The following is a 188,491-nucleotide window of genomic DNA, read 5'->3' as shown; positions in this document are numbered from 1 at the left end:
CCCTCGGGCGCGGGCGTCACCACGTCGATATGGGCGGGCGGGGTGAGGGCCGCGACCTGGACCGTCGGGGCGATCTCGATCGGCATCTCGCGGACATTAACCGGACGATCCGATTCGGGCAGATAGCGGATGGTCGCGCTCTGGCTGTCCTTCAGATAGGCGCGGGCCACCCGCTGGATGTCGGCGGCGGTGACGGTCTGGACCGCGGCGATCTGGCGATCGGCAGCGGTGGGATCGCCGTCGACGATGACGCTGTTGGCGATCAGGCTGGCCTTGCCCTCGGCGGTTTCGCGCTGCTTGAGCGCGCTCGTCAGCAGCTCGTTCTTCGCCTCGGCCAGTTCGGCGGCCGAGACGGGCGTATCGCGCAGCCGGGCGATTTCCTTCTTCAGCGCCGCCTCGCCCTCGGCGACCGGCTTGCCGCCCGCCATCATCGCATAGACGACCAGATTGCCGGTCGACTGCTTGGTGTCGAGGAAGGTCGAGGCCGACTGCGCCAGCTGGTCGCAGTAAACCAGATCCTCGTACAGCCGCGAGCTTTCGCCCGATGAGAGAATGGCGTTCAGCACCATGAGAGCGGGCATGTCGGCGCTGCGCTCGGGGGGTACATGATAGCTGATGAGGACGGCCGGAAGCGGCACATTGGCGTCATAGACCGTCCGGGCGATCGCTTGCTCCCGCGGCGGTTCCTGCACCGTCACGCGCGGGATCGGACCCATGGGGCGCTTGATGCCGCCGAAATACTGGTTGACCCAGTGGTTCAGCTGTTCGGGATCGAAATTGCCCGACACGACCAGCACTGCATTGTCCGGCCGGTAATAGGTGGCGTGGAAGGCGCGGACATCGTCGATGCCCGCCGATTCCAGTTCCTCCAGGCTGCCGATGCCGGGCCGCGCATAGGGGTGCACCGAATAGGCGAGCTTGGGGTAATAGATGGAGAACAGCTTGCCATAGGGCTGGGCGAGGGTGCGCTGGCGCAGCTCCTCCTTCACCACGTCGCGCTCGCTGGCGAAGCTCTTGGGCTCGACCACCAGGGCGGCCATGCGGTCCGCCTCGGCGAAGAGCAGGCGCTGGAGATGGTTGGCGGGCACCACCTCGAAATAATTGGTATAATCGTCGGCGGTGGAGGCGTTGTTATAGCCGCCGACATCCTCGGTCAGGCGGTCCATCTGTTCGGGGACGAGGTTCTTCGTCGCCTTGAACATCAGATGCTCGAACATGTGCGCAAAGCCCGAGCGGCCCTTGGGATCGTCCTTCGACCCGACATCATACCACACCTGGACCGAGACGTTGGGCGTCGTCGTGTCGCGGATGGCATAGACGCGCAGCCCGTTGGGCAGGGTGCGCGTGGTGAAGGCGATCGGCTTTACGCTTTCCGTGCGCGCTGAAGCAGCGGTCTGTGCCCCCGCCAGCGAGGGAAGGGCGGCGACGCCGAGCAGAAGCGCGGCACGGAAAAGGCGCATGAAGACCCTCTTTATGAAGTGCGGATTACTTGGACTTGTTGCGCGTGCCGTACATCACGGCGGCGGCGATCGCGGCCGAACCGATGCCGACGCCCAGCCCGATCTTGCCCAGCGGCCAATTGCGCGTCTTGTCCTTGATGGACTCTGCGGTCGCTTCGGCGGCGGCGACGGCGTGATCCTTGGCTTCCTTGGCGGCGGCCAGGATTTCGTTGGGGGTGTCTTCGGCGTGATCGGTCATGGTTACTCTCCTACTGTCCCGCAGCGTAGCGCGCCCGCAAGTCGTCCGCAAAGGCCGTGAGGCGGCCTTCGGAAATCGCGGCGCGCAGATCGGCCATCATCTGCTGATAGAACCAGATATTATGCTCGGTCATCAGCATCGCACCCAGGATTTCGCCCGCGCGGACCAGGTGGTGGAGATAGGCGCGGCTCCAGGTCGAACACACCGGACAACCACAGGCGGGGTCGAGCGGACCCTGATCCTCGGCGAAGCGCGCATTGCGGATGTTGATCGGACCCTGCCGCGTAAAGGCCTGTCCCGTCCGGCCCGAACGCGTCGGCAGCACGCAGTCGAACATGTCGACCCCGCGCTCCACGGCACCCACGATATCGGTCGGCTTGCCCACACCCATCAGATAGCGTGGCTTGCTGGCGGGAAGCTGGCCCGGCGCGAAATCGAGGCAACCGAACATCGCCTCCTGCCCCTCGCCGACCGCCAGGCCGCCGATCGCATAACCGTCGAAGCCGATGTCGATCAGCGCGTCGGCGGACGATTTGCGGAACCCTTCGTCCAGCGCACCCTGCTGGATGCCGAAAATCGCATTATCCTCGGCATGTTGACCCCCTGCGTCGAAGGCGTCGCGGCTGCGCTTGGCCCAGCGCATCGAGCGTTCCATCGCGCTTGCCTGTACCTCGCGGGTCGAGGTGGTCGGGACCAGCTCGTCGAACGCCATGACGATGTTGGAGCCGAGCAGCCGCTGAATCTCGATCGAGCGTTCGGGGCTGAGCAGGTGGCGGGTGCCGTCGAGATGGCTCTTGAACGCCACGCCGTCCTCGGACCGCTTGGTCAGCTCGGCCAGGCTCATCACCTGATAGCCACCCGAGTCGGTCAGGATCGGCCGGTCCCAGCCCATGAAGCCGTGCAGCCCGCCCAGCCGGTTCACCCGCTCCGCGCCGGGACGCAGCATCAGGTGATAGGTGTTGCCCAGGATGATGTCTGCCCCGCTGGCGCGCACATCGCCGGGCTTCATCGCCTTGACGGTGGCGGCGGTGCCGACGGGCATGAAGGCGGGCGTGCGGATTTCGCCGCGCTTCATGGTGATGGTGCCGGTACGGGCGCGGCCGTCGGTGGCGTGGATGGCGAAGGAAAAGCGGGCGGTCATTATTTTCTGTCTCGGGGCGCGAGCGGGCCGGTAGGGCCATTGGCGTCGGCGGGAATGGTGCGGATGGTCAGCGCCTCAGGCCGGCTGATCGCGCCGTCATGATCGCGGTCGAAGCGCGAGAACAGGCGCGAGAAATGCGCCTGCAACTCGGCCAGGGTGATGCGGTTGTCGCTGCCCTTGTCGACGTCGAACGGACTGGGCAGCGCGTTGCGGTCGCCCAGCCAGCGCTCCGCCCAGTCGGCGAACTGGAGATAGCCGATCGAGCCCTGATGGTTCACGTCGATCAGGTCGTAGGATCGCTTGACCCCGGCCTCCATCTCCTCGCGGGTGGTCTTGCCGTCGCCGTCCGCGTCGAAGGCCGCGATCATCATCGCGACCGGCTCGACCACCATGGTGGCCGGCGTCTGCGCGAATGGCTTGGGACGGGCGGTGACGGTCACCGTCTCGTTGGTGCCCGGCGTCGCCGCCTGCAGCAGCAGCGCCAGCAGGATCATGCGCGTGGCCCAGGCAGCAACAGCGAGGCGTCGCCATAGCTGTAGAAGCGATATTCTTGCGCGATTGCATGGGCATAGGCCGCCTGCATCCGCTCCAGGCCCATCAAAGCCGAAACCAGCATGAACAGGGTCGAGCGCGGCAGGTGGAAATTGGTCATCAGCCCGTCGATCCCGCGAAAGCGATAGCCGGGCGTGATGAAGATGGCCGTGTCGCCCTCGAACGGACGGATCACGCCGTCCTCTCCAGCCGCGCTCTCGATCAGCCGCAGCGAGGTGGTGCCGACCGCGATCACCCGGCCGCCGCGTGCCTTGACGGCGTTCAGCCGGTCGGCGGTGGCGGCGTCGATGCGACCCCATTCGGCGTGCATTTTGTGATCGACGGTATCGTCCGCCTTGACCGGCAGGAAGGTGCCCGCGCCGACATGCAGGGTCAGCGTGGCATGTTCGATCCCCGCCGCCGCCAGCGAGTCCAGCAGGCCGGGCGTGAAGTGCAACGCCGCCGTGGGGGCCGCGACCGCGCCAGGCTCGTTGGCGAACATCGTCTGATAGTCGTCGGCGTCCTTCTCGGTCACGCCCCGCTTCTGCGCGATATAGGGGGGCAGGGGCATGGTGCCCGCCCGCTCCAGCAGCAGTTCGACCGGCTCGTCGCCGGCGAAGTCGAGCGCGAAGCTGCCATCCTCGGCCCGGTCGCGCGCGGTCGCGCTGACGCCGGCGCCGAAGTCGATCACGTCGCCGTCGCGCAGGCGCTTGGCGTTGCGGATGAAGGCACGCCAGCGACGCGTGCCCTCTCGCTTGTGCAGCGTCGCGCCGACCCGCGCCTCGCCCCGCACGCCTTCCAGCTGGGCGGGGATGACGCGGGTATCGTTGAAGACCAGCAGGTCGCCGGGGCGCAGCGCCGTGGGCAGGTCGCTCACCCGTTCGTCACGGGTGGCGTTGCCGTCCAGGACCAGCATCCGCGCCGAATCGCGCGGGGATGCCGGGTATAGCGCGATCCGCTCGGGCGGCAGCGCGAAGTCGAACAGATCTACGTTCACTTGGTGGCCGTCGCCGCCTTCTTGGCCGGAGCCGCCTTGGGGGCCGGGCGGCGCGCTGGGGTGATGGTGACGGGCTTCAGGGTCGCGCCCGGCAGGGTCACCGGCGCACCCAGATTGGGGGTGGGCGCCGGGGCCATCGGCACATAGGCCGGGGGATTGTCCGCCGCGACATAGGCATGGATGATCCGGCTCGGATTCGCGGGCGGCTCGCCGCGTTCGATCGCATCGACATATTGCATGCCGTCGATCACCCGGCCGAACACCGTATACTTCTTGTCGAGCGCGAAACGCGGCTGGAAGACGATATAGAACTGGCTGTTCGCGCTGTTCGGATCGTCGGCTCGCGCGGCGGCAACCGACCCGCGAACATGCGGCAGATAGTTGAACTCGGCCGGCACGTTGGGCAGCGACGATCCGCCGGTCCCGTCGCCCTTGGGATCGCCGCCCTGCGCCATGAAGCCGTCGATCACGCGGTGAAAGGTCAGGCCGTCATAGAAATGCTGGCGGGTCAGCGTCTTGATCCGCTCGACCATCTTGGGCGCGACGTCGGGGCGCAGCCAGATGGTCACCCGGCCGCCGGTCGACAGGTCGAGCAGCCAGAGATTTTCCTTGTCGGTCACCGGCGGCGGGGTGGTGCGCCCGGTGACATTGTCCTCCAGCACCTGCGCGGCCTTGGCGGGCGAGCTGAACTTGGGCGGATTCTGGGACTGTTTCTGCGCCTGTGCCGGAACGGCGACCAGGCAGGCCATCATCATGGCAAGAGCGGCGAAAACGCGCATCATATCTCTACGACAAGGGAAGGAATGGGGGAGGCTGTAGAGCAAATCGCCCCTTGCGCCAATCTGAACCTTCGCGCCTCTTTTTTCCTCCCCTGCAAGGGGAGGTGGCAGGGCCAAGCCCTGACGGAGGGGTGTCCCGCTCTCGATAGGGGGACACCCCTCCACCATCCTGCGGATGGTCCCCCTCCCCTTGCAGGGGAGGAATAAGGTCAGGACCCCTTCCGCCCGATCTTCTCGACCCGTTCGACGACATCGGCGCAGACCGCAGGCGTCACGAACTTGGCGATGTTGCCGCCATAGATCGCGATTTCCTTGACCAAACGGCTGGCGATCGGCTGCAGCGCGACATCGGCCATCAGGAAGACGGTCTCGACCCGCGGATTGATCTGCTGGTTCATGCCCGCCATCTGATATTCATATTCAAAGTCGGCGACCGCGCGCAGACCCCGGACGATGACCTTCGCCCCTTCGCGCTCGGCAAAGTCCATCAGCAGCGAATCGAAGGCGACGACATGAATCTCGCCAGCCACGTCCGCCACTTCGCGCCGGACCATCTCCATCCGTTCGCCCAGCGTGAACATGGGCGACTTGGACGGGTTGGTGGTGACGCCGATCACCAGCCGGTCGACCAGCTTCGCGCCGCGCCGGATGATGTCCATATGACCCAAGGTCACAGGGTCGAAGGTGCCGGGATAGACGCCGATCCGGGTCATCGGTCACGCTCCACCACATAAGCGGCGATGGCGCGGAGCAGGTCCGCCTCGGGGCCGTAATCGCGTAAGTGCTCTATCGCCTGGGCGACCAGCATCCGGCACTGCTCTCTCGCGCGTTCGACGCCGAGCAGGCTGAGGAAGGTCGCCTTGCCCGCATCCTGATCCTTGCGCAGCTTCTTGCCTGCCGCCGCCTCGTCGCCTTCGGCATCGAGCAGGTCGTCGGCGATCTGGAAGGCGAGCCCCAAGTCATGCGCATAGCCGCGCAGGTGCGTGCGCCCCTCGGGCGCCACGCGGCCCAGGATCGCGCCCGCCTCGACCGCGGCGCAGATCAGCGCGCCGGTCTTCATCTGCTGAAGCCGGGTGACGGTGGCGAGGTCGAAGACCTGCCGCTCGGCCTCCAGGTCCATCTGTTGTCCGCCCGCCATGCCGCTGGGGCCGGATGCGCGGGCGAGGTCGAGGATCAGTTCGGACCGCACGAACGGATCGGGATGGGTCGCCGGATCCGCCAGGATCTCGAAGGCCAGTGCGTGCAGGCAGTCGCCCGCCAGGATCGCGGTCGCCTCGTCGAACGCCTTGTGCACGGTCGGTTTGCCGCGCCGCATATCGTCATCGTCCATCGCGGGCAGATCGTCATGGATCAGCGAATAGACGTGGATCGCCTCCAATGCGGTCGCGACCCAGCCTGCGCAATCACGGTCGACCGCGAACAGATGCGCGGTGGCGAAGACGAGCAGCGGGCGCAGCCGCTTGCCGCCGCCGATCGCGGCATGGCGCATGGCGGCATAGAGCGAGGCGCGCGGATCGCCCGGATCGGCGAGCAGCTCGGCAAAGCGTGCGTCGATATCCTCGGCGACTTCCGACAGGGCATCGCCCAGGTTCGTGGCGGTGAGCGTCACGCCTCAACCTGCCTGGAACGGGCGGGTGCCGGCGGCCTTGCCCTCGGCATCCAGGCGGATCGCCTCGATCCGGGCCTGGGCCGCGTCGAGCCGTTCGGCGCAGCGCTGGCGCAGACGATCGCCGCGCTCATAGAGGCGGATCGATTCGTCGAGCGTCGCTTCGCCGCTTTCCAGTCGGCCGACGATCCTCTCCAGTTCCTTGAGGGCGTCCTCGAACGTCAGTTCTTCGATGGGCGTATCCATGACGCCGCTATGGGGCAGGCCCGCGACCCGCGCAAGCAGCGTCGCGCTTACCGAAGCCGGTTCACCGTCCAGGTGTAGAGAAACGAGACGCCGAACACGCCCAGGTCGATCGCGGCCTGCACGCGGTGGGGCGAGCGATCGGTCAGGTCATGGGTGATCAGGCGGATGTCGGCCGTCGGATGGCGATAGGCGAGGGCGATCAGGGCCAGCACCAGTCCCGCCGTCATGATCCGCCGTTCGCGCAAAAGCTTTTCTCCCCCCGCTTATGGTACGCTTGGCGCGGGAAGGGGGCAAGAGCGGGGCGGTCAGCGGCGGCATGTCGATCGCCACGCCCCAGCAGGCGCGGTCACGGCCGCCGTCTTTTGCGGCGAACAGCGCCTGGTCGGCTTCGCGATACAGACGGCGCCAGTCCGATTCGTCCTGCATCGGCCCGGTGCACAGGCCCAGGCTGGCGGTGACCTTCAGTCCCGATGGATAGGTTGCGGCGCGCAGGCGCGTGAGCAAGGCCTCGGTATCGGGGGCGCGCTGCGCATCGACGAGCAAGGCGAACTCCTCGCCGCCGATCCGGGCAACCAGCAGGTCGGGGGCGACCGCGCCGGTCAGGGTCTGGGCAAAGATACGAAGCACCTCGTCGCCGCCGTCATGGCCCAGCGTGTCGTTGATCCGCTTGAAATGGTCGATGTCCGCCAGGATCAGCGTTTGCGCACCGGCCCGACCGATCGCCTGATCCATGAAGGCGCGACGGTTATACAGCCCGGTCAGCGGATCGGTGTCGGCCAGGCGACGCGCGACACGCTCGTCGGCGCGCGCCAGGTCGCGCTCGCGGCTGAGCAAATAGATGCGATATGCGACGCCCAGGCTGGCGATCAGCGCCTCGGCGCCCATCGACAGCACTGTCGACTGGTCGATCCAGGGATGCCAGGGGATCAGGTGCGCAGCGTTCAGCACGCGCAGCATGGCGAGCACGATCGGCGTGCCCCAGCCGATCGCGAAGGCCCAGGCGAAATTGCTCCGCCGCCGCCACGCCTGGACGAACACCGCGATCAGGAACACAAGCAGCACCGCGAACCCCGCCACGACCGCCGCATCCAGTGGACGAATCCAGATCGGTGCGAGCAGCGCGAAGGCGATGTTGGGTATGGCGATCAGCGCGAAGACGATCACCGCCAGCCGGTCGAGCCACCCGCGAAACACCTCCCGCTCGAAGAAATGCCGTGCAAAGACGACGATGGTCAGCGCGACGCCGCCCAGCATGATCGCATTCCAGCGATGCCGCTCGTTATTGTCGAGCCAGGGCAGCCACTGGCCGATCAACCCCGACGAACAGAGCGCATAGCCGGTGATGAAGAACAGCAGCAGGCAATAGACGGGCTGGAGCGGCTGGCGCAGCGCAGGCCAGAGCGCGAGATTGTAGATGGCGAGCGCAATCACCATGCCCATGATCGCACCGTAGAGCAGGCTGAGGTCGGACTCGACCTCGAGCGCCTCGGCATGTTGCTGCAGTCGTGCGCCCCGAACGACTCCGCGCAGATTGGCCGCGCCATGGGCTTCCCACAGGATGCGCACCGGCCGGGCGTCGGTGCGCGGCAGCGGCACCGCGATCATCGCGCCCAGCAGCAGATAGGGCGAGGTCGTCGCGCTGGTGAAGGCGATGTGGTGGATACTGCCATCGCCATACAGGATGTGAAGCGCCGTCGCATCCTGCCAGGTGCTGGCGAAACCGATGCTCAGCCGTTCGCGCGGATCGCCGGCCAGCCGGGGCAGGGGTTGCGACAGGACCCAGAAATCGCCTCTGCCATAGGAGGACTGGTCTGACGTGCAATCGAAGCGCTGTGGTTCCTTGAGCAGGTCCGCCGCCCGGTCGCCGGAGCGTATCGGCTTGATACAGGTGGCCACGGCCTGGCCGATCTGGGCGCGCGCCTCCGCGAACGGCCAGACGGTCGCGAGCAGTGCCAGGGCCAGCACCCATAATCGGATCGGGCCGATGCCGTTCATGACGTCGCATCTGCCTAGAAAACGACGAAAATTGGGTTAACGCCGTCATAACATACGTTGGGTCGAGCCCCAAACGGCGCTTTGGTCGACAAAAAAATGGGCCGGGTGTCGCCACCCGGCCCTGTCATGGGATCATGGGATGATCCGTATCAGTTCGCGTCGACCGAAGCGGGCTTGCCGCCCTTCTTCTTCGGCTTCTTGGGCGCGGCGGGTTCGATCGCGAAGGACAGCGCGCCGTCCTTCATCTTCACCGTCACCTCGCCGCCATGGACCAGCTTGCCGAACAGCAGTTCCTCGGCGAGCGGCTGCTTGATCTTCTCCTGGATCAGGCGGCCCATCGGACGCGCGCCGTACAGGCGGTCATAGCCCTTTTCGGTGAGCCAGCTCTTCGCCGCTTCGTCCAGGCTGATATGGACGTGACGGTCGGCCAGCTGGAGTTCGAGCTGGAGGATGAACTTGTCCACCACCCGCGCCACGACTTCGGGCGGCAGGTAGCCGAAGGGCACGATCGCATCCAGGCGGTTGCGGAATTCCGGCGTGAACATCTTCTGCACGGCCTGCTCATCCTCGCCCTCGCGGGTGAGGTTGCCGAACCCGACCGTCTCGCGTGCCATGTCGGCGGCACCCGCATTGGTCGTCATGATGATGATCGTGTTGCGGAAATCGACCGTCTTGCCGTGGTGATCGGTCAGCTTCCCATTATCCATCACCTGCAACAGGATGTTGAACAGATCGGGATGCGCCTTCTCGATCTCGTCGAGCAGCAGCACCGAATGCGGATTCTGATCGACCGCATCGGTCAGCAGACCACCCTGGTCATAGCCGACATAGCCGGGAGGGGCACCGATCAGGCGGCTGACCGAGTGACGCTCCATATATTCGGACATGTCGAACCGCTGGAGCGGAATGCCCAGGATCGTCGCGAGCTGGCGCGCGACCTCGGTCTTGCCGACGCCGGTGGGGCCGGTGAACAGATAGTTGCCGATCGGCTTGTCGGGATCACGAAGCCCTGCGCGGCTCAGCTTGATCGCCGAGGACAGGTTCTCGATCGCCGCATTCTGGCCGAACACGACGCGCTTGAGATCGGTCTCCAGCGTTTCGAGCTGCTGGCGATCGTCGGTCGACACGCTCTTCGGCGGAATGCGCGCCATGGTGGCGATCACGGCCTCGATCTCCTTGGGCGTGATCGTCTTCTTGCGCTTGCTGACCGGCACCAGCATCTGCATCGCGCCGACCTCGTCGATCACGTCGATCGCCTTGTCGGGCAACTTGCGGTCGTTGATGTAGCGCGCCGACAGCTCCACCGCCGACTTGATCGCATCGGGGGTGTATTTGACCTGGTGGTGATCCTCGAAGGCCGAGCGCAGGCCCGCCAGGATCTTGATCGTGTCCTCGATCGTCGGTTCGTTCACGTCGATCTTCTGGAACCGGCGCAGCAGGGCGCGGTCCTTCTCGAAGTGGTTGCGGAACTCCTTATAGGTCGTCGAGCCGATGCAGCGGATCGTGCCGCCCGACAGAGCGGGCTTGAGCAGGTTCGACGCATCCATCGCCCCGCCGCTGGTCGCGCCCGCGCCGATGACGGTGTGGATCTCGTCGATGAAGAGGACCGCGTGGGGCAGCTTCTCCAGTTCGTTGACGACCGCCTTCAGCCGCTCCTCGAAATCGCCGCGATAGCGGGTGCCCGCCAAGAGGGCGCCCATGTCGAGCGAGTAGATGACGGCGTTCAGCAGCACCTCGGGCACATTGCCCTCGATGATCTTGCGCGCCAGGCCTTCGGCGATGGCGGTCTTGCCGACGCCGGGATCGCCCACATAGAGCGGGTTGTTCTTCGACCGGCGGCACAGGATCTGGACGGTGCGGTCCACCTCGGGCCCGCGCCCGATCAGCGGATCGACCTTGCCCGCCTTCGCCTTTTCATTGAGGTCGACGGTGAACTGCTTCAGCGCGCTCTCGGCCTTGCCCTTTTCGGCGGGCTTGGCGGGCTTTTCCTCCTCGACGCCCTTGGGCGGGGTCGATTCGCTGGTCGCGCCCCCCTTGCCGACGCCGTGGCTGATGAAGCTGACGGCATCCAGGCGGCTCATATCCTGCTGCTGCAGGAAATAGACGGCGTAGGATTCGCGTTCGGAGAACAGCGCGACCAGCACGTTCGCGCCGGTCACTTCGTCGCGGCCCGAGGACTGAACGTGCAGGATCGCGCGCTGCACGACGCGCTGGAACCCGCTGGTGGGCGAGGGGTCGGTCGCCGCCTCGACCTTGAGCGCGTCGAGTTCGGTGTCGAGATACTGGGCGACCGTCGCCTTCAGCTCGCCCAGGTCGACATGGCACGCTTCCATGACCTTGGAGGCATGTTCGTCGTCGATCAGCGCGAGGAGCAGGTGCTCCAGCGTGGCATATTCGTGGCGCCGCACGGTCGCGGCTTCCAGCGCCTTGTGAAGCGTGGTCTCGAGCGCGGGGGCGAAAGATGGCATCTAAGATACTCCTTCCGAAGCGCCATGGACTGACGCCTCGTTTCGACCAATGTCGGGACGCGGGGCCCCGGCATCAAGCGGGTGTAACGCGCGGCGGCTGAACAAAGCGTATCGCGCGAACGAAAATGATGTGGCCGCCTCGGTGCGTATGCGCCGGGAGGGGCCGGTCCGTGTCACCGCTTGAAGAGCGCGTCGGCGCTGGCACGTTGGAGCGCGGCGCGCTCCATGTGGCGGCGGGTTCGCACGATCTCCTGCTCCAGCACCGCGATCCGCGTCTCCAGCTCGGCGAGCGAGAGCGGATCGAGATCGGCCTGGACCAGCGCGGTCAGGCTGTCGGGAAGGCGGATCGGAGAATCGTCCTGTTCCATAATGGGAAGCAGCGTTGACCCGGTCGCCACCGATGTCAATAACGGTGCCAAACAGCCACATTCGCGAAGGGGGTGGTAATCAGTGCACGCGGATAGCGATGTGAGGGGCATGATCGACGTCCCGGAGATGATGACCGCGATCGACCCCGAGGCGGCGGGCGGACCCGAGGTGCTGGTGCCCATACAGCGCGCGACGCCGATGCCGGGCGAGGGCGAAGTACTGATCCGCGTCGCGGCTGCCGGGGTCAACCGGCCCGACGTCATGCAGCGTCAGGGCCTCTATCCGCCGCCGCCGGGCGCCCCCTCCATTCCGGGGCTGGAGATTGCGGGCGAGATCGTCGCGCTGGGCGAGGGTGTAGGCCCCGAAATGCTGGGTCAGCCCGTCTGTGCGCTGATCGGCGGGGGCGGCTATGCCCAATATGCCGTCGCGGTCGCCGAGCATTGCCTGCCCGTGCCGCACGGCCTGTCGATGATACAGGCCGCCGCGCTGCCGGAAACGCTGTTCACCGTGTGGACGAACGTGTTCGAGCGCGCCTATGCCAGCGAGGGCGACACCCTGCTGGTCCATGGCGGGACCAGCGGCATCGGAACCATGGCGATCGCGCTGGGCCGGATCTTCGGGCTGACGGTGATCGTCACGGCCGGATCGGACGACAAATGCGCCGCCGCCGAAAAGCTCGGCGCGGCCCGGGCGATCAATTACCGGACGCAGGATTTCGTCGAGGCGGTCAAGGATTTCACCGGCGGCAAGGGCGTCGACATCGTGCTCGACATGGTCGGGGGCGATTATTTGCCCCGCAATATCCAGTGCCTGGCCGAGGATGGCCGTCATGTCTCGATCGCGGTCCAGCGCGGCGCGAAGGCGGAAATCCCGATCTGGGAGGTGATGCGCCGCCGCCTGACCCTGACCGGCTCGACGCTGCGCGGGCGCGACCGGGCGTTCAAGGCGATGGTCGCCGACGAAATCGCCCGCATCGTCTGGCCGCATGTCGAGGAAGGGCGGCTGCGCCCGGTCATCGACCGCAGCTTCCCGCTCGCCCAGGTCGCCGATGCGCATCGGCGCATGGAATCGGGCGATCATCTGGGCAAGATCGTCCTGACGTTCGACACCTGACCCTGTGCGAGGCTTGATCCGGTTGCAAAAGATTGCAACGGATCGAAAGGCCGGAACGGTCGTTTCCCGGCGCAGGATTTTGGGGGGATGTGAATGGCGCAGCTTTATGGTCGGGTCGGGCTGACCATGATGGTCGGCCTGGCGGGATGTGCGATCGCTGCCCCGGCCCAGGCGCAATCGGCGCGCGACATCCTGACCCAGGCGTCGTTCGCCGACATCGACCAGGCCAGCGCGCTGCGTCGCGTATCGGCGGCCTATAATGTCGCGGGCGCTGCGCTGCGTCATGCCCCCGAGGACCATGAAGCGCTGCTGATGCGGGCGCTCGCGCTTGGCTACCGTGCCAAGCTGACCGGCAATCGCACCGACGCGATCGCCGCGCGTCACCAGTTCGAGGCGCTGATCACGCTGAATCCGCGCGATGCCGAAGCACAGTTGGCGCTGGGCGCGTGGCATATCGGCGGGGTCAAGAAGCTGGGTGCCATCATGGGCCGGGCGGCGATCGGGGCACAGCGCGGCATCGGCTTTTCGGCGCTCGACAAGGCGGTGGCGCTCGGCGGCGACCGGGCGCTGTTCCCGGGGCTGGCGGGGCTGTTGCGCCTGGAACTGGACCCACGCGACCCGCGGGGACGCACGCTGGCAGAGGCGGCCGCGCGCGCCGGGGTGCCGACCCCGCTCGACCGGATCATGCAGCGGGCGGCCGCCGCGATCCTGAATCCCTTGCGCGCCGGGGATACCCAGGCGGTGCGCAGGCTCGCGTCGCAATCGCTGCCTTTCGGTCGGTTCGACGACGACAACTGAACGGCGGGAACGGCTGGACGAAGGGGGTGTTACGGTCTATCGGTCCATGTTCCCGGCAGTTTGTGGCGCCGCACCTTGCTCTCGGGACCAGCTTTCATTAGATTTGCCGCCGCTACGGCCGCTCCGATGAGGGGCGGCCCTTTTATTTTCCGACTGGAGTGATCCCCGTGGCCCAGCCGCTCATGCCCCATGCGACCGCTTCCTGGCTGGTCGACAACACCTCGCTCTCGTTCGAGCAGATCGCGGATTTCTGCGGCCTCCATATCCTCGAAGTGCAGGCGATCGCCGACGACACGGCCGCCACCAAGCTGACCGGTCGCGATCCCGTCCGTGCGCACGAACTGGCGCAGACCGAGATCGAGAAGGCGCAGGCCGACCCCGATTATCGCATGAAGATGATCAAGGGCCCCGAACAGGTCCGCCGTACCAAGGGCCCGCGCTACACGCCGGTCAGCAAGCGGCAGGACAAGCCGGACGGCATCGCCTGGATCATCCGCAACCATCCGGAAATCTCGGACGGTGCGATCTCGAACCTGATCGGCACGACCCGCACGACGATCGCGGCGATCCGCGATCGCAGCCACTGGAACATCGCCAACATCACGCCGAAGGACCCGGTGACGCTGGGCCTGACCACCCAGCGCGAGCTGGACTCGGCGGTGGCCAAGGCGGCGAAGGCGACCGGCGGCAATGCCGAGGCGCAGCCGACCGACACCCGCCTGGAGGGCGACCGCGAAGCCCTGCTCGCTTCGCTGCGGGCCGAGCGCGACCAGGCGAGCCGCGACGTCGATTCGATCGGCCACAATGACGATGTGATCGACCCGCACTCGCTGTTCCGCAGCTGATCGACGCGTCGACGTTGGAAAAGGGGCGTCCACCGACCGGGTGGGCGCCCCTTTTGCGTTTCGGGGAACGGCGGATGGCCTGTCCCGTTGAGCCGGGCAAAGGAGATTCGTTTATGTCCGAGCAGGAACAGCGCACCGGCCAGCCCTTCGATCACGACCACGGGCATAGCGGACAGGATTATCACCGCGACGCGGAAGCCGCGATGGGCCGCGCCGAGCCCTCGGGCAGCGTGACGACCACCCCACCCGCACAGGGCGAGGGCAATGCGGATACCGAACTGCCTGCCGATAATGGCAAGCGCGCGTCGGTCGATCCGAAGACCGGCGAGGTCCATGGTAGCGGGGCAGGGGCCGGCGGCGGCCATCGCGGCGACGAGATCGGGGAAGTCGACCCTGCGACTCCGCTGGGTGTGGGCAAGCGACCGGTGAACTGAACATCCTCCCCGGCACGGGGAGGGGGACCGCCGCGAAGCGGTGGTGGAGGGGGATGGCGGCCAGGGACTTGCCTGGCGGGAAGCCCCCTCCACCACCGCTACGCGCTGCCACCTCCCCGTACCGGGGAGGATCGTGCATGAGGCACGCTATCCAACGATGTCATGACAATGTCGTCGCAGCGAGCAAACCATAGTGCTATCTATCTGACATTAGACGCATTACCATATAAAATGCATTGGAGGCGAAATCGTTAAAATTGCTCAATACGCCAATTTTAACGGTAAGAGAGACTCAATCGGTCCCGTACCCGTCAAGGGCCACTTAGCTGGTTATGATGCAACCTATGATGGGGGCCACCAGCGAGAGAGATGGCTGCAGAAATCTGTCATCGTTCAGGTGGTATCCCGCCGAGGATCACCAAAATAGGCTGCTTGCAATGGCATCAAGCGTGTGCAGCGATTTGAGCCATCGGGTGCAAACAGGTTGACGGGGTTCAGGCGAGCCGCGGGGGTGGAAGCGTTATTGGCCAGCGATCCAGCGATCTGAGAAGAAGATGCTTCAAGCCGTGCGTGCCGCGCCAGGATCGGATCCGAAGGGCTATAGCAGTTTTGATCAAAATCGATTGACTATAGCGGGGCGGGAGCGCGCACGGCAGCATCTCTTTTGCCAATGTTCGGCAGTAGATGTGAGCGTAGTGGGGGTCCTACCATTTTGGTTGCTTTTCTCGGTTGTACGTATCGATGGCGTGATCCAGAAATTGGCACGTAAGGAGAACGCCGATGCAGATCGTGGAAGACAAGAACATCATTCGTGAGAGCGTACTGAAGACATCGACGAGCAATCCAGCGCTGCAGCGTCTTCAAAGCCGAGTCATGGCGGGAGTTGCCGCGAGTGAGGTGATCACTAGCTACGACCGCATGCATCATCGTCATAGCCGTTCCTGATCGGGGGCGTCGACGTGTCGGCGGCAAGGATCACGTCCTTTCTTGTCAAGGTTGCATCAAGGTGCAATCTCGATTGCGACTATTGCTACGTGTATCACCACGCCGACCAAAGCTGGCGCGAAATGCCAAGACTGCTCTCCGCGACGCATCGGCAGGCATTCGCTCTGCGCGTCGCGGAGTACGCCAAAGCTCAGCAGCTGACCCGATGCGCCGTGGTCTTCCATGGGGGTGAGCCTCTGCTCGCCGGTGCAGACGAACTCGCCGCGTTCGCCGACCTCATTCGCGAGGCGGCGCCGGATGTCTGCATCGACTTCGGCTTGCAGACGAATGGCATCCTGCTGTCCGATAAGGTCCTCGACGTGCTGGAGGTGGCGGGGATCGCCGTCTCGCTCAGCATGGACGGCCCGCGTGCAGCACATGACCTTCACCGCACGACGCGGCGCGGGCGATCAAGTTTCGACAAGGTCGAGGCAAGCCTTCAGCGTCTGAAAGCGAGGCCCAAAGTATTCGCGGGCGTAATTGCCGTGATCGACGCTTCCGTGCCGCCGGCGACTCTGCTCAAGTATTTCGCCGCGCATCAGGTGCCCAAGCTCGATTTTCTCCTGCCAGATGCTCATCATGACCGCCCACCACCAGGACGCGAGAAGGATCCCGAGTTATACCAGCGCTGGCTTATCGAGGCGTTCGACCTATGGCTTGATACATATCCAGAGCTTCCAGTCCGCACCTTCGAGGCTCTCCTAGACGCGGTTGCGGGGCTTCCCTCAGGTACCGACGCGTTCGGTTTCGGGGACGTAAGCCTTCTATCGGTGGAGACCGATGGATCGTGGCACGATCTCGACGTCTTCAAGGTCGCAGGTGATGGAGCCAGTCGACTGGCGGGTTCGGTCCTAGATACGACGGTTGCGGAATTGGCGGCGTCGCCGGCCATCGATGCTCATCGACGCCTTCTATCGAAGGAAGGGGTAAGCGATCAGTGTCGGACGTGTGATGTGGTGGACGTCTGCGGTGGTGGCTCCGTCCCACACCGCTTCCGTTCGGGCACCTTCTGCAATCCAACGGTCTACTGCGGCGAGATGAAAGCGCTGATTGCTCATGTCCGCATGCGACTCGGCGATTCTCTAATCGATGCCGTCCCGGTAGCGGACGCCACTCCCGACTTCGATCTGGCGTCCTTCGAGCTGGCGGAGACGAGTGCCATGATCATGGAAGGCCTGTATGGCGAGGCCGTCGCTGCAGACATGGCAGGGCTCGACGAGGCTCTTCTGATGCTGCCCGGGGCGAATGTCGAGAACGCGGGTAGAGCGCTGGCGCGTCGAGCCGGCACCGTCGCATGGCATCGGGCCGTTTTGGCTGCCGGTGCAGGACGCGTAGTCCATGACGTGGAAGGAACGCCGATCACGGTTGACGCCGACTATCTGGCCGCCCTGCACGACGGAGCTGCTCGCGACGATCTCGAGATTGCAGGGGAAGATAGCTGGCTTCGTAAGCCCTTTGGAAACGCGATCGAGTTTGAAGACGGCGATATCGTCGAGGAAGGGCGCGTTCTCGTCGCTGAGGCGCTGAAGATCGTGGAGACATGGCGTCCAGCGCTTGCGACCGAGCTTCGCACGATCTGTTCGGCGATCCAGTTCGTGCGCGATCCCTCCGCGCATCCGGACAAGATCGTGTCATTTAGCGACGATTCCGTGCCAGGAGCGGTATTCGTATCAATCCGGGGGACGCACGGCCTGATCGATGCATACGACTTGGCGGACTCTCTGGTGCACGAATATCGGCATCAGAAGCTGTACCTGCTCGAACGCCGGTACGCTACCACCCGACCGGGCGCGCTTGTCGTGTCTCCATGGAGGGACGATCTTCGGCCGGCCTCGGGTCTACTGCATGCGGTTTTCGTGTTCGTCGAGCTGCGCCGCTTCTGGGAACATGTGCGCGACTTCGGTCCCGCTCGTCTGGGAAACCGGTCGATCGCCCAGCTGGAAGATACAGAGCGCAATCTGTTGCAGGCTTTCGAGACGCTGCGTGCGTGCGATTTGACGAACACGGGCCGGGCCCTCGTGCAGGTGCTCGAGGAAAAGTCCCGGTCCATGGCGCTGGCGGCATGACCCTGATAGTCGAATCCAATTCGCTGCCATTCGAGCGACATACGAGGCATTCACGGCTCCGCGACTACTTCTGCGACAAGGATGCTACCGCAACGAAGGTCGACGAAGGGTGGGAGCTTGACCTAAGCTGGCCCGCTGACGCGAGGCGCCACGTTGACCCCGGTCTTGGCCGACACCTTGGCCTCTGGGGCGGTATAGAGCTCTCTGACATGGCGGTCGCGCGAAGGCGCTCGGGCAAGGTTCTGACCTCGCTGTACGATACGTGGTCGCTTCTGACATGGAGCGAATGGGTTGCGGGCAAGCGATCCGATCCCATCGATCCAATCACCGTTCTGCACATAGACGATCATCGAGACCTGATGGCGCCGCGTCTCGCGATCACCGCGGGTGGCATCGTCGACATGATAACAGACGCACCTTTCGACGTTCGAGATCCGGGTTCGGTACTGGCGGCATGCGAGAGCGGAGCCGTTGGCATGGGGAGCTTTCTCACGCCCTTCTTGCACGCCTTTCCAAATTGCGACGTTCGTCATCTGTGTCAGCCACCAAAGGTATCGGCGACGACTGACCATGTCATCATCGAGACGACCGTAGTGGACGATCTGCTGCGACCCGGGGTTCTTCGTCCCGCCATCTCGCTTGAAGAAGGGGAGGGGGTAGGTCCTGGCCGATACCGCACCACTCCAGATCTGGCGGACTGGCTCGCCGACGTCGGCGACGGCCCGATTCTCCTGCACGTCGACATGGATTACTTTAACAATCGCTATGACGGGGATGGAGACTGGATAGATCGCGTTCGAAGGCACGATCCCGATCTGACAAGCGTTCTTGAACGCATCGACGAAGTGACCAGCTTCATGCGGGCATCTGGGATAGTCGACCGGATCGTGGATGCCGCCGTCGCCTTCTCGCCAGGGTTCTTCCCCTCCGAGCTCTGGGCGCCAGCCGAGGACCGTCTGCGCAAAGGCCTGAGTTCTCTTTATGAGTAAGGTCCCTACCCACAAGGCAGCGGTAAAACGTCGCAAGCCGTCCCGTCCGACTCCGAAACCGAAGGTGGTCAAGCCTCCGAAAGGTGGCCCGAAGATCGATCCTGCGGAGGTGCGGCTGGCGCAGAAACCCGGCCCGAAGAACAAAGGGGACGGACCAGGAGGGGAGTACTGGGATGTCGTCGGCCCCACGGGTCGCGCGGGTGAGGTCTTCGTCAACGTCATCGACGAACCTCCGCTTGGCCGGCATGCCTCGATGCAGATCTTCCTGAACCAGGATCAGCAGGGCAGAGGAATCGGGCGGGTGGCCTATCGTCTGGCGGCGGAGGCGAGCCAGCACGATCCGCTATATCTACACATGCGCAAGTCGAACGATGCATCTAGGCTTGCCGCCGAGGCGGCTGGTTTCGTTGACGTATCGCCCTCGGGCATCACTCAGCTCATCCTCAGGCGCGACAGGCGCAAGGATTGATGCAACGTATCCCTGAATGGCTCGCTCCATCGGCGCGCACCGATTTGTCGTGGCTGCTTTCGAACCGAAGGTCAGTGGTTAGACTCCATGTAGGCCGTCAGCAGCTGGCCCTTCGTCGGTGGGCTCGACGCCACGGGCTTTTCGCCAGCGCGGATGCGGACGGATATGTGGCAATCTCGCGTGAGGCGATCCATGCCCGACGCGTGATCGACCTGGACCGTCGGCCCGGTCGACACACTCATGCTCTGGGCCTATTGCTGGGCTATCCCCGGTGCTGTAGTCGCTCGATCGACCGCTTCGGAGACGAGGGAATCGATGCCCGGCATGCGGTCCTGTCGGGACGGCGCTTCCACGGGCAATTCCGTGCCATCGATCCGACTGGCTATCTAGCAGGCCAGGCGTACATCTCGCATGTCCCCTGTTCACATCGTTGCTCTTTTTCACTTGCCCAGGTTCAAGGACTGGCGTGCTGACCGTCGCGGTCATGCCTTGTCTCGACGAGGCGGCCGATGTTCGTGACACAATCGCTTCGCTAGGCTTTCTGGAGGCTGCGCCGCCCGTACCCGACGCTCATCTGGTCGTGGTAGACAATGGCTCGACGGACGGCACGCTCGACATCCTCGAGCGGATCTGTGCGAGGTCGCCCTCGTCGGTACACGTGGTAACGGAAGTCGAGCGTGGATATGTGCCACCTCGAACACGTGGCGTACGCGAGGCCATGCGTCTCGCTTCCATCCTGGGGGTCGATGCCGACGAAACGCTGATACTGCAGGTGGACGCCGACACGATCTACCGCACTGGATACGTCGCGACGATGCGACGAGCGGCGGCTGCTGGACATGGCGTGTTGCTCGAAGGCTCAACCAAGCCACCGCCCGGCTTCGCCGAGCGGCACCCGGAATATGTAGCGGCCCAGCGACTCGTCGATGACCAGGTCGAGTGGTTAGACGCCAGAGACGAGGACGAGGTCGTTCTCGACGACAAGGTGTGCGGATATCGTCTGTCAGACTATTTGGAGTGGGGAGGGCTTTTCCCGGAAGAGTGTTCCACGGGCGATGCCATCCACGCGGAAACCACTCGGATGTTCATCCGCGCCCGGCTGCGATGCGGCGCGAGAAAAATCCGGGTAAATCCGGCCGGGGCTATACCCTCCCGCCGCAGGATCATCGAGGACCCGTCGTTACAATATGCAACGGCAGGGTTTCCCCGCGAGGCCTCATGGATCGCGCAGCGCCGGCGCGCGGGTGAGGTACCGTCAGATATCGACACGTTCGCAAGGCGCGTTGTGGAGGGGCGCGAGTCAGAGGCCGTGCGATTACGGATCGCACATCAGCTTGTCCTCTTCCGGCATTTACCAGCACTCGTAGCCGTCGTTGACGGGATGGTGAACATCAGCGACCTGCCGATCGATGTCCAACGAGTTCTCCGCGCATCGGCTATTCCAAGCCGCATGCAAATGTCCGAACGCCCCGGGGAGGTAATAACAGCACTGCTCGGGCTCATCGATAGCGCCCCGGAAATATTCGTTTCGATCCCATGATTGGGAAGTCGCAGAGCTTCCTGCCGAACGGCAATTCCGGGACAGCCCATTCTTGAGCTAAGGGCTAGGAATGAAAGACGAAGACCTCCTCCTATCGAGCCGGCTGGCATCGCTGTCGGATCGTCAGCGCGAGATACTCCGCCTCGTTTCGCGTGACGTCAACTCCAAGGAGATCGCCCGGAATCTCGGGCTGAGCGACGAGACGGTCAAGAATCATATTAAGGCTGCCATGAGACGGCTCGGCGTGACGTCCCGCTTTGACGCTGCTCGTCTCCTTCGCATGCATGAACACGATGACCCGCGAGTGGTCATGGACCCCTCGAGGGTCATTTCGATCCTCCCGACAGCCAGTAGCCATGGCGACGACGACATCAACCGTGCCCCGCCGGAACTGCGTGAACGTCGAGCCGTGTTCGAACTCGATGGAAACGCATCCGACAGGCCGGTGGACAAGTCATGGTCGGCAGAAGCGGGCGATCGACCCGATGCGCAATCCGCGCTTCGGGTGGTGACCCTCATCGTCGCACTGACCGTCGCGGTCGCGATCGCCATCATCTCGGCGGCGCCCTTGGCCAAGTCGGTGCAGGAACTGACCAACATGATCGAACCGCCAACCAGGCAAAGCTGACCCGGGTCCCCGCGCCCGGGCGAGGGGAAACGAGATGCTGAAGGAACGTCGACTAGCGGTTGAGAACGTCAAGGCCGCATTTCTGCCGGTGGAGCGATCCGCCGAAACCACCGCTGCCCTCGGTGCCAGATGCGTCGCGACCATGATCGAGGAGCGGTCGAAGGCGAATCTGCCCATCGCGACCGGAGCGGCTGCGATGGGGCTCGTGTCGGAGGCGCTGCAGCTGTCGCTTGCGGCACGTGCGAAGTTCATCGAGGCTCACCAGCTGCTGGGCAGCCTGCCCTCCGAGATCGGCGTGCATTCGTATGGCGGCGACGAGTGTCCGCCCAATCAGCCGTTCACTTCCGCGGAACTGACGCTCCGCGCGGTATCGTGAGACGTTGACCGCGCTGCGCGAGAGTGCACAACGTGGCGCATGCCCTGGTGGACGATCACCTTCTGGACCATTCTCCTGCTTGTCTGCGTCGCTGCCTGGCGGCTCGGCGGGCGGCATGAGCGGGAGGCTGCTTCGCTGCTGCTTCTCGCTGCAATCTCGACCGTCCTCGTGCGATCATCGGCTGCGGGTCGCTACTCTTCCGTCGAGGTGGGCGTGCTTGCGGTCGATGCCGCGCTCATCTGCGGTCTGGTTGTCGTCGCGGTCCGTAGCGGCCGGTGGTGGAGCATCGCCCTCGCCGTCCTCCAGGGCATCACGCTGCTCGGCCACCTCGGCAAGTTTCTAGATCCAGGGCTATGGCGACTTGGGTATGCGATCATGATCACGGGGCCGGCATTCCCGGGCCTGATCATCTTGCTGATCGGGATCATTCAGGGCCGGGGCGCCGCGACGTCGCAATCGAACACGACATCATCGCGGCCCTCCTCGAGGGTGTTCCGGGCGTAGACGGGCCAGAAGCCTCCAAGCATCTGACAGACGAGTTCGGCACTCTCGCGGCGGCCTTTGCCGCCTCAGAGGCCAGATTGCTAAGGGCATGCCGTGGAAACTCTGCGGCAGTGATCCGTCTGGGTGCGTTCCGGCGAGCGATGCTCCACGTCCTGAACACCGAGATGCGTTCAGGGCCGGTCATTTCGGGCAGTTCGGTGCTCATGGCCTATCTGCGGGCCGACATGGCGCTTTCTCCAGTCGAGTGCGTGAGGGTGCTGCACCTCAATAGCAGAAACATGCTTATCCGGGACGAGATGATCGCAAGGGGAACGGTGGACGCGGTCGCAATCTACAATCGCGAGATCATCGCACGTGCCCTCGAGCTGGGTTCGTCCGCGCTGATCATAGCTCACAATCATCCAGGCGGTGATCCGTCACCCTCGTCCGAGGACGTCGAAATCACGAAGGCTCTCGTGACCGCTGCGGGTGCCTTCGACATTCAGGTTCATGACCACGTGATCGTCGCATCGGAAGGCTTCTCGAGCATGCGCCAGCTGAGGCTTTTGTGAGCGAGGTTTTCGATGCGGTGGAAGGTGCCCGACGGATCCTGCTGGCGCGGGAAAGGAGGCGCTCAGCCCTTCCAGCGATGATCTTCGGCGAGCCAGCCTGGGAAATGTTGCTGGACCTGCTCGTCTCGAAGGAGGAGGGGCGGCCTGTTCCCCTTAACAGCGCATGTATCGCATCGGGGGCTCCGACGACGACTGCTATGAGGTGGGTCGCGCTATTGCAGACTGCAGGGCTGGTGGAGCAGCAACCCGATCCCTCTGACCGCCGACGTAAGTTTCTCGTCCTGACTCAACTGGGCGAGGAAAGCCTCAAGGCGGCCGTTCGAAATCTTTTTGCCGAGATAGCAGGATCGGTGTAGCTCATCATCGCGTGATGGGGAAACCTGCTAGAATCATCGCCATGACGTTCCGCGCAGCTCCACCCGCTCCCGGGACGAGGCGAACGTCAGCGAAATAGGATGTCCGCGGACTTTCGCCCGGCGGCTCTGAGCGAGAACGTGGTACAGCCCGAGATATTCATCAGCTCCGAATACAGGTCAGGCTGGGGATGACCGTATCCATTGTCCGACGAGCATGAGAACATGACCTGGCAGTCGCTGCCGGAGGTATGTCTCCAGTCCCGAAGGAGCGCCCTCGTCGAGCGCGTCCAGTGGGTCCCGGCACCATGATGGAAAGCGACGAGCCCGGTCAGCGACCTGCCCGAAGCATGTAGCCGTCGATAGAGCGGTACCCAGCCGAACGATGCATCGCCGGGAAGCAGAATGACCTGCCCATCAGACCCGACGCCTCGAACGAGTGCTAGAGCGACGCCGCTGCGGTTGCAGTCCTCGTCCTGCGCCGGACTGACAGCGGAATGGCGAATCTTCTGGAACAGGAGCGTATCCCCGTTCGCCGCCCTGAACGCATAGGTTCGCCCGACTCGCGTCTCAGGCACGCATGCCGCTCTAGCGAGCCCGGCCGAAAAGCGTACCGCGCGAGGAGAGGTGACTTGCCGAGGTACCAGCCATTCCGCCTTTCGCGCAGCGTCCCCCTTTGGGGCGGACGACCAGTGATCTTCATCCCAGTGGGTCAGCATGACGCAGGTATCCGATGCCACGGGCATACTGACATCGACGTCGCTAGGCTTCTTCTTGCGGAATGGACTGCCCTGACGTCCCCCATAGTCGATCTGCAGCACGGGCACACCACCCTGATCAAGAACTGCGATGGCGTCTCCCTGGCCTACGTCGTAGACTCTTACGCCGCTTAACGCCTTTGCACGACCGAACGCGGCCGGCGGCCGGATGATCGCGTCAGCCTCGCTGATACGCTTCCGAACGACGGCAGCCATCAGTACGACACCACGACGCGTTGCCGGTCGTCGTCGCGCGGAAGGCGCTCCGCCCAGTATGGTTCTGTGGTCGTCGACACTGCGGTTCGTTGCGCGGTCTGCAAGTTCTGCGTCGTCCGTGCCTCATCCGGCGCCGGAGGGGCGCCACCGTCGGGTGGCGATCCTGAGCCGGGACCGTCCGTATCCTCATCAAAGTCAGCGTCGGGTAGATGGTCCAGCGTGAATATGTTTCGAAGGAAGCGGATGGCCTGTGGCTCGGCCCGCCGGAGTGCTACGAGCCGACCGGAGCCGAAGTCGTCCCGAGGTCGATCGAATTCGCTTTCTCCGACGAACACAGGCGTATGGGACGTGACGGCGCCTCCTCTGACGGCGAGAATGCGGAACCAGACGCCTGGGCTCGGTCGGCGCAGGCGGCCCCGCCAGTGATATCTCAGGGGCTCCACGCTTCCGGCGGAATAGATATCGATGACGGGCAGGGCTATACTTTCGAAAGCGCGGTTCAGTTCCTCCCTGCGTCGGATACGCTGCGCCTCCGTGATATCGACGTCAGGCAGAGCGCCTACATACTCCATAAGATATGCAAGGTCTCCGACGCGTAGGCCGCTGAAGCGAGCTCTCGCGAAGGCCTCGGACAGAATATCCGGTCTCTCGCGCAGAGGCTCGCCGTCAGGCCCGTCCGGATCGAATTTCGCGTCGAATGTCGAAACGTCTTCCAAGAAAGCAAAGTAATCCACCAGGCCGGGATCACTCATATCAATATTGTGCATATGAAAGTTCCGCGAGAGGCCATTGACGCCCAACCAAAGTTGGAGGGTGTTGAAAAATTCGACTATGCCAGAAAAGAGATAATATCGCTAAGGGTAATCTTTGGAATGGGTGAGACCGAGCAGCCGTTCCGCGGCCGACCGCAACCAGCAGCCTGGAAAAGGTTGTGCGAGGGTGGCGTCTTCAAGAAACTTGACGATTGCCAAAGACGATTGGGATGTTCGGGCCATTAGCTCCGCTGTGGAGACGTAGACCGCTGCGAGGTCGAGCACGTCATCAACGGCGAGGCGCTTCGGCATTCTGCCGGTGACACGTTTCGAGAAGACGATGGCGGTATGCTTCGACGCGAGATTCAGAATCTCCAGGGCGTCCTCGAGGATAACCTCGCTGGAAAAGCGATCCGGCCACGCGGCATGGTCGAATCGCAACCGGCAGAGCCGGAGCATGTCGACACGGTCAATGGACACGCGCTGGAATATCGGACCATCGCCCTCGGCGATCACAAAGGGTACGCCGGCGAGCATCGCCTTGATCACCGGACCCCACGGCTTGCGACCCGGAACCGATCGGAGCGCATCGACTAGCCGGACGGGATCGGACAGCTCTCGGGTCACCGCCGCCTCGATCTGGTCGGTGAAGTCCGGCACATCGGACCCAATCAGGAAGTGGCGATCCCAGTCGGTCGATAGCCGCAGGCCGGAGGCGGTGAGCAGGCCGAGACAAAGCATCTGTTCGACGGCGTATAACGGCACGCCCAGGCGGTACGCGACTGCGGATGCGGAAAGCCGCTCGCGCATGGCATCGCCGATCGCCATGGCTTCGTGAAGGAAGAACGCAGGTACCAGCCGAGGGCCGTGACCGCGTTGCAGCCTAGTGACCAGACCGTCGTTCCAGGCGGTCGTCAGGGTGGCCCGCCGGGTACCGGCCGCTTCGGCAGCAGGGCGAACGGCCACGAAGCTGTTCTGTGAAACCTTGCTCTGCTGGCAAGAGGCGATCGACGTCAACTTGGAACCTTGGGCATGAGACAGTCGGAGCGGGGATAGCGCGACGACGATGGCGTCCAGGACGGTGGGGGGCAGGGCCCTTGCCAGCTCTTCGCTGCGCATCGTCTTGACGAAGGCGACGAACCTGGCCCGATCCCGCGAGGGCAGCGCTCGAGCGGCGATCTCGATCGCCTTCAGCGGAACCGGCCAGTCGAGCAGCACGTCGCACGCGCCGGTGAGGCTTTCCAGCAGGTCGTCCGGATCGGTATTCGGTCCGCTGATCCTGAAGCTGCCGCTCTTCGCGCCATGAACGATCATCGTGAGAAGGGTGAGGAGATCGAAGGCCTGCTGCTCGGTGAGGGCTGCAATGTCGAGAATACGGCTGATCGCCGCCTGCCTCTCCTGCGTATCCGGCGAGCAGATGCCGGCGGCGAGATTCAGGCGGAGGTGGAGTTCCGGCGGCACCGGGCGGGCCGGCGTCTTCGACAGGCTCGCCACGCACCGGAGATTGTCGCACCGGTCCACGCCGTTGGCGACGGTCCACTGCTGATCCCTGCCGCAGCAGCCGCACCTGCGCTCGAGCATTTGCCACGTCGTCGGGCAGAATGGCAAAAGTCGCATGTCCCAGCGGGTGTCGTGAACGGGCATGGGAACGCCGGCGCCGAACGCTCCCGGAGCGAACCGGCGCCGACGAGTGGTTTCCAGCAAGAGGGGCGGGACGGCCAAGCCCCAGTAGTTCACGCGGCCATTGCCCGCCGCCTCGTGGCGGCGGGCAATGACGTCGTCGCGCGAGACCTCGAGAAGCCGTGCCAGCTCGTCGATGTCGAGACCGGGGCAGTCGGCGAAGTTTGGGTGGTTCCGATTGGCGATCCCCACTCGCTGCGCGATGATCCACGTGTGAGGTAGATGGCGCCGGCGGCAGGCGCGCACCACGAGACTGCGCAGCGAGTCTCGCGGATCCACGTGAAGTGGCCTACCCGTCGCCGGCGCCATGGTCACAGCCCCCGTAGCGGGTTGTGGTCGATGAAACCGAGCTGCATCAGGTGCGCCTCGACGGCATCGCTGATGTCGTCCACCGTGAAGACGGTGTCGCCACGGCGCACCGCCGTGACGAGGGCGGTTCGCATGAGGTTCATGAACTGGCCGATCACGCCGCTGCACGCGTCGCAGAGCGCCGCAGCGAGCTGCTCGTCGTTCAGCCCGACAGGCGCGGAGATGATCTCGCGATCGACCATCTCCTGGTCCAGGGCGTCGAGAAAGCCGACCCAGAGCTCTTGGTCCTCGTCGTCATGCCAGCGTAGCGCTCCAAGCGTGCATGGAGCGCTGAGACGTCCCGAAAGCTCCCGGTCACGACCGAAAACGGGGACGGCCTCCTCGGTGCCGAGCAGTGCGATGGGAACGGGGCCGACGTCGAGCAGGAGCTTCACGCTCGCGGTGATGTGCGCGTTCAAACCCTTCCTGTGACCATGCTGGGCCTCGTCGACGATCAGGAGTTCCGTACCCTTCTCCTCCATCAGGTCGATCGCACGGCGCATGAGGTTCGGTTCGAAGCCGCGCCCGGTGAAGCTGTCGTCGAGCTCGGCGAGGATCGCGTCGAAGAGACCGCGACCGGTGCCGTTCGCGTCCATACGGACGTGAAGTACCGGCCGACCGCCCACGGGAACGTCCTTCCTGCTCTCGTTGAACAGCTTGTACTGGCGGGCGCCCACGGTCTTGCCGCACCCAGTCTGGTCGAAAAGCGTCAGCCCCAGCTGTGGCATGCCTTTGCACTCCAGGCCGGTGAGCCGCAGTTCCTCGAGCTCGGCCTGGAAGGCGATCTGGCGGGGATAGGGGAGGACGATGCGGCGCAGCGCCGCAGTCGCTTTGGCGACGCGTTGCGATCGCGCGATCAACCCCTCGGCAGGGGGCGCGACCGAATCTGCGGAAATCTCGATTTCGATCGAGGAAGCCGCTTCGTCGTCGAAATGATGGTCCATACAACTTCTCCAGGTTGGCGCGGGCGCACCAAGGTCGTGCGGTTCCGGCGCCCGCCCCGGAACCGCACGATCTCGGTCGCGATCAGGAGAGCTTGGTGCCCCAGACGAGCCCTGCGGTACGCGGCTTGCGAGTCGCGGAGCCCTTCTTGGCCGGGGCGTTCCCGCTCGCCTTCGCGTGCGTCTCGCGCCGATCCCGGACCTCGGGCGACGCGCGGCGCGACGGTCGACGGCGCGGCAGGGGGCCCTCTCCACGCACGTCGTCGTCGCCATCGGCATCGATGTCGTCGACGCTGCTGACGGCGTCGGAACCGGAGCGCGGCGTTCTCGTCTCCGCGTCCGTGCGATACCCCGCCGCCATGTCCTGCATGACAGCGCCCTGCACGTCCTCGATCTCGGGCGCGGCGGCGAAGCCGTCGCAGGCTTCGTCGTCCACTTCGACGTCGTGGCCGAGCAGGCGGCGGACCTGAGCGATGCCCATCAGACGACCGATCAGTCGCTTCTGGCGCTTACGGAGCTGCGGGGTCACGTCCATGACCGCGCCGATGAAGTCGGCGCGCGCCTCCATCTGCTCGGCAGGCGTGTTGAACTCCATCGCCTGATCGCTGGCGAATTCGCGGATGCGACGGTGGAGCCAGAGCGGAAGTCCCTCGGCATAGTCGGCATTGTCGCACGGTAGGGTCACGTAGCGACCCGCGCGGCGATTCCAGACGTGGACGTGGCCGACGTTCTCGGTATCCACCTTTACCTTGACCGGCACGCTGGGATTCTTGGTGCGGCGTTGCGACGGGGGGATCAGGCCGAGCATGTCGTCGAGGAGCTCGCGGGTCAGCTTGAAGTCGGAATAGCGCAGGTTGTTGACCGTGACGCCGGACTTGGTGAGCGTGACGTCGTACTCGACCTCCCCGATCGCGCGGCGGAACTCGTCGGCATCGTGCAGGACGTTGACGCCATGCTTCGCGACCTCCTGGTTCCACACGAGGGCCGGCTGCCGATCCATCAACGCCCGGCTCCGCGTCACGTGATAGACGGCGATCGCCCGGGCGAGCAGAGCCTGCGCTTCCTCGATGGTGAGCATCGCGTGCTTTTCGGGATCGTAGCCGAACTCGCGGGCGCGCGGGATGTCGTACGTCGCTCCGGGCAGCGCGCTGACGAAGATCTGTACGATCGTCAGAATGGCACGTTCGCCAAGCGCCTTGTCCCGCGGCATCTCGGAACCCGCGTAGAGGACCGTGGTGCCCACGTCCGCCAGGGCGTCCTCGGTGCCGTGGGAGTGATGCGGCGTGGCGTTGTCGAGGAGGATGGCGTCGGGGCGCACGCAGATGCCTGAAAGCGTGGGGTACCGAGCGGCCATGTCCGCCGGCACCTTCTTCGGCGTGCCCGCGTGATGGAACGTCCGCAGGGTCACCGCCGTCGACGGCCGGTCGAAGGACAGGTCCCAGCCGACGATGCAGCGTGTGACGTACTCCATCTGGATCGTGAAGAGCGGCTCGCCGATCGGTACCCCTCGTTCCACGTCGACGAGGAAGATCATCGGCAGCGGCGTATCGTCCTGGACGGTGAGCGCGCCGATCTTGGTGGGCATCCGGGCATGGCCGCCGCCGAGCCAGCGCGAACCGACGGCCTTGTCGCCGTGCTTCGTCTTCCAGGTATAGGAGCATTCGATGCGACGAACCTGGAGCCGGAAGGTCTGGTAGCTCGGGATGGCGTAAGGCTCGGACGGCTGCGCGTAGCGCGGCAGATCCTCTCCGGTGAATTCGCCGCGGTTCACGCGGCCGAGTTCGGTCGCGAACAGCGCGTAATGGGCGAGGATGGAATTCGACTTTGTCGTGTAGCTGGCGAGCGCATGCCGCTGCATGATCTGGAACACGACGGGATGCAGGCGGCGCTTGCGGGGCGTCTTGCCCCGCATGTCCACGAAGTCGCGCATGCGGCGCTCACCCGGTTTGCCGCGCTTCCGGATCCAGCTGCGGATCGTCTGAGGCGAGGGCGTCCACCCGTTGAGTGCCTCCACCAGTTCGTCGTCGTTCTTGAGGATCTCGTCGCGCCATGCTCGCAGCGCACGATCACTCAGCCCGCTGGGTTCGGCATCATACGCGCGCACGAGCATCGCTCGCGCTACCGACTTCGGGTCGAGCTTCCTGGCGGTTCGGGCATCGATCTCCATGACGCGCGCACGATTGCGCACCGCGTCGTCGAGCCGGTCCGAGCGGATGATGGCCCGTCCTTCGGCCATGAGGTCTAGAAGCTGCGAGGTCGTGGGCTTCTCTGGGAAGCCGGTCTTCGGATCCGGCAACCTGAATTCCAGATTGCTCTTTTCCCGACGGATCGTGAGGTGATCATCGGGATCGCGGCGCTCGTACACGTGAGCGATGCCTTCGATGTCGATGATGCGGCCTGCGGTCAAGCTGCGGGGGAGGTCGGTCATTTCGTGGTCCTGTCGTCTGGGCATGGAGAGGTCGGCTGCCGACGACGCCACCCGCCGACAGGGACGAGGATCGATCCGTCGGACCGTCCCTTGCGGTGGTGGGTGGGGGGCTAAGTGCCCCCGATGTGGAGCCTGAGGGCTCCTCGCAGACCTCTGGCTCACGGCCGGGTCCCATCCGACGATCGTCCGACTTCCGGCGATCGAGGGCCAAAACGAGTAGGTGGTCGGTGCTCGGCCGACCGGCCTCAGGTCAGAACTGGCTAGGAAGGATCGCTTCCGCCGTTCGACGCCGAGTGGGGGTAGTCAGGAAGCCTGGGCCCTTGGGCCGTATCGGCCTGTCCGATGGTCAGATCCTCATGCTGGCGACGGCCGGCGGGGCCGACAAGGGCGTGACGATGGTGTCCGGGGTGATCTCGGCGTCGAGATCGAACGACAGGCGCTGCCGGGTCGAGACGTGGCAGACGATCGCGTTGCCCTCGATGCGGGAATGCGGAGCGACGGCGTCCCGCAGGGAGCCCCACGCGACCGGCACCTTGTCGTTGACGAACCGCTCGACCGTCTTTTCCACGCTGCGGTCAAGCTGCTTGTAGACTTGGCCGAAGAGCATCTCGACCGTCCGGCGACGCGCCTTCGATCCGATGATCTCCGCCTTGTAGCGGATGTCGAATTGCCATCCGATCCGTCGGCAGATCTCGGCATAGCAGCCCAGCTTCAGCGCATAGTCCGGATCGACCAGGTCGCTGGCGGTACGCTTGGCCTCGATGCACTCCACCGTTCCGTCCCGCAGCTGGCGCATGAGATCGACGCGATAGGTCATCGGCTTGCCGTCGTAGACGAAGCTGGAGATCATCGGGTGCGCTTCCCAGTCGCGCACGTTCCAGTTCGCCTCACTGTCCATGCCAAGGAACATCTCGGACGGCCCCTCGAGCATCTGTCGCCTTCCAGTCTTACGGGAGGGGATGCGGACGCGTAGGTGCTTCTTGCCGCGAGTGATGATGGGCTCGTCGTAGCCGCCGTGCTGGAGCACGGTCATGCGCGCGAGGATCGAGGTCGATGCCTCGCCCCCCTCCCACGAGGTCGCGACGCGCTTCAGGCGCAGGCGGCTCGGATCGATCTCGACGTTCGCCAGGTTCGGCACGGCGGGATCGGGATGCTTGGGCATGCGTCTCATCGGACTTCTCCCCGGAGCGGTCGAACAGTTCCGGACAGACGGTGGCGGTATACGGACGTCCGCCGGCTCAGTCGCCGCCTCGCCCGAAGCGTTCGCCTCCGATCCTCCCTCGCTCGACGTTCCGCTTCCTCGTACGAATCCATATGCTCTCTATCCAAATAGTGATCGACAAGCCGCTATGTATGAAGCAGATCGCAACCCGTCAATATTCTTATTTGGTCATCCTGATTTTTATATGGACAAATGGACATGTGGGGTGCGTCGGGTTAGGAAGCAACCATGAGTGACCAGATCGATACTTCGGGCGCGGGAGCCCCGTCGTCGAAGGCGGCGATGCGTCGACTGCGTGGCTTCCTGGGCGACCCACTGCCCGCCGAAGAAGCGGTGCTGTGGGCGGAACTGTCCGAGCGGCAGCGGGCCAAGGCGCTGCAGCGCATGGCCGCCCTGACCCGGTGGAACACGGGGAAGGCGCCTCAGGACGCCGTACTGGCTGCCGCCAACGCGGGACTGAAGCACACCGCTAGGTTTTACGAAATGGCGAAGGCCTGGGACGACGCCCCATCGCTCAAGGTTCTTGGTGTACTCGCCACGGCGCCGCGGACGCGCAAGAATAAGCACGAGGATCTGCTGTCGGAGAGAGCCCGCGAGCTGATCGATGCCCATCCGGGCGAGAGCGTGCGTCAGCTCGCGCTGAAGCTCGCCGAGACCCCGGGGCTCGGAGACAAGCCGCCGACCTACAATACCTTCCGTCGCTTCGTGGACGACGAAATCCGCCGACGAAGTCGAAAGGCACGGCCGGGCAAGTATGTCGGGTTCGACTGCTGCGCCTGTTCGATGCAGCGGATGGATGGCTCTGAATACGCGCTGTTCGCGATCGTCGACCAGGAAAGCCATCTGATACTAGGTGCCGCGCTGGGAGATGCGGCGGATAGCCGGCGCGGATACGCGGATGCCGCTGCCGACGGGCTGAGGCGCATGGGACGGTCGCCGCTCGCCGGCGTGGCCTGGCTTGATCGCGTCGAAGGCTTCCAGCTCGTCGTGGGGGTCGATGGAGAGAGATGGAACGACATCCGGTCGGAAATCGTAGCGGCGGGGGTCCGTGCCCCGATCGAGCCCTCGACGCGCCGACAGCGTTTCGGCCGATATCTTAAGCCGGCCGTCGGTTCGCGACTGGGCCGGATTGCGCTCTCGCCGAACAGAACGCAGGGGCTGGGGACGGGGGAAGGAGGCGGTGGACCGTCGAGCCCGACCGCCGACGACGTGATGAGGCTGGCGATAGAGGTCGATGCCCACAACGCGTCGATCGTCGGGGATCTCGAGCGTGTCGACCGATCGGAGCCACCTGCAGACCTGATGGCCCTATTGCAGCACCTTGCTCCCGATTAGCGCCGCGATCGATGTGTGCTGGTCGCCTTCGACGGGATCTCAGTCGACCCAGATCACTTCGACTGCCTGCCGCGCGGCGTTATGATCGAGCAGGAGATCGCCGACGACGTCGCGCGCGTCTTCGGCCGTGAGCGGCCGGTCCTTGCTGTTCCGCAGAACGGCGACCGGATCGACCGCGCGAACCGGCTGGTAGACGATGCGCATCTGGCCGAAGCCACGGCCGAGCGCCCGTGCGAGTTCGCGCCGACCATTGTGCGAGAGCAGGCGGATCACGCGCGCGCCCGCAAGTTCGAAGGGGTCGGCGAGGGCGTTCTCGACCCTGATCTCTGCATCGCGCGCCACTTCGAGGACCGCGGCCGCCATGCGGGCAGGCACCTGGTCGTCAGTCCCCATCGAAGCCGCGATGATGGCACCGGTCGACGGCCGGACGGCCAGGACGAGTTCGGGATAGGACATCGCGCCGTCGGGCGCTGCAATCGGTAGCCTGATCCAGCAGCGGGTAACGAGGACCACGTCGTCGTCCGTCTCGACGACGACGTGCTGGCGTGCATCCATGACCATGTTCCAGATCGTGCTTCGGGATGGCGCCTTGAGCCCTTGGGCGGCCAGGGCATCGTTCACAGCCGCGACCGTCTGTTTCAGGGTCAGGTCGGCGTCCAGGCTCGCGATCACCTCACGCGCTGCACGCTTGACCTCGGCTGCGAGGTGGCGGGGTCCGGTCCTGCGCTCCTTGCCCCTGGTGAAACCCGAGCCGGATATGGCGGAGGGGCGACGATACTCCTTCCATGCGCGGACGAGCGCGAGAAACTGGCCGACACTGAGTTCCAGTCGATCGGCGTGCCCCTTCCGGTCGACGTCGTTCGGTTTCGCGATGGCTATGAAATCCTGGATGACGGCAATCCGGCGACGGACCTCCGCGCGGCGCAGGGGGTCGACGCCCGACATGTCGAGCTCTTCCATTTTTTTATCCTTTGAAAGTGTTGCCGAGCGCTGTGTCGGCAGTGTTGGAAAGGGCAGAGCTTGCTCGCGCGCGTCGGTTCCGACGGGCAGTCGGATCGCGTGTCGTCGTGGGGTCGCGTCGCTTCGGGTGAGGCTATGGTCGAGCCGGAGCCGAATTCGGCGTCAGCCGAGTCGCCTGGGTATCGAGCCCTGCAGTGTCAGTCAGACTTCGACACGCGGCATATCGAAGCGAGATACCGAGCGAAGCCGACCGGCTTCGCCGCCGTTGATGATGATGCAACGAATGTGTGTCACGCCCCCTGTAGAAGGAGACGGGGCATGGGCGCCTACCGCATAGACAAGGACCTCACGATCACGCGCGTCGAGGGCGCACCTTCGGAGATCATCGGCGATTACCAGACGTGGGACTGCGTCTCCTACGACGCGGACAACGACATCTGGTGTAATGATCGGGGGCTTTTCGAGGATGATTTGGTGGTCGCCTGGGTTGGAGAAGCGGGGCGGGTTCCGCTGCCAGCCTTCATTCTCGGGCGGTATGATGGCGCATACGGCGACCCGCATCTTGCGCTGGAAGACGTAAGGTTCGGTGCGGTGAACAACCCGTATGGGTATCTCTCCTTCCGCTGAAGCGATCTGCAAAAAGCGCGTGCGAATCGAAAACCTCAACTGCGGATATTGAGCCCTTCGACGGATCGAACGGCGACGACATGCCCAAGCCGATCCGGGCGTCACATTTTTTTGACCGACCATGTTCTCTAAATGTTCGAATTGTCCTATAAGGGTCTGGTGAGCGTATCGAAAGAAAAGATGCTGCCCCTGACCCAGCACGACCTGCCCTTCGAGGTGGTGCCGATAGAGGCGCGACTACTTCTCGAGACGACGCCGGCCGGCTTGCCGTCTCCTGCCCAGGACGTCCTGAATCAGCCGATCGATCTTGCCGCTTGGCTGATCGGTCAGCCGGCCGTGAGTTATGTGATTCGCGTCACTCGATGACCGACGCGGGTATCGCCGATGGCGATCTGGTCGTGGTCAGCCGCGCCATCGAGGCGCGTCCTGGCGACATCGTCGTCGTACTATTGATGGCGACCGCACGATGAAGCGGTTGCGGCGCTCGGGCGGTAGGCTTTGGTTGTTGTCTGAGAACGGGTACGCCTACATCAAGGCGGGGATCATGCTTGAGGACTTGGTCGCCGCTGACTTTAGGCCAACGGCGCTGTTCGAGGGCGATGTGGAGCGTTGCGACCGGCTGACGACGGCGTTCGACGAGGTCAACGCCCGGTTCGGCAAGTTTACCGCAGTGCGCGCGGCGCAGGGCTTCAGACGTGACTGGAAGATGCGTGCAGAAAACCGTTCGCCCGCATGAACCACACGGATCGGCGAAGTGTCCGTAATCAGGGCATGACGATTATCTTCTAGACAAGATCAGGGGCGTTGCCGTGTGCCGTACCGGTCGATACTCTGGGGAAAAATCAACGGGAGGCAGTGTGGCATTTTTCACTGAAGACGAGCAGAATGTTCTCCGGGTCACACGCATGATCATCCACGTTGTCGGCCGGCCTGACGAAGATTTTGTTCCGGAACCAGAGATTGAAGTGCAGGAGGAAGGTTTCTTTCGCGCGCGCATCATCGCCGATGCCAGCGACGCCCTGCATGAGTTCCGCGACGATTCCCTGGTCAAGCCGATCGTAGAGCAAATGGCGCGAGGCGAGATCACATTCGAAGCGGGCGGTCAGGAACTGGCCCGTCAATTCGCGCGCGATCACGTGAAGACCGCCGTCGCAGGTGCCTTTTTCGTATTCGAACTGGATGTCGGCGCAGATGCCCGCGTCTATGCACTGATCAAGTACGACTATCGCGAGGCCGTAGAGCTATCGCAGACCGAGGGGCGCAGCGTGCTGCGCGCCATTGTCCAGGCGTTCGTCAAGGATCGGAAGGCGGTGCAGAAAATCTGCCTGATCCGGGTGGTCGGCCGTGACGCGGATCGCATGATCTCGGCCGCCGATCGGATGCATCAGGCCCCCGACCTGACCGACTATTTCGCAAAGTATCTTGGCGTCTATCGCAACCAGTCCGATACCGAGCTCAGCGATAGGCTGGACACGGCAATGAGACAGTCGCTGAACGAAGTACGCGAACACCTCCCGAACGGTGTTCCAACCGCACTGCGCCAGATGAAGCAGACCCTGGAAGGGCGCGAAACCGTAACGAACGATGATGTGGTTCAGGCGGCTATACATGTTGCCGGTCGTCCCGATGACGAGGGGATACGCGTGCTGATCGAGGCGAAGACCAGGAAGTGCCTCAAGCGGCAAAGGCTCGACGACGTGGCATTCACCCCCGAGGCAAGGATATTCCGCACCCGGCCACGCGAGTTCGTTCGAACCGCAGAGGAGGTGCGGTTGGAGTACCCCGCCGAGCAACTGGGACAGACGGTTGTGCGCCAGGAGGTCGACGACAATATCGTATTCACGGTAACGACGAGAAGGATCATTGAGGATGGAACCGTCCCGGACCGCTCTCACACGCGCAATTGATGCGCTTGCGGCGACCGGACGTGTGACGGTCACCGAATCGCGAACCGAAATCGCCATCTATCAGTTGGATTCAAATGGCGTTCGTACCGTCGCGCCGCTTGTCGCGCCGGCCGGCTTCACCTTGTCCGTCCTGGCGGACGAGGGAGGTCCGATCGCGCTGGCGGACGTGACTGACGATTCCGAAGGCATTGAACTGGTTGCCACGAAGCCCGCCGTTCCAGACGGTGTACTGCCGATACTGACGCGTGCGGGATTTCGCGCGATGCTTGAGCGCGGTCTCGATGAGACCGTGGTCTGGATAGAGGAACTCGATCGCCGCATTGATACCGTTTGTGTCCGCTATACTTCCTGGCCCGATGTCGACTCATTCGATCCCCATTCAGCACCAGCGGACCCTGCCCGCGTGGTCAGGGTGCTGGGTGTCGCGGGTGTGCCCGATCCTATTGGTCGATGGCTGTTGCGCGATCCTCACGCTGACGTCTCAGGACAGGTACTGTCGCCGTGGCGCACCAAGGCTGCCGGCGCCTTGGCATGCGCCATCACGCAGGAGGTCGAGCCGGACGGCACACTGCTATTCCGCGGTCCGCCACCGACGAGGTTTCGCCGCGACCGCGGAGACCGCATCGAGGTCAAGAGCTTTGGCGCGCTGCAGGCTGCCGCCGCCTGGGTATACGAAAACCCGCGCGAACTGGAGAACCGCCACGGGCTGCTAAGTGCCGAGATAGCACGAACCGCGCTGCGGGACGGCGACCTCGCTGACCTCGCCTCCGTCATGTCGGTGGCGCTGGAAGGAGCCAGAATCGCGTTCAGTTTCGGCGTGTCCCAGCAAAGCCGAGACGCCCTGAAGACGTTGAGCGACCTGCGCAAGGCGGTGACGGAAGAGACGGGCAAGCTGGCAGATGCCACGCGGTCGCTGGCGACGGCGATGACGACGTCGGCGCTAGGCAACGCGGGCTTGGTCATAGCGCGCCTGACGCTGCCCAAGGGCGCAGGTTTCGTTGGATCCGCAGCGATAGTGATTGGTGTAGCGCTCGCACTATATGTCGCGGTCGTGATCGCGAGCGGATGCCACTTTGTATCGATCCAGCGAGATCTTCGCGCCAACTGGAAGGACCGCCTCTATCGCTTCTTGCCGGAAGACGAATACGAACGGATGGTGACGAAACCGGTTGGCCGGGCTGAAGCTGGTTTCAGAAATACCGCGATCGCCAGCGGCGTGCTGGCGGGCGTCATGCTGGTCGCCGTCACCCTCGTGGTCATTCTTGCCGCCCAGCCGCCGGTCGATCCTATTCCCTGACAATTTCGATCGGCGCATCGCGTCGGCGAGGCACCCTGTTTGTCCCTCGTCTGCTTGGTGTCCCGAAAGGGGCGCAAAATGGAACACGGCGAGGAGGTCTACCTCCGGAAGCCAAGGCTATCCCTGCAACTGTAAGCCGCGAGCAAGAAGTACGGCGCATCTTCCATGAAAGGTGTAGCCGTTGAATTGCCGTGACATCGGCAACGATCCGGGAAGGCCGTATGTCGAGCGACGCCCCTTGAGCCAGGAGACCTGCCAGCATCAGGTCGCTCTTACTTTGGTCCAGGAGGTGATCGGGGCACTGTTCTTCCGTCTGAGCGGAACAGGCGGCGGGGGCCGCATCGGTTCGTGTCGCGGGCGTCTGCGTTCGTGCATCGACACGCGCCGACTGTTCGCAGCGGACGAGGGCACGGCTTGGGCCCTCTGATAGCGCTCGTCTTAATCGTGCGTCAGTCTTCGTAGTACCAGCCATCCTCCCTGTCGCGAACCGATCTGTCTTCATTTTCGCCACGATCGTGATGACGGTCGGCATCATGTGTGTCGATATCCCGCTGAACCTCACGCTCGTGATCCGTGACGTATGCCTCCTCGCGCTCGCGCGCGGGACGATGCATGCGGGAGCGGGCCTGCCGGTAAAGGTCACGGATGCCGGGATGAAGGCCAGCGATCTGCTCTTCGGAAAGCGTCGGTTCGGGCAGCAGGACGATGTCGCTCTCGCCAGCACCGACCCTGTCGATGTGGGCTGGATCGAAGGCTGTCTTGAAGATTGCTTCGATTTCCAGTGCCTCGTCGATCGAGGTGACTTTCCGGTTCGCCACGATTTTCCAGTCGTCGTATCCAGCGCATGCGGGCACGACATTTCCGCTCCAGGGATCCCGGCCAGACAGCCATATCTCTCGATTGGCCAGGTTTCGCGTTTCCCCCACTTTAACGGCAGGTCGACCGTGTACCTGGCTCGACCAGTCAAGCAGGTCGGGGCTAGTCGCGATGTATACGTAATGCGTCATGACCTCGATCATCACGGCGCGGTGTAAATGTTACGTCGCCAAATATGGTTTATGTCTGGGGCATCGAAAGACCGTATCTGAACATGCGCAGTATCTTTGCTCAGCCCGACTACAGGTGCCAGAGATGGGCATGTATCTGCTTGTGTCGCCCCTTCTTGAAGCTCGCACTGGCCGGAGGTGGATGGCCACCATCCGATGTGACCTAAAAACTCGTCGCCATCCTGAGAACAGCAACCTATAGTGCCCGATGCACGGGAAGCTGTTCCCGAGCCGGGGCGTGGAAACCCTGAAATTGGAGGTCGGTCGAAAGACCAATGACGGTCGAAGAGCTCTTCGGCCGGGTGGCGGAGGCGTATGTCCAGACCACCCGGTTAAAGGTTTCCGCGCCTGTTCCAATTCAGGTTTCCAACACCCGGCTCAGGGGGCCGGCATCCCGTTCCACGGGATGCCGCCGACTGGGGTGGCGTCCTTCGAGTAGGGAGGCGACGATGATTGGGAATCAAGCCGAGTACATGGACATGCTGGCCGGGATGGCCACGACAACGGGATCGATGCTGGCCTTCGGGGGCTGAGCCATGCCTATACAGACCGTTCCGTTCGTCCCGATCTTCATCCTCGGCGGCTTTTTCCTGATTGCCCCGGGCATGATCGTGACGCTCTTCACCAACTCCGATCCGCTTGGCTTCGCCGTCGTGATGGCGACCGCCATCGCCGCGCTTATCCGCCCGACAGCGTCCTGGATGCTGTTCGCCGTACTGTGCTCGATGCGAACCGTGCCGTTCATCGTCGCCGCGCTGACGGCCGTCGCGATGAAGATCGGGCTGGCGAAGCACGGCCTGCCCTACCTGATCGCGTACATCGTGATCGGCGGTGTAGCACAGTTGCGTATCCGCTCGCTGCGGCGATCGGGCGAAATCGACATCTGAAAGGAAGCATCATGAAGCATGTGATGGCGCTCGTCCTCGTGGCGGCGCAGCCGGCGGCGGCTGGTCAGATCGGCGTGGACGCCGCCGCGACGCAGACAGCGAAAGGAGCTCCCGCCACCTTCGACCTCGCTGGATTTCGGCTCGGAATGACCGAAGGGGACGTCGAAAGGGTCATGAGGGAACGCGGATTGATCATGAAGCGGCGGACGCGGACCGACACGTTCGAGGATCGCGTCCGCAAGGCGGTCAATCTTCGAGGCGGGCGGCTGCCGTTGAAGGGCGGAAGCGTCCTGGACAGTGTCGAATTCGACGACGGCAAGGGCGGCAAGGTGATGATCGGCACGTTCGTCTGGCCGGATGGCGCCCGTGTTCGTAGCGTCGCATATCTGCCGCCAGCGGGAACTGATCCCGCAGCTTGGCGGACAATGCTAGTCGGCAAGTATGGCCCGCTATCCAGGGACAGCGGCGGCATCGATGGCGAGGGGCTGCACGCGAGGTGGTGTGCTCGGGCCGCCTGTCTGGGACAAGGAGGCGTGTTCCGGCTGGCTGCCGACGTAGGATTGCAAGGTGGCCAGATCACCCTGTCTCAGCCGGAAGGAACGGGAGAGAAGGCAATGACCCTCATCGAGCGGGAAGCGTCGAGGCGCGGCACGGGCGGCACGCCGTCCCTCTGACGCCGAATGTACACCGACGCCTCTTATGCCCGGCATCGGGATATCACTGATCGTTGGGTGGGGCCGCCTCAATTGAATGCCTAGACGTGGTGCGCTCGTCACGCCTGACGAAAGCACCAGCGGTACAGGAAGTTATCGGTCCGACCACCAGTCATACGAGCGATCGTATGACTGGTCAGATGGAATTTGCACGCCGGATGTTGGGCCAAACCGGATGATCGGGCGCGAAGCTGGTGATCTTGAGCAAAGCGTGCGTGCGTTTTGACTCCCGCCCTTTCCACGACGACGCCCCCTACCTATCGACATCGCGGCAAAGCGCGCGGCGAATTCGGTACTTCGCAACCTGTATCGGGTGCGGCAACATCAGATTTGCCATGAGCTATGCCGCCAAATCAATCCTTTACTAAGGATTTAGGTGTCATGCTCACCTTCCCGTTGCGCATTCCGCAGCTGCGGTGATGAAATGCATGGTATGATCGCAGACTTGCAGGAGAAGCTCCACATCGACGATGCGCGGGCAGCGGCTATTGCCGATTATGCAATGGGCGATTCCGAGGCCGAAGCCGAATTCGATCACATCGTCGCGTTGACGAGGGAGCTGTTTCAGGTTTCCGCCGCCATGGTGTCGATCGTGACCCGCGACGTGGTCCACTTCAAGGCGCGGACGGGGCTCGACGTCTGCTCAGCCCCGACGGACGTGGCATTCTGTGCCCATGCGCTCGATCATGAAGGCCCGTTCGTGATCGCGGACGCGGCCCTGGATCCGGCCTTCATGAACAATCCGCTCGTTATCGATGGCCCCCGCCTGCGGTTCTATGCCGGCGTACCGCTTCGGGTCGCGTCTGGACAGGTGATCGGCACGCTCTGCGTGGTCGACGAGACGCCTCGCCTCTTCAGCGAGCGCGATCAGCACCTGCTCGAATGCCTTGGTCAGGTCGTCGTAGATCGCATCGAAGTGCGGCGCCAGGAGCGCGAACTTGCCCACCTTGCCCATTACGATCCGCTGACCGGGCTGCCAAATCGGACGCTCCTTCACGAACGTGCCAGCGCCATCCTCAGCACGCAGCGGCCGATGGCCGTTCTCCTGTTCGACCTCGACGGCTTCAAGGACGTCAACGACGTGTTCGGCCATGCGATGGGCGATGCGCTGCTGTCGGCCATTGGCCACAGGCTATCGGCGCGGCTGGAGGACGGGCAGACCTTGGCGCGCCTGGGGGGCGACGAGTTCGTCGTGATCGCGCCGAAAGTCGCAGACCCGCGCGCCGCCTTGGTCATTGCGGAACGGCTGCGATCGGGCTTCGACGAAGGTTTTATCGTCGATGAGCAGGAGTTGCGGGTCGACACCTGCATCGGCGTCGCCATTTCGCCCTATCATGGGGACCAGATCGATCGGCTCATCTGTCATGCCGACCTCGCGCTCTACCGCGCTAAGGAACGCGGCGCCGGCTCCATCGCCTTCTACGAGCCGCACTTGCGTCATCAGGTCGAAGATCGCCAGCATATCCAGCATCAGCTTCGCGAAGCCTTCGAGCGTGGCGAGTTCGAAGTTCATTATCAGCCACAGGTGCGCTTGTCCGACGAAACCGTGGTGGGCGTCGAGGCGCTTCTCCGCTGGCGGCATCCCGAACATGGCCTTCTGACCCCGGATCGTTTCCTGCCCATCCTCGAACTTATGCCGCTTGCCGCTGCGGTTGGAGCCTGGGTGCTGGACGAGGCCGTCGCGCAGGCAGCCGCCTGGGCGGCCGCAGGCATACCGCTACGCGTGGGCATAAATCTCTTTGCCTCGCAGTTCCGTTCGACCTCCCTTGCCGAAAAGGTGGCGAAGACGTTGCAACAGCACGGCGTGGCGGCCGACCTGATCGAGCTCGAGTTGACCGAGAACATCGCGGTCAGGAATACACGCGCCGTGGTGGGGACGCTGACCGCATTGCGCGCATTGGGCGTCGGAATAGCACTCGATGATTTCGGTACCGGCTTTGCTTCGCTCAGTGTGCTACGGGACTTTCCGATCACCAGGCTCAAGGTGGACCGCAGTTTCGTCGCCGACATCGCCGTGGGGTCCGATCAGTCCGCCGTGGTGGACAGCATCCTGACGTTGGGACGCGCCTTCGGCGTGGAAGTCATCGCCGAGGGGATCGAGACGATCGTGCAGGCCCGGTGGCTGCGCGCGAAGGGCTGCCACGAAGGGCAAGGGTGGCACTATGGCTACCCGGTCCTCCCGACCGAGATCGAGGCCATCGTCTCGGCTGCAAAGGTTCACGCCGCGCGCTGGTCGGCGTGACCCTTGTTGCTTGCAGGCGGCAGGAGGCACCAATTACGGCGATCCTCCCTCCGTCTTGATCGGCTAAGACCGGTCAACCGTCGGTTAAAACGGACCGGCTTTCCTTCATATCCAAAGCGCGGGCGAGGGCGCGTGCGTCATAGGGCTTGGCCAGCACGACGCAGTTGTCCTCCTTCGCCACCGCACCTGGGTCACCGGTCGCGAACACCACCAATGCATCCGGCCGTAGCGCCCGCGCCTTGGCGGCCAGTTCCTGCCCCGAGGCACCGGGAAGATTGAGATCGGTGACCAGCACGTCGACCGGCGTCGTCTGAAGCGCCATCAGCGCTTCTTCCGCGCTGGCCGCCTCGACGACGACGAAACCGGCTTCTTCAAGCATTTCGCCCGTGTTCATCCGGATCAGGTCGTCATCCTCGACGAGCAGTGCTGTCCGTCGGATCGTCGCACTGGGGGCCATCGGAGCGGCGCACATGAAATCCGTCTCAGGAACCGCGGGCGCCGGTGCGGACGCCTGTCGACGCTGCTGTTCGTTGGCCAGCACATGGCGGAACTTCCGGGCGAGGGCATCGCGCGTATAGGGCTTCGACAGCAGCTCGACGCCCTTGTCGAGACGACCGCCATGAACGATCGAGTTTTCGGTATATCCGCTAGTGAAAAGTACCGCGATATTAGGCAGCCGCTCGCGGGCCTTGCGGGCCAGTTCAGGGCTCTTGAGTGTACCGGGCATGACCACGTCGGTGAAGAGCATGTCGATCGCCACGCCGCTTTCGACCACCGCCAGTGCGCTGGTCGCATCGGGCGCCTTCAGGACGCGGTAGCCCAGATCGGTCAGCATCTCGACGACGGTCGTGCGCACTTCCTCGTCGTCCTCGACGACGAGGACCGTCTCCGTTCCGCCCGTGATCGGTCCCGTATCGACCAGGACCTCGACATCTTCCGATTCCGTGGCACGCGGCAGATACAGCCGAATCGTCGTGCCCTCGCCGACCTCGGAGTAGATCTTCACATGGCCGCCCGACTGCTTGACGAAGCCGTAGACCATGGAGAGGCCCAGCCCCGACCCCTTGCCCTCGGCCTTGGTCGAGAAGAAGGGCTCGAACACCTTGGCGACAATCTCGGGCGACATGCCCGAACCGGTGTCGGTCACCGCCATCATCACGTACTGGCCGGGCGTGACCTCCTCGTGTGCACGGGCATAGGCGTCGTCGAGATGGGCGTTGGCAAGCTCGATGGTCAGCTTGCCGCGGCCCTCCATGGCGTCCCGGGCATTGATCGCGAGGTTGAGCAGCGCATTCTCGATCTGGTTGGGATCGATGAAGGTGTTCCACAGACCGCCGGAGAAGACCGTCTCGACCTCGATCGCCTCGCCGATCGCGCGGCGCAGGATATCGTCCATTCCCTGCACGAAGCGGGTGACGTTCACGACCTTCGGCTCGAGCGCCTGACGGCGCCCGAAGGCGAGAAGCTGGGCGGCCAGTTTAGCGCCGCGCGAGACGCCTGCCATGGCGTTCGTCACACGCCGCTCGGCCCGCTCGTTGCCCGCGACGTCCCGAGCCAGCAGTTGCAGATTGCCGCCTACGACCTGCAGCAGATTGTTGAAGTCGTGCGCAACGCCGCCCGTCAGCTTGCCCACCGTCTCCATCTTCTGCGCCTGCGCCAGCTTGGCCTCCGCCTGACGCCGTTCGCCGATCTCGGCGATGACGCGACTTTCCAGCGTCTCGTTCAGCTGACGCAACTGTTCCTCGGCACGTTCGCGGTGACGCACTTGGCGTGAGAGGCTATCCGCGTGTTCACGCAGCGCCATTTCGGCCGCGCGCTGATGCGAGATGTCGGTGTGAACGCCCACCCATTCGGTGATTTCGCCCGCGTCGTTGAGTATAGGGAGCGCACGGATGGCAAAGGTCCGCCATTCGCCGTCATGGCGACGAACGCGATGTTCGTGGACGAACATGCTGCGCGAGGCGACCGCTTCGTTCCATGCGATGACGCTGCCGGCAGCATCGTCGGGGTGGACCGCCGAGGACCAGCCGAAGCCTTGATACTCGTCGGTGCTCTGACCGGTGAGCGCAGCCCAGCCTGGCTGCTCCCCGATCATCCGCCCATCCGCGCTGTTGGTCCACAGGACGCCGTGCACTGCCTCCATGGCGGTACGGAAGCGGCTGTTGCTGGCCCTGATCTGTGCTTCCCGTTCGGCTCGTTCTCCGACGTCGATGCCAAGTATGTAGACGCCGTGCGTGGTACCATCATCGCCGATATGCGGCACATAGCGAATCTCGGTCTGACGTGGGCCCAGCTCGCGATGCTGGAGCACCGTCTCCGCCACGATCGAAGCCCCTGCTAGCGAGGCATCGAGGTCTGCACGGCGGTCGCTATAGGCGACGTCGCCGATCACGTCTCGCACATGCCTGCCGACCATGGCGTCGGGCGCTATGCCGAACCAAGTCTGATAGTCGGCATTGGCGAAGCGGTAGACGTGGTCCCGATCGACATAGGAAACGAGCATCGGCACGGCGTCGGTAATCCGACGCAGTTCCGCCTCGCTGGCCGCGACCTTCTGCTCGGCTGCGATGCGCGCGCTGTTGTCGATGATCGTGCACAATACGCCGCCCGGCTGGCCATCCGCATCGTAGACGGGCGTGTAGAATAGGCCGAGGAACAGCGTCTGTGGGCCATCGGGCCGCTGGAATACGATGGGCTGGTCGAGATGGGACTGAGCCTCACCCTTCAGGACGGCAGCCAGCACCGGACCATTCCAGTCCCAGACCTCCGGAAATGCCTCGGCGACCGGCATTCCGAGCGCCAGCGGATGCCGGTCGCCTGCGATTTCCCGATATGCGTCATTGTAGAACATGACGTGGTCGGGGCCCCACATGAGCACCTTGGCGACCGGTGAATTGACGAGATTCGAGATGGTCGCGCGCATCTCGTGCGACCATCCTTGCGGAGTCCCGAGTGAAGTTCGGCTCCAATCCCGATTGCGAATGAGTGCGCCACATTCCCCACCAGAGGCGGGCCAGTCCTGAATCATCGGCCGGACCACGACGCCCTGTCCGTCACGCAGGGCACGCAGACCCGCCCGGACGACTTCGCTGACATTGGCATAGTCGCCCGTGACGATGCTGTCCGCAATGAAGCTCTTCAGCTCAGGGGTCAGCGAAACATTGCAGGAAAGTCGGGAGGTCATGGCTCGCACTGCGCGTACGTCACATTCGTGTCAATAGATGGCACAGGTCCTTGAAATGATGGGCAATCAATCTTTGCGAACGGCTGCGTCGACCGCTGGCCTATCCGCTTTCGCACATTCCGATCCTGTGGAAGGCGTCCTTCAGATCGCCCTCGCGAAGCGGCTTGCTCAGGACGATTCCGGGTGGGTCGCAAGGTTTACATTCGCCGGGAGTCGCGCTGATGAAGATGACCGGCAGGGCTCCCAGCCGTTCATGGATCTGGGCCACCGCCATGGGGCCGGTACCCTCGATCAGCTTCACGTCGGAGGTTATCAGTTCCGGGCGATGTGCCATCGCCGCCGCCACCGCATCCTGCTCGGTAACGGCGAAGTCGAACGACGTCGCACCTTCCTCCTCGAGCATCACCTGGATGCTCATGGCGATGAATGGTTCATCCTCGATAATCAGCACATGACACATGATCCGGCTCCCGACCCGACCACTTCATAACGCATGCCGAGGTCAATCTTGTTCCGGACAATCCACCCATGTGATTGATACAGTTTCGAAACATTCTGTCTCGTGAAGGAACATAATGGCAGTCGAGACGATCAGTTCAGGCACGAAACGGGGGATGTCGCCTAAATGCGCGACGCCGCCCTCCATGGCCCTTCAGACCGCCATGAACAACGTTCGCAACGGGTAACACTTTGCGAAAGGAGACATGCGTGAGTGAAGATTGCCCGGCATACTTTGAACGACGCACCAATGAGGAATTGGCCTTGGCCAAGTCGGTCGACGACCTGACCCTGAAAGCGCGGCATTTAAATAGGGCCGCCTATTTCGCCGCAACCGGGGAACGGGCGCGCGACACGGTAGAGACATCCGGCTGAGGAAAAGGCAACCGGATGGTCGGATCAACTCACGCTCGCATAGAAATTCCATTGATCCGGCTCCAACTGGAGCCGTTCATCCAGCTCATGCGCAGCATGAGTTCGGCATGGGTGATCGGGCAATCGGCCGCCGAGCCCAGAGGTGGGGCACCGGCACGCCGTCCCGCATCGAATGCATCGTTCATTGCGGCCAGCCACCAGTACATCGTGGAGAACTGACTTATCGTCCTGACGATCACCATCAATCAGATTAGCGAATTGGTCAACGTGTCGGGACAAGCCGAATTGCAGTTGCATTTGCTCTGGCAACCACGGGTTAATGCCCCGATCCGTAACATTTTTTTCGATTGCGGTGCCGCCGTCGCCGCTAATATGGATCGCGATAATAATCATGCGATGCCAGCAGCGGAACCGTCCTTGAATACGATGACCAGAGAGGAACTCGAGGCGGAGGTCGCGCATCTGCGCGCGGCGCTGGCGCAAGCTGAGATCCGGGCTGACCAGTTCGGCCAACGACAGATAGAACAGGAACATCGGCACCTGACCGACCTGACGGTAAGCCGCAGGCAGACGATCGAGGCCAATGGGCGAACCATCGCGGCGCAGGAACGCGAACAGGCCGCGGCGAAAACCCATAGACTTCACATTGCCGATGCCTTGGCGGACCTGAACGATTCTCGGGAACTGGTCGCCATGCTCCGCGAAAGCCAGATCGCGCTCGCTGCCAGCGAGGCCAGGCAGCGCGCGATTTTCGAAAATGCGATCGACATTGCGATGATCGTCACCGACCCGTCAGGCATCATCACCGACTGGAATCCAGGCGCACAGACCGTGCTCGGCTGGACTGCCGACGAAATGGTGGGCCAGGATGCAGAACGGTTCTTCACGCCGGAAGACCGCGAAAGCGATCGTATCGAATACGAGATGTCAGGGGCCCTCCGGAACGGTCGTGCCACCGACGAGCGATGGCATCTGCGTAAGGACGGCGAGCGCTTCTGGGCGTCGGGCGAGATGCTGCCATTGTTCGATGCGGATGATCGACATCTCGGCTTCGTCAAAATGCTGCGTGACCGGACGCACGAGCATCTGAGCGGCGTTGCCCTCCGACATGCGCAGGAGCGGTTCCAGACGATCATCGACACGATCGACGCGGCCTTTGCCATCGTCGAGGTCAAGTTCGACGCTGACGACAAGCCGATCGACTATCGCTTCCTCGAGGCGAACCCTGCATTCGCCGAGCAGTCGGGTGTCGATCTTCGCGGCAAGTGGGTCACTGAGTTCGCACCTGACCTGGAGCGTTTCTGGTTCGAGACCTATGGCCACGTTGCGAGGACGGGCGAGCCGACCAATTTCGAAAACTATGCTGAGGCGTTCGGACGCTGGTTCGACGTGCGCACGGTTCGCGTCGGCGACCCCGCCGATCGCCAGATCGCCATCCTGTTCAACGATGTCACCGCGCGTCGCGAAGCGCAGGAAAAGCTGAAGGAAAGCGAGGCCATCGCTCGCCAGAATGTCGAGCGGGTGCAGCTGGCGCTGGCTGCCGGTGCCATCATCGGGACCTGGCACTGGGATGTTCCTGGTGATCGCTTCACGATCGACGAGGCGTTCGCCCATACCTTCGGACTGGATCCGGCATTGGGTCGCGAGGGCATCCCGCTCGAGCAGATCGTCGCCACCGTCCATCCGGACGACCAGGCTGGCCTCGCGGAAGCGATCGGAGCCGTCATTGCCCGCGGCGGCCCCTATGCGCACCAGTACCGCGTGCGTCGAACCGATGGCCGCTATTACTGGATCGAGGCGAATGGCCGGGTCGATATGGGGCCAGAGGGCAATGCACAGAGCTTCCCTGGCGTGCTGATCGACGTCGAGGAACGCCGCGCGGTGGAAGCGGACCGCGACCGTGCAACCGCGGCCCTCCGCACGCTTACCGAGACGCTAGAGCAGCGGGTCGCCGATCGGACGGCTGAACTGATGGAGGCGGAAGAACGTCTGCGTCAAAGTCAAAAGATGGAAGCGATCGGCCAGCTCACCGGCGGGGTGGCGCACGACTTCAACAACCTGTTGACGGTCATCCGCGGCTCGGTCGACCTGCTGCGTCGGGACAATGTCGCACCGGAGAAGCGCCAGCGCTATCTCGATGCGATCGGCGACACCGCCGACCGAGCTGCCAAGCTGACCGGTCAGCTTCTCGCCTTCGCCCGCCGGCAGACGTTGGAGCCGGAAGTGTTCGAGGTCGGGCAGCGGCTCGATGCCATCACCGACATGCTCGACAGCATCACCGGCAGCCGCGTGCTCGTCCGGTTCGAGGTCCCGGACGGCATATGCCGCGTGCGTGCTGACGTCAGCCAGTTCGAGACGGCCTTGGTCAACCTCGCCGTCAACGCCCGCGATGCGATGAATGGCGAGGGCACAGTCACGATCCGCCTGCGATGCGATGCGCAGATGCCCTCAATACGCGGTCATGGCCCTGGGACGGGCCACTTCGTCGCCATATCACTCACAGATACCGGGACGGGCATTTCACCCGAGGACCTGGAGCGCATCTTCGAGCCCTTTTTCACGACCAAGGATGTGGGGAAAGGCACCGGCCTGGGCCTCAGCCAGGTGTTCGGCTTCGCCAAGCAGTCCGGCGGCGACGTCGACGTCTCGAGCTTGGTCGGAGAGGGGGCGACCTTCACCCTCTATCTGCCACAGGCCGATCCGGCGATTGCCACGGAAGAGAGGTCCGCCGATCAGCAGGAGAACATCGACGGAGGGGGCCGCTGCGTGCTTGTGGTCGAAGACAATATCAGCGTCGGCCAGTTCGCGACCCAGCTGCTTGAGGACATGGGCTATCAGACTGCGTGGGTAACCAGCGCGGAGGAAGCGCTCGAACGGCTCGGGTCCGATGGCGACGGCTTCGACATCGTGTTCTCAGACGTCGTGATGCCCGGCATGGGCGGTGTCGAGCTAGCCAAGCGGCTCATGCGGGATCTGCCCGACATGCCCGTCGTACTCGCCAGCGGCTATAGCCATGTCCTTGCGCAGGAAGGTGTCAAAGGTATCGATCTGCTCCGCAAGCCCTATTCGGCTGGCCAACTGTCGGTCGCGCTGCAGCGTCGTATCGCACGATCGGGCGAACGCCGAAACTGACGCTTGCCGAATGATGGGGTGTTCACAAATTCGACCTCCGCCGCGCGGAGCGGTCCATCACGCCGAAAGGTGGTCGATCACGCCCAGTACATGGCGCGGGTCGAACGGCTTTCCCACGAACACCGCCCGGTCGGGTAGGTCGGCTGCAGATGGATTGGCCATGCCCGAAACGACGATGAGGATCGTTGGCGGATAGCGGTCGCGGACGAAGTGGGCGAGTTTCACGCCATCCATGGATCCTGGCATCTGCACGTCGGTCAGGACAATCCGAACGGAAGCGTTCGCGGCGAGCACTTCGATCGCCTCTTCTGCATCCTCGGCTTCGAACACCTTGAAGCCACGGTCTTCGAAGAAGTCCACAAGATCGTAGCGAATGAACGGCTCGTCCTCGACGATGAGGATGCTGCGTGGGGGAATGGCCTGTCCCATGTCAGCTGTCGATCAGTTCGCCGGTGTCGCCAAGTGGCGCATCGATCCGGAACACGACGCCTTCGGCCGGGAAATCCAGTACCGTCCTGCCTCTGAAATAGGCCCCGAGCGAGCGCTCAATCATACGTGAGCCAAAGCCGCGCTGCGTCGGTCGTACGACCGGCGGCCCATCCCGTTCCTGCCAGATCAGATGGAAGCAGGAAGCTCCGTTGTTGCCATTCACCTGCCATCGCAGAGCTACCGATCCCGTGTCTTTGCTGAGCGCGCCATACTTGGTCGCGTTCGTCGCCAGTTCGTGAAGAGCCAGGGTCAACGCCAGAGCGACCTGCGAGTTCAATCGGATGCGTGGGCCATCGATCGTGATCCTGTCCTTCATGCCGGACACGGCCGACAGGCCGGCATCGACGACGTCGTGAAGCTCCGCCTGCTGCCAGGCGGTGGTGGTCAAAACGTCGGTAGCCCGTCCGAGCGATGCCAGTCTCGATGAGAAGGCGGCCGAAGCGTCCTCGACGCTATGCGCTCCGCGCAGCGTCTGATTGGCGATGGACTGGACTAGGGTCAGGACATTCTTGAGCCGGTGGCTCAGTTCGCCGTTCAGCAACTGCTGCTGCTCGCGCGCTTCGTGCAGCGCGGTGTGGTCGCGCGACACCGACAGGACGCGGGCGGGGTGACCATCTGGGCCGGGGATCGGCGACACCGACACCGACCACCATTTGGGAATGCCGATATGGGTGTCCGCCGCCGCCTCGAAATGCGACGAACGCCCCTCGGCTGCCGCATCAAGTGCCGCGCGCGCCTGGACCGAGCCGGCGTCCTTGAGGAATTCCGGCCAGGGACAGCCACGAACCGCGTTGAAGTCGCTGATGTCCATCACCTTCATGCCGCCTTCGCTCATGAAGGTCAGGTTGCCGTCCAGATCCAGGACCTTGATGCAGTCAGTCGACGCCGCAAGGACGCTGGACAGGAAGGCCTCGCGTTCCGCTGACGAACGCTCCCGCTCGACCAGCTCGGCATTTAGGGAGACCGACCGACGCATGGATTCGCGCAGTTCGCCGGCAAGCATGACCATCCCCGTCAGGATCACGACGAAGAGGCCTGCCGCCACCCACTGCGGTTCCGGCAACCAATAGTCGTTGGAGGCGCTTCCGATCGAAAGGGCACCGGCAGCCGTGGACAGCGCGGCGGCAAACAGCCCGGCTCCCTGTCCAAGCACCAGCGCAACGCCAATCGCCGCAGGAATGAACAGCAGCCATGGAAGTTCGTCGGGCACGAACAGGATGCGTGCCGCCGCGACCAGAACTATCACCAAGGCTGCGACAGTATATCGCGTCAGACCCGACAAAGGCCGATCGAAAGACCAGATGACGATCCTGTCGAAGATGCTGCTAGGTCGTGTCCTGATCATTCCGCCATCCGAAAGCGGACCTTGGCCCCCCGGCCTGTCCCTAAAAAGAGTCTTATCGGAAACGTCGCATCAGGACCATGCCGGATGAGGCCGTTTCGAACTTTTCCCAGTCTATCGAATGGTTAGCCTGTGCACGATGCCCAAGATTCGAATTCAGCGTATTGGGGAGCGACACATACGAGTTGCCCCAGGGCAGGCGTCAGGACACCCGCTCGATCCGCCACCCTCTGGAGCGATGGGAAGACAGAGCCATGTTCAGCATGGCCTGGGTATGAAGGGCATGCTCGTTGCGCGACACCAGAAGGACCAGATTGCCCCCCCAGCGCTCGATGGCCTCGTGCTGAAGGCGCGCAGGCAGGGGAGCGCCCGCCGTCACCGCCTTGGGCGAGATGCTATGCCAACCGATCGGAACACGCGCATAGTGGACGCCGCGAGCGGAAAGCATGTGGAAGAACACGTCCCGTGACAGCCCGGGAAGATTGAAGCGCAGGACGTCTCGAAGGTCGAGCACGAATTCGGGGGAAACCTGGTCGATCAGAGCCGATAGGGTCTGACCGTGAAGTGATTCGGTGGCTGCGATCTTCATGATGCGACAGGCCCGATCCCCCAGATCGAGTTCGAGCTGGGGGTCGTCGTGGCGCGCGAGATGGTCGACGTGATGAGCCATGTTGGCCTGAACGTCCGAGACGTGGTTGGGAAACTCGAGATAGCTTACGTTCATAACGATTTGGTCAATACGGCTTCAAGTTCGGGGTAGGCCGCGGTGAACGGCGACCATTCGTCTCCCCATTCGGGGGGCTGGATATTCATGTCTCCCGTATTTTTGTCCTTCAATCTACGCGTCTTTTCGAAGGCCCTGAGATAGAGGCGGGGCGCAACGCCCACGAAGGGGCGGAACAGCACGCGACCGGTTCGTGGCGCTGCACGCTCCGTCTGATCGGCCACGGTCTTACGCCTCTTCGCTTCGGCCATCCCGATCTCCTCCGGCGGTAGCCAGTCCTGCTCCTCGATCGCGATCGCATCCTGGTGGAGGTCGAGGGCGAGGCTCTTAGGATAGGGTTCGATGAACTGCACCTCGTAAACACCCGCGCTGACGACGTGACGGGCGCAATAGTGGCATGGAAACGTCGTCACGAAAAGACGTGTTCCGACGGTCGATATGCCTTCACGCCCTGCCGAAAGCAGTGCATCCATCTCCGCGTGAACCGCCCGGCTGAACTCGATGAGCTGCCCCACTGCGGTACCGCGCAGCTTGCTGACCAACGCCGATCGGTCGGCCACTGCCTTGAGTTCATCGATCGAATCAATCAGCTCGTTGATGATCCTGTTCTGCTGGACGTTGCTGCTGCAGAAGGCGGTTTCGCGAAAGGCGCAGCGATGATCAGGCTCGTCGGCTAGCAGCGGTCGTTCGCCATAGACCCCGCCGCCCGCGCGGGGCACTTCATTCGTACCCGTCGCGACGACGGTACCATCGCGGTCCACGAGGGCGGAACCAACCTGTCGCGATAGGCAGGCGCTTCGGACCCGCGCTGAATGCGCATGATGCATGGCGGTCTCCTCGATCGTCGGCCGCTCTATCTTATCATGGGAGATGATACTGACGAGACGGGCCAGCGGGTCGTCGAGGAACTGCTTCTCGTCGATCTGGTCCTGCAGCGTATTGTCGACGAAGAAGTCGGCCTCGAAGAATGCATCCCGTACGTGCTGGCCATGGGAGGCGTTTTCGTCTTCAGCATCTCGGCTTATGAACGCTTCTGCTGCGGCGATCAGGTCGGCGTCTCGTCGCTGAGGGCCGGTGAAGAGCTTGTCGAGGATGCGGTTCTTCCTCTCCTTTTCCTCACAGACAACTCCGACCAGGGCGAAGGCGTTGGCATAGGTTCGACGAAACAGGCTCGTCTCCGCCGGATGCCGGATCGAGTCGATGATGTAGGCCACCTTCTCAGGACCCGGCTTGACGACATCACCCTGGGTGAACGTCTTGCCGATCCGGGCGGCGCGCAGGCTGGCGATCTTGGCCAGCGTTGCGCGAGCGACCCTGGTCGGGTCTGTGGCACGCATCCGGTCGCCTAGATCTTGCAGATGACGAACCTTATCGATCGGTGAAAGATTCGCCGGAACTGGAGATTGGTTGGCCTCGCCCCATTGTGCGATGAGCGAACTGACCTTGACCGTCTCCACTTTATAACCTGCTTCGCGACAGGCCCGGTCAAGCGAATCTCGGGCGCGTGAAGCTCCGGCACCGACCGGCCCAACGACGGCAAAGAAGATTTCACTCGAGCGATTGGCCTGGATGATGCCACGGCCATCGCTTTCCGTCCCCGAATCGTTGGCTCCTCGTGGAAGTTGCTGAACGTTCGTCGCCATCGATTTATGTATCCTCCCCTTGTAATCGATACGGATTAGCAATCGAGATGGTATTAGGAAATTAATTCCTGATAGGAAATTCGGGGAAATCAGCTTTCATTTGTTTTTACGGCATTCCCTCGATCGAACCGGAATCACCCTCATTTTAGCGGTGAGCGATAGGCCGGTAGGTATCGCGGCCAATGCAGCGACAAAGAGCGGTCGGAACCGTCGCGTATGCGCCGACGAAACTTTCCAGGTGTGTCAGGAGGGACAAATCACTAGAACTAAGCCACTAGCGTCCGGCACGACAAGCGCCGCGGAAGGGGTCGTTGCCGCATCGCTTCATGTTCGGCTGCCTAAAAACTTGTCCCGCGTTGCCACCCGCTATCGTCGCGGCCCCACGGCCTCTTTCGTCGTTGCTCTCGCTGCCACCTTCATCCTCTGGCTGAGATCAACGAGCCCTGACCCCAATCATTCCCACTGAGACGTCGGCAATTGACGGCACAGACCTACAGGCTGCGATCGATAATAATTGATACATTGCATTCCCCGCGCATGCGGATACCCACGGGTGACGATCGCCAGTGCTCGTGCCGACTTATCGCGCCGATGCTCTCGGCACCTAGTGGCTGTTTGCAGCAAATGCTTCGTCCAGCGCGGTCGCGAAACTGTCGCTTAGGTTTTTGGCGCCCCCACAGCTGCCCATCACAAGGAATAGCGCGAGGTCGCGGACAGCGGCTGGAAGCACTTTGTAGCTTACCACCCGCCCGTCCCGGTTGGCGACGACTGCACCTGCACGAGCAAGGATCGAAAGATGGGTCGACATCGTGTTTGGAGGAGTATCCATAAGCCGCGCTAGTTCGCCGACCGGTAGCCCTTCCACCCCATGCTTTGCCAATGTGAGAAACACCGCCATTCTCGTAGGTTGGGCCAAGGCACTCATCAGCTGAATGGCAGAAATCTGGTCCATATCTCTAGATTAATAGACATTTTTTGCATCGCAAGTGGTGGAGGCCCTAAAAATAGTTAATGCGGTATTCACCGGCAAAATCATCTCAATATGTCCAGACTTATTGACATATAAATCAGTGTCACCATTCTTAACCGCGTTCCCGAACAGACCGCACAGCGACGGGAACGTGATCAGGATTCGGGGGACATGGAGATGACCATGCATGCAACCGTAATGTCGAACATGCCGAGCACAGTGGTGCCGGTTCCACAGTTTACCTTCGAAGATCCGTTGGATGACGATATGCCCGGCGACGAGACCGTCGTCACGACGCGTCGAGCCCTCTGCCGCGTCGTGACGGTTGCCGCTGAGGCTGGTGCCCGCTTCCAGCGGGAGGCAAACCCGATCGATCCAGTGGGATGGATGCTCGCGCCTCGCCGTATCTTTGATGGGGCTCCGGCGATCGAGGCGTGCCTCGACCGGGAACACTTCGTCCGCGCGATCGTCCTGCACGGCCTTTCGCTCGGGGTGGACGCCGATCCCGCCATGCTCGACCGGCTCGTAGCCCCCGATGGTGACGGCGACACTCCGCATCTCTCGCGGCCGAGGCGCGGTCGCAGCGGAAGGCACAGACTGGCGGCGAGGCCATCGCTCTACTGCGCGACGATCGCCTGGGAGGGAAACGGCGTCGTACTGCAGGCCTTTCACGCTTCGGTGGCGCGTCACCCGGCCGAGGTCGTGCAGCGCCTGCGCGCTAGATTCGGCGAGGATGTGATCGACCTGGCGGAGATTCGTGAAGGTTTTCACCCCTATTTGCCGCTAGCCATCGCTCTCGTGCCGGGCGCGGTCGCCGAACTGCTGCGTTCGGTAGAGTTGGCGAGCGACGAGCCGCGATACGCCTCCTTCTCGTACGACACCGAGCAGCGCCTCGAAGCCTAAGGTTCGCGTAACCGCCGGGCACGGCCTGGCATGATCACCGGAGAACGACATGGAAAAGCTGGCATCGGCCAGCCGCATTGGTGCGGCTGGCGACGAGAAGACGCGCGTCCTGCACAGCCTCGACGTGCGCGAAGGCCCCACCGGCGATGGCGACGATCATGACACCGCCATCGGCGTCGCGGTCGACGTGGAGACGACGGGCACCGTTGTCCACCTAGGCGCGGTCGTCGAACTAGCGATCCGCCCGTTCCGTTTCGATGCCGATGGCGTCATTACCGACATCGGCCCCATCTCCTCGTGGACGGAGGATCCGGGCCACCCGCTGACGCCGGAGACGGTCGCGATCACCGGGCTGACTGACGACGACGTCGCCGGTCGGCGGATCGACGATGCCGAGGCGACGCGCATGCTCCGCACGGCGTCATGCGTCGTGGCGCACCACGCCGCATTCGACCGCCCCTATGTCGAACGTCGCCTGCCGGACGTACGCGGACTAGACTGGGCTTGCTCCTTCCAACAGGTCGACTGGCGCGGGCGAGGCTTCGATGGCCGGGCCCTCGGCTACCTGCTCCAGCAGGCCGGATACTTCTTCCGGCCCCATCGGGCCGCCACGGACGTCGACGCCCTCGTGCAGCTGCTCCGTCACCGCGCGGACGATGGCACGACCGTGCTCGCGGAACTGCTCGGTCGCATGAGGGCACCCAGCTGGATGGTGTACGCCGATGGGGCCAGCTTTGACGCCAAGGATGCACTGAAGGCGCGGGGCTATAGGTGGGATCCGGAGCGCCGGACGTGGTGGACCGAGGTCGCGGATGACGCGCGCACGGCGGAAGAATTCTGGCTGGCGACGAACGTCTACGCCGCGGGGCACGGTGCCAGAGCCATGGCGCCCCGCTTCGAGATGGTCACGGCCGCGGACCGCTTCCTGTGAGCGCCTTCGTCAGTGCCGGTAGGCGCGCGCTTCATCTCGACCGTCAGCGAAGGACCATCCGCAGGCTGCGCAGGTGCTGTGGGCGGGCGGCCAGGGACGATCCGATAGGCGTAGGCGCCGAAGGGCGGCGCTGCCCCTCGACCAACTGATCGATCGAACCACAGCAGGAAAGGTGAAAGTCATGGCCACGAAGAAGAGCAGGTCGACGGCCGTCGCGGTGCAGAAGCCGCTGCCGCTCGCGAAGGTAGGGAAGGGCGCATTGGCGGATGCGGTCGGGTCGGGCGTCGATCTGGCCAAGGTGTCGGGGACCGGCGGCGAGTTCGTCAGCCAGGACGGCGTGGTCCGCATCACCGGCCGCGCCTATGCGACGAGCCGTGACTTGGTGCCGGAAGCCGAGATCTTCTATGCGAAGCGGGAGATGCCGCGCTCTCATGGTCCATGGCTCGGCGAGGCAGACAAGGTCTCGTGGGTCGACGAGGCGACCGGCCTGGAGTGCATCATGATGCGCGGGCATCCCGAGGGCTACCTGAGCGGCTTCGTCGGGGTGCCGTCCACCCATCCCCTCTTCGGCTGGGACCATGACGCGGTGCCGGCGAGCCTCGGGATCGAGGTGCACGGTGGCCTGACCTACTCGCGCATCTGCGACGACGGCCCAAACCCTAAGCGGCGCCTGATCACCGAATACCGCCGCATCTGCCACGTCGTCGTTGGCGAGGTGCCTCTGCAGCATGCGACCGATCATCGCGCCAGCCCGCACCAGTGGTGGTTCGGCTTCGACTGCAACCATGTCTACGACGTCGTGCCCGGCGAACTGCGCGATCGCCAGAGCTCGGCAGGCACCGGGATCGAGGCAAGGTATCGTGACGACGGCTATGTCGTGCGTGAGATCCGCAACCTGGCTGCGCAGCTCGCCGCGATCCGCGACGGTCGTCCAGTCCCGGCCCGCGACGGGCCGCCGCTCCCGCCCATCGGCCTCGAACCGAGGGCCGAATAATGGCGACGGCGCGGGAACGGCACCGGCCTGGCGATCTGCCGTGGGGCTGGTGGCTGCGAGCCAACGGCGCTCATTTTGAGGACGAGGATGGCCGCAAGTGGACGTCGGTGCGCGATGCCTTTTGGCGGGACGAGTTGGGCCTTCCCGAAACGCACGCCGTACGGGAGCAGCTCGAATTCCTCCTCCGGGTCCTTCTGTCGGTCGATATGGCAGAACGTGGTGAGAGCGAACGCCGATTTGATCTCTTCCGCGGCAACCTGGTTCTCTGGACTTTCTATATGTGCTGGCTCGGTACCGTCGGTCTGCTGCAGCGCGGGTCGACGGACGATCTAAGCCCCGAGGGTCGGTCGGTGCTGATGATGCTGGTGGCTACCCGCGATCCAGAGTGGGAGGATCTGCCTATCGCGGACGTCATGGCAGCGGTGGTCGCGGCCGTCCGGAATCCATCCGATCGGGACCGGGAGCAGGCGCTGCAGGATTTCGAACGCGCGGTTGGCTTTCGGCGTCACGTCTTCGCGCGCGAGACGGTTGGGCAGTCGCACGCGATCACCCTGACCTCGATGGCGAACGGAAGTCCCGTCAGGATGCCGGTGAGGCGAGTGACTTGGTCCCTGGCGTTCGATGACCAGAGCGTACGCGACGATCTGTTCGCGTGGATCGCGGCCAGGGTCGACAATTGGGATCACTGGGGACGCATGGCCTACAGCAAGGGAGGCGATGCATTCACGCAGCACCTGCTCGGGCTGGTTGTAGCATCCAGGTCACCGCTGACTTAGGCGACGCTTGTGCCAGGCGGCGACGAAGCCTCGACGTACTTGAGACACGCGAAGGGTATTTGTGTCATCCGAAGCCTTGCTGAGCGGCCGTCCGATCCGATCAGCAAGGCTTTTTATCGTGATCGGCGCCGTCACCGGATGCGCCTCGCGTGAGATATGCTGCCGCAGTCTCTTCGTCGGCTCGATGGAGCCGCATCCACCAGTCGACCACGTCCCCGCCCGCGCCGCACGAAAAACAGTGAAAGCGGCCGTTGTGAACGTAGAGGCCACGGGTCGCATCCGGGTGGAAAGGGCATGACCCTCGAAGCCCTGACTGCGTCGTCTCCAATTCGACAGTTTTTGCCACCACCTTGGCGAGGTGATGCGCCACAGAGGCGGTCGATCGGAATGCTGAAGGGTCGGACATGGCGGTATGATCGTCGATCCACCGATCCCGTCAACCATGAAACGCCGGCGATAATGTGATGTCGCCGACGTCCTGAAAGGCGATTCACTCATTCACACAGAAAGAGCACACCGCTTTTATCGGAGCGCTTTTCGCATGCCTTTAAATTAGGCGTGACTTGTGCAAGTTCCTAAGCGACGGCGATGTAGGACTTAGCGTTCAAATGCGTGCACTTATACCGTGCTACGACAGACAAGTGGCAGGAGTGCACGGACTCGAACCGTGGGCCCTCGGTTTTGGAGACCGATGCTCTACCAACTGAGCTACACTCCTGCGAGGCGGCTGCCATTAGCTTGGCTGGCAGGGCGGGACAAGACCCAAATGTGCGATTTTCGCAGATAATTCGGATGCGCCCGGGTCGCCTCTCCGCGCCGACATTGACCGCCCGACGACTCCCGCGTATAGGCCGCCGCTGCACGAAGGGGATTTTCCGGGAATCGGGACTTATCCGTCGGGCAAGCTTGAACATTGCTGGATGCGAATGAGGGCCGGGCGAAAGCCGCGAAGGCCCCTTTTTGTATTCCGAAGTGCTGTGATGGCTCCAGCAAAGTAACCTCATGGAAAGGTGAAGGCTTCAATGCCGACGATCAACCAGCTGGTCCGCAAGGGCCGCGAACTGCAGAAGGCCAAGTCCAAGGTCCCTGCAATGGAGCAGAACCCGCAGAAGCGCGGCGTTTGCACCCGTGTCTACACGACGACCCCGAAGAAGCCGAACTCGGCGCTTCGCAAGGTGGCCAAGGTCCGTCTGACCAACAGCCGCGAAGTCATTTCGTACATCCCGGGCGAAGGCCACAACCTGCAGGAGCACTCGGTGGTGCTTATCCGCGGCGGCCGTGTGCGCGACCTTCCCGGCGTGCGTTACCACGTGCTGCGCGGCGTTCTCGACACGCAGGGCGTGAAGGATCGCAAGCAGTCCCGCTCGAAGTACGGCGCGAAGCGTCCGAAGTAAGCCGGTCGGGCCTCTCCTGAGGCTCCTCGACCATCAAAGGCTGAAGTTTTGTAAGGAAATACGAGAATGGCTCGTCGTCGTCGTCCCGAAAAGCGGGAAATTCTGCCGGACCCCAAGTTCGGAGATGAGGTCCTGTCGAAGTTCATGAATTCGGTCATGCTGGACGGTAAGAAGTCCGTGGCCGAAGCCATCGTTTACGGTGCTCTGGAAACCGTCGAGACGCGCGCCAAGCGCGATCCGATCGGCGTGTTCCACGATGCGCTGAACAACATCAAGCCGGGCATCGAAGTCCGTTCGCGCCGCGTCGGCGGTGCGACCTACCAGGTTCCGGTCGAAGTCCGTCCGGAGCGTGCCCAGGCTCTGGCCATCCGTTGGCTGATCGGCGCGTCGCGTGCCCGTTCGGAAAACACGATGGCTGCGCGTCTGTCGGGTGAGCTGATGGATGCCGCGAACAACCGCGGCAATGCGGTCAAGAAGCGCGAAGATACGCACCGCATGGCGGAAGCGAATCGCGCCTTCTCGCACTACCGCTGGTAAGGGCCTTGCGGCGGACCGGAATTATTTCCGGCCTGCCGCAACCTTTTCAGGGTGCGGTGCCGGCGGTCTTCCGCTGGTCACGCAAACAGCCTATATAAGGGGGAGCCGGGCCAACCGGCTCCCCCCTACGCTTGAGGAAGATCGATCATGGCCCGCAGCCATCCGCTCGAGAAGTATCGCAACATCGGCATCATGGCGCACATCGATGCTGGCAAGACGACCACGACCGAGCGCATTCTTTATTACACCGGCAAGTCCTACAAGATCGGCGAAGTGCACGAAGGCACCGCCACCATGGACTGGATGGAGCAGGAGCAGGAGCGCGGCATCACGATCACGTCGGCCGCGACGACCTGTTTCTGGAACGACAACCGCATCAACATCATCGACACCCCCGGGCACGTCGACTTCACCATCGAAGTGGAGCGTTCGCTCCGCGTGCTCGACGGCGCGGTCGCCTGCTTCGACGGCGTGGCGGGTGTTGAGCCGCAGTCGGAAACCGTGTGGCGTCAGGCCGACAAGTACGGCGTGCCGCGTATGTGCTTCGTCAACAAGCTCGACCGCACCGGCGCCGACTTCTATTTCTGCGTGAACTCGATCATCGAGCGCCTTGGTGCGCGTCCGGCGGTTCTGTACCTGCCGATCGGCATCGAGGGCGGCTTCAAGGGTCTCGTCGACCTGGTCGAGAACCGCGCGATCATCTGGCTCGAAGAGTCGCTGGGCGCCAAGTTCGAATATCAGGACATCCCCGATGACCTGAAGGAAAAGGCCGCCAAGTATCGCAGCGACCTGATCGAAATGGCCGTCGAGCAGGACGACGCCGCGATGGAAGCGTATCTGGAAGGCAACGAGCCTTCGGTCGCCGAACTCAAGGCGCTGATCCGCAAGGGCACGCTGGAAATGGCGTTCGTCCCCGTGGTCTGCGGCTCGGCGTTCAAGAACAAGGGCGTTCAGCCCCTGCTCGACGCGGTCATCGACTATCTGCCGTCGCCGCTCGACGTTCCCGCCATCAAGGGCGTCAAGCTCGACGGCGAGACGCCGGACGAGCGTCCTTCGTCGGACACCGAGCCCTTCTCGGCGCTGGCGTTCAAGATCATGAACGACCCGTTCGTCGGTTCGCTGACCTTCGCCCGCATCTATTCGGGCAAGCTCGAGACCTCGTCGCAGGTCCTGAACTCGGTCAAGGACAAGAAGGAAAAGATCGGCCGCATGCTGCTCATGCATGCGAACAGCCGCGAGGACATCCAGGAAGCCTATGCCGGCGACATCGTCGCTCTCGCGGGCCTCAAGGATACCACGACCGGTGACACGCTCTGCGCGCAGAACGCCCCGATCATCCTGGAGCGCATGGAATTCCCCGAGCCCGTGATCGAGTTGTCGGTGGAGCCGAAGACCAAGGCCGACCAGGAGAAGATGGGCGTCGCGCTCAATCGTCTCGCTCGCGAGGACCCCTCGTTCCGCGTGACCTCGGACGCCGAGTCGGGCCAGACCATCATCAAGGGCATGGGCGAGCTCCATCTCGAGATCCTGGTCGACCGCATGAAGCGCGAGTTCAAGGTCGAGGCCAACGTTGGTGCGCCGCAGGTGGCGTATCGCGAATACCTCAAGAAGCCGGTCGACATCGACTATACGCACAAGAAGCAGTCGGGCGGCACCGGCCAGTTCGGCCGCGTCAAGGTCAAGCTGACCCCGGGCGAGCGTGGTTCGGGCTTCGTCTTCAAGGACGAGATCAAGGGCGGTAACATTCCGAAGGAATATATCCCCGCGATCGAGAAGGGCTTCCGTGAGACCGCGGAAACCGGTTCGCTGGTCGGCTTCCCGATCATCGACTTCGAAGTCCTGCTGTATGACGGCGCGTACCACGACGTCGACTCGTCGGCGCTGGCGTTCGAAATCTGTGCCCGTGGCGCGATGCGCGAAGCGGCTCAGAAGTCGGGCATCACGCTGCTCGAGCCGGTCATGAAGGTCGAAGTCGTGACCCCGGAAGACTATCTGGGCGACGTCATCGGCGACATGAACAGCCGTCGTGGTCAGATCCAGGGCACCGACACGCGCGGCAACGCGCAGACGGTCGAGGCGATGGTCCCGCTGGCCAACATGTTCGGCTATGTGAACGCGCTCCGCTCGTTCACCCAGGGCCGTGCGCAGTACTCGATGCAGTTCTCGCACTATGACGAAGTGCCGCAGAATGTTGCGGACGAGGTCAAGGCGAAGATGGCCTAAGGCGTATGTCGCGCCTGCCGGGCGACCGGCAGGCGCGATGACGCTAGGGGCTGGCAATCACCTGAAACACCCGCTATGGGGCCGCGTTCGCGTGGCCTCGGATGCGGCACCGAATTCGATTCAGAAGGTAGGAAAATGGCAAAGGCAAAATTCGAGCGGAACAAGCCGCACCTCAACATCGGCACCATCGGCCACGTCGACCATGGCAAGACCTCGCTGACCGCAGCGATCACCAAGGTTCTGGCCGATAACGTCGCCGGCAACGCGGCGGTGGACTTCGCGAACATCGACAAGGCGCCGGAAGAGCGTGAGCGCGGCATCACCATCTCGACCGCGCACGTCGAGTATGAGACCGAAGCGCGCCACTATGCGCACGTCGACTGCCCCGGCCACGCCGACTATGTGAAGAACATGATCACCGGCGCGGCGCAGATGGACGGCGCGATCCTCGTCGTTTCGTCGACCGACGGCCCGATGCCGCAGACCCGCGAGCACATCCTGCTGGCCCGCCAGGTCGGCGTGCCCGCGATGGTCGTGTTCATGAACAAGGTCGACCTGGTCGATGACGAGGAAATCCTCGAGCTGGTCGAGCTGGAAATCCGCGAGCTGCTGAGCTCGTACGAATTCCCGGGCGACGACATCCCCGTCGTCAAGGGTTCGGCGACCTGCGCGCTGTCGGGTTCGAACGACAAGTTCGGCAAGGATGCCGTTCTCGAGCTGATGAAGCAGGTCGACGAATACATCCCGCAGCCGGAGCGTCCGCTCGACAAGCCGTTCATGATGCCGATCGAAGACGTGTTCTCGATCTCGGGTCGCGGCACCGTCGTCACCGGCCGTGTCGAAACCGGCATCATCAAGGTTGGTGAAGAAGTCGAGATCGTCGGCATCAACGACACCCGCAAGACCACCGTCACCGGTGTCGAAATGTTCCGCAAGCTGCTCGACTCGGGCCAGGCCGGCGACAACATCGGTGCGCTGATCCGTGGCGTCGCTCGTGACGAAGTCGAGCGTGGTCAGGTTCTGGCCAAGCCGGGTTCGATCACCCCGCACACCGACTTCCAGTCGGAAGTGTACGTCCTGTCGAAGGAAGAAGGCGGCCGTCACACCCCGTTCTTCGCGAACTATCGTCCGCAGTTCTACTTCCGCACGACCGACGTGACCGGCACCGTCGAGCTGCCTGAGGGCACCGAGATGGTCATGCCGGGCGACAACGTCGCTCTGGGCGTGAAGCTGATCGCTCCGATCGCCATGGACATCGGTCAGCGCTTCACGATCCGTGAAGGCGGCCGTACCGTCGGCGCGGGCGTCGTCAGCTCGATCGACAAGTAAGTCTCGGGCGAAAGCCTGATACTTCTTAGGAAAGGGCCGGCCCCGGCAACGGGGTCGGCCTTTTTCGTGTGTGGGGTCGTGGGTGATACACCCTCACCCTTCCGGCGCTACGCGCCTCCCTCCCTCTCCCGGTGGGAGAGGGAAGGGGCCCGCCCGCGCCAGCGGGTGGGAAGGGGGAGGGCGGTCCAGCTCCGTCCGCACCGAGCGAAGTCGAAGTGCACGCCCGGCGCTCTCCGCTTTCCCGTGGCCTTCGACTTCGCTCAGGCTGAACGGAAGTCGGGATTTTCGGCTGGTGGGCGCTGGTTCCATCCCCTCCAACAAAAACCGCCGCGCACCCCTTGCGGCGCCCTCGCCATATGCGTATAGGCACACGCCTTGAGGGAATCGGCTGGCACCGGAAACACCGGAGTCGGCCTTTTGCTTTTAATGAGGGCAGGGGTGGTTTTCCGCTCTTGTCGTAACCCAGAGTTTGTTTCGGCCCAGGGTCGCCTTGACGGCGAACGGTCGAGTGCCCGGTCGGATAGCCGATCGCACTTGCCGCTCACCGCGTGGGAGACCTGAAGGCCCGCTCTTTCGCATCGGTAGGGATCATGGACAGCAATATCCGCATTCGTCTGAAGGCGTTCGACCATCGCGTGCTCGATCAGGCGACCGGCGACATCGCCGACACCGCGCGCCGCACCGGCGCTCTTATCCGCGGTCCGATCCCGCTTCCGACGCGCATCGAGAAGTTCACGGTCAACCGTGGTCCGCACATCGACAAGAAGTCGCGCGAGCAGTTCGAGGTCCGCACCTACAAGCGGATGCTGGACATCGTGCAGCCGACCCCGCAGACCGTCGATGCGCTGATGAAGCTCGACCTCGCCGCAGGTGTTGATGTCGAGATCAAGCTGGCGTAAGAGGGCCAGCATTCCCGTGGTCGACGATTCCGTCCCACGGGATTTTGGCGTTTCCTGGTTCTAAAGCTGCCAGGCAACGCGCTGAGGTCGCTCCCGCGATCCGGCACTCTTAAGGGATACCGCCCGGTGGTTTCGCGCAAGCGAGATGGTGCCGGGGCAGCGTCCCCCGTCTGACCGGTTCGCCGGTCACCAGCCCGGGACGGGGGCTCGTTTCGCTTTAATCGGGCTGGATATGCCCCCCTTGAATGGTTCTTGGGGGCCTCTGTCGAGGAAGGAACAGGATCATGCGTACCGGCGTGATCGCGAAGAAGCTGGGGATGACCCGCCTGTTCCAGGACGATGGTCGGCACGTGCCGGTCACCGTCCTGGCGCTTGAAGGCGTACAGGTCGTCGCTCGCCGCGAGATGGATCGTGACGGCTACACCGCCGTCCAGCTTGGTGCAGGTGTCGCCAAGACCAAGAATGTTGCCAAGCCGCAGCGTGGCCACTTCGGCAAGGCCGAAGTCGAGCCCAAGCAGGTGCTGGTCGAGTTCCGCGTGAACGAAGACGGCCTGTTGGACGTCGGCGCGGAAATCGCCGCCGACCACTTCGTTGCCGGGCAGTATGTCGATATCCAGGGTCGTACCCAGGGTAAGGGCTTTGCCGGTGCGATGAAGCGCTGGAACTTCGGTGGTCTGCGCGCGACCCACGGCGTCTCGGTCTCGCACCGTTCGCATGGTTCGACCGGTAACCGTCAGGATCCGGGCCGCGTCTTCAAGAACAAGAAGATGGCCGGCCACATGGGCGACAAGAACCGCACGCAGCAGAACCTGGAAATCGTGTCGACCGACGTCGAGCGCGGCCTGATCTTCGTCAAGGGCTCGGTGCCCGGCTCGAAGGGTGGCTGGCTGATCGTCAAGGACGCGGTCAAGGTTTCGCGCCACGCTGACGCCCCGTTCCCCGCCAGCATCAAGGCGGCCGCCAACAACAACGCTTCTGCCGAGCCTGCTCCGGAAGCCACCGAGAGCCAGGAGGGCTAAGTCGTGAAGGTCAAGGTTCAATCCTTCGCCGGCACCGACGCCGCGGACATCGAGCTCAACGACGAGGTCTTCGGCCTCGATCCGCGCGCCGACATCCTGCACCGCGTTGTGACCTGGCAGCTGGAAAAGCGTCGCGCCACCGCGCGCGGCACCCGTGAGCGCGCCGATGTCGCCCGCTCGGGCAAGAAGCTCGGTCGCCAGAAGGGCGGCGGTGTCGCTCGTCACGGCGATCGTCGGGCCCCCGTCTTCATCGGCGGTGGTAAGGCGCACGGCGCCCGCGTCCGCGACTTCAACCCGGGCCTGAACAAGAAGGTTCGCGCTCTGGGCCTGAAGATGGCGCTGTCGAGCCACGCCAAGGCGGGTTCGCTGATCGTGATGAACGATCTGGCCGTCGAGGGTAACAAGACGAAGACGCTGCAGGGCGATCTGGTGAAGCTCGGCTTCGGCAAGACCGCGCTGGTCATCGATGGCGACGCCGTCGAGACGTCGTTCGCACTGGCCGCAGGCAACCTGAAGGAAATCAACGTCCTTCCGGCCGCTGGCGCCAATGTCTACGACATTCTGAAGCATGACACCCTGGTGCTGACGCGCTCGGCTGTCGAAAAGCTGGAGGCCCGTTTTAATGGCTAAGCAGCAGAAGGCGGTCGATCCGCGTCATTACGACGTGATCGTCGCGCCGCACATCACCGAGAAGGCGACGCTCCTCAGCGAGCACAACGCCGTGGTGTTCAAGGTCGCTTCGGGGGCTACCAAGCCCGAGATCAAGGCGGCTGTCGAGGCTCTGTTCGACGTGACCGTCACCGGCGTGAACACGATCGTCCAGAAGGGCAAGACGAAGCGTTGGAAGGGTGCGCCCTATCAGCGTTCCGACATGAAGAAGGCGATCGTCACCCTCAAGGACGGTCAGTCCATTGACGTGACGACGGGGATCTGAGGCGATGGCACTCAAGCATTATAACCCGACGAGCCCGGCCCGCCGCGGCCTGATCCTCGTCGACCGCTCGGCGCTCTGGAAGGGCGCGCCTGTCAAGGCGCTCACCGAAGGCAAGCGCAAGACCGGCGGCCGCAACAACAAGGGCCATGTGACCAGCCGCGGTATCGCGGGCGGCCACAAGCAGCGCTATCGCTTTATCGACTTCAAGCGTCGCCAGTGGGACGTCGAGGGCACCGTGGAGCGGATCGAATATGATCCCAACCGCACCGCCTTCATCGCGCTCATCAACTATGGCACCGACGAAGCCGGCAAGGTCGACCAGTCCTACATCATCGCACCGCAGCGCCTCGCTGTCGGCGACAAGGTGATCGCGGGCAAGAAGACCGACGTGAAGCCGGGCAACGCGATGGAACTGGGCCAGATGCCGGTCGGCACGATCGTCCACAACGTCGAGATGAAGCCCGGCAAGGGCGGTCAGATCGCACGTTCGGCCGGCACCTATGTGCAGGTCGTGGGCCGCGACAAGGGCATGGTCATCGTCCGTCTGAACTCGGGCGAGCAGCGCTACATCCATGCGAACTGCATGGCGACCGTCGGCGCGGTGTCGAACCCCGACAACGGCAACACCAACCTGGCGAAGGCTGGTCGCAACCGTTGGAAGGGCCATCGCCCGCTGACCCGCGGTGTTGCGAAGAACCCGGTCGACCACCCGCACGGCGGTGGTGAAGGCCGGACCTCGGGCGGCCGTCATCCGGTCACCCCGTGGGGCAAGCCGACGAAGGGTGCGCGCACTCGTCACAACAAGGCGACGGACAAGATGATCATCCGTAGCCGTCACGCCAAGAAGAAGGGCTAACACGCAATGGCTCGTTCCGTTTGGAAGGGTCCTTTCGTGGACCTCCATCTCCTGAAGAAGGCCGAAGTGGCTCAGGATGCTGGCAACCGCGCAGGTCCGATCAAGACCTGGTCGCGTCGCTCGACCATCCTGCCGTCGTTCGTCGGCCTGACCTTCAACGTCTACAATGGTCGCAAGTTCGTTCCCGTCTCGGTGAACGAGGACATGGTCGGCATGAAGCTCGGTGAATTCGCGCCCACGCGCTACTTCCCCGGCCACGCTGCCGACAAGAAGGGTAAGCGCTGATGTCGAAGCCCGCATCCCCCCGCAAGGTCGGTGACAAGGAAGCGCTGTCGGTCGGCACGCAGATCCGTGGTTCGGCGCAGAAGCTGAACCTGGTCGCGGCCCTGATCCGCGGCAAGAAGGTCGGCGACGCGATGAACATCCTGGCCTTCTCGACGAAGGCGATGGCTGTCGACGCGCGCAAGATCCTGGCCTCCGCGATCGCCAATGCCGAGAACAACCACAACCTCGACGTCGACTCGCTCGTCGTCGCCGAGGCGTCGGTCGGCAAGTCGATCACCATGAAGCGTTTCGCGACGCGCGGTCGTGGCAAGTCCACCCGCATCCTGAAGCCGTTTTCGCGGCTCCGCATCGTCGTCCGCGAGCAGGAAGAAGCATAATGGGTCAGAAGAGCAATCCGATCGGCCTGCGTCTCCAGATCAACCGTACCTGGGACAGCCGCTGGTTCGCCGAAGGCCATGACTATGGCCGCCTGCTGCTGGAGGATCTGAAGATCCGCCAGTTCATCATGAAGACGCTGCCCCAGGCCGCGATCTCGAAGGTCGTCATCGAGCGTCCGGCCAAGCTGTGCCGCATCTCGATCTTCGCGGCGCGTCCGGGCGTGATCATCGGCAAGAAGGGCGCCGACATCGAAAAGCTTCGCAAGAAGCTGGGTTCGATGACCTCGTCCGACGTGTCGCTGAACATCGTCGAAATCCGCAAGCCCGAGATCGACGCCAAGCTCGTTGCACAGGGCGTGGCCGACCAGTTGGAGCGCCGTATCGCGTTCCGCCGCGCCATGAAGCGTGCGGTGCAGTCCGCGCTCCGTCTGGGCGCCGAAGGCATCCGTATCACCTGCGGCGGCCGTCTGGGCGGCGCGGAAATCGCGCGGACCGAATGGTATCGTGAAGGCCGCGTTCCGCTGCACACGCTGCGTGCGAACGTCGACTATGCCGAAGCGCAGGCACACACCGCTTATGGCGTGTGCGGCGTGAAGGTGTGGATCTTCAAGGGCGAGATCCTGGGTCATGATCCCATGGCGCAGGACCGGCTGATGATGGAGGCTCAGACCTCCGGCGTGCGCCCGGCGCGCGACGATCATCGCCGCTAAGGATCAAAGAACATGCTGCAACCAAAGCGCACCAAGTTCCGCAAGGCCTTCAAGGGCCGCATCCACGGCGATGCGAAGGGCGGCACGAGCCTGAATTTCGGTTCCTATGGCCTGAAGGCCATGGAGCCGGAGCGCATCACCGCTCGCCAGATCGAGGCGGCTCGCCGCGCGATCACGCGTCACATCAAGCGCCAGGGGCGTCTCTGGATCCGCATCTTCCCGGACGTGCCCGTCTCGTCGAAGCCTGCCGAAGTCCGCATGGGCTCGGGTAAGGGTTCGCCGGAATTCTGGGCCGCCCGCGTGAAGCCGGGTCGCATCCTGTTCGAGCTCGACGGTGTCGACGGCCCGCTGGCCGCCGAAGCATTCGAGCGCGCCGCGATGAAGCTGCCCATCAAGACCAAGGTCGTTGCCCGCCTGGGCGACACCTCGCACCTCGGAGGCGAGTAATGGCCAAGACTGAATATACCGGCCAGAGCGACGACCAGCTCGTCGAGGCGCTGGGCAACCTGAAGCGTGAGCAGTTCAACCTGCGCTTCCAGGCGGCCACGAGCCAACTCGAAAAGCCCAGCCGGGTCAAGGAAGTCCGTCGCGACATCGCGCGGATCAAGACCATCCAGGCGCAGCGCTCCGCTGCGGCTGCCAAGTAAGGACCGAGACACATGCCGAAGCGCGTGCTGACCGGGGTGATTGTCTCGGACAAGACCGACAAGACGGTCGTCGTCAATGTGGAGCGGAAGGTTAAGCACCCCCTCTACGGCAAGATCATCCGTCGGTCGAAGAAGTACCACGCCCATGACGAGGCGAACGAGTACAAGGCCGGTGAGACGGTGCGGATCGAAGAGACCGCCCCGATCTCGAAGCTGAAGACCTGGAAGGTCGTCGAGCGGGTCGATACCCACTTGACGCCGGAACGGGCCTCGGCCGAGGGCTGAAGTCTTTGATTTCGGACCCCGCTTCTCCGGCAAGGAGGGGCGGGGTTCGGAGTGAAAGCCGCCCTTTCGGGGGTGATGAGCGGATTGGTCGAAGGGCGAAGCGACTCGCTTGCCTTTCGGACCAGGAGTGGCTAAGGGGCCTCTCCCCCTGGCGCGGGTCACCCTGCGCCGGGGGTCGTTTTTTAAGGCGGGGTAGGGTCGGTATCCTCCCCAGAAGAGAGAAGGAAGCGGATCCATGATCCAGATGCAGTCCAATCTCGACGTCGCGGACAACAGCGGCGCGAAGCGGGTGCAGTGCATCAAGGTGCTGGGCGGCTCGAAGCGCCGTACCGCATCGGTCGGCGACATCATCGTCGTCAGCGTCAAGGAAGCGCAGCCGCGTGGCCGCGTGAAGAAGGGCGACGTTCACCGCGCGGTGATCGTGCGTACCGCCAAGGACATCCGTCGCGCCGACGGTTCGGTGATCCGTTTCGACGGTAACGCCGCCGTGCTGGTCAACAAGAACGAGGAGCCGATCGGCACCCGTATCTTTGGCCCGGTCGTGCGTGAGCTTCGCGGCAAGAAGCACATGAAGATCATCTCGCTGGCTCCGGAGGTGCTGTAATGGCCGCCGCCAAGATCAAGAAGGGCGATCGCGTCATCGTCCTGTCCGGCAAGGACAAGGGCAAGACCGGCACCGTGTCGGTGTCGATGCCCAAGGACGGCAAGGTCGTCGTCGATGGCATCAACATCGCGACCCGCCACCGCAAGCCGACCCAGGCGAACCCGCAGGGTGGCCTGGAGCGCACGGCTGCGCCGCTGCACGTCTCGAAGGTCGCGCACGTGACCGCCGACGGCAAGCCCACCCGCGTCCGTTTCGAGACGCAGGATGGCAAGAAGGTCCGCGTGGCCGTCAAGACCGGGGAGAAGATCGATGGCTGATTACAAGCCCCGCATGAAGGCTATCTACGAGGATAGCATCATCAAGGCGATGACCGACAAGTTCGGTTACAAGAACGTCAACGAGATCCCCCGGATCGAGAAGATCGTGCTCAACATGGGCGTGGGCGAAGCGACGCAGGACAAGAAGCGCGTCGACCAGGCCGCCTCCGAGATGGAGCTGATCGCGGGTCAGAAGCCCGTCATCACCAAGGCGAAGAAGTCGATCGCGCAGTTCAAGCTGCGTGAAGGCATGCCGATCGGTGTGAAGGTCACGCTGCGTCGCGAGCGCATGTACGAATTTCTGGACCGCTTCATCACGATCGCGCTGCCGCGCGTTCGCGACTTCCGCGGCCTGAATCCGAAGTCCTTCGACGGTCGCGGCAACTATGCCTGCGGCATCAAGGAACAGATCATCTTCCCCGAAATCAACTATGACCGCATCGACAAGGTGCGCGGCATGGATGTGATCGTGACCACCTCGGCGAAGACCGACGACGAAGCGCGCGAGCTGCTCCGTCTGTTCGGCTTCCCGTTCCCCAAGGAAGACGCTGCCGACGAGAAGAAGGCAGCGTAACCGGACTGCCCCCTCTCCACGCCGGGGAGGGGGTCCTTACAGAAAGAGCTTAAGTCCATGGCGAAACTGAGTTCAATCAATAAGAACGAGAAGCGTCGCGCTCTCGTCAAGAAGTATGCGGGCAAGTACGCGAAGCTGAAGGCGATCGCGAACGACCAGAGCCTCGATGAGACCGAGCGTCTGATCGCGCGCCTGAAGATGGCCGAGATTCCCCGTAACGGCAACCCGACCCGTATCCGCAACCGTTGCGAGATCACCGGTCGTCCGCGTGCGTATTACCGCAAGTTCCGTCTCGCTCGCGTCATGCTGCGTGAACTGGCCAACAAGGGCCAGATCCCCGGCGTCACCAAGTCGAGCTGGTAAGGACCATTTGAGATGGCAGTGACCGATCCCCTGGGTGACTTGCTCACCCGCATCCGCAACGGCCAGCGCGCGCGCAAGGACTCCGTCCTGACGCCTGCGTCGAAGCTGCGCGCCCGCGTGCTCGACGTGCTTCAGCGCGAGGGCTATATCCGTGGCTACAGCGAAGAGCAGATGGGCCCCGCGGCCGGCATCCGCATCGAGCTGAAGTATTTCGAGGGCCAGCCCGCGATCAAGCATGTCGCGCGCATCTCGAAGCCTGGCCGCCGTATCTATTCGGGCGCGCAGGACCTGCCGCGCGTTCGCAACGGCCTGGGCATCACCATCGTGTCGACGCCGCGTGGCGTTCTGTCGGACGCCGAAGCGCGCGAGCAGAATGTCGGTGGCGAAGTCCTGGCGGAGGTGTTCTGATGAGCCGCATCGGTAAGAAGGCGGTCCCGGTTCCGGCCGGCGTCACCGCGACCATCGCCGACAAGGTGCTGAGCGTGAAGGGGCCCAAGGGCACCCTTTCCATGCCGCTCGCCGACGAGATCAGCTATGACGTCCAGGCGGACGCCATCGCCGTGCAGCCTGCCAACGCCACGAAGCGCGCTCGCGCCTTCTGGGGCATGCAGCGCACCATGGTGCAGAACCTCGTCACTGGCGTGACCGCAGGCTTCTCGAAGAAGCTGGTCATCACCGGCGTCGGCTACCGCGCCGCCGCGCAGGGCAAGACCCTGAAGCTGCAGCTTGGCTACAGCCACGACGTCAACATCGACGTGCCGGAAGGCCTCGAGGTGAAGACGCCGGACGCCACCACCGTCGAAATCAGCGGTGCGGACAAGCAGAAGGTCGGCCAGCTGGCCGCCGAGATCCGCCGCTGGCGCAAGCCCGAGCCGTATAAGGGCAAGGGCATCAAGTACGACGGCGAGTTCATCTTCCGCAAGGAAGGGAAGAAGAAGTAATGACCAAGGGTCTCTCTCTTTTCGAGAAGCGCCGTCGGCGCAACCGTACCGCGCTGCGTGCGCGGGCCGGCACCCGTCCGCGCCTGTCGGTGCATCGCTCGGGCAAGCACATCTATGCCCAAGTGATCGACGACGAGGCAGGTCGTACCGTGGCTTCGGCCTCGACGCTGGAAAAGGACGCACGCGGCCAGTCGGGCGCGAACGTCGCAGCGGCGAGCGAAGTCGGCAAGCGCGTGGCCGAGAAGGCCAAGGCCGCCGGCGTCACGCAGGTCGTTTTCGACCGTGGCGGCTTCCTGTTCCACGGTCGCGTCAAGGCGCTGGCCGAGGCGGCACGCGAAGCGGGATTGGAGTTCTAATATGGCTGACGAGAACAACGTGGCCGTTGCCGGTGCCGAAGGCGCCGCGCAGGACGCGACCCAGGGTCGTGGTCCCCGGGGCGGCCGTGGCCGTGGTCCGGGCGGCGGTGACCGCGGCCGTGGTGGCCGTGACGGCAACCGTGGTCGTCGCGACGACCGTCGCGGTAACCCCGAGGAGCAGGGCGAAGAGCTGATCGAAAAGCTCGTCCACATCAACCGCGTCTCGAAGACCGTGAAGGGTGGTAAGCGTTTCGGCTTCGCCGCGCTCGTCGTGGTCGGCGACGGCAAGGGACGTGCGGGCTTCGGTCATGGCAAGGCGCGCGAAGTGCCGGAAGCCATCTCGAAGGCGACGGCTGCCGCCAAGAAGGCGATGGTCCGCGTTCCGCTGAAGGACGGTCGCACGCTGCATCATGATGGCAACGGCCATTTCGGTGCGGGTCGCGTGACGCTGCGTTCGGCCCCGCAGGGGACCGGCATCATCGCCGGTGGTCCGATGCGCGCCATCTTCGAATCGCTCGGCGTCGCCGACGTGGTGACGAAGTCGGTCGGTACGTCGAACCCGTACAACATGATCCGTGCCACTTTCGAAGCGCTGGGCGACCAGACTTCGCCGAAGGCGGTGGCGCAGCGTCGTGGCAAGAAGATCGCCGACCTGCTGGGTCGCGGTCACGGTGCCACCCAGCAGACTGCCGAGGCGGAAGCCGCGGCCGTCGTGGAGTAAGCGACCATGGCTACCATCAAGATCAAGCAGACCGGTTCGCCGATCCGCCGCACCAAGGACCAGCGCGCGACCCTCGTCGGCCTGGGCCTGAACAAGATGCACAAGGTCTCCGAGCTTCAGGACAGCCCTGAAGTCCGCGGCATGATCCGCAAGGTGCAGCACATGGTTCAGGTGGTGGACTGAGCCCTGTCGTAAGACAGTCTCACATCCGTCACATTGAACAGTGACAAACACGGGGAAGGGGGCTATGCGGCCCCCTTCCTTTTATCCAGCGGTCGTGATTCTTCCCGAGTGACGGCCATGCGCGAAACAAGCGAAAGCGAGTGCAAATCATGAAGCTGAACGAACTTTTCGACAACCAGGGTGCCCGCAAGTCCAAGATCCGCGTTGGTCGCGGTATCGGTTCGGGCAAGGGCAAGACCGGTGGTCGCGGCGTCAAGGGCCAGAAGAGCCGTGAGGGCGTGTCCATCGCGGGCTTCGAGGGCGGTCAGATGCCGCTCCACATGCGTCTGCCGAAGCGCGGCTTCAACAACATCTTCGCCAAGGACTATGCCGAGGTGAACCTGGGCGCGATTCAGAAGGCGGTCGATTCGGGCAAGCTGAAGACCGACGGCACGATCGACCACGCCGCGCTGAAGGCCGCTGGCCTGGCGCGTGGCGGCAAGGACGGCGTGCGTCTGCTGGCCAAGGGCGAGCTGACCGCCAAGCTGTCGTTCGTCGTGCAGGGTGTGTCGGCTTCGGCCCGCGCCGCCGTCGAGAAGGTCGGTGGTTCGGTCGACGTGCCGCACGTCGTGCCCGCCGCTGAAAAGGCTGCCGCGAAGAAGGGCCAGACCCGCGCCGCGAAGCTCGCCGCCAAGGCCTGAACCGGATAAGATCCGTCGCTGTTGCTTGGTGAAAAGCCACAGCGACAGCGGCGGATTTTTCATCCGGGTTAGACAAGCGCGTCTTCGCGCCTATATGAGCGGCGGGGCGGTTCAAAACGCATCCCGCCGTTTTTCGTTTCCAGGATAACGCAACAGCTATGGCATCCGCAGCCGACCAGATGGCGCAAAGCATCAGCCTGGCGAAATTCGCCAAGGCCACCGACCTCAAGAAGCGGCTGTGGTTCACGATCGGCGCGCTGATCGTCTTCCGCCTGCTCAGCTATGTCCCGCTGCCGGGCATCGACCCTGTCGGCCTGACCAGCCTGGCCAATCGCACGCAGGGCGGTGTCCTCGACTTCTTCAACACCTTCTCGGGCGGTGCGCTGTCCCGCGCGTCGTTGATCGCGCTGGGCGTCATGCCGTACATCACGGCTTCGATCGTCGTGCAGCTCGCGACCTCGCTGATGCCGCAGCTCGCCGCGATCAAGAAGGAAGGCGAGTCGGGCCGCAAGAAGCTCAACCAGTATACCCGCTATGGCACCGTCGCGCTGACCGCCATCCAGGGCTATGCGCTGGCGCGGGGCTTCGAGGGGGGCGGTGCGGTCGTCGAGCCCGGTGCGGTGTTCATCATGTCGGCCATCGTCTCGCTGATCGGCGGCACGATGTTCCTGATGTGGCTGGGCGAGCAGATCACCACCCGGGGTATCGGCAACGGCGTGTCGCTGATCATCATGGCCGGTATCGTCGCGCATCTGCCGACCACGCTGCTCAACCTGCTCGAGGGCGGGCGCAGCGGCAGCATCGACGCGGTGCGCCTGATCGGCATCATCCTGGCCGTCGTGTTCCTCGTCCTGTTCATCTGCTTCATGGAGCGCGCCCAGCGCCGCATCCTGATCCAATATCCCAAGCGCGCGACGCAGCGCGGGATGCAGGCCGATCGCAGCCACCTGCCGCTGAAGATCAACACCGCGGGGGTGATCCCGCCGATCTTCGCCTCCTCGCTGCTGCTGATGCCGCTGACCATCTCGCAGTTCGCGGGGCAGCGCGTCGCGGGTGAAAGCCGCTGGGGCGACCTGATCATCAGCCTGAACCAGTATCTGCAGCACGGCTCGCCCGTTTATATGCTGCTCTACGGCGCGGGCATCATCTTCTTCTCGTTCTTCTACACCGCGGTGGTGTTCAATCCGGAAGAGACGGCGGACAATCTGAAGCGCTATGGCGGCTTCATCCCCGGCATCCGTCCGGGCAAGAATACCGAGACCTATCTCGATTACGTCCTGACGCGTATCACGGTCATCGGCGCGGCCTATCTGACGATCATCTGCCTGCTGCCCGAATATCTGGTGACGGCGTTGCAGATCCCCTTCTATCTGGGTGGCACCAGCCTGCTCATCGTCGTGAACGTGACGATGGACACGGTGACGCAGATCCAGAGCCACTTGCTCGCGCATCAATATGGCGATCTGATCAAGAAGGCGAAGCTGAAGGGTGGCCGCCTACGCTGATCGCGGGGCGGATCCAAGGGAAAGAGGGGAGAGAGACGTGGGCGTGAACATCATCCTGCTGGGGCCGCCGGGCGCGGGCAAGGGGACCCAGGCGCAGCGGCTGGTGGCCAATCGCGGCATGGTGCAGCTGTCGACCGGGGACATGCTCCGCGCGGCGGTCAAGGCGGGTACGCCCGTCGGGCTCCAGGCCAAGGCGGTGATGGACGCGGGTGAGCTGGTGTCCGACGCGATCGTCTCGGCGCTGATCGGCGAACGGCTGGACCAGGCGGAAGCGGAAGGCGGCGCGATCTTTGACGGCTATCCCCGCACCGCCGCCCAGGCGGAGGCGCTGGACGTGTTGCTGGCAGAACGCGGCAAGGCGCTCGACCATGTGATCGAGCTGGGCGTCGACGAGGATGCGCTGGTCGAGCGGATCACGGGCCGCTTCACCTGCGCGTCGTGCGGCACGGGTTATCACGACCGGTTCAAGCCGACCCAGGTCGAGGGCGTGTGCGACGTGTGCGGCTCGACCGAGTTCAAGCGCCGTCCCGACGATAATGCCGAGACGGTACGCACCCGCATGGCCGAATATCGCGCCAAGACCGCGCCGATCCTGCCGATCTATGAAGCGCGCGGCATCGTGACGCGCGTCGACGGCATGGCGGGCATGGACGAGGTCGGTGCCGCGATCGACGCGGTGCTCGATCGCTGATCCGGTCCTGATGGATTGAAGACAGGGGGGCGTTTCCGCGAGGGAGCGCCCCTTTTTCTTTTGAAGCCCCTCTCCCGGCAGGGGGAGGGGTTGGGGAGGGGCAAGGCCACGGGGGCTGGTCTCTGTGAGACCCCCGTGCCCTCCCCCATCCTCTCCCGTTTACGGGAGAGGAGCGGCAAGAAGCGTGCGCGGAGGCTAATGAGGAGGGGAGGATCATTTCAAACCCCCGTTCCGCCTGAGCGAAGTCGAAGGCCACGCTCCGGCCCTCGCCACATGCCTTTGGAAAAGGAATCCCTTGGCCCTCGACGTCGCTTAGGCTGAACGAAGCGGAGAAACGGTTCAACCGGATAGGATATTCCCCTAAACCCGCTCCATGACCGCGCAGATCGCCGACTATTACCGTCACCTGACCGTCGACCTGCGGCGATCCGACCACACGGTCCGCGCCTATGTCGCCACGGCCGAGCGGTTATGCGGATTCCTCACCGAGCATTGGGCGGAAGCGATCGACGCCGCCAGCCTCGCCCGGATCACCGCCGCCGACCTGCGCGCCTATCTGGCGCGGCGTCGGGGGGAGGGGCTGACCGCCGCTTCGACCGCGCGGGAATTGTCGGCGGTGCGCACCTTCCTGCACTGGGCGGGGATCGAGCCGCCCGCCCTGAAAGGCCCGCGTCGCAAGCGCAGCCTGCCGCGTCCGCAGTCGCCCGCCGACATCATGGCGCTGGGCGAGGATATCGGCGAGAATGCCGCCGAGCTCTGGATCGCGGCGCGCGACTGGGCGGTGTTGCTGCTGCTCTACGGTGCGGGTCTGCGCATCGGCGAGGCCATGGCGCTGACCGCCGACATCCTGCCGCTGGGCGAGACGATCCGGGTCACGGGCAAGCGCGCCAAGACGCGGATCGTGCCGCTGCTCCCCGAACTGCGGACCGCGATCGAGGCCTATGCGGCGCAATGTCCCTATCCGCTGCTCCCGAACGAGCCCTTGTTCCGGGGCGCCAAGGGTGGGCCGCTATCCCCCGCTATCATCCGCCGGGCGGTGCAGGGTGCGCGGGACCGGCTGGGCCTGGGCGCGCGGACGACACCCCATGCGCTGCGTCACAGCTTCGCCACCCATTTGCTGGGACGCGGAGCCGATCTGCGGCAGCTCCAGGAACTGCTGGGCCATGCCAGCCTCAGCTCGACGCAAATCTATACGGCGGTCGATGCGGCCCATCTGCTCGACATCTATCGCACGGCGCATCCGCGCGCCTGATCATCCTTTGCCGTGCGGCTTCCAGGTGAGGACGCGCCAGAGATAGCCGCCGACCATCACCACCGTCATCGCGATGGCGGCGGGGCCGATATAGCGGTTGATCGCTTCGAAATTCGATCCCAGCCATAGCCCTGCATAGGCCAGGATGGTGTTCCAGATCGTGCTGCCCGCAAAGGTCCAGATCAGGAACTTGGCGAGCGGCATCCGTGTGATCCCGGCGGGCAGCGAGATCAACGTGCGAAAGGCGGGCATGAAGCGGAAGACGAACACGACCCAGCCGCCATGCCGGACGAAGAACAGGTGTAGCCGCTCGACATCGCGCCACTCCATGGTCAGCCAGCGGCCATGGCGGTCGATAAAGGGCCGGAAACGCTCGTAACCGATATAGCGACCGACCGCGTACCAGGCGTAATTGCCCGCCGTCGTCCCCGCCGTGCCCCACAGGATCAGCGGGATCATCTCCATCTGCCCGCGCGCCACCGCCATGCCGCCCAGGCCCATGATGACCTCCGACGGGATGGGGGGTACGATATTCTCCAGCGCCATCAGCAGGAAGATGCCGAAATAGCCGCCCCAGGCGATCAGGTTGAGGATGAAATCGGTCATGGGTGTAGGGATGTACCGATGAGGGCGGGGGCGGTTCCTCTAACGGCCCCGATCCTCCGGCGAAAGAGTCGAGCGGCCTGAAGAGCTGGGTTGACGGCGCGAAGCGGTTGCGCGAACCCGCTGGGCATGGCCGATACCCCACAAAAGTCCGAGGCGAAGGACACGCTGCGCTTTTTCCTGAAGCTGGCGCTGTTCGTCTTCATCCTGCGCAGCTTCATCGTGACGTCGTTCGTCATTCCGTCGGAATCAATGCTGCCGCGCCTGCTGATCGGTGACTATCTGTTCGTGACGAAGTGGAATTACGGCTATTCGCGCTGGTCGCTGCCCTTCGGCCTGCCGCTGCTGCCCGGCCATATCCTGGCGCGCGATCCGGCGCGCGGCGACGTGGTGGTGTTCCGCTCGCCGGGGCCTGACGATCATGACGTCATCAAGCGGGTGATCGGCCTGCCCAATGACACGATCCAGGTGACGAACGGTCAGGTGATCCTGAACGGCCGCCCGATCCCCAAGCAGCGCGTGGCCGACTTCATCCTGCCGCTGACGCCCAATTTCGGGTTCAAGGAATGCGGCCCGTTCGTCGATACGGTCGATGGCAAGCCCGTCTGCCGCTATGCCCGGTTCCGCGAGACGCTGCCGAACGGCAAGAGCTACGAGGTGCTGGACCAGGGCAATTTCCCCGATCGCGATGATACGGTCCTCTACAAGGTGCCCGAGGGGCATGTCTTCCTGATGGGCGACAATCGCGACGACTCGGCCGACAGCCGCTTCGCCCCGCCCCAGGGCATGGGCATGATCCCGATGAACCGGCTGGAGGGCCGCGCGGCGATCACCTTCTTCTCGACCGATGGCTCGGCCGAGTGGATCAAGCCCTGGACCTGGGTATCGGCCGCGCGCTGGAACCGGATCGGAGAGGGGTTTTGAGCACGGTCGATGACTGGCTGGCCGGTATCCTCGGCCGTGCCCCCGCCGATGCCGCCCCGTTCCACCGCGCGCTGACCCATGGCAGCCAGGCGGCCGAGAATTACGAGCGGCTGGAGTTTCTGGGCGACCGGGTGCTGGGCCTCATCATGGCCGAATGGCTGTGGGAGCAGTTCCCCGCCGAGCCCGAGGGGCAGCTGTCGCGCCGCCTCAACGCGCTGGTGACGGGGGCGGTCTGTGCCGATGTCGCGCGCGATCTGGGCGTGCGCGACCATCTGAAGCTGGGGAAGCAGGCGCGCGACGATGGCGCCTCGGACAGCGACAATGTGCTGGGTGACGTGATGGAGGCGCTGATCGGTGCCTGGTATCGCGAGGCGGGTCTGGAGGCGGCGCGGGCGTTCGTCCGCAAGGCCTGGGGCGACCGGGTCCACGCGCAGGGCAAGGCGCCGCAGCATCCCAAGTCGGCGCTGCAGGAATGGGCGGCCGCGCATAATCGCAAGGCGCCCGAATATGTGGTGACGGATCGTTCGGGGCCGCATCACGCGCCGCGCTTTACGGTAACGGTGCGGATCGGGCGGACGGCGGAGGCCTCTGCGTCGGGTGCGAACAAGCAGGAGGCGGAGACGGCCGCTGCGAAGGCGTTGCTGGCGAAGCTGAAGGCTTGAGGGGGGGGCGAGGTCTGGGCGTGGCCTTCGACTTCGCTCAGGCCGAACGTCGGTTTGGATGTGTGGCTGCCTTCCAGAACAGCCGTTCAGGCTGAGCGAAGTCGAAGCCCATGCCCCGACCTCGCCCAGTAACTACCGAGATCAGCGCCCCTTGGCGGCGGCTGCTTCCTTCTTGGCCTGCACCTTGGCCCGGTGATGGCCGACTGCGCAGCCCGCCGCCGCGCCGAGCACAGCATGGCCCTTGCCGACGAAATGCCCGCCGACCGCGCCGACGGCCGCACCCTTCAGGCATCCCTTGGCCGAGGCCGGGCCCGCGACGGTCAGCAAGGCGGCAGCCGACAGGGCGGTGAGAAGGGTCTTCATAACGTCTCTCCTTGCACTCGAATTCGTGGGCCGAAAATGCGCGCGCCGGCTTGGCCGTTCCGTGATGGAGCCATTACATTCTGTCCATGTGGTCTGGCCGTTGCGGGAAGGGGGCGGGACCTGTACCGCTGGCACATGACTGAACAACGTTGCGGCCTCGTGGCCGTCGTCGGCGCGCCCAATGCCGGCAAATCCACCCTCGTCAATGCGCTGGTCGGCCAGAAGGTCGCCATCGTCAGCCCCAAGGCGCAGACGACGCGTGCCAAGCTGCTCGGCGTGGCGATCGAGGGCGAGGCGCAGATCCTGCTGGTCGACACGCCGGGAATCTTCGAGCCCAAGCGCCGCCTGGACCGCGCGATGGTCGCCGCCGCTTGGGAAGGCGCGGAGGGCGCGGACATCCTGGCGCTGGTGGTCGATGGCAAGGGCGGCATCGGCCCCAAGGTCACCGCCATCGCCGAGTCGATCGCGCAACGGCCCGAGCCCAAGCATCTGATCCTCAACAAGGTCGACATCGCCGACAAGGCGCGGCTGCTGGGCCATGCCGAAAAGCTGAACGCGGTCGTGCCGTTCGACGAAATCTGGTTCGTCTCGGCCCAGACCGGCGACGGCCTGCCCGAACTGAAGGCGCATTTCGCCAAGCTGATGCCCGAGGGGCCGTGGCATTATCCCGAGGACCAGGTCTCCGACGCGACCGAGCGCGCGCTGGCCGCCGAGGTGACGCGCGAGCAGATCTATCTCCAGCTCCACGCCGAGCTACCCTATGCCAGCGCGGTCGAGACCGAAGCCTATAAGGAGCGCGAGGACGGATCGGTCGAGATCCACCAGCAGATCCTGGTCGAACGCCCCACCCAGCGCGCCATCGTGCTGGGCAAGAACGGGGTGCGGATCAAGGAGATCGGGGCCAAGGCGCGCGAGGAGCTGTCGCGCATCTTGGGGCATAAGGTGCATCTGTATCTGCACGTGAAGGTGAAGCCGGGCTGGGACGAGGATCGGTCGGTTTACAAGGATATCGGGTTGGATTGGGTGGATTGATTATTGGGGGTGGGGGCTCGGTGAGACACCGTTGCCCTCCCCCATCCCCTCCCGCCTGCGGGAGGGGTGCGATGCTTGGCTCGTATCCAGCATAAGCAACACGTTCATTGCTTGCAGGAGCGCTTACTCTTCGGGCCAGGCACGCCCCTCCCGCAGGCGGGAGGGGATGGGGGAGGGCCGGGGCTAGGCCACTCCCTCACCCAACCGCCCCAAAGCCCATCCCGCCGCCTCGACGACAACCGGATCGGCATCCCCCAACAACCCCCGCAACACCGGCACCAACTCCGCCGCACCGCTATTCCCCGCTGCGATCGCCGCGTTGCGCACCATCCGGTTCCGTCCGATCCGCTTGATCGGCGACCCCGCAAAAACCTGCCGAAACCCCGCATCGTCCAGCGAGAGAATATCCCCCAGCTCCGGCGCGGTCAGCTCGGCGCGGGGATGGAACGCCATGTTCGCCTGCGCGACGGCCGCGAACTTGTTCCACGGGCACACTGCCAGGCAATCGTCGCAGCCATAGATGCGGTTGCCGATCGCCGTCCGGAACTCATCCGGGATCGGCCCGGCATGTTCGATCGTCAGGTACGAAATGCACCGCCGCGCATCGAGCTGATAGGGCGCGGGAAAGGCATCGGTCGGGCAGGCATGCTGGCACGCATCGCAGCGTCCGCACGTATCGCGCGCCACCGCGTCGGGCTCCAGCGCCAGCGTGGTGTAGATCGCGCCCAGGAACAGCCAGCTGCCATGGGTCCGGCTGACCAAATTGGTGTGCTTGCCCTGCCAACCGAGCCCCGCCGCCTCGGCCAGCGGCTTTTCCATGACCGGCGCCGTGTCGACGAAGACCTTCAGGTCGCACCCGCCCTCCTGCGCCAGCCAGCGACCCAGCGCCTTTAGCTGGCGCTTCACCACGTCATGATAATCGGCCCCTTGCGCATAGACCGAGATGCGCCCGATCCGCCCGTGATCGGCCAGCCGCATCGGGTCCTCGGCCGGGGCATAGCTGACCCCCAGCGAGATGACGCTCTTCACCTCGGGCCAGAGGCTCGCCGGGCTCTGCCGCTGATGCGCACGGTCGGCCATCCAGATCATCGACCCGTGGCGCCCTTCGGCGAGCCATTGGTGCAGCCGCTCGGCCGTTTTCGGCGCGGCGTCGGCATGGGTGATCCCGACCGCGGCAAAGCCCAGTTCGGCCGCTTTTGCCTTGATCCGGGTTTCCAGCTTGTCTTGCGCCACATGCGCCCGCTACCACAGGCGTTCAGGGAGGAACAGTTGCGTGGATAATCAGTGGGCGGTCAACGCCTCGGGCCTCGCCAAGCGATTCGGCGACCGGCGCGTCGTCGATGGCGTCGATATCGCGGTGCCCACGGGCGCGGTGTACGGCGTGCTGGGGCCCAATGGCGCGGGCAAGACCACGACGCTGCGCATGTTGCTGGGCATCATCGAACCCGATGAGGGGGAGCGCACGCTGCTCGGTCATGCGCATCCGCGCGACGCCAGCGACCTGGTCGGCTATCTGCCGGAGGAGCGCGGACTGTACCCGGCGATGAAGGCGCGCGAGGCGATCGCCTTCATGGGCGCGCTGCGCGGGCTCGACTGGAAGACCGGGCGGGCACGGGCGATCGAGCTGCTGGAGCAGGCCGGGCTCGGCCATGCCGCCGATACCAAGATCCGCAAATTGTCGAAGGGCATGGCGCAGCTCGTCCAGCTGCTCGGCGCGGTCGTGCACCGTCCCCGGCTGCTGGTGCTGGACGAGCCCTTTTCGGGGCTGGACCCGGTCAACCAGGAGCGGCTGGAGGCGCTGATGCTGGGCGAGCGGGATCGCGGGGCCACCATCCTGTTCTCCACCCATGTCATGGCCCATGCCGAGCGGCTGTGCGACCGGCTGGCGATCATTGCGGGCGGGCAGCGGCGGTTCGAGGGGACGGTCGACGAGGCGCGGGGCACCTTGCCCTCGCTGGTCCGCTATCGCCCGCGCGATCCCGACCGGGTGACGCCCGAGCTGTTACCTGCCGATGCGCGGCCTGACGGCACCGACTGGCGCTTTTCGCTGCCCGACGAGGGGATCGAGCCGGTGCTGGGGCGCCTGCTGGCGGCGGGGGCGGGCATATGGAATCTGTCGATCGAACGTCCGAGTCTGCACGAAGCCTTTGTCCGCATCGTCGGCGAGCAGGCGTCCCAGGAGAATGCGGCATGAGCCCGAGCCGGCGGCTGATCCGCCAGACGCTGACGATCGCGCGGCGCGACTTCATCGCGACCGTCTTCACGCCGATCTTCCTGCTGTTCCTGTTCGCGCCGCTGATCATGGTCGCGTTCAGCACGATCGGGGCGATGGGCGCGGCGCAGGCGGCGGATCATGGCGCGGACCGGGTAAAGATCGTCGCCATCGTGCCGGATGCGATCGCCCGCGCCTTTGTCGAGGCGGACACGCGCACCCGCACCGTGTTCCGGCGCGACGAGGAGCCGCCCGCACTGAAGACGCTGGCCCCCGCCCGCGATCCCGCCGCCCAGGCGCGCGCAGCGTTCGAGGCGCGCGATTACGATGCCACGGCGGTGCTGTACGGCCCGCTCGAACGGCCGACGATCCTGTATGGCGCGCGTGGCGCGCGTGCGGCGGATTATCTGGCCGTCCTGGCGGGGCAATCGCTCGTGGCGGATCGGGTCGGCGGCCATCTGCCGCAGGTCGCGGCCGTCAAGACGCCGTTCGTCCGCCAGCGCGCGACGCTGGGCGGGCAGAACCAGACCGCGTTCCTGGCGGTGTTCGGCGTCTTCTTCCTCACCCTGTTCCTGGCGGGGCAGGTGGTCGGCACCATGGCCGAGGAGCGGTCGAACAAGGTGATCGAGGTGCTGGCTGCCGCCGTGCCGCTGGAGGCGGTGTTCCTGGGCAAGCTGCTCGGCATGTTCGGGGTGGCGGTGCTGTTCGTCGGCTTCTGGGGCACCGTGCTCGGCCAGCTGACGAGCATCTTGCCCCCCAGCTTTGCCGGTATGGTCGGCGAATTGTCGCCCGCCATCGGCCTGCCGATGTTTGCGGTCCTGTTCGTCGCCTATTTCACCATGGCCTATCTGCTGCTGGGATCGGTGTTCCTGACCATCGGGGCGCAGGCATCGACCATGCGCGAGATCCAGATGCTGTCGCTGCCGATCACGATCGTGCAGGTCGGCATGTTCACCCTGACGCTCAGCGGCCTGTCCAAGCCCGATAGCTGGCTGGCGGTGATCGCCGAGGTGTTTCCGCTGTCCTCGCCCTTTGCGATGGCGGGCATGGCGGCGGCCAGGGACACGCTGTGGCCTCATGCCGTGGCGCTGGCGTGGCAGGCGCTGTGGGTCGCGCTGTTCGTCACGCTGGGGGCTCGGTTGTTCCGGCGCGGCGTGCTGCAATCGGGGAGCGTCCGGCCTTTCTGGCGGCGCAAGCGGGCGTAGGACGGTCCTTCCTATTGGAAATAGGGAGGATGGAAGGCACCCTTTTCCGGCCTGCACCGCTTTCCTATCTTGTGTTTATGACCGCATCCTCTTCCGATCGCCGCACTTTCCTGTCGCTGATGGGCCTGGGCACGCTGGGCGTGGGCCTGTCGGCTTGTGGCCGCCAGGCCGATGCGGCGGAGCGCTTTCCCGTGACGATGAGCGATGCCGCCTGGCGGCAGAAGCTCGGCCCGGCAGCCTATGACGTCCTGCGCAAGGAAGGGACCGAGCGGCCCTATTCCAGCCCGCTTAACGGCGAGCATCGTGGCGGCATCTTCGCCTGCAAGGGCTGCGCGCAGCCGCTATTCTCCTCGAAGACCAAGTTCGACAGCGGCACGGGCTGGCCCAGCTTCTGGGCGCCGCTGCCCCGTGCGGTAGGGACGAGCAACGATCGGTCGCTGATGATGGAGCGAGTCGAGGTGCATTGCAGCCGCTGTGGCGGGCATCTGGGCCATGTCTTCGACGACGGGCCGAAGCCGACCGGCAAGCGCTATTGCATGAACGGCGTGGCGATGACGTTTCGGGCGGGGTAAGATCGCTCGCGGGCGGTGAGCTTTTCCCTTGGCCTTCGATTTCGCTCAGGCGGAACGGGGTTTTGGGGATTTTCCGTTTCGGGGGCGAGCCAGGTTGATCCGCTGCTCTTTAAAGTCGTCAGCACCAACCCCCGCTCACGCCGAGCGAAGTCGAAGCGCACGTTCCGCGCTTTGGGCTAAGCTTTCCTGACCTCGCTCGGGGCAGGGCAGGTGGGAAATTACTGAACCGGCGCCGCGAAGGTCAGGATGCCCGAAACGCGGCCGCTGTCGCGCGAGGCGATCTGGGTGGCGGGCAGGTCGGCGGTGCCGTTCTTGTGACCCGAATAGATGAAACCCTTGGTCGGATAGGCCGAGGTACCCAGGCCGCCGGTCGGGCCGTACCAGACCTTGACCATCGACCAGTCGTTGTTCGGCGAGACGTCAATGGCGCGGACGTCGCGCTCGATGCCGCCGCGACGCGACCAGTTGGCATGGGTCAGGAGGACTTCGCGGTCGCTGACGACCTTGCTGACCATAGCGACATGGCCGACGCGCATCCGGCTGGTGGCTTCGAAGGCGAGGACCGAACCCTCTTGCGGCGTGTGGCCGCGGTCGTAGCGACCCTGGGCCTGGCCCCACCAGGTGTTGGCGTTGCCGTGAAGATCAATGCCCGAGATTTCGCGGGCATAGGGTGCGCACTGCCAGAACTGCGCGGCAGCGGGGGTGGCCATCATCAGGCCGCACGATGCCATCAGCGCGAATCGCACTGCAAATGCCTTGAACTTCACATGACCCCCCGGTCGGAATGTCGGTGTGGGTGTCGATTAACCGGGGCTAAACAGGTTGGAAAGGTCGCCGGGAACCATATCCGGTGAACGGTGTTCGAGCGGCGATGACCTGAAAAACCGGCGGCGAAACGAGTTTTTCGTTCCTCGTTTCGCCGCTCGGAAGGTTCGTTTTATCGCCCCAACAGGCGATCGACCGTCACCTGCGTGACCGAATGATAACCGGGACGCGCTTTGTCGTAGATTCGCTTGGCTAGCGCCTGACCCCATTCGCCTTGTCCCTGAAGCTGCTGGAACAGCGGTGCGACGAACTTGCGGCGGCCCTGGGCGGTTAGGAACTGCTCGGCCGAGGCTTCGGCGGGCGGATAGCGGTTGGCGAGAGCAAGGCGCAGCCAAGCGAAGCGGATCTCGCTATTGCCCGTCTCGTTCCAGTGGAAGCGTCCGTCCAGCGCGGCGAGCCGCTCGGCCGAGAGCTGGCGGGGCAGCTGGTCGAGGAAGCGGACATATTCCTGCGTCGTCACCTTATCCGGCACCGCCGACACCGGACCGCCGGCCGCGAACGCCTTGGCCGCCGCGTCGATGGCGGGGAAGGCGTCGGAGCGGACATGGACGGCGTTGGCTGGGATGCCGGGCTGATAGACCCATTGGTCAACGCCGATCTTCTCAGCCTCGCCGGGCTTGAGCAACTTCGCCTTCAGGTCGGCGAGGAAGCCTGCACTGGTCTGCGGCTGGAAGGCATGGCGGTCGAAATAGCCGCGCAGATAGGCGTCCCAACGCGCGCGGCCGACGACCGACTCGATCGTCCGCAGGAAGGTCGCGCCCTTATCATAGGCGATCTGGGTCATGCCGTCGTCGGGGTCACGACGGGCGTCCAGATCGAGGTGCAGCTTGGTATCGGCCGACTGCGGGCCGCCCGCTTCCTTCACGGCGTTCTGCATGTCGGTCCAGGCAAGATCCGCCTCCATCGCGGCGCGGCGCTTGCCGTACATGGACTCCATGATCCGGTTTTCGAAATAGCTGGTGAAGCCTTCGTTCAGCCAGAAATCGTCCCAGGTTGCGTTGGTGACGAGATTACCCGACCAGCTATGCGCCAGCTCATGCGCGATCAGGCTGACGAGGCTCCGGTCGCCCGCCAGCACGGTCGGCGTGGCGAAGGTGAGGGTGGGGTTCTCCATGCCGCCGAACGGGAAGCTGGGCGGCAGGACCAGCACGTCATACCGGCCCCAGCGATAGGGCCCGTACAGCCCCTCGGCCGCGGTGACGAACTTGTCGAGCCCGGCAAATTCCCACGCCGATTTGTCGAGCATCGCAGGCTCGGTCCAGATGCCGGTATGGGCGCTCAAGGCCTTGAACTTCAGGTCGCCGATGGCCAGCGCGATCAGATAGGGGGCGACCGGCTTGTCCATGCGATAGCTGGCGGTGTGGCGACCATCGGTACAGGGCGTCTCGCCGGTCCGCTCGCCGCTCATGACGACGGTCAGAGCGCAGGGGGCGTTGATCGTCGCGTCCCAGGTCTGACGGATGCCGGGCGAATCCTGAGTCGGGATCCAGCTTCGGTTGAGGATCGCCTCGCCCTGGCTGAACAGATAGGGCTGTTTCTTGCCCGCCGTCTGCTCGGGCGACAGCCATTGCAGCGCTTTGGCGCCCGGGACTGAGGCATAGGCGATCCTGACCGTGCGGGCGCCGTTCAGCGTGATGGCCAGCGGCGCGCCATGCACCTTGTCGACCGCCCCAATGGTGTAGGGCAGGGGGCGATTCTGCCCGTCCGTCACCGCGACGATCCGCAGGCCGTTGTCGTCGACGACGAGTTGCCTGACGTCGGGCTTCGCATCGACCGACAGGGTCGCGATCCCGCGCATCACATGGGTATCGAAATCGGCATAGAGGTTCAGCGAGACATGGGTGGCCCGCGCCTCCAGCGGCCGGGCATAGCTGTGCACGTCGCGCGCATCGGCGCTAGTCAGGACGGGCGCGACGGCGGGCGCGGGGGATTGGGCGGCGAGCAGAATCGCCAGGGCGGCCAGGGACATGGGCACTCCGATTAGGGCAGGATGCGTGTACCATAGCCGGATCGCGGACGAATGGGAGGGCTCTGGACGCAGCGGCGTGGCGTCACCAGCTAGGGGGCATGGACGAGATGACGCTGACCGTGGTCGGGATCGACTTTCCCAACGAGGACAAGGCACGCAGCAATCGGCGTTTCGAGCTGATGGCGTCGGCCCCGGGCGATCCGGTGACGTTGCGGCCCGAGCCGCGCAACCGGCACGATCCCAATGCGGTGGCGGTGTTCAGCGCGCGGGATGTCCAGATCGGTTATCTCTCGGCCGAACGCGCGCCGCTGATCGGTGCACGCCTTCGACGCGGTGAGGTGGTGCGGGCGATCTATCAGGGGATGAAGGGGGCGGTCGGCTATATCCGGGTGCGATTCGGGGGCGAGGCCCCGACACTGCCGCTAAAGGACGACCGGGCGCCGTCGTCGGTCGGCCCCGAGCAGGATGGCTTTTATCCCGATCCCGATGGACCCGATTGGGGTGCGTAAGCCCCAGAACGAAAAAGGGAGCCGAAACCGGCTCCCTTCCGTCCGCTGGGGATTGGACCCGAGCGGTGATGATCGGGGCGGGGTTTCCCCCGCCCGCGACAATCAGTTGCTCGCGGCGCTGTCGTCCTTGGTGACAGCGACGACGCCGATGGCGACGACGCCAGCAGCGATCAGAGCGGCCAGGATGCCGGCGCCGGCCAGCTTGTTGCCCTTGGCGGTCGGGGCCGAGGCGCGGACCGACTTCGAAACCGACAGGCTGGCAGCCGGGTTGGCCGGAGCAGCAGCAACCGGAGCGGCAACCAGGGCGGTGGCGGCAACAGCAGACAGGAACTTCATCATATACAATCTCCCATGGCGAACTACCGCCAAGACGCGGCGTGGTTCATCGTCCCATTAGCGTATACGGGCAAAGACGTAAATTTGTTCCTGCACTGCAGCAATTTTTTTGGGCGATGTGGAACTTTTTGCCACAGTAAAATTCAGTTAACCAAAACGGCACATTCCGATTACTTTATTATTGCCGGATGGCAGCTGTCGCGAAACCCGCGAAAATCAACGCACCGCCGCCCGCGCGTTGCGCCCAGGCCTGGGTGCGCGGCGAACGCAGCAACCCGCCCGCACCGGATGCTGCCCAGGCATAGCAGCCGTCCGTCAAGGCCAGGGTCAGGGCGAAGGTCGCGACCAGAACCGCCGCCTGCGTCGCATAGGGGCGCTGGGAATCCAGGAACTGCGGGGCGAAGGCGGCCAGGAACAGGATCGTCTTGGGATGGAAGGTTCCGATGCCGAGATTGCCCAGAAAGGCCGCGCGCGGAGAGATCTGGCGCGGGCGAACCGCGACGGCATGGGCATGGCGCGCCCGCCATAAACCGATCGCGCCCACCGCGATCAGATAGGCCGCTCCCGCCCATTTGAGCAGTCCGAACAGAAAGGCCGAGGCGGCAAGCACCGCGCCCATGCCGAGCAGGCTGGCGGTGGCCGCTGCCATGTTGCCGAGCATCAACCCGGCGACCGAGGCGAAGGCGGTCCGTCGTCCCGATCCGATCGCATAGCCCAGGATCGCCGCCACGCCCGGACCGGGGATCAGGCCGATCACCAGCGTCGCGGCGACGAAGGCGAACCACAGGTCGGGGCGCATCAGCGTCCGCCGTCGCGCCGGGTCAGCGCCGCGACGCAGCTCGCCCGGTCGATCGAGCTGCCATCGGGTTCGCGCGCGTCGAGATAGGTGACGCGCGGCTCCGCCCCGTCCTTGGGGTAGAGATAGGCGTCGAGCACGCAGAAGCTGCCCTGGAATTGCAGCTTGCGGGCGGTGCCTTCGCGGACATCGGCATCGGGCGTGCCGAACAGCTTGGTCAGCCCGGCGGCGTCCTGGCCGATGACCCGTTCCAGCCCGACGCTGGTATAGGGCACCGGGACCGGGGCCATGCCGCCGGTGCGGACCGGCGCGGCGGTCTGCGGCACGGTACACCCCGCCAGCACGATCAGCGGAAAGAGCGGCAACGCATAGCGGCGGATCACGCGCGGGGTCTCCTGTGGAAGAAATGGGTCGCCATGCTCGCCCCCAGGACGGGCGCGAGCAGATTGAGCCCTGGAACCACGAACAGGGCGGCCGCGGCAAGTCCCAGGAGGAAGCGCCTGGGCCCGGTCGCCTTGCGCCAGCGACGCATGGCAGGCCCGTCCAGATGCCGTGCCGCGACCATGTCGCCCAGATCGCGCGACAACAGCCAGGCATTGACCAGCAGGAACGCCACCGCCGTGCCAACGCCGGTGACCAGCAGGACGATATAGAGCGGCAACAGGATCAGGTTGATCGCGACGACGCGCAAGCCCGATCCCAGGCCCATCGCCATCCCGCGCGCCAGCGATACCGGCCGCGCGCTCGCCAGGCCTTGCGGATAATGGCGCGCCTCGACCGCCGCGACGATGTCGTCGGCGAAGATCCCGACCACGCCGACCGCCACTGCGCGAAAGGCAATCCACAGCGCAAGTATCTCGACCACCAGGGTCAGCGCCGCCGACCAGCCGCCTGCCTGCGCCCCCAGCCACCCCGTCAGCGCCGCGCGGACGCCCCACCAGAGGGCCAGGCCCGCCACCGCGAACAGCGCGAAGGTGAGTGCCAGCGAGCGGACCAGCACCCGGCGGATCGCCGGATCGCCCAGCTGGCCTATCGACAGAAAGAAGGCGCGGATCATCGCGCAGGGATGCGGTGGCCGACGCGACGGAGTCAATGCGTGATGGGCTGGCGGCCGGCCAACTTGCATGGGGACATGGCCCTGACTAGGGCGGCGGTATCACAGCTATTTTTCCCGGAGTCCCTTTCTTGAGCAACCCCACTTACGACGTGGTGGCGATCGGCAATGCGATCGTCGACATCCTGGCCTCTGCCGAGGATGATTTCATCGCCGAACAGGGCATGACGAAGGGCGCGATGCAGCTCGTCTTCTCGACCGAGGAGGCCGACGCCCTCTATTCCAAGATGGGCCCCGGCCGCGAGATTTCGGGCGGTTCGGCGGCGAACACCCTGGCGGGCATGGCTGCGTTGGGCGGCAAGACCGCGTTCATCGGCCAGGTCGCCGACGACCAGCTGGGCCAGGTCTTCGGGCACGACATCCGCGCGGCGGGCGTCCGCTTCGACGTGCCCGCCCGCGCGGGCCTGCCGACCACCGCGCGCTGCATGATCTTCGTCAGCCCCGATGGGCAGCGGACGATGAATACCTTCCTCGGCGCGTCGCACTATCTGCCCGCCGAAGCGCTCGACCGCGCGCTGATCGCCGATGCGGCCTATCTCTATATCGAGGGCTATCTCTGGGATCCCGAAGAACCGCGCGCCGCGATGCGCGCTGCGATCCAAGTTGCGCGGGATGCGGGCCGCAAGGTCGCCTTCACCGCCTCGGCCGAGTTCGTCATCGACCGCCACCGCGCCGATTTCCACGCCCTGATCGACGGCGGCATGATCGACGTGATCTTCGCCAATGAGACCGAGATCGTCGCGCTGACCGAGACGGCGGATGTCGAGGCGGCGATCGCCGCGCTGAAGGACAAGGTCGAGACGCTGGTCGTGACCCTCGCCGAAAAGGGCGCGCTGGCACAGCGCGGTGACGAGCGCGTCACCGTTCCGGCGCATCCGGTCGACAAGGTCGTCGACACGACGGGCGCGGGCGACCTGTTCGCGGCGGGCTTCCTCTATGGCCAGACGCATGGCCAGGACCTGAAGGCCTCGCTGACGCTGGGTGCGGCTTGCGCCGCCGAGATCATCAGCCATTTCGGCGCGCGGCCCCAGGTCGATCTGAAGACGCTCGCCGCCAGCCTCTGAGAGATAAGCGTGGCCTTCGACTTCGCTCAGGCTGAACGGAGGAAGGCCTAACCCATTCCTCCCCAAGCTAGGCTTGGGGAGGGGGACCACCCGGCCCAGCCGGGTGGTGGAGGGGCAGGAGCCCAAACGGAAAAGGCCCGGAGGATCGCTCCCCCGGGCCTTTTCCATGTCTTCGCGAAACCGATCAGCGGTCGATCGGCTTGGCGACCTCCGGCTGCATCGCGGGATCGTCGACGACATCGACGATGCCGCGCCCGACATAGCTGCGCTTGCGGCTATAGCCGAAATAGATGGCCAGGCCGACCGCACCCCAGATGGGCAGGACGAGGATCGAGCCCCAGTCGAGCGAGAGGAACAGATACAGGCAGCCGACGATCGCGAGCGGCGCGACGATCCACACCAAGGGCGTGCGGAACGGACGACGACGATCCGGGTCGGTCCGACGCAGCACCAGCACCGACACGGCCACCATCAGGAAGGCGAAGAGCGTGCCCGAATTGGAATAATTGGCCAGCTTGCCGACCGGCAGGAAGGCCGATGCGAAGGTCGCGGCCAGACCCGTCACGATCGTGACGACGTGCGGCGTCTTGTACTTCGGATGGACCTTGGCGAACGCCTTGGGCAACAGGCCGTCACGCGCCATGGTGAAGAACACGCGGGTCTGGCCGAACATCATCATCAGCACGACCGAGGGCAGCGCCAGCGTGGCGGCCAGGCCGATCAGGTTGCCGATCTTTTCCCAGCCGATGGTGCGCAGGACATGCGCCAGCGCTTCCTTCGAGCAGGACAGCGGTTCGGCCGCGCCACTGGCGACGACCGCCTTGCACTGCGCGGTCAGTTCCGACGTGCCGGGCGACAGCACGACGCCGGCGGCATCGCGCACCGGCTGCGCACCCAGCGGCGAACCGATCGCGCCCGCCGACACCAGCAGGTAGAAGACGGTGCAGAACAGCAGCGAGGCGATCAGGCCGATCGGCACGTTGCGCTGCGGGTTCTTGGTTTCCTCGGCGGCGGTCGAGACCGCGTCGAAGCCGACATAGGCGAAGAAGATCGAGGCCGCGGCGCCCGCCACGCCCGTCAGGCCGGTCGGCATGAACGGGTGGAAATTCGCGCCGTTCATCACCGGCACCGACAGCGCGATGAACAAGGTCAGCGCGGCGACCTTGATCGCGACCAGGATGGCGTTGACGCGCGCGCTCTCGGTCGTGCCGACGACCAGCAGCCAGGTGACGAGCAGCGAGATGATGACGGCGGGCAGGTTGATATAGCCGCCCGAGGAGGGGCCGTTAACCCACTCCATCGGTATGTCGATGCCCAGCAGGTTGCGGATCTGCCCCACCACATAACCCGACCAGCCGACCGCGACGGCCGAGGCGCCGACCGCATATTCCAGGATCAGCGCCCAGCCGACCATCCAGGCGAGCAGTTCGCCCATGACCGCATAGGTATAGGTATAAGCCGACCCGGCGACCGGCACCATCGAGGCCAGCTCGGAATAGCAGAGTGCCGCCACCGCGCAGACAAAGCCTGCCAGCACGAACGACAGCATCATCCCCGGCCCCGCCTTTTGCGCGGCTTCGGAGGTGAGAACGAAGATGCCCGTGCCGATGACCGCGCCGATACCCAGCATGGTGAGCTGGAACGCGCCTAGCGATCGTTGCAGCCCCTTCTTCTCGGCGGTCGCCAAAATGGCGTCCAGAGGCTTAACGCGCCCGAAAATCATGAATGTCCAATCCCCCCAAGGGAAGGGCGGCCCCGATATGAGGCGCGCCCGGCGTCCGGTGAATGGTCGGGGAAGTTAGCTGCAATTTTATTACGCGCAATCCCTAAGACGCCGGGGATGCGGTCGGGGCGCGATTAAAGCCCTCTCCCGGTTGGGGGAGTGGGAATGGTGTTCCTATCGCGGTAAGCCCCTCCCGCAGGCGGGAGGGGCGTGCCAAGAGGGGACGTCAGCGCGCCAGCATCGGGCCGAGCGGCCTGCCCGCCAGGATATGGACATGGAGATGCGGCACTTCCTGTCCGGCATCGGGCCCGATATTCGCCAGCAGCCGGTATCCCGGCTGAACCGCCCCCGCTTCGCGCGCGACATGGCCGACGGCACGGACGAAACCGGCGATCTCCGCTTCGCTCGCTCGGGTCGAGAAATCGTCCCACGACACATACGCGCCGCGCGGGATCACCAGGATATGGGTCGGCGCGTGCGGCGCGATGTCGTGGAAGGCGACCGCCCACTCGTCTTCATAGACGCGGGTCGACGGAATCTCGCCGCGCAGGATCTTCGCGAAGACATTCTGGTCGTCATAGGGCAGGGTGGCGTCGATCGGCATCAATGGTCTCCGAGGGATCAGCGGGCGCGCGCGGCCTTTTCGTCATGCCCCGACACGCCCTCGCGCCGGGCGAGTTCGGCGCGGACATCGTCCAGCGAATGGCCGGTGTCGGCCAGCAGCACGATCAGGTGGAACATGAGGTCGGCGGCCTCCGACACGATCTTGTCGGGCTGGGCCATGGCGGCGATGACGGTTTCGACCGCTTCCTCGCCCAGTTTCTGCGCGATCTTCGGCCGTCCCTTGGCGAACAGGCTGGCGGCATAGGAGGTGGCGGCGTCACCTTCGTCGCGGCGCGCGCGGATCGTGGCTTCGAGGCGGTCGAGCATGTCCATGCGCGGCTGGGTGACGCGCCGACGCGTCCGCGTCAATCCTTGCGATTGCGGCGGCGCATGGCACGACGCAGGAACCAGATCGCGCCGATCGCAAAGACGAACAGCGCGATGTCCGACAACTCCGGATGGGTGCGCACGCGGATGATACCGCTATGGCCGTTGGCAGGGGTCATGATCGCGAGTGGCATGGAGGGAGTTTAGCAGCGTCGCGGGAGCGGGTCATCCGGGGGATTTGAGTTCGCGCGAAGACGCGAAGGCGCGACGGTTTTTTTGGTTCGCGCAGAGGCGCGGAGGCGCAGAGAGTTTGGTCTTGGAGGGGGCGCGGCGGTCTGCCTCACTGACGTGGGAAGGTCTCCCGGTCGATGGCGGTTGCCCGTAATCCCACCGCCGTTCAGCCCGAGCGAAGTCGAAGGCCAAGGGAATCCCGTCTGGCAAAGGGCAGGGCGTACGCTTCGACTTCGCTCAGCGTGAACGGGGGTAGGGCGGCGTGGCAATCGGAAGACAAACACCGTGCATGAGCCGCCATGCAGCCCCCCAAATCCAAACTCTCCGCGCCTCCGCGCGAACCCCAAAAACCTTCGCGGCTTAGCGGCTTCGCGTGAAATCAATGTGCCCGAACCGGCACCCCCGCCGCTGCCAGCGCCCGGTGCGCATCCGCGATCGACGCATCACCGAAGTGGAAGATCGACGCCGCCAGCACCGCCGAGGCATGACCGTCACGCACCCCCGCGACCAGATCGTCCAGCCCGCCGACTCCGCCGCTCGCCACCACCGGCACGCTGGTCCGATCGGCGATGGTGCGGATCAACTCCAGGTCATATCCGCCCCGCGTCCCGTCCCGGTCCATCGAGGTGACGAGGAGTTCGCCAGCACCCAGCTCCGCCAGGCGCAGCGCATGCTCGACCGCGTCGATCCCGGTCGCGCGCCGTCCGCCATGGGTGAACACCTCCCAGCCATCTGCCGTCCGCCGTGCGTCGACGCTGGCGACGCAGCACTGGCTGCCGAATCGCTCGGCAATGTCGGAGACGACCTCCGGGCGGCTGACGGCGGCGGAGTTGACCGCCACCTTGTCCGCCCCTGCCAGCAACAGCGCACGCGCATCCTCCGCCGTGCGGACCCCGCCGCCCACGGTCAGCGGCATGAAGCATACCGCCGCCGTCCGCCGCACCACGTCCAGGATGGTGCCGCGCGCCTCATGGCTGGCGGTGATGTCGAGGAAGCACAGCTCGTCCGCGCCGGCGGCGTCATAGGCGCGCGCCTGTTCGACGGGATCGCCCGCATCGATCAGGTCGACGAAGTTGACGCCCTTGACCACCCGGCCGTTCGCGACGTCGAGACAGGGGATGACACGCGCACGGACGGTCATGCGGCCGCCGCCACCGACAAGGCCGCCGCCAGATCGAGCCGCCCGTCATAGAGCGCGCGGCCGGTGATGACGCCCTCGACCCCGTCCTGATGATGGAGGGCCAGCATATGAATGTCGCCGATTCCCGCCACACCGCCGCTGGCGATGACGGGAATCCGCACCGCGCGCGCCAGATCGACGGTTGCAGGCACGTTGCAGCCCTTGAGCAACCCATCACGGCCCACGTCCGTAAAGAGGAGCGCGGCCACGCCCGCATCCTCGAACCGCCGCGCCAGATCCTCGACCGACACGTCCGACACGTCTGCCCAGCCGCGCGTGGCGACCATGCCGTCCTTGGCATCGACCGCGACGACGATGCCACCGGGATAGGCCTTGGCCATGTCACGCACGAAGTCGGGATTCTCCAGCGCCGCAGTGCCGATCACCACGCGCGAGACGCCCAGATCGAACCAGCGCTCGACATTCGCAGGGTTACGGATGCCGCCGCCCAGCTGGACATGGCCGGGGAACGCCTGGACGATCGCCTGCACCGCCTCGCCATTGACCGACTCGCCCGCAAAGGCGCCGTCGAGGTCGACGACGTGCAGATGCTGCGCGCCCGCCTCGGCGAAGAGCATCGCCTGATGGGTGGGATCGTCGCCATAGACGGTCGCGCGGTCCATATCGCCCTCGGCCAGACGCACCACTTGGCCGCCCTTCAGGTCGATGGCGGGAAAGACGATCAGGCTCACGGATGCCACTCCAGGAAACGGGTGAGGAAGGAGAGGCCATAACGCTGGCTCTTCTCGGGGTGGAATTGCGCGCCGACGATCGTGTCGCGGCCGATCGCGGCGGTGACGGCGCCGTCATGGTCGGTGGTCGCCAGCACATGCTCGCCGGTAAAGGCAAAACTGTGGAGGAAATAGGCCTCGCCCGGCACGATCAGCGGGTGGTCGTGCAATGGGCGGACATCGTTCCAGCCCATATGCGGCACCTTCGCCGCCGGATCGGACGGCGTGAGTCGCGCCACACGGCCGCGGATCCAGCCAAGCCCGCGATGCTCCCCCATTTCCTCGCCGGTGTCGGCGAGCAGCTGCATGCCCACGCAAATGCCCAGAAAGGGGCGGGCGCGGGTGAGGGCGGCCTCGCGCAGCGCCTCTTCCAGCCCGTCGACGGCGCGCAGATTGGCCGCGCACGCGCCGAACGCGCCGACGCCCGGCAGCACGATCCGGTCGGCCTTGGCGATCACATCCGGATCGGCGGTGATGACGACATCGCTCGCCCCTGCCGCGCGCAGGGCATTGTCGACCGAGTGGAGATTGCCCGACTCGATGTCGATCAGCGCCAGCGTCACAGCATGCCCTTGGTCGAGGGGATGGCGTCGGCCTTGCGCGGGTCGATCTCGACCGCCATCCGCAGCGCACGCGCCAGGCCCTTGAAGACGCTCTCGGCGATGTGATGGTTGTTGTGGCCGTGCAGCAGCTCGACGTGGAGCGTGATCCCGGCCTCCTGTGCGAAGCTGTGGAACCAGTGCTCGATCATCTCGGTCTGGAGCGTGCCGAGCATCGGGTTGGTGAACGGTACCTTCCACACCAGCCAGGGCCGCCCCGAAATGTCGAGCGCGGTGCGGGTCAGCACCTCGTCCATCGGCGACAGCGCTTCGCCGTACCGATAGATGCCGCGCTTGTCGCCCAGCGCCTTGGCAAAGGCCTGTCCGATCGCCAGCGCGCTGTCCTCGGTGGTGTGGTGCCCGTCGATATGCAGGTCGCCCTCGACCTTGACCGAAAGATCGATCAGCGAATGCCGCGACAGCTGGTCGAGCATATGGTCGAGAAACCCGATGCCGGTGGCGTTCTGATAGACGCCGGTGCCGTCGAGATTGACGGTGACGTCGATGACGGTTTCCGCGGTGGCGCGGTGGACGGTGGCGGTGCGCATGGCCCCTCCCTTAAACACCTATCCGTCCCATGCAATCTTGACCCGCGATCAAAGGCCGCTAGTCCATGGGCCATGACCGAAGGATTGCCCGACAGCCTCATCCCCTATGACGACATCGTGCAGGAGGCCCTGCGCGCCGTGGTGGGGCGTGTGCTCGGCCCGGTGGCGGAGACGGGGCAACTGCCCGGCACGCATCATTTCTACATCACCTTCAAGACCCAGGCGCCTGGCGTCGACATCCCGCAGCGGCTGGTCGAGCGATTCCCGGACGAGATGACCATCGTCCTGCAGAATCGCTTCTGGGACTTGACGGTGGACGAGAATCGCTTCTCGGTCGGCCTCAGCTTCAACCAGGTGCCCTCGAAGCTGGTGATTCCCTATTCGGCGATCACCCGTTTCCAGGACCCGGAGGTTCAGTTCGAGCTGGGCTTCCACGTCGCCGACGATCCCCAGAGCGATCCCGATCCGCACGGTTCGGCCGAAAATGACGAACCCGTCGCCAAGCCGGTCGAGGACGGCAGCAATGTCGTCGCGGTGGACTTCAAGCGGAAGAAGTAATTTCGGTTCGCGCAGAGGCGCGAGTCCCTTCTCCCTCTCCCCCTCGGGGAGAGGGCCGGGGTGAGGGGCTGGGGTCGGACCTGCAGTCCGCCTGTTTCGCCAAGCCTCAACCCCTCACCCAACCCTCTCCCCGGAGGGGAGAGGGCTTGATATTCACCGGGAACCCATTCCCTACCCGGTGAGTCCCTAGCCCATGACCCAGACCCCCACCGCTACCCGCACCGAAACCGACTCGATCGGCCCGATCGACGTCCCCGCCACCACCTATTGGGGCGCGCAGACCGAGCGCAGCCTGGAAAACTTCCCCTTCGGCGCGCGCGAGCAGATGCCGATCGGCATCGTCCATGCGCTGGCCATCGTCAAAAAGGCCGCCGCGCGAATCAATCGCGGGCACGGGCTGTCGGCGGACAAGGCCGATGCGATCGAGGCGGCGGCGCAGGAGGTGATCGACGGGCGGCATGACGACCAGTTCCCGCTGGTCATCTGGCAGACGGGCTCCGGCACCCAGTCCAACATGAACGCCAATGAGGTGATTGCGGGCCGCGCCAATGAGATGCTGACCGGCACGCGCGGCGGCAAATCGCCGGTCCACCCCAATGACGACGTCAATCGCGGCCAGTCGTCCAACGACACCTTCCCGACCGCGCTTCATGTCGCCGCTGCGCTGGCGGTGACGCAGCAGCTTTTCCCCGCGCTCGACCGGCTGCACGCCGCGCTGAATGCCAAGGCGAAGGCATGGGACGACATCGTCAAGATCGGCCGCACCCATTTGCAGGACGCGACCCCGCTGACGCTGGGCCAGGAATTTTCCGGCTATGTGCAGCAGCTGGCCAATGCCCGCGACCGGATCGAGGGGACGCTTCACCGCAATATCCTGCCGCTGGCGCAAGGGGGGACGGCGGTCGGCACCGGGCTGAACGCGCCGAACGGTTTCGCCGAGTCGATCGCCGCCGAAATCGCCGAGGCGACGGGCCTGGACTTCGTCACTGCGCCTAACAAGTTCGAGGCGCTGGCCAGCAATGACGGGCTGGTCGACCTGCACGGCACGCTGAACGTGCTGGCGGTGGCGCTGACCAAGATCGCCAACGACATCCGCTTGTTGGGCTCCGGCCCGCGCTCGGGGCTGGGCGAGCTGGAACTGCCAGCCAATGAGCCGGGCAGCTCGATCATGCCGGGCAAGGTCAACCCGACCCAGTGCGAGATGCTGACCATGGTCGCCGCGCAGGTGATCGGTAACAATGCCGCCGTGACGGTCGGCGGCTTGCAGGGGCATCTGGAACTGAACGTCTTCAAGCCGTTGATCGGCGCGAACGCCCTACGCTCGGTCCATCTGCTGTCGGTCGGGATGGAGAGCTTCGCGGAGCGCACCGTCGAGGGGATGACGGTCAATCGCGACCGGATCACCGAACTGCTCGACCGCTCGCTGATGCTCGTGACCGCGCTCGCGCCCGAGATCGGTTATGACAACGCCGCCAAGATCGCCAAGCACGCGCATCAGAAGGGGCAGACGCTGAAGGAGGCGGGGCTGGAACTGGGGCTGGTCGATGAGGCGACCTTCGACCGGGTGGTGCGGCCGGAGTTGATGCTCGGGCGGTGAGGGTTTCCCTTGGGCTTCGACTTCGCTCAGCCCGAACGGAGGCGGGGATGATTCTTCGCTCCGTTCAGCCTGAGCGAAATCGAAGGCCACGCCCCGGCGCTACCGCTCGATCCTACCCCTTGGCCGGATAGGCAGGCAAAGCGAGCCGATACCGGATCGCGGCCCCGCGCAAGGCGAATCCCGCCAGCGCCGCGATCGGCCCGGCCCCCGGCACGCCAAGCGCGCTCAGCAGCACATAGCTGGTCGAGGCCAGCGCGGCGGCGGTGACATACAGTTCGGGGCGCATCAGGATCGAAGGCTCGCCCGCGATGACGTCGCGGATGATGCCGCCGACACAGGCCGACACCACCCCCAGCATCGCCGCCGGAATCGGGGGAATGCCATATCCGCTCGCCTTGGCCGCGCCGTACACAGCATAGGCCGCCAGCCCCACCGCATCGAACCAGTCCAGTGCGCTGCCCCGCCACCAGCGCGCCGGCGTCGCCCAGACCGCCACCGCCGCGACCAGGCAGACCAGGGGCACCCGCGCATCATGCACCCAGAAGACCGGCGCGTCGATCAGCAGGTCGCGCAGCGTGCCGCCGCCAACCCCCGTAATCAGCGCGAAGAACACCAGCGTCACCATGGTCTGGCGATGCTTGGCCGCGGCCAGCGCGCCCGAAACCGCGAACACGGCCAGTCCCGCCAGGTCGAGCCAGGGCATTACGGCGGGCAGCATGGCGGTCGGTTGGGGCAGCATCGCAGGCGACCCTAGAGCCCGCCCCCGCTTCCGAAAAGGGCGTCATTTCGATGAACGTGACGTTATCTGACGTTCATGCAACAGACAGTAGAATTGGAACGTTACGGCATCAGAACACATCAGGAAGGAAGTTTGTCATGCGGAAATTGATGCTTGCCCTGGGCTGCACCGCGATGGTCGTCCCCGCGCTGGTCCTCCCCACCACCGCCGCCGACGCCCAGCGTCGCTACAAGTATCGCGAGTGGCGCGATGATCGCGGCCGCGTCCGCTGCCGCAAGCCGGACGGCACCACCGGCCTGGTGGTCGGCGGCGTCGCGGGTGCGCTGCTGGGCCGCACCATCGACACGCGCGGCGACCGTACGCTGGGCACGCTGGGCGGCGCCGCCGTCGGTGCGCTGGCGGGTCGCGAGATCGAGCGCGGCACCAGCAATCGCCGCTGCCGCTAACGGCCTTTTCCGCGACGTCGGGAAACAGGGGCGTCACCTCCGGGTGGCGCCCTTTCTATTTAGAAAATCAAACGCATGCGCCTGTCTGTGAAGTGAATGGCAGGTAGTTTTGGGTTCACGCAACATCCCGCGAGGTCTCGGGTTCTCATATCCATCTTCAACGGGAGTTTAGTAATGCGTATCGCTCTCTTGTCGGCGACGATCGCCGCCACCGCTTTTACCGCCATTCCTGCCGAGGCTCAGCGCAATGGCTGGGAAGCGCGCCAGGAATATCGCGACGAGGTTCGTGATGCCCGTCGTGACTATAACCGCGATGTCCGTCGGGCCGACTCGCGCCGCGATGTTCGCGAAGCCCACCGCGAATATCGCGAGGACATTCGCGATGCCCGCCAGGATTATCGCAAGGACATGCGCAACGTTCGCTGGCGCAACTACGACTATAATCGCTTCGAGCCGGGTCAGCGCGGCTATTATCCCGAGCGCTATTATCGCGACGGTCGCTATTATCAGCCCCGTGCGCTCGGCCGGAACGACCGCATCTATCGCGGCATGAACGGCCGCTATTATTGCCGCCGCAATGACGGCACCACCGGTCTGGTCATCGGCGGTCTGGCCGGCGGCGCGCTGGGCAATGTGATCGCGGGTGGCGGTTCGCGCCTGCTGGGCACGGTGATCGGTGCGGGCGGCGGCGCGCTGCTCGGCCAGCAGATCGACCGCGGTCAGGTCCGCTGCCGCTAAGTCGCCCGAGCGACCGGCAATAGGGCCCGGCGGGGAAACCCGCCGGGCCTTTTCCTTTTAAATGAACCCGCCGCCCAGCATCAAGCGCAGGCCGAAGATCAAAATGAGGATCAGGTTGAGATTGCGCCCGCCGTTTCGTGACGAGAGCGCGCCGACCGCCGCGCCGACGATCGCGATGGGGATGACGAACCAATAGCCCCAGGCGAAAAAGGGCAGGAACGGCACGATGCCGAGCAGCAGCGCGACCAGGCCGATGACGATGGAAAACAGGTTCAGCATGGCGATCAAGATGGCGTCGCCGCGCCGCCCATACAAGCGCCGGTGCGGCCGCATCGCGTGATGGCGTTTCGGCCGTTAAGGAAGATGTCGCATCCCTGTGCTAAGGCGAGGGCATGATGGCCAAGATGCGACCGACCCTGATTTCGCTGGCATGTTTGCTGATCGCCGGGTGCGGCGGCAAGCCGGATGACGATGCGCAGCTGAATGCGCTCGACAACGAACTCGCCGCGATGAACGACGGCAGTCCGACCCGCGACCCGCAACTGCGCGAGGCGCTGGCCGGGCAGATCATGGTCGATCCCGGCCTGACCCAGAGCGCCAACGCCAATGCTGTCCGCCCGCCCAACCGGCCGCCGAGCGATCAGGTGCCCTCCATGCCGCTGCCCGTCGATCCCGTCGATCCGCGCACGCTGAAGTCCGCCCCGGCCGCGTCGCGCGATTGCCCGGAATGCCGGGCGTCGGCCGGGGCCTATACATTGGCGGCCAAGGCGGGGCAGCAGGCCGCCAACGCCGCCTGTCTGTCGGGGCTGCGTTATTCGGCCGGTTGGGCGCAACGCCTGCCCCAGGCGCTGGCGCCCTATCCCGGTGCGCAGGTGGCCGAGGCGGCGGGCAACGACGCGAACAACTGCGCCTTCCGCATCGTCAGCCTGCGTACCGCGGCGCCGGTCGCAAAGGTGATCGACTATTATTACACCCAGGCCAGCCGGGCCGGCTATTCCGCCGAACACAAGATGGACGGCGCGCAGCATGTCCTGGGCGGCACGCGGGGCGAGGCGGCGTATATGGTCTATGCCACGCCGCGTGACGGCGGCACGGATGTCGACCTGGTGGTGAAGGGGGGATAGGCTGGATCGACGTCGGGCCGGATTGCCTTCATTCCGTCCCCATCGGGCCGGGGAAGGATGGGATTCGCCCCCCAATGCTTGTCCTTTGCGTGAAAGGCGCGGTTGCGCTAAGGGCGACAGGATCATGTCACCACTTCTTCTCGTGATGCTGGGCGGCGCGCTGGGCTCGGGGGGACGGTATCTGACGGGGCGCGTGCTGACCGATGCACTGGGCCCCGGCTTTCCTTACGGCACGCTCGCGGTCAACTGGTTCGGTTGTCTCGCCATGGGCGTGCTGGCGGGCGTGCTGGCCCGGACCGGGGCGGGCGAGGGGTGGCGGCTGTTCATCGGTGTCGGGATATTGGGGGGCTATACGACCTTCTCGTCCTTTTCGCTCGACACCATCACGCTGATCGAGCGGGGGCAGGGGGGTGTGGCCATGGCCTATATCGCCCTCTCGCTGCTGGGCTCGCTGGCCGCGCTATGGGCTGGGCTTTGGATGACGAGGATTTTTTCATGACGGACTCTGTCCGCCAATTTACGGTCGGGTATGACGACGACGGAATCCGTCTGGACCGCTGGTTCAAGCGGCATCTGCCCGAAACGAGCTTCACGACCGTCGCCAAATGGGCGCGTACCGGGCAGTTGCGCGTCGACGGTTCGCGCGCCACGCCGGGCGACCGGATCACGGCGGGCCAGGTGCTGCGCGTTCCGCCCGCCGAGCCCGCGCTGGCCGAAAGCAGCAAGCCGACGATGCGGCCGCGCCACATTCTGTCCGAGGATGAGGAGTCGTTTGCGCGCGAGATGGTGATCCACAAGGATCGCGACGCGCTGGTCCTCAACAAGCCGCCGGGGCTGGCGACGCAGGGCGGGACCAAGACGACCACCCATGTCGACGGCCTGCTCGACGCGTTGCAGTTCGAGGCGGAGGGGCGGCCCAAGCTGGTCCACCGGCTCGACAAGGATACCTCGGGCGCGCTGCTCGTCGCGCGCAATGCGCGGGCGGCGGCCTTCTTCGCCAAGGCCTTTTCGGGGCGCACCGCCAAGAAGATCTACTGGGCGCTGGTCGTCGGCGTCCCCTCGATCGAGGACGGCACGGTCGAACTGCCCATCGCCAAGCAGCCGGGGACCGGCGGCGAGAAGATGCATGTCGACGAAGAAAACGGCCAGGCCGCGCGCTCGCGCTACCGGGTGATCGAGCGGGCGGGCAATCGCTGCTGCTGGGTCGAGTTGCAGCCCTTTACGGGCCGCACCCACCAGCTTCGCGTGCATATGGCGGCGATCGGCCATCCGATCGTCGGCGACGGCAAATATGGCGGTGCGGCGGCGTTCCTGACCGGGGGGATCAGCCGCAAGATGCACTTGCACGCGCGGCGCATCCGGGTCGATCATCCCGATGGCGGCCGGATCGACCAGACCGCCGAGCTGCCCAGCCACTTCGCCGAGTCGATGAACCAGCTGGGCTTCGACGAGATTCGCGGCGACGTCCTGCCCCAGGACGAGGATCGCGGCCCCCCGTCCAAGGACGTGCTGAAGCAGCGCGCCAAGGCCCATGCCAAGCAATATCGCAAGGAACGGCGCGGCGAACGGCGGGGCCGGGGCGCACGGTAACACCAGGCCATTCCTCCCCTTGCAGGGGAGGTGGCAGGCCGAATGCCTGACGGAGGGGTGTCAGCGCTTGAGATCGGAGTGCCACCGGCGGTTAAACCCCTCCACCATGCTACGCATGGTCCCCCTCCCCTTGCAGGGGAGGAATTAAAGGCCGGTATGCCGCAACAAATGTCGTCCCGTCCCTCGCAGAACCAGCGTCGCCAGCGCATAACACCCCAGCGCTCCGGCAATGGCGACCGGCAGGATCCATAGCCCCATCATTTCCGGCGCGGCGGGCGGCTCGGTCATGATACCGAAGGCACCGCCTTGCGGCGGCGACCATAGCCCGACATGCGTCGGAAACAGCGGCTTGGCGATGGCAACGGCGGCCAGGCACAGCGCGAAGAGATAGAGCAGCATCGCCGCCAGCACCGCACCGAACGCCGCGACGCTGCGCCCCGACCGGACCAGCATCGCGCCGATCAGCGCCACCGGCCGGTCCTCGGCCAACGCGCCGGCCAGGCGATATTCCTGAACATAGCGCGCTGCCAGCGCATGGGGCGGACCCATCGCCCGGATCGTCGCATCGAACGAATCCGCGCCCGCAGCGAGGCTGTCGTTCAGATGGCTTTCGATTTCCCGCACCAGCCCGGCGCGATCCGCAGCGGGAATCGCCTGCAGCGACCAGCGCAGGCGGCGGACATAATCGGCGATCACGCGGGCAGGCTCGGTCATGACGGATCCTCGACAAGGGTGGTGATGGTGGTGCGGAATTCGATCCAGGCGGCGCGCATCGCCTCGGACAGCGCCGCGCCTTCGGGCGTCAGGCGATAATATTTGCGCGGATTGCCGCCCTCGGCCGGCAGCTCCCAACGGCCGGCGATTCGCCCTGCCTTTTCCAGCCGGGCGAGCAGCGGATAGAGGCTGCCCTCGCTGACCAGATCGCCGCCCGCCCGGATGCGCGCGAGGATCTCCAGGCCATAGGCTTCACCGCGCGACAGCACCGACAGCAACACGAGTTCGGCCGCGCCCTTGCGCAACTGCGATTGCCAGCTTCCGATATCCATGCGGCCTAGGTAATGGCATGTATCCTGTTATGCAAGGTACATGGCGATGACGCAGAAAGCCCCGCCGACCATAAGTCGACGGGGCTTCCGGATTTGGGGGAGGGGGACGTCGCGCCCCCATCCCGTTAGCGACGGCAATAGCCGGGGTTGTTCGACTTTTCGATCGCGTTACCGGCCAGCGCACCGGCGCCGCCGCCCAGGATCGTGCCGAGGGTGCGGTCGCCCCGGGTGTCGATCGTGCGGCCCAGCAGACCACCGGCGATCGCGCCGACAATGGTGCCCGTGGTGCCGCTGTTGCAGCGCTGCGGACCGCGATAGGCATAGCCGCGCTGGTCATAATAGCCACGGTCGCCCCGATAGCCGCGATCGTAACGCGGGCCACGGTTGTAACCGTCGGAATAGGCGTCGCCATAGGCGCGGTCATAGCGGTCGTAATAACGCTGCGCCGAAGCAGCGGTCGGAACCATGGCCGTGGCGCCGACGGCAAGGGCGGCGGCAGCGAGCGAAAGCTTCTTGAACATCACGATCTCCCTTGATCTTCAAACCGGCGGCGGCGGGGTGATTCCCGTCGTCGTTGAAGACCTTTTGCCCGATTCGCGCTGTTCGGATGCTGAATGCGGTTGTTAGCCAATGTTCATGCAAAACGTCATGCTTCCCCCGCGCAGGGCTTGCCGATAGGAGGGGGCGATGACGCGCCCGCGCCTTGCCCTGTTCGATTGCGACGGCACCCTGGTCGACAGCCAGGCCAATATCTACCTCGCAGCGGTCGAAGCCTTTCAGCTGTCCGACCTGGTCCCGCCGCCCGCCACCGCGATTCGCCGGATCGTGGGGCTGAGCCTGGTCGAGGCGATGCGCGTGCTGGCGCCCGATCTGCCGGAGGCGGTGCATCACCGACTGGCAAGCGACTATAAGGCCGCCTTCTTCCGCCTGCGTACCGAGGGCGCGATGGAGCCCGAGCCTTTGTTCGACGGCATTCCGGCGCTGCTCGACCATCTGGCGGGGCAGGGCTGGCTGATGGGCGTGGCCACGGGCAAGTCGGATCGCGGATTGGCGCGGGTGCTCGCCGAACATGGCCTGACGCATCATTTCGTCACGCTGCAGACGGCCGACCGGCATCCTTCCAAGCCCGATCCGTCCATGGTGCTCGCCGCCATGGCGGAAACGGGCGTGGCGGCCGAGGATGTCGCGATGATCGGCGATACGAGCTTCGACATGGCGATGGGCAGGGCGGCGGGCGCCTTCGCGATCGGTGTCGCCTGGGGATATCATGACGTGCACGAACTGGTGAACGCGGGCGCGGACGTCGTCGCGCAAGAGGTGGCGGACCTGCCCGCGCTGCTGGTGCGGCGATGAGCCGCGATACCCTGGCCCGGCGGCGCTGGTTCATCATCATGGCCGTCCGCCTGATCGGCGTGGCGGGGGCGCTGTTCGGCGTAATGCTGGCGTCGCGCGGGGTGGCTTGGCCGGAAAAGGCATTGGGCGTCGCCATCGTCTTCTCGGCGCTGGGCATGATCGCGATCGTCCCCGCCGGGCTGGCGCTTCGTTGGCGGAGCGGTGGCGAATGAAGCGCTTCTGGACCGAGGTGACCGTCGATGCCGATCGCGTCGTGCGGCTGGACGACAGGCCGGTGCGGACGCCCGGCCGCGTGCCGCTGGCGCTGCCCACGACCGCACTGGCCGAGGCGGTGGCGGACGAATGGCGCAGCGTCGCGGAGACGATCGACCCGCGCGCCATGCCGCTGACCGGGCTGGCCAATGCGGCGATCGACCGGATCGCGGCCGATGCGGCCCCCTTTGCCGAGGGGCTGGCGCGTTATGCCGAGAGCGACCTGCTCTGTTACCGCACCGACTCGCCGCCGGAACTGATCGAGCGGCAGGACAGGGTCTGGAACCCGCTGCTCGACTGGGCGCGTGATCGGTACGACATCCACTTCACGCTGGTGACGGGCATCATGCACCGGCCTCCGCCCGACGCGACGGTCGCGCGGCTGGCCCAGGCAGTCGAGGCGCTCGACCCGTTTCGTCTCGCGGCGCTTTCGCCGGTGGTGACGATCACCGGCTCGCTGGTGCTGGCGTTGGCGCTGCTGGAGGGCGCAGCGGACGCCGATGCCGTATGGACCGCCGCGCATGTCGACGAGGATTTCCAGGCCGAGCTATGGGGCGAGGATTATCTCGCGGTCGAAGCGCGCGAGGGCAAAAGGCGCGAGTTCGATGCGGCGGTGCGGTTTCTGAAGGCGCTGGGGTAGTTCGCGGAGCAAGCGGCGGGGCGTGGGCTTCGACTGCGCTCAGCCTGAACGGAGGTGAGGGAGCCCGGAGGACTTACCGCTCCGGTCGCCCCAATCCCCGCCCTCCGTTCGCTCTGAGCGAAGTCAAAGTGCACGGGATTCCCCCGCCCCGCGCTTATTTCGTCGTCAGCTTCCGAATGAACCCGATCAGCCCGGTCTGGCGCGAGCGCTTCAGGCGTTCGGCCTGGAGGATGGTCTTCACCCCCTGGAAACACTGCTCCACATCGTCATTGACCAGGACATAGTCGTAACCGTCCCAGTGGCTGACCTCGTTGGCGGCGCGGGCCATGCGGGCGTCGATCACCGCCACCGAGTCGGTCGCGCGGCGTTCAAGTCGCTGGCGCAGTTCCTCCATCGAGGGGGGGAAGATGAAGACGCGGACCACGTCGCCGCCCGCGATCTGGAACAGCTGCTGCGCGCCCTGCCAGTCGATGTCGAACAGCACGTCCTTGCCGGCCGCCAGCATCGCCTCGACCTGCGCGCGCGGGGTGCCATAGCGATTGTCGAAGACATGCGCCCATTCGAGGAATTCGTCATTCGCCACCATGCGGCGAAATTCCTCGAGGTCGACGAAGTGATAGTCCTTGCCGTCGACCTCGCCTGGGCGAATCCCGCGCGTCGTTGCGGACACCGACATCTGCAGATGGTCATCGTCCGCCAGCAGCTTGCGCGCGATGGTCGACTTGCCCGCGCCGGAGGGCGAGGACAGCACGAACAACATGCCGCGGCGCTTCAGCTTGTGGGGATCGTCGGGGTTGGCGGGCGAATTGGACATGCCTGCCTTTGACGCACGCAGTCGCAGCGCGTCAAGCCATGCTCGACGCGCTGCGACATATCGGCGAAATCGCCGGGGCTTTAGAAGCGGTCGCCCGAGACTTTGCCCGCCTTGTGCCGGTCATAGGCCTTTTTGGCCGCGTAACCGCCGCCCAGCAGCAGGCCAAGCGGCCCCAGGCGACGCATCCCGCCGACGGCCAGCGCACCCAGCGCCGCGCCCTTGAACCCGTCGCTACCTTCGCGACGGCTGATTTCGCGCCCGACGAGCGCGCCGATGATACGTCCGATCATGCTGCTTCTCCGAAAACCCGGTCCTTGATCTCGCCTGCGCCGCGCAGCACCGCCCAGCCCACCGCATAGGTGATGGCGAGCGGCAGCACGATTTTCAGAACATTGGCGGTCACCGCGCCGATGATCGCGCCATCCGCGACGCCGTCGTCGCCCGACATGCCGTCGATCGCGGCGCCCACCATGGCGCCGATGGTCGTTGCACCCATTGCCTATGCCCTTCGTTGCTCAGGGCAGGAAAAGCGCGGGAGGGGGGATGGGTTCCCAAGCCGAATTCTTCCTCCCCTGCAAGGGGAGGGGGACCAGCGAAGCTGGTGGAGGGGTGTCACCCCTATCGAGAGCGGGACACCCCTCCGTCGCGCTACGCGCGCCACCTCCCCTTGCAGGGGAGGAAAAAAGGTTATGCTTTCCCCGCGACCTTCGCTTCGATTGCGTCCCAGATCATCCCGGCGACATCCGTCCCGTCGAACTTTTCGATCGCGACGATGCCGGTGGGGGAAGTGACGTTGATCTCGGTCAGCCACTCGCCGCCAATCACGTCGATGCCGACGAACAGCAGCCCGCGCCGCTTTAGTTCCGGCCCCAGCACCGCGCAGATTTCGCGCTCGCGCGCCGTCAGTTCGGTCTTCTGCGCCGAGCCGCCGACCGCCAGGTTGGAGCGGATCTCGCCCTCGCCCGGCAGGCGGTTGATCGCGCCGGCGACCTCGCCGTCGATCAGGACGATGCGCTTGTCGCCCTTCGCCACCGCCGGAAGGAAGGCCTGCACCATATGCGGTTCGCGATAGGCGGTGTTGAACACCTCGATCAGCGCGGACAGGTTCGCGCCGTCCCGGCCGACCTTGAAGATCGCCTTGCCGCCATTGCCGTGCAGCGGCTTGATGACGATCTCGCCATGTTTGGCCAGGAAGGCCCGCGCCTCATCCAGCGAGCGAGTGACGAGGGTGGGCGGCATGAACTGCGGATAGTCGAGGACGAAGACCTTTTCCGGCGCGTTGCGCACGCTACGCGGGTTGTTGACGATCAGCGTCTTCTCGGCGACCCGCTCCAAGAGGTGGGTGGCGGTGATATAGCCCAGGTCGAAGGGCGGGTCCTGCCGCATCAGCACGACATCGGCCTCGTCGCCGAGATCGAGCTTCACCGGCTCGCCGAAGCGATAATGGTCGCCCGCGACCCGTTGCGCGGTGACGGGATGCGCCCGGGTCCAGAGATGCCCGTCCGACCAGTTGAGGTCGCCCGCGTCATAATGGAACAGCCTATGCCCGCGCGTCTGGGCGGAGAGCATCAGCGCGAAGGTCGAATCGCCCGCGATGTTGATCTGGTCCATCGGGTCCATCTGGACGGCGACGGTCAGCGGCTTGGACATGGGGCGTTCCTTCCTTCGGGCGGTCTTTACGGGCGGGAGGTAATCGCTGTCCGCGCGCCTGTCACCCACACCATGCGTTTTCGATGTGACGCGGCCGCGTGCCCGGTGCGAGCAGGATGACGTCGACCCGAATATCGTCGCCCGGCCCGGCATAATTCGGCATCAGCACCTCCGCCGCCGCCGCGACTCGCGCCAGCCGTCGTTCGTCGATCGCGAAGTCGAGTTCGGCGGCGGTCTTGCGGGTCTTCACCTCGACGAATGCGACCAGCGACCCGCGCCTGGCGATCAGGTCGACCTCACCCGCAGGCGTACGGACTCGGCGGTCGAGGATGGTCCAGCCTTTCAGCCGCAGCCACCAGGCGGCGAGCCTTTCACCGCGTCGGCCTGCTTCCTCTGCCCGTTGGCGTGTCCGGGTCTGTTCCCCATGCGGTCTCATTTCCAAGCGATCCGGGGCGCCGATCGCGCAATGGACCGGGATGTTTCGTCCGATCGCTCAACATCTATGATGTGGTGGGCGCAGAAGGGAAGCTCGGTCCCGAGCCACAGGCTATCATTTTCGGCAATGGAATATGGTTTGTTATCAAGGACGCCAAGATAGCCAAAAGATGTGCGTTCGCGGACGATGACCCACATCCGTTCATACTCTTCGATTGCGCCGGGGCCTCCGTCAGCATCGTCGAGCGTAATCCGAAAAATCAGCTTGGCAAGATCACCGGGTTCTAGCGCCTGGCGAACATCCAGGTGCGGAATCTTGAAGGTCGAAGGCGCGGCGGCGGCGTACATTTCGCCATTGTCCAGACACCATCCATCCTCTGACAAATCGGGCATTCGCATGACGAGTATTGGTCAACGATCAGCATGGCCCGTGTCAATCAAGACCATAAGGACGCTTCAGGCCCTCAAGCCGCCAATTCCTCCGGCGCGGTCAGCCAGGCCAGACTGTCCTCGGCAGGGTCGAATACCCGCAGATAGGGCTGGGTCATCAGCCGCCGGATCTGCTGTCGCCCGATCGCGCTGCCGTTGACCATCGCGATCCGGCTGGCGCGGGGAAAGTCGCGCAGCGCCTCGTGCACCGTCATGATCGCGTCCTTGGGCTGGACGTTGATCGCGGACATGTCGATGCGCAGGCGATAGCCGGGGCGGAAGCCGCTGCGCCGAAACGCCTCGACCAGCTCATGGGCGTAGCGGGTCGCGATTTCGGGCGTGAAATGCCCGGTCCACTTTATGTCGAGCAGGTTGAGATCGTGGCGAAAAGCGATGGCATACATGGTCCGGCTCCTGACTTGCCCTGCGCTCAACTTCCTTGCCGAATTGTTAACGCTGCCGCTCAGTCCGCCGCATCCGGCTCCTTCATCGCCAGCGCACGGGCGTAGAGCGCCTTGCGGTCGAGCCCCAGCGCCTTGGCGACCTCGCTCGCCGCGCGGCCTGCGGGCAGGCGGGTGAGCGCTTCGGCCAGCGCGGCGTCGGCATCCTGTTCGGTGGCGGGTGGCGCTTCGCCGGGAGGCGCGACGACGATCGCGATCTCGCCCTTCGGCCCGCCCTCGGCATAGCGCGCGGCGAGGGTGGAGAGGGTGCCGGTCACTGCCTCCTCGAACTTCTTGGTGATCTCACGCGTCACCGCTGCCTCGCGGTCGCCCAGGCCTTGCGCCAGTGCGGTCAGCGTCGCCGCCAGGCGCGGCCCCGATTCGTAGAGGACCAGGGTGGCGCGAATCGACGCGATCTCGGCGATCGCATCGGCGCGCGCCTTTTCCTTGGGCGGCAGGAAGCCCGCGAACAGGAAACGGTCGGTCGGCAGCCCCGCCAGCGTCAGCGCGGCGATGGCGGCGCAGGGCCCGGGGATCGTCACCACGGCATGGCCCGCCGCGCGCGCGTCGCGCACCAGCTTGTAACCGGGGTCGGAGATCAGCGGCGTGCCCGCGTCCGACACCAGGGCCACGGCCTGAGTCGCCATGCGCGCGATCAGGCCGGGGCGGACATGCTCGGCATTATGGTCGTGATAGGGCTGCATGGGCCGCTTCACGCCGATATGGCGGAGCAGCCCGGCGGTCACGCGGCTGTCCTCGACCGCGATGACATCGGCCTTCGTCAATATGTTGGCCGCGCGCGGGGACAGATCGCCGAGATTGCCGATGGGGGTCGCGACGATGTACAGGCCGGGTTCGAGAATAGGTTCGGATTGGGTCACGGGGATCGTCATGACAGAGGCAAGGCTGTTCGTACAACCGGGGGCCGCATATTCCGGCGCTCGCGAAATTCCGGTCCGACGGCTGGGGCGCGGCCTGGCGCTGATGACGACGCTGTTGCTCGCTGCCTGTCAGACCATCGTGCCGCGCGGCCCCGTCGACCAGCCCCAGGCCCGGCCCGCCCCCTCCGGCCCGCGCCCCTCGACCGAGGTCGAACCCGGCCTGCCGCGCGACACGGCGCGTCACCGTATCGCGCTGCTGGTTCCGTTGTCGGGCAGCAATGCGGGGGTGGGCCAGTCGATCGCCAACGCCACGATGATGGCGCTGCTCGATGCGCAGGCCGATACGATCCGAATCACCAATTACGACACCACGCACGGCGCGGCGGCGGCGGCGCAGCGGGCGATCGCCGAGGGCGCGCAGCTGATCCTGGGGCCGCTGCTGTCCGAGGATGTCCGCGCCGTCGCGCCGATCGCGCGTGCCGCCCATGTGCCGGTCATCAGTTTTTCCAACGATACCGGCGTGGCGGGGAACGGCACCTATCTGATGGGCTATACGCCCGCCCAGTCGATCGACCGGGTCGTCACCTATGCGCGCGGACGCGGCGTCACGACCTTTGCCGGGCTGGTCCCCAACGGCCTGTATGGCGAGCGTGCCTCGACCGCCTTTCTGCGCTCGGTCGAGGGGGCAGGGGGGCAGGTCGTCTCGCTCCAGCCCTATGGCCGCGTCGCGGGCGGCATCGCGGCGGCGGCGCAGCGGCTGAATGCCAAGGCGCCCTATGACGCGGTCCTGATCGCTGATGGCGGCGCGGCGGCGGCGGTGGCCGCGCCGGTCATCAAGCGTGGATCGGGCGCGACGACGCGGCTGCTGGGCACCGAGCTGTGGAATTCCGAATCGGGCATCGCGTCGCGCGCGGCGCTTAACGGGGCGTGGTTCGCCAGCGTGTCGAACACGCTTTACCGCCAATATGCGACCAAATATCGCGCCCGATTCAAGGCCGCGCCCTATCGCCTGTCAAGCCTGGGGTATGACTCGGTGCTGCTGACGGTGCGCATCGCGCGCGACTGGAAGATGAATGCGCCCTTCCCGGAGGCGCGGCTGCGTGCATCGGACGGTTTTGCGGGTATCGACGGCGCGTTCCGCTTCGGCCGCGACGGCGTCGCCGAGCGCGCGCTGGAGGTGCAGGAGATCCGCGACGGCACGGCGGTGACGGTCAGCCCGGCGCCCACCGGCTTCGGGGAATGAACGACGCGGCCATCCTGGTGATGTGCGCGGCGGCGTCCCCGGACGAGGCCGCCGCGATCGCCAGGATGCTGGTCGAGCGCAGGCTGGCGGCCTGTGTCCAGACGATGCCGATCGAAAGCTGGTATCGCTGGGACGGCGCGGTTCAGCACGCGCCGGAGGTGATGCTGCACATCAAGACCCTGCGCGCTCGTTTCCCCGCGCTGTGCGACGCGATCACCGGAATGCACAGCTATGACGTGCCGGAGATCATCGCCACGCCGATCATCGAAGCCGCACCTGCCTATCTCGCCTGGCTGCGCGCGGCGGTGGGGGGCTAGAGCGGGCCCATATCTCATGATCGCTTCTTCTTGCCCTCGCCCCTGGACATGGGAGAGGGTTAGCGGAGCTTGCCAGTTCACTGGCTAGCGCAGCTTGGGTGAGGGGTCGAGCGAGCCTTCGGCTCGCGCGCGCCTTGCGCGCCCACCCCTCACCCAGCTCCGACTAGGCCTTTGCTTTCGCAAAGACCAAGTCTGCGCAACCCTCTCCCCTCTGCGAGGGGCGAGGGGAGGAAAGGCATCGCTGGATTTCGATTCGTCCGAGAGACGGACCCGCTACCCTTGGAACCGCGGACCGGAGGCCGGTCAGCCGACCTCGTCCGTCACCACCACCTCGCGCAGGATCGCATCGAGCAGCAGCGCGCCCGCCTCCGTCACGATCAGCCGGTCGCCGTCGCGCCGCACCAGGCCCTGACCGGCCAGCCGGTCGACGGCCGCGTCGTCCACCATCGTCCGCCCCTCGGCCAGCGCGGTCACGCGGGACAGGTCGACGCCCTCGTGGAGGCGCAGGCCCATCACCAGCGCCTCGGTCGCGCGGCTGACGGGGGGAAGGGTTTCCTCCAGCTCGATGCCATGGCCGTTGCGGTCGACCGCGCCCATCCAGTTTTCGGGCTTCTTGCGCCGGGCCGTCGCGACGCCCTCGCGGCGGCCATGGGCGCCAGGCCCGATCCCGGCATAATCGCCATAGCGCCAATAGGTCAGGTTGTGGCGGCTCTCGGCGCCGATCCGGGCATGGTTGGAGGTTTCGTAAGCGGGCAGGCCGGCGGCGGCGGTGATGGCCCGTGTCGTCTCGAACAGGTCGGCGGCGGCATCGCCATCGGGGATGACCAGCCGTCCGGCCGCCGCCTCGGTATGGAAGCGCGTGCCCGGCTCGATGGTCAGCTGGTACAGCGACAGATGCTCGGTGCCATAGCCGATCGCGCGTGACAGCTCGGCCTCCCATTCGGCGAGCGGCTGGCCGGGGCGGGCATAGATCAGGTCGAAGCTGACCCGGCCGAACTGTTCCTGGGCCGTCTGGAGCGCGCGCAGTGCCTCGTCGACGCCGTGCGCGCGGCCCAGGAAGCGCAGCGCCGCGTCGTCCAGCGCCTGCACGCCCAGCGACGCCCGGTTGACCCCGGCGGCGGCGAGGTCGGCGAAGCGCGCTGCCTCGACCGACGAAGGGTTCGCCTCCAGCGTGATCTCGATCCCATCGGCAAAGCCCCAATGCTGCTCGGCGGCGTTCAGCATCGCCGCGACCGTCGAAGGCGGCATCAGCGATGGCGTTCCGCCACCGAAGAAGATCGAGGTCAGCCGCCGCCCGGGCAGCGCCGCCGCCTCATGCGCCAGATCGGCGAGCATCGCCTTGGCCCAGGCTTCCTGGTCCACCGACTCGCGGACATGGCTGTTGAAGTCGCAATAGGGGCATTTGGAGACGCAGAAGGGCCAGTGGACATAGAGGGCCAGCGGCGCGGCATCGAGGGTGGGGGTCGGCGATATTGCGGAGGACATGATGTGCCCCGATATGGCGGCGATGCGCGCGCTTCGCCATCTCTTATCGTTCCCCGCCCTCGCCATGCTCATGGCGGCCTGCGGTCCCCTGGTGCCGGCACAGTCGGGCGGCGGCGAGCGGCCGCCCGCGCGCGTGGTCGACGGGCGGACCTCCGACGCGCCGTCCCCGCGCGGGGCGGGGCTGTTGCGTCAGGCGATGCTCGACGGGCACCGGGCGGCCCGCGCGGCGGTTGGCCTGCCGCCGCTTCGTTGGGACGATGGCCTGGCGGCGAGCGCGCTCGCCTATGCGCAGGAGATGGCGCGGACCGGGCGCTTCCAACATGCGGAGCAGCCCCAGGGGCCGACCCGGCAGGGCGAGAATCTGTGGACCGGCACGCGCGGTGCCTATCGTTACGACGAGATGATGGGGCATTGGGTCGCCGAACAGCGCGACTTCGTGAATGTCCCGGTGCCGCAGTCGAGCCGGACCGGCCAGTTCGGCGACGTCGCCCATTATACCCAGATCGTCTGGGCACGATCCACGGCGGTCGGATGCGCGATGGCGAGCAACAAGAGCGACGACTTCCTCGTTTGCCGCTATAGCCCGACGGGCAACGTCTTTGGCGAGCGGGCTTTCTGACTCGGTCCAGGCGGACGATAAGGTGTGACTCCGATGGCCAATCCCTATGATCCCATGGCGTGGCTCGCCTTCTGGACGGCACCGGCGCGATTCGCGGTGATGGCGGGCGAGGCGATGATGAGCGCGCAGAGCGTGATCGCGACCCGGATGGGCGCGATGGCGACGGGTACGTCGTCGGTCGCCGAAATGACTTTGATGGTCAGCGAGAAGGTGAAGGCGTTCGACCAGTCGGCCAAGGTCTGGAACCGCGACCAGGCGGCGCTGTCGCGCCTGTCGCGCCACGACCCGCGCGGTGGCGTGTTCGACGCGTGGGAAGCAATGGCGCGCGCCATGCTGATCGGCGCGTCGATGCCGGTCCAGGCGATGACGCCGGTGCACCGGGTGGTCACGGCCAACCAGAAGCGGCTGGCCAAGGGGTAACACATTTCCTCCCCTGCAAGGAGAGGTGGCGGGCGAAGCCCTGACGGAGGGGTGTCGCGCTATCGAGAGGGCGACACCCCTCCACCATGCTTCGCATGGCCCCCCTCCCCTTGCAGGGGAGGAGTTTGCGGTCAGAACACCGCCTTCACCAGCTGGCCGAAGGCATCGGCGCGGTGGCTGATGCGGTTCTTTTCGTCCTGGTCCATCTCGGCGAAGGTTTCGCTATAGCCGATCGGCTGGAAGATCGGGTCGTACCCATGGCCCTTGTCCCCGCGCGGCGGCCAGACGATGGTGCCGTCGACGCGCCCCTCGAACCATTCGACATGCCCGTCGGGCCAGCCGACCGCCAGCGCGCAGACGAAATGCGCGGCGCGGCTCATGTCCGGTTCCTCGTTCAGCCGATCCTCGACCGCGCGCATCGCCATGGCGAAGTCCTTCTCCCGCCCCGCCCAGCGCGCCGAGAACAGCCCCGGATCGCCGCCCAGCGCCTCGACGCACAAGCCGCTGTCATCCGACAGGGCAGGGAGCCCCGACAGGTCGGCGGCGGCCAGCGCCTTCAACTCGGCATTGGCGACGAAGGTCGTGCCGGTTTCCTCGGGCTCGGGCAGGTCGAGATCGCCCGCCGCGATCACCTCCATGCCGTATGGCGCGAGCAGTTCGCGAAATTCGACGATCTTGCCCTTGTTGTGGCTGGCCAGCACCAGCTTGCCGGGCGTCAGCTTGCGGATCGCCTGGCGGCCATTGCCTTCGCCGCTCATGCGCGGATCGCCTGTTCCTGCGCCGCGAAGATCTCGGTGCAGCCCATGCGCGCCAGGCGGAGCAGGCGCAGCAGCGCCTCTTCGTCATAGGTGGCGTGCTCGGCGGTCGCCTGGACCTCGGCGATATGGCCGTTCTCGATCAGCACGAAATTCGCATCGGCATCGGCGTTCGAGTCCTCGATATAGTCGAGGTCGAGGACCGGCGTGCCCTGATGGATGCCGCACGACACGGCGGCGACCTTGTTGCGGATCGGGTCGCTGGTCAGCTTGCCCTCGGCCATCAGCGTGTTGACCGCCATGCGTAGCGCGACCCATGCGCCCGAAATGGCGGCGGTGCGGGTGCCGCCATCGGCCTGGATCACGTCGCAGTCGATGGTGATCTGCCGCTCGCCCAGCGCCTTCAGGTCGCAGACGGCGCGCAGGGAGCGGCCGATCAGCCGCTGGATTTCCTGGGTACGGCCCGACTGCTTGCCTTTGGCCGCCTCGCGGCTGCCGCGCGTATGGGTGGCGCGGGGGAGCATGCCGTACTCGGCCGTGACCCAGCCTTCGCCCTTGCCGCGCAGGAAGGGGGGCACGCGCTCTTCGACGCTGGCGGTGACGAGCACCTTGGTATCGCCGAACCCGATCAGCACCGAACCTTCGGCGTGGCGGGTGAAATTCGGCTCGATCGTGATGGGACGCATCTGGTCGGGCATCCGGCCGGACGGGCGCATAGTCTTCTCCTTGTTCCTTGGCGCCAGCCCTAACCGGCCCCCGCGCGATGCGCCAGAGACGAAGGTGGCGATCGGAAAACACTCCCTTCTTCTCTCTGCGTCCTCTGCGCCTCCGCGCGACAAAATGGTTCACGCGAAGCCGCGAAGCCGCGAAGATTTCCAGTCCCCTCTTCGCGGCTTCGCGTGAACAATCTCTTTTCTGCGCGCAGAGGCGCAGAGATCGCAGAGAAGAAGGAGGGTCTTCCGATCGCGGTTGAGTAGCGTGTGGCGGGTGCCTACATTTGGCACATGGTCACCCCACCCATCACCGAGCTTACCGACCGGGCGCGCGATATCTTTCGCGTCGTGGTCGACAGCTATCTCACCAGCGGCCAGCCGGTGGGGTCGAAGACCATCGCGCTGTCGGGGATCAACCTGTCGCCCGCTTCGATCCGCAACGTGCTTCAGGAGCTGGAGGAGCGGGGCCTGCTCGCCGCGCCGCATACCAGTGCGGGGCGGATGCCGACCGATATGGGGCTGCGGCTGTTCGTCGACGGCATGATGCACGCGATGGAGCCCAGTATCGAGGAGCGCGCCGCGATCGAGGCGCGCGCCGCGCGCTCCGGCCCGGTCGAGGAGGCGCTGGCGGCGACGACGGCGGTGCTGTCGGGACTGTCGGCCTGTGCCGGGCTGGTGATGGTGCCCAAGCGCGAGATGAAGCTGCGCTCGATCGGTTTCGTGCCGCTCTCGCCGACCCAGGCGCTGGCCGTGCTGGTGGCGGAGGATGGCGCGGTCGAGAACCGGGTACTGGAGCTGCCGCCGGGCATGACGGCGTCCGCGCTGATCGAGGCGGGCAATTATCTGTCCGCGACGCTGGCCGGGCTGACGCTGGGTCAGGCGCGCGAGCGGCTGGAGCGCGAGCTGGCGGCCGGGCGCGCGGCGCTGGACGGCGCGGCGCGGGCGCTGGTCGAACAGGGGCTGGCGGTGTGGAGCGAGGACGGCAATCGCCGCCCGATCCTGATCGTGCGCGGGCAGGGGCGTCTGATCGACGCCGCCGCCGCCGCCGATCTGGAACGGGTCCGCGACCTTCTCGACGATCTGGAGGGCAAGCAGGAGATCGCGCACCTGCTCGATTCGGCGCGCGCCGGGGATTCGACCCGCATCTTCATCGGCGCGGAGAATAAATTGTTCGCGCTTTCGGGGTCTTCGGTGATCGCCCGGCCGTTTCGCGGCCTCGACGGCCAAGTGGTCGGTGTGGTCGGTGTAATTGGGCCCACGCGGTTGAACTATGCCCGCGTCGTGCCCATGGTGGATTTCACGGCGGCAACGCTTGCCCGGATGATGGGCTGAACAGGGATTATGATGAGCGAAAATACGATCAACGAGACCCAGAACGACCTGCGCGGGGAAACGGCCGAGGCCGCGCCCGAAGTTGCGGTGCAGGACCGCGTTTCCGAGCTGGAGAACCAGCTGGCCGAGGCCAAGCAGCAATATCTCTATGCCCAGGCCGAGAACCAGAATGTCCGTCGCCGCGCCGAAAAGGAAGCGGCCGACGCGCGCAACTATGCCGCGACCGCTTTCGCGCGCGACGTCCTGTCGGTCGCCGACAATCTTCAGCGCGCGCTTCAGGCGATCCCGGCCGAACTGCGCACCGACGACAAGTGGAAGGGGCTGGTGACCGGCCTGGATGCCACCGGCCGCGAGCTGGATAGCGTGTTGGGCCGTCACGGCATCACCAAGATCGAGGCGATGGGCCAGGCGCTCGACCCCAACAAGCATCAGGCGATGATCGAAATGCCCTCCGACCAGGAGCCGGGCACGATCGTGCAGGAGATGCAGTCGGGCTATATGATCAAGGACCGGCTGCTGCGCCCCGCGCTGGTCGCGGTGGCCAAGAAGCCCGATTGATCGGTCTTTTGCCAATTTATGCGAAAAGGGGCGGTCCGATAGGGCCGCCCTTTTTTATTGGCCGAGCAGCTTCAATATGTCCTTCTGGCTCTGCTGCGCCTGCGCCAGCATCGCGATCGAGGCCTGGGACAGGATCTGCTCGCGCGCCAGATTGACGCTTTCCTGCGAGAAGTCGGTGTCGGTGATCCGCGAGCGCGCCTCCGACAAATTGGTCGTCGTGCTGGTCAGGTCGTTCGCGGCGGATTGCAGGCGGTTGGCGCTGCTGCCCAGGGAGCCGCGCACGTCGCTGATCTTGGTCAGCATCGCGTCGATCCGGCTGAGCGTATTATCGATGCGATAGGTGTTGGTGACGTCGAGTTCCTCGTTCAGCTCGAAATGCCGCCGCTCGGCATATTCGCTGGGGCTCATATGCGTCATATAGCCGCCCTTGGCCGGGTCGTACCACTGCGCGCCGCCCATGTTCTGGACGGAGGTGCCGACATCCTCCAGCGTGATATAGCGTCCGTTGAACGTGCCGGAGGCCATATAGTCCTCCATCGTGACGACATGTGATTTGGGCGGGATGACGGCGGCTTCGAATGTCAGATAGCGCTGGTCGCGCGGGTCGATCCGGTTGGCGTCATACCATTGGTCGCCCATATTCTGCGTGACGGTCGTGCCGATATCGTCGCGCGTGATCGGGCGTCCGGCGATGCTGCCCTTGGCGATATAGTCCTCGACGGTGACGAGGTGGGTCTGGGGCGAGGCGGTGGTCGTGGCGGGACCGAGCAGGCCGTCATATTGGCGCGGACCGCCATCCGGGTCGTGCCACTGGTCACCCGGCTGCTGCGTCACGATCGTGCCGATATCGTCGCGGCCGATCTCGCGCCCCGCGATCTTTCCCTTGGCCATATAGTCGTCGAAGGTGACGAGATGGGTCGCCGTGCCCGCCTGCGTCGCGGGTGGCGTCAGGAAGATGGTGATCTCATAGCCGGAACCCGCCGCGCGCGACGCGTGCAGCAGTGGATAGTCCCAGGTCTTGGCGCTTTTGTCGCGGTCGAACTCGGTCGAGATCGCGTCGGTACGCACGGCCACGAAGTCGGTGGTGCCGGGGCCGGTCTGCACGTTCATCTGGATCGCGTCGTCGATCGGCTGGTCGTTGGCGTCGAAGGTCGGCGCCTCGGTGCGGAAGAGGTTGAGGCCGTTATAGGCGGCCTTTTTCAGCGTATTGTCGATCTGCGTCGCCAGCGCCGCGACCTCGACCTGGATCGCCTTGCGGTCCTTGTCGCTATAGGTGTCGGACCGCCCCTGGATCGCCAGTTCGCGCAGGCGCTGCAGGACGTTGCTCGTCTCGTTCAGGATGCCGTCGGCGGTCTGGACCATCGAGATGCCGTCCATCGCGTTGCGGATGCCCTGCGTCATGCCGCGGATCTGGGACGTCATCGAGTTGCTGATCGCGAGCCCCGCCGCATCGTCCTTGGCCGAGCTGATCTTCTGGCCCGAGGACATCTTGATCATCGACTCGCCGATGGCGGCGCTGGCGCGGTTGTTTGCGGCCAGCGCGCGCAGGGCGGCACCATTGGTGTTGATGACCGTCATCGCTGTTTTCCATTCCCTGTCGCACGCGTCCCGCGCGTGAGGGATGGTGATGACGGCGTTAACCAAGCCGCGGCAATCCGGGCAAATTCCGGCCGGGTTTTTCCCGGATATCAGGGCCCCGGAAAAGGAATCAGACTGTCATATTGCGCTTTCGGCGGCGCCCCCGCCACCCGCGCGCCATGCGCGAGCAGAAAGGCATGGCGGACGATCTCCGCCTGCTGCTCCAGGCCGTAACGGGCAAAGGCCTGGCCCGGCTTCAGCGCATAGGTGTAGCGGCAGAAGGGATGGCGCTTCAGCGGCAGGAAGATGCCCTGCTGATGCTGCCAGATATGGACCATCTCGTGCACGAATAGCCCCTGTTCGTGTAGGGGACAGGTGCCGAAATCCTCGCGCCACAGCCCGCCCTTGGGATGGAAATGGATACATCCCGTCGGTGCCATCACCGTATCGCGCGGCTGGAAGAACGCCCATTTGGTCGGCGACAGCCGCACCTTCGCATAGTCGATCGCATCCCCGAAGACGCCGCGCGCCAGCGCTTCCTCGGCCGGGGTGAGGGGGCGCTTCGTCACGAGCCGGTGGGGGCCGGATCGCCCGCCGCGATCACCCGCGCACCCTGGCGCAGGCGCGTGCCGTCGGAAAAGGTGAGCAGCAGCGACAGGATGCGTCCCGGCTTCACGCCCGGATTCATGTGGTAGAGCATGACGTGCCGCCCGCCCGGCCGGAAGGCGACGGTGGCGCCCGCCGGAATGGGGACGGCGTCGACCTTCTTCATCGCCATGCCGCCCTCATGCATCTCGGTGCCGATCGCCACATCGCTGCTGACGTCGATCAGGGTCATCGGCTTCGGGCCGCCCCGGATGGTGAAATAGGCCGCGGCCGGGCGTCCCGGCACGGCGGCGAGGCGGACCCAGCCGTCCGAACTCTCCAGCGTCGGCTTGCCGCTGCATCCCGTCAGCAGGGCCGCGCCCGACACGGCGCAAAGCCCCCAAAAAAACGCAGCCCGCATGGCAAACCCTCCCGTTTCGGCAAATCCTGAGGCGACCCTAGGTTCCATCCAATCTTGCGGCAACAAATCGCCCACCTATATCCGGCTTCGTGAACGGGGTTTTCGGTTGCCGCTTTCGGGACCGACGGACCCCGGCATCTGACTTCCAGACTATGTTCTTGAGGGGCATTTAGAGACTTATGGCAAAAGTGATCGGCATCGACCTCGGCACCACCAACAGCTGCGTCGCTGTCATGGAGGGCGGCAAGCCCAAGGTCATCGAAAACGCGGAAGGCGCGCGCACCACGCCGTCGATCGTCGCCTTCGCCAAGGATGGCGAGCGCCTGATCGGCCAGCCCGCCAAGCGCCAGGCGGTGACCAACCCCGACAACACGATCTTCGCGGTGAAGCGCCTGATCGGTCGCCGCTTCGACGACCCCGTCACCAAGAAGGACACCGAGCTGGTCCCGTACGCGATCGCGCGCGGTCCGAACGGCGACGCATGGGTCCATGCGGGCGGCAAGGATTACAGCCCGTCGCAGATTTCGGCCTTCACGCTCCAGAAGATGAAGGAAACCGCCGAATCGTATCTCGGCGAGACGGTGACCCAGGCGGTCATCACCGTGCCTGCGTACTTCAACGACGCGCAGCGTCAGGCAACCAAGGACGCCGGCCAGATCGCAGGCCTCGAAGTGCTGCGCATCATCAACGAGCCGACCGCGGCGGCGCTGGCCTATGGCCTGGAGAAGCAGGACGGCAAGACGATCGCGGTCTATGACCTTGGCGGCGGCACGTTCGACATCTCGATCCTCGAGATCGGCGACGGCGTGTTCGAGGTGAAGGCGACCAACGGCGACACCTTCCTGGGCGGCGAAGACTTCGACAACAAGATCGTCGACTTCCTGGCCTCGGGCTTCCAGAAGGACGAGGGCATCGACCTCACCAAGGACAAGCTGGCGCTCCAGCGTCTGAAGGAAGCGGCCGAGAAGGCGAAGATCGAGCTGTCTTCGGCCCAGTCGACCGAGGTCAACCTGCCCTTCATCACCGCCGACCAGAACGGCCCGAAGCACCTGGTCAAGTCGATCACTCGCGCCGACCTGGAGCGTCTGGTCGAGGACCTGATCCAGCGCACGCTGGAGCCCTGCAAGAAGGCGCTGGCCGATGCGGGCATGAAGGCGGACGAGATCGCCGACGTGGTGCTGGTGGGCGGCATGACCCGTATGCCGCGCGTCCGTGAAGTCGTGAAGAACTTCTTCGGCAAGGACCCGCACACCGGCGTGAACCCGGACGAAGTCGTCGCCATGGGTGCGGCGATCCAGGCCGGCGTGCTGCAGGGCGACGTCAAGGACGTGCTGCTGCTCGACGTGACCCCGCTGTCGCTGGGTATCGAGACGCTGGGCGGCATCATGACCAAGATGATCGACCGCAACACGACGATCCCGACCAAGAAGAGCCAAGTCTATTCGACCGCCGACGACAACCAGAATGCGGTGACGATCCGGGTCTTCCAGGGCGAGCGAGAGATGGCGCAGGACAACAAGCTGCTGGGTCAGTTCGACCTGGTCGGCATCCCGCCGGCGCCGCGCGGCGTTCCGCAGATCGAGGTCACGTTCGACATCGACGCCAACGGCATCGTCAACGTCTCGGCCAAGGACAAGGGCACCGGCAAGGAGCAGCAGATCCGCATCCAGGCGTCGGGCGGTCTGTCGGACAACGACATCGACCAGATGGTCCGTGACGCGGAGAAGTTCGCGGAAGAGGACAAGAAGCGTCGTGCCGAGGCCGAGGCCAAGAACAACGCCGAGTCGCTCATCCACACCACCGAGCGTCAGCTGGCTGACAATGGCGACAAGGTCGACGCGTCGCTGAAGTCGGAGATCGAGGCGGCGATCGCCGAGACCAAGACGGCGGTCGAGGGTGGCAACCCCGACACGATGAACGAGAAGGCGCAGGCCCTCGCTCAGGTCGCGATGAAGCTGGGCCAGGCCATCTACGAGAAGCAGCAGCAGGCGGAAGCCTCGCCCGCTGCCGACGCAGGTGCGGCCAAGCAGGACGATGTGGTCGACGCCGAATTTTCGGAAGTCGACGACACCAAGTAAGGCGCATGCGCCCGGCCTGCCTTCGGGTGGGCCGGGCCATGGCTTTTGCATTTGAATACCGCCCCGGTTGATGAAAGCCGGGGCCCATGACGAAGCGCTTCGCGGTGTCGCTCCGTCCGGCCTGATGGCGCGGTCGGCCAGCGAAGCGCGCACGGGCGGACGGGGCGAGACCGGGCATGAGCACGACGATTGACTATTATGAACTGCTCGAATGCGAGCGCACGGCGGACGATGCGACGATCAAGTCGCGCTACCGCAAGCTGGCCATGCAATACCATCCGGACCGCAATGCGGGCTGCAAGGACTCCGAGGCCAAGTTCAAGGCGATCAGCGAGGCTTATGACTGCCTGAAGGACCCCCAGAAGCGCGCGGCCTATGATCGCTATGGCCATGCCGCCTTCCAGCAGGGCATGGGCGGGGCCGGCGGCGGCCACGGCGCACAGGATTTCGGCGCCTTTTCTGACATTTTCGAAAGCGTCTTCGGCGAATTCATGGGCGGCGGACGCGGCGGCGGGCGGCAATCGCCCCGGCGCGGCGCGGACCTCCGCTACGACATGGAAATCTCGCTCGAAGAGGCGTTCCACGGCAAGCAGACCGAGATCACCGTCGATGTCTCGGCGGCGTGCGATACCTGCGACGGCACCGGCGCCAAGGCCGGGACCAGCGCCAAGACCTGCCAGCATTGCGGCGGCCATGGCAAGGTCCGCGCGCAGCAGGGCTTTTTCGTGGTCGAGCGGACCTGCCCGGTCTGCCAGGGCGCAGGGCAGATCATCGCCGATCCGTGCCCCGACTGCCGCGGCGAGGGCCGGGTCGAGAAGACTAAGACGCTGGCCGTGAACATCCCGGCGGGTGTCGACGAGGGCACCCGCATCCGCCTGACCGGTGAGGGCGAGGCGGGTGCGCGCGGCGCGCCGGCGGGCGACCTCTACATCTTCCTTCACGTCAAGCGCCACGCCATTTTCGAGCGCGAGGGGACCACCCTCTTCGCGCGCGCGCCGATCAGCTTCACGACGGCGGCGCTGGGCGGATCGCTGTCGATTCCCGGCCTCGACGGGCGCACCCACGAGATCAAGATCCCGGCGGGCATCCAGTCGGGCAAGCAACTCCGCCAGCGCGGGGCAGGCATGCCGGTCCTGCAGGGACGCGGCACCGGCGACCTGGTCATCCAGATAGAGGTCGAGACGCCGACCCGCCTGTCGACCCGCCAGCGCGAACTGCTCGAACTCTTCCGCGAGACCGAGACCGGCGACGAATGCCCGGAGAGCCAGGGCTTCTTCGCCAAGTTGAAGAGTGTGTTCGCGGGGGAGTGACGCTGGTCGAAGGCGCTTGAGGCGGGCCGTGAAAGCCATTTGGTAGGGCGGCCATTGCCGATTAAAATGAGGTCATCGGGGGGTGATCATGATCGTAGCATTGGCTTTGGCGCTGGGGGCGGATGTGCCGCTGGTTTACTCTCAGCCCGGTTTTGATTGTGCCAAGGCCGCCACGCCGATTGAACGCACGATTTGCGCCAATCCCAACGCAGCCGTTGCTGATGGCCGGATGGCGGCGCAATACGGCCACGCCTGGCATGCACTGTCGCTCGAGGGGCGACAGGCTCTGCTGGCCAATCAGCGGCATTTCCTCCGCTGGCTTTCGATCACCTGCGATCCGCGCAATCGCTATTTCGAGCGTAGGCTCACGCGGGACACCTGCCTGATCGAGAAGCTCGACGATCGTACCCGTGAACTGAAGGACTCGGTGACGATCGCGGCCGGTCATGTCTTCCTGACATTGACGAGCCTGATGGAAACGCCGGTGCCGCCGGATCCCGACGAACATAATCTGCCGCCGCTCCGTAACGTTTCGATGACACTCGTCCAGATCGATCGACCGCATTCGGCGGCGGAGCGCCGCTGGAACATGGCCATGCGGACCTGGCTTCAGGACGGGCTGCGTCTGTTGGAAGGCGATGACGGCCCAAACGATGAACAGGCGAGTCAGGTCGACGTGGGCATCAAGATCACGGCTGCCTCCAGCGCCATCATATCCGCCTCGCTGGGAGCTTCAGGCTATTATGGCGGCCCGCATCCTGTCAGCTACAGCCGAGCGATGATATGGGCTCTCCCTCTTGGCAGAGCACTGAATGATCGGGATGTTTTACGGAACGTGCATGATCCGGCGGTCGATCGGCTGCTGAGCAGTTTCTACAATGCCAATTATAGCGGCGGTCCAGAGGGTTGTGATCGTCCCAAGGCGGTTGGTCGGGTGCCTACCCTGACGCCGAAAGCCGTGACCTATACCTACGACCCCTATGAACTGGGCGGCTATCCTTGTGGTGGTGGCAGTGAGATACCCCGGTCACGGATCGAACGATCCCTGAAACCTCTCGTTCGCGCGGCGCACCTGGAAGTTCCCAAGCCGCTCTCGTGACCCGTTTGTCGAGCGCTTGCCCCACTCACGCGCTCATTTATGGATTGCGTCCGGCTGTTTACCGTCGTGAAATGGGAGCGTTCCAGGGAGTATCTTCATGCGCCACTCTTTCATGCTTCTTTCGATCTTGTCTCCAGTCATTCTGACCGCCGCCGCCCCCGTTTCGGCGCCGCGCGTCGGCATCGCCAGTTTCGAGGCGCTGCCCAAGCCGCTGCCGCTGCCCTATCATGCAAGTGACGCGAAAGCGGAGATCGCTGCCGCTCGCGCACGCTCGGTCAAGGCGCACAAGCGGCTGCTGATCGATCTGGGCGGCAATTGGTGCCTCGACTGCCGCTTGCTGGCGGGCACGATGGAATTGCCGCAGTTGCGGCCCTTCGTCGCGAAGCATTTCGAGGTGGTGACGGTCGATGTCGGTCGGTTCGACCAGAATATGGATATCCCGGCGTCCTACGGGATCAAGGGGCGGTTGCAGGGCGTGCCCGCCGTGCTGATCGTCGATCCGAAGACCAACCGGCTGGTCAATGCAGGGCGCGAGACGGCGCTGGCCGATGCGCGGTCGATGACGCCGCAGGCGCTGGCGGACTGGTTGGCGGGTTGGGTGGGGTAAGGCCCATCGGCCGGTCGCTCGAATAACAAGCGGTGTTCCCTCCCCCAGCCCCTCCCGCCTGCGGGAGGGGAGTTATTTGGGGAAGCGGTTGCCCACGCCCTCTCCCCTCCCGAAGGCGGGAGGGGCTGGGGGAGGGGAGTACGGTTCGGCAAAACATGCCGCCGCCGGAACTCCCCCCAACATCACGCTTCCCCGAACACCCGCGCGAAAATCGCGTCGACATTCTTGTAGTGATAATCGAGGTCGAACCGCGCCTCGATCTCCTCCGGCGACAGCGCCGCGGTCACGTCCGCATCCGCCTTGAGCAGCTCCATCAGCGACAATTCGCCGTCCGACTCCCACACCTTCATCGCGTTGCGCTGGACCAGGCGATAGCTGTCCTCGCGGCTCACGCCCGCCTGGGTCAGCGCCAGCAGCACCCGCTGCGAATGGACGAGGCCGCCCATCTTGTTGAGGTTCTTCTCCATCCGCGCCGGATAGACGACCAGCTTGTCGATCACGCCGGTCAGGCGGGCCAGCGCGAAGTCGAGGGTGATGGTCGCGTCGGGGCCGATATAGCGCTCGACCGAGGAGTGGCTGATGTCGCGCTCATGCCACAGCGCAACATTCTCCAGCGCAGGCGTCACGTAACCGCGCACCATGCGGGCGAGGCCGGTCAGGTTTTCGGTCAGCACCGGGTTGCGCTTGTGCGGCATCGCCGACGAACCCTTCTGGCCGGGCGAGAAATATTCCTCGGCCTCTAGAACCTCGGTGCGCTGCAGGTGGCGGACCTCGGTCGCCAGCCGCTCGATCGAGCTGGCGATGACGCCCAGCGTGGCGAAGAACATCGCATGGCGGTCGCGCGGGATGACCTGGGTCGAGACGGGCTCGACGGTCAGGCCCATCTTCTCGGCGACATGGGCTTCGACGCGCGGGTCGATGTTCGCGAAGGTGCCGACCGCGCCCGAGATCGCGCAGGTGGCGATGTCGGCGCGTGCCGCGACCAGGCGGGCGCGGTTGCGGTCGAACTCGGCATAGGCTTGCGCCAGCTTCAGGCCGAAGGTGACCGGCTCGGCATGGATGCCATGGCTGCGGCCGATGGTCGGAGTCAGCTTATGCTCGTACGCACGGCGCTTGATGACGGCGAGCAGCGCGTCGAGATCCTCGATCAGGATGTCCGAGGCGCGCGCCAGCTGCACCGCCAGGCAGGTGTCGAGCACGTCGGACGAGGTCATGCCCTGGTGCAGGAAGCGCGCTTCCGGCCCGGTCCGCTCGGCGACATGGGTCAGGAAGGCGATGACGTCGTGCTTGGTCTCCGCCTCGATCGAATCGATGCGGTCGATGTCGAAATCGCCCGCCGCCTTGTCGGCTTCCCAGATACGCGCGGCGGCTTCCTTCGGCACGACGCCCAGCTCGGCCAATGCATCGGTGGCGTGCGCTTCGATCTCGAACCAGATGCGGAAACGGGTCTGCGGATCCCAGATCCGGGTCATGGGGGCTCGGGAATAGCGCGGAATCATGGGGCACCTCTGGTCGTGGAATCGGCACGGGCGACCGTGCATCCCCTCTTGGAATCACGGTGTGCCGTGCCGTTAGCAGGGACGAGCCGAGCCTTCAAATCCGAAGATGCAATACCCATATGGCATAATGTTGAACGGAATCGTATCACTAACGTTGTGGATGCGTGACCCGCCATCACAGTCATCGATCGAACCAGAGTAAGGGAGAGACGAGATGATGAAATATGCTTTTCTTGGCGCCGCGATGATGGCGTCTGCCCCGGTGCTTGCGCAGGTGACGCCTGCGCCCGGCCAGACCACAGGTGCTGCGCCGCAAAAGGCCCCCGCAACCACGGCGGATCCGATGCAGACTGCGCAGCCCACGGCCGAGCCCGCCGCGCCGACCCAGTCAGCGCCAGCCGAAGGCCAGGTCCAGGCGACCGGCAGCCAGATCGCGCAAGTCGTCGACACGCAATTCCCGACCTATGACAAGGACGGTGACGGCAAGCTCAACAAGGCCGAGTTCGCCCAGTGGATGGTCGCGCTGAAGTCGCAGACCGATCCCTCGACCAAGGCGGAATCGCCCGCGACCAAGAAGTGGGTCGGCAGCGCCTTCGCCCAGGCGGACACCGACAAGGACAAGGAAGTGTCCAAGACCGAGCTGACGGGCTTTCTGAGCCAGGGTCAGGGCTGATCGACCTGACATGACGGACTTCCCTCCGTCCTGAGCCATCCCTGAGCGGGGATGGGTGGGCCGCCGGACCGAAAGGTTCGGCGGCCCCTTTGCCATTCCTCCCCATCGTCAGATGGGGAGGGGGACCGCGCCCGTAGGGCGTGGTGGAGGGGCAGGGCCCTATCCGTCCTGCCTCTCCGCCATCGCTGGCGTGTGCGCGAGCTTCGGCTTGCCCCCGGCAAGCCAAGATTGTGCCGGAGGCACAATTTCGCTCGCACACCCCCTCCCAAGTCCAGCTTAGAGAGGATTTGGACAGGGCATAAAAAAGGGCAGGGGCGTCGCCGCCACCTGCCCCTTTTTCGTTCGCTCACCCGATCGGGGAAGCGAGGCCGGATCAGGCCTCTTCCGAACCTTCGGCCTGCGCCTCGGCGTCGGCCGCTTCGTCCGCGGCGGTCGGGACCGTCGGCGGAACGATGGTGGCGATCGCGAAGTCGCGGTCGTCGATGGCGGGCTCGGCGCCCTTGGGCAGCTTCACGTCCGAGATGTGGATCGAGTCGCCCACGGCCACGCCCTTGAGCGAGACGGTGATCTCGGTCGGGATGTTGGCGGCGTCGACGACCAGCTCGATCTCGTGGCGGGTGACGTTCAGAACGCCGCCCTGCTTCACGCCGCTCTCGTCTTCGTCGGTGAACACGACGGGCACGGCGACCGTGACGGTCTCATGCTCGCCGATGCGCAGGAAGTCGACGTGCAGCGGGCGGTCGGTGACGGGATGGAACGCGACGTCCTTCGCCAGCGTACGCTGGCCGTCCACCATGATGACCGAGGTGAAGAAATGACCGGTCATCAGCGCCTTGACGAGGGCCTTCTCTTCGAGATGGATCGACGCGGCGGCCTTGTTCTGGCCATAGATCACGGCGGGGACGCGGCCTTCACGACGCAGCGAACGGGAGGCTCCCTTGCCAACCTGATCGCGCGTCTCGGCGGCGAGCGTAAGGGTGTCGCTCATTCCAGTAACTCCGAAACAAAATGGATATAGGCTTCCGACCACGCCTCCAGGGATGACCATGACCGGAAGCCGGCGCGCATAGCGGAGATGCGCCCGAAAGGCAAGGCGGGGGCTCCCCGCCCTGTCCGCGATCAATAGGCGATGCGTTGCGCCTTGATACCCAGCTTGGCGAGCTGCGCCTGGACGCTGTCGTTGCCGGCCAGATGGCCCGCGCCGACCGCGATGAAGACGGTGCCGGGCTTGGCCATGCGCTGCTTGATCCAGGTCGCCCAGCGCGCGTTGCGGTCGGTCAGCAGGGTCTTCGCGACCTCGGGCGAGTCCTTCAGGCTCTCGTTCATCGTCCGGGCCAGCGCATCGGGGTCGCCCTTGGCCCATTCGTCGACCATCTCGGCCATTTCCTCGCCCGCCTTGGGCAGGTCCTCGACGGTCGAGGTCAGGAACTCGATCTGCGCCTTTTGCGACAGGCCGTTGAAGAAGCCGATCTGCTGCTCGGCGGTCTCCAGCCCGGCGACGGGCTTGTTCGCCGCCTTGGCCGCGTCGGCGAGCACCTTCTCCGGCCCATTTTCCGGGTCGTAACCCAGCTTTTGGATCGGGGCGAGCGACAGGGTTACGCCCGCCAGCCAGGGCTTCATCCGGTCGAAGTTGCGCGGATCGGCGCCCAGGTCGGTCACTGCCTTCAAATATGCGCCGCGCTTGTCGGCGGGCAGCTGTTCGGTCAGCGTCGGGCCGGTGGTGATGATGCCGTTCTTCAGCACGATCTGCTGCATCGTCGCCTGGTCGGGCTGCACCATCTCCAGCATCAGCTGGTCGGACTTGTCGAAGGCGGTCTTCACCGCCTCGTCGAACCAGCTCAGGCCGGGCTTCAGCACATGGATGGTGCCAAACAGATAGATGGTGGTGTCGGCATCCTTGACCACCCAGAGCGCGGGGTCGGCGTCATTGGGGTTCGACGCGGGCTTGCTCTGGGCACAGGCGGGCAGCGCCAGCATCAGCGCGAGCGAGGTGAGGGCGGCTTTCATGATCGTCTTCATGGGATCGGGCTTTCGGAAAAGGAAGGGGCCGGAGAGAAGAAGGGAAAGCTCAGGCATATTTGCGCCACATCCAGACGATGCCGCAACTCGCCATCAGCGCGCCGTACATCCATTCGACCTGAAGGGGCGGCAGCACGCCGCCGCGCCACAGGAACCACCAGACAGGGGCGCCCAGGCCGACGACATAGAAGGCCGCCAGCGCGCCGTCGCGATAGGCGCGGCTCTCATGCTCATCGACCACCCGGTGCCAGCGCCAGGAAATGATCGGCACCACGACGCCCCACATCAGTGCCATGAGGATCGCGAACCAGAGCGGCAATGGCGACGTCCACATGTTCACTGTGCTGGGCTTCATTCCCGCCGGGGCGGAAAGGATCGCCACGAGAGCCATGGACAGGCCCATGATGCCGCCGACGGCGCCCGAGATGGCGACCAGACGGTGATTGGCGCGCTCGCTGGGGCCACGGCTGTCGCGTTGGGATAAATCGGTCATGGCCGCACCTCGATAGAAAGATGGACGGAAAAAGCGGGCATTTGCGCGCTATGGGCGGCGGCGGTAGCGGCGCGGATGTTGGGACGAAGCGTGTCGAACGTGACCTCGCCCACCTGTCCGGCCCCCCAGCCGAGCAGCGACAGCGCGATGCCGCTCCCGATGACTGCGCGGGTCAGACGGCGGCTCATGACCGCACCCTCCGGACGAAATAGAAGGCCAAGCCGATCAGGATCGCGATGCCCCAACTGGAGTTTTCGAAATCCGCCTGATGCATCTGCGCGCCGATGATCGTCAGCACCGGGTGCAGGACGAAGTTGGCCAGTCCGATCACGGCCCATGTCTCGATTGCCAGCCGCCGTTGCATTTCGTCGGTTTCGCGCCAGTTGCGCCACGTCATGATGCCCCCGAGGATCAGGATGACGGCCGCTGTGATCTGGGCCAGGGGCCGTGGCGCGGATACGCGGGGAAGATGGAACAACCCATCGATAAACCCTTCCAGAAACGGCAGGCCGACCACGAGCAAGATCGCCACGGCGACCAGCAGCATTCGCCGTCGCTTCCGGCGCGTCGTACGCGCGGCTTCGCGGCTCTCGCCCCATCCGGTACCCTCACTCACCATGATGCTCGTCATCGAAAATCTCCTCGATCGGCATGTCGAACAGCCGCCCGATGCGGAAGGCGAGCGGCAGGGACGGGTCGTATTTCCCCGTTTCGATGGCGTTGACGGCCTGGCGCGACACGTCCAGCCGCCCGGCGAGTTCCGCCTGGCTCCAGTTGCGTTCGGCGCGCAGCACCTTGAGGCGATTTTTCATGTCCACCTCCTTTTGCATGGCAACCTCCCTTTGTCACCCGTGCATGACCTAATGTCAGGTAACCATGACAAAGTGACAGCGAGTCGCGACTGTGTCAACAACGCCTGACAAAATATCATGCTTGGCTGACTGGCGGCATCCGGGGCGGGGCGGCTTGCCTTGACCGCGAAGGGGGCATGAGCCAAAGCCTGCCGCGTTATGCAGACCCGGAACGGACCCCCGGAAGGACCACTTTCCTTCCAGCGCATGATCCTCACCCTCCATGACTATTGGAGCGAGCGGGGATGCGTGATCCTGCAACCCTATGACATGGAGATGGGGGCGGGCACCTTTCACCCCGCGACCACGCTGCGCGCGCTGGGCCCCGATAGCTGGAACGCCGCCTTCGTCCAGCCCTGCCGCCGCCCGACCGACGGCCGCTATGGCGAGAACCCGAACCGGCTCCAGCATTATTACCAGTATCAGGTGATCCTGAAGCCCTCGCCCGCCGACCTGCAGGACCTGTATCTGGGCAGCCTCGCCGCGATCGGCGTGGACATGGCCAAGCACGACATCCGCTTCGTCGAGGATGACTGGGAAAGCCCGACCTTGGGCGCCTGGGGCCTGGGCTGGGAGGTCTGGTGCGACGGGATGGAGGTGACGCAGTTCACCTATTTCCAGCAGATGGGCGGTTACGACATGAAGCCGGTCGCGGGCGAGCTGACCTACGGCCTTGAGCGCCTGGCCATGTATATCCAGGACGTCGACAATGTGTACGACCTGCGTTTCAACGATGCGGGCGTGAGTTACGGCGACGTGTTTCTCGAAAACGAGAAGCAGATGTCGACCTGGAATTTCGAGGTCGCCGACACCGACACGCTGTTCGACGCCTTCAAGAAGGCGGCGGCGGAATGCGAACGCTGCCTGGAGGCCAAGCTGCCCATCCCCGCCTATGAACAGGCGATCAAGGCCAGCCACACCTTCAACCTGCTGCAGGCGCGCGGCGTGATTTCGGTGGCGGAGCGCCAGGCCTATATGGGCCGCGTCCGCGATCTGGCGAAGGGCGCGTGCGGCGCCTGGATGGACAAGAACGGCTGGGCCGCGTGATGACCGATTTTCTGCTCGAACTCCGCTCCGAAGAAATCCCCGCCCGGATGCAGGCGGGGGCGCGGGAGAACCTCGCCAAGCTGTTCACCGCCGAACTCGCCAAGGCGGGGCTGTCGGCGGGTGAGATCGTCACCTATGCGGGTCCGCGCCGCCTCGCGCTGATCGCCAAGGGCCTGCCCGCCGCGACCGAGGCCGTGTCCGAAGAAGTGAAGGGGCCGCGTGCCTCCGCCCCGCCGCAGGCGCTGGAGGGTTTCCTCCGCAAGACCGGGCTGACGCGCGAGCAACTGACCGAGCGCGACGGCGTGCTCTTCGCGATCACCGAAAAGCCCGGCCGCGCGACGGCGCAAGTGCTGGCCGAGGCGATCCCCGCGATCGTCCGCACCTTCCCCTGGCCCAAGTCGATGCGCTGGGGCGCCGAGTCCGCCTCGACCGAGTCGATGCGCTGGGTCCGCCCGCTGCACGCCATCGTCGCGCTGTTCGGCGGCGAAGTGGTGCCGTTCGAAATCGCCGGGATTACGAGCGGCAATGTCACGCGCGGCCATCGCTTCCACGCGCCTGCCGAGATCGTGCTGACCGGCGCCGACACCTATGTCGAGCAACTACGCGCCGCCAAGGTGCTGGTCGATCAGGACGAGCGGGCCGCGATCATCCGCGCGCGCGCCGCCGCGCTGGCTGCCGAGGCTGGGCTTGAGCTGGTCGCGGACGAAGGGCTGGTCGCGGAAAATGCCGGGCTGACCGAATGGCCGGTGCCGCTGCTCGGCCGCTTCGACGAAGCCTATCTCGACGTGCCGCCCGAGGTCATCCAGCTCACCGCGCGGGTGAACCAGAAATATTTCGTCTGCCGCTCAAGCGACGGCAAGCTGGCGAACGCCTTCGTCTGCACCGCCAATATCGAGGCGAGCGACGGCGGCGCGAAGATCGTCGAGGGCAATGGCAAGGTGCTAGCCGCCCGCCTGTCCGACGCGCGCTTCTTCTACGAGACCGACCTGAAGACCAAGCTCGACGATCTGCGGCCCAAGCTGGAAAAGATCGTCTTCCACGAAAAGCTCGGCACCGTCGCCGACAAGGTCGAGCGGGTGGCCAAGCTCGCCCGCTGGCTGGTCGAAGAAGGTATCGTCGGCGCAACGCCCTCTCCCCACCGGGGAGAGGGAGGGGACCCGCGGCAAGGCCGTGGGGAGGGTGAGGGGCAGCCCGGCAGCGCCTCGCCCGCGTCGGCCCCTCACCCCAGCCCTCTCCCCGATGGGGAGAGGGAGCGGCTTGCCGATCTGGCGGAGCGCGCCGCGTATCTGGCGAAGGCCGATCTCGTCACCGGCATGGTCGGCGAGTTCCCCGAATTGCAGGGCCTGATGGGCGGTTACTATGCCGCTGCGCAGGGCGAAGACCCGCGCGTGGCCGAGGCGGTTCGCGATCACTACAAGCCGGTCGGGCAGGGGGATGACGTTCCGACCGCGCCGGTGACGGTGGCCGTGGCGCTGGCGGATAAGCTCGACAGCGTGGCGCAGTTCTTCATGGTCGGGCTCAAGCCGAGTGGCTCGAAAGATCCGTTCGCCCTTCGCCGGGCCGCTCTGGGTATCGCCAGCACGATCCAGCAGAACGGCCTGCGACTGCCCTTCTACCCGACGACGATCCGCGCCATGGGTAACGCCGATCACGGTTCGACGGAGATGATGGACTTCATCATCGACCGCCTGAAGGTCCAGCAACGCGAAGCGGGCGTCCGTCACGATCTGATCGACGCGGTGTTCGCGCTCGGCGGCGAGGACGATCTCGTCCGCCTGCTCGCCCGCGTTAGCGCGCTGCAAGCCTTCGTCACCACCGACGACGGCACCAACCTGCTCGCCGGGTATAAGCGCGCCGCGAACATCCTGAAGAAGGAAGGCGTCGAGGGCGACCAGGCATGGACCGCGCCGACCTATACGCTCGAACCCGCCGAGGCCGATCTGATCGCCGCGCTCGACGCGGCCGAGCCGAAGGCTGCGCAAGCGGTGCAGGCCGAGGATTTCGAGGCCGCCATGGCCGCGCTCGCCTCGCTTCGCGCGCCGATCGATCGGTTCTTCGACGATGTGACCGTCAACGATGCCGACCCGGCCAAGCGGGCCACGCGCCTCGCGCTGCTCGCGCGTGTCCGGGCCGCCGTCCACACGGTGGCGGACTTCTCGCGGATCGAGGGATGACTTGAGCCGGATCGGGAGACGGGCGCGAACGTTCCTGTCTTCCCCTCCGGCAATATCGCCTTATTAAAGCCGACGCCTGTGTCCCCAGGGCGTCGGACGATACGACCAGTAAAGGATCGAACCGATGACCTATGTGTACCGTTTCGGCGGCGGCGTTTCGGACGGCGGCAAGGGGGACAAGAACCTGCTCGGCGGCAAGGGCGCGAATCTGGCCGAGATGGCCTCGATCGGCCTGCCGGTGCCGCCGGGCTTCACCATCTCCACCGCGATGTGCACGCGCTACTACGAGGATGGCGAGCAGTTTCCGCAGGAACTACGCGACGAGGTCGCGGACGGCATTGCGCATATCGAGGCGGTGACCGAGAAGCGTTTCGGCGACCCGGAAAACCCGCTGCTGGTCTCGGTCCGCTCGGGCGCGCGGGTGTCGATGCCGGGCATGATGGACACGGTGCTGAATCTCGGCCTCAACGACGAAACCGTCGAGGGGCTGGCGAAGAAGGCGGGCGACGAGCGTTTCGCCTGGGACAGCTATCGCCGCTTCATCCAGATGTATGCCGATGTCGTCCTGGAGCTGGATCACGGCGCGTTCGAGGAAGCGCTGGAGATCGCCAAGGAGGATAACGGCTTCACCCTCGATACCGAGATGTCGGCCGAGGACTGGAAGGCGCTGGTCACGACCTATAAGGGCCTGGTCCAGGAGCAGTGGGGCAAGCCCTTCCCGCAGGACGTGCACGACCAGCTCTGGGGTGCGGTCGGCGCGGTGTTCGGGTCGTGGCAGTCGGAGCGTGCGAAGGTCTATCGCCGCCTGAACGACATTCCCGCCGACTGGGGCACCGCCGTCAACGTGCAGGCGATGGTCTTCGGCAATATGGGCGACACCTCGGCGACGGGCGTGGCCTTCACGCGCGATCCGTCCAAGGGCGACCGGGCCTATTATGGCGAGTTCCTGATCAACGCGCAGGGCGAGGACGTGGTCGCGGGCATCCGCACGCCGCAATATCTGACCAAGGCCGCGCGCGAGGAGGCGAACGCCAAGCCCGCCTCGATGGAAGAGGCGATGCCGGAGGTTTACGGCGAGCTGGCCGCCGTCTTCGACCGGCTCGAGACGCATTACCGCGACATGCAGGACATCGAGTTCACGGTCGAACAGGCCAAGCTCTGGATGCTTCAGACGCGCTCGGGCAAGCGCACCGCCAAGGCCGCGCTCAAGATCGCGGTCGACATGGCCAATGAGGGCCTGATCACCCGCGAGGAGGCGATCGCGCGGGTCGATCCGGCGGCGCTCGACCAGCTGCTCCACCCGACGCTGGACCCCAAGGCCAGCCGCGATGTGCTGACCAAGGGGCTGCCCGCCTCGCCGGGGGCTGCCTCGGGCAAGGTGGTGTTCGACGCCGATGCCGCCGAGCGTGCGGCGGCGGCGGGCGAGGCGGTGATCCTGGTCCGTGTCGAAACCTCGCCGGAGGACATTCACGGGATGCACGCGGCCAAGGGTATCCTGACCGCGCGCGGCGGCATGACCAGCCATGCGGCGGTCGTGGCGCGCGGTATGGGGCGGCCTTGCGTTTCGGGGGCGGGCAGCCTGTCGATCGACAACAAGGCCAAGCTGTTGCGTGTCGGCAGCCGCGAAGTGCGCGAGGGTGACATCCTGACGCTCGACGGTTCGACCGGCGAGGTGATGGTCGGCGCGGTGGCGACCGTTCAGCCCGAATTGGCTGGCGATTTCGGCACGCTGATGGAATGGGCCGATCAGGTCCGCCGTCTGAAGGTCCGCGCGAACGCCGAAACCCCGCTCGACTGCCAGACTGCGCGAGACTTCGGCGCGGAGGGCGTCGGGCTGTGCCGGACCGAGCATATGTTCTTCGACGCCGCGCGGATCACGGCGGTGCGCCAGATGATCCTGGCGACGGACGAAGCGGGCCGCCGTGCCGCGCTCGCCAAGCTGCTCCCCGAACAGCGCGCCGACTTCACCGCGATCTTCGAGGTGATGGCCGGCCTGCCGGTGACGGTGCGCCTGCTCGACCCGCCGCTGCACGAATTCCTGCCGCAGCAGGAGGCCGAGTTCGCCGAGGTTGCCAAGGCGGCGGGCGTCGATGTCGACACGCTGAAGCGCCGGGCGAGCGAACTCCATGAGTTCAACCCGATGCTCGGCCATCGCGGTTGCCGCCTGGGCGTGACCTACCCGGAGATCTACGAGATCCAGGCGCGGGCGATCTTCGAGGCGGCGCTGGACGTCGCAGACAAGTCGGGCGAGGCGCCGATCCCCGAGGTCATGATCCCGCTGGTCGCCACCCGGCGCGAGCTGGAGCTGATGAAGGCGGTGGTCGACAAGGCGGCGCAGGCGGTGTTCGCCGAGCGCGGCAAGACGGTCGAGTATCTGGTCGGCACGATGATCGAACTGCCGCGCGCCGCGCTGAAAGCCGGTGAGATCGCCGAGGTGGGCGAATTCTTCTCCTTCGGCACCAACGACCTGACCCAGACGACGCTGGGCGTCAGCCGTGACGACGCGGCGCGCTTCCTGGGGGCGTATGTCGAGAAGGGCATCTACGCCAAGGATCCGTTCGTCAGTCTGGATGTCGACGGCGTGGGCGAGCTGGTCAGCCTGGCGGCCGAGCGTGGCCGCGCGACGCGGCCGGGGATCAAGCTCGGCATTTGCGGCGAACATGGCGGCGATCCGGCTTCGATCGCTTTCTGTGAGTCGGTCGGGTTGGATTATGTCTCGGCCAGCCCGTACCGGGTGCCGATCGCTCGGCTTGCGGCGGCGCAGGCGGCGCTGAAGGCGCGGTGATTTGGGGGGGGAGGGGTGGCGAAGCGTCTCGCCTAGAACTTGCCCTCCCCCATCCCCTCCCGCTTGCGGGAGGGGCGTGCCAAGCGGAAACGTTTAGCGCTTCAATCAGCCTACCGCTTCTGGAAGACGTGAAACGGTTGCCAAGCAACGCTCCCCTCCCGCAGGCGGGAGGGAATGGAGGAGGGTAGGGTGTCTCACCGAGCCTAAGCCCCGCAAAAACAGATCACCCGTTGGTCGAAATCCCTTTCCCGAAATCGAACCACCCCCGCCGTTCCCCCGCCGGATAGGCCGGACGCGCCGCGCTCGCCGCGACGGGGCGATACGGCGTCCGTTCCACCACCGGCGCCGCCGCAACCGGCTGCGCGGTCGCCAGCCGCTGGTTTTCGCGCTCCAGCTCGGCGATGCGGTCGCGCGCCGCCGACAGCTTGGTTTCGGTGTCCTTCACCTGCGCGGCATGGGCGTCGCGTTCGGTGGCATAGCGGTTGCGCCATTTGCGCCCACCGGGATGGCTCGCCAGGCCAAAGAGCCAGCCGGCGATGAGGACCAGCCCCAGCACGGCAAATTGCGTGGTCGAAGTGAACAACATCGCGTCGATCCCTGTCCGTTGATCCCGTCTGTTACGAAGGGTCAACGACTGGCGAGGGCGCTGGTTGCGGCGGCCGTTACTTCCCCGCGATCAGCGTGTCCTGGATCGAGCAGGCGGCGGGCCCCAGGATCACGACGAACAGGGTCGGCAGGATGAACAGGATCAGCGGCACCGTCATGATGGCGGGCAGGCGCGCGGCCTTTTCCTCGGCGCGCATCATGCGTTCGTTGCGGAACTCGGCGGACAGGACGCGCAGCGCGCTGGCCAGCGGGGTGCCGTATTTCTCGGTCTGGATCATCGTCGTGACCACGCCGCGCAGCGAGTCGAGATTGACCCGCATCGCCAGATTCTCCAGAGCCTGGCGCCGGTCGGTCAGGAAGCCCAGCTCGACCGAGGTCAGCTGGAACTCGTCGCCCAGCTCGGGATAGGCACGGCGCAGCTCGCGCGACACGCGGGCAAAGGCGGCATCGACGGTCAGGCCCGCCTCGGCACAGATCACCATCAGGTCGAGCGCGTCGGGGAGGCCCTTGCGGATCGCGGCGGTCCGCTTGTCGATACGGTTCTTCAGCGCCAGGTCGGGTGCCTTGTAGGACAGGACCAGCGTGCCCGCGACCAGCATGTAGCGGCTGAACCAGCTCCAGTCGGCGAAATCCTCGGTGGCATAGACCCACAGCGTCATGAACCCGCCCAACACGATCGGCAAAGCGAGGCGGCCGAAGATCACCGCGACCGCCATTTCCTTCGACCTTATGCCCGCCTGGAGCAGGCGGACCTGGATCGCCTTGACCTGTTCGTCCTGCAGCATCTTCAGCGAACTGAGCAGGGCGCGCATCCGCTCCAGCATGTCGGCCCGGTCGATCAGCTGCGCGCGGCGCTTGGGCGCGCTGGCGATCCCGGCCTTCAAAAGCTCGCGCCGTTCGTTGAGCGCGCGCACCCGGCGCGTCATCGGATCGCGGCTGCCGATCAGCAGATAACCGACGACCAGCAGCGCGAAGATGCAGGCGGCCCAGAGCAGCACCGCAAGCGATGCCGGATCGAGGCCGAGGATGGCGGGGGCGGGCTGGCTCATTCAGATCTCGAAATTGATCATGCGCGACATGATGAACGCCCCCAGGCCCAGCCAGACGAACGCGCCCAGCCCGACGACGATCAGGCGCGGATCGACGAAGAAGCGCGCCATATAGGGCTGATTGATCGTCCAGATGATGCCGAACACCAGAAAGGGCAGGGCACCGACGATATAGGCCGATGCCTTGGATTCGGACGACATCGCCTTGATCTTCAGCTTCATCTGGGCGCGCTTGCGCAGGACGTCGGCCAGGTTGGACAGCGTTTCGGCCAGGTTGCCGCCGGTCTCGCGCTGGATGGCGATGGCGATGACAAAGAACTGGAATTCGGGAATGTCCAGCCGGTCGGCGGTTTCCTGAAGCGCGGCGTCCATCATGCGGCCGATCCGCATTCGGTCCGCGACGGCGCGGAACTCCTCGCCGATGGGGCCGGGAATTTCATTCGCCACGACCGCCATGGTTTCGGCGATGGGCAGGCCGGAGCGCAGGCCCCGGACGAGCAATTCGATCGCATCGGGAAAGCGCGTGACGAACTTGGCGACGCGGCGCGCGATCAGCTTGCGGACGACCATATGCGGCAGCGCCAGGCCCAGCGCGATGCCGAGCACCAGCGCCAGGAAAAAGGACAGGCCCAGCATCATCAACAGGACCATGACGCCCAGGGCGGTGCCGGCGCAGGCCATGCCGAACTGCCCGACCGTCCAGTCGCGCCCGGTGCGATCCAGCATCTTGGCCAGCCGCGCGGGGTTGGGGAGCAGGCGGCCGAAGGCCTTGTCCATGCGGGTATCGCCCGCCAGCGCGATGCTGCGCGACGCGGCGGCAGCGGCGATCGCCGGCTTGTCCAGATCGAGGGCGATCCGGTCGCGCAGGCCCGCTAGCCGCCGCGTCTGTGCGCGCGACCGGCTGGGGGTCGAGAAGGCCGCGATTCCCAGCATGAGCGTCAGGAAGACGCCCATCGCCAGGATCAGGGTCGCGAGCATCGACATGGGGTCAGTTGGCCCGCGTCCGCTTGGGCAGCAGCGCGCTCAGGTCGAACCGGTCGAGCAGGCCGCGTCGCGCCGGGGGCGTGGCTTCGCCGCCCTCGGCCGTGGCGCAGATACGCTGCGACAGTTCGAGCAGCGGCAGGACCGTGCGCGAGGTCCGGCCCAGCTCCGCGATCGGCTTGCCTAGCTTGGCCGCCTGCACGACCAGCTTGGGGTCGTAGGGGACCAGGAAATCGACCGGGCGTTCGATCGAGCCCTCGAAATCGCTCTGGGCGATCTCGCTCTGCGCCGTCGGCTGGACCCGGTTGGCGAGCGTCAGTACGGTCGATTGCGGGGCATGCATCTTGAACCACGAAAGCAGGCGGATCGTGTCGCGCGCTGCCGCCAGGGTGAATTCGGTGACCAGCACGATGGTCTGGGCGCTGGCGACCAGCATCGGCTGCTGGATCATCATGCTGCGCGGCAGGTCGACGATCGTTGTCTCGAAATTCAGCCGCATCTCGTCCTGCAACTGCGCGAAGGCCAGGCCGTCGGTCAGGATCGGCGCGTTGATCGGCGCCTCGGCGGACAGGATGGCCAGCTTTTCGGACGCCTTGACCATGGCGCGTTCCAGGAACAGCCCGTCGATGCGGCTGGGATTGTCGATCGCGTCAACCAGCCCGCGCCCCGGCTCCAGATCGAGCGACAGGGCGGCGGTGCCGAAATGGACGTCGAGGTCCAGGATCGCGGTCGTCCGCTCCAGCCGGTCCGCCATCAGCCAGCCGAGCGAGGTGGCGATGGTCGACGCACCCACGCCGCCGCGCACGCCGATCACCGCGACGCTGCACGGCGCCTTTTCCGGCGCGGCATCGGCGGCGCGCGGCGCATGCAGGATCGCCCGCGCCTGGGCGATCGTATCGCGCAACTGGTCCGCGCCGATCGGCTTCAGCAGATAATCGTGCAGGCCGCTGCTCATCAGCTGGCGGTACAGCCGGACGTCGTTGACCTGGCCGACCGCGATCACGATCGTGCCGGGCTCGCAGACTTCGGCCAGATTGTTGATCTCGCTGGCGGGGTCGGGGGTATCGCTCAGGTCGACCAGCAGGATCTGCGGGCTGGCGGACACCGACAGCGCCTGCACCGCACCGCGCAGGCCGCCCTTGGCGACCTTTTCGGGCGGCCATCCCTGTTCGATCACCAGCGGGCGGATCGCCTCCGCCGTCCAGTCGTCGCAGACATAGGCCTGGAACGGATCGCGGGTGGTCAGCATCGCGGGTTTCCAGGGCGCGTTCACTGGCTCACCCCGCTGCCCGACGGGCTCATGCCGCCGCCAGCGCCGCCGCTACCGCCGCCGCCGCTGGAATTGGGACTGCGCAGGGTGGTGCCGCCATTGCCGGTCGGCGGAGCATTGCGCAGCGCGTTGACGGCACGGGCGGCGGTTTGCGGGTCGCTGGTCGTCGGGCCGCCCGCGCCGCGGACCAGATCATTGGGATTGGCGATCATCGCGGCCAGGTTGCGATTGACCGCGCAGCCATGGTTGGAGGACGTATTGCCCTCCAGATCGGGCATGGCATCGCTGCGCAGGTCGGGACAGCCGGGGACATAGGCTCGGGCGTGGCTGACGACGACGCGGATCGTCATGGGGGCCACCGGGCTGTGCGGGATGGCCGAGGCCTGTCCGACCAGCAGGCCGTACCGGCCGACGACCTGGGCGATCTGGCGAAAGGCGTCGGGCCCTTCGCCCGCCGGATCCTCGACCGTCACCCGGTCGCCATAGCCCAGCCGCAGATTGCGGGCCCAGCCGTCCAGACGCCGATCCTCATCCGCCGCCAGCCGCCCGCCGGACAGCGCCAGGTCGAGCACGTAATCCGCTTGCGACACGACCGGCTGGTGCGTCGATTCGAGCCCGTGCTGGCCATGGCCCATGCAGCCGCCGGTCATCAGCATCAGGCCGAGCGGCATCAGGAAGGACGGGGATGGGCGCATGGCACGCGATATCCTTGGACGAGCGATCATTCGGAAAAGCCCGGGGTCGGCGCGGACTTGCGGGTGCGCGGGGCGGGGGAGACGGGCGCCTGGGCACCGGCCACCGGACGGCCCTGGACGGGCTGGGCCAGGGTCGGGACCGGGCGGGGTTCGGCCGTCCCGGCACCCATGCGGCCCAGCAGCACCCGCTCGGCGTCATTGGGCGAACGCTGTCCATCGGTGGGCAGCGCGATGTCGGACGGCGCATTGACCGGCTTGACCAGATAGGGGGTGATGATGATCACCAGCTCGGTCTCGTTCCGTTTGAAGGCGTTCGAGCGGAAGAGCGCGCCGATCAGCGGCAGGTCGCCCAGCCACGGGGTCTTGTCGATCGAATTGTCGCGCGTGTTGGACAGCAGGCCGCCGATCATCATGCTCTGGCCCGAACCCAGCTCCAGCGTCGTCTCGGCGCGGCGGGTGGTGAGGGCGGGGATCGACGTCCCGTTGATCTGGACCGCGCCGACCGACGAGATTTGCGACACTTCCGGCCGGACGCGCAGCGAGATGCGGCCATCGGCCAGCACCGTCGGCGTATAGGACAGGCTGACGCCATATTGCTTATATTCGACCGACACCGCGCCGAAGCCGCTGGCCAGCGGGATCGGGATCTCGCCGCCCGCCAGGAAGGTGGCGGTTTCGCCCGACAGGGCGGTCAGGTTGGGATTGGCCAGCGTCGACACCTGGCCCAGCGTCTCGCCCAGGTCGATCGCGCCGAGCAGGTCCATGCCCAGGACCCGGCCACCCAGGCCCAGCGTCGTATGCTGCAGCCCGGGCGTGAAGGTATATTGGGTGCCCGTCACCGCTCCGGCCGGGTTGGTCACATCGCCGATCGTCCCGGCGCTGCGCCCCGACGAGATGCCGAACAGGAAGCCGCCGCTATTGTCGCGGTTGAGCAGATTGACGCCGATCTGCTTGACATAGCTGCGGTTCACCTCGGCGATGCGGACCTGCAGATTGACCTGGAGCGGGGTCGCGGTGCGCAACCGGCTGATGATCTTGGTGTCCTTGCCGACATAGGCCTGGACCAGCCGTTCGGCCTCCGCCGCGTCGTCGGGGGCGGCGACCGTGCCGGTCAGCAGGATCAGGCCGTTCATCGGCGTGGCGGTGATCGTCGCCTCGGGCATGGCCAGCTTCAGCATCCGGCCGATCGAATCGAGATTGTTCCCGATCCGCACGGTCGTGGCATAGACCACCGCGCCGCCCCGCCCGGTCGCCGAGACCGTCGTCTCGCCGGGCTTCTTGCCGAAGATATAGAGCTGGGTGGGCGAGCGCACCTGGACGTCGGCGATGCTGTCATCGGCGACGAACAGGTCGGTCATCGGCCGGGGCAGGGTGATCAGCCGGGCGCGGCCGGTGTTGATCTCCAGCGCGCCGGAGCCGTCGCGGGCGGACGGTGCATCGCCCGGTTCCACGGCGGAGGCCAGCGGCGCGGCGACGGCACGGCCGGGCGCCAGGATCAGGGGCGCGAGCACCAGCGCGAACGCCGAAGCGCGGGCAGTGCCCGACAGGACGGATCGCATCGACATCCTCGATTCGTGGGTCAGGGCGTGGGTCAATTCCGGGCCCCCACGGGTGTGACGGTGGTGGCGTTGCCGCGCGCGACGCGGACGGCCGGGCCCTGGATGGCGGCGGTCTGGCCGGGAGCGGCGGCCATGGGCTGGCTCGGGCCGGTCATGCCCGGCGTGCCCTGATCCGGCCCGCTGGTCTGCGCGCGGCCGGGTACGGTCCGCCGCTGGTAGCGCGAGACGTCGCCGCCGGTGACATAGGAGGCGCGGTCCATCACCGGCTGGGCGATCGTGCCGCTATCGTCGCCCGAGGCCAGGCGCGCCATGTCGTCGGACCGCTCGGCCAGGGCGCGCAGCGACAGCGACAGGGTGCCGACGGTCTGCGCGACGGCAAGCTGTTCCGCTATCTTGGGCGTCGCCTCGACCGTGACGGTGGTGAAGGTGTGGACCGGCGTCTTGCCGTCGTCGCCCGCCTGGTTGTCGGTGCGCTGGTCGGTGGCCAGCACGCGGACGTTGCGCAGGATCGTCTCCGACACCTTCAGCGGGGGGCCGTCGCCGCCGCCCGCCACATCCTGGGTCAGGACGACGTCGATGCGATCGCCCGGAAAGACGAAGCCCGCAACGGCCGTCTGCGCGGACACCGGCACCGTTACCGCGCGCATCCCCGGCGTCAGTGCGGCGGCCAGGAAGCCCCGGTCGCCCGGACGCACGACCGCGCCCTGCGTCAGCGGCTGGCCCGCCGTGACGGCATAGCGCAGGACGGTGCCCTGCAGCTTGGTGACGTCGGCCTGGCCCTTCAGATAATAGGCGCCGGCGACCATGTCCTTGGGCCAGGGCTGGAATTTCAGGGCGGTGGGTTCGATGATGGTGCCCACCGGCAGGGTGCGGGTGGCGACCAGCACCTCCGTCTGCTGCGGTTCGGCCGGCGTGGCGATGGCGGCGGCCTGGGCCTGGGGTGCGCTACTGCCCGACGTGATCGTCCGGGCGAATAGGGCGGTGACCCCTGCGATCAGCAGAGCCCCGACCAGCAGTAAAACTTTGCGACTGTCCATCCTGCGTTCTTCGGCCTTGCCGCCAAGCCCTTTGCCTGGCCAATCCGCGGTTAAGTATGAGGGAATGGGTTAAATATCGGTTCCCGCAGGATAACCAGCGCGGCGATGGCGATGGCGACGCCGTACGGCACCTCGATCCCGTTTTCGGCTTCTCCTGCTGGGGCATGGCGCAGGCGGTGGTCGACCATCATGGCCAGCGTCACCGCGCCGCCCGCGATCGACATGACCAGCATCATCTGCATCAGCAGCGCGGGGGGCAGCCACAGGGCGATCGCGGCGATCATCTTCACGTCGCCGCCGCCCATCATGCCGATGCGAAAGGCCTGGGCGAACAGCAGGAAGGCGCCCGCCGCGACCGCGATCCGCACCACCATGTCCGGCCAGACCGGCAGGCCGCTGGCCCACCACCACAGCGGCGCGATCAGCGCGATGGCGATGTTCTTGCGGTCGGCGATCTCGCGGGTGCGCGCATCCTCGATCCCCGCCGACAGGAGCAGCAGGACGAGCGCGACGATCAGCGCGATGCGCAATATGGTCCAGTCCATGGCACAAGTCCCTAGACGGCGGGGCTTTCGAAACCGTAACCGGAACATGGATGATCGACAGCCTGACCCTTCGCCGCACCTTTCCCGCCGGGGCCACGCTGTCGCGCTGGCAAGCGCCCGACGGATGGGACCATCGGCGGTTCGACTGGCCGGCGGAACGACCGGTCGGCCGCCTGCTGTTCCAGACCGGTCGCGCCGATGTGATCGAGAAATATCTGGAGGTCTTCGCCCATCTGGTCGGGCGGGGGTGGAGCGTCACCGCGTTCGACTGGCGCGGGCAGGGGGGATCGGGCCGGCTGCTCGCCGATCGGCATGTCGGGCATGGCGGCAATTTCTCGGGACTGGTCGAGGATCTACGCAGCTTCTGGCGGGAATGGCGTGCGGACGGCACGGGGAACCTGCCCCATGTCCTGATCGGCCATTCGATGGGTGGGCATCTGGCCCTGCGCGCGGTCGTGGAGGGCGCGGCCGATCCGGATGGACTGGTGCTGGTCGCGCCGATGCTGGGACTGAGACTGCCGACCGGTCCATGGCTGGGTGCGGTCATCATCCGCCTGATGACCCTGCTCGGCCGGGCGGAGCGCGGCATCTGGGAAGCCAAGGAGGGGCCCGGCCACCATACGCGCCAGCGCAACCTGACCCATGACGTCGCGCGGTTCGAGGATGAGGCCTTTTGGTATGCGCAGGCCCCCGAACTGGCCTTGGGGCCGCCGAGCTGGGGCTGGCTCGAGTCCGCGATGCGCTCGACCCGCGCGCTGCTGCGCGATCCCCGGCTGGACCGGGTGAGCCTGTCGACGCTGATGCTGATCGCCGAGGCCGACCGGCTGGTCGATCCGTGCGCCGCCGCCGCCGTCGCCACGCGGATCGGCGCGAAGGTCGAGCGGTTCGGGCCAGAGGCGGCGCACGAACTGCTGCGCGAGGTGGACCCGGTGCGGCTGCGCGCGCTGGCGGCGATCGACGGCTTTCTGGACGGGTTGGCCGCGTGATCCATGACGTCGCCATCGTCGGCGCAGGCATGGCGGGCGCGAGCCTTGCCGCTGCGATCGGTGCGCGGGCAAGGGTCGTGCTGATCGAGGCGGAGGATATGCCCGGCCGCCATGCGACCGGGCGCTCGGCCGCCTTCTGGTCGGAAACCTATGGCGGCCCCGCGGTGCAGCCGCTGACCACCGCTTCCGGCCCGGTCCTGCGCGATGGCGGCTATCTCACGCCGCTGGGCTCGCTGCATATCGGACGGACAGGGGATGGGACGCTGGCCGAGCGTCTGTTGCACGACTTTGCGGGGTCGGGCGTGGACCTGTCGAGGGTCGATCCGGCGGCCTATGTCCCCGGCCTGCGCGCCGACTGGGTGCACGGCGTGTGGGAGCCGAGCTGCGCCTATATCGACGTCGCGGCGGTCCATGCCGATTACCTCGCGGCGGCCAAGGCCTCGGGCGCGGGGGTGATGACCGACGCGGCCCTGTTATCGGCCACGCGCCGAGGCGGTGTTTGGCGTTTGGACACGCGTGCCGGTCCGGTCGCGGCGCGGGTGCTGGTCGATGCGGCGGGTGCCTGGGCCGATCAGGTGGCGGCGCTGGCCGGCGTCGCGCCGATCGGCATCACCCCCTATCGCCGGACCATGGTGCAGTTGCGCACCGATCCGCCCGCACCCGACGGTCTGCCGCATGTCGTCGACCTGGCTGGCGGCTTCTATTTCAAGCCCGAGGCGGGCGGGCGGCTCTGGCTGACCCCGCATGACGAGAGCCCCAGCCTCCCGTGCGACATCGCGCCGGAGGAATGGGACGTGGCGGTCGCCATCGACCGGCTGGAAAAGGTGGTCGACTGGCGGGTCGAGGCGGTCGAGCGCCGCTGGGCCGGGCTGCGCAGCTTCGCGCCCGACCGCGCCCCGGTCTATGGCTTCGATGCGAAGGTGCCGGGCTTTTTCTGGTGCGCAGGGCAGGGCGGCTTCGGCATCCAGACCGCGCCCGCCGCGGCGGCGATGGCGGCGGCCTTGTTGCTGGGCGAAGGGGACATGCCTCACGGCGTCGATGCGGACCGCTATCGCGCGGGGCGATTTCCTGATACAGGATAAGCGCCTTATTTAGGAGAGATCATCATGGCCCACAGCTTTGCGATCGAGAAGAACAAGGCCGGCGAATATGTCGCCAAGTTCCGCTACAACAGCGAACTCATCTGGTGGACCGAGGGCTATTCCAGCAAGGCCGGGGCCCGCAACGCGATCGAGTCGGTGCTGAAGAACGGGCCGGGCGCCCCGGTTCACGAACCGGAATAAGCGGCGCTCAGCCGATCGGCCTGGGCATCTGCGCGCTGATCGTCGTGCCCGTCGCATCGGGCGTGAAGGTGATCGGCACCGCCACATTCCGACCACAGGCGGCGATGATCCATGTCTCGCGCCAGGCCTTGCGCGCGGTATCCACCACGCCGTCATAGCGCGTGTGGCGGGCATGGGGCGTCGTGCAATCCGGTGCGACCGCCTTGGCCCCGAGCCAAGCATAGCGCAGCGCGTCGCGTTGCAGCGTCAGGTTCGCGCGGGTGTCGCCCGGCACCGCGACGATGCTGGCGATCTTCTCGTCCGGTTGCGCCTGGAAGAAGATGTTGATCGTCGTGTCGTTGCCGCATCCCCGGACGGGAAAGCTCTGCCGCCAGGTGCCCGATACGGGATAGCCATCCGGCGCGAAGGTCACAGGGGTCAGGACGGAGGCGGCCGATGCCGGTGCGACCAGGTCCGGGCAACGCTGGAACACGTCGGTCGGCAGGGCGGCGAACAGGCGCTGGATATTGCCCAGATAGCCCGGCGATCGAACCAGCGACTGTAGCTGCGGCGATGGCTGCGGTGCGGCGGGAGTCTCGCCCGGAGCGGCCATTCCAAGGGCGGTCGCGATGACGGCGGCGATCAGCAGGACGTTTCCCCCTTATTCCCTCCGACGCGTCATAGCCGGGATCGTGTGGCGATCGGATGAACCCCGCTTCTTATTTCCGAAACGTCTCCGCCGCCGCGCAGGCCAGCTTGTCGGCGCGTTCATTGTCGGGGTGGCCCGCATGGCCCTTTACCCATTTCCATTCGATCTGGTGCCGCGATGCGGCCTCCAGCAGCGCCTGCCAGAGTTCGGCATTCTTGACCGGCTTCTTGTCCGCCGTCTTCCAGCCGTTGCGCTTCCAGCCATGGATCCACTTGGTCAGGCCGTCCATCACATAGCGGCTGTCGGTCGACAGCGTGACGGCGCAGGGGCGCTTGAGCGCGTTCAGCGCCTCGATCGCGGCCATCAGCTCCATGCGGTTGTTGGTGGTCAGCACCTCGCCGCCCGACAATTCCTTCTCATGCGTGCCCGAACGGATCAGCGCGCCCCACCCACCGGGGCCGGGATTGCCCTTGCACGCGCCATCGGTGGCGATCTCGACCGGGGTCACAGTCCCGCTTTCCCGTCGCGATAGGCGAGGTAGCGCCGCCAATAAGCGAGCGGATCCTTACGCGTCACCAGCGCGTCGGCGGGGGTGTTCAGCCAGTCCCAGGCTCGCGACAGCGCGAAGCGGAGGCAGGCGCCCATGGCCAGCTTCGCGAACGCCGCGCGCTCGGTGTCGGACAGCGGGAAGTGGCGCTCATACCCCTCGACCAGCGCCGCGCCGATTTCGGGCGCATAGGTCTCGCCGGCCGCGTCGAAGCTCCAGGCCGAGTGCATGACCGCAAGGTCGTAGACGCGGAAATCGGTGCAGGCGAAATAGAAGTCGATCAGGCCCGTGACCGCGTCGCCCAGCACCAGCACATTGTCGGGAAACAGGTCGGCATGGATGACGCAGGAATCGAGCGCCTGGCCGTCCCAGCCGTCGAGAACCGAATCCAGCGCCGCGCCCATCGCATCGTGCAGGCCCGGCTGGATCCGGTCGAGATCGCCCCCGCATTGCGCGAACAGCGGGTGCCAGCTGGCATGACCCATTGAATTGGGACGGTTCAGTGGGAAGTCGGCGACCGCGCGGTGCATCGCGCCCATCGCATCCGCCGCCGCCAGCGCCTGGGCCGGGGTGGGGTGCGAGAGCGACACGCCGGTCAGGAACTGGATCAGGCAGGCGGGGCGGCCCGCCAGTTCCTGAATCTCGACGCCCTGCCGGTCCTTGATCGCGGGCGGCACGGCCAGACCCTTGGCGGCGAGATGATCCAGCAGCGCGAGGAAGAAGGGCAGGTCGCCCGCCGCCACGCGCTTTTCGTACAAGGTCAGGATGAAGCGCGCGGTCGTGGTGTCGACCAGATAGTTGCTGTTCTCGACGCCCTCGGCGATCCCCTTGGCGGAGATCAGCTCGCCCACGTCATAGCGTGCCAGAAACGCCGACAGCGCCTCGGCCGAAACCTGCGTATAGACGGCCATGGTTCAGGCGGCCGCTTCCAGGCCGCGCGGCAGCTTGAAGGCGATGGTCTCGCGCGTCGTCTCTTCCTCGCGCTCGGAAACGGTGAAGCGTTCGGACAGGCGATCGACCAGCTCGCGCACCAGCAGCTCGGGCGCGGAGGCCCCGGCGGTCAGGCCCAGGGTCTTCACCCCGTCCAGGAACGCCCAGTCGAGATCGGCGGCGCGCTGGATCAGTTGCGCGCGCTTGCCCGCGCGCTCGGCCACTTCGACCAGACGCAGCGAGTTGGAGGAGTTGGGCGCACCGATCACCAGCACCGCGTCGCACTCGGCGGCGATCGCCTTGACGGCGGCCTGGCGGTTGGAGGTGGCGTAGCAGATATCCTCGCCGCGCGGCGCCAGGATGGAGGGGAAACGCTGCTGCAGCGCCTCGACCATCGCATGGGTGTCGTCGACCGACAAAGTGGTCTGGGTCAGGAAGGCAAGGTTCTCGGGATCGGCGGGCATGAATGCTTCGACATCCGCGACCGTCTCGACCAGCGACATCGAGCCTTGCGGCACCTGGCCGAAGGTTCCGATGACCTCGGGGTGGCCTGCATGGCCGATGAAGACGATGTGACGGCCCATTTCGACCAGCCGTTCGGCCTGGCGATGGACCTTGGACACCAGCGGGCAGGTCGCGTCGAGATAGTCGAGACCCCGGCTCTCGGCATCCGCAGGCACCGACTTGGGCACGCCGTGGGCGGAGAAGACGACATGCGCGTGCGGCGGCACCTCGTTGAGTTCCTCGACGAAGATCGCGCCCTTGGCCTTCAGGCTGTCGACGACGAATTTGTTGTGGACGATTTCGTGCCGGACATAGACGGGGGCGCCATGCTTTTCGAGCGCCAGCTCCACGATGCGGATGGCGCGGTCGACGCCGGCGCAGAAACCGCGCGGGGCGGCGATCAACAGGTCGAGCGGCGGCTTCATGGCGTCGGTCTGAGATGGGGTCATGGATGCGGCTCTACGCCATTGCTTGCGCGCGTCCAACCCGGTTCCTATGCTGGCGACCAAACCGGCATCCTGCTTCGGCACCCAGAATAGGCGTTTCGACCTGTGAAAGCATCGTTTCTCGCTCCCGTCGCCCTTGCGCTCGTCCTGGGCGGTTGCGCCCGTACCGGCGAGATCGACGCCTCGGGCGGCATCACCGCCGTCCGCTCGGCCTGCCCGGTGGTGGGCGTCGCGGCGGGGACCGGCGACATCACCCTGTTCAAGACGCCAGGCGCGACCGATGAAGGGTCGATCGATCTGGTCGCCAACATGACCAATGTCCGCGGCAGTTGCGCGGATTCGGGGGCGGACATCGTCACGACGGTCAGCTTCAACGTCGAGGCACGGCGCACCGATACCAGCGCCGCGCGCGACGTGGTGCTGCCCTATTATATCGCGATCGTGCGCGGCGGCACCAATGTGGTCGCCAAGCGCGTCAGCCGCGTGAACGTGCATTTCGACGCGGGCCAGGCGCGCGGCCAGGTGGCGGGCGAGGCCTCGGCCACCATCGCCCGCTCGGCGGCGACCCTGTCCGACGAGGTGCGCGAAAAGCTGACCCGCCGTCGCAAGGCCGGTGACGAAGACGCGGCGGTCGATCCGCTGACCCAGCCCGATGTCCGCCAGGCGGTGGCGAGCGCGACCTTTGAGGCGCTGGTCGGCTTCCAGCTGACCGATGCGCAGTTGCGGTACAACGCGACTCGGTAATTTCGCGGCGTTGCCGCCCCTCCACCACGCCCTGCGGGCGCGGTCCCCCTCCCCAAGCGCGCTTGGGGAGGAATGGGCAGGACACAATCCTCCCCATCTGTGATGGGGAGGGGGACCGCTCGCGAAGCGAGTGGTGGAGGGGCAGGCCTCCGCTTTCCACATCTTTCCCCGCACCGCCGCCGTTCCCCGATTGACTTGGGCGCACCCGACCGGCAGAGGGCGCGGCGTCGATGCCGGACATGTCCGACATAGGCGCGCGCGGGAGAGCGCCGGGTTCGCCTTTCAGGTGACGAAAACCCGGCCGCCGAAGGAGCAACCACCCCGGAATCTCTCAGGCAAATGGGACCGCGTGATCGCCATCGACACTCTGGAAAGCGTGCCCGGCCTTAGGCCTTGGGCGCCACCGAAGGGGTAAGCCGGAAATTCCGGCGAAAGCTCTCAGGTTCCGTGACAGAGGGGGATCGGATCGGGTAAGGACACACGCGTCCCTAGCCGACACCCTTTTGACGGAGACCGGCCCCGTGAGCGACGCAACCGACCTGAACGTAGAAGACGCCCCCGAGGGTCAGGAGATCATCCAGACACTGCCGCTGGACGCATGGCATCGCGCGCGCGGCGGGCGGATGGTCCCGTTCGCCGGATATGAGATGCCGGTCCAGTATGAAGGCATCATGGCCGAGCATCTGTGGACCCGCGAGTCGGCCGGGCTGTTCGACGTCAGCCATATGGGCCAGGTGGTCTTCACCGGCGAGAACGGCCTCGGTCCCGTCGTCACCGCGCTGGAAAAGGTGCTGCCGGGCGACATCGCTGGGCTCGGCGATCGCAAGAACCGCTACTCGCTGCTGCTCAACGAAGAGGGCGGTATCCTCGACGACCTGATGGTGACGAAGCGCTCCCTCGACGGCGCGGACGAGCTCTACATGGTCGTCAACGGCGCGACGAAGTATGACGACATCGCCTATCTGCTCGACTTCATCCCCGACGATGCGACGCTGAACCTGCTCGACGAGCAGGCGCTGCTGGCGCTCCAGGGTCCGAAGGCGGTCGATGCGCTGTCGCGGATCGTGCCCGGCGTCGAGGCTTTGGTGTTCATGACCGCCGCCGACTTCGTCTGGAACGACGTGCCGCTGTGGATCAGCCGCTCGGGCTATACCGGCGAGGACGGTTACGAAATTTCGATCCCCGCCGAGCACGCCGCCGCGTTCGCCGATCTGCTGTGCGAGCAGGCGGAAGTGAAGCCGATCGGCCTGGGCGCGCGCGACTCGCTGCGCCTGGAGGCGGGGCTGCCGCTCTATGGCCATGACCTCGATCCCGAGACGACGCCGGTGATGGCCGATCTGGGCTTCGCACTCGCCAAGAAGCGTCGCGAGGCGGCCGACTTCCTGGGCGCCGAGCGTATCCTCGCCGAACGCGAGAACGGCCCCGCCGTGAAGCGCGTCGGCCTGACCGTCGCGGGCCGCCAGCCGGTGCGCGAAGGCGCGTCGGTGGTGGCCGAGGACGGTTCGGTCATCGGCCGCGTGACCAGCGGCGGCTTTGCCCCCTCGATGGGGGCGCCGATCGCCATGGCCTATGTGCCGACCGAGCTGGCGACGCCCGGCACGATCGTCAAACTTCTTCAGCGCGGCAAGACCCATGACGCCACCGTCACGGCGATGCCGTTCGTCCCCCATCGTTACGTTCGTTCAGGAGCCAAGTGACCATGAGCCGCTATTTCACCGAAGATCATGAGTGGATCGACGTCGACGGTGATGTCGGCACGGTCGGCATCTCCGATTATGCGCAGGGCGCGCTGGGCGACATCGTGTTCGTCGACGTCCCCGAGGAAGGCCGCGAACTGTCCAAGGGCGACGAGGCCGCCGTGGTCGAGTCGGTCAAGGCCGCGTCGGACGTCTACGCGCCCGTGTCGGGCACCGTGATCGAGGGCAATGCTCAACTCAGCGACGAGCCGGGCCTGGTCAACACCGATCCGGAAGGCGAGGGCTGGTTCTTCAAGATCACCCTGTCCGACGCCTCGGAGCTGGAAGGCCTGATGGACGAAACCGCCTACGCCGCGTTCGTCGCCAAGCTGTAATCCGACGCCTTGGGGGAGGGGCGTCATCCTCCCCCATTCGGGCGGCTGCCCGATGCCTCCCGTCCTCTCCGGGGCGGGCAAAGCGATGACCCCTCGATCCGCGAGGTTTTCGGGGTGAGGGGCGGAGAAATGGAACGCATGCGCTACCTGCCCCTTACCTCTTCCGACCGGGCCGAGATGCTCTCGGTCATCGGCGCGGGCTCGGTCGACGACCTGTTCGTCGACGTGCCCGAAGCCGCCCGCCTGTCCGGCCCCATTGAAGGGCTGCCCAACCACGCCTCCGAACTGGCGGTCGAGCGGCACATGACCGCGCTCGCGCGCAAGAACATGGTCGCGGGCGACGTGCCCTTCTTCCTGGGGTGCGGTGCCTATCGCCATCATGTCCCCGCCAGCGTCGATCACCTGATCCAGCGCGGCGAGTTCCTGACCGCCTACACGCCCTATCAGCCGGAAATCGCGCAGGGCACGCTGCAGATGCTGTTCGAGTTCCAGACGCAGGTGGCGCGTCTGCTCGGCACCGATGTCGCCAACGCCTCCATGTATGACGGCTCGACCGCCTGCTGGGAAGCGATCGGCATGGCGCGGCGCATCACCAAGAAGTCCAAGGCGATCCTTTCCTCGGGCCTGCACCCGCATTATGTCTCGGTCGCCAAGACGATGGCGAAGTACACCGGCGACACGCTGGAGACCGGCAGGCCCGTCCTGACCGCCGAGACCGATCTCGACCAGATGATCGCGGCGATCGACGGCGACACGTCCTGCGTCGTCGTCCAATACCCCGACATTCTCGGCCGCATCGCCGACCTGACCCCGCTGGCCGAGGCCTGCCACGCCAAGAAGGCGCTGCTGATCGCGGTCGTGACCGAACCGGTCGCGCTGGGCGCGATCCGCGCACCCGGCGAGATGGACGCCGACATTGTGGTGGGCGAAGGCCAGTCGCTGGGCGTCGGGCTTCAGTTCGGCGGTCCTTATGTGGGCCTGATGGGCTGCAAGGATAAATATATCCGCCAGATGCCGGGCCGCTTCTGTGGCGAGACGGTGGATGCGGACGGCAAGCGCGGCTTCGTGCTGACGCTGTCGACCCGCGAGCAGCATATCCGCCGCGAAAAGGCGACCTCGAACATCTGCACCAATTCGGGGCTGTGTGCGCTCGCCTTCTCGATCCACATGACGCTGCTGGGCGAGGCGGGTCTGCGCCGGATGGCGGGGATCAACCATGCCAATGCCTGCCGCGCGGCGGATCGTCTGGCGAAGGTGCCGGGCGTCAAGCTGGTCAACGGCGTGTTCTTCAACGAGTTCACGCTGGATCTCGGCCGCGAGGCGCGTCCGATCGTACGGACACTCGCCGAGCGCGGCGTGCTGGCGGGCGTGTCGCTCGGTCGGCTCTATCCGGGCGAGGACGCACTCGCGAACGGACTGGTGGTGGCGGTCACCGAAACGGTGACGGCGGAGGATATCGAGACGCTTGCCAAGGCTCTCGAGGAGGTGCTGGCATGACGATCAACCAGAGCGGCTGGAAGCCCACGAGCCCCGAGGCCAAGGACGGCGACGTGCCTGCGACCTTCACCGGTAACCGCGCGCTGATGCTGGAAGAGGCGCTGATCTTCGAGATCGGCGATTCTGAGACGACCGGCGTCGATTTCGCCGAGGGCGATGTCGCGGGTTCGCGGCTGGGCGACCTGTCGCGTAAGAGCGCGATCGGCCTGCCGGGCCTGTCGGAGCCGGAGACGGTGCGCCATTACACCCGCCTGTCGCGTCAGAACTACGCGATCGACCTGGGCCTGTTCCCGCTCGGCTCGTGCACGATGAAGCATAATCCGCGCCTGAACGAGAAGATGGCGCGTCTGCCCGGTTTCAGCGACGTCCACCCGCTCCAGCCCGTCGACACGGTGCAGGGCGCACTGGAGGTCATCCACCAGCTGGCGCACTGGCTGGTCACGCTGACCGGCATGACCTCGGTGGCGATGAGCCCCAAGGCGGGCGCGCATGGCGAGCTGTGCGGCATCCTGGCGATCAAGGCGGCGCTGGAGAAGCGGGGCGAGGGTCATCGCAAGGTGATCCTGGTCCCCGAATCGGCGCACGGCACCAACCCGGCGACGGCGGCGTTCGCGGGCTTCTCGGTCGAGAACATCCCCGCCGCCGCCGAGGGGCGTGTCGACACAGGCGCGCTGAAGGCGCGGCTGGGGCCGGACGTGGCGGGCGTGATGATCACCAACCCGAACACCTGCGGCCTGTTCGAGCGGGACCTGAAAGACATTTCCGACGCGGTCCATGCCGCCGGCGGCTATGTCTATTGCGACGGCGCGAACTTCAACGCGATCGTCGGCCGCGTGCGTCCGGGCGATCTGGGCGTCGATGCGATGCACATCAACCTGCACAAGACCTTCTCGACCCCGCATGGCGGCGGCGGGCCGGGTTCGGGGCCGGTGGTGTTCTCCGAAGCGCTGACGCCGTTCGCGCCGCTGCCTTTCGTCGAGAAGACGGGCGAGGGCTTCCGCCTGGTCGAGGAGGAAAATGCCGACGACCATCACGCCGACAGCTTCGGTCGCATGGTTGCCTTCCACGGTCAGATGGGCATGTTCACCCGCGCGCTGACCTATATCCTCAGCCACGGTGCGGACGGCCTGCGCCAGGTCGCCGAGGATGCGGTGCTCAACGCCAACTATATCCTGCGCTCGCTGGAGAATACGCTGGACGCGCCGTTCGCCAAGAGCGGCCCGTGCATGCACGAAGCCATCTTCTCGGACGAAGGGCTGGCCGAGGGCTTCTCGACGATCGACGTCGCCAAGGCGCTGATCGACGAAGGCTTCCACCCGATGACCATGTATTTCCCGCTGGTCGTCCACGGCGCGATGCTAGTCGAGCCGACCGAGACCGAATCCAAGGCCGCGCTCGATCAGTTCATCGGCGCGCTGGCGTCGGTGGCGGAGCGGGCCAAGGCGGGCGACCCGTCGCTCAAGACCGCGCCGCACTTCGCGCCGCGCGCGCGCCTTGACGAGACGCTCGCCGCGCGCAAGCCGGTGCTGGTGTGGAAGGACAAGGCGGCTTGATCGCATAGCTTCCCTCACCCTTCCCTCTCCCAATGGGAGAGGGAAGGGTGAGGGAAGTTGTCCGATCAAAGCGCCGTGAACAACGAAATCCCGCCCAGGATCACGCCGGGCGCATTGGCGAAGACGATCGGCCAGTCCCGCTTCTCGCGCAGGAAGCCATAGGCGACCCAGAGCGCGCAATTCACCATCGTCGCCAGCGGCTGGATGGTGGAGCCCTTATGGCCCGCTAGGTTCAGCTGGATCTGGTCGATATAGGACAGGTACATGGCCACCGCCGTGGCGGTCGCGATCCAGCCGAGCAGCATCAATTTCCGTTCGCTCACAGCCGCTTGGTCTCCCTTTCATGACAGATAAATCGATTGAAGCCGGGTGCTGCAACGCACAAGCGCGACGGGATGCTCCGGGCCGGAAAAGGGACGACCATGCGCTTTGACGCGAACCAGGCCGATACGCTGGAGACGATCCTGCGCTGGCGTCGGGATGTGCGGCACTTCCGCACCGATCCGATCAACGAGGCGGTGCTGGCGCGGCTGGCCGAGGCGATGGCGCTGGCGCCGTCGGTCGGCAATGCGCGGCCCTGGCGGGTGATCCGGGTGGAGGACCCTGGCCTGCGTGCAGCGGTCCAGGCGGATTTCCAGCGTTGTGACGAAGAAGCGGCGGCCGACTATGCCGACGAACAGGCGGCCGCCTACCGCGCGCTCAAGCTCGCCGGACTCGACGCCGCGCCCGTGCAACTGGCGGTCTTCACCCATGTCGATCCGGCGGAAGGCCATGGCCTTGGCCGCCGCACCATGCCGGAGACGCTGCGCCAGTCGACCGCGATGGCGATCCATACGCTATGGCTGGCGGCACGGGCGGCCAATCTGGGCATGGGGATGGTGTCGATCTTGGACCCCGCCGCCATGGAGCGGCTGTTCGCGGTGCCGGAGGACTGGGCGTTCACGGCCTATCTGTGCCTGGGCCATGCGGAGTGGGACGACGACACCCCGCTGCTCCACCGGGCCGGGTGGCAGGAAAATGCGCCGACGCGGTGGGACGTGCGCTGAAATTCCTCCCCTGTAAGGGGAGGTGGCGCGCGGAGCGCGTCGGAGGGGTGTCTCCCTCTCGATAGCGTCACACCCCTCCGTCAGGCCTTCGGCCTGCCACCTCCCCTTCCAGGGGAGGAATTATCCGGAATCAATCCTCCGGCGCGGCCGTGATCGTCTGCTGCTTGCCCAGCCTCTGCTCGCGCCACACGATGAACAAGCCGCTGGCGATGATGATCGGCGCACCCATCCAGGTGGTCGAGGCGGGCAGCACCCCGAAGATCAGCCAGCCATAGACGGTCGCCCAGATCAGCCCCGAATAGTCCATCGGCACCACCGCCGCGACCGGCGCCAGCCGTGACGCCCCGGTCAGCGCGATCTGGCCGAAGCCGCCGACCAGCCCGATCGACCCCAGGATCGCCCAGGTGCCCCAGTCATGCCCCTGGATCTGAAAGGCGTAAGGGATCGCGATGAAGGGCAGGGTCAGCGTCGAGAAGTAGAAGACCGTCGTCCCCGCAGGCTCGTCGCGCAACTGGCGTAGCAGGATGGCGACGATCGCGACGAACAACGCGGCCAGCAACCCCACGCCCGCACCCAGCAGCGACATGTCGCTCGCCCCCGGCCGCACCACGATCAGCACGCCGACAAAGCCGATCAGCACCGCGCTCCAGCGCTGGATTCCGGTCTTCTCGCCCAGCACCAGCGCCCCCAGCAACGTGGCGAAGATCGGTACGGTGAACTGGAACGTCGTCGCCTCGGCCAGTGGCAGCAACAGCACCGCGCCGAAGGTGAAGACCATGCCGATCAGCCCGACCATCGACCGCGCCAGATGGCCCTTGAACCGGCTGGTCCGCAGCGAACCCAGTCCGGGGCCCGCCATCACGAAACCCAGGACGACCGGCAGCGCGCAGGCCTGTCGCCAGAACATGGTTTCGAACAGGGTCGCCCCGCGCGATTCCGCCAGCTTGATGAGCGCCGACATGGTCGACAGGAAGAAGATGGCGATCAGGCGCAGGCCGATGCCCTTGAGCACGCGGTCGCCGGTCATGCGCCTGCCCCTAACCCCTGATGAGGCGAGGCGAAACCCCGGACGCGTCGCCCCCTTGGCGAATGGCCCCCTTTGCCGCTATCGGGCGGGCATGAAGCACGCTCTGCCCGTCACCCGCGACGCGGATTTCTCCGCCTGGTATCAGTCCGTCATCGCCGAGGGCGATCTGGCCGAGGAATCGGGCGTCCGTGGCTGCATGGTCATCCGCCCCTGGGGTTACGGCATCTGGGAGCGGATCCAGCGGTTGCTCGACGATCGCATCAAGGCGACGGGGCATGAGAATTGCTATTTCCCACTCTTCATCCCGCTCAGCTATTTCGAGAAGGAGGCCGAGCATGTCGACGGCTTCGCCAAGGAAATGGCGGTCGTCACGCATCACCGGCTGATCGCGGACGGCAAGGGCGGGCTGGTCCCCGATCCCGAGGCGAAGCTGGAAGAGCCTTTGGTCGTCCGCCCCACCTCGGAGACGGTGATCGGCACCGCCTTTGCCCGCTGGGTCCAGTCGTGGCGCGACCTGCCGGTGCTCATCAACCAGTGGGCGAACGTCGTCCGCTGGGAAATGCGCACCCGCATGTTCCTGCGCACCGCCGAATTCCTGTGGCAGGAGGGGCATACCGCCCATGCCACGGTCGACGAGGCGCGGGCCGAAACGCTGCAGATGCTGGAGGTCTATCGCAGCTTCGCCGAGGACTGCCTGGGCGTTCATGTGATCGCGGGCGAGAAGCCCGAGAATGAGCGCTTTCCGGGCGCTGTCTCGACCTATTCGATCGAGGCGATGATGCAGGACGGCAAGGCGCTGCAGACCGCGACCAGCCACTTCCTGGGCGATAATTTCGCTAAGGCGCAGAATATCCGCTTCCAGAATGCCGAGGGCGGGCTGGATTATGCGCAGACGACCAGCTGGGGCATGACGACGCGCACCATCGGCGCGATGATCATGGTGCATGGCGACGATGACGGGATGCGCGTACCGCCCAAGGTCGCGCCGTGGCAGGTGGTGATCGTGCCGATGCTGCGCGACCAGCCCGAGGATGAGGCGCTGCTCGCCTATTGCCGCGACCTGCAAAAGGAATTGGCCGGCGGGACGGCGCTGGGCGAGCCGATCCGCGCGATGGTCGATGCGCGGGCGCAAAAGGCCGCGACCAAGCGCTGGGGCTGGGTCAAGAAGGGCGCGCCCGTCGTCATCGAAGTCGGCGGCCGCGATATGGCGGGCGGCAACGTCTCGGTCATCCGCCGCGACCGGCTGTACCGCGAGGACGGCAAGCTCGATTCGGTCGTGCAGCCGCGCGGTGATTTCGTGTCGGGCGTCGAGGCGCTGCTGGCCGACATCCAGGGCGAACTCCACCGCCAGTCGGCCGAGCGGCTGAAGGCGCAGATCGTGCCGGTCGACGACTGGGCGGGCGTCGAGGCGCATTTCGCGGACGGCGTAAAGAACCCCGGCTGGGTCGATGTCCGCTGGGCCAAGCCGACCGGCGAAGAGCTCGAGCAGGTGGTCGAGAAGCTGAAGGGCCTGAAGCTCACCATCCGCAACGCGCCGATGGGGCAGACCGGGTGTGACGATGGGCCGTGCATCTTCACCGGCCGCGCGGCGGTAGAGCGGGTGTTGATCGGCCGGGCGTATTGAGAGGGAACTCCCCCTCCCGCAAGCGGGAGGGGGCTGGGGGGAGGGCAGGAGGTCTCACCGAGAGCATTGCTCGCGGCGAAACCCCCTCCCCAAACCCCTCCCCCCTCCGGGAGGAGGGGCTTATTATGCCCGCACCAATCCCGCCCAGGGCAAAACCGGCCCGGCGGGCACGATCCCGGTCGGGTTCAGCTCGCGATGGCTGGCATAATAATGCGTCTTGATATGATCCAGATGCACCGTGTCCGCGATGGCCGGGATCGCCAGCATCCGCTCCAGCAGAGCCTCCAGCGCCGGATAATCCTGCAGCCGCCGCAGATTGCATTTGAAATGCCCGTGATAGACCGCGTCGAAGCGGACCAGCGTGGTGAACAGCCGAATATCCGCCTCGGTCATCCGGTCCCCGACCAGCCAGTCGCGGCCGTTTAGCCGTTCCTCCAGCCGGTCCAGCTCGGCGAATAACGGGCCGACCGCATCGTCATACGCCGCCTGCGTCTTGGCGAAGCCGCATTTATAGACGCCGTTATTCACCCGGTCATAGACGGCGGCGTTCACGGCATCGATCTCGTCGCGGAGTCCGGCGGGATAATAGTCGCCCTCCAGCGCGCCCGACCCGTCAAAGGCGCTGTTCAACATGCGGATGATCTCGGCCGACTCGTTGCTGACGATCGTATTGCGCGCCTTGTCCCACAGCACCGGCACCGTGACCTTGCCGCTATAGCCGTCGCGGGCACGGGCATAGAGTTGCCACAGATAGTCCGCGCCGTGCAGCGGATCGCCGGTGCCGCCATGCGTCGTGGCGAAGGTCCAGCCATTTTCGCGCATCACCGGGTCGACCACCGACACGTCGATCATCGCGTCCAGCCCTTTGAGCGCACGCAGGATCAGCGTCCGATGCGCCCAGGGGCAGGCATAGGAGACATAGAGGTGATAGCGCCCCGGCTCGGCCCGGTGGCCGGGCTGGCCGTCCGGGCCGGGTGCGCCGTCCGCCGTCACCCAGTCGCGAAAACCGGAATCGGGGCGTTTGAAGCTGCCCTTCTCGTCCGACTTGAACAGCCCGTCGGCGTGCCAGACGCCATCCACCATATTGCCCATGTGTATTCTCCTATGGGGAGGGTACGCATGGGGGCAGGGGAGCGATCCCGTCTTTTCCTCCCCTGTAAGGGGAGGGGGACCGCCGCGAAGCGGTGGTGGAGGGGTGTCCCCCTATCGATAACGGGACACCCCTACGTCGCGCTCCGCGCGCCACCTCCCCTTGCAGGGGGGGAATGGGTCAGCGCCGCTTGCCGTTGTGGCGGATGTTCGCGGGCCGCCCGCGGCGTTTCAGCACCCGGCGCGGCTCGGGCTTGGCGCCCTTGCCGTCGGGCAGCTCGAAGCGCAGTGCCCCCGATACCGGGTTCGCCTCGGCCAGGCGCAGCGGCAGGCGCTGGCCCAGCTTGTAGATTTCACGGCTCTTCTCGCCCAGCAATTGCTGCGAGCCCTCGTCATAATGGAAATAGTCGCCGCCCAGATCGCGGATCGGCATCAGCCCGTCCCCGCCCACGCCGTCGACCGTCGCGAAGAAGCCGAAATTGGTGACGCCGGTGATCCGCGTCTCCACCACCTGCCCGACATGCTCGGACAGATAGGCCGCGACATAGCGGTCGATCGTCTCGCGCTCCGCCTCCATCGCGCGGCGTTCATATTGGCTGATTGAGGTGCCCAGCCGCTCCATCTCCTCGCCCTCGGGCAGCAGACCGCCTTCGCCTAGCTTATAGGCGCCGACCAAAGCCCGGTGGACGACGAGGTCGGCATAGCGCCGGATCGGCGAGGTGAAGTGCGCATAGGAGCCGAGCGACAGGCCGAAATGCCCCTGATTGACCGGCGCATAATAGGCCTGGGTCTGCGAGCGCAGGATCTGCTCCATCACCTGCGGTCGGAAGTCCGCGTCGCCGATCTTGTCGATGATCCGGTTGAAGGTCGCCGGGCGGATCACCTGACCCATGGCGAAGGGGATGTCGAAGGTTTCAAGATACTCCTTCAGCGCGACCAGCTTGGTGCGGCTGGGCACCTCATGGACGCGGTACATGACCGGGGCCTTCTTCGCCTCCAGCGCCTTGGCGGCGGCGACGTTGGCGGCGATCATGTAATCCTCGATCAGCCGGTGCGCATCCAACCGCGCGCGCGGCGCGACCGACAGGATGCGGCCATTCTGGTCGAGCACCACACGTCGTTCGGGCAGGTCGAGGTCCAGCGGCTCGCGCGCATCGCGTGCCTTGGCCAGTGCCGCCCAGCAATCCCATAGGGGACGCAGCGCCGTCTCGGTCAGCGGATGCGACAGTTCGCCGTCGATCGCGGCCTGCGCATCCTCATAAGCGATGTTCGCCGCCAGCCGCACGACCGCGCGGGTGAAGCGGAAGCCCTTGAGCTTGCCGTCCTTCGTCACCTGCAAATGACAGGCGAGCGCGGCGCGGTCCTCGCCCTCTTTCAACGAACAGACATCCGCCGACAGGATTTCGGGCAGCATCGGCACCACCCGGTCGGGGAAATAGACCGAGTTTCCCCGCCGCCGCGCATCCTTGTCGATCGCCGAGCCGGGGCGGACATAGAAGCTGACATCCGCGATCGCGACGATGGCGCGCCAGCCCTCGGGATTGGCGGGATCGTCGTCGGGCGCGGCCCAGACCGCGTCGTCATGGTCGCGCGCATCGACCGGGTCGATCGCGACGATCGGCAGGTCGCGCAGGTCTTCGCGGTCGTCGCCCAAGGGCTGGCGCGCGACCCGCTCCGCCTCTTCCAGCGTCTCGGGCTGGAAGCGGTCGGGGATTTCGAACTTGTGGATCGCGATCAGCGAGAAGCTGCGCGGGGCGAAGGGATCGCCCAGCCGCTCGACCACCTTTGCGGTGATACGCGGCGGGCGGCCCGCCTTCTCGGCCAGCACCAGGTCGCCCGCTTCCGCGCCGCCGGTGTCCGACACCATCATCTCGCGCCGGTCCTTCTTGTCGACGGATGTCAGCCAGAAGCGCCCCGCCTCCTCGCGCAGCACGCCCAGCACCTGTTCGGAGGCGGGGGCGATCGTCTTCATGACATGCGCGATCCAGCCGCCGCCCGCTTCCTCGGTCCGCGCCAGCACCCGCTGCCCGATGCCGAGCGACCCGCGCTTGCGTTCGCGGATGCGCAGGCGGGGAATGGGAATGCCGTCCGCCTCCCAGCGCTCGGGCTGGCCCCAGACATTGCCGCCGTCATCGACATCGACGACGCGCAGCACCGTCACCTTGGGCAACCCGCCCATCTTGTGGAAGGCGCGGCCCGGTGCGCTGTTGATCAGTCCTTCGTCCGCCATGTCCTTCAGCAGCGCCTTCAGCCCGATCTTCTCCTGCGCGGAGAGGCCAAAGGCCCGCGCGATCTCGCGCTTGCCAGCGGGCTGGTCCGACTGTTCGATGAAGGCGAGGATCTGCTCACGGGTCGGCAGACCCGGCTGGGTTTTTTTCATGATGTGGAGATAGGCGGTAGGGGCGGCGGCGTCACCCCCAGCATTCTATTCCTCCCCTGGAAGGGGAGGTGGCAGGGCGCAGCCCTGACGGAGGGGTGTCACCATTTGCGAGAGCAGGCCGCCATTACGACCGGTTACACCCCTCCACCAGCTTCGCTGGTCCCCCTCCCCTTGCAGGGGAGGAAGACTGAGGTCATGATCCAATGTAATACCAGTGTGGCGTAGCGGGACGGGCAGAACATGATGACTTTATGGGCTTCGGCCGCGATCCTGGCGGCGGCGGCGGCGGCACAGGCCGATCTGGACCGGCTGGCCGCGACGATGGGCTATCGCTTCACCATCCTGACCAACCGCCCGGCATCCTGCCCGACCGGGGTGCCGCGCTGTTTCGAATCCGATATTGCGATCACCATGCCCGAGGGGGCACCCGATCTGCCGGTCGAAATCCGCTACAGCTTCGTCAATCCGGTGCTGTCCACCGATAGCGACACGTTCGACAACCGGACGATCAACGGCGACCTGAACGTCCTGACGCTGAAGGCCGGGCACAGGCTGAAGCCGGGGCAGGTCTATCATGTGAAGATCACCGGGCTGGGCAGCTATGTCTCGCGCAACCATGCCATGCCCAATGCGATCCTGGCCGCCGAGGGGCTGGCCCCTCGGGTGATCGCCGCGACGCGGACGGGGACCGACCCGGAGACGGGGCTGGAGACCTTGCCCTTCGTCGCCCCGATGACCGACGAGGCGGCGCTGGCACGGGTGTCGGCGGATGACCGAACGGTGTGGCGGACGCCCGAGCGCGCCTTCGACCTCTATGCCGAGCGGGGCGCGGCGACGCCGGTCGATGGGGCGATCCTGCCCCGGCCGGTGCTGGCAACGCGGCCCGCCGGTGCGCCGGTCGATCTGTCGAAGGGCTTGGCGATCACGACGACCGGAATCGACCGCGCGACCATCGCGCCCGCCCTGGCCGCGCTTCCTACCGGAACGGTGCCGCTGACCATTCGCAAACAGGCGGGCATCGCGCCGGAAGGGTATCGCCTGACCATCGGCAAGGGCGGTGTCGCCATCGAAGCGGCGGATGCGGCGGGCGCCTCCTATGCGCTGCGTTCGCTCGCCCAGCAGATCGCGGCGGAGGGGACGACGCTGCGCCCGCTCCATGTCGAGGACGCGCCGCGTTACGGCTTTCGTGGGCTGCATATCGACCTGGCGCGCAATTTCCACAGCAAGGCCGAGATCCTGAAGCTGATCGAGCAGATGGCGGCGTATAAGCTCAACACGCTGCACCTGCATCTGGGCGATGACGAGGGCTGGCGGTTGCAGATCGCGGCGCTGCCCGAACTGACCGAGGTTGGCGCCTATCGCTGTGCCGAACTGACCGAGAAGACCTGCCTGTCGCCCCAGCTCGGCGCCGACCCGGCCAGGGACGCAGCCACCAACGGCTATCTGACCGCCGCCGATTATGCCGACATCCTGCGTGCGGCGAAGGCGCGGCAGATCGCGGTCATCCCTTCCTTCGACATGCCCGGCCATTCGCGCGCTGCGATCCGGTCTATGGAGGTGCGGTACGACCGGCTGATGGCGAAGGGCGACCGTGCCGGCGCCGAGCGCTATCGGCTGGTCGAGCCGGGCGACACCACCCGCTATTCCAGCGTCCAGCATTATGACGACAACACGCTGAACGTCTGCATCGACAGCACCTATCGCTTTATCGACACGGTGATCGACGGCATCGCCGGCCTCCACAAGGCGGCGGGGGTGCCGCTGACCACCTATCATATCGGCGCGGACGAGACGGCGGGGGCCTGGGTCCAGTCGCCCGCCTGCAAGGCGATGATGGCGAAGACCGGGCTGCAACCCAAGCAACTCGGCGCCTATTTCATCGAGCGGATTTCCGCCGATCTCGCCAGGCGCGGCATCGCGGTCGCCGCCTGGAGCGACGGGCTGGGCCATACCGACCCGGCGAAGATGCCCGCAAAGGTCCAGACCAATATCTGGAGCAACCTGCATGCCGGGGCGGTGGCCGAGACGCATGGCCAGGCCAATCTGGGGTGGAAGACGGTGCTGTCGATCCCCGATCTGGGTTATTTCGACATGCCCTATGCCGCCGACCCGAACGAGACGGGCTATGACTGGGCCTCGCGCGGGGTGGACAGTTTCCAGGTGTTCGGCTTCATGCCGGGCAATCTGGCGGCCAATGCCGCGCTGATCCCCAATATCCTCGCCCAGCCCAAGGCGATTGCGGACAGCGTGCCGCTCCAGCCCGGCCGCGCCATCGCCGGTATCCAGGCGCAATTGTGGAGCGAGACGGTGCGGCGCGACAGCCAGGTCGATTACATGCTGTTCCCCCGCCTGCTCGCGCTGGCCGAGCGCGCGTGGAGCAAGCCGGACTGGGAGCCGGCCTATGCCGCAGGGACCGGCTATGCGCCGAACGACCCGCGCGTCGATCGGACGAAGCTGCTCACCGGCTGGCGGGATTTCGCGGGGCGGATGGGCGTGCAGATGCGGCTGCTCGACCGGGCGGGCGTCACCTATCGCCTCGCCCCGCCGGGCGCGCGAATCCTGGGCGGCAGGCTGGAGGCCAATGCCGAGTTTGCGGGCACGCCGATCGAATATCGGACCGGCGGCGCTGCTTGGACCCGCTATACCGGCCCGGTCGCGGTGACGGGGGTGGTCGAGCTTCGCACCCGCACCCCCGATGGCCGCCGCGCCAGCCGGACGGTTACGGTTTCGCCGTAACCGCGATCAGGCCGGGCGCGTCGGCGATGAACCGGTCGAGCACGCCGTCTGCGATCTTGATCGGTCCGTCGAAGCGCACCGCACCCTTGATGCTCTGCACGGCGGCGGCCTGACCCGCGATCCGCTTGGCATCGGCGAAGTAGCGCGCCGCCGCCGCATTGCCTTGCTCGGCGGCGTCCAGCCCGGCGGCGGTCTGTTGCAGCGCGCGGCCCCAGAGCTGCATCGCCTCCAGCCAGGGGGCGGCCTGTTCGGCAAAGGCCGGATCGACCACCCCGGCCCGGATCGTATCGGGCGCATCGGCCAGGGCATCGGCCTTGGCATGGAGTTCGGCCAGCGCAGCGCGGCGTTCACCCTCGTCGCCATTGGCCAGCGCCTCGCGGACATGGTCGAGCAGCGCCTTCAGCCGGGGCGCCTGTTCTTGCCAGGGCTGGCTGCCGAACGTTGGCGCGAGATGCTGGGTGTCGAACAGTTCGAGCAGCGCCGCCGTCGCCCGCGCGTCATTCCCCGCCAGATCGCGCGCGGCGTAGTGCCAGGTGCGGTCGGCGTCATAGCCCTTGTCGTTCCACCCGAAGGCCAGCACCCCCGTCACCGCGACGCGGCTGGGCGCTTCCTGGTTCATCGGATTGGACAGGATGCCGGTCAGCTCGGATGACAGCCCCGCCTCGCGCTTGGCATAGGGGGCGAGGAGCAGCCGCCCGGCCGAGCTGGCATAGTCGTTGACCGGATAATTGTCCCAGAGCAGCGTCTTGCGCCCGAACGCCTTGGTCGCGGCCTTCGCATCGGGGATGGAGATGGCAGGCGGCACGACATCGGTACCCGTCCACTGCACCACGATGCGCGGGTCCAGATGGGTGCGCAGGGCCGCCTTATAGGGGCTTTCCTTGGCGTCATAATATTCGGTCGGCACCATGATCAGCGGCTGCGCGGCGGGGTCCTGCTTCAGCAGGTCGGCCTGCACCGCGTTCAGCAGCTTCGATTGCGCGATCCCGGCAGCCTCCGCCCCCGACGGGCCGAACGCAGCCTGGTCGGCCTCGCAATTCCATTTCTTATACTCGATGTCGTCCAGCGCGACATAGAAGCTATGCACGCCGATCCCACGCAGCGCCGCGAATTTGCGCAGCAGCGCCTGCTCGTCCGCCGGATTGGAGAAGCAGATGCTCGGCCCCGGCGAGATGGCGTAGACGAAGTTCACATGATTGGCTCGCGCCCGCGCGGCGAGCGTGCCCAGTGCGCTCAGCGTGTCGGCGGGATAGGGATCGCGCCACTTGTCGCGCGCGAAGGGATCGTCCTTCGGGCTGTAGACATAGGTGTTCGCCTTCATCTGGCCCAGAAAGTCCAGATGCCTGGTCCGGTCGGTCATCGACCAGGGCTTGCCGTAGAAGCCCTCGATCGTGCCGCGGATCGGCATGGCGGGATGGTCGCGGATGGTCAGCGCGGGGATGGTCTTGCGTGTCAGCAGCTGGCGCAAGGTCTGGACGCCGTGGAACAGCCCGTCCGCGTCACGCCCGGCCAGCGTGATGAGGCCGCCGGTACCCGAGGCGGTGGCGGTCAGCGTATAGCCTTCGCGCGCGTCGTCGGGACTGGCGTTGCTGCGCGACAGGGCCTCGCGGATCAGGCCGGCATTGTCCGGGCCGACCACAATGGTCGGCCGGTCGAGCGCGGCGGGCAGGCGCTTGGCGACTGCGATGTCGGTGATGCCGGCCTGGGTCAGCACGTTGCGGACCAGGGCGGCCGTCTCGGGCTCGGTGCCGGGGGCGACGATCAGCGTGACCTGGCGGCCCAGCGGGATCGCGCCATCGCCCAGCGTCATCGCGACTGGGGTGGGAACGATCGCGGGCAGGGTGATGGTATCGGCCCCAACCGCCGGGGCCATGGCCGTCAGCGCCATTGCCAGGGCCATGCCCGTTCCTCTGTTTGCCGCCCGCATCATCCTTGGCCTCCGGTATTGAAATGGTATTGTCGGAGGGTAGGGGAGCGAGCGGCGACCCGCAAGCACGATTACGGGTTATATTTCAGGAGCTTGTGGGTAGGGAGGCGTGGCCTTCAACTTCGCTCAGGCTGAACGGAGCGTAGGAAGGGCGTCACCCCAACCTTCGTTCAGCCTGAGCGAAGTCGAAGGCCAAGGGAAACCGTCACCCCGGAACTGGTACTAAACCGGCTATATCAATCGTGAAATTGCAGGCTGGCCAGCCGCGCATACAGCCCGCCGCCCGCGATCAGCTCCGCATGTCGCCCCTGCTCGACGATCCGACCGCCGTCCATCACCACGATTCGCTCGGCGGCGCGTACGGTCGCCAGCCGGTGCGCGATGACCAGCGTCGTGCGGTTCGCCATCAACCGCTCCAGCGCCTGCTGGACCAGTTGCTCGCTCTCGGCATCCAGCGCGCTCGTCGCTTCGTCGAGCAACAGGATCGGCGCATCGCGCAGCAGCGCGCGGGCGATGGTGATCCGTTGGCGCTGCCCACCGGACAGTCGTGCTCCGCCTTCGCCCAGGAAGGTGTCCAACCCCTGCGGCAGCGTGCGCAGGAACTCGGCGGCGTTGGCGGCCTCGGCGGCGGCCCAGAGTTCGTCGTCGCTGGCCTCCCAGCGGCCATAGCGCAGATTGTCGCGCGCGGAGGCGCCGAAGATCACCGTCTCCTGCGGCACCATCGCGATGCGCGAGCGGATCGCCGCCGGATCGGCGTCGCGCAGCGACACGCCGTCGAGCGAGATGCTGCCGCTTTGCGGGTCATAGAAACGCTCGGCGAGCTGGAACAGCGTCGACTTGCCCGCGCCCGAGGGGCCGACCACCGCCACCGTCTCGCCGGGGCGGATATCGAGCGAAAAGTCGTTCAGCGCCGCAACCTCGGGCCGGGTCGGATAATGGAAGACCACATGCTCGAACCGGAGCGCGCCCATCGGGATCACCGGCAGCACGGCCGGGGCGGGGGGCGGCGCGATCTCGGGCTCTTCCGCCAGCAGTTCGGCCAGCCGCTGCGCCGCGCCCGACGCGCGCAATATATCGCCCCACACCTCGGTCAGCGCCTGGAACGAGCCCGCGACCAGCATCCCCGTCACCACGAACGCGGTCAGCGAGCCGCCCGACAGCCGCCCGCTGGCGACATCCGCGACCGCTTCCCACAGGAGCAGGGTGAGGCCGCCGAAGAACAGCCCGATGACCATCGCGGTCATGATCGCGCGCAGCAGGAAGCGGCGGCGCGAGGTGGCGAAGCCGTTGCTGACCGCCAGTTCGAACCGCTCGGCCTCGCGGCGTTCCTGGCCGAACGCCTGCACGACCTTCATCGCGCCCAGCGTCTCCACGGCGGTCGCGCCGATATCGGCCAGCCGGTCCTGGCTGTCGCGCGAATAGCTGCGCACCTTTTTACCCAGCAGCACGATGGGCAGGACGATCAGCGGGATGCAGACCAGCAGCGACAGGGTCAGCTTGGGCGACAGCGCAAAGAGATAGATCGTCCCGCCGATCCCGATCACCGTGTTGCGCAGCGCGATCGACACGGTCGAGCCGACCACCTGTTCGATGATCGCAGTATCGGCGGTCAACCGGCTGGCGATTTCGGAGGGGCGATTCTCCTCGAAATAACGCGGCGCCAGGCGCAGCAGATTGGCCTGCACCGCGATACGGATGTCGGCGACGGTCCGCTCGCCCAGCCAGGACACGAAATAGAAGCGGAACGCCGTCGCCACCGCCAGGACCAGCACCACGGCCAGCAGCCCCTGGAAATAGGGCGCGATATTGCCGGTGTCGGCGATGCTGCCGAAACCATGGTCGATCACCTTCTGGAAGGTGCGCGGGATGAACAGGGTGGCCAGCGCCGCGACCGCCAGCGAGACGGCCGCCGCCGCCAGCTGCGCCGGATAGCGCAGCGTGTAGCGCCAGACCATCTTCAGGTTGCTCAGGCGCTTGCTGGCGGGCACGGGGGTGGATTGCGACGAGGCGGCGGGTCTGGCCATGATGGCAGGGGACCTAGCAGCGTGCGGACATGCGCTCAACGGCGCTTGAGGGGCCGATACGCATCGTTTGGGCGCATTGGTGCGTTTCGTCAGGCGATGGATGCACTCTATGACCGATCGGCCATATTATGGTCATCATGCGCAAACGGTTTCATGCTAAACCGGCGGTCATCAGGGCTCCCTCCGACGGAGCGCAGGGGAATCGACGATGTTGTATGACGCCTATGAAATGCAGCGCTCGATGCTGGCCGGCGCCAGCGCGCTGGCCAATTTCGGCGCGGGGCTGCTGCAGAACCCGGCCAATCCCTTTGCCTATCTGGGCGGGGGTTCGATCATGGGATCGGCGCTAGAGGTCTTCGCCCATGCCGCCGCACCCCGCGGCAAGCCCGCCTTCGGCCTGACCAAGACCGTGATCGACGGGCGCGAAGTGCCGGTCCAGGAAGAGATCGTACTCCGCAAGCCCTTCGGCCAGCTGAAGCGCTTCTACCGCGAGGGCGTGGAGGACAGCCCCAAGCTGCTGATCGTCGCGCCCATGTCGGGCCATTATGCCACGCTGCTGCGCGGTACCGTCGAGCGGATGCTGCCGACCTGCGAAGTCTATATCACCGACTGGCGCGACGCGAAGCTGGTGCCGCTGTCGGACGGGCGGTTCACCTTCGACGATTATGTCGATTACGTGAGCGACTTCCTGGCCGCGATCGGGCCGAACGCTGCGCATGGCGGCCTGCACATGCTGGCGGTGTGTCAGCCTTCGGTGCCCTGTTACGTCGCGGCCTGCGTCATGAGCGCGGACAAGCATCCCTGCACCCCGCGCACCCTGACGCTGATGGGCGGGCCGGTCGACACGCGCGAGGCGCCGACGGCGGTCAACCTGCTGGCGACCGAGCGGCCTCATGCCTGGTTCGAGCAGAATGCGATCGCCACCGTGCCCATGACCTATCCGGGCGCCGGGCGGCGGGTCTATCCCGGCTTCCTGCAGTTGGCCGGGTTCATGTCGATGAACCTGGGCAATCACATGATTTCGCACTGGGAGATGTTCAAGCATCTGGTCCAGGGCGACGGCGAAAGCGCCGACTCCACCAAGCGATTCTATGACGAATATCGCGCGGTGTGCGACATGACGGCGGAATTCTACCTGCAGACCGTCGAACTGGTGTTCCAGCGTCACGCCCTGCCCAAGGGCGAGATGCTGCATCACGGCAAGCAGGTCGATCCGGGCGCGATCACCGATATCGGCATCCTGGCGATCGAGGGCGAGCGCGACGATATTTCGGGCCTCGGCCAGACGCGCGCCGCGCTGACGCTGGCGACCAATCTGCCGGAGGAGAAGAAGCGCTATTACATGGCCGAGCAGGTGGGCCATTACGGCATCTTCAACGGATCGAAGTGGCGCAACCGCATCGCGCCGGTGGTCGAGGAATGGATCAAGGCGAACGGGTAAGGGGCATCCCCAACCTCCGTTCAGCCTGAGCGTAGTCGAAGGCCACGGGATGCCCTTAGCCAAAAGCGTGTGGCGAGCCGTTTCCCTTGGCCTTCGACTACGCTCAGGCTGAACGGGGCGGGGCAAATTGAAAAACGCCCGGAAGCCCTTAGGCCTCCGGGCGTTTCGCATTCCACCGATCGCGGCTTATGCGACCGAGCCGACCACCGCATGGCTGGACGACTCGTCCGACTGGATCGTGCCGCCGAACAGCATCTTCACCCGGCCCGACAGCGAGATGTCGGTTTCCCACAGCTCGGCCGAATTGATGTCGAAGCGCAGCAGCGTCAGGTTCGGGTCCGACTTGCCCTGCGGAAACCAGGCCTCGACCTGATTGCTCCACAGCTTGTCGATCTGGGCCGGGTCGTTGTCCTTCGAGACATGGCCCGCCAGGCAGGCGAAGAAGTCATGCCCCTTGCCGACGAACTGCGCCATCGCCTCGCCACCGCCCGCGATGCGGTTGTCGCGGCCGGCGAAGAAGAACAGCGTGTTGGGCTGATCGTCGTCGATCTGCGCGGTCATCGGCTCGGAATGCTGACCGTCGTTCAGGCCGATCATGACGAACGGGCTGCTCTTCAGCTTGTCGAGGAACTTGGCGGCGATTTCCTGGGGGCTGTCATCGGCCATCACGGCTCTCCTTTCAGGGGTTTGGCGGGAGAACGATGCGGGGGCGGGGATGGTTGCGGCGGAATTCCGCTGTTCTGCTCTAACTATCAGACAGGATTCCGCTGACCAATGTTGTTATGGCGTTCGAGACGGCAATTCCGCCGTCATCTACAGAAAGGACCACGGATGTCCGTAGCCGATCTGTGCCTGATCCTGGGCATCGTCATCGCCTTCGCGACCTTGGTCGTGAAGATTATCGACGTTCGCAACAGGTAAGGTGCCCGGCGGGGCTCGGGCTGCAACCTGAGCCCCAAAGGATTTGAGCCCCGGCCGCTGCAACAGCCGGGGCTCTACAGAAAGGCGGATGTCCTCGCCTGCGAGGCATATACGCCAACGACGTCAAAATTTCAATTCTGATGGCAATTGCGAAGCGTGCCTCATCTCGTATCAAACGATACCCATCCCCCGCATTTCCCGCTAAGCGCTGGTCCATCACAGCATAGCCATGCGTCCCGCCAGTGCCTTACCGCGCGCCGGGTCGCTCGACCGGACCTGAAGACCTATGACCTCTGCCGTTACCGCCGACGCGCGCAAGACCATGAAATCGCTGTACCGCGCGCCCGAGCCCGATGTCCTGAAGCCGCTGCTCGACCGTGCCGCCGCGACGCCGGAGATGCGCGAGCGGATCATGGGCCATGCCTCGGGCCTGCTCGCCGATTTGCGGGCGGCGCAGAATCGCGGCTGGGTGAACCAGTTCCTCCAGGAATACCGCCTCAATTCGTCCGAGGGCGTGGCGCTGCTGAGTCTCGCCGAGGCGTTCCTGCGCGTGCCCGATCCCGAGACTGCCGACCTGCTGATCGCCGACAAGCTGGGCGAGGCCGACTGGCGCGCGCATACCGGGCGGTCGGCGTCGAAGCTGGTCAACTCGGCCACCTGGGGGCTGGTCGTCGGCCGCGCACTGGTGGGTGAGGGCGAGGCGGGGCCGCTCAAGCGCCTTCTGTCGCGCGCGGGCGAGCCGTTCGTGCGCCAGGCAGTCGGTGCCGCGATGCGGATGATGGGCGAGATCTTCGTGATGGGCCGCACCATCGAAGAGGCCATGCGGCGCATGAAGAAGCCTGAGAACAAGGGCTTCACCGCCAGCTTCGACATGCTGGGCGAGGCGGCGCGGACGCATGAGGATGCCGAGCGCTATTTTGACGCTTATGTGAAGGCGATCGACGCGGTGCGGTCGGACCCGGCGGCGGGGCATTCGGTGTCGGTCAAGCTGTCGGCGCTCCATCCGCGCTACGAACTGCCGCGCGCCTATGAGTGCGTGCCCGCGCTGACCGACATGCTGGCACAACTGGCGCGGCAGGCGGCCGACAAGGGCATCGCGCTGACCGTCGATGCCGAGGAGTCCGAGCGGCTGGAGATGAGCCTCGACATCATCGGCGGCGTCGCGGCGCTGCCTGCCCTGAAGGGCTGGGACGGGTTCGGCATGGCGGTTCAGGCCTATGGCAAGCGCGCGCGCGCGGTCATCGCCTGGGCGAACGGCCTCGACCGGATCATGAACGTCCGCCTGGTCAAGGGCGCCTATTGGGACAGCGAGATCAAGCGTACCCAGGTCGAGGGGCTGGCCGACTATCCGCTCTTCACCCGCAAGGCGGCGACCGACGTGTCCTATCTGGCGGTCGCCAAGGACATGCTGGCGGCGGAGAATATCCGCCCCGCCTTCGCCAGCCACAATGCGCTGACCGTTGCGACCATCCTGGAATGGGCGGGCAATTCCCGCGACTTCGAATTCCAGCGGCTGCACGGCATGGGCGATGGCCTGTATGAGCGGCTGGTGCGCGAGCAGGGGCATAAGTGCCGGATCTATGCGCCGGTCGGCGGGCATCGCGACCTGCTGGCCTATCTGGTCCGCCGCCTGCTGGAGAATGGCGCGAACTCCAGCTTCGTGCATCAGCTCGCCGATGCACGGCTGACCGAGGCGGAGATCCTGGCCGATCCGGTCGCCAAGATTGCCGCCGTGGGTGGCGCGCGGCACCCGAGCATCCCGCTGCCCATCGACCTGTTCGCGCCGGGCCATCGCAACTCGACCGGCATCGACCTGAGCGACATCGCGACGCTCGACGCCACGGTGAAGGCGGTGAACGTGCCTGCCGTGACGCCGGTCGCCGCCACCGCCGATGTCGCCGCGCTGGTCGCGCGCGCCCATGCGGCCTTCCCGGCCTGGAATGCGACGCCGCTCGACACCCGCGCTTCCGTGCTGGAAAAGCTGGCCGACCTGCTGGAGCAGGATCGCGAGCGGCTGATGGCGATCCTGGTGCAGGAGGCGTTCAAGACCATCCCCGACGCGATCGGCGAGGTCCGCGAAGCCGCCGATTTCTGCCGTTACTATGCGCAGCAGGCGCGGGCGCGGCTGGGGTCTGTCGAACTGCCCGGGCCGACGGGCGAGCGCAACACGCTGCACCTGGAAGGGCGCGGCGTCTGGGCGACGGTCGCGCCGTGGAACTTCCCGCTGGCGATCTTCCTGGGCCAGACGGTCGCGGCGCTCGTCACAGGCAACACCGTCGTCGCCAAGCCCGCGCCGCAGACGCCCGCCATCGCGGCTGCTGCGGTCGAACTGGCCTACCGTGCGGGCGTACCGCGCGACGCACTGCTGCTCGCGGTCGGTGGGCCCGATGTCGGCCAGAAACTGACCGAGGATCACCGGATCGCGGGCGTCGCCTTTACCGGCTCCACCGCCACCGCCAAGCGGATCGCGCGCACGTTGGTGGCGGATGACGACCGCCCGATCGTGCCGCTGATCGCCGAGACCGGTGGTATCAACGCTATGATCGTCGATTCGACCGCTCTGCCCGAACAGGTGGTCGCGGACGTCATCACCTCGTCCTTCCGCTCGGCAGGGCAGCGTTGCTCGGCGCTGCGGCTGCTGCTCGTGCAGGCGGATGTCGCGGACAACGTCATCGAGATGCTCAAGGGCGCGATGGAGACGCTGGTGCTCGGGGCCACGGGCAATCCCGCGACCGATGTCGGGCCGGTGATCGATCAGGCGGCCTATGACAAGCTGATGGCGTACCGCGCGGACATGGTGACGCAGACGATCAAGACACTAGACGCGCCCGCCGAAGGTCTGTTCGTGCCGCCGACGCTGATCCGGCTCGACCGGGTCGAGGACCTGACCCAGGAATGGTTCGGCCCGATCCTGCATGTCGCGACCTGGGAAGCGGGTACCCTTTCCGAGACGATCGCGAAGGTGAACGCCAAGGGTTATGGCCTGACCATGGGCCTGCACAGCCGCATCGCGCGGGCTGGCGAGGTGATCGAGGCGGAAGCGGCGGTCGGCAATCTCTATATCAACCGCTCGATGATCGGCGCGGTGGTGGGCAGCCAGCCCTTTGGTGGCGAGGGGCTGTCGGGCACCGGGCCCAAGGCGGGCGGGCCGCATTACCTGTACCGCTTCTGCGCGGAACGGGCTGTGTCGGTCGACACGACCTCGGCGGGCGGGAATGCGACGCTGTTATCGCTGGATGAAGGCGGGATCTGATCCGACCTGTTCCTCCCCTGCAAGGGGAGGGGGACCATGCGAAGCATGGTGGAGGGGTGTCCCCGCTGGCCGTGACACCCCTCCGTCAGTCCTTCGGACTGCCACCTCCCCTTAAAGGGGAGGATCAGTTTGCCCGGTGCACCTCGACCGGCTGGACCTGCGGATAGGGCATCACCAGCGTCCCGTCTGGCGCGGCAGTGTAGGTCGTCTGGGTCGGATAGGGGATAGAAATCTTCTCGGCCGCGAAGCGCTTCATCAGCGTGACCAGCATCCGGTTGCGCAGGTCATGCGCGGTCGCCCAGTCGTCGCCGGGCACATCGAACTGTAGCGCGAAGTCCAGGCTCGACGCGCCGAAGCTCTCGAACCCGGCGCGCGCAACCTTGCCGCCTTCGCCCTCGACGATCTCGGTCAGCAGGGCGGGGATACGCGCCAGCGTTTCGGGCGGCGTTTCATAGGCGACGCCGATCATCAGCGAGATGCGGACATGCTGGCGCACCGTCTGGTTCTGGATTTCCTTGTCGAGCAACTGGCGGTTCGAGATGATCCGCAACTCGCCGGTAAAGGCGCGGATGCGGGTGGATTTCAGGCCGATCGCCTCGATGATGCCGGTCGTATTGTCATAGGCGATCTTGTCGCCGCGCCGGAACGGCCGGTCGAAGATGATCGCGAGCGCGGCGAACAGGTCGCCGAAGATGCCCTGCGCCGCCAGACCGATGGCGATGCCGCCGACGCCCAGACCTGCGACCAGGCCGGTGACGTTCACCCCCAGATTGTCGAGCACCACCACCAGCGCGATCGCGAATAGCACGACCGTCACCAGCAACCGGATCAGCCCCATGGCGGACAGCAACGCCTCGCCCGAATAATGTTCGGACTGGGTACGATGCTCGATCGTGCCCAGGATCAGCTCGCGGGCCCAGATCGCCGCCTGGAACACGCTGGCGATGGTGAACAGGAAGCTGATCGTCTTGGCGACCTCGCCCGGCGCGCCAGCATAGCCTGCGACCAGTTGCGCGGCGAGCGTGACGATGAAGAACAGGTTGGTCCGCGCGATGGCATGGCCCAGGATCACGCCCCAGCCGCCCGCGAAGCCCGGGCGGCTGCAAAGCTTGTCGCCGAGCTTGCGCACCCAGAGCAGCGCCAGCACGATGACCGCGCCGAAGCCGATCGCGATCAGCACCTTCAGCCAATAATGCTGTATCCACCAAGAGGTGGCGTTGACGATGTCCCCGATCTGGTCGGGGATGCGGGAGCCGTCGAAGATCGGCGCCTTGGGCGAGGAATTCGCCATGGGGACTCCTTGAATTCGGGGCGGTCAGGCCGCCTTGCTGGCCGGGGTTCCGGCCTCCAGAAATGCGATCAGCCCGCATTCGACGCGGGACAGCCCGGCGCGGGCGCGGGGCAGGCGCAGGGACTTGCGAAATGCCGTCTGTCCGTCCTTGACGAGCGCGATCAGCGAGGGGTGGACATAGGATTTGCGCGCGATGGCAGGCGTGTTGCCCAGCTTTTCGACCACCGGCTCCAGCATCGCCTTCAGGCTGAGGTCCGCTTCGGCCAGCGCCAGCGCCTCGAACGCGGCGACGCTGGCTGCCCAGGTACGGAAATGCTTGGCGGTGAAATCGCAGCCCGTCGCTTCGCGGATATAGGCGTTGACGTCGGAGGAGGAGACGGGGTTCGCCTCGCCCTCCTCGTCTACCCAGGCGAACAGATGCTGTTCGTCCAGATCCTGGCAGCGCTTGACGAAGCTGGCGAGCGAACGGTCGGTCAGGGTCAGGTCGCGCATCTTGCCCGACTTGCCCCGGTAGCGCAGGCGGAGCGTCGTACCCTTCACCTGACCGTGGCGCTTGCGCAGCGTCGTCGCGCCGAAACTCTTGTTGGTGGCGGCATAGGCCTCGTTCCCCACGCGCAGGTGGCCATTGTCGAGCAATCGGACGACGGCGGCGACCGCGCGTTCCTTGCACAGGCCGCGCTTCTTCAGATCGGCTTCCACCCGCTTGCGCAGCATGGGCAGGGCGTGACCGAATTCCACGCAACGCTCATATTTGGCGGCGTCCTGTGCCTCGCGGAAATCGGCGTGATAGCGATATTGCTTGCGCCCCTTCTCGTCCCAGCCGACCGCCTGGATATGGCCATTGGCGCGCGGGCAGAACCAGGCGTCCATGTAAGCCGGGGGCAGGCCGATACGGTTCAGCCGGTCGATTTCGTCGGCATCGGTGATCCGCTCGCCCTTGGCGGTCCAATAGGCCCATTTGCCGCGGACCTTGGTCCGGGTGATGCCGGGCTTGCTGTCATCGCAATAGACTAATCGGGTGGCCATCGCTCTCTCTCGGGTCGTCCTTGCAAATGCGCCGCTGGTCGCTTCGTTCCGGAACGGCCGATGCGGTCGCGGGTTCTGGACGAGCCACCCCCCAGGCACCCCCCGACAGGAGTTATCCCATCATGGCCGATCTTTCCCAGGCACGCGTCCTGATGCTCGCCGCCGACGGCTTCGAGACCGTCGAATTGTTCAAGCCCCGCCAGGCGCTGGAGGAAGCGGGCGCGAAGGTCACGCTCGCCTCGCTCAAGTCCGACCCGATCCAGGGCATGGAAGGCGACATCAACAAGGCCGAGACCGCGACCCCCGACCTGACCGTCGACGAGGTCGATACCGACGATTACGATGCGCTCGTCATCCCCGGCGGCACCTGCAACCCCGACAAGCTGCGCCTGAACGAGCGCGCGGTCGAGATCGTCACCGAATTCATGGAGGACGACAAGATCGTCGCCGCCATCTGCCACGGCCCCTGGCTGCTGGCCGAGGCGGACGTGATCGATGGCCGCCGCCTGACCAGCTATCCCTCGATCCGCACCGACCTGTCCAATGCGGGCGCCGATGTGGTGGACGAGGAGGTCGTGGTCGACGGCAACCTGATCACCAGCCGCAAGCCGGATGACATCCCCGCCTTCAACCAGGCAATCCTGACCGCGCTGGAAGACGAACTGGCCGACGAGGAAGAGACCGAAGAGGCGTAACCCCTAACTCCTCCCCAAGCTGTGCTTGGGGAGGGGGACCATCGCGCAAGCGATGGTGGAGGGGCGGGACGAACCGGCCATGCCCCTCCACCACGCCCTGCGGGCGCGGTCCCCCTCCCCAAGCACAGCTCAGGGAGGAATGGGCATCGTATCCCGTCACGGGACGATTACGGGCGTCGCATCCGGCCGACTTGCGTGGCAGGATGCTGGCGCCCGCTTGTTTTTTCAGGATGACCCCATGCGTCTGGTTCCGCTTCTCCTCCTCGGCACGATGTCGGCGACCGCGCTGGCCCAGGGCACGTCGGCGCCCTTCACGGTCGGCGGGCGCGGCTTTCCGACGCTGCAGGAGGCGATCAGCGCGATCGGCGATGGCGACGGCACGATCCGCATCGCGCCGGGCATCTACCGGGAATGCGCAGTCCAGAATGGCGGGCGTATCGACTATGTCGCCGCCGAGCCGGGCAAGGTGATCTTCACCCGTATCGCCTGCGAAGGAAAGGCTGCGCTGGTGCTGCGCGGGCGCGGTGCGCAGGTGGAGGGCATCGTCTTCAGCCATATCGAGGTCGGGGACGGCAATGGCGCGGGCATCCGTATCGAGAAGGGGCCGCTGGTCGTCAGCAATTCGATGTTCCTCGACAGCCAGTCGGGCATCCTGTCGGCGGAGGATCCCAACGGCACGGTCGTGGTCGACCATTCGACCTTTTCGGGCCTGGGCCATGACCCGACAGGCTATGGTGCTCACAGCATCTATATGGGCCGCTACAAGAGCCTGCGGGTCGTCGCGTGCCGCTTCGAGCGCGGGCAGGGCGGCCATTATGTCAAGACGCGCGCCCCTTATGTCGAGGTGCTGGACAGCAGCTTCGACGACAGCAACGGCCATTCGACCAATTACATGATCGACCTGTCCAACGGCGCGAAGGGGCGGATCGCGGGCAACGAGTTCGTCGATGGCCGCGACAAGGACAATCATTCGACGCTGATCACCGTCGCGCCGGAGGGGGCCAAGAACGACTCGTCGGGCCTGGTGGTCGAGAACAACCGCGCGCGCCTGGCGCCCGGGGCCGATTACAAGCCGGTCTTCGTCGGCAACTGGGCGGGCGAGCCGCTGGTGATCCGGGGCAATATCCTGGGCGCGGGGATCACGCCGACGGCGCGGAAATTCTGACGCCCGGCCGCGCGGACTGGCGGCCGGGGGGCGGCTTCTGCCGCGCCTCGCGCGTGCGGCGGGCGAGATAGGTGTCGAGCCCGATCTGCGCGGCCATCACCTGATACAGGAACGGGTTGAACGCGATCCCGACAAAGGCCGCGCCCAGCAGATAGATCAGATGTGCATGTTGGAGCGCGCCGGCCAGCTGCCCGCCCCAGAGCAGCGGATCGTCGGGCTTGCGGTACCTGCGACGCAGCGCCTCCATCCGGATCAGCCCGGAGATGTTGATGCCCAGCCACAGGAACAGGCCGGGCCAGCCCTGCTCGCCCAGCATCTCGAAATAGCTGGAATGATAGGCGCGGGCGCGGTCGGTCGTGACCTTTTTCTCGATGCTGGCATTGTGCGCCGTGCCCTCGACCGTGGTCACGTCGAAGCGCAGATCATTCTGCAGATAGGCCGCAAAACCGCCGCCAAAGGGATTGGAGCTGACATAATCCAGCGTCCATTTCCACACCGCCAGCCGGGTCGAGGCGGACTCGTCGCCCTGATAGGTGCGGATCGTGTCCATCCGCTTGGTATAGGAGGATGGCAGCAGCGGCACGACCGCCATGCTCGCCACCGCCAGCGCGCTGATGTAGAGGATCCGTCGCTTGACGTCGCGCAGCATCAGGACCGCGAGCAGGCCGATGCACAGCAACCCCGTCCGCGCCGAGGTGCCGACCGGGATCAGCAGGCAGGCGACGATCAGCCCGGCGCAGAATAGCTGCACGCGGCGGTCTGGCGGGAAGATCGTGCCATGCTTCATCAGCCACAGGATGATCGGCACCGCCGAAATCGCGACCGCCGAGATGATGCTGCCTTCGTAGAACCCGGTATTGTTGCTCACCATCAGGTTCAGTTCGCCATATCCGCCGCCGCTGAACAGCGTCTTGATCCCGCCGACGATGACGATCGAGGCGAGGGACAGGACCATGAAGAGCAGCAGCGACTCCAGCCGCAGACGGGTGCGGAGCGTCAGCGGCAGGAAGACGGCAAAGGCCAGCGCCTTCCACACCCAGCTCCATTTGTCCGCCGCCTCCGCCGGGAAATCGGCGCCGAAATAGGTGGTGATCGCGCAATAGATCAGCAGCAGCAGGATCGCCCCCTGCCGGGCGGTGAAGCGGCTGTCGGTCTTCTTGTCGACCATCGCCCAGCCCAGCACCGCCGCGACCACCGCGATCAGCGAGATGGGCACCGTGTTCAGCAGATAATAGGTCAGCCGCTGGGGCGAGACGATGTCGATATAGATATAGACGAGGACGAGCAGGAACGGCCGCCGCGTTCCCATGGCGAACAGGCTGAACAGGAAGCCGATCAGGAACAGGTCACGCATCGGGGCGCCGCCTCTTGCCCGGTGCGGGGCGGCCCGCATCCTCATCGTCCAGATCGCGCCGGCCGAGCAGGCGCCAGGCGGCGATCAGCATCAGGCCGTGGGTCAGGAGAAGGGCAAAGCTGTCGATCATCGCCTCTTCCTTTCCTGCTGACGCGCCTCGATACCGAATGATGCTTTATAAACCGGCGGTTGACGCGGCGTTAAGGGCTGGCATGGCACGTCCAACGTCATGCGTATCCTGCATATCCTCGACCATGGCCTGCCTTTGCAGAGCGGCTATACCTTTCGCACCCGCGCGATCCTGAAGGCGCAGCTGGGGCAGGGGCATGAGGTGGCGGCGGTGACGGGACCGCGCCAGGGTCCGCGGGACGCGGCGGTGGAGACGATCGACGGCCTGACCTTTTATCGCACGCCAGTCGAGAGCGGCGGCGCGGGCCAGCGCGGCGTGGTCGGCGAGGCGGTCGGGCTGGCCGCGCAGATTCGGGCGATCGACCGGGCGGTGAAGGCATTCCGGCCGGATATCCTCCACGCCCATTCGCCCGTGCTCGACGCGCTGGCCGGACTGGCGGTTGCCAGGCGTCACCGGCTGAAGCTGGTCTATGAGATTCGCGCCTTTTGGGAAGATGCGGCGGTCGGCAACGGGACGGGGCGCGAGGGGAGCGCTCGTTACCGCGCCACGCGCGCGCTGGAAGGCTGGGCCTGCCGCCGTGCCGATGCGGTGGCGGTCATTTGCGAAGGGCTTCGCAGCGACCTGATCGCGCGCGGGCTGCCCGCCGACAAGATCGTGGTGTCGCCCAACGGTGTCGACCTGACCCTGTTCGGCACGCCCGCGCCGCGCGACGAGGCGCTGGCCGCGCAATGGGGGCTGGCGGGGGCCGAAGTGATCGGCTTCATCGGCAGCTTTTACGATTATGAAGGGCTGGACGACCTGATCGCCGCCATGCCCCGGCTGGTGGCAGCGCGGCCCCGCGCTCGGCTGTTGCTGGTCGGCGGCGGCCCGATGGAGGCGGACTTGCGCGCCCAGGCAGAGGCCTCGCCGGTCGCCTCGGCGATCCATTTCGTCGGGCGCGTGCCGCATCAGGAGGTGGAGCGCTATTACAGCCTGGTCGACATCCTGGCCTATCCGCGCAAGCGGATGCGGCTGACCGATCTCGTCACCCCGCTCAAGCCGCTGGAGGCGATGGCCCAGGGACGGCTGGTCGCCGCGTCCGATGTCGGCGGGCACCGCGAGATGATCGAGGACGGGCGGACGGGCACGCTGTTTCCGCCCGACGACCCGGCCGCGCTGGCCGATGCGCTGGCGGGATTGCTCGCCGATCGGGACATCTGGGACGCGCGACGCGTTACAGCGCGGCATTTTGTTGAGAACGAGCGTAATTGGGCGTCGAATATTCGCCGTTACGAACCTGTTTACCATCGGTTGCTACAGGGGGCGGCGACGAAACGCCCATGACTTTCACCGCCACGCCCTCTTCCCATCGCTTCGCGCCTGCCTGGATCGGCGGGGCGGTCGGCTTGTTCATGGTTTTGCTGGCGCTGGTCACGCCCGACTGGCGGCTGGAGAGCCTGGTGGTCCAGTTGGGCCTGCCCGATCTGCTCGCGGCCGCCCAGCCTCCGTTGGGGCTGAAGGCGCGGCTGTTGTTCGCCGCCCTGGCCGGTTTCGGGGGCGGTGCGGTCGCCTGGGCCGTTGCCTATCTCCTCTGGGGACCGGGCGGGTTGCTCGCCCGCCGTGCCGCCCAGGGCCGGGACGAGGCCGAGGATTATGTGCCGAACGTCCGCCGCTCGGATCGCCATCCCGATGCGCCGCCGCGTCGTCCGCTCCATGCGACCGAACTCGGGGCGCCGCCACCGCTGCAGGACGACGAACCGGTCGAACGGACGCTGCCCGCCGATCTGGACATGCCGCTCGCCGCCTTCGATCCCGACGCGATCCTGTCGGTCCCGCGCGAACCGGTCCGCCCGGTCACGCCGCAGACCCCGCCGCCTCCAGGCCCGAGCCACATGCCGCTGCCGCCGATGCACGATCCCGAACCCACGGAGCGTGGCGCACCGCTGCCGCTGACCGATCGGCAGAATGAGACGATCGAGACTTTGCTCGACCGGCTGGAGCGCGAAACCGCGCTGCGTAAGGCGAAGCGGCCGGATTAATTACGGAAAGGGCGGGGCAGGGCCCCTCCACCACCGCTTCGCGGCGATCCCCCTCCCCAAGCAAGCTTGGGGAGGATTTGGCGCGTCCGCATTCCTCCCTGTGCGAAGCACGGGGAGGGGGACCGCCCGGCACAGCCGGGTGGTGGAGGGGCAAGCTCCTACACATGAAAAAGGCCCGCCCGGATCGCTCCGGACGGGCCTTTTCGCATCCAGAGGGCTGTTACGCCGCCAGGTTGCGCAGCACGTACTGCAGGATGCCGCCGTTCAGGAAATATTCCAGCTCGTTGACGGTATCGATGCGGCACTTGGTCAGGAAGGTCTCGGTCGAGCCGTCCTTGCGGGCCAGGATCACTTCGACATCCTGACGCGGACGGAGACCCGCCACGCCCTGGATGGTGAAGGTCTCGGTGCCGTCCAGCTTCAGCGTCTCGCGGGTCACGCCCTCGGCGAACTGCAGCGGCAGGACGCCCATGCCGACCAGGTTCGAGCGGTGGATACGCTCGAAGCTCTCGGTGATGACCGCGCGCACGCCGAGCAGGTTGGTGCCCTTCGCCGCCCAGTCGCGCGACGAACCGGTGCCATATTCCTTGCCCGCGACGATGACGAGCGGCGTGCCGTCGGCCTTGTGACGCATCGCGGCGTCATAGATCGGCATCACTTCGCCGTCATACTTGGTCATGCCGCCTTCGACGCCCGGCACCATCTCGTTCTTGATGCGGATATTGGCGAAGGTGCCGCGCATCATCACGTCGTGGTTGCCGCGACGCGCGCCATAGGAGTTGAAGTCCTTCTTGGCGACCTGATGCTCCTGCAGGAAGATGCCTGCCGGGCTGTCGGCCTTGATCGAACCGGCCGGGCTGATGTGGTCGGTGGTGATCGAGTCGCCCAGGATGGCGAGCGGCTTGGCCTCGATGATGTCGGTGACGGGCTTTGGCGTCATCTCCATGCCCTCGAAATAGGGCGGGTTGGCGACATAGGTCGAGCCCGACGGCCAGGCATAGGTGTCCGAACCGGTCACCTCGATCGCCGACCACTTGGCGTCGCCTGCATAGACATTGCCATAGCGCGAACGGAACATCTCGTCGTCGATGTTCGCGTCCATCAGGGTGCGGACTTCCTCGTTCGAGGGCCAGATGTCCTTCAGATAGACGTCCTGGCCGTCCTTGCCCTGGCCGATCGGCGTCTCACGCATATCCTGCGTGACGGTGCCCTTCAGCGCATAGGCCACCACGAGCGGCGGCGAGGCGAGGAAGTTGGCGCGCACGTCGGGCGACACGCGGCCCTCGAAGTTGCGGTTGCCCGACAGGACCGAGGCGGCGACGATGTCGTTGCCGTTGATCGCCTTCGAGATCGGCTCGGCGAGCGGACCCGAATTGCCGATGCAGGTGGTGCAGCCATAGCCGACCAGGTTGAAACCGATCGCGTCGAGATCGGCGGTCAGACCCGCCTTGTCGAGATAATCGGTGACGACCTGCGAACCGGGGGCGAGCGAGGTCTTGACCCAGGGCTTGGGCTTCAGGCCCAGCGCGTTCGCCTTGCGCGCCACCAGGCCGGCGGCGACCAGCACGCTCGGGTTCGAGGTGTTGGTGCAGCTAGTGATCGCCGCGATCACGACGTCGCCGTCGCCAATGTCATGGCCACGATCGTCGACCGCGACGCGGGCGGGCGCGTCCTTCTTGTACACCTTGGCGAGGTCGGCGTTGAACACGTCGTCGACTTCGGTGAGGACGACCTTGTCCTGCGGACGCTTCGGCCCTGCCAGCGACGGGACGACCGTCGACATGTCGAGCTCAAGGGTGTCGGTGAAGACGGGATCGGCGGCATCGTCATGACGCCAGAAGCCGTTCGCCTTGGCATAGGCCTCAACGAGGGCGACATTCTCGTCCGAACGCGCGGTCAGGCGCATATAGTCGAGCGTCTTGTCGTCGATCGGGAAGAAGCCGCAGGTCGCGCCATATTCGGGCGCCATGTTGGCGATCGTCGCACGGTCGGCGAGCGTCATCGACGACAGGCCGGGGCCGTAGAACTCGACGAAGCGGCCGACCACGCCCTTGGCGCGCAGCATCTGGGTGATGGTCAGCACCAGGTCGGTGGCAGTGATGCCTTCCTGGAGCTTGCCGGTCAGCTTGAAGCCGACGACTTCCGGGATCAGCATCGACACGGGCTGGCCGAGCATCGCGGCTTCCGCCTCGATCCCGCCGACGCCCCAGCCGAGCACGCCCAGGCCGTTGATCATCGTGGTGTGGCTGTCGGTGCCGACCAGCGTGTCCGGATACGCGATCGCGGCCGAGCCGGTCGCATGCTCGCCGGTTTCGGTCGAGGACCAGATGGCCTGGCCGATATATTCCAGGTTCACCTGGTGGCAGATGCCGGTGCCCGGCGGAACCACCGAGAAATTGTCGAGCGCCTT

At 65.7% G+C, this 188,491-nt stretch carries 204 protein-coding genes, 1 tRNA gene and 2 riboswitches (1 of these 207 only partly in view); of the genes, 107 read left to right on the top strand and 98 right to left on the bottom strand.

What is annotated here, in order from left to right; translation table 11 throughout:
• The 13 genes from QZ546_RS04575 to QZ546_RS04515 form a co-directional block, all read right to left on the bottom strand.
• The coding region (locus QZ546_RS04575) for a pitrilysin family protein (protein WP_294235227.1) at positions 1-1,460 on the bottom strand (1,460 nt) is incomplete at its 3' end.
• Between the two features lie 25 nt (positions 1,461-1,485).
• On the bottom strand, positions 1,486-1,698 hold the full coding sequence (locus QZ546_RS04570; RefSeq protein ID WP_294235225.1) for a hypothetical protein: 213 nt from the start codon (positions 1,696-1,698) through the stop codon (positions 1,486-1,488).
• Positions 1,699-1,708: 10 nt separating this feature from the next.
• Positions 1,709-2,839, bottom strand: coding sequence for a tRNA guanosine(34) transglycosylase Tgt (gene tgt / locus QZ546_RS04565; protein ID WP_294235223.1), 1,131 nt, complete (start codon positions 2,837-2,839; stop codon positions 1,709-1,711).
• Complete coding sequence (locus tag QZ546_RS04560; protein ID WP_294235221.1) at positions 2,839-3,333, bottom strand: EF-hand domain-containing protein; 495 nt, start codon at positions 3,331-3,333, stop codon at positions 2,839-2,841. The genes tgt and QZ546_RS04560 overlap by 1 nt, the downstream gene beginning before the upstream one ends.
• Positions 3,330-4,367 carry a tRNA preQ1(34) S-adenosylmethionine ribosyltransferase-isomerase QueA gene (gene queA, locus QZ546_RS04555; protein WP_294235219.1) on the bottom strand — a complete coding sequence of 346 codons (1,038 nt, stop codon included), beginning with the start codon at positions 4,365-4,367 and terminating at the stop codon, positions 3,330-3,332. The genes QZ546_RS04560 and queA overlap by 4 nt, the downstream gene beginning before the upstream one ends.
• Positions 4,364-5,146 carry a peptidylprolyl isomerase gene (locus QZ546_RS04550; protein ID WP_294235263.1) on the bottom strand — a complete coding sequence of 261 codons (783 nt, stop codon included), beginning with the start codon at positions 5,144-5,146 and terminating at the stop codon, positions 4,364-4,366. Before QZ546_RS04550 ends, queA begins: the two co-directional genes overlap by 4 nt.
• Before the next feature lie 209 nt (positions 5,147-5,355).
• Complete coding sequence (gene coaD, locus QZ546_RS04545; RefSeq protein ID WP_294235217.1) at positions 5,356-5,859, bottom strand: pantetheine-phosphate adenylyltransferase; 504 nt, start codon at positions 5,857-5,859, stop codon at positions 5,356-5,358.
• The gene (locus tag QZ546_RS04540; protein ID WP_294235215.1) at positions 5,856-6,755 is read right to left on the bottom strand and encodes a polyprenyl synthetase family protein; all 900 of its coding nucleotides are present in this window, start codon (positions 6,753-6,755) and stop codon (positions 5,856-5,858) included. The genes coaD and QZ546_RS04540 overlap by 4 nt, the downstream gene beginning before the upstream one ends.
• Positions 6,756-6,758: 3 nt before the next feature.
• On the bottom strand, positions 6,759-6,998 hold the full coding sequence (locus QZ546_RS04535; protein ID WP_007406073.1) for an exodeoxyribonuclease VII small subunit: 240 nt from the start codon (positions 6,996-6,998) through the stop codon (positions 6,759-6,761).
• 47 nt (positions 6,999-7,045) lie between these two features.
• Positions 7,046-7,225, bottom strand: coding sequence for a hypothetical protein (locus QZ546_RS04530; RefSeq protein WP_294235211.1), 180 nt, complete (start codon positions 7,223-7,225; stop codon positions 7,046-7,048).
• The gene (locus tag QZ546_RS04525; RefSeq protein ID WP_294235209.1) at positions 7,146-8,993 is read right to left on the bottom strand and encodes a diguanylate cyclase; all 1,848 of its coding nucleotides are present in this window, start codon (positions 8,991-8,993) and stop codon (positions 7,146-7,148) included. Before QZ546_RS04525 ends, QZ546_RS04530 begins: the two co-directional genes overlap by 80 nt.
• 149 nt (positions 8,994-9,142) lie before the next feature.
• On the bottom strand, positions 9,143-11,461 hold the full coding sequence (gene clpA / locus QZ546_RS04520; RefSeq protein ID WP_294235207.1) for an ATP-dependent Clp protease ATP-binding subunit ClpA: 2,319 nt from the start codon (positions 11,459-11,461) through the stop codon (positions 9,143-9,145).
• Between the two features lie 173 nt (positions 11,462-11,634).
• Entirely contained in the window at positions 11,635-11,829 is a 195-nt protein-coding gene (locus tag QZ546_RS04515; protein ID WP_294235205.1) for a DUF1192 domain-containing protein, read from the bottom strand.
• 109 nt (positions 11,830-11,938) lie between these two features.
• On the opposite strand from QZ546_RS04515, the gene QZ546_RS04510 reads away from it, so the two are divergent.
• The 14 genes from QZ546_RS04510 to QZ546_RS04445 all read left to right on the top strand — a co-directional run bounded on the left by QZ546_RS04510 (position 11,939) and on the right by QZ546_RS04445 (position 23,483).
• The gene (locus QZ546_RS04510; RefSeq protein ID WP_294235203.1) at positions 11,939-12,943 is read left to right on the top strand and encodes an NAD(P)H-quinone oxidoreductase; all 1,005 of its coding nucleotides are present in this window, start codon (positions 11,939-11,941) and stop codon (positions 12,941-12,943) included.
• Between the two features lie 93 nt (positions 12,944-13,036).
• Positions 13,037-13,741, top strand: a complete 705-nt coding sequence (locus QZ546_RS04505) for a hypothetical protein (protein WP_294235201.1) — start codon at positions 13,037-13,039, stop codon at positions 13,739-13,741.
• A 167-nt stretch (positions 13,742-13,908) separates the two neighbouring features.
• Positions 13,909-14,586 (top strand): DUF1013 domain-containing protein, encoded by a 678-nt coding sequence (locus tag QZ546_RS04500; protein ID WP_294235199.1) that lies wholly within the window; start codon positions 13,909-13,911, stop codon positions 14,584-14,586.
• Between the two features lie 113 nt (positions 14,587-14,699).
• Positions 14,700-15,020, top strand: a complete 321-nt coding sequence (locus tag QZ546_RS04495) for a hypothetical protein (RefSeq protein WP_294235197.1) — start codon at positions 14,700-14,702, stop codon at positions 15,018-15,020.
• Positions 15,021-15,800: 780 nt separating this feature from the next.
• A complete protein-coding gene (gene yhhA / locus QZ546_RS04490) occupies positions 15,801-15,965 on the top strand; it encodes a YhhA family cyclophane-containing RiPP (RefSeq protein WP_294235195.1) in 165 nt (54 codons plus the stop codon).
• Positions 15,966-15,979: 14 nt separating this feature from the next.
• The gene (gene yhhB / locus QZ546_RS04485; RefSeq protein ID WP_294235193.1) at positions 15,980-18,070 is read left to right on the top strand and encodes a cyclophane-forming radical SAM/SPASM peptide maturase YhhB; all 2,091 of its coding nucleotides are present in this window, start codon (positions 15,980-15,982) and stop codon (positions 18,068-18,070) included.
• 209 nt (positions 18,071-18,279) lie between these two features.
• On the top strand, positions 18,280-19,059 hold the full coding sequence (locus tag QZ546_RS04480; protein ID WP_294235191.1) for a hypothetical protein: 780 nt from the start codon (positions 18,280-18,282) through the stop codon (positions 19,057-19,059).
• Positions 19,052-19,528, top strand: coding sequence for a hypothetical protein (locus tag QZ546_RS04475; protein WP_294235189.1), 477 nt, complete (start codon positions 19,052-19,054; stop codon positions 19,526-19,528). Before QZ546_RS04480 ends, QZ546_RS04475 begins: the two co-directional genes overlap by 8 nt.
• A 466-nt stretch (positions 19,529-19,994) precedes the next feature.
• Positions 19,995-21,068: a glycosyltransferase gene (locus QZ546_RS04470; protein WP_294235187.1), complete on the top strand. Its 1,074-nt coding sequence runs from the start codon at positions 19,995-19,997 to the stop codon at positions 21,066-21,068.
• Positions 21,069-21,138: 70 nt separating this feature from the next.
• A complete protein-coding gene (locus QZ546_RS04465) occupies positions 21,139-21,696 on the top strand; it encodes a helix-turn-helix transcriptional regulator (protein WP_294235185.1) in 558 nt (185 codons plus the stop codon).
• Positions 21,697-21,730: 34 nt separating this feature from the next.
• Positions 21,731-22,072 (top strand): hypothetical protein, encoded by a 342-nt coding sequence (locus QZ546_RS04460; RefSeq protein ID WP_294235183.1) that lies wholly within the window; start codon positions 21,731-21,733, stop codon positions 22,070-22,072.
• Between the two features lie 39 nt (positions 22,073-22,111).
• A complete protein-coding gene (locus QZ546_RS04455) occupies positions 22,112-22,576 on the top strand; it encodes a hypothetical protein (protein ID WP_294235181.1) in 465 nt (154 codons plus the stop codon).
• A gap of 110 nt (positions 22,577-22,686) precedes the next feature.
• A complete protein-coding gene (locus QZ546_RS04450) occupies positions 22,687-23,127 on the top strand; it encodes a RadC family protein (RefSeq protein ID WP_294235179.1) in 441 nt (146 codons plus the stop codon).
• A complete protein-coding gene (locus tag QZ546_RS04445) occupies positions 23,124-23,483 on the top strand; it encodes a hypothetical protein (protein ID WP_294235177.1) in 360 nt (119 codons plus the stop codon). The genes QZ546_RS04450 and QZ546_RS04445 overlap by 4 nt, the downstream gene beginning before the upstream one ends.
• An 86-nt stretch (positions 23,484-23,569) precedes the next feature.
• On the opposite strand, the gene QZ546_RS04440 is transcribed toward QZ546_RS04445, so the two are convergent.
• The 6 genes from QZ546_RS04440 to QZ546_RS04415 all read right to left on the bottom strand — a co-directional run bounded on the left by QZ546_RS04440 (position 23,570) and on the right by QZ546_RS04415 (position 31,765).
• The gene (locus QZ546_RS04440; protein WP_294235175.1) at positions 23,570-24,454 is read right to left on the bottom strand and encodes a hypothetical protein; all 885 of its coding nucleotides are present in this window, start codon (positions 24,452-24,454) and stop codon (positions 23,570-23,572) included.
• The gene (locus QZ546_RS04435; RefSeq protein WP_294235173.1) at positions 24,454-25,221 is read right to left on the bottom strand and encodes a hypothetical protein; all 768 of its coding nucleotides are present in this window, start codon (positions 25,219-25,221) and stop codon (positions 24,454-24,456) included. The genes QZ546_RS04440 and QZ546_RS04435 overlap by 1 nt, the downstream gene beginning before the upstream one ends.
• Positions 25,222-25,308: 87 nt before the next feature.
• Complete coding sequence (locus QZ546_RS04430) at positions 25,309-27,165, bottom strand: hypothetical protein (protein WP_294235171.1); 1,857 nt, start codon at positions 27,163-27,165, stop codon at positions 25,309-25,311.
• A 32-nt stretch (positions 27,166-27,197) separates the two neighbouring features.
• Complete coding sequence (locus QZ546_RS04425; protein WP_294235169.1) at positions 27,198-28,178, bottom strand: TniB family NTP-binding protein; 981 nt, start codon at positions 28,176-28,178, stop codon at positions 27,198-27,200.
• An 82-nt stretch (positions 28,179-28,260) separates the two neighbouring features.
• Positions 28,261-30,603: a hypothetical protein gene (locus QZ546_RS04420; RefSeq protein WP_294235167.1), complete on the bottom strand. Its 2,343-nt coding sequence runs from the start codon at positions 30,601-30,603 to the stop codon at positions 28,261-28,263.
• A 346-nt stretch (positions 30,604-30,949) separates the two neighbouring features.
• A complete protein-coding gene (locus QZ546_RS04415) occupies positions 30,950-31,765 on the bottom strand; it encodes a hypothetical protein (protein WP_294235165.1) in 816 nt (271 codons plus the stop codon).
• Between the two features lie 288 nt (positions 31,766-32,053).
• Between QZ546_RS04415 and QZ546_RS04410 the strand changes: the two genes are divergently transcribed.
• Positions 32,054-33,160 (top strand): hypothetical protein, encoded by a 1,107-nt coding sequence (locus QZ546_RS04410; RefSeq protein ID WP_294235163.1) that lies wholly within the window; start codon positions 32,054-32,056, stop codon positions 33,158-33,160.
• Positions 33,161-33,199: 39 nt separating this feature from the next.
• Here QZ546_RS04410 and QZ546_RS04405 read toward each other — a convergent pair whose 3' ends face one another.
• Positions 33,200-34,120 carry a hypothetical protein gene (locus QZ546_RS04405; protein ID WP_294235161.1) on the bottom strand — a complete coding sequence of 307 codons (921 nt, stop codon included), beginning with the start codon at positions 34,118-34,120 and terminating at the stop codon, positions 33,200-33,202.
• Between the two features lie 318 nt (positions 34,121-34,438).
• On the opposite strand from QZ546_RS04405, the gene QZ546_RS04400 reads away from it, so the two are divergent.
• From QZ546_RS04400 to QZ546_RS04380, 6 genes are all read left to right on the top strand, one after another.
• Positions 34,439-34,747: a hypothetical protein gene (locus tag QZ546_RS04400; RefSeq protein ID WP_294235160.1), complete on the top strand. Its 309-nt coding sequence runs from the start codon at positions 34,439-34,441 to the stop codon at positions 34,745-34,747.
• A 159-nt stretch (positions 34,748-34,906) separates the two neighbouring features.
• The gene (locus QZ546_RS04395; protein ID WP_294235158.1) at positions 34,907-35,113 is read left to right on the top strand and encodes a hypothetical protein; all 207 of its coding nucleotides are present in this window, start codon (positions 34,907-34,909) and stop codon (positions 35,111-35,113) included.
• Positions 35,110-35,217, top strand: a complete 108-nt coding sequence (locus tag QZ546_RS17660) for a LexA family protein (protein ID WP_367113510.1) — start codon at positions 35,110-35,112, stop codon at positions 35,215-35,217. The genes QZ546_RS04395 and QZ546_RS17660 overlap by 4 nt, the downstream gene beginning before the upstream one ends.
• Positions 35,214-35,483, top strand: coding sequence for a DUF4113 domain-containing protein (locus tag QZ546_RS04390; RefSeq protein ID WP_294235156.1), 270 nt, complete (start codon positions 35,214-35,216; stop codon positions 35,481-35,483). The genes QZ546_RS17660 and QZ546_RS04390 overlap by 4 nt, the downstream gene beginning before the upstream one ends.
• Before the next feature lie 121 nt (positions 35,484-35,604).
• On the top strand, positions 35,605-36,654 hold the full coding sequence (locus tag QZ546_RS04385) for a hypothetical protein (RefSeq protein WP_294235154.1): 1,050 nt from the start codon (positions 35,605-35,607) through the stop codon (positions 36,652-36,654).
• 22 nt (positions 36,655-36,676) lie between these two features.
• A complete protein-coding gene (locus QZ546_RS04380) occupies positions 36,677-37,951 on the top strand; it encodes a hypothetical protein (protein ID WP_294235153.1) in 1,275 nt (424 codons plus the stop codon).
• Between the two features lie 38 nt (positions 37,952-37,989).
• Positions 37,990-38,226, top strand: a riboswitch (cobalamin riboswitch).
• 174 nt (positions 38,227-38,400) lie between these two features.
• Here QZ546_RS04380 and QZ546_RS04375 read toward each other — a convergent pair.
• A complete protein-coding gene (locus tag QZ546_RS04375; protein WP_294235151.1) occupies positions 38,401-38,973 on the bottom strand; it encodes a hypothetical protein in 573 nt (190 codons plus the stop codon).
• A gap of 560 nt (positions 38,974-39,533) precedes the next feature.
• Here QZ546_RS04375 and QZ546_RS04370 point away from each other — a divergent pair.
• The 3 genes from QZ546_RS04370 to QZ546_RS04360 all read left to right on the top strand — a co-directional run bounded on the left by QZ546_RS04370 (position 39,534) and on the right by QZ546_RS04360 (position 42,839).
• Positions 39,534-39,884: a hypothetical protein gene (locus tag QZ546_RS04370; RefSeq protein WP_294235149.1), complete on the top strand. Its 351-nt coding sequence runs from the start codon at positions 39,534-39,536 to the stop codon at positions 39,882-39,884.
• Between the two features lie 11 nt (positions 39,885-39,895).
• On the top strand, positions 39,896-40,558 hold the full coding sequence (locus tag QZ546_RS04365) for a hypothetical protein (RefSeq protein WP_294235147.1): 663 nt from the start codon (positions 39,896-39,898) through the stop codon (positions 40,556-40,558).
• A gap of 472 nt (positions 40,559-41,030) precedes the next feature.
• Complete coding sequence (locus QZ546_RS04360; protein WP_294235145.1) at positions 41,031-42,839, top strand: EAL domain-containing protein; 1,809 nt, start codon at positions 41,031-41,033, stop codon at positions 42,837-42,839.
• A 73-nt stretch (positions 42,840-42,912) separates the two neighbouring features.
• Here the strand turns inward: QZ546_RS04360 and QZ546_RS04355 are convergent, their stop codons facing one another.
• The gene (locus QZ546_RS04355; RefSeq protein WP_294235142.1) at positions 42,913-46,023 is read right to left on the bottom strand and encodes a PAS domain-containing protein; all 3,111 of its coding nucleotides are present in this window, start codon (positions 46,021-46,023) and stop codon (positions 42,913-42,915) included.
• A gap of 100 nt (positions 46,024-46,123) precedes the next feature.
• Positions 46,124-46,483 (bottom strand): response regulator, encoded by a 360-nt coding sequence (locus tag QZ546_RS04350; RefSeq protein ID WP_294235140.1) that lies wholly within the window; start codon positions 46,481-46,483, stop codon positions 46,124-46,126.
• A 248-nt stretch (positions 46,484-46,731) separates the two neighbouring features.
• On the opposite strand from QZ546_RS04350, the gene QZ546_RS04345 reads away from it, so the two are divergent.
• On the top strand, positions 46,732-46,896 hold the full coding sequence (locus QZ546_RS04345; protein WP_294235138.1) for a hypothetical protein: 165 nt from the start codon (positions 46,732-46,734) through the stop codon (positions 46,894-46,896).
• 29 nt (positions 46,897-46,925) lie between these two features.
• Here QZ546_RS04345 and QZ546_RS04340 read toward each other — a convergent pair whose 3' ends face one another.
• Entirely contained in the window at positions 46,926-47,141 is a 216-nt protein-coding gene (locus QZ546_RS04340; RefSeq protein ID WP_294235136.1) for a hypothetical protein, read from the bottom strand.
• A gap of 181 nt (positions 47,142-47,322) precedes the next feature.
• Here QZ546_RS04340 and QZ546_RS04335 point away from each other — a divergent pair, with 181 nt between their 5' ends.
• The gene (locus QZ546_RS04335; RefSeq protein ID WP_294235261.1) at positions 47,323-50,028 is read left to right on the top strand and encodes a hybrid sensor histidine kinase/response regulator; all 2,706 of its coding nucleotides are present in this window, start codon (positions 47,323-47,325) and stop codon (positions 50,026-50,028) included.
• A gap of 57 nt (positions 50,029-50,085) precedes the next feature.
• On the opposite strand, the gene QZ546_RS04330 is transcribed toward QZ546_RS04335, so the two are convergent.
• The 5 genes from QZ546_RS04330 to QZ546_RS04310 form a co-directional block, all read right to left on the bottom strand.
• On the bottom strand, positions 50,086-50,457 hold the full coding sequence (locus QZ546_RS04330; RefSeq protein ID WP_294235134.1) for a response regulator: 372 nt from the start codon (positions 50,455-50,457) through the stop codon (positions 50,086-50,088).
• Between the two features lies 1 nt (position 50,458).
• Positions 50,459-51,763 carry a sensor histidine kinase gene (locus QZ546_RS04325; RefSeq protein WP_294235259.1) on the bottom strand — a complete coding sequence of 435 codons (1,305 nt, stop codon included), beginning with the start codon at positions 51,761-51,763 and terminating at the stop codon, positions 50,459-50,461.
• Positions 51,764-52,061: 298 nt separating this feature from the next.
• Complete coding sequence (locus QZ546_RS04320; protein WP_294235133.1) at positions 52,062-52,583, bottom strand: hypothetical protein; 522 nt, start codon at positions 52,581-52,583, stop codon at positions 52,062-52,064.
• On the bottom strand, positions 52,580-54,226 hold the full coding sequence (locus QZ546_RS04315; RefSeq protein WP_294235131.1) for an anti-phage dCTP deaminase: 1,647 nt from the start codon (positions 54,224-54,226) through the stop codon (positions 52,580-52,582). The genes QZ546_RS04320 and QZ546_RS04315 overlap by 4 nt, the downstream gene beginning before the upstream one ends.
• Positions 54,227-54,830: 604 nt before the next feature.
• On the bottom strand, positions 54,831-55,178 hold the full coding sequence (locus QZ546_RS04310; RefSeq protein WP_294235129.1) for a helix-turn-helix transcriptional regulator: 348 nt from the start codon (positions 55,176-55,178) through the stop codon (positions 54,831-54,833).
• A gap of 189 nt (positions 55,179-55,367) precedes the next feature.
• Here QZ546_RS04310 and QZ546_RS04305 point away from each other — a divergent pair, with 189 nt between their 5' ends.
• The 4 genes from QZ546_RS04305 (at position 55,368) to QZ546_RS04290 (ending at position 58,800) form a co-directional block, all read left to right on the top strand.
• Complete coding sequence (locus tag QZ546_RS04305; RefSeq protein WP_294235128.1) at positions 55,368-56,099, top strand: hypothetical protein; 732 nt, start codon at positions 55,368-55,370, stop codon at positions 56,097-56,099.
• Between the two features lie 49 nt (positions 56,100-56,148).
• On the top strand, positions 56,149-57,030 hold the full coding sequence (locus tag QZ546_RS04300) for a 3'-5' exonuclease (protein ID WP_294235126.1): 882 nt from the start codon (positions 56,149-56,151) through the stop codon (positions 57,028-57,030).
• A gap of 181 nt (positions 57,031-57,211) precedes the next feature.
• Complete coding sequence (locus QZ546_RS04295; RefSeq protein ID WP_294235124.1) at positions 57,212-58,024, top strand: hypothetical protein; 813 nt, start codon at positions 57,212-57,214, stop codon at positions 58,022-58,024.
• The gene (locus QZ546_RS04290) at positions 58,024-58,800 is read left to right on the top strand and encodes a hypothetical protein (RefSeq protein WP_294235122.1); all 777 of its coding nucleotides are present in this window, start codon (positions 58,024-58,026) and stop codon (positions 58,798-58,800) included. The genes QZ546_RS04295 and QZ546_RS04290 overlap by 1 nt, the downstream gene beginning before the upstream one ends.
• Positions 58,801-58,900: 100 nt before the next feature.
• Here QZ546_RS04290 and QZ546_RS17655 read toward each other — a convergent pair whose 3' ends face one another.
• Positions 58,901-59,206 carry a CHC2 zinc finger domain-containing protein gene (locus QZ546_RS17655; protein ID WP_367113509.1) on the bottom strand — a complete coding sequence of 102 codons (306 nt, stop codon included), beginning with the start codon at positions 59,204-59,206 and terminating at the stop codon, positions 58,901-58,903.
• A 236-nt stretch (positions 59,207-59,442) separates the two neighbouring features.
• Positions 59,443-59,518 (bottom strand) — tRNA-Trp (locus QZ546_RS04285).
• Between the two features lie 304 nt (positions 59,519-59,822).
• Here QZ546_RS04285 and rpsL point away from each other — a divergent pair.
• The 28 genes from rpsL to QZ546_RS04145 all read left to right on the top strand — a co-directional run bounded on the left by rpsL (position 59,823) and on the right by QZ546_RS04145 (position 78,482).
• The gene (rpsL, locus tag QZ546_RS04280; RefSeq protein ID WP_007406072.1) at positions 59,823-60,194 is read left to right on the top strand and encodes a 30S ribosomal protein S12; all 372 of its coding nucleotides are present in this window, start codon (positions 59,823-59,825) and stop codon (positions 60,192-60,194) included.
• 66 nt (positions 60,195-60,260) lie between these two features.
• Positions 60,261-60,731, top strand: coding sequence for a 30S ribosomal protein S7 (rpsG, locus tag QZ546_RS04275; RefSeq protein ID WP_042491196.1), 471 nt, complete (start codon positions 60,261-60,263; stop codon positions 60,729-60,731).
• A gap of 147 nt (positions 60,732-60,878) precedes the next feature.
• On the top strand, positions 60,879-62,954 hold the full coding sequence (gene fusA, locus QZ546_RS04270; RefSeq protein ID WP_294235119.1) for an elongation factor G: 2,076 nt from the start codon (positions 60,879-60,881) through the stop codon (positions 62,952-62,954).
• Positions 62,955-63,089: 135 nt separating this feature from the next.
• Positions 63,090-64,283 carry an elongation factor Tu gene (gene tuf, locus QZ546_RS04265; protein WP_007406059.1) on the top strand — a complete coding sequence of 398 codons (1,194 nt, stop codon included), beginning with the start codon at positions 63,090-63,092 and terminating at the stop codon, positions 64,281-64,283.
• Between the two features lie 590 nt (positions 64,284-64,873).
• Positions 64,874-65,182 carry a 30S ribosomal protein S10 gene (gene rpsJ, locus QZ546_RS04260; protein WP_007406109.1) on the top strand — a complete coding sequence of 103 codons (309 nt, stop codon included), beginning with the start codon at positions 64,874-64,876 and terminating at the stop codon, positions 65,180-65,182.
• A 284-nt stretch (positions 65,183-65,466) separates the two neighbouring features.
• Positions 65,467-66,201, top strand: coding sequence for a 50S ribosomal protein L3 (gene rplC, locus QZ546_RS04255; RefSeq protein WP_042491188.1), 735 nt, complete (start codon positions 65,467-65,469; stop codon positions 66,199-66,201).
• A 3-nt stretch (positions 66,202-66,204) separates the two neighbouring features.
• A complete protein-coding gene (gene rplD / locus QZ546_RS04250; protein ID WP_175313821.1) occupies positions 66,205-66,831 on the top strand; it encodes a 50S ribosomal protein L4 in 627 nt (208 codons plus the stop codon).
• Positions 66,824-67,135, top strand: coding sequence for a 50S ribosomal protein L23 (locus QZ546_RS04245; protein ID WP_058716510.1), 312 nt, complete (start codon positions 66,824-66,826; stop codon positions 67,133-67,135). The genes rplD and QZ546_RS04245 overlap by 8 nt, the downstream gene beginning before the upstream one ends.
• Before the next feature lie 4 nt (positions 67,136-67,139).
• Complete coding sequence (gene rplB, locus QZ546_RS04240; RefSeq protein WP_042491179.1) at positions 67,140-67,991, top strand: 50S ribosomal protein L2; 852 nt, start codon at positions 67,140-67,142, stop codon at positions 67,989-67,991.
• A 6-nt stretch (positions 67,992-67,997) separates the two neighbouring features.
• Complete coding sequence (gene rpsS, locus QZ546_RS04235; protein ID WP_037569384.1) at positions 67,998-68,276, top strand: 30S ribosomal protein S19; 279 nt, start codon at positions 67,998-68,000, stop codon at positions 68,274-68,276.
• On the top strand, positions 68,276-68,653 hold the full coding sequence (rplV, locus tag QZ546_RS04230; RefSeq protein WP_042491177.1) for a 50S ribosomal protein L22: 378 nt from the start codon (positions 68,276-68,278) through the stop codon (positions 68,651-68,653). Before rpsS ends, rplV begins: the two co-directional genes overlap by 1 nt.
• Positions 68,653-69,363 carry a 30S ribosomal protein S3 gene (rpsC, locus tag QZ546_RS04225; protein WP_056430744.1) on the top strand — a complete coding sequence of 237 codons (711 nt, stop codon included), beginning with the start codon at positions 68,653-68,655 and terminating at the stop codon, positions 69,361-69,363. The genes rplV and rpsC overlap by 1 nt, the downstream gene beginning before the upstream one ends.
• A 12-nt stretch (positions 69,364-69,375) precedes the next feature.
• Entirely contained in the window at positions 69,376-69,810 is a 435-nt protein-coding gene (gene rplP, locus QZ546_RS04220; protein ID WP_007406071.1) for a 50S ribosomal protein L16, read from the top strand.
• A complete protein-coding gene (gene rpmC / locus QZ546_RS04215) occupies positions 69,810-70,010 on the top strand; it encodes a 50S ribosomal protein L29 (protein ID WP_267435509.1) in 201 nt (66 codons plus the stop codon). Before rplP ends, rpmC begins: the two co-directional genes overlap by 1 nt.
• Positions 70,011-70,022: 12 nt before the next feature.
• On the top strand, positions 70,023-70,295 hold the full coding sequence (gene rpsQ / locus QZ546_RS04210; protein WP_294235109.1) for a 30S ribosomal protein S17: 273 nt from the start codon (positions 70,023-70,025) through the stop codon (positions 70,293-70,295).
• A 235-nt stretch (positions 70,296-70,530) separates the two neighbouring features.
• Positions 70,531-70,899: a 50S ribosomal protein L14 gene (gene rplN / locus QZ546_RS04205; protein ID WP_007406105.1), complete on the top strand. Its 369-nt coding sequence runs from the start codon at positions 70,531-70,533 to the stop codon at positions 70,897-70,899.
• A complete protein-coding gene (gene rplX / locus QZ546_RS04200; protein WP_294235107.1) occupies positions 70,899-71,216 on the top strand; it encodes a 50S ribosomal protein L24 in 318 nt (105 codons plus the stop codon). The genes rplN and rplX overlap by 1 nt, the downstream gene beginning before the upstream one ends.
• Positions 71,209-71,790: a 50S ribosomal protein L5 gene (gene rplE, locus QZ546_RS04195; RefSeq protein ID WP_294235105.1), complete on the top strand. Its 582-nt coding sequence runs from the start codon at positions 71,209-71,211 to the stop codon at positions 71,788-71,790. The genes rplX and rplE overlap by 8 nt, the downstream gene beginning before the upstream one ends.
• A gap of 57 nt (positions 71,791-71,847) precedes the next feature.
• The gene (rpsN, locus tag QZ546_RS04190) at positions 71,848-72,153 is read left to right on the top strand and encodes a 30S ribosomal protein S14 (RefSeq protein ID WP_042491166.1); all 306 of its coding nucleotides are present in this window, start codon (positions 71,848-71,850) and stop codon (positions 72,151-72,153) included.
• A gap of 12 nt (positions 72,154-72,165) precedes the next feature.
• The gene (gene rpsH / locus QZ546_RS04185; RefSeq protein ID WP_294235102.1) at positions 72,166-72,561 is read left to right on the top strand and encodes a 30S ribosomal protein S8; all 396 of its coding nucleotides are present in this window, start codon (positions 72,166-72,168) and stop codon (positions 72,559-72,561) included.
• On the top strand, positions 72,561-73,094 hold the full coding sequence (gene rplF / locus QZ546_RS04180; RefSeq protein WP_261269265.1) for a 50S ribosomal protein L6: 534 nt from the start codon (positions 72,561-72,563) through the stop codon (positions 73,092-73,094). The genes rpsH and rplF overlap by 1 nt, the downstream gene beginning before the upstream one ends.
• Positions 73,094-73,450, top strand: a complete 357-nt coding sequence (gene rplR / locus QZ546_RS04175) for a 50S ribosomal protein L18 (RefSeq protein ID WP_007406066.1) — start codon at positions 73,094-73,096, stop codon at positions 73,448-73,450. The genes rplF and rplR overlap by 1 nt, the downstream gene beginning before the upstream one ends.
• Position 73,451: 1 nt before the next feature.
• Positions 73,452-74,171, top strand: coding sequence for a 30S ribosomal protein S5 (rpsE, locus tag QZ546_RS04170; protein WP_294235099.1), 720 nt, complete (start codon positions 73,452-73,454; stop codon positions 74,169-74,171).
• A gap of 6 nt (positions 74,172-74,177) precedes the next feature.
• The gene (gene rpmD / locus QZ546_RS04165) at positions 74,178-74,354 is read left to right on the top strand and encodes a 50S ribosomal protein L30 (protein WP_042491154.1); all 177 of its coding nucleotides are present in this window, start codon (positions 74,178-74,180) and stop codon (positions 74,352-74,354) included.
• 149 nt (positions 74,355-74,503) lie between these two features.
• Positions 74,504-75,034: a 50S ribosomal protein L15 gene (gene rplO / locus QZ546_RS04160; RefSeq protein ID WP_294235097.1), complete on the top strand. Its 531-nt coding sequence runs from the start codon at positions 74,504-74,506 to the stop codon at positions 75,032-75,034.
• 158 nt (positions 75,035-75,192) lie between these two features.
• A complete protein-coding gene (gene secY, locus QZ546_RS04155) occupies positions 75,193-76,539 on the top strand; it encodes a preprotein translocase subunit SecY (protein ID WP_294235095.1) in 1,347 nt (448 codons plus the stop codon).
• Positions 76,540-76,582: 43 nt separating this feature from the next.
• Complete coding sequence (locus tag QZ546_RS04150) at positions 76,583-77,230, top strand: adenylate kinase (protein WP_294235093.1); 648 nt, start codon at positions 76,583-76,585, stop codon at positions 77,228-77,230.
• Positions 77,231-77,603: 373 nt separating this feature from the next.
• Positions 77,604-78,482, top strand: a complete 879-nt coding sequence (locus tag QZ546_RS04145) for a tyrosine recombinase XerC (RefSeq protein WP_294235091.1) — start codon at positions 77,604-77,606, stop codon at positions 78,480-78,482.
• On the opposite strand, the gene QZ546_RS04140 is transcribed toward QZ546_RS04145, so the two are convergent.
• Positions 78,483-79,088 (bottom strand): DedA family protein, encoded by a 606-nt coding sequence (locus QZ546_RS04140; protein ID WP_294235089.1) that lies wholly within the window; start codon positions 79,086-79,088, stop codon positions 78,483-78,485.
• Positions 79,089-79,214: 126 nt separating this feature from the next.
• On the opposite strand from QZ546_RS04140, the gene lepB reads away from it, so the two are divergent.
• Complete coding sequence (gene lepB, locus QZ546_RS04135; RefSeq protein WP_294235087.1) at positions 79,215-80,009, top strand: signal peptidase I; 795 nt, start codon at positions 79,215-79,217, stop codon at positions 80,007-80,009.
• Positions 79,964-80,671 (top strand): ribonuclease III, encoded by a 708-nt coding sequence (gene rnc, locus QZ546_RS04130; RefSeq protein ID WP_294235254.1) that lies wholly within the window; start codon positions 79,964-79,966, stop codon positions 80,669-80,671. Before lepB ends, rnc begins: the two co-directional genes overlap by 46 nt.
• Positions 80,672-80,812: 141 nt before the next feature.
• Here rnc and QZ546_RS04125 read toward each other — a convergent pair whose 3' ends face one another.
• Entirely contained in the window at positions 80,813-81,034 is a 222-nt protein-coding gene (locus QZ546_RS04125) for a hypothetical protein (protein ID WP_183950461.1), read from the bottom strand.
• A 135-nt stretch (positions 81,035-81,169) separates the two neighbouring features.
• Between QZ546_RS04125 and era the strand changes: the two genes are divergently transcribed.
• On the top strand, positions 81,170-82,066 hold the full coding sequence (era, locus tag QZ546_RS04120; RefSeq protein WP_294235082.1) for a GTPase Era: 897 nt from the start codon (positions 81,170-81,172) through the stop codon (positions 82,064-82,066).
• A 183-nt stretch (positions 82,067-82,249) separates the two neighbouring features.
• Here the strand turns inward: era and queG are convergent, their stop codons facing one another.
• A complete protein-coding gene (gene queG, locus QZ546_RS04115; RefSeq protein WP_294235080.1) occupies positions 82,250-83,299 on the bottom strand; it encodes a tRNA epoxyqueuosine(34) reductase QueG in 1,050 nt (349 codons plus the stop codon).
• A 40-nt stretch (positions 83,300-83,339) separates the two neighbouring features.
• Here queG and QZ546_RS04110 point away from each other — a divergent pair, with 40 nt between their 5' ends.
• The 3 genes from QZ546_RS04110 (at position 83,340) to msrB (ending at position 86,055) form a co-directional block, all read left to right on the top strand.
• Positions 83,340-84,260, top strand: a complete 921-nt coding sequence (locus tag QZ546_RS04110) for an ABC transporter ATP-binding protein (protein ID WP_294235078.1) — start codon at positions 83,340-83,342, stop codon at positions 84,258-84,260.
• Positions 84,257-85,483, top strand: a complete 1,227-nt coding sequence (locus QZ546_RS04105) for an ABC transporter permease (RefSeq protein WP_294235076.1) — start codon at positions 84,257-84,259, stop codon at positions 85,481-85,483. Before QZ546_RS04110 ends, QZ546_RS04105 begins: the two co-directional genes overlap by 4 nt.
• A 119-nt stretch (positions 85,484-85,602) precedes the next feature.
• The gene (gene msrB / locus QZ546_RS04100) at positions 85,603-86,055 is read left to right on the top strand and encodes a peptide-methionine (R)-S-oxide reductase MsrB (RefSeq protein WP_294235252.1); all 453 of its coding nucleotides are present in this window, start codon (positions 85,603-85,605) and stop codon (positions 86,053-86,055) included.
• 218 nt (positions 86,056-86,273) lie between these two features.
• Here the strand turns inward: msrB and QZ546_RS04095 are convergent, their stop codons facing one another.
• Both QZ546_RS04095 and QZ546_RS04090 read right to left on the bottom strand, forming a co-directional pair.
• On the bottom strand, positions 86,274-86,786 hold the full coding sequence (locus QZ546_RS04095) for a CHAP domain-containing protein (RefSeq protein WP_294235250.1): 513 nt from the start codon (positions 86,784-86,786) through the stop codon (positions 86,274-86,276).
• A 206-nt stretch (positions 86,787-86,992) separates the two neighbouring features.
• Positions 86,993-88,849 (bottom strand): M1 family metallopeptidase, encoded by a 1,857-nt coding sequence (locus tag QZ546_RS04090; protein WP_294235074.1) that lies wholly within the window; start codon positions 88,847-88,849, stop codon positions 86,993-86,995.
• 98 nt (positions 88,850-88,947) lie between these two features.
• Here QZ546_RS04090 and QZ546_RS04085 point away from each other — a divergent pair, with 98 nt between their 5' ends.
• Entirely contained in the window at positions 88,948-89,358 is a 411-nt protein-coding gene (locus tag QZ546_RS04085) for an HIRAN domain-containing protein (RefSeq protein WP_294235072.1), read from the top strand.
• A gap of 102 nt (positions 89,359-89,460) precedes the next feature.
• Here QZ546_RS04085 and QZ546_RS04080 read toward each other — a convergent pair whose 3' ends face one another.
• The 4 genes from QZ546_RS04080 to QZ546_RS04065 form a co-directional block, all read right to left on the bottom strand.
• Positions 89,461-89,697 (bottom strand): hypothetical protein, encoded by a 237-nt coding sequence (locus tag QZ546_RS04080; protein WP_294235069.1) that lies wholly within the window; start codon positions 89,695-89,697, stop codon positions 89,461-89,463.
• A 175-nt stretch (positions 89,698-89,872) separates the two neighbouring features.
• Positions 89,873-90,493 carry a LysE family translocator gene (locus tag QZ546_RS04075; RefSeq protein WP_294235068.1) on the bottom strand — a complete coding sequence of 207 codons (621 nt, stop codon included), beginning with the start codon at positions 90,491-90,493 and terminating at the stop codon, positions 89,873-89,875.
• Complete coding sequence (locus QZ546_RS04070) at positions 90,493-90,831, bottom strand: hypothetical protein (protein WP_294235248.1); 339 nt, start codon at positions 90,829-90,831, stop codon at positions 90,493-90,495. The genes QZ546_RS04075 and QZ546_RS04070 overlap by 1 nt, the downstream gene beginning before the upstream one ends.
• 38 nt (positions 90,832-90,869) lie before the next feature.
• Entirely contained in the window at positions 90,870-91,547 is a 678-nt protein-coding gene (locus tag QZ546_RS04065; RefSeq protein WP_294235066.1) for an EI24 domain-containing protein, read from the bottom strand.
• A gap of 128 nt (positions 91,548-91,675) precedes the next feature.
• On the opposite strand from QZ546_RS04065, the gene QZ546_RS04060 reads away from it, so the two are divergent.
• A complete protein-coding gene (locus QZ546_RS04060) occupies positions 91,676-92,668 on the top strand; it encodes an adenosine kinase (RefSeq protein ID WP_294235064.1) in 993 nt (330 codons plus the stop codon).
• Between the two features lie 184 nt (positions 92,669-92,852).
• Here the strand turns inward: QZ546_RS04060 and QZ546_RS04055 are convergent, their stop codons facing one another.
• The 8 genes from QZ546_RS04055 to hisB form a co-directional block, all read right to left on the bottom strand.
• On the bottom strand, positions 92,853-94,391 hold the full coding sequence (locus QZ546_RS04055) for an amino acid permease (RefSeq protein ID WP_294235062.1): 1,539 nt from the start codon (positions 94,389-94,391) through the stop codon (positions 92,853-92,855).
• Between the two features lie 226 nt (positions 94,392-94,617).
• On the bottom strand, positions 94,618-94,995 hold the full coding sequence (locus QZ546_RS04050) for a histidine triad nucleotide-binding protein (protein ID WP_294235060.1): 378 nt from the start codon (positions 94,993-94,995) through the stop codon (positions 94,618-94,620).
• A gap of 17 nt (positions 94,996-95,012) precedes the next feature.
• Positions 95,013-95,327 carry a phosphoribosyl-ATP diphosphatase gene (locus QZ546_RS04045; RefSeq protein WP_294235246.1) on the bottom strand — a complete coding sequence of 105 codons (315 nt, stop codon included), beginning with the start codon at positions 95,325-95,327 and terminating at the stop codon, positions 95,013-95,015.
• A 32-nt stretch (positions 95,328-95,359) separates the two neighbouring features.
• Positions 95,360-95,515 carry a hypothetical protein gene (locus tag QZ546_RS04040; protein ID WP_167348890.1) on the bottom strand — a complete coding sequence of 52 codons (156 nt, stop codon included), beginning with the start codon at positions 95,513-95,515 and terminating at the stop codon, positions 95,360-95,362.
• Positions 95,516-95,931: 416 nt separating this feature from the next.
• Positions 95,932-96,693, bottom strand: a complete 762-nt coding sequence (gene hisF / locus QZ546_RS04035) for an imidazole glycerol phosphate synthase subunit HisF (RefSeq protein ID WP_056430683.1) — start codon at positions 96,691-96,693, stop codon at positions 95,932-95,934.
• On the bottom strand, positions 96,690-97,424 hold the full coding sequence (hisA, locus tag QZ546_RS04030) for a 1-(5-phosphoribosyl)-5-[(5-phosphoribosylamino)methylideneamino]imidazole-4-carboxamide isomerase (RefSeq protein WP_294235054.1): 735 nt from the start codon (positions 97,422-97,424) through the stop codon (positions 96,690-96,692). Before hisA ends, hisF begins: the two co-directional genes overlap by 4 nt.
• Positions 97,421-98,026: an imidazole glycerol phosphate synthase subunit HisH gene (gene hisH, locus QZ546_RS04025; protein WP_294235052.1), complete on the bottom strand. Its 606-nt coding sequence runs from the start codon at positions 98,024-98,026 to the stop codon at positions 97,421-97,423. Before hisH ends, hisA begins: the two co-directional genes overlap by 4 nt.
• Positions 98,023-98,610 carry an imidazoleglycerol-phosphate dehydratase HisB gene (hisB, locus tag QZ546_RS04020; protein WP_294235050.1) on the bottom strand — a complete coding sequence of 196 codons (588 nt, stop codon included), beginning with the start codon at positions 98,608-98,610 and terminating at the stop codon, positions 98,023-98,025. The genes hisH and hisB overlap by 4 nt, the downstream gene beginning before the upstream one ends.
• Positions 98,611-98,682: 72 nt before the next feature.
• Between hisB and QZ546_RS04015 the strand changes: the two genes are divergently transcribed.
• Both QZ546_RS04015 and fumC read left to right on the top strand, forming a co-directional pair.
• Positions 98,683-99,168 carry an SspB family protein gene (locus QZ546_RS04015; protein ID WP_294202697.1) on the top strand — a complete coding sequence of 162 codons (486 nt, stop codon included), beginning with the start codon at positions 98,683-98,685 and terminating at the stop codon, positions 99,166-99,168.
• Between the two features lie 193 nt (positions 99,169-99,361).
• On the top strand, positions 99,362-100,765 hold the full coding sequence (gene fumC / locus QZ546_RS04010) for a class II fumarate hydratase (RefSeq protein ID WP_294235048.1): 1,404 nt from the start codon (positions 99,362-99,364) through the stop codon (positions 100,763-100,765).
• Positions 100,766-100,877: 112 nt separating this feature from the next.
• Here the strand turns inward: fumC and QZ546_RS04005 are convergent, their stop codons facing one another.
• The gene (locus QZ546_RS04005; RefSeq protein WP_294235046.1) at positions 100,878-101,504 is read right to left on the bottom strand and encodes a trimeric intracellular cation channel family protein; all 627 of its coding nucleotides are present in this window, start codon (positions 101,502-101,504) and stop codon (positions 100,878-100,880) included.
• A 137-nt stretch (positions 101,505-101,641) separates the two neighbouring features.
• Here QZ546_RS04005 and QZ546_RS04000 point away from each other — a divergent pair, with 137 nt between their 5' ends.
• Positions 101,642-101,950, top strand: a complete 309-nt coding sequence (locus tag QZ546_RS04000; RefSeq protein WP_294235044.1) for a glycine zipper 2TM domain-containing protein — start codon at positions 101,642-101,644, stop codon at positions 101,948-101,950.
• A gap of 174 nt (positions 101,951-102,124) precedes the next feature.
• A complete protein-coding gene (locus QZ546_RS03995; RefSeq protein WP_294235042.1) occupies positions 102,125-102,688 on the top strand; it encodes a glycine zipper 2TM domain-containing protein in 564 nt (187 codons plus the stop codon).
• Between the two features lie 57 nt (positions 102,689-102,745).
• Here the strand turns inward: QZ546_RS03995 and QZ546_RS03990 are convergent, their stop codons facing one another.
• Positions 102,746-102,967 (bottom strand): hypothetical protein, encoded by a 222-nt coding sequence (locus QZ546_RS03990; RefSeq protein ID WP_294235244.1) that lies wholly within the window; start codon positions 102,965-102,967, stop codon positions 102,746-102,748.
• A gap of 113 nt (positions 102,968-103,080) precedes the next feature.
• On the opposite strand from QZ546_RS03990, the gene QZ546_RS03985 reads away from it, so the two are divergent.
• From QZ546_RS03985 to QZ546_RS03975, 3 genes are all read left to right on the top strand, one after another.
• Positions 103,081-103,812 (top strand): hypothetical protein, encoded by a 732-nt coding sequence (locus tag QZ546_RS03985; RefSeq protein ID WP_294235040.1) that lies wholly within the window; start codon positions 103,081-103,083, stop codon positions 103,810-103,812.
• Between the two features lie 124 nt (positions 103,813-103,936).
• Positions 103,937-104,311, top strand: coding sequence for a fluoride efflux transporter CrcB (crcB, locus tag QZ546_RS03980; RefSeq protein WP_294235038.1), 375 nt, complete (start codon positions 103,937-103,939; stop codon positions 104,309-104,311).
• A complete protein-coding gene (locus QZ546_RS03975; protein ID WP_294235036.1) occupies positions 104,308-105,402 on the top strand; it encodes an RluA family pseudouridine synthase in 1,095 nt (364 codons plus the stop codon). Before crcB ends, QZ546_RS03975 begins: the two co-directional genes overlap by 4 nt.
• Positions 105,403-105,546: 144 nt before the next feature.
• Here the strand turns inward: QZ546_RS03975 and QZ546_RS03970 are convergent, their stop codons facing one another.
• The 3 genes from QZ546_RS03970 to QZ546_RS03960 all read right to left on the bottom strand — a co-directional run bounded on the left by QZ546_RS03970 (position 105,547) and on the right by QZ546_RS03960 (position 106,969).
• Positions 105,547-106,116 (bottom strand): hypothetical protein, encoded by a 570-nt coding sequence (locus tag QZ546_RS03970; RefSeq protein ID WP_294235034.1) that lies wholly within the window; start codon positions 106,114-106,116, stop codon positions 105,547-105,549.
• Positions 106,113-106,448: a PadR family transcriptional regulator gene (locus QZ546_RS03965; protein WP_294235032.1), complete on the bottom strand. Its 336-nt coding sequence runs from the start codon at positions 106,446-106,448 to the stop codon at positions 106,113-106,115. Before QZ546_RS03965 ends, QZ546_RS03970 begins: the two co-directional genes overlap by 4 nt.
• A 125-nt stretch (positions 106,449-106,573) precedes the next feature.
• A complete protein-coding gene (locus QZ546_RS03960) occupies positions 106,574-106,969 on the bottom strand; it encodes a glycine zipper 2TM domain-containing protein (RefSeq protein WP_294235030.1) in 396 nt (131 codons plus the stop codon).
• A 166-nt stretch (positions 106,970-107,135) separates the two neighbouring features.
• On the opposite strand from QZ546_RS03960, the gene QZ546_RS03955 reads away from it, so the two are divergent.
• Genes QZ546_RS03955 through QZ546_RS03945 form a run of 3 tightly spaced genes read left to right on the top strand, consistent with a single transcriptional unit; the run spans position 107,136 to position 108,693 of the window.
• Positions 107,136-107,801, top strand: coding sequence for an HAD-IA family hydrolase (locus QZ546_RS03955; protein ID WP_294235028.1), 666 nt, complete (start codon positions 107,136-107,138; stop codon positions 107,799-107,801).
• A complete protein-coding gene (locus QZ546_RS03950; RefSeq protein WP_294235024.1) occupies positions 107,798-108,013 on the top strand; it encodes a hypothetical protein in 216 nt (71 codons plus the stop codon). Before QZ546_RS03955 ends, QZ546_RS03950 begins: the two co-directional genes overlap by 4 nt.
• The gene (locus QZ546_RS03945; protein WP_294235023.1) at positions 108,010-108,693 is read left to right on the top strand and encodes an ATP12 family chaperone protein; all 684 of its coding nucleotides are present in this window, start codon (positions 108,010-108,012) and stop codon (positions 108,691-108,693) included. The genes QZ546_RS03950 and QZ546_RS03945 overlap by 4 nt, the downstream gene beginning before the upstream one ends.
• A gap of 154 nt (positions 108,694-108,847) precedes the next feature.
• On the opposite strand, the gene gmk is transcribed toward QZ546_RS03945, so the two are convergent.
• The 8 genes from gmk to rsmI all read right to left on the bottom strand — a co-directional run bounded on the left by gmk (position 108,848) and on the right by rsmI (position 113,354).
• The gene (gmk, locus tag QZ546_RS03940) at positions 108,848-109,507 is read right to left on the bottom strand and encodes a guanylate kinase (protein ID WP_294235021.1); all 660 of its coding nucleotides are present in this window, start codon (positions 109,505-109,507) and stop codon (positions 108,848-108,850) included.
• Between the two features lie 80 nt (positions 109,508-109,587).
• The gene (locus tag QZ546_RS03935; RefSeq protein ID WP_294235019.1) at positions 109,588-109,797 is read right to left on the bottom strand and encodes a hypothetical protein; all 210 of its coding nucleotides are present in this window, start codon (positions 109,795-109,797) and stop codon (positions 109,588-109,590) included.
• A complete protein-coding gene (locus tag QZ546_RS03930; protein WP_294235017.1) occupies positions 109,794-110,003 on the bottom strand; it encodes a hypothetical protein in 210 nt (69 codons plus the stop codon). Before QZ546_RS03930 ends, QZ546_RS03935 begins: the two co-directional genes overlap by 4 nt.
• 191 nt (positions 110,004-110,194) lie before the next feature.
• A complete protein-coding gene (gene gshB / locus QZ546_RS03925) occupies positions 110,195-111,157 on the bottom strand; it encodes a glutathione synthase (RefSeq protein WP_294235014.1) in 963 nt (320 codons plus the stop codon).
• A 61-nt stretch (positions 111,158-111,218) separates the two neighbouring features.
• Positions 111,219-111,593, bottom strand: coding sequence for a YraN family protein (locus QZ546_RS03920; RefSeq protein WP_294235012.1), 375 nt, complete (start codon positions 111,591-111,593; stop codon positions 111,219-111,221).
• Positions 111,590-111,940: a hypothetical protein gene (locus QZ546_RS03915; RefSeq protein WP_294235010.1), complete on the bottom strand. Its 351-nt coding sequence runs from the start codon at positions 111,938-111,940 to the stop codon at positions 111,590-111,592. Before QZ546_RS03915 ends, QZ546_RS03920 begins: the two co-directional genes overlap by 4 nt.
• A 116-nt stretch (positions 111,941-112,056) precedes the next feature.
• On the bottom strand, positions 112,057-112,425 hold the full coding sequence (locus QZ546_RS03910; protein WP_294235007.1) for an STAS/SEC14 domain-containing protein: 369 nt from the start codon (positions 112,423-112,425) through the stop codon (positions 112,057-112,059).
• 59 nt (positions 112,426-112,484) lie between these two features.
• Complete coding sequence (rsmI, locus tag QZ546_RS03905) at positions 112,485-113,354, bottom strand: 16S rRNA (cytidine(1402)-2'-O)-methyltransferase (protein WP_294235005.1); 870 nt, start codon at positions 113,352-113,354, stop codon at positions 112,485-112,487.
• Between the two features lie 91 nt (positions 113,355-113,445).
• On the opposite strand from rsmI, the gene QZ546_RS03900 reads away from it, so the two are divergent.
• Both QZ546_RS03900 and cutA read left to right on the top strand, forming a co-directional pair.
• A complete protein-coding gene (locus QZ546_RS03900; RefSeq protein ID WP_294235242.1) occupies positions 113,446-114,585 on the top strand; it encodes a penicillin-binding protein activator in 1,140 nt (379 codons plus the stop codon).
• A complete protein-coding gene (gene cutA / locus QZ546_RS03895) occupies positions 114,582-114,902 on the top strand; it encodes a divalent-cation tolerance protein CutA (protein WP_294235003.1) in 321 nt (106 codons plus the stop codon). Before QZ546_RS03900 ends, cutA begins: the two co-directional genes overlap by 4 nt.
• A gap of 303 nt (positions 114,903-115,205) precedes the next feature.
• Here cutA and hemW read toward each other — a convergent pair whose 3' ends face one another.
• A complete protein-coding gene (hemW, locus tag QZ546_RS03890; RefSeq protein WP_294235001.1) occupies positions 115,206-116,387 on the bottom strand; it encodes a radical SAM family heme chaperone HemW in 1,182 nt (393 codons plus the stop codon).
• Here hemW and QZ546_RS03885 point away from each other — a divergent pair.
• The gene (locus QZ546_RS03885; RefSeq protein WP_367113507.1) at positions 116,386-117,006 is read left to right on the top strand and encodes a CAP domain-containing protein; all 621 of its coding nucleotides are present in this window, start codon (positions 116,386-116,388) and stop codon (positions 117,004-117,006) included. The two genes, hemW and QZ546_RS03885, sit on opposite strands and share 2 nt — an antisense overlap.
• Positions 117,007-117,039: 33 nt before the next feature.
• Positions 117,040-117,426: a hypothetical protein gene (locus QZ546_RS03880; protein WP_294234998.1), complete on the top strand. Its 387-nt coding sequence runs from the start codon at positions 117,040-117,042 to the stop codon at positions 117,424-117,426.
• Between the two features lie 131 nt (positions 117,427-117,557).
• Here QZ546_RS03880 and rdgB read toward each other — a convergent pair whose 3' ends face one another.
• Both rdgB and rph read right to left on the bottom strand, forming a co-directional pair.
• A complete protein-coding gene (gene rdgB / locus QZ546_RS03875) occupies positions 117,558-118,184 on the bottom strand; it encodes an RdgB/HAM1 family non-canonical purine NTP pyrophosphatase (RefSeq protein WP_294234996.1) in 627 nt (208 codons plus the stop codon).
• Positions 118,181-118,897: a ribonuclease PH gene (rph, locus tag QZ546_RS03870; RefSeq protein WP_294234994.1), complete on the bottom strand. Its 717-nt coding sequence runs from the start codon at positions 118,895-118,897 to the stop codon at positions 118,181-118,183. Before rph ends, rdgB begins: the two co-directional genes overlap by 4 nt.
• Before the next feature lie 288 nt (positions 118,898-119,185).
• Between rph and hrcA the strand changes: the two genes are divergently transcribed.
• On the top strand, positions 119,186-120,226 hold the full coding sequence (hrcA, locus tag QZ546_RS03865; protein WP_294234991.1) for a heat-inducible transcriptional repressor HrcA: 1,041 nt from the start codon (positions 119,186-119,188) through the stop codon (positions 120,224-120,226).
• A 12-nt stretch (positions 120,227-120,238) separates the two neighbouring features.
• The gene (gene grpE / locus QZ546_RS03860) at positions 120,239-120,784 is read left to right on the top strand and encodes a nucleotide exchange factor GrpE (RefSeq protein ID WP_294235238.1); all 546 of its coding nucleotides are present in this window, start codon (positions 120,239-120,241) and stop codon (positions 120,782-120,784) included.
• A 54-nt stretch (positions 120,785-120,838) separates the two neighbouring features.
• Here the strand turns inward: grpE and QZ546_RS03855 are convergent, their stop codons facing one another.
• The 3 genes from QZ546_RS03855 to QZ546_RS03845 all read right to left on the bottom strand — a co-directional run bounded on the left by QZ546_RS03855 (position 120,839) and on the right by QZ546_RS03845 (position 123,368).
• Positions 120,839-122,362, bottom strand: coding sequence for a flagellin (locus tag QZ546_RS03855; protein WP_294234989.1), 1,524 nt, complete (start codon positions 122,360-122,362; stop codon positions 120,839-120,841).
• A 110-nt stretch (positions 122,363-122,472) separates the two neighbouring features.
• Entirely contained in the window at positions 122,473-122,931 is a 459-nt protein-coding gene (locus QZ546_RS03850; RefSeq protein WP_294234987.1) for a vgr related protein, read from the bottom strand.
• Positions 122,928-123,368, bottom strand: a complete 441-nt coding sequence (locus QZ546_RS03845) for a copper chaperone PCu(A)C (protein WP_294234985.1) — start codon at positions 123,366-123,368, stop codon at positions 122,928-122,930. The genes QZ546_RS03850 and QZ546_RS03845 overlap by 4 nt, the downstream gene beginning before the upstream one ends.
• 179 nt (positions 123,369-123,547) lie before the next feature.
• On the opposite strand from QZ546_RS03845, the gene dnaK reads away from it, so the two are divergent.
• From dnaK to QZ546_RS03825, 4 genes are all read left to right on the top strand, one after another.
• A complete protein-coding gene (dnaK, locus tag QZ546_RS03840; protein ID WP_294234983.1) occupies positions 123,548-125,446 on the top strand; it encodes a molecular chaperone DnaK in 1,899 nt (632 codons plus the stop codon).
• Positions 125,447-125,622: 176 nt separating this feature from the next.
• Complete coding sequence (gene dnaJ / locus QZ546_RS03835) at positions 125,623-126,756, top strand: molecular chaperone DnaJ (RefSeq protein WP_294234980.1); 1,134 nt, start codon at positions 125,623-125,625, stop codon at positions 126,754-126,756.
• Positions 126,757-126,844: 88 nt separating this feature from the next.
• Positions 126,845-127,855: a lysozyme inhibitor LprI family protein gene (locus QZ546_RS03830; RefSeq protein WP_294234978.1), complete on the top strand. Its 1,011-nt coding sequence runs from the start codon at positions 126,845-126,847 to the stop codon at positions 127,853-127,855.
• A 97-nt stretch (positions 127,856-127,952) separates the two neighbouring features.
• Positions 127,953-128,462 carry a thioredoxin family protein gene (locus QZ546_RS03825; protein WP_294234975.1) on the top strand — a complete coding sequence of 170 codons (510 nt, stop codon included), beginning with the start codon at positions 127,953-127,955 and terminating at the stop codon, positions 128,460-128,462.
• A 182-nt stretch (positions 128,463-128,644) separates the two neighbouring features.
• Here QZ546_RS03825 and purB read toward each other — a convergent pair whose 3' ends face one another.
• Entirely contained in the window at positions 128,645-129,961 is a 1,317-nt protein-coding gene (gene purB, locus QZ546_RS03820) for an adenylosuccinate lyase (RefSeq protein WP_294234974.1), read from the bottom strand.
• A gap of 214 nt (positions 129,962-130,175) precedes the next feature.
• Here purB and QZ546_RS03815 point away from each other — a divergent pair, with 214 nt between their 5' ends.
• A complete protein-coding gene (locus tag QZ546_RS03815) occupies positions 130,176-130,634 on the top strand; it encodes an EF-hand domain-containing protein (protein WP_294234971.1) in 459 nt (152 codons plus the stop codon).
• Between the two features lie 373 nt (positions 130,635-131,007).
• Here QZ546_RS03815 and QZ546_RS03810 read toward each other — a convergent pair whose 3' ends face one another.
• The 6 genes from QZ546_RS03810 to QZ546_RS03785 all read right to left on the bottom strand — a co-directional run bounded on the left by QZ546_RS03810 (position 131,008) and on the right by QZ546_RS03785 (position 133,958).
• Positions 131,008-131,622, bottom strand: coding sequence for a 50S ribosomal protein L25/general stress protein Ctc (locus tag QZ546_RS03810; protein ID WP_294234969.1), 615 nt, complete (start codon positions 131,620-131,622; stop codon positions 131,008-131,010).
• A 131-nt stretch (positions 131,623-131,753) separates the two neighbouring features.
• Positions 131,754-132,641 carry a TraB/GumN family protein gene (locus tag QZ546_RS03805; protein ID WP_294234968.1) on the bottom strand — a complete coding sequence of 296 codons (888 nt, stop codon included), beginning with the start codon at positions 132,639-132,641 and terminating at the stop codon, positions 131,754-131,756.
• A gap of 61 nt (positions 132,642-132,702) precedes the next feature.
• On the bottom strand, positions 132,703-133,146 hold the full coding sequence (locus QZ546_RS03800; protein ID WP_294234966.1) for a hypothetical protein: 444 nt from the start codon (positions 133,144-133,146) through the stop codon (positions 132,703-132,705).
• Complete coding sequence (locus QZ546_RS03795) at positions 133,143-133,334, bottom strand: hypothetical protein (protein ID WP_294234964.1); 192 nt, start codon at positions 133,332-133,334, stop codon at positions 133,143-133,145. Before QZ546_RS03795 ends, QZ546_RS03800 begins: the two co-directional genes overlap by 4 nt.
• On the bottom strand, positions 133,331-133,777 hold the full coding sequence (locus tag QZ546_RS03790) for a hypothetical protein (protein WP_294234962.1): 447 nt from the start codon (positions 133,775-133,777) through the stop codon (positions 133,331-133,333). Before QZ546_RS03790 ends, QZ546_RS03795 begins: the two co-directional genes overlap by 4 nt.
• The gene (locus tag QZ546_RS03785; protein WP_261269196.1) at positions 133,755-133,958 is read right to left on the bottom strand and encodes a helix-turn-helix transcriptional regulator; all 204 of its coding nucleotides are present in this window, start codon (positions 133,956-133,958) and stop codon (positions 133,755-133,757) included. Before QZ546_RS03785 ends, QZ546_RS03790 begins: the two co-directional genes overlap by 23 nt.
• Before the next feature lie 246 nt (positions 133,959-134,204).
• Between QZ546_RS03785 and QZ546_RS03780 the strand changes: the two genes are divergently transcribed.
• The 3 genes from QZ546_RS03780 to ppdK all read left to right on the top strand — a co-directional run bounded on the left by QZ546_RS03780 (position 134,205) and on the right by ppdK (position 140,003).
• Positions 134,205-135,044 (top strand): glycine--tRNA ligase subunit alpha, encoded by an 840-nt coding sequence (locus tag QZ546_RS03780; RefSeq protein ID WP_007406656.1) that lies wholly within the window; start codon positions 134,205-134,207, stop codon positions 135,042-135,044.
• Positions 135,044-137,218, top strand: a complete 2,175-nt coding sequence (gene glyS, locus QZ546_RS03775; protein ID WP_294235236.1) for a glycine--tRNA ligase subunit beta — start codon at positions 135,044-135,046, stop codon at positions 137,216-137,218. Before QZ546_RS03780 ends, glyS begins: the two co-directional genes overlap by 1 nt.
• Before the next feature lie 124 nt (positions 137,219-137,342).
• Positions 137,343-140,003, top strand: coding sequence for a pyruvate, phosphate dikinase (ppdK, locus tag QZ546_RS03770; RefSeq protein ID WP_294234957.1), 2,661 nt, complete (start codon positions 137,343-137,345; stop codon positions 140,001-140,003).
• Between the two features lie 223 nt (positions 140,004-140,226).
• On the opposite strand, the gene QZ546_RS03765 is transcribed toward ppdK, so the two are convergent.
• From QZ546_RS03765 to QZ546_RS03730, 8 genes are all read right to left on the bottom strand, one after another.
• Complete coding sequence (locus QZ546_RS03765) at positions 140,227-140,589, bottom strand: hypothetical protein (RefSeq protein ID WP_294234955.1); 363 nt, start codon at positions 140,587-140,589, stop codon at positions 140,227-140,229.
• 76 nt (positions 140,590-140,665) lie between these two features.
• Complete coding sequence (locus QZ546_RS03760) at positions 140,666-141,658, bottom strand: type II secretion system F family protein (protein ID WP_294234953.1); 993 nt, start codon at positions 141,656-141,658, stop codon at positions 140,666-140,668.
• A complete protein-coding gene (locus QZ546_RS03755) occupies positions 141,659-142,642 on the bottom strand; it encodes a type II secretion system F family protein (protein WP_294234950.1) in 984 nt (327 codons plus the stop codon).
• A gap of 4 nt (positions 142,643-142,646) precedes the next feature.
• Positions 142,647-143,912 carry a pilus assembly protein CpaE gene (locus QZ546_RS03750; protein ID WP_294234947.1) on the bottom strand — a complete coding sequence of 422 codons (1,266 nt, stop codon included), beginning with the start codon at positions 143,910-143,912 and terminating at the stop codon, positions 142,647-142,649.
• The gene (locus tag QZ546_RS03745; RefSeq protein WP_294234944.1) at positions 143,909-144,604 is read right to left on the bottom strand and encodes a CpaD family pilus assembly protein; all 696 of its coding nucleotides are present in this window, start codon (positions 144,602-144,604) and stop codon (positions 143,909-143,911) included. The genes QZ546_RS03750 and QZ546_RS03745 overlap by 4 nt, the downstream gene beginning before the upstream one ends.
• 26 nt (positions 144,605-144,630) lie before the next feature.
• On the bottom strand, positions 144,631-146,169 hold the full coding sequence (locus QZ546_RS03740) for a type II and III secretion system protein family protein (RefSeq protein ID WP_294234942.1): 1,539 nt from the start codon (positions 146,167-146,169) through the stop codon (positions 144,631-144,633).
• 26 nt (positions 146,170-146,195) lie between these two features.
• Complete coding sequence (cpaB, locus tag QZ546_RS03735; protein WP_294234939.1) at positions 146,196-147,200, bottom strand: Flp pilus assembly protein CpaB; 1,005 nt, start codon at positions 147,198-147,200, stop codon at positions 146,196-146,198.
• A gap of 50 nt (positions 147,201-147,250) precedes the next feature.
• Positions 147,251-147,745, bottom strand: coding sequence for a prepilin peptidase (locus QZ546_RS03730; protein WP_294234937.1), 495 nt, complete (start codon positions 147,743-147,745; stop codon positions 147,251-147,253).
• A 50-nt stretch (positions 147,746-147,795) separates the two neighbouring features.
• Between QZ546_RS03730 and QZ546_RS03725 the strand changes: the two genes are divergently transcribed.
• From QZ546_RS03725 to QZ546_RS03715, 3 genes are read left to right on the top strand one after another with little or no spacing between them, the layout of a single operon-like run.
• Entirely contained in the window at positions 147,796-148,731 is a 936-nt protein-coding gene (locus tag QZ546_RS03725; protein WP_294234934.1) for an alpha/beta fold hydrolase, read from the top strand.
• Positions 148,728-149,813: an FAD-binding oxidoreductase gene (locus QZ546_RS03720; RefSeq protein ID WP_294234930.1), complete on the top strand. Its 1,086-nt coding sequence runs from the start codon at positions 148,728-148,730 to the stop codon at positions 149,811-149,813. Before QZ546_RS03725 ends, QZ546_RS03720 begins: the two co-directional genes overlap by 4 nt.
• 24 nt (positions 149,814-149,837) lie before the next feature.
• The gene (locus tag QZ546_RS03715) at positions 149,838-150,014 is read left to right on the top strand and encodes a DUF1508 domain-containing protein (protein ID WP_294234928.1); all 177 of its coding nucleotides are present in this window, start codon (positions 149,838-149,840) and stop codon (positions 150,012-150,014) included.
• A gap of 7 nt (positions 150,015-150,021) precedes the next feature.
• On the opposite strand, the gene QZ546_RS03710 is transcribed toward QZ546_RS03715, so the two are convergent.
• The 4 genes from QZ546_RS03710 to ispH form a co-directional block, all read right to left on the bottom strand.
• On the bottom strand, positions 150,022-150,606 hold the full coding sequence (locus QZ546_RS03710) for a hypothetical protein (protein ID WP_294234925.1): 585 nt from the start codon (positions 150,604-150,606) through the stop codon (positions 150,022-150,024).
• Positions 150,607-150,712: 106 nt separating this feature from the next.
• Positions 150,713-151,150, bottom strand: coding sequence for a ribonuclease HI (gene rnhA / locus QZ546_RS03705; protein WP_294234922.1), 438 nt, complete (start codon positions 151,148-151,150; stop codon positions 150,713-150,715).
• Positions 151,147-152,100 (bottom strand): homoserine kinase, encoded by a 954-nt coding sequence (thrB, locus tag QZ546_RS03700; RefSeq protein WP_294234919.1) that lies wholly within the window; start codon positions 152,098-152,100, stop codon positions 151,147-151,149. Before thrB ends, rnhA begins: the two co-directional genes overlap by 4 nt.
• 3 nt (positions 152,101-152,103) lie before the next feature.
• The gene (ispH, locus tag QZ546_RS03695; protein WP_294234916.1) at positions 152,104-153,072 is read right to left on the bottom strand and encodes a 4-hydroxy-3-methylbut-2-enyl diphosphate reductase; all 969 of its coding nucleotides are present in this window, start codon (positions 153,070-153,072) and stop codon (positions 152,104-152,106) included.
• Between the two features lie 102 nt (positions 153,073-153,174).
• Here ispH and QZ546_RS03690 point away from each other — a divergent pair, with 102 nt between their 5' ends.
• The 5 genes from QZ546_RS03690 (at position 153,175) to gcvPB (ending at position 158,934) form a co-directional block, all read left to right on the top strand.
• Positions 153,175-153,813, top strand: coding sequence for a hypothetical protein (locus QZ546_RS03690; RefSeq protein WP_294234914.1), 639 nt, complete (start codon positions 153,175-153,177; stop codon positions 153,811-153,813).
• A 249-nt stretch (positions 153,814-154,062) separates the two neighbouring features.
• Positions 154,063-154,171, top strand: a riboswitch (glycine riboswitch).
• A 163-nt stretch (positions 154,172-154,334) separates the two neighbouring features.
• Positions 154,335-155,510, top strand: a complete 1,176-nt coding sequence (gene gcvT / locus QZ546_RS03685) for a glycine cleavage system aminomethyltransferase GcvT (RefSeq protein ID WP_294234911.1) — start codon at positions 154,335-154,337, stop codon at positions 155,508-155,510.
• A gap of 2 nt (positions 155,511-155,512) precedes the next feature.
• Entirely contained in the window at positions 155,513-155,884 is a 372-nt protein-coding gene (gene gcvH / locus QZ546_RS03680; RefSeq protein WP_294234906.1) for a glycine cleavage system protein GcvH, read from the top strand.
• A 138-nt stretch (positions 155,885-156,022) separates the two neighbouring features.
• Positions 156,023-157,381 carry an aminomethyl-transferring glycine dehydrogenase subunit GcvPA gene (gene gcvPA, locus QZ546_RS03675; RefSeq protein ID WP_294234903.1) on the top strand — a complete coding sequence of 453 codons (1,359 nt, stop codon included), beginning with the start codon at positions 156,023-156,025 and terminating at the stop codon, positions 157,379-157,381.
• Entirely contained in the window at positions 157,378-158,934 is a 1,557-nt protein-coding gene (gcvPB, locus tag QZ546_RS03670) for an aminomethyl-transferring glycine dehydrogenase subunit GcvPB (protein ID WP_294234901.1), read from the top strand. The genes gcvPA and gcvPB overlap by 4 nt, the downstream gene beginning before the upstream one ends.
• A gap of 65 nt (positions 158,935-158,999) precedes the next feature.
• Here the strand turns inward: gcvPB and QZ546_RS03665 are convergent, their stop codons facing one another.
• Positions 159,000-159,257 (bottom strand): SemiSWEET family transporter, encoded by a 258-nt coding sequence (locus tag QZ546_RS03665; RefSeq protein WP_294234898.1) that lies wholly within the window; start codon positions 159,255-159,257, stop codon positions 159,000-159,002.
• Between the two features lie 99 nt (positions 159,258-159,356).
• Here QZ546_RS03665 and bluB point away from each other — a divergent pair, with 99 nt between their 5' ends.
• Complete coding sequence (bluB, locus tag QZ546_RS03660) at positions 159,357-159,980, top strand: 5,6-dimethylbenzimidazole synthase (RefSeq protein ID WP_294234895.1); 624 nt, start codon at positions 159,357-159,359, stop codon at positions 159,978-159,980.
• 130 nt (positions 159,981-160,110) lie between these two features.
• Here bluB and QZ546_RS03655 read toward each other — a convergent pair whose 3' ends face one another.
• On the bottom strand, positions 160,111-161,007 hold the full coding sequence (locus QZ546_RS03655; RefSeq protein ID WP_294234891.1) for a DMT family transporter: 897 nt from the start codon (positions 161,005-161,007) through the stop codon (positions 160,111-160,113).
• A gap of 91 nt (positions 161,008-161,098) precedes the next feature.
• Here QZ546_RS03655 and proS point away from each other — a divergent pair, with 91 nt between their 5' ends.
• On the top strand, positions 161,099-162,631 hold the full coding sequence (gene proS, locus QZ546_RS03650) for a proline--tRNA ligase (protein ID WP_294234888.1): 1,533 nt from the start codon (positions 161,099-161,101) through the stop codon (positions 162,629-162,631).
• 123 nt (positions 162,632-162,754) lie between these two features.
• Here proS and QZ546_RS03645 read toward each other — a convergent pair whose 3' ends face one another.
• Both QZ546_RS03645 and rnr read right to left on the bottom strand, forming a co-directional pair.
• Positions 162,755-163,723: a glutathione S-transferase family protein gene (locus QZ546_RS03645; protein ID WP_294234885.1), complete on the bottom strand. Its 969-nt coding sequence runs from the start codon at positions 163,721-163,723 to the stop codon at positions 162,755-162,757.
• A 178-nt stretch (positions 163,724-163,901) separates the two neighbouring features.
• A complete protein-coding gene (gene rnr / locus QZ546_RS03640; protein WP_294234882.1) occupies positions 163,902-166,100 on the bottom strand; it encodes a ribonuclease R in 2,199 nt (732 codons plus the stop codon).
• A gap of 240 nt (positions 166,101-166,340) precedes the next feature.
• Between rnr and QZ546_RS03635 the strand changes: the two genes are divergently transcribed.
• Positions 166,341-168,836: a family 20 glycosylhydrolase gene (locus QZ546_RS03635; protein ID WP_294234879.1), complete on the top strand. Its 2,496-nt coding sequence runs from the start codon at positions 166,341-166,343 to the stop codon at positions 168,834-168,836.
• Here QZ546_RS03635 and QZ546_RS03630 read toward each other — a convergent pair.
• Together QZ546_RS03630 and QZ546_RS03625 are read right to left on the bottom strand one after the other, a co-directional pair.
• Positions 168,820-170,736 carry a beta-N-acetylglucosaminidase domain-containing protein gene (locus QZ546_RS03630; protein ID WP_294234876.1) on the bottom strand — a complete coding sequence of 639 codons (1,917 nt, stop codon included), beginning with the start codon at positions 170,734-170,736 and terminating at the stop codon, positions 168,820-168,822. The two genes, QZ546_RS03635 and QZ546_RS03630, sit on opposite strands and share 17 nt — an antisense overlap.
• A gap of 263 nt (positions 170,737-170,999) precedes the next feature.
• Complete coding sequence (locus QZ546_RS03625; RefSeq protein ID WP_294234873.1) at positions 171,000-172,787, bottom strand: ABC transporter transmembrane domain-containing protein; 1,788 nt, start codon at positions 172,785-172,787, stop codon at positions 171,000-171,002.
• Between the two features lie 208 nt (positions 172,788-172,995).
• On the opposite strand from QZ546_RS03625, the gene QZ546_RS03620 reads away from it, so the two are divergent.
• Entirely contained in the window at positions 172,996-174,228 is a 1,233-nt protein-coding gene (locus QZ546_RS03620; RefSeq protein WP_294234871.1) for a polyhydroxyalkanoate depolymerase, read from the top strand.
• A 186-nt stretch (positions 174,229-174,414) separates the two neighbouring features.
• Here QZ546_RS03620 and QZ546_RS03615 read toward each other — a convergent pair whose 3' ends face one another.
• Positions 174,415-174,894: a pyridoxamine 5'-phosphate oxidase family protein gene (locus QZ546_RS03615; protein ID WP_294234870.1), complete on the bottom strand. Its 480-nt coding sequence runs from the start codon at positions 174,892-174,894 to the stop codon at positions 174,415-174,417.
• 541 nt (positions 174,895-175,435) lie between these two features.
• On the opposite strand from QZ546_RS03615, the gene QZ546_RS03610 reads away from it, so the two are divergent.
• Entirely contained in the window at positions 175,436-178,402 is a 2,967-nt protein-coding gene (locus QZ546_RS03610) for an L-glutamate gamma-semialdehyde dehydrogenase (protein WP_294234868.1), read from the top strand.
• A 124-nt stretch (positions 178,403-178,526) separates the two neighbouring features.
• Here the strand turns inward: QZ546_RS03610 and QZ546_RS03605 are convergent, their stop codons facing one another.
• A complete protein-coding gene (locus QZ546_RS03605) occupies positions 178,527-179,693 on the bottom strand; it encodes a mechanosensitive ion channel family protein (protein ID WP_294234863.1) in 1,167 nt (388 codons plus the stop codon).
• A 24-nt stretch (positions 179,694-179,717) separates the two neighbouring features.
• Positions 179,718-180,719 (bottom strand): DNA topoisomerase IB, encoded by a 1,002-nt coding sequence (locus tag QZ546_RS03600; RefSeq protein ID WP_294234861.1) that lies wholly within the window; start codon positions 180,717-180,719, stop codon positions 179,718-179,720.
• 122 nt (positions 180,720-180,841) lie between these two features.
• Between QZ546_RS03600 and QZ546_RS03595 the strand changes: the two genes are divergently transcribed.
• Both QZ546_RS03595 and QZ546_RS03590 read left to right on the top strand, forming a co-directional pair.
• Positions 180,842-181,414, top strand: a complete 573-nt coding sequence (locus QZ546_RS03595; protein WP_294234857.1) for a type 1 glutamine amidotransferase domain-containing protein — start codon at positions 180,842-180,844, stop codon at positions 181,412-181,414.
• Positions 181,415-181,652: 238 nt separating this feature from the next.
• Positions 181,653-182,579: a right-handed parallel beta-helix repeat-containing protein gene (locus tag QZ546_RS03590; protein WP_294234854.1), complete on the top strand. Its 927-nt coding sequence runs from the start codon at positions 181,653-181,655 to the stop codon at positions 182,577-182,579.
• On the opposite strand, the gene QZ546_RS03585 is transcribed toward QZ546_RS03590, so the two are convergent.
• The gene (locus QZ546_RS03585) at positions 182,554-183,933 is read right to left on the bottom strand and encodes a putative O-glycosylation ligase, exosortase A system-associated (RefSeq protein ID WP_294234853.1); all 1,380 of its coding nucleotides are present in this window, start codon (positions 183,931-183,933) and stop codon (positions 182,554-182,556) included. The genes QZ546_RS03590 and QZ546_RS03585 overlap by 26 nt on opposite strands.
• On the bottom strand, positions 183,926-184,063 hold the full coding sequence (locus QZ546_RS03580; protein ID WP_294234850.1) for a hypothetical protein: 138 nt from the start codon (positions 184,061-184,063) through the stop codon (positions 183,926-183,928). The genes QZ546_RS03585 and QZ546_RS03580 overlap by 8 nt, the downstream gene beginning before the upstream one ends.
• Before the next feature lie 99 nt (positions 184,064-184,162).
• On the opposite strand from QZ546_RS03580, the gene QZ546_RS03575 reads away from it, so the two are divergent.
• Both QZ546_RS03575 and QZ546_RS03570 read left to right on the top strand, forming a co-directional pair.
• A complete protein-coding gene (locus QZ546_RS03575) occupies positions 184,163-185,386 on the top strand; it encodes a TIGR04063 family PEP-CTERM/XrtA system glycosyltransferase (RefSeq protein WP_294234847.1) in 1,224 nt (407 codons plus the stop codon).
• Positions 185,383-186,081: a hypothetical protein gene (locus QZ546_RS03570; protein ID WP_294234844.1), complete on the top strand. Its 699-nt coding sequence runs from the start codon at positions 185,383-185,385 to the stop codon at positions 186,079-186,081. The genes QZ546_RS03575 and QZ546_RS03570 overlap by 4 nt, the downstream gene beginning before the upstream one ends.
• 220 nt (positions 186,082-186,301) lie before the next feature.
• Here QZ546_RS03570 and acnA read toward each other — a convergent pair whose 3' ends face one another.
• Positions 186,302-188,491, bottom strand: the 3' portion of a protein-coding gene (gene acnA / locus QZ546_RS03565; RefSeq protein ID WP_294234841.1) for an aconitate hydratase AcnA. 498 nt of this gene lie beyond the right edge of the window; only the last 2,190 of its 2,688 coding nucleotides appear in the window; its start codon lies off the right edge, out of view; the stop codon is at positions 186,302-186,304.

Origin of the sequence: uncultured Sphingomonas sp. (genome assembly GCF_913062585.1) — a bacterium.
In the GTDB taxonomy this organism is placed as follows: domain Bacteria; phylum Pseudomonadota; class Alphaproteobacteria; order Sphingomonadales; family Sphingomonadaceae; genus Sphingomonas.
Note: the sequence above shows the minus strand (reverse complement) of the source record. Positions and strands in the feature narration are given on the sequence as shown.

Excerpts from the sequence above, each read along its gene's own strand:
- rsmI (WP_294235005.1), bottom strand. The coding sequence starts at position 113,354 with ATGACGATCCCCGTGACCCAATCCGAACCTATTCTCGAACCCGGCCTG.
- QZ546_RS04420 (WP_294235167.1), bottom strand. The coding sequence starts at position 30,603 with ATGACCGACCTCCCCCGCAGCTTGACCGCAGGCCGCATCATCGACATC.
- QZ546_RS04425 (WP_294235169.1), bottom strand. The coding sequence starts at position 28,178 with ATGGACCATCATTTCGACGACGAAGCGGCTTCCTCGATCGAAATCGAG.
- QZ546_RS04300 (WP_294235126.1), top strand. The coding sequence starts at position 56,149 with ATGGAAAAGCTGGCATCGGCCAGCCGCATTGGTGCGGCTGGCGACGAG.
- QZ546_RS04095 (WP_294235250.1), bottom strand. The coding sequence starts at position 86,786 with ATGGCATCGTGCGGCCTGATGATGGCCACCCCCGCTGCCGCGCAGTTC.
- QZ546_RS03715 (WP_294234928.1), top strand. The coding sequence starts at position 149,838 with ATGGCCCACAGCTTTGCGATCGAGAAGAACAAGGCCGGCGAATATGTC.
- QZ546_RS04370 (WP_294235149.1), top strand. The coding sequence starts at position 39,534 with ATGCCTATACAGACCGTTCCGTTCGTCCCGATCTTCATCCTCGGCGGC.
- tgt (WP_294235223.1), bottom strand. The coding sequence starts at position 2,839 with ATGACCGCCCGCTTTTCCTTCGCCATCCACGCCACCGACGGCCGCGCC.
- QZ546_RS04085 (WP_294235072.1), top strand. The coding sequence starts at position 88,948 with ATGGACGAGATGACGCTGACCGTGGTCGGGATCGACTTTCCCAACGAG.
- QZ546_RS03620 (WP_294234871.1), top strand. The coding sequence starts at position 172,996 with ATGTTGTATGACGCCTATGAAATGCAGCGCTCGATGCTGGCCGGCGCC.
- QZ546_RS03855 (WP_294234989.1), bottom strand. The coding sequence starts at position 122,362 with ATGACGGTCATCAACACCAATGGTGCCGCCCTGCGCGCGCTGGCCGCA.
- QZ546_RS03960 (WP_294235030.1), bottom strand. The coding sequence starts at position 106,969 with ATGTTCAAGAAGCTTTCGCTCGCTGCCGCCGCCCTTGCCGTCGGCGCC.
- lepB (WP_294235087.1), top strand. The coding sequence starts at position 79,215 with ATGGCCGATACCCCACAAAAGTCCGAGGCGAAGGACACGCTGCGCTTT.
- rplE (WP_294235105.1), top strand. The coding sequence starts at position 71,209 with ATGGCTGATTACAAGCCCCGCATGAAGGCTATCTACGAGGATAGCATC.
- QZ546_RS03630 (WP_294234876.1), bottom strand. The coding sequence starts at position 170,736 with ATGGCCCTGGCAATGGCGCTGACGGCCATGGCCCCGGCGGTTGGGGCC.
- QZ546_RS03580 (WP_294234850.1), bottom strand. The coding sequence starts at position 184,063 with ATGATCGACAGCTTTGCCCTTCTCCTGACCCACGGCCTGATGCTGATC.
- QZ546_RS03930 (WP_294235017.1), bottom strand. The coding sequence starts at position 110,003 with ATGGGTGCAACGACCATCGGCGCCATGGTGGGCGCCGCGATCGACGGC.
- QZ546_RS03920 (WP_294235012.1), bottom strand. The coding sequence starts at position 111,593 with ATGAGACCGCATGGGGAACAGACCCGGACACGCCAACGGGCAGAGGAA.
- rplO (WP_294235097.1), top strand. The coding sequence starts at position 74,504 with ATGAAGCTGAACGAACTTTTCGACAACCAGGGTGCCCGCAAGTCCAAG.
- QZ546_RS03790 (WP_294234962.1), bottom strand. The coding sequence starts at position 133,777 with ATGACGAGCATCATGGTGAGTGAGGGTACCGGATGGGGCGAGAGCCGC.
- QZ546_RS03810 (WP_294234969.1), bottom strand. The coding sequence starts at position 131,622 with ATGAGCGACACCCTTACGCTCGCCGCCGAGACGCGCGATCAGGTTGGC.
- QZ546_RS04045 (WP_294235246.1), bottom strand. The coding sequence starts at position 95,327 with ATGGACATGCTCGACCGCCTCGAAGCCACGATCCGCGCGCGCCGCGAC.
- secY (WP_294235095.1), top strand. The coding sequence starts at position 75,193 with ATGGCATCCGCAGCCGACCAGATGGCGCAAAGCATCAGCCTGGCGAAA.
- rpsG (WP_042491196.1), top strand. The coding sequence starts at position 60,261 with ATGGCTCGTCGTCGTCGTCCCGAAAAGCGGGAAATTCTGCCGGACCCC.
- rplP (WP_007406071.1), top strand. The coding sequence starts at position 69,376 with ATGCTGCAACCAAAGCGCACCAAGTTCCGCAAGGCCTTCAAGGGCCGC.
- rpsS (WP_037569384.1), top strand. The coding sequence starts at position 67,998 with ATGGCTCGTTCCGTTTGGAAGGGTCCTTTCGTGGACCTCCATCTCCTG.
- dnaK (WP_294234983.1), top strand. The coding sequence starts at position 123,548 with ATGGCAAAAGTGATCGGCATCGACCTCGGCACCACCAACAGCTGCGTC.
- QZ546_RS04295 (WP_294235124.1), top strand. The coding sequence starts at position 57,212 with ATGGCCACGAAGAAGAGCAGGTCGACGGCCGTCGCGGTGCAGAAGCCG.
- QZ546_RS03780 (WP_007406656.1), top strand. The coding sequence starts at position 134,205 with ATGATCCTCACCCTCCATGACTATTGGAGCGAGCGGGGATGCGTGATC.
- QZ546_RS04305 (WP_294235128.1), top strand. The coding sequence starts at position 55,368 with ATGGAGATGACCATGCATGCAACCGTAATGTCGAACATGCCGAGCACA.
- QZ546_RS17655 (WP_367113509.1), bottom strand. The coding sequence starts at position 59,206 with ATGTCCGACCCTTCAGCATTCCGATCGACCGCCTCTGTGGCGCATCAC.
- QZ546_RS03605 (WP_294234863.1), bottom strand. The coding sequence starts at position 179,693 with ATGGCGAATTCCTCGCCCAAGGCGCCGATCTTCGACGGCTCCCGCATC.
- coaD (WP_294235217.1), bottom strand. The coding sequence starts at position 5,859 with ATGACCCGGATCGGCGTCTATCCCGGCACCTTCGACCCTGTGACCTTG.
- rpsC (WP_056430744.1), top strand. The coding sequence starts at position 68,653 with ATGGGTCAGAAGAGCAATCCGATCGGCCTGCGTCTCCAGATCAACCGT.
- rph (WP_294234994.1), bottom strand. The coding sequence starts at position 118,897 with ATGCGCCCGTCCGGCCGGATGCCCGACCAGATGCGTCCCATCACGATC.
- QZ546_RS04000 (WP_294235044.1), top strand. The coding sequence starts at position 101,642 with ATGCGGAAATTGATGCTTGCCCTGGGCTGCACCGCGATGGTCGTCCCC.
- ispH (WP_294234916.1), bottom strand. The coding sequence starts at position 153,072 with ATGACCCCATCTCAGACCGACGCCATGAAGCCGCCGCTCGACCTGTTG.
- QZ546_RS04125 (WP_183950461.1), bottom strand. The coding sequence starts at position 81,034 with ATGAAGACCCTTCTCACCGCCCTGTCGGCTGCCGCCTTGCTGACCGTC.
- QZ546_RS04105 (WP_294235076.1), top strand. The coding sequence starts at position 84,257 with ATGAGCCCGAGCCGGCGGCTGATCCGCCAGACGCTGACGATCGCGCGG.
- gmk (WP_294235021.1), bottom strand. The coding sequence starts at position 109,507 with ATGTCCAATTCGCCCGCCAACCCCGACGATCCCCACAAGCTGAAGCGC.
- gshB (WP_294235014.1), bottom strand. The coding sequence starts at position 111,157 with ATGTCCAAGCCGCTGACCGTCGCCGTCCAGATGGACCCGATGGACCAG.
- QZ546_RS03625 (WP_294234873.1), bottom strand. The coding sequence starts at position 172,787 with ATGGCCAGACCCGCCGCCTCGTCGCAATCCACCCCCGTGCCCGCCAGC.
- rpsL (WP_007406072.1), top strand. The coding sequence starts at position 59,823 with ATGCCGACGATCAACCAGCTGGTCCGCAAGGGCCGCGAACTGCAGAAG.
- gcvH (WP_294234906.1), top strand. The coding sequence starts at position 155,513 with ATGAGCCGCTATTTCACCGAAGATCATGAGTGGATCGACGTCGACGGT.
- QZ546_RS03710 (WP_294234925.1), bottom strand. The coding sequence starts at position 150,606 with ATGGCCGCTCCGGGCGAGACTCCCGCCGCACCGCAGCCATCGCCGCAG.
- gcvPB (WP_294234901.1), top strand. The coding sequence starts at position 157,378 with ATGACGATCAACCAGAGCGGCTGGAAGCCCACGAGCCCCGAGGCCAAG.
- QZ546_RS04550 (WP_294235263.1), bottom strand. The coding sequence starts at position 5,146 with ATGCGCGTTTTCGCCGCTCTTGCCATGATGATGGCCTGCCTGGTCGCC.
- QZ546_RS04525 (WP_294235209.1), bottom strand. The coding sequence starts at position 8,993 with ATGAACGGCATCGGCCCGATCCGATTATGGGTGCTGGCCCTGGCACTG.
- QZ546_RS03795 (WP_294234964.1), bottom strand. The coding sequence starts at position 133,334 with ATGAGCCGCCGTCTGACCCGCGCAGTCATCGGGAGCGGCATCGCGCTG.
- QZ546_RS03990 (WP_294235244.1), bottom strand. The coding sequence starts at position 102,967 with ATGCTGAACCTGTTTTCCATCGTCATCGGCCTGGTCGCGCTGCTGCTC.
- QZ546_RS04310 (WP_294235129.1), bottom strand. The coding sequence starts at position 55,178 with ATGGACCAGATTTCTGCCATTCAGCTGATGAGTGCCTTGGCCCAACCT.
- QZ546_RS03725 (WP_294234934.1), top strand. The coding sequence starts at position 147,796 with ATGATCGACAGCCTGACCCTTCGCCGCACCTTTCCCGCCGGGGCCACG.
- QZ546_RS03730 (WP_294234937.1), bottom strand. The coding sequence starts at position 147,745 with ATGGACTGGACCATATTGCGCATCGCGCTGATCGTCGCGCTCGTCCTG.
- QZ546_RS03570 (WP_294234844.1), top strand. The coding sequence starts at position 185,383 with ATGACTTTCACCGCCACGCCCTCTTCCCATCGCTTCGCGCCTGCCTGG.
- QZ546_RS04055 (WP_294235062.1), bottom strand. The coding sequence starts at position 94,391 with ATGATTTTCGGGCGCGTTAAGCCTCTGGACGCCATTTTGGCGACCGCC.
- rpsJ (WP_007406109.1), top strand. The coding sequence starts at position 64,874 with ATGGACAGCAATATCCGCATTCGTCTGAAGGCGTTCGACCATCGCGTG.
- rpmC (WP_267435509.1), top strand. The coding sequence starts at position 69,810 with ATGGCCAAGACTGAATATACCGGCCAGAGCGACGACCAGCTCGTCGAG.
- QZ546_RS04465 (WP_294235185.1), top strand. The coding sequence starts at position 21,139 with ATGAAAGACGAAGACCTCCTCCTATCGAGCCGGCTGGCATCGCTGTCG.
- QZ546_RS03950 (WP_294235024.1), top strand. The coding sequence starts at position 107,798 with ATGAGCCGCGATACCCTGGCCCGGCGGCGCTGGTTCATCATCATGGCC.
- QZ546_RS04535 (WP_007406073.1), bottom strand. The coding sequence starts at position 6,998 with ATGGATACGCCCATCGAAGAACTGACGTTCGAGGACGCCCTCAAGGAA.
- thrB (WP_294234919.1), bottom strand. The coding sequence starts at position 152,100 with ATGGCCGTCTATACGCAGGTTTCGGCCGAGGCGCTGTCGGCGTTTCTG.
- rplX (WP_294235107.1), top strand. The coding sequence starts at position 70,899 with ATGGCCGCCGCCAAGATCAAGAAGGGCGATCGCGTCATCGTCCTGTCC.
- QZ546_RS03995 (WP_294235042.1), top strand. The coding sequence starts at position 102,125 with ATGCGTATCGCTCTCTTGTCGGCGACGATCGCCGCCACCGCTTTTACC.
- QZ546_RS04405 (WP_294235161.1), bottom strand. The coding sequence starts at position 34,120 with ATGGAAGAGCTCGACATGTCGGGCGTCGACCCCCTGCGCCGCGCGGAG.
- QZ546_RS04360 (WP_294235145.1), top strand. The coding sequence starts at position 41,031 with ATGATCGCAGACTTGCAGGAGAAGCTCCACATCGACGATGCGCGGGCA.
- rplF (WP_261269265.1), top strand. The coding sequence starts at position 72,561 with ATGAGCCGCATCGGTAAGAAGGCGGTCCCGGTTCCGGCCGGCGTCACC.
- QZ546_RS04315 (WP_294235131.1), bottom strand. The coding sequence starts at position 54,226 with ATGGCGACGAACGTTCAGCAACTTCCACGAGGAGCCAACGATTCGGGG.
- QZ546_RS04050 (WP_294235060.1), bottom strand. The coding sequence starts at position 94,995 with ATGCCGATCGACGCCACCCTGCCCTATGACGACCAGAATGTCTTCGCG.
- QZ546_RS04560 (WP_294235221.1), bottom strand. The coding sequence starts at position 3,333 with ATGATCCTGCTGGCGCTGCTGCTGCAGGCGGCGACGCCGGGCACCAAC.
- QZ546_RS03970 (WP_294235034.1), bottom strand. The coding sequence starts at position 106,116 with ATGACCGAGCCTGCCCGCGTGATCGCCGATTATGTCCGCCGCCTGCGC.
- rplV (WP_042491177.1), top strand. The coding sequence starts at position 68,276 with ATGTCGAAGCCCGCATCCCCCCGCAAGGTCGGTGACAAGGAAGCGCTG.
- gcvPA (WP_294234903.1), top strand. The coding sequence starts at position 156,023 with ATGCGCTACCTGCCCCTTACCTCTTCCGACCGGGCCGAGATGCTCTCG.
- QZ546_RS03615 (WP_294234870.1), bottom strand. The coding sequence starts at position 174,894 with ATGGCCGATGACAGCCCCCAGGAAATCGCCGCCAAGTTCCTCGACAAG.
- QZ546_RS03655 (WP_294234891.1), bottom strand. The coding sequence starts at position 161,007 with ATGACCGGCGACCGCGTGCTCAAGGGCATCGGCCTGCGCCTGATCGCC.
- QZ546_RS03585 (WP_294234853.1), bottom strand. The coding sequence starts at position 183,933 with ATGCGTGACCTGTTCCTGATCGGCTTCCTGTTCAGCCTGTTCGCCATG.
- QZ546_RS04065 (WP_294235066.1), bottom strand. The coding sequence starts at position 91,547 with ATGATCCGCGCCTTCTTTCTGTCGATAGGCCAGCTGGGCGATCCGGCG.
- hrcA (WP_294234991.1), top strand. The coding sequence starts at position 119,186 with ATGGTCACCCCACCCATCACCGAGCTTACCGACCGGGCGCGCGATATC.
- QZ546_RS04320 (WP_294235133.1), bottom strand. The coding sequence starts at position 52,583 with ATGAACGTAAGCTATCTCGAGTTTCCCAACCACGTCTCGGACGTTCAG.
- glyS (WP_294235236.1), top strand. The coding sequence starts at position 135,044 with ATGACCGATTTTCTGCTCGAACTCCGCTCCGAAGAAATCCCCGCCCGG.
- QZ546_RS04335 (WP_294235261.1), top strand. The coding sequence starts at position 47,323 with ATGACCAGAGAGGAACTCGAGGCGGAGGTCGCGCATCTGCGCGCGGCG.
- QZ546_RS03635 (WP_294234879.1), top strand. The coding sequence starts at position 166,341 with ATGATGACTTTATGGGCTTCGGCCGCGATCCTGGCGGCGGCGGCGGCG.
- QZ546_RS04290 (WP_294235122.1), top strand. The coding sequence starts at position 58,024 with ATGGCGACGGCGCGGGAACGGCACCGGCCTGGCGATCTGCCGTGGGGC.
- QZ546_RS03575 (WP_294234847.1), top strand. The coding sequence starts at position 184,163 with ATGCGTATCCTGCATATCCTCGACCATGGCCTGCCTTTGCAGAGCGGC.
- QZ546_RS03935 (WP_294235019.1), bottom strand. The coding sequence starts at position 109,797 with ATGATCGGACGTATCATCGGCGCGCTCGTCGGGCGCGAAATCAGCCGT.
- QZ546_RS03885 (WP_367113507.1), top strand. The coding sequence starts at position 116,386 with ATGATGTGCCCCGATATGGCGGCGATGCGCGCGCTTCGCCATCTCTTA.
- rplC (WP_042491188.1), top strand. The coding sequence starts at position 65,467 with ATGCGTACCGGCGTGATCGCGAAGAAGCTGGGGATGACCCGCCTGTTC.
- QZ546_RS04330 (WP_294235134.1), bottom strand. The coding sequence starts at position 50,457 with ATGGGACAGGCCATTCCCCCACGCAGCATCCTCATCGTCGAGGACGAG.
- QZ546_RS04390 (WP_294235156.1), top strand. The coding sequence starts at position 35,214 with ATGAAGCGGTTGCGGCGCTCGGGCGGTAGGCTTTGGTTGTTGTCTGAG.
- QZ546_RS04455 (WP_294235181.1), top strand. The coding sequence starts at position 22,112 with ATGCCCTGGTGGACGATCACCTTCTGGACCATTCTCCTGCTTGTCTGC.
- QZ546_RS03975 (WP_294235036.1), top strand. The coding sequence starts at position 104,308 with ATGACGGACTCTGTCCGCCAATTTACGGTCGGGTATGACGACGACGGA.
- QZ546_RS04515 (WP_294235205.1), bottom strand. The coding sequence starts at position 11,829 with ATGGAACAGGACGATTCTCCGATCCGCCTTCCCGACAGCCTGACCGCG.
- QZ546_RS04415 (WP_294235165.1), bottom strand. The coding sequence starts at position 31,765 with ATGCCCAAGCATCCCGATCCCGCCGTGCCGAACCTGGCGAACGTCGAG.
- QZ546_RS03740 (WP_294234942.1), bottom strand. The coding sequence starts at position 146,169 with ATGTCGATGCGATCCGTCCTGTCGGGCACTGCCCGCGCTTCGGCGTTC.
- QZ546_RS03590 (WP_294234854.1), top strand. The coding sequence starts at position 181,653 with ATGCGTCTGGTTCCGCTTCTCCTCCTCGGCACGATGTCGGCGACCGCG.
- QZ546_RS04570 (WP_294235225.1), bottom strand. The coding sequence starts at position 1,698 with ATGACCGATCACGCCGAAGACACCCCCAACGAAATCCTGGCCGCCGCC.
- QZ546_RS04005 (WP_294235046.1), bottom strand. The coding sequence starts at position 101,504 with ATGCTGCCCCAACCGACCGCCATGCTGCCCGCCGTAATGCCCTGGCTC.
- QZ546_RS03785 (WP_261269196.1), bottom strand. The coding sequence starts at position 133,958 with ATGAAAAATCGCCTCAAGGTGCTGCGCGCCGAACGCAACTGGAGCCAG.
- rplR (WP_007406066.1), top strand. The coding sequence starts at position 73,094 with ATGACCAAGGGTCTCTCTCTTTTCGAGAAGCGCCGTCGGCGCAACCGT.
- QZ546_RS03910 (WP_294235007.1), bottom strand. The coding sequence starts at position 112,425 with ATGTATGCCATCGCTTTTCGCCACGATCTCAACCTGCTCGACATAAAG.
- purB (WP_294234974.1), bottom strand. The coding sequence starts at position 129,961 with ATGATTCCGCGCTATTCCCGAGCCCCCATGACCCGGATCTGGGATCCG.
- QZ546_RS03800 (WP_294234966.1), bottom strand. The coding sequence starts at position 133,146 with ATGACCGATTTATCCCAACGCGACAGCCGTGGCCCCAGCGAGCGCGCC.
- QZ546_RS04530 (WP_294235211.1), bottom strand. The coding sequence starts at position 7,225 with ATGACGGCGGGACTGGTGCTGGCCCTGATCGCCCTCGCCTATCGCCAT.
- rpsE (WP_294235099.1), top strand. The coding sequence starts at position 73,452 with ATGGCTGACGAGAACAACGTGGCCGTTGCCGGTGCCGAAGGCGCCGCG.
- QZ546_RS04245 (WP_058716510.1), top strand. The coding sequence starts at position 66,824 with ATGGCTAAGCAGCAGAAGGCGGTCGATCCGCGTCATTACGACGTGATC.
- QZ546_RS03900 (WP_294235242.1), top strand. The coding sequence starts at position 113,446 with ATGACGACGCTGTTGCTCGCTGCCTGTCAGACCATCGTGCCGCGCGGC.
- QZ546_RS04495 (WP_294235197.1), top strand. The coding sequence starts at position 14,700 with ATGTCCGAGCAGGAACAGCGCACCGGCCAGCCCTTCGATCACGACCAC.
- QZ546_RS03760 (WP_294234953.1), bottom strand. The coding sequence starts at position 141,658 with ATGAGCCAGCCCGCCCCCGCCATCCTCGGCCTCGATCCGGCATCGCTT.
- QZ546_RS03815 (WP_294234971.1), top strand. The coding sequence starts at position 130,176 with ATGATGAAATATGCTTTTCTTGGCGCCGCGATGATGGCGTCTGCCCCG.
- QZ546_RS04350 (WP_294235140.1), bottom strand. The coding sequence starts at position 46,483 with ATGTGTCATGTGCTGATTATCGAGGATGAACCATTCATCGCCATGAGC.
- QZ546_RS04510 (WP_294235203.1), top strand. The coding sequence starts at position 11,939 with ATGATCGACGTCCCGGAGATGATGACCGCGATCGACCCCGAGGCGGCG.
- QZ546_RS03755 (WP_294234950.1), bottom strand. The coding sequence starts at position 142,642 with ATGTCGATGCTCGCGACCCTGATCCTGGCGATGGGCGTCTTCCTGACG.
- clpA (WP_294235207.1), bottom strand. The coding sequence starts at position 11,461 with ATGCCATCTTTCGCCCCCGCGCTCGAGACCACGCTTCACAAGGCGCTG.
- QZ546_RS03645 (WP_294234885.1), bottom strand. The coding sequence starts at position 163,723 with ATGGGCAATATGGTGGATGGCGTCTGGCACGCCGACGGGCTGTTCAAG.
- QZ546_RS04080 (WP_294235069.1), bottom strand. The coding sequence starts at position 89,697 with ATGATGAAGTTCCTGTCTGCTGTTGCCGCCACCGCCCTGGTTGCCGCT.
- QZ546_RS03595 (WP_294234857.1), top strand. The coding sequence starts at position 180,842 with ATGGCCGATCTTTCCCAGGCACGCGTCCTGATGCTCGCCGCCGACGGC.
- QZ546_RS04015 (WP_294202697.1), top strand. The coding sequence starts at position 98,683 with ATGACCGAAGGATTGCCCGACAGCCTCATCCCCTATGACGACATCGTG.
- QZ546_RS04145 (WP_294235091.1), top strand. The coding sequence starts at position 77,604 with ATGACCGCGCAGATCGCCGACTATTACCGTCACCTGACCGTCGACCTG.
- ppdK (WP_294234957.1), top strand. The coding sequence starts at position 137,343 with ATGACCTATGTGTACCGTTTCGGCGGCGGCGTTTCGGACGGCGGCAAG.
- rpsH (WP_294235102.1), top strand. The coding sequence starts at position 72,166 with ATGGCAGTGACCGATCCCCTGGGTGACTTGCTCACCCGCATCCGCAAC.
- QZ546_RS03610 (WP_294234868.1), top strand. The coding sequence starts at position 175,436 with ATGACCTCTGCCGTTACCGCCGACGCGCGCAAGACCATGAAATCGCTG.
- rplB (WP_042491179.1), top strand. The coding sequence starts at position 67,140 with ATGGCACTCAAGCATTATAACCCGACGAGCCCGGCCCGCCGCGGCCTG.
- QZ546_RS03985 (WP_294235040.1), top strand. The coding sequence starts at position 103,081 with ATGATGGCCAAGATGCGACCGACCCTGATTTCGCTGGCATGTTTGCTG.
- QZ546_RS03825 (WP_294234975.1), top strand. The coding sequence starts at position 127,953 with ATGCGCCACTCTTTCATGCTTCTTTCGATCTTGTCTCCAGTCATTCTG.
- QZ546_RS03765 (WP_294234955.1), bottom strand. The coding sequence starts at position 140,589 with ATGTTGTTCACTTCGACCACGCAATTTGCCGTGCTGGGGCTGGTCCTC.
- QZ546_RS04040 (WP_167348890.1), bottom strand. The coding sequence starts at position 95,515 with ATGCCACTCGCGATCATGACCCCTGCCAACGGCCATAGCGGTATCATC.
- fusA (WP_294235119.1), top strand. The coding sequence starts at position 60,879 with ATGGCCCGCAGCCATCCGCTCGAGAAGTATCGCAACATCGGCATCATG.
- QZ546_RS03805 (WP_294234968.1), bottom strand. The coding sequence starts at position 132,641 with ATGAAAGCCGCCCTCACCTCGCTCGCGCTGATGCTGGCGCTGCCCGCC.
- QZ546_RS04090 (WP_294235074.1), bottom strand. The coding sequence starts at position 88,849 with ATGTCCCTGGCCGCCCTGGCGATTCTGCTCGCCGCCCAATCCCCCGCG.
- QZ546_RS03915 (WP_294235010.1), bottom strand. The coding sequence starts at position 111,940 with ATGTACGCCGCCGCCGCGCCTTCGACCTTCAAGATTCCGCACCTGGAT.
- msrB (WP_294235252.1), top strand. The coding sequence starts at position 85,603 with ATGGGCCTGGGCACGCTGGGCGTGGGCCTGTCGGCTTGTGGCCGCCAG.
- QZ546_RS04365 (WP_294235147.1), top strand. The coding sequence starts at position 39,896 with ATGAAGCATGTGATGGCGCTCGTCCTCGTGGCGGCGCAGCCGGCGGCG.
- rdgB (WP_294234996.1), bottom strand. The coding sequence starts at position 118,184 with ATGAGCGGCGAAGGCAATGGCCGCCAGGCGATCCGCAAGCTGACGCCC.
- QZ546_RS04440 (WP_294235175.1), bottom strand. The coding sequence starts at position 24,454 with ATGGCTGCCGTCGTTCGGAAGCGTATCAGCGAGGCTGACGCGATCATC.
- QZ546_RS03830 (WP_294234978.1), top strand. The coding sequence starts at position 126,845 with ATGATCGTAGCATTGGCTTTGGCGCTGGGGGCGGATGTGCCGCTGGTT.
- rpsQ (WP_294235109.1), top strand. The coding sequence starts at position 70,023 with ATGCCGAAGCGCGTGCTGACCGGGGTGATTGTCTCGGACAAGACCGAC.
- QZ546_RS04410 (WP_294235163.1), top strand. The coding sequence starts at position 32,054 with ATGAGTGACCAGATCGATACTTCGGGCGCGGGAGCCCCGTCGTCGAAG.
- hemW (WP_294235001.1), bottom strand. The coding sequence starts at position 116,387 with ATGTCCTCCGCAATATCGCCGACCCCCACCCTCGATGCCGCGCCGCTG.
- QZ546_RS17660 (WP_367113510.1), top strand. The coding sequence starts at position 35,110 with ATGACCGACGCGGGTATCGCCGATGGCGATCTGGTCGTGGTCAGCCGC.
- QZ546_RS03945 (WP_294235023.1), top strand. The coding sequence starts at position 108,010 with ATGAAGCGCTTCTGGACCGAGGTGACCGTCGATGCCGATCGCGTCGTG.
- QZ546_RS04075 (WP_294235068.1), bottom strand. The coding sequence starts at position 90,493 with ATGCGCCCCGACCTGTGGTTCGCCTTCGTCGCCGCGACGCTGGTGATC.
- tuf (WP_007406059.1), top strand. The coding sequence starts at position 63,090 with ATGGCAAAGGCAAAATTCGAGCGGAACAAGCCGCACCTCAACATCGGC.
- QZ546_RS03600 (WP_294234861.1), bottom strand. The coding sequence starts at position 180,719 with ATGGCCACCCGATTAGTCTATTGCGATGACAGCAAGCCCGGCATCACC.
- fumC (WP_294235048.1), top strand. The coding sequence starts at position 99,362 with ATGACCCAGACCCCCACCGCTACCCGCACCGAAACCGACTCGATCGGC.
- rplN (WP_007406105.1), top strand. The coding sequence starts at position 70,531 with ATGATCCAGATGCAGTCCAATCTCGACGTCGCGGACAACAGCGGCGCG.
- cpaB (WP_294234939.1), bottom strand. The coding sequence starts at position 147,200 with ATGGACAGTCGCAAAGTTTTACTGCTGGTCGGGGCTCTGCTGATCGCA.
- QZ546_RS03955 (WP_294235028.1), top strand. The coding sequence starts at position 107,136 with ATGACGCGCCCGCGCCTTGCCCTGTTCGATTGCGACGGCACCCTGGTC.
- QZ546_RS04475 (WP_294235189.1), top strand. The coding sequence starts at position 19,052 with ATGAGTAAGGTCCCTACCCACAAGGCAGCGGTAAAACGTCGCAAGCCG.
- hisF (WP_056430683.1), bottom strand. The coding sequence starts at position 96,693 with ATGACCGTCCGTGCGCGTGTCATCCCCTGTCTCGACGTCGCGAACGGC.
- proS (WP_294234888.1), top strand. The coding sequence starts at position 161,099 with ATGAAGCACGCTCTGCCCGTCACCCGCGACGCGGATTTCTCCGCCTGG.
- hisB (WP_294235050.1), bottom strand. The coding sequence starts at position 98,610 with ATGCGCACCGCCACCGTCCACCGCGCCACCGCGGAAACCGTCATCGAC.
- rnr (WP_294234882.1), bottom strand. The coding sequence starts at position 166,100 with ATGAAAAAAACCCAGCCGGGTCTGCCGACCCGTGAGCAGATCCTCGCC.
- cutA (WP_294235003.1), top strand. The coding sequence starts at position 114,582 with ATGAACGACGCGGCCATCCTGGTGATGTGCGCGGCGGCGTCCCCGGAC.
- QZ546_RS03965 (WP_294235032.1), bottom strand. The coding sequence starts at position 106,448 with ATGGATATCGGAAGCTGGCAATCGCAGTTGCGCAAGGGCGCGGCCGAA.
- rpsN (WP_042491166.1), top strand. The coding sequence starts at position 71,848 with ATGGCGAAACTGAGTTCAATCAATAAGAACGAGAAGCGTCGCGCTCTC.
- grpE (WP_294235238.1), top strand. The coding sequence starts at position 120,239 with ATGAGCGAAAATACGATCAACGAGACCCAGAACGACCTGCGCGGGGAA.
- era (WP_294235082.1), top strand. The coding sequence starts at position 81,170 with ATGACTGAACAACGTTGCGGCCTCGTGGCCGTCGTCGGCGCGCCCAAT.
- QZ546_RS04505 (WP_294235201.1), top strand. The coding sequence starts at position 13,037 with ATGGCGCAGCTTTATGGTCGGGTCGGGCTGACCATGATGGTCGGCCTG.
- dnaJ (WP_294234980.1), top strand. The coding sequence starts at position 125,623 with ATGAGCACGACGATTGACTATTATGAACTGCTCGAATGCGAGCGCACG.
- QZ546_RS04140 (WP_294235089.1), bottom strand. The coding sequence starts at position 79,088 with ATGACCGATTTCATCCTCAACCTGATCGCCTGGGGCGGCTATTTCGGC.
- QZ546_RS03845 (WP_294234985.1), bottom strand. The coding sequence starts at position 123,368 with ATGCGGGCTGCGTTTTTTTGGGGGCTTTGCGCCGTGTCGGGCGCGGCC.
- yhhA (WP_294235195.1), top strand. The coding sequence starts at position 15,801 with ATGCAGATCGTGGAAGACAAGAACATCATTCGTGAGAGCGTACTGAAG.
- QZ546_RS04435 (WP_294235173.1), bottom strand. The coding sequence starts at position 25,221 with ATGCACAATATTGATATGAGTGATCCCGGCCTGGTGGATTACTTTGCT.
- rpmD (WP_042491154.1), top strand. The coding sequence starts at position 74,178 with ATGGCTACCATCAAGATCAAGCAGACCGGTTCGCCGATCCGCCGCACC.
- QZ546_RS04480 (WP_294235191.1), top strand. The coding sequence starts at position 18,280 with ATGGCGGTCGCGCGAAGGCGCTCGGGCAAGGTTCTGACCTCGCTGTAC.
- QZ546_RS04460 (WP_294235183.1), top strand. The coding sequence starts at position 21,731 with ATGCTGAAGGAACGTCGACTAGCGGTTGAGAACGTCAAGGCCGCATTT.
- QZ546_RS04400 (WP_294235160.1), top strand. The coding sequence starts at position 34,439 with ATGGGCGCCTACCGCATAGACAAGGACCTCACGATCACGCGCGTCGAG.
- QZ546_RS04355 (WP_294235142.1), bottom strand. The coding sequence starts at position 46,023 with ATGACCTCCCGACTTTCCTGCAATGTTTCGCTGACCCCTGAGCTGAAG.
- QZ546_RS03880 (WP_294234998.1), top strand. The coding sequence starts at position 117,040 with ATGGCCAATCCCTATGATCCCATGGCGTGGCTCGCCTTCTGGACGGCA.
- crcB (WP_294235038.1), top strand. The coding sequence starts at position 103,937 with ATGTCACCACTTCTTCTCGTGATGCTGGGCGGCGCGCTGGGCTCGGGG.
- QZ546_RS03745 (WP_294234944.1), bottom strand. The coding sequence starts at position 144,604 with ATGCGCCCATCCCCGTCCTTCCTGATGCCGCTCGGCCTGATGCTGATG.
- bluB (WP_294234895.1), top strand. The coding sequence starts at position 159,357 with ATGCGCTTTGACGCGAACCAGGCCGATACGCTGGAGACGATCCTGCGC.